The following is a 195,719-nucleotide window of genomic DNA, read 5'->3' on the forward strand; positions in this document are numbered from 1 at the left end:
GAAGGGCATGGCTTTGTTCTTGTTGGTAAGGATACGCGTATTTCCGGGTATATGTTTGAGTCTGCGCTGGAGGCCGGTTTAACCGCTGCGGGAGTCGATACCCGCTTGTTAGGCCCGATGCCGACGCCGGGGATAGCCTATTTAACGCGTACTTTAAGGGCGCAGGCAGGTATTGTTATCAGCGCCTCTCATAATCACTATTACGACAATGGGGTCAAGTTTTTCTCGGTACAGGGAACGAAACTGCCGGATAAAATAGAGAGAAAAATAGAGCGGCATATTGATTCGCCAATGACGACGGTAGAGTCGTCAAAATTGGGCAAGGCGAAGCGCTTGGTTGATGCCGCAGGGCGCTATATTGAGTTTTGCAAGGCCAGTGTGCCGACTCGGTTGGATTTTAGCGGCATGAGGATCATAGTCGATTGCGCTCATGGAGCAACGTATCATATAGCTCCGCATGTGTTTAGCGAAGTGGGTGCGGAAGTTGTTACGATTGGGGCTGAACCGGACGGTCTTAATATAAACGATGAGTGCGGTGCAACCAAGCCCGAGAAGCTTGCGGCAACGGTTTTAGCTTACCGTGCAGATTTTGGTATTGCTCTGGACGGTGATGGTGATCGATTGGTCATGGTCGATCATAAGGGTGAAATTGTTGATGGTGACGAGCTTATTTATATTATTGCCAAAGCACGATTAGATGAGGGGCTAATGTCCGGGCCTGTCGTAGGTACGCTAATGACAAACCTGGGTATGGAGCATGGCTTGAAGAAGCTGGGAATCGATCTGCTAAGGGCGAATGTGGGGGATCGGTACGTCATGGAAATGTTGGCGGAGCATAAGGGGATTTTAGGCGGCGAAAATTCCGGGCATATCATTTGTCTGGATAAGACAACAACGGGCGATGGCATTATTGCTGCTTTACAGATTATGGCGGAAATGCAAAGTAGCGGTAAAAATTTACATGAATTGAAATCCGGCATGGAGAAATATCCGCAAGTCCTGGTAAACGTAAAGACTAACAAGAAAATAAATCCGGCTGAAGATGAGGGAATACAAAAATCGGTGAAAGCGGTCGAGAAGAAACTCGGAGATACTGGGCGCGTGTTGCTTAGGGCTTCGGGAACAGAGCCGTTAATTCGCATAATGGTGGAAGGACGGCAGGAAGACTCGGTTAAAAATTACGCCCATCAAATAGCAGAGGACGTTAAGAAAGCAATGGGAGCTTGAATTGGGGGCTATTAATATATATCATAAGCGGTTTGATTCTATGTGAGGAGTGGTGATGCGTCGGTCTCTAGTTATGGGAAATTGGAAGATGAATGGAACTCTTGCCAGTGCTGAGTTGCTTGTAAAAGGTATTGTTGCCGGGTTAGGGGAGAATAGTGCGGATATCGCAGTGTGCGTTCCTTATGTGCATGTGCCTAAGATAAGTGAATTGGTTAAGGGTACCGCATTGGCATTGGGCGCGCAAAACGTTGCCGATAAACCTTCGGGCGCGTTTACCGGAGAGATTTCGGCGGCGATGCTAAGTGAATTCAATTGCAAATACGCTCTGGTAGGACACTCAGAAAGACGCAGTTATTACGGTGATACAAACGAGTCGGTAGCTGCGCGTTTTTGTCAGGCGCAAGAGCAAAACATTATTCCTGTTCTGTGCGTAGGCGAAACGCTGGAACAACGCGAACAAGATCAAACCTTTGCGGTAATCGATGCTCAACTTGATGCGGTTATTAGCTTGGCGGGTATAGCGGCTTTTGGTGCGGCAGTGATCGCCTACGAGCCTGTTTGGGCAATAGGAACAGGAAAAACGGCTACTGATGAACAGGCTCAAGAAGTTCATCAGTACATAAGAAAGTATATTGCCGCCAAAGATCAGGCTATTGCGGATCAAATACAAATTTTGTATGGCGGCAGTGCAAAACCGGATAACGCAAAAGGCTTGTTTGCTATGCCGGATATTGATGGCGGTTTAATTGGCGGGGCTTCGTTGGATGCGGAATCCTTTTTAAAGATTTATCATTCAATCTAGATTTATTATGTATCAGGTAATTATTGTTGTTCATGTGCTGTTGGGTTTAGGTGTTGTTGGACTGATATTAATGCAACAAGGTAAGGGAGCTGATGCGGGTGCTGCTTTTGGTACGGGGTCTTCAGGTTCTGTTTTTGGCGCTCAGGGTGCGGCATCCTTTTTATCTCGAGCTACGGCAATTCTGGCAACTTTGTTTTTTATGACCAGTTTAGGTCTGGCAGTATTGAATGGTAAGCAGGGTGCAGCTTATGATTTAATGAATGCGCCTAAAGTTGATCAGGATGCGCTTGGTATTCCTGATGTGAGTGGGGTAAAAGGTGCTGCCAATACCTCTCCTGTGCCTGAACCTAAGTCCGAAGAAGTGCCTGTTGCAGCTCCCGCGGTTTCTGAACAAGCAGCTGAGAAAAAGTAACAAATACTGTTTATCGTGTAAGTAAATATTAAATAAAGAATAATTAAAACAGTGTGCATTGAATAGTATCTTTACGATCATGTTTTAGCCGATGTGGTGAAATTGGTAGACACGCCATCTTGAGGGGGTGGTAACGAAAGTTGTGCCGGTTCAAATCCGGCCATCGGCACCAAATATACCCTGCTAGGGATTTTCTCTAGTGGGGTGTTTTTTTGTTTGTTACAATGAAAATGAATAAATTAAGTTTCGATGTTGAGAAGTGCGATACAGAAAAAAATTAGACTATACTTGACCAGACGTAGGCGCTGTAATATTCGCACAGGTTTTTGCTTTGAAAATTTAGAGATTAATGGAGAAAACAATGGCAAGTATTCTTGCAGTTGACGATTCAGCTTCAATGAGAAAAATGGTTTCATTTACTTTAAGAGCTGCTGGGTACGATGTCGAAGAAGCTGTGGATGGAGTTGATGCTTTAGAAAAAGCCCAGGCTAGAAAGTTTGATTGTGTGGTAACTGATGTCAATATGCCAAACAAAGACGGAATCACTTTAATTAGAGATCTGCGCGCACTCCCGGATTATAAATTTATTCCCATGCTGATGCTGACAACTGAATCTGGGATCGAAAAAAAGCAAGAAGGTAAAGCTGCCGGGGCAACAGGGTGGATGGTTAAGCCTTTTAATCCTGATCAATTATTAAAAACATTACTGAAAGTTTTAGGGTAGTTGATACGCTATCGTGCCTAAGTGTGTTAGGTGCATGCAGGGCAGTTTATGTCTCAATACGCCCAGTTGGAAAAGCTTTATTTGAAATGTTTAGATAAATGATTTAAGTATTTATCCAGACGAGGATCAATAAAGAAAGTGTTTTGGGTTATTGTTAATCTTATTTAAATGAATTTAGGCGCACACAGGTAAGTCTATGTCTATTGATATGTCACAATTCCATCAGGTCTTTTTTGAAGAATGTTTCGAAGGCCTGGAAGCAATGGAATCAGGATTGTTAACTCTCGATATGGGAGATATTGATTCGGAAATAATCAATACCATTTTCAGGGGGGCGCATTCGATCAAGGGTGGCAGTGGAACTTTTGGTTTTACCGTAGTTGCTGAATACACCCATATTATGGAAACCTTGCTTGATGAAATGCGAGATGGGCGTAGGAAAGTAACCCAGCCGGCAGTAGATGTTTTACTTGGATCTGTTGATTGCCTCAGAGAGATGCTGACTGCGATACAGAATGAACAGGACGTTAATAACGCTAGCGTAGCCAAGCATAAAAAAGCGTTGGAAGTTGTTCTTAACGGCGGTTCTATGACAGAAGAATCGGCCCCCATTCCTGTTGGGCAGGAATTAGCGAAAGAATCTGTTGCCGTCAACATCGTCCCTGATATTGCGGAAGAAGAATCCGTTGAATTAGAAGAGCAGGGCTGGAAAATAGCTTTTTGCCCCTATTTGGATTTGCTTAAAACCGGCAATGATCCTGTAAGACTGTTTCGAGAGCTGAATGAGCTAGGTGAATTAACAACTATTGCTAATATTCAGGATATTCCAGGTTTTTATGAGTTAGATCCAGAGGAATGTAATATTTCTTGGGATTTAAAAGTTGTCGGAGATATTTCGGGCGATGAAATCAAGGAAATATTTAATTGGGTTGAAGGCGATTGTGAAATGGAGATTGAGCCGCTTGCTAAAACCAAAATCGTAAAATCCGCTCCTGCTGTACAAGAATCCCATCCTGAACCTGCCGTAACCATATCCAATAATCCCGTTCCTAAGCCCGTTGAGGTCAAATCTAAGCCAGTTCAAGAGGCCAAAAAACCGGAAGTTCAGGATAATGACAATGAAGCGGCAAAAACCACAGCAAAAGCCAGCTCAATTCGGGTGGATACCGATAAAATCGATACTTTGATCAATATGGTTGGTGAAGTTGTGATTACCCAATCAATGTTGGGTTTAGTGGGTGAAAACTTTAGTATGGATAAAGTTGGCCAACTTAAAAGAGGGCTAGCCCAGTTAGAACGCCACACTCGAGATCTACAACAAAGCGTCATGAATATTCGGATGCTGCCTATTAGCTTCGTTTTTAGCCGCTTCCCGCGTTTAGTACATGACATCAGCAGTAAATTAGATAAGAAAATTGTGCTGAAACTTGTCGGAGAAAATACCGAAGTCGATAAAGCCGTCGTTGAGCTGATCAATGACCCGTTGGTTCATTTAATTAGAAATAGTCTGGATCACGGTATAGAAATGCCTGCTGACAGAGTCGCAGCAGGTAAGCCTGAAACAGGAACTATAGAGTTGAAGGCCTATCATCGAGGCGGTCACATCGTTATAGAAATCATCGACGATGGTCGTGGATTAAATAAAGATAAGCTGCTGGCAAAAGCCATAGAAAAAGGTTTGATTGAAGAGAATAACTTACTGACAGAAAAACAGATATTCGAATTGATCTTTATGCCTGGTTTTTCTACGGCTGAACAGCTCACCGATATTTCCGGTCGCGGTGTAGGCATGGATGTCGTAAGAAGAAACATCCAGTCATTGGGCGGTAATATAGAAATTATTTCAGAGCTGGGTAAAGGCACAACGATTGCGATCCATTTACCGCTAACCTTGGCTATTCTTGACGGCCAATCCGTTGCTGTGGGAGACGAGACTTATATTGTACCGTTAGTCTCCATTATTGAATCGATTAACATTACGGAAAGAATGTTAAACAAGGTAGCAGGTAAAGGGGAGACTTTTCGTCTGCGCAATGAATATTTACCTGTTATCAGAATGCGAGAAATTTTTAATGTCCATTCTGGCAATCCAACGAAGTCAAAGGAGGGAGTTCTTGTGGTTGTTGAAGGACAGGGGGAGCTTTGTTGCTTACTCGTAGATGAATTATTAGGCCAACAACAGGTTGTTATTAAATCATTGGAAGCAAATTACCGGCGAGTGGAAGGCGTTTCAGGGGCAACTATTTTGGGTGACGGTTCTGTTGCGCTGATTCTTGATGTTCCAGGTTTGGTGCGTTTTTCAACTCGATAAGATAATAGATAGAAGCAGATATGGCACAAGAAGCTGAAAATAAAGATACTGACCAATATCACTATAGTAAAAATCTGGATAACGCAGTGCAATATCTGAGTTTTGCTTTAGGCAAGGAAGAATATGGCGTTGATATTCTTCGAGTGCAGGAAATACGAAGTTGGGAGCCCGTGTCCAGAATACCTAATGTTCCTTGTTACGAAAAAGGCGTCGTTAATCTACGCGGCTCCATTGTTCCGATTCTGGATTTGAGAGAAAGGTTTAACTTAAGCAAAGCTGAATATACGCCATTAACAGTTGTTGTGGTGTTGCAAACCGGCGACAGCAACAAGACACGTATAATGGGTGTTGTTGTCGATTCCGTCTCTGATGTAATTAGTGTAGATAAAACTGAAATTCAAAGTGCCCCAGACTTTGGGGCTAAGGTAAGTAATGAATTCATTAATGGACTGGTATCGGTTAATGAACGCATGGTGATGTTGCTTGATGTGGATAAGTTACTGAAACTGGAAGAGCTGGATCAGGATGAAAATTAATGGTTTTCAAGTATCCTGGGTGGATAAATGTATTTTGCATGGTTTGAGAGGTAAGTTAGCGTGAAGATTAATATGCCTGTAACTAATAACGAGGTGATTCTGAAAAAAGGTGCGATCCTGGTTTCGAGAACCGATTTAATGGGTCGTATTACTTACGTTAATGATGCATTTGTTGAAACCAGCGGATTTACCCGTGATGAGTTGATGGGAGCGGAACATAACATTGTTCGCCATCCTGACATGCCTGCGGAGGCTTATGAAGATTTATGGGCAACCTTAAAACAACTTAGGCCTTGGCAAGGACTGGTAAAGAACAGATGTAAAAACGGCGACTATTACTGGGTCGAGGCCAATGCTATGCCGTTATTTAAAGATGGAAAGGTCTATGAGTATCTTTCTGTTCGACATCCTCCAAAACGTGACCGAATTCCAGCTGCCGAGTTGTTGTACAAAAAAATTAACGCCGGTGAAGTAAAATTAAAGCCGACAGGTTTAGCAATAATAGCTAAGTCTATAGGAGAAATTGCAATAGGGAAGAAAAATGCTTTTGCAGTAGCCGCTTTTTTGCTGCCTATCTTTTTTTTGATGTATCGATTATTTTTGACCGGGGAGTATGCCTTATTAGCAGGCGTCGGTTTGTTAGCCGCGATAGCATCTGCACTTAGCATTAACATGACTCGAGTAATAACCGATACGCTGGAAACAGCGATCACTATTTGTTATCGGCTGAGCAGTGGCAGCTTCGGAAACAAGGTTAACTTGAAACGAGAAGATCAGTTAGGCGATTTTTTACGTGGCTTGTATTGTATGGAAGTCAAGTTGGGCGTGGATTTAGCTGATTTTAAGCAAGGCCTTGCAGAATCCAAACGTATCACTCAGGCTCTGGATAATGTGCAGTCCCCTGTCATGGTAGCGAACAAGAATTTTGAAATCATTTATATGAATGACAGTGTTCAGAGGATGTTCAAAGCAGCGGAAAGTGATCTTCGCAAAGAACTACCTGATTTTTCCGCCGATAAGATGATGGGTTCAAATGTTGATTTGTATCACTCTACAGTTAGAAGCGGGGTATTGCAAAAAGCACAAGAATCAGTCAAAGCGGAGTTGGTCATTGGCGGTCGGCATATGAGTATTATCGCTAGTCCCGTGAATAGCGATGGCGAACGTATTGGTTATGTTGCTGAATGGCAGGATAGAACTCATGAGGTTTTAATTGAGCAGGAAATTGATCGGTTGGTGCAAGGGGTTAAAGCCGGTGATTTAAGTACCCGGATAAAACTAAACGACAAACAGGGATTCACGAAAGCGCTGTCGGTTGGCATCAATGAGTTAACCGATGTCATTGAAAGTGTATTTAGCGATATTAACAGAGTAATGGAAAATATGGCTGAAGGCGATTTGACTACGGCTATTACTAACGAATACCAAGGTGTCTACGCTGAATGCAAGAGTAATATTAATGGCACCTTGGCAAAGCTCAGTGAATTTATCATTCAAATCAGAGATGCTGCGGATTTTATAGACAGTTCATCACAAGAAATGGCCAGCGGTAATAACAACCTGTCACATCGAGCTGAGCAACAAGCGGCTAGCCTTGAGGAAACGGCTGCCAGCATGGAAGAGCTTGCCAGTACTGTAAAAAATAATGCACAGAACACAGTTCAAGCAACGGAGGTTGTGAATTTAGCAAGTCAATTGGCCCAAAAAGGCGGAGGCGTAGTTAATTCAGCTATCGCAGCAATGCAGGAAATTAATGAGAGCAGCAATAAAATTGCTGAGATTATTGGTGTAATTGATGAAATTGCATTTCAAACTAATCTGTTGGCATTAAACGCATCTGTAGAAGCTGCCAGGGCGGGAGAGCAGGGGCGCGGCTTTTCGGTTGTGGCGACAGAAGTGCGCAACTTGGCTCAACGTAGCGCAACTGCGGCTCAGCAAAGTAATGAGCTGATCCAGAACAGCGTGCAAAAAGTCCGTGCCGGAACGGCTTTCGTAAATGAGACGGGGGCCGCGCTCACTGAAATTGTCGAAAGCGTTGCGAAAGTTGGCGACATTGTGGCCCATATTGCCAGCGCCAGTTCAGAGCAATCAGCGGGTATCGAACAAGTCAATCAGGCTGTTTCCCAGATGGATGACATTACTCAGCAGAATGCGGCTTTGGCAGAACAGGCCGCCGCAGGTAGCATTGCTATGAGTGAACAGTCTACCAATATGACCCAGTTGCTTAGCTTTTTTAGAGTCAATTCAAAGGCTGTTTCGGCAATGTCTAAGTCATCCGGGCATAGTAAGGCGTTTGTAGCACCACCAGTAAGGGCAACAACGCAAAAAACTGTAGCAGCCCCTGCTTTATTATCTTCGAGTAAGCTCAAAAGTGATAGCAGCGACGAATGGGAAGAGTTTTAATGTTGTTAAAAACTGAAAACCATATAACCGACAGGAAACTATAACAATGACAACAGATGTGAATAGTCGGGTAGAACAATTTCTCACCTTTCAACTTGCAGGCGAAGCCTATGGCGTCGAAATTTTAAAGGTGCAAGAGATTCGTGGCTGGGAAGCCGTTCGCATAATACCGAATACCCCTGCTTTTGTTAAAGGTGTATTGAATCTACGCGGATCCGTTGTACCCATTATTGATTTACGAGAACGTTTTTCTCTGGAACACTGTGAATATTCTCCTAAGACAGTAGTTATTGTGCTTTGTGTTGAACATGGAGCAAACCAGTTTGTTATGGGCATTGTGGCCGATGCGGTTTCTGATGTGCTGGATATTAACTTAGGGGATATCAAAAAAGCACCAAATTTTGGTTCAAAAATTGATACGCGTTACATGCGAGGTATGCATGTGTATAAGAAAAAGATGATTATGCTTTTAGACGTTGATAAATTGCTCAATCCCGATGAGGTTGAGGGTATTGAAAGTTTGGTGTGACGGTGAGAATTGTTGCAATAATTAATCAGAAAGGTGGGGTTGGAAAGACGACTACTACTGCGAATTTATGTCATGCTATTGCAGAATTAGGAATAAAAGTTACGGCCATCGATCTTGATCCGCAAGGCCATTTAGCAGTTTCTTTAGGTGTAACAACACAGGGGATTGGTGGTATTGATGAGGCTATGCTGAAAGAGAAAAAAGTTCATCAGCAACTTATTTCTGTCAGGGATAATTTGCAGCTCATTACATCAGGATCAAAGCTTAAAGAGATTGAACACCTAACGAGCAATAGTTCGCCTCGTGGTGTTTTGTTAAAAGATGCCTTACATGAAAGTCTTAATGATCAGGACTTTGTTTTTATTGATTGTCCCCCATCTTCGGGATTGCTAGTTGCGAATGCATTGATTGCTGCTGATGAGATTTTAATTCCTATGGCCAGCGATTTTCTTGCGTTGCAAGGTTTATCTCATTTAATGGGTACGATTAAGAGATTCGAAAAGGCTTTGAAAAGGAAATTTAAAACACTATTAGTGATGTCTCGATATTCGCCTAATAGAAGAATATCGAGCCAGGTGTTAAATATTCTGCTTACGCATTTTCCTGAGCAAATATTGGCGACAGTCATTAGAGAGACAGCGCTGCTTGCAGAATGTCCCAGCTTTGGTAAAACGATTTTAGAATATAGTCCGAAAAGTCGTTCGGCAAGGGATTTTCGTAGCCTTGCTCATGATTTTCTTGAAGACAAGGTGATGTATGGCAACAAGTGAAGAAAATGATTTAATCGGGTACGATCCTCTAGCGTGGATGGACGGCGATGTTGATAAGGTTGAAGAAACAATCGATAAGGTATATTTGGATAGCAATAAACCTGAAGACGCAGGCTGTGATAATGATGTCACGATGACCGATGATTACTCGGATGATTTGATTGAAAATGCCGAAGAAATTGTGATTTTAAATATAACTAAAGAAAATGAATTAGTAATAGATGAGATCGATAGCGACAGCGTTTTTATAGAAGAAAGGGGTGATGACAGCATGGATGGAGAAGGTAACTGGGCAAAAATAGATGCATTAGACGGTTCAGGAGCAGTTGCCGAGGATTCTGTTTCAGAGGAAATGGATGGGTCGCAAATTGATTTAGATTCTACATTGACTATTCAGAATGTCGTTAAGCTGCACGAAAAGTTGAAGAATTTGTTGGGCGCTTACGATGAAATTGAAATAAATGCATCTGATGTATCGTCAATAGACACAGCCACACTGCAGCTATTGGTTTCATTGAAAAAAGATGAAGTTAAATTGCAAAAGAAAGCAACCATTATTTACCCGTCACCACGATTTGTTGAGTCTGCCAAATTGCTGGGCTTGTTAGACGTACTTGGCGTTCATGACGAGTAATTAAAAAGGAAGCGGTTTATATGGCCATTGTTGAGAAGGATCGAGAATTTAAATTTACTGTTGATGATTTTAATTTTTTAAGAAAGCTGTCCAATGAGCATTCAGGTATTCAGGTTCCTGATGAAAGATTTGATATGTTTTATTCGAGACTGTCAAAGCGGGTAAGGAAACTTGGGTTGGCGGATTTCAAGGAATATTGCCAGTATCTTAAAAATTATCCTGAGCACGAGTTTACTGAGTTTATTAACGCCATAACAACCAATTTGACTGCCTTTTTCAGGGAAATGCATCATTTTGATTATGTCCGTGACGTTGTTATCCCTGAAATTTTAGTTAGAAATAAAAACTCCAGAAAAATCAGGGTATGGTCCGCCGGCTGCTCTACCGGAGAGGAGCCTTATTCTTTGGCGATTACTTTATTGGAAAATGTACCCGCTGACTGGGACATTAAAATTTTAGCAACTGATTTGGATACCAATGTCTTACAAACAGCATCGGCAGGTATCTACACGGAAGATCGCGTCAGTGATTTACCAGAAGATATACTCAAGCGATGGTTTATGCGAGGTAAATCATCACAGTCTGGCCAAGTAAAAGTAAGGCCTCAATTACAACAAATTATTCAATTTAAAAAATTAAATTTGATGCAAGACTGGCCAATGAAGTGCCATTTTGATTTTATTTTTTGTCGTAATGTTTTAATTTACTTTGACCGTGAAACAAAGACATTACTTGCACAAAGATATGCTCAAATGTTGTCGAGTAGGTCGTGGTTGTTTATCGGACATTCGGAATCATTAAACCAGCTATCCAATGAATTCGAGCTGGTTGCATGTACCAGTTACAGGAAAAATACATAAGCACTAATGAGTACTAGCAATGATATTGGTCCAGCCTCCATTGATGGCTTTGAACACATTAATAGGTATATGGATAAGGAACGTGGAGTAGTCGCCGCAAAAATTTTGCCCGGCGAATACTATGTGACCCAAGAGGACGAATTGATTACAACAGTATTAGGCTCTTGCATATCGGCCTGCATCCGGGACAAGGTATCAGGATTGGGTGGAATGAATCATTTTATGTTGCCCGAAACTACAGCGGATAAGCTGAAACAGGGTAATGAAGCGGTGGTTGGTAATGCAACCCGCTATGGAAATTATGCTATGGAGCATTTAATTAACACTATTTTGAGGAATGGCGGCAAAAGGAAAAACTTGGAAGTTAAAGTGTTTGGCGGCGGTAAAATTATTCCAACCTTGACGGATGTCGGCCAGAAAAATATTGATTTTATTTTGGATTATATTGACACAGAAGGTTTGCCCCTATTATCCCAGGATTTAGGCGATATTTATCCCCGAAAAATAATTTATTTCCCTCGGACAGGGAAAGTTGGAATGAAGAAAATCGAGCATTTGCATAATGATACAATTGTAAGAAGAGAGCGACAGTATTTTAACAATATTAAAAACGCGCCTGTTGAGGGTGATGTTGAGCTTTTTTAAGAGTATACAATGAATAAAATACGTGTATTGATTATTGATGATTCATTGTTAATCAGAAAGGTACTGACTGAGATTTTAAATTCGTCTCCAGATATTGAGGTGGTTGGCGCGGCAGAAGATCCTCTTATTGCCAGAGAGATGATTAAGGCATTAAATCCGGATGTGTTGACGTTGGATATTGAAATGCCACGTATGGATGGGATAACTTTTTTGCGCAATTTGATGCGGCTTCGGCCTATGCCTGTTGTCATGATTTCAGCGCTTACAGAAAGTAATGCTGAAGTTACTTTAACTGCGTTGGAGTTAGGTGCGGTAGATTTTATAGCTAAACCGACAATTGACGTGGAAAATGCATTGAATGACTATGCTGATGACATAATTGCCAAGGTCATAGTAGCATCACAGGCTAATATTAGAAGACTTGAATAATGGTCTGCAATCAGAAATTCTGGAGCGGCAGGGCTGGATATTACACGGAGAAATATATGTGTATGCCAGGATAAAAACTCCATAAATTCTAGGAATGATGTAATTGCTTAAGGTAAAGTAGTAGCAATCAATATTAAAAATGCACCTATTGACGGTGATGATCGGCTTCTTTTAGAGTGAGTTTATGGGTAAGATACGCGTATTGATCATTGATGATTCAGCATTAATCAGGAAAATACTGACTGAAGTTTTAAGTTCCTCCCCCGATATTGAGGTAGTCGGTGCAGCAGCGGATCCTCTTATTGCCAGGGAAATGATTAAACAATTAAATCCAGATGTATTGACGCTGGATATTGAAATGCCGCACATGGACGGGATAACTTTCTTGAGCAACTTGATGCGCTTAAGACCAACTCCGGTTGTAATGATCTCCACGCTTACGGAACATGGTGCGGAGGCTACTTTAAATGCTTTGGCATTGGGCGCGGTAGATTTTATTGCTAAGCCTAAAGTCGATGTTGTTAACACGTTAAACGAATACGCCGATGAAATTATTTCAAAGGTCATCGTTGCTGCGCAGGCTAAAGTGGGGGCCGTTCATGATAGAGCGATCAAACCCAAAAGTTCCGCGCCAGCTTCTCCCGAGATTCCAGAAAAACATTCAGTCGATGTTATTCTGAAACCAGCACCTGTAAAAACTCATATCAGCCCTACCAACAAGATAATTGCCTTAGGCGCATCAACGGGGGGAACTGAAGCGATTAAAGCTGTCGTTAAAGGGCTGCCGGCAAATACGCCGCCTCTTTTAATAACTCAACATTTACCGGCTGCATTCAGTCAGTCATTTGTCCGGCATATTGATTTGGCAACGGAAATGTCAGCGTGTATTCCCAAGCATGGCCAGACGGTTGAGCCGGGTAATATTTATCTTTCGCCGGGAGACAAGCATATGCTGGTGATTAGAGAGGGAGGTAAATACATTATTCATTTGAGCGATGGTTTGCCTGTCAATCGCCATAAACCCGCAGTTGATGTCCTGTTTCGCTCAGTCTCTCAATGTGCGGGTGCAAATGCCGTGGGCGTGTTATTGACGGGTATGGGGGCTGATGGAGCAATGGGCATGAAAGAAATGCACGATGCGGGTGCTAAGACGGTTATTCAGGATGAGCAGTCCAGTGTCGTTTGGGGCATGCCGGGGGCCGCATTTAAATTGGGTTGCACCGACTACGTGGTGCCGTTAGAAGAGGTTTCGCATAAGATTTTAAGCTTGGTTAAGCTTGGTTAACCGGAATATGCTGCCAAAGTTCTTTTAAATTATATTACCAGCTTTTTTCCGATGTAATGGGCAACGTTCTTTATATAGATATATTTATATAGATATATTTCATTAGAACTTACCATGACAGAATAATAATGTATTGCGTCATATACAGGATTCTAAAAATGTTACTTTTCACGCTGTGTAATTAACTATGACTAATCAGACTAAATCACAATTTATTGCAGTAGCTTCCATTACCTCGGAGTTGAGTGCGGTCATGGTGGTGGCTAAAGAAATATCATTAGCTGCGGCCAACGCCAAGGCTATCGCATTTAGGGCTGGAGATAAAGCAAAAGGATTTCAACCGATTACTGATTTCATTAATGAATTGGCTAAAGAAACAATTGAACTGGTTACCAATATCAATATCTATGCCTTAGTGTTATATCGCTTAACTGTCGATGAATACCAAAAAACGGTTGCGTATAATAAATTCGAGCTGGCGGCAAAAATGGCTGAAGATGCCCCCTATGCTAAATCGATGCAGGAGCCTGTAGATCATGCAAGGCTGTCAATGCAAGATTGCCAAAGGCAGTTTAAACGGGATGTCTCGCAACTGTTAGGCCAGCTCGAAGCCGTGATGCATCATGCACGCGCCGCTCGGGTTATTGCAGCAAATTCAAGAATTGAAGCATCACAAGCAGGTGAATATTTGCAGAGTTTGCAGGCGGTTGCTGAAAGTGTGGATAAAGCCGCACATACCATTCATGATAATGTGCAGCGTTGTAGGATCGCATTATCCATTTATCGCAATAGTTGAATAGTTTAACTTAAAAGGCATTGTTTTTTATGAAAACGACCAAGATATATGAAGGATCGCATCAATGGATTATGTTTGGAAGGGATGAAGGCAAGCCCAATAATGTAATCGATACCAACCAATATGTAGTACGCACGGCCAACCGCTGTCTGCTTTTAGATCCGGGTGGCGCTGAACTGTTTGCCCCGATGATGGCGGCTGTGTTACATCATGCACCTGTAGATCAAATAACGGATCTGTTCGCTTCGCATCAGGATCCTGATGTGATCTCGTCGCTGGGTTTATGGGATCAGGCGTTAACAAATGCCAAGCTCCATGCGCCGGCGATTTGGGAAGGTTTTTTGCGGCATTACAGCTGTGAATCAATAGAATACGTGGCTATTCCGGATAACGGCGGAACAATTAAATTGGAGTCTGTGGAATTACAGATTATCCCTGCTCATTATTTGCACTCATCCGGGAATTTTCACATTTATGATCCGCAAGCTAAGATTCTGATGTCTGGGGATGTGGGTGGAGCTATCGAGGGTCCTGATGCACCTGTTTTCGTTGAGAATTTTGCCGCGCATGTAGAGAAAATGCGGTATTGGCATCAGCGGTGGATGCCGTCAAATCAGGCCAAAAGAGTCTGGATTGAACGGGTAAGAAATCTGGATATTGATATTTTAGCTCCACAGCATGGACGGATGTTTAAAGGCGATGATGTTAAACGGTTTTTAGACTGGTTTGATGCTTTACAGGTAGGTATCGCTGTTTAATCGATCAGTTACTTTCAAAGAAGAGACGGATCAATTAGATTTTTTAACGTTTCCGCATTAGTATTGTGGATAGCTAGTTTGAGATGAATTAGCTTTATCTAGTCAAACGCATGCTTTTTTAGACCTTCAAGGGCGCTATTAATCTAGCGCCCTTTTTGTTTCCAGCCACTAACACGGTATATCGAGGTAAACCGTTGAATCAAATGTCTCTCAATGGGATATAGTTGGTATGGTTTGCCCCTCTCATTCCCTGTGTTTTGGGTAAGGGCGCTGCAATATTGATCGCAATCAACGTAATTAGCTGTTTGGGCTGACAAGCTTAAGAGACGTTAAATGTAGTTTATGCACAGTTAACTCTGTTGCAATAAATGAGATGTCAAGTTTTAGGTGGATTTCATGCATCAAAAATTACGCAAATCCAATTTGTTGATATTTAATAAAAAATTATTTTTGTATAAAAATACTACAATTCAACGAAGAGTTAGGTTTTATCGAATCTGGGCGGTGTTATTTATAGCTTATGCACAAAGTTATACACAGGAATTGTGGAAAACAGTACAGACGGTTGATTGGCAAGTTTGAATGCTGAAGTCAGCGGAAAAATCCAAAAAAAAGGGAGCCTAATAAACGATTAAGCTCCCGCTTACCACAAGTGGGGGTAAGTAAGAGCGCATATTGATATGCTATCAACGAGAAAGCAAAACGATAATGTGACATAGTGTCACATATAATAAATATGGTTATTTAGCTAACGATTGAATAAATCCCGGTAAGCTGTCAATCAAGCAGATCATTCGTTTAAGGAGCTATGATGTCTGAGCAAGCAAATTATATCCGTTGGTTTAATGAATTAACGATTGAAGATGTATCTCTCGTAGGCGGCAAGAATGCCTCGTTAGGCGAAATGTACAGGGAATTGACGCCGCAAGGCATCCAAGTTCCAAACGGTTTTGCCGTGACCGCCGAAGCTTACCGCTATGTGTTGGACCAAACGCATAGCTGGGAGGCGCTGCATCAGGCATTGGATGATTTAAATCCTGACGATGTCGCCGATCTTGCCAAACGTGCACGTAAAGCAAGGGAAACAATCTACGCCGCACCTTTTCCTGAAGACCTTGAGCAGCAAATTATCGAGGCCTTTAATCAATTGAAAAAACAGTATGGCGATGATTTAAGCGTTGCGGTGCGCAGTTCCGCTACCGCCGAAGATTTGCCGACCGCCAGTTTTGCCGGACAACAGGATACTTACCTGAATATACGCGGGGATCAGGCGCTGTTGGATTCCTGCAAGCGCTGTTTTGCCAGCCTGTTCACCGACCGGGCCATCCACTACCGGGTCGATCAAGGATTCGATCATTTCAAACTGGCCTTATCGATAGGCATTATGAAAATGGTCCGCTCGGATCTGGACGCCAGTGGCGTGATGTTTTCGCTGGACACCGAATCGGGATTCAAAGATGTGGTGTTTATTACCGGAGCCTATGGCCTGGGTGAAAATGTCGTGCAAGGCGCGGTAGACCCCGACGAGTTTTATGTGCATAAACCCACTTTTGAACAAGGCCATCGAGCGGTATTAAGGCGGACCTTGGGTTCAAAGAAAATAAAGATGGTTTACAGCGATGGACGCACCCGTGAATCTACCCGCAATATCGTGACCTCTGCCGAAGAACGCAACCGCTTTTGTATCAACGATGCCGATGTCCTGACTCTTGCCGATTACGCCATTAAAATAGAAAAGCATTACAGCGCCAAAGCAGGTCAGGCCAAACCGATGGATATGGAGTGGGCGAAAGACGGTCTTGACGGTACGTTGTATATTGTACAGGCGCGTCCGGAAACCGTGGTTTCCCAATTACGCGGCATGGTTCTGGAACAATACAGCCTTAACCAGAAAGCAGAGCCGTTGATCACGGGGCATGCGGTGGGCAGCAAGATTGCCACGGGCAATGCGCGGATTATCGATAATGTCGAGCAGCTAAGCAGCTTTAAAGCCGGGGATGTGCTGGTTGCCGATATGACGACGCCGGATTGGGAACCGGTCATGAAAATAGCTTCGGCGATAGTCACCAATCGCGGCGGGCGTACTTGTCATGCAGCGATTATCTCGCGCGAATTGGGCGTCCCGGCCGTTGTCGGCTGCGATAACGCCACGACGATGATTAAAAATAACAGCCCGGTTACGGTGTCGTGTGCCGAAGGCGATGCGGGCAAAGTTTATTCCGGTATTCTCGGTTTCGACATTAAAACCACTGATCTGTCGGAGCTGCAACGCCCGAAAACCAAAATCATGCTCAATATCGGGAATCCCGAACTGGCCTTTAAAACCAGCTTCCTGCCGAATGACGGTGTGGGATTGGCTCGGATGGAGTTCATCATCACCGAATACATCAAGGCGCACCCTATGGCGCTGATACACCCGGAGCGAGTGCAGGATGCCGGTGAGCGGGAACAGTTGGCCCGATTAACGCGCAATTATGCCGGCGCTGAAGATTACTTTGTCCAGAAACTGTCGGAAGGCGTCGGAACCATTGCCGCCGCGTTTTATCCCAAACCTGTCGTCGTGCGCATGTCTGATTTTAAAACCAACGAATACGCTACCTTGCTCGGCGGGCGCTGGTTTGAATTCGATGAAGCCAATCCGATGATTGGTTTTCGAGGCGCATCGCGTTACATCCACCCCGCTTACGCAGAAGGTTTTGCGTTGGAATGTAAGGCCATGAAGCGGGTGCGCGAGCAGATGGGGTTAAGCAATGTGATTTTGATGATCCCATTTTGCCGCCGCGTACAGGAAGCCGAACGAGTGCTCGATTACATGGCGCAGCTCGGTTTGAAACGCGGCGAACAGGGGCTGGAAATTTACGTGATGTGTGAGATTCCCAATAACGTCATTCAAATCGATGCTTTTTCCAAGTGTTTTGACGGTTTTTCTATCGGTTCCAATGACTTGACCCAGCTTACCTTGGGTGTAGACCGCGACTCCGCAATCATCGCCGAAGATTTTGACGAGCGCGACCCCGGCGTTAAGGAAATGATCCGTCTTGCCGTTGACGGTTCGCGGCGCAACGGCCGGCATTGCGGTCTTTGCGGACAGGCGCCGTCCGACTATCCCGAGATGGCGGAGTTTTTGGTGGAGGTCGGCATAGACTCTATGAGTCTGAATCCAGATACCGTGCTACAGACGACGCAACGGGTGTTGGAAACTGAACGGCGTTTGGGACGATAGTGATTTTTTTTCTGGGTCGGCCACATACTGAGTTTGTCTATGCGTTTAGTTTTGATGCGAACGTCCAAACGGATACTTTGGAGTTTTAAACGCCTCTAGCGGCTGGAGAATCGTTCTCAACCTAAAACATTGGATTTGGGCGCTGTTGATTCATACTGAAAGTCGTCGGCGTTGCTGTTATTTTTTGTCGGACAGCAGAACAACTCTGTTCCTGCCTTCATTTTTTGCCCGGTACATAGCTTGGTCGGCGGCTTCGATCATGTCGGCGTATCGACCATAGCGCGGGCTATACATGGCCACGCCGATGCTGACCGTCATTATTTGACCATGAAACCGCTGACTTAGAATCTTGCCGCGACGCTCAATTTCCGATCGGATGCGTTCGGCGTAACCTTTGGCCCCGGCCTCATTGGTATTTTTAAGTACGAATAAAAATTCTTCTCCTCCATAGCGGCCGATGAAATCTCCTGGGCGGATTGAATGGCGCAAAATATCGGCAACAATCTTTAATGCATCATCCCCAGCCTGATGTCCGCAGTTGTCATTAAGCAGCTTGAACTTGTCTATATCGATAAAGCCAACGGCGATATTTGCCAGAATGGACGCATCCTCTTGAAAAGTCTCGACCAGGAAATTGTTGACCATTCGTTTATTGAACAATTGCGTTAAGTGATCGAGTTGCGCGTGCTTTTTCTCCTGGCCATATTGTTTGGCATTAAACATCGCAATCCCCAATTCATAGGCAATGGGCATGATTTCCGGCAGTAATTGTTCATGCATCGGTTTTTCTGACAGTGAATTATCGGCGTAAAGCAAACCGACCAGATTGTTATGATGTAACACGGGTATAGCGATAAACTCAGTAGTCTTCAAGCGTTGAATGATGGAATTACCAGGCTCTGTTTTGGCATCGATGATGACGGCTTTTTTTGCGCGTAAACAATTTAACAACAAACCGGAAATGCCGCTAATGTCGACTTCAAAGGGTTGCAGTTCCGCCGGCAATATTGATTTCGGCCACCAGTATGATGCAATCAGACAGCGGCGCTTAGGATCGATCATGAACATCATGCTGCGATCAAAAGAAAACTCGTCCTGTAATGCTTCTAACGTTCGGGGTATAAAGTCCTTAGGGTTAAGGCTGTGATGGGGCGCTGTCAAACAGGATGATTTCCTGTTGGATGTGTCGGCGGTAAAAGCTTTAGCCTCGCTTATCTGGCTTAGATTAATGGTTGCTTTGACCAGTGTGGCCCGTAACGTGGTTAAACCGGGCAGATGGGTATCATAGAATTCTTGAGTGCTTTGCATGTCCTGATCTACCTGTTGCAGTAGCGTTTCAAGATTCAGCCGGTCAATGCCAAGGGTTTGGAGCAAAGCGCTCTGTAATGTCGGGTGGCTATCGTAGTTAGCCGAGCCAATGCCCTGTATCCAGGCTATATAGTTTGCAAAGGCAACGATGGCGATTTCCGTTTTAAATTCTGCGAACTGTGAGGTTTCAGTCGGCTGGTTATGGTGACAGGCAACGATTGCGGTGACGGATGCCGGCAATTGCCATTCCAGACAAAAAACATGGCCCATGTCGGTATGCGTTATTCCGAAAAAGCTGCGTTCTTGTTCTTGGGTCGAATGTTTGTTATTGCCAATCGAAGCAATAAAATCACTGTAAGTCACGCGTCCATGGTTTTCCAGAACCACTTTGCCAATATCGTGGATAAGTCCTCCCGTGTAAACCAGATCCGGGTCAGGGTACTTAAGTGCGACGGCTATTCTCCTGCTCAATAAGGCTACATACAGGCAATGTTGCCAGAAAAATAATAAATCGAATGATTTTGTTGAGTTTTGTTGTGTCAGCTTGCTGTGAAATTGCAGGGTTAGTGCGAGTTGGCGCACGGTAGAAAATCCCAGCATGCTGACTGCGCGGTTAATCGAGGTTATTTTAGTAGGAAGGGCGTATGCAACGGAATTAACCTGATTTAGAATTTTTGCGGCCAACACCGGTTCTGTTTCTATCAGCTGGGATAAGCTCTCGATCTTGGTGTTGTCGTCATTGCTTAGCCTTAATAGCTTAAGGGCGACAGGAGATACAATGTTAAGGTGTTTGATTTCATCCTTCAGAATTGATTGAGCCGCTTTTTTTATGAGTTTGATATCGTCCTTGTCTTTGTCGGTCATGACATCTTCCTTATAGGCTGCGGTTTTATTGGTATGATGTAAGCGAAATCTGATGAATATTCAGGAAGATGCTGAGAGCGGCCGGTCAAATTTGAATGTTGGTTTGATCATAACATCAAAAACCAATTGCGATAACTGCCAAGTACAAAATTTTCTGAATACATAGCGATAGTTTACAATACTGACGATTATGTGGCCCTTACCGCTGGGGCGTAAGTAGAACGGATATAAATAATCGTATGAGAAAATTAAAATGCGCTGTTATCGGTACGGGTTACCTGGGCAAGTTTCACGCACAAAAATATGCGTCGCTGCCTGACTGTGAGCTGGTTGCCGTGGTCGATATAAATGAGGCGGCAGCGAAGGAAGTCGCCGAACAGTACGGTGCGACAGCGTTGACAGACTATCAGTCTCTGTTAGGTAAAGTCGATGCAGTCAGCATCGTTGTCCCTACGACGCTGCACCACAAGGTATCCAGGGATTTTCTGAATGCGGGCGCTCATGTGCTGGTTGAAAAACCGATTACCGTGACGGTTGCAGAAGCCGACGAATTGATCGCCATTGCCAAGGAAAAGAATCTGATTTTGCAGGTGGGGCATCTGGAACGCTTTAATCCGGCGGTATTGGGCCTGGACAAAGAAGAAAAGCCGCTGTTTATTGAATCCCACCGGTTGTCGCCGTTTAATCCGCGCGCCAACGATGTCAGCGTCGTGCTGGATTTAATGATCCATGACATCGACATTATTTTGGCCTTGGTCGATTCCGAGGTGGAACGCATCGACGCCAGCGGCACCGCGGTATTAACGCAAGGCACCGATATTGCGAACGCCAGGCTGCTGTTTAAAAACGGTTGTGTGGCCAATGTGACGGCCAGCCGGATCAGCATGAAGATGGAGCGCAAAATGCGCATGTTCAGGCCGTCTTCCTACGTCTCGGTGGATTTCCAGAACCGTATTTTAACCAAACACCGCACCGGTAAAGGCGAAATGTTCCCCGGTATTCCTGAAATAGAAACCGAAGAGTCGGTTTTTGAAAGCGGCGACGCCCTGCTCGAAGAAATCAAGCATTTCGTTAACTGCATTCATACCGGCGACAATCCGCTGGTTTCCGGTGAGGCGGGAAAAAGAGCGCTGGAAACAGCGATAGCCATTACCCGGTTATTAGGCGATAAATAACCAATTATAAAATTCTGTAACATGTTTTGTTAACCACGAAGAACACGAAGAACACGAAGTTTTATATTTCATTTTTCGTGGACTCTGTGCTCTTCGTGATAAATATATAGAACATATCAACGTAAGATTTCAAAAATAGATAATAGGCAACGAAACATGATACCAATGGTAAATCTTAAGGCTCAATATGCCGAAATTAAAGACGAAATTGAGAGCGGGCTGGCTGAAACAATCGAAAATTGTTCGTTTATATTAGGCCCTAATGTTCAAGCCTTTGAAAAAGAAACAGCCGAGTATCTGGGTGTTAAACATGCGATAGCCGTGGCGTCGGGAACCGATGCGCTGCATCTGGCATTGATTGCCGAAGGCATCGGTGCAGGCGATGAAGTGATTACTACAGCCTTCACCTTTATTGCTACCGCGGAAGCCATTAAATATGTCGGTGCGATTCCCGTTTTCGTCGATATAGATCCCAAGACTTTCAATATCTCACCGGAAGCCATAGAAAAAGCCATTACGCCAAAAACCAAAGCGGTCATGCCGGTGCATTTGTTCGGCCAACCGGCGGACATGACCGCGATTAAGCAACTATGCGACCAATACAGCTTGAAACTGATTGAAGATTGCTGCCAGTCGTTCGGCGCAAGCATCGACGGCAAACAGACAGGTTCTATCGGTCATACGGCTGGTTTCAGTTTTTTTCCGAGCAAGAATCTGGGCGCATTCGGCGATGGCGGGCTGGTCGTCACCAACTCCGATGAGACCGCAAAGAAACTTAAAATGCTGCACAACCATGGTTCGGATGTCCGTTATTACCATGACGTGATCGGCTATAACAGCCGCCTAGATGAGATGCAGGCGGTGATATTAAGGGCCAAATTAAAACGCATCGACCAATACAATCAAGGCCGCCGTCATGTCGGGCGTCTTTATTCGGAGTTGATGGCCGACTTGCCGCTGACCACGCCGTTTGAAGACGGGCTGGGCGAGCATGTTTATCATCAATACACCTTGCTGTGCGAGCGTCGCGACGAGGTGATGAAAGCCTTGCAGGATAAGCAAATCGGCTGCGCCGTGTATTATCCGGTGCCTTTGCACCGGCAGAATGTGTTTAAACAGGAATATGCCAACGTCAGCTTACCGGTGACCGAATTTGTTGCGGCCAACTGCATGTCATTACCGATTTGCCCGTTCCTTGAGGATGATTCAATCAAAGAGATTGTGAGTGTTATTCGGGATGTTTTGACGGCAGCGTAATAACAGTTGTCAACGAAAGACGCATAAAAACACGAAAACTAGGGTTGCAAAACAGTCAATCGCCATTCGGGTGCTGATTCCCAAAATGTTATTTATTTTTACCATGAAGATCATGAAGGACTTGAAGATATATGTATTTGCTTCAGATGTTATATTGAAACGAATTCATAAAAACTAAGCTTTGCTTTGAGCAAGACACATAACCAATCGTCTTATACGAAAAATCGATTGGTCTCTTTCTTCATTATCTTCATGTCCTTCATGGTAATTAAGAATAAGTCATAAATTCTAATTCGTGCTTTTTGTGTCTGTCGTGGACGAAATGATTTTTCATATGAGCCTTGAACCTTGAATCCTTTAAAAATCCTATTCAGCGCCGGAGAGTCATCCGGCGACCAGCATGCCGCCAATATGTTCCTCGAACTGAAAAAACGGCAGCCGGACATTAAAGGTATCGGCATGGGCGGCGCAAAAATGGCTCAGGCGGGCATCGATATTCGCTATGACTCAGCCAATATCGCCGTCATCGGCGTGGTTGAAGTCATCAAGCATTATGCCGAAATCCGCCGCGCGTTAAAATTGATGCAACAACTGGTTGCAAGCGAACGCCCCGACTTGCTGGTTTGCGTGGATTACAAGGAATTCAACTTCAAACTGGCGCGTTACGCCAAACAGCAGGGCATTAAAGTCTTATTTTACGTCAGTCCCCAGATATGGGCATGGCGTCCGGGGCGGGTAGTGGCTTACGGCAAAGTTATCGATATGATGGCGGTGATCTTCCCGTTCGAGACGGCTTATTACGACGCCGAAAAGGTGCCGGTGCGCTACGTGGGACATCCCTCGGTAGATAAAGTCCATGCCCAATACGGCAAAGATGAAGATTTAACCCGTTTCGGGCTGGACAAAAACAAGCCGATAGTCGGTTTGTTGCCCGGCAGCCGCGCCAACGAAATCAAGCGCATGTTGCCGGTCATGCTGGCGGCTGCCGAAAAAGTGCAGTCCGGTTTACCCGGATGCCAGTTTATCTTGCCGCAAGCCGATTCAATCAGCGATGCGTTGCTTGAAGACTACATTCGCCAGTCTCCGCTTAAAATCACGGTAATAAAAAATCAGCCTTACGACGTCATTCAATGCTGCGACGCGGTGATGACGACCTCAGGTACCGCGACGTTGGAAATTGCGTTGTTGACCGTTCCGATGGTCATTGCCTATAAGCTGTCTTCGATCACCTACTGGTTGGGCCGATGGCTGGTGAATACGCCTTTTATAGGCCTGCCGAATATCGTGTCGGGCAAAAGCATCATCAAAGAACTGATCCAGCACGATGCAACAGCCGAAAACCTGTCGGTTGAAGTGTTGCGAATCCTGACCGATAAAGCCTATGCCGATCAAATGCGCGAAAACCTGAATCAGGTTAAACGGCAGTTAGGGCAGGGCGGCGGTTCGAAAAACATGGCGCTGTTGGCCTTGGAGATGCTTTCGGTATCGGATTAACGAGGGAGTGCAAGGTTTTTGCGATGCGCTGCCCGCAGGCCAGGCAAAGTTTGGAATCCAAAATATGACAAAGTGCGAGCAAGCAAAATATAGAACAAAACGAGGGGGGTAACTATGGAAATTTGGACGGCATTGAAATTGCTGGGCTATATGTTTTGGCCGTTTTTGCTGATTTTTTTATACTACCTGTTTGATAGGAAAGGCTTTAAGAAGCAATTGGAGAAGTTCAAGCAAGACGGTTTTAAATAAACCGCTAAACGACGCATCGGACGGTTTTATCTCTGATGCGTTGCCGTTATCTAATATCGGGGTACTGAGCTGTCGCAATCGCAAGACCAGGCATCGATTCCGCCGGTCAAATTTGCAATATTCTTAAATCCTGAATGGGAAAGATACATGCAGGCCTGTTGGCTGCGCACGCCATGATGGCAAATCACCACAATTTCCTGTTGTGGGTTCAACTCCCCCAGTCTTTGCGGAATTTGATTAAGCGGAATTAAAACGCTGTTTTTTATCCTGGCGTATTCAAACTCATTGGGTTCCCTGACATCCAGCAAAAACAGATGCGGTTCATTTTCGATTCGGGTTTTTAATTCTGATGCTGATACTTGTCTTATGGACATAGTCATCCCTTGTTAATAAATTTTTCTAAACGTTGCATGGCAACGGACATTCTATCGATAGACGTCGTATAAGCAAACCGGATATGGTGGTTTGCTTCATTGAGGCCGAAATCTTTCCCCGGCGTTACGGCAACGCCTTCAGCTTCCAGCAGATCCAGCGCGAACTGATAGCTGTCATCGGTAAATTTGGCGCAATTGGCGTAAATATAAAATGCGCCATCGGGTTTGATCGGGATTTCAAAGCCCAGGCGCAACAAGGCGTCATACAGAAAATCACGCCGCATTTCAAATTCGGCGCGTCTATGCTCCAACTCGGCCTGCGTGTGCTTGTCAAACGCCGCTAATGCGGCATATTGCGAATGGGTGGCGGTGGCGATAAATATATTCTGCGCCAACTTCTCCGTCGCGCAGGCAAACTCCTCCGGCACGATCAACCAGCCGACCCGCCAGCCGGTCATGCCGAAATACTTGGAGAAACTGTTGATCACAAACACATTGTCACTAAATTCCAGCGCCGATGAAGCATTTTCATCATAAACCAGGCCATGATAAATCTCATCGGAATAAAAGCAGCCGCCTAACTCGTTCACGGTGTGTACGGCCTGTTTCAATTGATCTGGAGCAATCAGCGTGCCGGTCGGGTTTGACGGCGATGCAATCAACGCACCTTTGGTGGCTTTGGTCCAATGCTGTTTGATCTGTGCCGCGGTCAGTTGATAACGGCTAGCCGCATCGACCGGAATGGTTTTGGCTTGGCCGCCGAACAACTTAATAAAATTGCTGTTACAGGGGTAACAGGGGTCGGCCATCAACAGTTCTTCTGCCGGATTAAGGCTTGTTCCCAGCGCCAACAGAAACGCCCCTGAGGCGCCTGGCGTTACGAAAATGCGTTCCTTGTCTACAGCGGCTGAATAACGCTGCCGATAAAACTCGGCTATTTTTTCACGCAGCTCGGACAATCCTGCCGCCGGCGTATATTTCACCTCGCCGGTTTTAAGTTGCCTGACGCCCGCTTCAACAATGGCCTGCGGCGTAGCAAAATCAGGTTCGCCGATTTCCATGTGAATGACATCCTTACCCTGTGCCTCCAATTGTTTTGCGCGCCGCAACAGCGCCATCACATAAAAGGGGGTGATCTCCTGAGTCCGCTTCGCTAGCCGTAAGTTCATTATAATTGACACTAATCACAAAAGAGGTGGATCATACCAATAAACCTTGCTATCCGGTTGCTATTCTGCTAAAAATGCGCGGTTTTATTTAATCTTGTCTTAGGAGTTAATGGATGACCGATAGTTCTAAAACTGGCGCATCACCTTTCAGTTTTAAGCCTTACCAAGAAACAGGGGGCGAAGAATATATGAATAGCGCTCAATTGAAACATTTTGAGACTATTCTTAAAAACTGGAAAGCTGAGTTAATGCACGAAGTAGACCGTACCGTGCATCACATGCAGGACGATGCTTCTAATTTTCCTGACCCTAATGACCGTGCGTCCCAGGAATCGGAATTCAGTCTGGAATTAAGGACCCGTGATCGCGAGCGTAGGCTGATCAAGAAAATTGACGAAGCCCTTAAAGAAATTGAATCGGGAGATTACGGTTATTGTGAGTCTTGCGGCATTGAAATCGGCATACGCCGTCTGGAAGCCAGACCTACCGCCACGTTGTGCATCGATTGCAAAACACTCGATGAAATCCGCGAAAAACAAATGGGTTAAGTCTGGATAAACAACCCATCATCGGCCGGTTTGCGCCTTCGCCTACCGGCCCTTTACACCTCGGTTCTCTTTACACGGCTCTTGCCGGTTTTCTTCAAGCCCGCTCACAACAAGGCCAGTGGCTTTTGCGCATTGATGATCTCGATACCCCCAGAAATGTACAAGGTTCCGCCGATGCGATTTTGGAAACTCTGGAAATCTTTGGTTTGCATTGGGACGGTACGGTTTATTACCAAAGCCGGTATATCGATATTTATAACGACATTATCAGCGACTTACAAAAAAACAAGCTGATCTATCCTTGTACATGCAGCAGAAAAGCACTGACAACCGGCGGTAGAGAGCAGGCGCGGCCCGATATTTACCCCGGCATTTGCCGAGACCGGCAAGCCCCGCCCGATGTCCCTCACGCATTGCGTATTAAGGCTGACAGCCGCATCATTACGTTTCAGGATGAGCTGCAAGGCCTGATTTCCCATAACCTTGCCGAGCAGGACGGCGATTTCATCGTAAAGCGCAAAGACCGGATTATCGCCTATCAATTCGCCGTAGTGATTGACGATGACCTGCAACGCGTTAACCATATCGTCCGCGGTTTCGATTTGCTGGATGCAACACCCAAACAGATCTACTTGCAGCAATTACTGGGGCTTTCCACGCCAGGCTATATGCATGTCCCGGTTATTGTCGACGAGCAAGGCTATAAGCTCAGCAAGCAGACGCAGGCAACGGCAGTCGACTTAACTGCTCCTCATCGCGTTATCTTTAAGTTGTTGGGCTTATTAAAGCAAAATCCGCCGGTTGAACTGCAACAAGCTCCGCTAACCGACCAGCTTGGCTGGGCAATTGCGCATTGGAATCCTGATTTATTGAAACATGTTCATGCCGTTACTTCGGCTCCGCACAGGGCAGTTTAGCGGGAGAACAATATCTAATTTAGGTTATGTGTGGATAGGACGGTAGAAGCCAATCGAGCGGCTTTTTTATAGGATTGAGGCGCCGCAATACTAAACAAATAAATAAGCAGAATACATCATAACCCGATTGCGGCCTTCCTGTTTGGCCCGGTACATTGCCTGGTCGGCGGCGGCTACCAGCGCGGTGAATTCCAATCCGGCATGAGTTGAATCAGCCACACCGATACTGATGGTGCTGCGCAAAATCTCGCCGCCGAATTCCATCACCATTCCTGCATAAGTTTGGCGGAGGCGGTCAGCCAATATCCAGGCATCTTTTTCGATGGTGGACGGCAGCAGAATGCAGAATTCCTCGCCTCCGTAGCGGGCGAAGTAGTCGTCGCTGCGGATCGTTTTTTGCGCCACCGCAGCCAGACGTCTCAATACCTCGTCGCCCGTCTGATGGCCGTAGCGGTCATTGATGGACTTAAAATGATCGACATCGATCATCATGATAGCCAGCGAATCGCCGGTACGGGTACAACGCGCCGACAGGCGAACAGCTTCCTGTTCCAGGCTGCGCCGATTCAGCGCTCCGGTCAGCGCATCGCTTGCCGCCAGTTTTTGCAGGTCCGCGGAAAGCCGGTAATTCAGCATCAGCACGAATCCGAAAGCCAAGCACATTTGCGCCATGCTGCCGATAAAAAACGATATCGGATTGATCGGAGTTTGCAAATAAAGGCCGTAGCTATTCGGGGGGGAGAAAAAAACTATTATCGCTCTGATCAAAAACAATGTTGAAAGTATCGCGAATGTCGCGCCGGTAAACCAATACGCGGTACGCAACGGTTGTTCTATGCGGATCAGCAAGGCATGGGCGCAGGCTGCGTTGCACAAACCGAAAATCAAAGAATTGGCGACGGCGCGGGCTTGAATGTCGGGATGGAGAACAACGAACCAGATGCCCAGGATAAGCGCCAGTCCGGCCAGCAACCACGGAAGGTATCCATTGCATCGTCCCGTCTTGAATGTCTGGATGCCGTTGAATTGCAAGCCTACTCCCGCCATCGGCAATGTGGCGCCAAGCACCAGAGCCCAAGCGTCGCCGGGCGGTTCCATCTGGCTATAGGAAAAGCTTAGCCCCAACCCGATGCATAGGCTCCCCATTGCCCAGTGCTGTACTCCGCGGACGTTGCCGGCATGTAATCCCGCCAGGGTCAGCAGGCCGGAAAACATCAGGGCGAGTGCCGACATCATCACCATCATTGTGCGGATGTCGAGATTCATTGAGTTATCCGATAGACGGTGGAAATCCTAAATTGAGTATGCACAATATTCCTGATTACGCCCGTATTACAGGGCTTATGTTTCTGTGAAAGTTGTCGGCCCATTGATGCCCGGCGATGCGGGACGACATACCCAAATGACAGTAGGTTTGCCGTGTACATGACAGTTTCATTATATAGCAGGCGATTCATAATGACATGACAGAATAATGACAATGTGTAGGTATTAAAGCACATCTCGCATATTGCTGAGAATTAAACGGCTATAGCATACAATGATGTTTGGCATCGGGTTGGCGCTTACTTTTTACTTTTTTGAGTCACGGGCATGAATGATTATTTAGGAAGTACACCGATACGTCGGCTGATTCCCGGTATTTTACTGGCCGGCCTGTTATGGCTGGGCTTTATGGTGCTGCGCGAGTTTTTGCTGACTCTGATCTGGGCGTTGATTATCGCCTATGTGGCATGGCCGCCATATCGCTATCTAAGACATAAGTTCAAAGATAATGCCGCGCTCAGTGCGGCGGTAATGACGGCGATTATTGCGACAGTGATCTTACTGGCCGTTTATTGGCTGGTCGCCATGTTGCAGAATGAACTAACAATTGCTTATCAAACCCTGGTCGACGGCTTTAACCAGGATGCTTACCGCCTGCCGGATTTTATCAGACGCATTCCGGGACTGGGCGGCACGGCGCAGGAATGGTTGGACCGGGTGGCTGGCGACAGGGCGGCCGTGCTGGCGCAATTTGCCGCATGGGCGCAGCAGTGGTCGGGCGAATTCGCCAAATTCCTCGGCGGTATCGGCCGTTACGTTATAAAGTTAGGCGTCATCCTGGTTACGGTGTTTTTTTGCTTCCGTGACGGCGACGAGGTTGTTAAGCAGCTGCAACAAGGCCTGGTGCGGTTTTTGGGGGCATATCAGCACGTCTATCTGCAAGCCGCCGGACAGACGACCCGAGCCGTGGTTTACGGTTTGGTGCTTGCCGCGCTGGGGCAGGGTGCGCTGGCCGGATTGGGTTATTATGTCGCCGGAGTCCAGGCGCCGGTATTGTTTGGCGCGATGACCGCGCTGTTGGCTATGGTTCCGATGGGGGCGACACTGGTATGGATGCCGCTAAGCGTCATGCTGATATTGACAGAGCAGCATTGGCAGGGAATAGGATTGTTTCTCTGGGGATTCCTGGTGGTCAGTACGGTGGATAATGTGATCCGGCCGTTGGTCATTAGCGGCGCGGGCCGGATACCTTTTCTGGTGGTGTTGTTCGGCGTTCTTGGTGGGCTCACGACCTTCGGCGCAGTCGGGCTCTTTTTGGGGCCGGTGATTTTAGCCGTCCTGCTGGCCGTGTGGCACGCCTGGTTGAAGCAACAACAGACTGAAGAGGGGAAACAGGACGCGCCAGCTTCCCCGGATAGGGATGTTCGGCCCAACTGGCATACCCTGTCGGTTGAAAAAGCGCTCTCAACACAGGCTTCGGACGCCGCGGTCGGCTTGAGTTCAGGCGTAGCGGCCGACCGGCAAAAGCGTTACGGGTTCAACCGGCTGGCCGAAAAACCGCCGCGCTCCGCCTGGTATGTATTGCTGGCCCAGTTTAAAAGCTTTCTTATTGTGGTACTGATAGCGGCGGCTGTCTTGGCCGCCGCTATCGGTGACTTAACGGACGGCATAGTGATTCTGGCCGTTGTGGTCATTAACGCATTGCTGGGGTTTTATCAGGAGTTCCAGGCCGAAAAATCGCTGGCGGCGCTTAAGAGCATGCTCGCATTGCGTGCCGAGGTGCGCCGTGACGGACGCACCGTTGAATTGCCGGCCGACCAGCTGGTGCCGGGCGATATAGTCATTCTGGAACCCGGCGACAAGATCCCGGCAGACGGCCGTATTATTTCCTGCCAAACGCTGGAAGTCGACGAGTCTTCATTGACAGGCGAGTCGGTGCCCGTTGGCAAATACGAGCAGGCGCTCGAACAGGCAACGATGCCGTTGGCCGAGCGCGGCAACATGCTTTATATGAACAATACCGTTACCCGCGGCCGAGCCAAAATGTTGGTGACCGCAATCGGGATGGATACCGAGATCGGCAAATTGGCGGGCCTGTTGTCGGAAGAAAAAGACGGCGAGACTCCGTTGCAAATACAGCTCGACAGCCTGGGCAAGCGGCTGGCCTTGATTGCGCTGGGGATCATCGGGCTCCTGATTGTGGCAGCCTTGTGGCGCGGGGAAGCGTTGGTGCGGATAGCATTCGACGCGATTGCATTGGCCGTGGCGGCGATCCCCGAGGGCTTGCCCGCGGTAGTCACCGTCACCCTGGCTTTGGGGATGCATCGCATGGCCCGCCAACGCGCTATCGTCAAGCGTCTGGCCGCTGTGGAAACCTTGGGCTGCACCACGGTGATCTGCACCGACAAAACCGGAACCTTGACCGTCAACCAGATGACTGCACGGTCAATTTTCTATAAAGGCCGAAGCTATAAGGTCAGCGGCGAAGGCTATGAAACGGCCGGCCGGATTTTACCGGTTGCCGACGGCAATGCGGCCGACGATTTAGCCGATTTACTACTGCCGTTAGCGTTATGCAACAACAGCCGTTTGCAGGGCAAGCAGGTGGTGGGCGATCCGATGGAAAGCGCATTATTGGTGCTCGCGGCCAAAGGCGGTATCGACAAGAAACAGGCTCACTTGCAACTGCCGCGCATCGCCGAACTCCCTTTTGATGCCGAACATAAATTCATGGCGACCTTCCATCAAGACGGCGACCGGGTCAAAGTATTTATTAAGGGCGCGCCGGAAGTCTTGCTCAAACTGTGTAACTCGGTTGTTGATAGCAGCGGTAACCCGTCGCCGGTTGAGCCCGAGACATTGCCGGCCCAAAATCAAATCATGGCGGGCACCGGTTTGCGGGTGCTGGGCGTCGCTGTTCGCACATTACCAGCGGGCGAGTTTAACCAGGATAATGACCTGTTCCAATATGTTCGGGAGCTTAGCTTTGTCGCGCTGGTCGGTTTAATGGACCCGCCAAGGGCCGAAGCCCGCGAGGCCATCAAGCTCTGCCAACAGGCCGGTATCGCGGTCAAAATGATTACCGGCGATCAGAAAGTGACGGCTTTTGCGATTGCGCAGGAACTGGGCTTGGCCGGTGAGGTGATCGAAGGCGAAGAACTGGCTCGGATGGACGACGGCGCTCTGGCGGCGCGTATCAATGCGATCGCCGTGTTTGCCCGCACCGCGCCGGAGCAGAAAGTACGGATCATCAAAGCCCTGAAAGCCGACGGTCACGTTGTGGCGATGACCGGGGACGGCGTCAACGATGCGCCCGCGTTAAAGAGCGCCGATATAGGCATTGCGATGGGCGTCACCGGCACCGACGTCGCCAGGGAAGCCGCGTCGATGATACTGACCGATGACAATTTCGCCACCATCGTCAAGGCGGTCAAAGAAGGGCGGGGCATTTACGACAACATGATCAAATTCGTCCGCTTCCAGCTGTCTACCAATATCGGCGCGATACTGACCGTCGTCGGCGCGCCGCTGCTGGGCATGCCGGTGCCGTTTACCGCCGTGCAATTGCTGTGGATCAACATCATCATGGACGGTCCTCCGGCCATGTCGCTGGGCGTCGATCCGGTTCGCGCCGGCGGCATGGACGAAGCGCCGCGCGACCCCGACGCGCGGATACTGTCATTACGGCGTTTCGGCAATCTGCTCGGTTATGGGCTGACCATGGCTGCCGGTACCTTAGGGATTTTGTATTACGGCCTGCAAACCGGTGAAAGCCAGCATGCGGCGACTTTGGCGTTCACCACCTTCGTGCTGTTCCAGGTGTTCAACGTGTTTAACGCCCGGTCGGAAAAAGGCACGAGCTTCAATCGGCATTTTTGCGCCAACCGATGGCTCTGGCTGGCATTATTCGGGGTGATTCTGCTGCAAATACTGGTCATACACTGGCCGCCCGCGCAGCTGATATTCCATACCACGGCATTGACGCAGACGGATTGGCTGATGGCGACCGGTGTTGCCGCGTCAATACTGGTGCTTGAAGAACTGCGCAAAATGTTGCGCGCTAGGAGCGTTATGCGCGGACTGCAAATCCGTTCCTAAGGATCGTGCATGAAATAACTTGAGCAAATTTTATTTTTAAACCATGAAGCGCATGAAGGATTTAAGTCGTCATGTCCTTCATGCGCTTCATGGTGATTGCTTAAATTAATTTATGCATGTTCCTAAGTTTTTTGCGGGTCTTGGTAAGGCTTATCTTTTTGCTCATGCAGTGTAAGCAATGGACTACATTATTTTCCTTAAAAAACAGTATGATGCTTGATGTTTGTTTGCTATAACATTCCGGCTGCCGGGTCGGTTTTTGTAAGCGTTATATTGACCGCCGGGACCATCAACCACTGACACTAAGGAACTCACTATGAATCCATATCGCACACTCCTGCTGAATCTCGGCAGTACCGCTTTGCTGCTGGCCTCTGTAACCGCATTCGCGGACCAGAACGCATTGCCGTCCGGCGGCTCGCCCACTAGCGTGTCGATCACCAATAGTTCAAACGCGCCGGTATACGCCAATATCGTGCTTGGACAACCGCCGGCCACATTGCCGCCGAATTGCAGCAACCTCGGCACGCAAATCCAAAGCCTTACCGACAGCAACCTGGTGTTCACTTCCAGCGTTGCCGGCAAGACTGTCAGCTTTACCCTGGTACCCGGCGTCAACGACAAAGGCTCGTACCAAATGGCTGCCGGCGAGACGATTACCTATACGCCGCAGACCATCAGTTGCGGCAGCGCAAGTTGCAGTCCAGCCGTGACGTTCAACTATTTCTTTACCCCGACCGACGTGGGCTTCAAAGACAACAACGGTTGCAGCAACAGCACTTTCCCGAACGCCACTAACTTGGCCGAGGCTTCGATCAACTTCGGCGTCAACGGTTCTGTCGGCGCCGGTTGCGCCAATGCCGACGACACCGACATCAGCGCCGTCAATGGCGTCAACTCAATTCTGCAAGTCTCCACCCAGGATGCCGGGGGCAATCCGCAAACCGGCTGGCCCGCGTCCACCAGTCTTGCGAAGAACGCAGTGCTCGGCAAGAATGCCAATCTCCCCGGTGTGTTCGGATGGGCCGCCACCAACTGTAGCGGCAATCTGGCCAACTCCGGCTACCCCAATCCGACCAAGGCCTGCGCCGCACCCAAAATGGCGCCGCGCGCATCGAAAAAACATACCTGTACCACGCCAAACGGCACTCAGTACAAGGCGATCATTGGGCCCAAGAAAACTTACTACTGCGATGAACGCAGCGACGCGGGCACCTGCAACAACCAACGTCAAGCTTACGTCACCGGCGGCACTGTGCAAATCCTTTACATCGGGCCGGCTTATTGAGTTAGCCTAGCCGGGCATGCTGTTTATGCCCGACATTCCCATGTTCCGAACATGGCGGCGGGCGTTCGCTTTTGCCCGCCGTCCCACGAAGCAATCAATCAGACAGTCCTACCGTCATAGCGGCGATCGATGCTCCAGATCCTGTTGCAGGGTTTGCTTCAATTCGTCTTTGGCATTTGTGTAGACATCAAACTGTCCGGGCGTCAGAACGCTGCGCAAGGCATCATCTTTCTGTTCCAAAATGGCTTTGATGTCACGCATTTTAAGGAAACTGATGCCTGATCCTTTCAATACGGGTTCTATTTTTTCCGCATATTCCCGGTTGATTTCCTGTATCTTGGTAACCTCATCCTGAGAGAGGTTCAGCTTTGTTTTCATGAAGCGAGTTTGTGAGGCCGCTCTTTCTGTCGGCGTGGAGTTGAGCAGGAATGCCATATCTTCGGCATTTGCAATGGGAATGAACAGCGAAAGAAATAACGCAGTTGCCAGTTTTGATGTGCGCATCATGTCTCCGGGTAGTTGATATTTATGGAAAAATATTAATGTATCATTAGGAATATCCAAGACAATCGAGTTTGGCTTCTAATCAGCTTGTGACGATGAGCTTAAAAATTATTTTTACTGCGCCGTATAAAACCGTTTCCTGAAGAAAAACGCCACATTCACCAATGCAATCATCGCCGGCACCTCGATCAACGGCCCGATCACAGCCGCGAACGCCGCGCCGCTGTTGATGCCGAACACAGCCACGGCGACCGCAATCGCCAGTTCAAAATTGTTGCTGGCGGCGGTAAACGCCAGCGTGGCGCTCTTGCCGTAATCCGCGCCGATGGCTTTGCCCATCAGAAAGCTGACCAAAAACATCACCACAAAGTAAATCAGCAGCGGGATGGCGATTCTCACAACATCCAGCGGTAATTGCACGATCAAATCGCCTTTCAAGGAAAACATCACGACTATCGTAAACAACAGGGCGATCAGGGTTAGAGGGCTGATTTTCGGCACGAAACGCTGGTGATACCAATCCTTGCCTTTGGCCTTGATCAACACGAAACGGGTGGTGAAGCCGGCAATAAACGGAATGCCCAGATAGATGAACACGCTTTCGGCAATCTCAGCGATCGTGATGCTGACCATGCTACCCTGCATGCCGAATAACGGAGGCAACACGGTGATGAACAGCCAGGCATAAACACTGTAAAACAGCACCTGGAACACGCTGTTAAACGCCACCAAGCCTGCCGCATATTCGTTGTCGCCGCGCGCCAGTTCGTTCCAGACGATCACCATCGCGATGCAACGGGCCAGGCCGATCAGGATCAGGCCGGTCATATAGTCCGGGTAATCGCGCAAAAACACGATAGCCAGTGCGAACATTAATACCGGGCCGATAACCCAGTTTTGTAGCAGCGACAGCGACAATATCCGCCAATTGCGAAACACATCGCCCAGTTCTTCGTAATGCACTTTGGCCAGCGGCGGATACATCATCAGGATCAAGCCGACGGCAATCGGGATATTGGTGGCGCCGACCGACACGGCGTTATTGACCTCGACGACCTCGGCCGGAAACAGAAAACCGATGCCGACGCCGATCGCCATCGCGATAAAAATCCATAGCGTCAGGTAGCGGTCAAGAAAAGATAAGCGGGCATTGGGGCAGTTGGGTGGGTTCATCAGGGTCTCCGAATAATGTGGCTTGCGCTTTGCTTTTGCAAGGGGTTGTTTGGTGTCATGCCGGTTTGCAACAGGCCGGGGCCGGTTCAAGTTGTACGACCTGATCTTCGCCAAACATCGGAATGGCATCCAATGAGTGGAAAGCTTCCCAGGCGATGCCTTGCGGATCAACCGTCCAGTATTTATCGGATTGCGCATAACAGCAGGCGGCTTGCATTTGGGCGGCGACAGGTAAGGCCGCTGCGGTTAAGCTTTGTTCCACGCTATCCAGTTCAGCGCTCGATTCTACCTGTATGCCCAAATGATCCAGTCCCGGTTTCCGTCCCCTGCTGGAAATGGCGAAGTTGATGCGCGGATCGTCCAGCATCCATTTGGCGTAATCGGTTTCTAAAATGCCGGGCTCAGTTTGGAATAACGCCGTGTAGAAACGGATGTTCTCTTCAAGATCATTAACGGCGATGTGTATATGGAATCGTTTCATAGCGAATGCTCCGGGAAATTAAATTTGTAGGCTGCCGATTTTAGACGCCTGTTTCATGCACAAGACCGATGTCGTCGATGTGACGTTTCATGGTTATCGCGTCCAATTTGTCGATCGGCAGGCTGCAAAATAGCGATATACGCCGCTTGAGCAATAAATAAGTAATAAAGAAGGCTTTTTGTTGTTGCTCGACAGATCTAAAGAATCTTACAGGATCCTCGACACCCCATTGGGCCGGCATTGGCTGACCGGGCCAATCCGGGCAAGGTTCGCCGGCGGTCTTGTCGCAGACCGTGAAAACGAAATCAAAGTGGGGCGCACCGTCGGAGATGAATTCATCCCAATGTTTACTGCGCAGGCCGACTGTATCGTAATTAAGGCTTTGCAGTAGATGGATGGATAACGGATTGACTTCACCGATGGGGTGACTGCCGGCGCTAAACGCTCGAAAATATCCGTTGCCCATCTGATTGAGGATAGCTTCAGCCATGATGCTGCGAGCCGAATTCCATGTACAGATAAACAGAACGTTGTAGCTTTTTTGAGTCATGTCAGCGTTCAGGATCGATTCGATTGTTACTGATCAATTCAAGCAAGCGTGCAACACCTACAGGTTCTTCTCTAAGCAGCGGCACGACGGCGTAGCGCGGGGCATATTTGTCGGCTACGTCCTCGATTTCCCGCAATTCATTGGCGGCGCGTTGGCGCAGTAGCGGCGAATGCACGGTCGTAGCCGCAACGCTGCTGTTGACCACCCAGGCCCAAGGTTCGATTCCTGCCCGGCGCAAGTCGGCTTGCAGGTTGGCGGCTTCCAGCACCGGCGTGGTTTCCGCCAAGGTGACAATCAGCACCTTGGTTTGCTTAGCGTCCTGCAATTTCATCATCGGCGTGCTGTAATGCAGACCGGAGTCGCCGATCTGGCGCGACACTTCGCGATGATACGCGCCGGTGGCGTCCAGCAGCAGTAAGGTATGGCCGGTCGGTGCGGTGTCCATTACCACGAACTTATGGCCGGCCTCGCGAATGATGCGGGAGAAAGCCTGGAAGACGGCGATTTCCTCGGTGCAGGGCGAACGCAAGTCTTCTTCCAGCAACGCTCGGCCGTGGTCGTCGAGCCGTTTGCCCTTGGTCTCCAGTACGTGTTGGCGGTAATGTTCGGTTTCGACGTGCGGGTCGATCCGGCTGACGGTTAGATTATCCAATGCGCCGTTCAGGGTTTCGCTCAAATGCGCGGCCGGATCGGAGGTGGTCAGATGCACCGGCAGTCCCCGACGCGCCAATTCAACGGCCAGCGCGGCGGCCAGCGTCGTTTTGCCGACGCCGCCTTTGCCCATCAGCATGATCAGGCCGTGGCCGTCGACCGCTATGTCATCGACCAGCGCTGAAAGACTGGGTTGGTTAATCTCGATCGGAGAATCGACAATGATTTGCCCTTGGACCGGCGCGTCAGACAGCAGTTGGCGAAGGGCGTCCACGCCCATCAGGTTAAACGGCTTCAACATGACTTTGTCGCAAGGCAAGGCCTGCAAGACTTCGGGGATGGCTTGCAGTGCGGATTGTTCGCGCTGGTAAATAGCCGCGGCCAACGGGTCGTTGGCGGTTTCGATATGAGGCAGGATGCCGTTGATGACCAGATACTGGCGCTGAAAGCCGATCGACGCCAGTTCTTCATGCGTGCGTGCGACTTCGCGCAAGGTCGCTTGCTGGGCGCGGGCCACAAGAATCAGCCGGGTGCATGTCTCATCCGCCAGCGTATCGACGGCGGACTTGTACTGTGCGCGCTGTTTTTCAAGTCCGGCCAGCGGGCCAAGGCAAGAGGCGTCGCCTTTGCCTTCTTCCAGAAAGCCGCTCCAGGCGCCGGGCAGTTGCAGGAGCCGGATGGTGTGGCCTGTCGGCGCGGTATCGAAAACGATATGATCGTAAGCGGCGGTTAGCGTTGAATCGGTCAATAGCGCGGTAAACTCGTCGAACGCCGCTATCTCGGTAGTGCAAGCGCCGGACAGCTGTTCTTCAATGCCTTTAACGACCGAGTCCGGCAATATCCCCCGCACCGGGCCGACGATACGGTCACGGTAGGCTTGCGCGGCCGCTTGAGGATCGATTTCCAGTGCCGCCAGCCCCGGCACCGACGTAATGGCGGTGATCTTGTTGCCGATGCTGACGCCGAATACCTGGCCGACATTGGACGCCGGGTCGGTGCTGACCAGCAGTACCTGTCGTCCGGCATCCGCCAGTTGTATGGCCGTGGCGCAGGCGATTGATGTCTTTCCGACGCCGCCCTTGCCGGTAAAAAACAGAAAGCGGGGCGGTTGTTCGAGAAATTTGCAATCGCTCATCGGAGCATCCCCAATAATGAGTTAACAGCAGCTACTGCCGCTGCAACAACCGGACTGGCTTTTTTCTTCCACGGTGATGGCGGCCCAGCGGGCCAGTTCGGTACGGTTGGGATAGCGGCCGGCTAACGCGACTTCGCCATCGACCAGAATCAACGGTAAGGCCTCGGCGCCCGAACGCTCCAAAAATCCTTTGACTACGGAATTTTCGGCAAAGGCCATAGGTTGCTGCGCCAGATTGTAGCGCTCGATATTTGCGCCATTTTGCCTGGCCCAGTCCACATCGGCGGAAAAGCCGACTAACTGTTGATCGACGTCCACGCCGCAGACGCCGGTGCTGCAACACAATGCAGGGTCAAATACTTGAATTGTCGCCATGACAAACTCCTTAAAATTAGGGTAGAAGGGTGCCGATACGGTCCAGCTCGGCTTTCAGGCGCTCGCGGTCTTGCTGCAATTCATCCAGCGGTAAGGCCAGAAATTGCTCGATGCGATGACGCAGGATGCGGTAAGCGGTCATGAACGAAGCGTTGATTTCGTCTTCGCTGCCGGTAACGTGGGCGGGGTCTTCGACGCCCCAATGGCTGCGCAGCACCGGGCCCAGATAGGTCGGGCAGGTCTCGTTGGCGGCGTTGCCGCAGACGCTGATCACGATGTCGGGCGTTACCGGCAGGTCGTTCCATGATTTGCTGTAATAGCCTTCGGTCGAGATGCCTTCCCGGTTTAGCAGTGCCAGCGAACGCGGATGCACCTGTCCGGTGGGCTTGCTGCCGGCGCTCATCGCCCGCCAGCCTTCAGGCGCCAGATGGTTGAAGGTGGCCTCGCCGAGGATGGAACGGCAGGAGTTGCCGGTACAAAGAAATAGGACGTTCATAGTGGTTGGTTCATGTAGTGGATCAAAGAAATTAGTCGGTGTCGCAGCAGGTTGACGCCGAACCGGCATCGAAACAATGCTCGGGATGACCGGTGCAGCATTCGGCGGTCAGATAATCGATCAGCGTCTGCATCACGGTTAAATTGGCCCGGTAACGCTGGTAGCGTCCTTCCTGGGTGACGTTGATCAAGCCGGCATGGGTCATCGCTTTCAGGTGAAACGACAGGTTGGTTGACGGCAGGGCCAATAACGAGGCGATTTCTCCGGCAACCAGACCGTCGGGCGCATGTTTAACCAGCAGCCGGAAGACATCCAGCCGGATGCCGGAGGCCAGCGATTCAAAAAGTGTTGTAGCAAGTTGTTTATCCATAGGTTAACTATACAACAATGTTTGAAATATTAAAATAATAATATTTTGGCAGGGCTGTAAGCGATCTGAGTGGTTTACAAAAGAAGGAGAGGGTGCAGAGCGAGCCAATGCCTCAGAGTGATTAGGCTGTGCCGTTTACAGGAAGATCGCGGAGAAGCCGGCATTGCGCTGACTTTTTTGGCTATCAATTAAAAGAATCAACCGGGGGCGGACAACTCCAAAAGATTCAGCACATTCAATTTAATCGCCAGCCGCGTCAATTCAATATCGCTGGCAACGCCGAGTTTGCGCTTGATCAGGTAATGGCAATTACCCGCGGTTTTTGGGCTGATGTTCAGGGTTTGGGCAATTTCATCGTTGCTCCGCCCGTCGACCAGCAAACGCAGTATCTCGAATTCACGCACCGTCAATGTTTCCAGCGCGATACGTTCGCTGCCGAGTTTTTCCAGGGCCAAGGCCTGGGCGATGTCGGCGCTCAAGGCGTGCCGGCCGGCATATACCTCGTGTATCGCGCGTAACAACTCCTCGGGCGGGCTGCTTTTGGTCACGTAGCCCAAGGCCCCGGCCCGCATGGCCTGCCCAGCAAAACCGGGGTTTTGATGCATGCTGAACACCAGGATTTTGGCATCGGCGCGGCGTTGCCTGATACGGGCAATCAGTTCCAGGCCGCTGCTGCCGGGCAGGGAAATGTCGGTAATTACCAGATCCGGCTGGAATTCCTTGAACAACCGATAAGCCTGAGCGCTATCGCCCGCTTCCGCAACCACTTGCAAACCGGGCTGCTTTGCCAGCAAAGAGCGGTAGCCTTCGCGGACGATGGCGTGGTCGTCGACCAGCAGAATGCTGATCATATGCTCGCCTCAGTCATCGGCAACCGGACTTCAACGATCAGGCCGTGAGGCTCTGCAATCGCCAAGTTCAGTCGTCCGTGCAAAGCGGCGGCCCGTTCACGGATGCCCAATAAGCCGATGCCGCCGGTATCGGTAAACGGTAATTCCGTGGCGATGCCATCGTCTTTGACGGTCAAAACCGCCGCCTCCGGGCTGATAGTTACGCCAATGCCGACGCCGGATGCCGCCGCATGTTTGGAAATATTGGTCAGGCATTCCTGGGTGATCCTAAACAAGGTTACCGCCTGGGCTTCCGGCAATGCTGCGCAATTGCCGTCGATGCTTAAACGGTAGCGGGTCTTGCCGCCGCCACGCCCATTCCAGCCTGCAACCAGGCTGTTGAGGCTGGCGGCCAAGCCTAACTCGTCGAACTCGGCCGGACGCAGCCGGCCGAGCAAGTCGCGCACGCTACCCAGCATATGCGCGGTGATGCGGCTGATGTGATCGGCTTCATCGACCAAGTCTGGGCATTGCTGTGCCGCCGTTTGTTTGATGGACGCAGCAACGGCGTTGATAGCCGCCAGACATTGGCCGAACTCATCGTGCAGTTCCCTGGCCAAATAACGGCGCTCTTCTTCCTGAACATTGATTGATTTCACGACCAGCTTTTGCCGCTCTTCCAGCAGCTGTTGCTGACTGGCCGCCAACTGGTTGATCGCTGAGCCAATACGTTGCCATTCATTCAGTTCAAACGGCGGCAGGCGGTAAGCCAGACGGCCTGTTTCCATGTCTTCCAAACCGGCGACGATGGTTTGCGCCGGTTTCAAGGCCCTGCTGATACTCAGATAGACCAGCAGGCAGACCGCCGAAACCGTAACGGTGGACAGCGTCATCAGGTTGCGGGTTTTGTTCCAGGCTTCCGCTATTTCCAGCTCGGCGCTAGGCGTCACCGTTAGCGAGCCGTAGACCCTGCCACGCAGCATAATCGAGCGCAGCGCCGGCCGGCCGGGATTAAAAATCCGCCGGTAAATCGTTTCAAAGCCTGCCGGCCAATCGGCATCCACCGTTTTTGCGCCGTTGCATACGCTGTGCGACGCCGCACTGACGGCAGCCGCATAAGCTACGCAAATGCCGGGCTGGCTGCCGTTTTGCTTCCATAACTCGAAATCGGGAAACGGATTGGTGCGGCCAATGCCGGCCTCGATCAGCATCAATTGGGACTCCAGCTGCCTGCCCAGACCTTCGGCCATCTGCTTTGTCGCTTGTTCGGCCTGCCGGTGGCTTTGGTACAGCGAATAGGATGCGATCACCAGCAGGCACAGCAAGGCAACCATCGCGATACGGTACAGCAAATGCAGTTGTAGATTCATGGTATGCCTGTGTGAGTGAAGCCCGGAGCGTTGCATTCTAATGGTCGGCAACCCCGCTGAAAAGCATCGTCCGACAAGCGGGCAAATTGCCCGTGTTTTTCGGGCAAATGTCTGCTTACGACAAACCGGATAGTGCATAAGCTGTAGTTGTCTGATCAGTTCGGCAAAAACTACCTATTTACAACTTCTTTCAAGAGGACGCACACATGCCCAAACATTTTTTCGACGACAGCCACATCCAATGGCAAAGCCTGGCGGGTTTCGACCATTTGCACTATTCGATTCTGGATATCGACGAACATAACAAAATCATCGACGCGCTGTTTAAGTTTGCCGCGGGTCAGCAGATCGTCTTGCACAGGCATAAAGCCCTGAATAATCTCTTCGTAATCCAGGGAGAACATCGCATTTACAAAGCCGATGGAGAGCTCAAGGAAATACGGGCGGTCGGCAGTTACACCGTCAGCTTGCCCAGCGATGAACCGCATCGGGAGGGCGGCGGCGATATCGATGTTATCGTCTTTTTCAGCATTCGCGGCAGCGACGGCGTTCTCTACGAGATTCTTGACGACGAGCTGAATGTCATTGCGACGCTCGGCATGCAGGACTTTATCGGCTTACACAAAAACCAAATTCAGGGGTAAGCATTCAAGCGCTATCGATAGGGTTGCAACATTGTATGTAACTAAGGATTTGGTTAAAAATAACTTCCCGAAATCACTGTCTTCTATCGTCAAGCCGTTCGTGCTGACCCTTCGACTACGCTCAGGACTAAAGGCCTTGTCGAAGCATGGTCGGCTTGACGCGGTAGGTCGAAATTTTTCCGTCCACCCTTCGACAAGCTCAGGGCGAACGGAAAAATTTTACCCGATCCATATCGGGAAGTTATTAATGACCGTATCCTAAAACCATTAGCCAAAGAGATAAGGCACGGCTGGCAATCGCTCAAATCGGCGGCCTTGAATGCGATTTAACCGCTCATTAAATAGAGGAGTTCGCTCATGAACATCAATAAATTGGTTCTTTTCATTCTAGTCTTTAGCGTCTTGTTAACCGATGCGGCGACTGCTGCGACACGGATTGCCGTGCTTGATTTCGAGCTAAACGACATCACCTCCTTGCCCAATGCGCCGGCGGAACTGAAACGGACCGCATCGATGGCCCCCTTGTTGAGCAAGGCGTTAAGCCAAATAGATGCTTACGAGATCGTTCCTGTCGAAACCGGCATGCAAAAAGCCGCAAATGACAGTTTTGGCTATCTATTCCGTTTTCATGATCTGGCTGCGCAATTAGGCCGGCGACTCGGCGCAGACTGGATAATCGTCAGCCAGCACAGCAAACCCAGCTTTCTATTTTCTTATTTATGGGTTTATTTAATAGACGTTAAAAAACAGACGGCCGTTGCCCGCTATGACATTGAGCTGAAAGGCAGTCATGAAAAAGTGACAGAACATGCGGTTGCGTCATTAGCCGGGAAAATCCAGGCGACGGTTTCCGGTATTGACAAAAGATAGATCGAAACAAATTTTCAGGAAAGCGTGTTTAAAGGGTTTTCGCAAAGGAGATTGCAGATAAACAAGGCTGGCGCTATCGCTCACTGCGATCAACAAAGTCCGTAGCGGTCTTGGCGGCGATTTCGTAAGGCGCTAATGTAGAAAAGCGCTCAATCAAACCGCCTAAGTTGATTGACGAAACTTCTGGTGACGGCGATTTGCAACTGCTAATCTAAATTCACTATCTGCTACTGGAGAATGTGATGTTTAGCGCCCCCGAGTTTACTCCCGATCCCGTGCGTGAACGGCTGCTCAAAGCCGCTCTCGACAGTTTTTTGTCCGACGAATATCACAAGGTCACGACCCGCCTGATCGCAGAAAAGGCCGACGCCAATATTTCGATGATCCGTTACTACTTTGGCAACAAGGAAGGCCTGTACGAAGAGATGATCCGCGATACCCTGAATCCGCTGCTTAAGGCCTTGGACGGACAAATGCTGGACTCCGTTAATGGGTTTGAAGACTTCTTCAGGCTGTATTACGAAACGATGTCCAAATACCCTGAGTTTCCGAAGCTGATTCTGAAAATTCTGGCGCTTAACCAAGGACCGGGGAGGCGCTTTATCCAGCAGCTATTGGAGCGCGGGCGCACACGCGGCGCCCAGAAAGTGCAAGACCTGAAATCCGCCGGGCATGTCACCGCTTCATTAGACCCGGACATTGTGAGGATGGCGTTTGTCAGTCTGGCTATGATGCCCATGCTGCTGAAAGATGTTTTTGAAGAGCAGAGGGGGAAAGCAATGGATGCAGCATTTCTTGAAGAATTGGCTGGGTTCAATGGCCGTCTGTTTTTTGCCGGCTTGATGCCGACAACGACGGAATAACGGGAGACTTCCGATGTCGTTACAAAAAAATTCAGGTGCGGTTCGCCGCTTTGCAAAACTGATGAAGCTTGCGGCCTGGCTACAGAATATTCCCAACAAGATCACGCCGCCGCCATTCCGGCTCATCCAGATCGGTTCGGCGTTTTGGCAGTCTCGGGTGCTTTATGTCGCCACACGCCTGGACATAGCATCCGTGCTGGCGGATGAGTCTCTGGCCGTTGAAGCGGTTGCGGCGCGCGTCTTTGCACAACCGGACGCGCTTTACCGTTTGCTGCGCATGCTGGCGTCCATGGGGATATTTGATGAAGTGTCGCCGCGGGTCTTCAAAAACAATGCGCTTTCCGCTTATTTGCGGGAAGACAACCCGAAGAATGTCAGAGCCATGATCCTGATGCACAACTCGATTGAGATGAGCGGGCCCTGGTATGAGCAACTGGAGCATGGAGTGCGTAGCGGGGACGTTCCGTTCCAGCTTTCTCACGGCCGGGAACTTTATGCCTACATGGACGACCATGCCGAATTCGATGCGCTGTTTGCCCGCGCCATGGACAGTGTTGGCGCATTGACCGGCGACAGTTTCGCTACCGACTTCGATTGGCGGCGGTTTGATCGAATCATCGATGTTGGCGGCTCGAACGGAAGTAAATCATTGGCCCTGTTAAAGCGGTATCCGCATCTCACGGCTTTGGTGTTTGACCGGAACCGGGTTGTTCAAACGGCGGCAAGCCATTGGATTGGCAAAGAATCGCCGACTCTTCTGTCCCGGTTAACCTTCCAAGCCGGGAACTTGCTCGATTCGGCTCCCGCAGCCAAAAGCGATAAAGACATCTACTTGCTGAGCGCCGTTCTGCATGGGATGGATGACGCGAACTGCGTCAAAGTGCTGCGCAATCTGAGCACTGCAAGTGCCGGTACCGGTGCCCGCATTGCACTGATGGAACTGGTTGTTTCGGAATTGAGCGCCGACTTTTCCAGTACGGCTTTCGATATGCAGATGTTCATGGCTACCCGAGGTAGGGAAAGAACGCTTTCTGAATGGCAAAGCCTTTTCGATCAATCAGGATTGGCGCTTGAGGAGTTGGTAAGGCTCCAATCGCTTGGCAAGATACTGGTGCTGAGACCGAAGAATGGAATCAGCGCTTTCTAGGCATGGACCAACCGGCTTTTCCGGCTTGTCAATCAAGCAGGCTGACTTTATCGCCGACTTGGATTTGACCTCCCGCGCCGCAGGGAATCATCGCGATTGCGAAAGTCGGCTTGTCCTGATTAAAAGCACGGGTCAGGGTTTTAAGGATCGGCAAGTCCCGTTTGCCGGAGCTGGGATTCGCCTGGGTAGCAAGACATCGGGTCTTCGGCATCGCAACGACGAAGTCAACTTGGCCGATACGAATCTTGCGCTCCGTCCAGCTTTGCTCTTCCCAGGCAGCCAGGCCGTCGATAACGATGTTTGAGCGGAAACGAAGCTCGCTGAGATCGTGGTCGCCGACGGCGTCGCCGACAGCCGCCAAGCTCGCGCGGCTGTGCAGCGTTATCTGGCCCGCCTCGCTGTCCTGATAGCGGGGCGTAACGCCGTTGCCGACCAATCGCAACGGCAGCCGGTCCGGGTGAGCGGAAAGCGGATTTTCGTCCAGCTTGAGCACATACTTTTCGATAGCGGCGGCAATGTTCTTGCGGCCTTGTTGATCCAGAACGTCATTGACCAAAACGGTGTTATCCAAGCCGATGCTTAATCTGAGCGCCTTATGGTCAAAGCGGAGTCGAAGGCGAGCTATGCCGGGCGTGTTTACCAGGGCAATGAATTCGTGCTTTTTACTCCAGGCGTCATCCGTTGCGGTTGAATTGGCGAAGCGGAAGCCGAGAACCCGGTCGACGGCGATTCGGCCTTCATCGAGGACGTCGACAACGTTGCACGCTTCGGGCGTGAAACCTTTTACTGGATAACGATATAAGGCAACGACACGGGGCATAAGCCGGTTCCAGGGAGAGTAGTGTAGGTTGTGATAAACGAAGGATGCTAGGATTTAGAAAACCGGCTGATTTTTGTCTTCTTCAAGCCGTGTTTTTTCATCCAATTAGACAAATTAGCCCCGGTGGTGTTGTAGCGCTCCGCGATGGCTTTCTTGGTCATGCCGTTTTCCAGCAGGCGCTCTATTTCCGCCCGAAAGGCGTCCAGTTTACTCTTGCCGGGACCTTTCGGGCGGCCAATCTTGATCCCTTGTGCTTTTTTTCTACACAAGCCTTTCTTGATTTTATAGGAAATCAAATCCCGCTCAATCTCTGTCGCCATCGAAAATGCCAGTGATATTTTGCTTTGAAGGCTTTGATCGAGTTGCCAATTGCCTTTGACGGAATAGACGTAGATTCCTTTGAATGTTACCAGCGATAAAATTTCCATGCATTCAAGCATGCTGCGGCCCAATCGAGAGAGTTCGGTCACGATGATGACATCGTTGGCTTGCAATTCGCCCAACAATCTGGCGATTTGGCGTTCCCGCCAAGGGATGCCGCCCGCGACAATCTCTTCAGTAAAATGTACTTTCCCAAGATCGTGTTGATTGGCAAAGTGGAGGATGTCCGTTTTGTTTTTTTCGAGGTTTTGAGCGCACGTCGATACCTGAGGCAAATAAGCAACAGTCTTCCGTGCTGATGATGCGGTCTGGCTTGGCATGTTTCACCTGATTCTCTTGTTGTTCATTCGATCGTTTCCGGTCAACTAAACAGTCAGGTCGAAGACTGACTGACATTGAACGCATCGGCATAAATATCCTTCATCGATGCGCCGGCCATAAAGGCGTTCCGCTTGGCGGTTTTGACCATTTCAGGATGCCCGCAAAGAAACACACGCCAGTTCTTCAGGTTGGGGATGTGCCGAAAAGCCACGTCATGAACCCGGCCGGCAGCAAAATGATGGGCTACGTCTCCGCCTGAAAGGCAGGGGATATAATCGAAATTCGGGTATTGCCTGACCAGATCGCGCAGCTCTCCGGTCAGGTAGAGTCCGTTTTGGTCGCGGCTGCCGTGGAATAATCGGATAGGGCCGGTATGACCCTGGCTGAAAGCGTCGCGGATGATGCCGTAGAGCGGCGCAAGCCCGGAACCGGTGCCGATCAGAACCAGGCCCTGTTCGGCATTGCCGGGCGTGTAAAAACAGTCGCCGCCGGGACCGCGAATCTGGACCGTCTGGCCGGGACGCAATTCCTCATGTATCCAGCCGCTTACCCGGCCTTGCGGCAGGCGGCGGACATGGAGGTGAAGGTGGTCGTCTTCATGCGGCACGCTGGCCAGCGAGTAACTGCGGCCAACCGACTGATCCTGGAACAGGTTGATGAATTGACCGGCCCGGTAATCGATCGGCGCATGGCATTCGAGAGCGACATACATGATTTCCGAATTGAGCAATTTCAGGCTTTTGACGGTGGCCGGAATAACCGCCTGGATGTCATCGTCGTCAGGCAGCGCGACTTCAAGATCCGTGTCAGGATGACAAACGCAAGCGAGAAAATAGTTCTGGAGCTTCAGCGTATCTTTCAAGCCTTGCTGCGAAGCCTCAGGCGGCTTAGTGCCTCCGGTGGCGCGCATCAGGCAGGTCTGGCAGACGCCGCTGCGGCAGGAAAAAGGAACGGGTACACCGCGGTCGGTTAAACAATCCAGAACGGATTGGTTTTCACCCAGTTCGAAGTTGTCTTTTGCATAACGAATATTAGCCATGGCGGCGCACCTGTTTCTAGGGTCAAGACTTAGGATTTGGTTAGTTCATTTCCCGACATCGGGCGGGTAAAATTTTTCCGTTCGCCCTTCGATAAGGCTCTCCTGAACGTAGTCTAAGGGTTCAGCACGAACGGTTTAGGCCGAAAATAGTGATTTCGGGAGGTTTTTAACCAAGTCCTTAACGGTTCAGCACGTCGTTTCGTGTGCTTTCGGCGATGGCGGCAACCTGGGCTATCAGCTCCTCTTTTACGCCCAACTCGCGAAGCGTCGCGCCGAGGTCTTCGATCACCGCATCGACATGGCTGTCATTCAGGCCGCGCTCGACCAAGTGGGCATGACCGCGACGCATATCCAGGCCGCTGTAATTGTGCGGTCCGCCGAAAGCCATGGTCAGGAATGATTTTTGTTTTGCTGCCTGAGTTTCCATATTCACGCCTTCGAAAAAAGAGCTGATGCGGTCGTCGCTCAACACTTTGCGGTAAAAAATATCGACGGCGGCATTGACGGCGGCTTCGCCGCCCAATTTCTCGTACAAGGATTCTTGTTGTGACATATTTTTCTCCAAATAATTAAAAAGGTGTTTAAAATGCATCTTAAAAGTCACAGCTTGCAAAGGCGCTGTGGCAACTTGTGGATATAAGATGTATTTATAATGTATCTTATTGTCCGATTATTAAATCGTCAAGCTCTATCTTTCAGTTTTTTTAAGCATTAACTGAAAAGCGGGCTTGATTTGAAGGAGTATCAACTATGCAGCTTACGCAATTCACCGATCTTTCACTACGCCTGCTGATTTATCTTGCCCGCCTGCCGGAACCGGGTATGGCGACGATTTCAGAGATCGCCGAGTATTATCAAATTTCCCGCAACCATTTGGTGAAGGTGGCGAATAGCCTGGCCAACCAGGGATTCATTATGACGACCCGGGGCAAGGGCGGCGGTATCCAGTTGGCCCGGCCCGCGTACACGATAGGCGTGGGCGAAGTGGTGCGGTTGACGGAACTGAACATGAATCTGGTGGAGTGCTTCGACGCCACGACCAACCAGTGCCGGCTCACCCGCAATTGTTTCCTCAAGGCTACTTTATATGAGGCGCAGCGCGCATTCATGGCTGTGCTGGACAAATACACATTGGCTGACGCGGCCCGTTTCGGCTTCAACGTCGATCTATCAATGCTGTCCGGCGATACGCCGCCATCATCCGCCTGACGCGCAGTATTATTGCGGCGCGTTAGCATTTTTAGCGCTTACTGATTCGGGAGCTTTGCAATTTGGCTCAACCGTATCGTTGTTTTGAACTAAATTGTTCCTAATGATCTCTTCAGCCTCGGCTTGCGCATCGGCCAGTTCATCATTGTAGATGTCGGTCCGGTATTCTTGGGTGGAAATTGCTGCAAGCGACGCGCCCGGAGGCTGCTCCGATTTTCTGACGTCGATTGAGGTCGTGGTTGAAAGTCCGGGTCGAATCGGATTTTTTACTATCTCGTCTTCCCTCAATGCGATGCGCACGGGGATGCGTTCGACGATATGGATAAAATTTCCGGCGGCGTTGTTCGGGGGTAATAAGGCGAAAACACTGCCGGTACCGGGTACCAAACCTTCTACCGTTCCATGATAGATCTGGCTCTTTCCGTACAGGTCGACGGTAATCTCCGCCGGTTGGCCGGGACGCACCTTCGCTATTTCGGTCTCCCGCAAGTTCGCCTCTACCCAAAGGTGTTCGAGCGGCACAAGCGTCATTAACGGATCGCCGGGCTGAACCCGGTTGCCGACCTGGACCTTGCGCATGGACACATAGCCTGAAACCGGAGCATGGATTTGCTGCCGCGAATAGTCAAGATAGGCGCTGATGTATTTATATTTGGCCGCTTCTACGTCGGGGTGCAGGGTCCTGTCAGTCCCTCCCACTTTGGCTTCCACGGATTTGAGCTCGGCCTCGGCCTCCCGCATCTCGGCTTCCAGAGCCGCCATCTGGTCCTCGGCATTTTGCATGGCCTGCTCGGATACGGAACCGCTTGGCAGCGCCTGCCGTAATCGAAGCACATCGTGGCGTACTTTGGTCAGCCGGGCCGAATGAGCGATCAATTTTTGACACATTTGCCGGTGTGTCGCAAAAACAGCGCCTATCTTGCGCACTGCCTGCCCCAGTTCGCCGCGGCTTTGGCCTAAAACGGTCTGCGCGCGATGCTCATCGAGACGGACCAGTAGATCGCCTTTGTTCACATATTGGCTTTCCTCGACCAGGACCTGGGTGACGATACCCGTCGCATCAGCCTCCACAGGAATAAGGTTGCCGCTGATGAACGCATTATTGCTTACAACCCGGAAGCGGCAGTAGCGCCACCAATAACCGGTATAAATTAAAGCGCATACAGCCGTTACCAGCGCAACGGATAATAAATAACGGTTGCGGCGGGTACGAATAGTCTTGGGATGATTTTTCATAGGTGTTGTCGTGAAAGTTGTAAAATCCATCTCGTTTCCGCTCCGGGGCAAGCCATGATGACTTGAACACGGTTATTGCCGCCGGAGTGCAAGCTTTGCTTGCGCTTGCAGGCGAAGCCTACATTCCACAGTCTTTGCGTTGCCCCTTCTTCACGAGGCGTGGGTGTCTTAAAGATAGAATCACCCACGACTTCGATTAAATCCGCCATGGCAACCAGCCGGACTGTTTTGGCTCGGGTGTCTGTTCGGGCGTTTTAAGGTCGTTCACGTACCCGCCGCCTAAGGCTTCCACCAAATCGACGACAGCGGCCCGCTGGTCCGCTTCCAGAGCCTTCAAGGCGTATTCCTGGCTCAGTACGGCATGTTGATGCGCCAACAACGCCCGGCGATCATCCAGGCCGCTACGAAACCGTTGTTGAGCAAGATCCAGGTTTTCGTGTTGCGCAGACAGCAAGCGGCCTTGCGCTTCGAGGATGGCCTGCGTCTGCCGCCAACGGCTCAGGCTGTCGGCCGCCTCCTGTACCGCATGCAGCAGAGTTTCATTGTATAGTTCGACCGCGCCGTCGTATTCCGCCCGTTGCGCGGATAATTCGCCGCGCAGGCGCCCGCCTTCGAACCAGGGCAGGCGCAGGCCCGGCGCGATTCCGTAGGAAAAACTGGAGCCGGAGAACAGCAGGTTGGCCAGAGAACTTGCCCCTTGCGTTGTAAACCTGAGGGCGTTGACGCCGACGAACGCCGTCAGGTCGATTGTCGGCAGGAAGGCGGCTTTGCCGGCCTTGATCCGTTGCGCCGATGCCTCGGCCCGGTACAGGGCCGAAGCAAGGTCCGGCCGATGACGAAGCAACTCCAACGGCAGCTTCGCCGGAAGCTGCATTTTTTCCGCTTTGATCGCTGTGTCGCCGAACAAGTTTTTAGCCGAATCCGGGCCGCCGCCGATCAGCCGGGCCAGCAGGTTGCGCTGAATATTCAACTGATCCCGTAATCCGGCTTCTCGTTTGTTGGCCTGTTCCAATTCAATGGCCGCCTGCTTCGCTTGATCGGCCGAATCCAGTCCCAGCCGCAGTCTGGTCTCGTCGATATCGAGCAAGCCGCGCCGTAACTCAACCATGGCATGCGCCAGATCGAGCTGCTGCCGTAACGCTATGCCATGGATGTAGGATCGCGCAATCGAGCCGGTCAGTTGAAGCAGGACTCCGGCTTGTTCCACTTTCTCGGCGTCCGCCTCGCCCAGCGCCGCTTCCAGTAGAGCGCGGTTTTTCCCCCAGAAATCAAACTGGTAGCGTAAGCTTAAGGGCGTGATGAAAGCCGCAACGATATTCTCTCCACGCAGGGCCACGTTGTAACCGTTACCCGAAAAGCGCCCTGTTTCCACGCCCGCCGCCGCATCCAGGAACGGCAGCAGCCTCGCGCCCTCGACGCGCACCAATGCCTGCGCCTGGCGTAAGCGGGCTGCCGCCGCTTTCAGGCTGGGACTCTCCTTTAGAGCGGTAGCCATCAGGTTGTTGAGTTCGGCGTTGCCGAATTCCCGCCACCAGCATTCATGCGGCCAATGTCCGAGTTCACTCCGGCCTGCATGGGATAACGCGTGTTCCATCGATGGGGTATTCAGGAATTCGGCAGGCTTGTCTCCTTCGGGTATCCAGGCGCAACCGGATATCATGAGTGTAAGCCCAGCGTAACACCCAATAAGAAACGATTGAGTAGGCATGAATCGACGCGTCATAAATCCTCGATTATTTCTTCGGACCGGATGTCGGCCTGTTCCTGCTTCGGCGTTGGATGAGGCGCTTGGTAGGTGGGGGAAGCCAGCCACACCAGCCCAGCCAGTCCGATGAACAGGTAGCTTGCCAGCAGAAAAGCATCGTTTAATGCCAGCAGGGTCGATTGTTGCTTGATGACGGCCATAAGCTCGCCGTTGACCCTGCTTTTATCGAGGCCTGCGGTGGCCAGCCGCGAAGAAAATCCTTGCATCGCATCGATGGAGGCGAACTGCCGCCCGCCGAAATGATCCGCAAGATCAAGACGATGAAAAGGCGTGCGGCGAAACAGCACGACCCCTTGCAGAGTGATGCCGATTGCACCGGCGGCAAGCCGCAGGAATCCCGCTTCTTCGGCCGCGCGTATCTGTTTATCGCCATGCAGCCCGTGCAGTGTTAGTTTGGTCAGCGGGGTGAAAAACCAGCCCAGAAAAAAGCCGAGCAGCAACATGGGCCAAAAAAGCCGGTCGAATGAGCCGGGATCATCGAACAGGCCTATCCAGAAAAAGGTAGCAGAGAACCCCAGAAGATTGAGGCAGGCCAAAAGGCGGGCATCCAGGCCTTGGGGCAGCTTGTGCATCAACAGATTTACCGGAACCGCAAGCAGGATCATCGGCAGGTAAGCCATGCCGGCCAGGAATGAAGAATAGCCCAGCAACACTTGCAGTTGGACGATGAACACCGACATAAGTCCCTGGATGGACAGGAATCCCATGAACAGGCAAATCACGCCTATCGTAAAATTACGGTGGGCGAAAAGACTCAGGTTGAAGACGGGATGGGCTTCATCGAGCTCCCAGATAATGAAACAGGGCGCTGCCACGAGCAGGACGATCAACAGCGTGGACAGCAGCGGCGAATCCAGCCAGTCGACATCATTGCCCTGGTTCAGAATGGTCTGCACGCCGCCGAGAATCAATGCCAACAGCGCAAAGCCGATGCCGTCGAAATACGCGGGTTTGTGTTCAAATCCGCGCCCGGCAAGCAATGAGCCGGTAATCCCGGCGATAGCCAGGGCAAGCGGGACATTCAGGTAAAACAGGTAACGCCAGCCCAGTTCGTCGGCGATAAGGCCGCCTATCGGAAAGCTGATCGTAAAAGGCATCAGCGTAACCAGGCCCCATATTCCCAAGCCCAACATTTTCAGCTGATCGGAATATTCTTTCAGCAGCAGGGACTGTCCGGTATAGAGCGTAACGCCGCCTGAAAATCCGAGCAGAATGCGGGCCGGAACAAACAATCCTAGGGTATCGCTGACGGCGCACAGATAAGAAGCGAAGGCATAGACGACAAACGCCGCGACAAACAGGCGGTAGCCGCCGACAAAGCCTGACAGCCAGCGGGCGATGGGAAAGGCCAGGGCCAAAGCAATGATGAAATAGGTCTGGCCCCAGGTGGTAAAACTAAATAATACCCCGCCCAGGTCGCCGGCAACATGAGGCAGCAGCGCAATATAGGCGCCGACATTGAACAGCACGATCATGTGTCCGAGGCTGAGCACGACATTAAACAGGATGAAACGCCAACCGCGCAGGCGTTTAGCGTAAGCGATGGTCATGGGGCGAATCCGCGACGGTTGGTTGGACAGGCATGTTCAGCGGTAGACCGAGTTCGTTGAAATCCTGGGAAATCAGTTGCGCGCCCATCAGGGTGACGAGCCGCTTGAACTTTTCGGCGTCATGGTCGAGCAAGGTTTGCGGCGAGTCCTCGACAGAATAGGTTTTGGCGTTGATTCTTCCGATGACTTGCCGGGTGTTCGGGTCGACCAGTTTGACCAACACCTGCAAAGAGGTTTGGGCGTCAAAAATTCTATAGTTACCGATGCCCACTTCCAATACCGCATCGACATGTTCCGGGGCAAGCCGCCGGTAATCAACGGACGATATGTCCTGGTTGTACCATTGTCCAATCGCGTTATGCCAGTTGGCGGGCGTTGCGTCACGGTCTTTTTCCGCGATAGGAAGGGGGTAGTAATGATCGCTGATAACCGCCTTGGCCTGTTTTGCCTTTAGCTGCGACACGGCTTCCTGCGCCAGCGCCAGAGTCGGCGACCAGTCGCCTTGGGCTGAGGTTACCGGTGCCAAGTGAGTTGCATCCAACGCCGGGTGGGAATCCGCGACGGGCATGCCGTCGTCATTGCCGACATAGCCGGCGATTGCCACGCCTCCGGGATTCCGGTAAATCTTTTTCTCCAGCAGCAAGGGTAAAGGCATGCTTTGAAACGGGAACTGCTCGTAAACGGGGCTCCGGGTTTCAATCAGGTCGGGAATGACCTCAAGGGGCGGCGATTCTACCGGCATCACCAGGAACGAGTGAATTTTCTGCAAATCAGTTGCCGGCGGTTTGATTGCTGCGGCAAGGCAACCGCTCAATGCCAAAACCAATACCGGCAATACGCCGTAACTTATTAAATGCGTTATGCGAGGCTCAGGAAGCGGTAAAAAGGGTCGTCCAAAAATATGTTCATCGTCCGGGCTGATGGAAATAACGTCATGCTTGTTAGACAAGGATTGCTGAACATGAAACATTTTTTCTCCAGGCGGCTTAAGAGCGCCGGCATTTAAAGTAATAGGAATGATTTACCGACAGCTTTTTTTCAGGGCATCGGTTTCGATGCGGCTAATATTGGAACTTAGTCGAGTATTAGACAAACGATTTTTATTGGACATTAATATCGATATATCCGATATTAATGGGATGGACATAGATCAGATTAAAACTTTTTTGAGCGTGGTCGCCAATGGCAGCTTTCTGGAAGCGGCCGGCAGGCTGTATGTCACCCAATCGACCGTGAGCACCCGAATACAGAGATTGGAGGCCTATCTTGGCGTTACCCTGTTTGTGCGCAATCGCTCCGGCGCGGTATTAACGCTCTCAGGACATCGTTTTTTGCGCCATGCCAAATCCCTGCTGTTGACATTGGAACAGGCGCGGCATGATATTGGCTTGCCCAGCCGTTTTCGCGCCAGTATTACCGTGGGGACACGGATCGCCTTATGGGAAGAGCTGATGCCCAGATGGGTTGGGGAGATGCGCAAGCAGGCGCCGGATATTTCCATTCGCAGCGAAATCGGCTTTGAAGAAGATTTAATGCGCTCACTGGTTGAGGGCAGGATGGATGTCGGCATCATGTACACGCCGCAACATAGCCCCGGCCTTCAGATTGAGCATTTATTCGATGAAACGCTGGCGCTGTTCACGACCGACCCCGACAAACCCTGGCCGAATGACGATTACATTTACGTGGAGTGGGGACCGGCGTTTTACGCGCTGCACAGCAGCAGGTATCCCGATCTGGAAAGTCCTCCCCAAACGGTTAATATCGGCTGGCTGGGCGTGCAGTTGATCCTCTGCAACGGCGGTTCATGTTTCCTGCCTACGCGCATGGCCGAGCCTTTAGTCCAGGCCGGAAAATTGTTTCATGTAGCTGACAGTCCGCAATTCAGATTGCCGACTTATATGGTTTTTCCACGCAATAGCGACTCTATTGTGTTGCAGCAGGTGCTGGATAGCTTACGTTTATTGGCCGGGCGACAAAAGGCTATGAATTGAATCCAGTCCGGCCGATGGCGTCGGGGTTTGGCTCGTAAGATAAAACGGATTAGCCGGCTCCGGTACATAAAATGTCGCCTTATATTAAAGTGTAAAGATACGCGGAAAAACCAAGGTAAAAAGCCCGTTTACACTAATTTAGATTACAAAGTTGTGAAAACCGGAAAAATTCCACTAGAATTGTCGGCTAGTAAAAGACGGGACGGACTAGAATAATAAAAAACCGCGTCCTGATGTGTTATTTCACCCAGATAAGGAGATTTTCCTTTGCAAATTTCAAACGGATTTTTTATTCAATTCATTCGGTTAGCCGGGCCTTTTTGGCATTCTGAAAACAAGTCCACTATTCGCAGTCTGGCTCTGGCTTTATTGATGCTCACCGTGATGCAGATCGGCATTGCCGTCGTTATCACAATTTGGAGCGCGGATCTTTTCAATGCGCTTGAGCAGCGATCCATGAGCAGGTTATTTACCCAGATCGCTCTTATCGTGCTGATTTTTGCAGCCAATATAGCGGTTACCACCGCGCACTTTAAAGTTAAGCGGCGCTTGCAACTCGATTGGCGAAGCTGGTTAACACATCGCTTGATTAGCCAGTGGATGACCGATGGCCGTCATTACTTGGTTACACACATTCAGGGGGAGGGGGCGCACGATAATCCTGACGGCAGGATTGCCGAAGATATACGCATTGCGACCGAAGCCGCTATCGATCTTTGCCACTCCTTAATCTATTCTGTATTACTCCTTATCAGTTTTACCAAAATTCTTTGGACGCTTTCCGGTACCGTTACGCTTGATCTGCTGTTCTTTGAAATTCCCATTTATGGGCATTTGGTCTGGCTGGCTATGTTCTATGCGGCTTGTGCTTCTTCATTGGGTTGGTGGCTGGGCCGCCCCTATACCCTGGCGACGGACGCCCGGCAAACCGTAGAAGCCAATTTCAGGTTTGGTTTGGTCAGTGCGCGGGAAAACTCTCTGGCGATTGCGCTGGTGCATGGTGAAGCCAATGAAAGGACCAGATTTATCGCGCTTTTTAAGGATATTGTTCACGCTTGGCAGCGGCAAACCCATGCGTGGTCGCACCTGTTCATGCTCACTTCCGGTTATTCGGTGTTGTCGATGGCGTTCCCGATTCTGGTGTCTGCGCCGCGCTATATTCTGGGGGGGATCACGCTCGGTGCTTTGATGCAATCGGCCCAGGCATTTCAGCAAGCGGCTGGGGCCATGTCCTGGCCGGTCGATAATATGGCCAAGGTTGCAGAATGGCGGGCTTCGGTTGAGCGGGTGTTGGGGTTGGTTAATGGGTTGAGCCGTCTGGAGCAGGAAATCGCCCGCTATGATCCGCATCGCATTATTTTGAAAAAAACCGAACAGGATATTTTGCGTTTATGTGATCTGTGTATTATCCGGCTCGACGGCGTGGTGTGTGTATCGTCGATCAATACCGAAATCAGGCCGGGAGAGCGCGTATTGATTACAGGCAATGCTTTTACCGGTTCCAAATTGTTCAAGGCGATAGTCGGGCTCTGGCCGTGGGGGGAAGGCTCTATCGAGCTGCCGCGCGAGCCGGTGTTTTTTATGCCGCCGCGGCCTTATTTGCCGACTGGAACCTTGCGGGCGGCGATCTGTTATCCGTCGACCCATGCAGAATATACCGAAGCTGCGATTGCAGAAGCGCTTGAACTGGTCGGCCTGGAAGAATTGAAAGAGCAGCTCGATCACGAGGATAACTGGGCTGCTGCGCTTTCGCGCGAACAACAGCAGCGTTTGGGCGTGGTTCGTTTGTTGTTGCAGCGACCTAGTTGGATTCTGCTGCAAGAGGCAATGGACTCGCTGGATTCATCATGGGAAATGAAAATGCTGCGTTTGATAGCCCAAAGACTTCCTGAAGCCGCGATATTGACGATTACCAACGAACCGATGGCTGAGGACTTCCATCAGCGGCGGATTGCGTTGTAATTCTCCTGTCTTGTGTCCGGTTTAATGTAGCTACATCACCATACAGCTGAGCCGTTCGGAATTTAGCTAAATCTGGTTAAGTCTATGCTTACCGAAAGTTAAGCATAGGCTGACATACAGTGGACGCTTTTTTTGCCACAATCATTCCGCCACTCAATACAAAACCGGTAACTTGTGTTAGATATGAACTAGCCCCCTGGATAACGCCAAGCGCTTTAAACAGACTCTCAACAGACAAGTTATAGGTTAGCCAGTCGCCGTCAGAGCGATGTATGTTGGCTCCATTTAACTTTCAGAGGGGAATAACATGTCAGAACAAACTACACAGGAAAGGCTGGGCCTCGGGCTCTCAGGAGGCGGTCTTCGCGCCTCGTTTTTCCATATCGGCGTTTTAGCGCAAATGGCGGAACTCAATCTGCTGCGCCATGTAGAAGTTATTTCTACGGTTTCCGGCGGCTCGATTATCGGCGCGTTATATTACCTGCATCTCAAAAAACTGCTGGAGAGTAAAGCGGATGCGGATATTACCGATCGGGATTATGTGGAAATCGTTCGCAGCATAGAAAAGGATTTTTTGGCGGCGACGGAAAAGAATATCCGCATGGCGACGTTTTCCAGTTTCGCCGCCAACTTCAGGATGCGCTTTCTGAACTATTCGCGTAGTGACCGCATCGGCGAGCTGTACAATGAATGGCTGTACCAAAACGTTCTGCAAAATGTGGGGAAGCCGGTAGAGATGCGAAACCTGAAAATACATCCCGGCGGCCGGATGGATTTTCACCCCAATAAGCACAATGCAGGCAGATCCGCAAAAGTTCCCATCCTGGTGCTCAATGCGACGGCCTTAAACACCGGACGCAACTGGCAGTTTACCGCCCAGACGATGGGCAAGCCTCCGATTCCCCCGAATGATCCTATCGATACAAAACCCATTCGTCTGCTCCAGGCGGAAGCTTATGACGACATCGTACCCCACCAACAAGACTTCCCGTTAGGTCTTGCGGTGGCGGCCTCGGCCTGCGTACCCGGACTATTCGATCCTATGGCCGTCAGCGGCCTGTACAATGATTTGCTGGAGAAGCAGGAAATACGCGCTCAGTTGGTCGATGGCGGCGTAAACGACAATCAGGGTATAAACGGTTTAATAACTAACGGTTGCACCTGCTTTGTGATCAGTGATGCTTCTGGGCAAATGGGCATTAAAAATAACCCGGATACCGGCGCTGTTTCAGTGCTGTTGCGTGTCTCCAGTATTCTGCAAGATCGTGTGCGTATCGAAGGTCTGCGACACCTGATGGACAGTCGAGGTACGCACAACGTTGCCTTCATGAATTTACGCAAGGGCGTAGAGATTAGGGAGATTCATTGGGTCGATCAGGATAGCAAGCAAGCGCCGGACACGGTGATCGAATCAACGTCTCCGGGTTTTGGCGTTGACCCCGGTGTGCAGGACAGCTTGTCGCAAATGCGCACCGATTTGGACGCGTTTACCGAGGTGGAAGCGTACTCCTTGATGTTGGATGGCTATCGCATGAGCCGGGAAGATTTAGAGCATTTTAAAAATAATGCACACTGCATGCGCGCCGCAAACCCCGGCAGTAACAGAACGCTGCCGGAAACACCGTGGAAATTCATGGAAATAGATCCTTGGATCAAAAATCCGACGCCCGATTATTGTCGGCAGCTGGAAATTGCCCAGTCCACCTTTGGTAAGGCTTTGATGTGCTTTGTTTGGCTTAGGATTGCGCTGTTGCTGTTTGTCGCCGGCGCGTTGTATTTCTGTTGGCCGTACCTTAAAGAGCTGCTGTCCATCACCGTTTCGGTATCCGCTCTGGTAGGTGTTTTTATTGTCTGGTTAATCAATAACCTGGCGCCCAAACTGGCGAGCACGTTTAGTTTTCTGGAGACGTTGCGTCCTTGGGCGGAAATATTCAAATCAGCCGTCAAAGCCGCTGCGCTGCTGTTGGGTACCATTTTCATCAAGTTTTATTTGTTATTTATTAACCCCTTGTATGTTGAGCAAGGGCGGGTCAGCAAACTTACCAAGCCCGGCAGCTGATTTCTCACCGCAAGTTGCCCCGTTCTCACGCGGTGCGTGGAGCGGGGACGCCATCAATACTTTTCCCCGTCTTTGTGCTCTAAGGTTTGACGATATATTCGTTATAACGTCTAATGTAGCCTTTCGCTTACATTAGACTTTATTCACGGCGTCGTTTTTACGCTATTTTCCCGCCAAGTCAGAGAGATTTAGAAATGAAAACACAGTTTCTATCAACTTTAGCCAATAACCCTCAAAACAAAAACAACAAAGGTTCGGCAACGCGAATATTCCGGTTTTGGACTGTTTTATCAGTATTGTTTTTAAGCATGTCGTTTTCTGCGCCCGGCTACAGCCACAGAGGCGCGCTTGATGAGGTTGATGTTTGCCGTATCCGGGTCGGTACCGAAAAAATCCACTTTACCGCTTATACACCGACATTTACCCAAAGCGAGGGTTATTGCCGGTTTATTCCCAATGTAGGTCTGACTAATCTGATTTTCGATTATGAAGGCAAGAAGCTCAGGGACGTGTCCGTAGAGTTTGAAGTGACTAAAGAGCCCGAAGGCACGCGCATTTTTTACCTGGAGCCGCAAAAAACCAAATCAGGATCGGTCAAGGCGGATATTGATTTTTCCAAATACGGCGCCGGCGATTATCTTGCCCATGTGACTATCCTTCATGACGGCGAAAAACTGGATACGCATTTGCCGTTTGTGGTCGGCGCCGAAGAAGACAAAACGCATTGGAAGCGGTATTTGTATATGCTGGTAGCCGTAGTGATATTGGTCGCTATAGGTATTACCGTATTAACTCGCAAATACGGGGATAAAGAAAATACCGGCCTTTGATAACCCGTCATTCCGATGCGATTAGCGTCACCAAATCGGTGACGCCCACGTCCAATCCCTGTTGCGACAGCAAGGTAGTCGCTTGGCCTCTGTGATGGGTCTGGTGGTTAAAAAAATGCAGCATCAGGCTGGCCAGGTTTTTGACCGCCGCTTCGCCTTTCATGTTGCGATAGGCGAGCTTATATTCCAGGTCTGATGTGTTGAGTTGTTCGCACCAGCCTATGATTGTGGTGTCCAAGTTCCGGCGTTCCGCGCTTAACGCCGTAAAATCGTCGAACAGTGTTTGCGCCAGGGCTTGCGGTTTTGGCATTGCGCGAATCTGATCCAGAGCGGGATGTTGCGCTGGATGTTCGGAAAAACGTTGCAGCCAGATAATGTCCGCCACCATGATATGGTTCAAGGTACCCAGCAGCGAACCGAAAAACGCCCCCCGGTCCCTGCCCAGCTCGTCGGCTGGCAATTGCGCGGCGGTGCTGTAGAGTTTGTCGTTCATCCATTGGTTGTAACGGCTCAATAAGCGTAAATGTTCAAGCATGGTTTTGCTCCTGTTGGTAAGTTCTGCAAAGGGTTTTTGCGGTTTCCCAATCTTCAGAGACGGTGAAAGTATTAAGAATTGGGCGTGCAAACCTAGGTTTTTACTCCAGTACTCATTTTAAAATCAATGGCTTAAAAATAATGGGGTGATTCTTAAGGCGGTTTTCACAGTCTTTTCAGATTGGGAGCTAGCGAAAGCGATGAATACTTGGCCTACACCAGCAAATTAACCAATATCTGCTCATAAATATCGGACAGAATCTCCAAATCCTCTACGCCGATATGTTCATTGATTTTGTGGATGCTTTCATTGAGCGGCCCGAGTTCGATAACCTGGGCGCCGGTCGGGGCGACAAAACGCCCGTCAGAGGTGCCGCCGCCGGTATCGTCCAGCGTTTCAAAGCCGGTCACGGTTTTGATTGCGGCATGGGCCGCATCGATCAATACACCGGGCCCAGTCAGGAACGGATTGCCGGACAAGCGCCATTGCAGTTCGTAGTTAAAATCGTATTTGTCCAGTATCGCGCGGGTGCGTTGCTTGATGGCGTCTTCATCCAGTTCGGTGCAAAAACGCAGGTTGAACTGTACGTTGACGCTGCCGGGGATGATGTTTTCCGCGCCGGTTCCGGCGTTAATATTGGAAACCTGCAAGCTGGTCGGCGGGAAAAACGCGTTGCCGTGATCCCAGACTTCTTCGGTCAGGTCTTTTAGGGCCGGGGCGAAGCTGTGTATCGGATTGTCGGCCAGCTCGGGGTAGGCGACATGGCCTTGTATGCCTGCGATGGTCAATTTTGCGCATAAAGAGCCGCGCCGGCCGACGCGGATCACGTCGCCGATTTTTTTATCGCTGGACGGCTCGCCGACCAGGCACCAGTCTATTTTCTCGTTGCGCCGCTCCAGCACTTCGACGACCTTAACCACGCCATTGGTGGCGACGCCTTCTTCGTCGCTGGTCATCATCACCGCGATAGAACCCTGATGATCCGGGTGCTTGGCAATAAAGCGCTCGACGGCGGTGATAAAGCAGGCGATGCCGCCTTTCATATCGGCGGCGCCGCGGCCGTATAGTTTGTCTCCGATAATGGTCGGCTCAAATGGCGGCGAGACCCAAGCGTCCACAGGGCCGGTAGGCACCACATCGGTGTGGCCGAGGAAGGTCAGCAGCGGCTTGGCGTCGCCTCGTCTAAGCCAGATGTTTTGGGTGTCTTCAAAGTCCAGTCTTTCTTCATTGAAGCCCAGTTTGGTTAAACGCGCCGCCAGCACGTCCTGGCAACCGGCGTCTTTTGGTGTGACCGATTCGCGGCTGATAAGGTCTTTAAGCAGTTCCAGTGTGTCGCTCATATTTATTCGGTTTATTAGTTATCGGTTTTCGGCAAGCATCAACAACTTAAAACATATCACCACGAAGACACGAAGAACACGAAGAAAAACAAGCTAAAAACTTCGTGTTCTTCGTGTCTTCGTGGTGAATTTATATGTTATTGAGCCGTAAGCCATATCCTATGGTTTTTTGTGCGTGGGAAGGCTTGCGGCATACCCATCATCCTTGGCGCTAAACCCCAGGATTAGCTTGTCGCCGGCGTCTAAAACCGGGCGTTTAATCAGGGTAGGGGTTTCCAGCATCAGCTGCATGGCTTTTTCTTGGGTCAAGTCGCTTTGCTGTTCTGCGCTGAGCTGACGCCAACTGGTGCTGCTGCGGTTGAGCAGTTTGGTCCAGTCTAAATGCTCGGCGAAATGCTGTAACAGCTCAGGCGTCAAGCCATCGGTTCTAAAATCGTGGAACCGGTAAGCTATCCCGTTTTGATCCAGCCAGGTGCGCGCTTTTTTAACGGTGTCGCAGTTTTTTATACCGTAAAGAGTGTGGGTTTTTAGGCTTTGCAATTTACAATCTCCATGCGGAAGGCGCGTAACGCCTCACGAATTGCTGTTGTAATAGACGGATCGGCAATAATCCCGTGTTCATCGAGGTGTGAGCCGATAATGGGTAAGGTAATCGAGGCGGCTTCAACGACCTGAGCCGACATGACGGTCAACGTTTCCTTTAGCGATGCCTGGGCGATAGTTGCTCGCGGAGACGCATTAAGCAAAGCAACCGGCTTGCCGACAAAAGCCTCGCTACCGACCATCCAGTCCAAGGCATTCTTCATGACTCCCGTTACGCCGTGAGCGTATTCCGGGCTGGCGATAATAACGCCGTCGGCTTCGAGCAGGCGGGCGTGAAAATCCGCAACCGGGGACGCATCGGTTATTTCAATATCGGGGTTGAATAGCGGCAGACTGTTCAGTCCGGTATAGAGTTCGACGCGAATATCGGCAGGCGCCAAGCAAACAACGGCTCTCAGCAGTGCGGAGTTCAACGATGCGGCGCGTAAGCTACCTGAAATAGCCAAGACTCTGACAATCGGCATCGCTGACTCCATAGGGATTTTACAATTGGCTGTTCAGTAATTCGTCAATGCTGGGCAACTGTTTGTCGGACTTGCAGCGGTTTTTATAAAGATCGACAAATTCCATAAAGGCTTGTTCCAGATCGGCCAGGATTTCTTCTTCGTTTTCACGCTCATCTTCGGGAACATCGGGCGAATCCAGATACTCGTGTTGCAGGGCGACTTCGCTGTTTAAAGACAGCAAGGCGTAAATGACGGCATTGTTTGATATTTGTTCGCTCATAGTATGGGGCCTAGTTAAGTTATGGGTGGAAGTGTGCAGGTTAGCGTAGCGTAACCCAACATTTTGTTAAGTGATGCAGTTTTAATCTGACGCGTTAGGATCTCTAAAACGAATGGTAAGGCCTTGTAAAAAGTTTCTTAAAATCTGGTCGCCGCATTCCCGGTGGTGTTTATGGCCTTTTTGCCGGAAAAAAGAGCTGAGCTCGCCTTTGGACAATTCAAAATCGGCCAACTTCAATGTGCTGAGCATGTCCTCTTCTTTAAATTCCAGCGCGATACGCAGTTTTTTGAGTATCGCGTTATTGGTTAACGGCTCCGGTTTTTTCACTTGTGCAGGCGGATTCTCCTGCTTGCCTCTTCGATAGATAATCAGGCCGTCTAAAAACTGCTCCATCAGCTTATTGTTAAGCGGAACGTAATCGGCTTCATTGTCTTTTTTGAGCAGCTTGAGCAACTCGTCCCGGCTTATCTCAGCGCCGCTTAAGGCGAAGATTTCGATCATGGTCTGGTCTTTAAGCTCTAAAGCGTAGCGTACCCGGCGTAATACATCGTTGTTAATCATGGTTTGTTATCGGTGGGTTGTGTCGGTTGGGACGGCGGAAAGGATATTTGAGCCATCCGCGAGATGAACAGGGAAGGGTGCATGACGCAAAGGCGCATGCACCCGACACAATTAATCCCTCAACAACTCATTGATGCCTGTTTTACTGCGGGTTTTTTCATCAACCTGTTTGATGATAACCGCGCAGTACAGGCTGTATTTGCCGTCCGCAGAAGGCAGGTTGCCCGAGACGACGACCGAGCCGGCCGGAATGCGGCCGTAGCTGATTTCGCCGGTCATGCGGTTGTAGATTTTGGTGCTTTGGCCGATGTAAACGCCCATCGAAATGACCGAGCCTTCTTCGACGACCACGCCTTCGACGATCTCGGAACGCGCGCCGATAAAGCAGTTGTCTTCGATGATGGTCGGGCCGGCTTGCAAGGGTTCCAATACGCCGCCGATGCCGACGCCGCCGGACAGGTGAACGTTCTTGCCGATTTGCGCGCAAGAGCCGACTGTAACCCAGGTATCGACCATCGTGCCGCTATCGACATAGCCGCCGATGTTCACGTAGGACGGCATCAAGATAGCGCCGGGTGCGATGTAGGAACCGCGTCGTGCAACCGCGTTCGGTACGACTCGCACACCGGCCTTGGCGAAATCTTCTTCGCTGTAGTTGGCGAATTTGCTGTCGACCTTGTCGTAATAACGCGTGTTGCCGCCGTCCATCAGCCTGTTTTCGTTGATCCTGAACGACAACAACACGGCTTTTTTCAGCCATTGGTTGGTGACCCAATCGCCGCTGGTTTTTTCGGCGACGCGGGCCTTGCCGCTGTCCAATAAGTTGATTGCTTCTTCAACGGCAGAGCGCACTTCACTGGAAACAGTCGCTGGCGTAATGTCGGCACGGTTTTCAAAGGCGTCGTTAATGATTTGTTCTAGTTGTGACATGGTTCTTCTTATAAAGAGTTAAGGAAATTTTTGATGCGCTGCGCGGCTTCTATGCATTCATCCAGAGGCGCAACCAGTGCAATCCTGACATGGTTTAGGCCGGGATTAACGCCGTCGCAATCGCGGGATAAATAGCTGCCGGGCAGTACGGTGATGTTTTGCCTAGCAAACAGCTGTTTGGCGAATTCGGTATCGGAAATCGGTGTTTTCAACCAAACATAGAAACTGGCCGGCGGCTGGGTGACGGTGCAAACGTCGCCGAGAATATCGATGAAAGCCGCGAATTTTTCGCGGTACAAGCGACGGTTTTCGACGACGTGCCGCTCATCCTGCCAGGCTTGGATGCTGGCGTGCTGGGTAGGCAAAGGCATCGCGCAGCCGTGATAAGTCCGGTATTGGAAATAGTGTTTCAATAGCTCGGCGTCGCCTGCGACAAAACCCGAGCGCAAACCCGGCGCGTTGGAGCGCTTGGACAAGCTGTGGAAAATGACGCAGCGCTTAAATGCCGTATTGCCCATGTTGTAGGCCGTTTGCAGCAAGCCCGGCGGCGGGTTGCTTTCGTCGTCGTAGATTTCGGTATAGCACTCGTCGGAAGCAATCACGAAGTCATGCTTTTCCGCCAGCTTCAGCAGCTTTTCGTGACTGGCCTGATCAATCACCGAGCCGGTCGGGTTGCCGGGCGAGCAAATGTAAATCAGCTGGCAGCGTTGCCATATCTCATCCGGCACCGCGTCAAAATCCGGCAAATAACCGGAGTCTTCCAACGTGTTCAGATAATAGGGTTCAGCCCCTGCCAGCAAGGCCGCGCCTTCATAAATCTGGTAAAAAGGGTTCGGCATGACGACCACGGGCGCAACCTTAGTCGAATCGATCAGGCACTGGGCAAAGGAAAACAACGCTTCACGCGTACCGTTGACCGGCAAAACCTGAGTTTCAGCATTAACCGCATCGGCCGGGATCTGGAAGCGTCGGCTGATCCATCCGGCAATCGCCTGCCGGAGTTCCGGTATGCCTTTGGTGGTCGGATAGTTAGCCAAACCGTGCAAATGGGTTAACAGCGCTTCCTGGATTAAATGCGGCGTGGCATGGGTCGGCTCGCCCATAGACAGGGCGATATGCGACTTGTCTTTAGGCGGAACGACGCCTTGTTTAAGTTGCGCCAGTTTCTCGAACGGATAGGGATGTAAATGTTTTAAGTTTGGAGTCATCAACTTAGTTGCAATGCGGTTGTTTGCCTTGTGATTGGGCTTGCTGGAATAGTCCCATGGCTTGCGGCATGTGTTTTTCCAAGTCCTGAATGCGCGTGGCATGCGAAGGGTGAGTGGACATGAATTCTAGCGGTTGCCGGCCTTGCGATGCCTGTTCCATTTTTTGCCACAAGTTGATGCTTTGCCTTGGATCAAAACCCGCTTTGGCCATTAAATCGACGCCGATCATATCGGCTTCGCTTTCATGGGTGCGGCTGTAAGGCATCAGTATGCCGTATTGCGCGCCGAGGCCCAGCATACCGAGCGCCGTTTGGCCTAAGGCGGTTTGCGGTGCGCTAACTGCCTGGATGATGCCCATGCCTTGGCTAACCGCGAATTCCTGCGAGGCGCGTTCATTACTGTGCCGGGCGAGCACATGGCCGATTTCATGGCCGATGACCGCCGCCAATTGGTCCTGATTGTCGACCAGCGTGAGCATTCCGGTATGAACGCCGATTTTGTTGCCGGGCAGGGCGAAAGCGTTAGGCGAGGCGTCTTCAAACACCACGATTTCCCAGTTGCCGCCGGTTTCCTGGGTAATTGCCCCGGCAATGCAGTTCGCCAGTTGATTGTATTTACTGCTGGTGCTGATAGGTTTTTGTTTCTTCAGGTTATCGAAAGCCTGCAAGCCCATTTGATTGATTTGCGCATCAGGCATGAAAACAAGTTGGCTTCTGCCTGTAGGGCTGGTGACACAGGCGCTTAGTAAACAGGTAGCCAGAACGTGGAGTATTTTTTTGAACATAAAAAATGACCGGTAGTTTCTGATATAGCGGCCATTTTAACGTAAGTTTTTATCCGGGGTTTAAAAATGTAACTTCCCGTTAAGAAAAGCTTATCACCACGAACGACTACATGGGCAGATATTTTGCTCCATGCAAAATCTGCATTCTCCACATCCCTCTGGGTTATGCAGGAGGTAGAGCACCAACAGTAGGCGCTTTAGACGATACAGGACACGAAGGACACGAAGAAATAAAACTTCGTGTCCTTCGTGTCTTCGTGGTGAATGATAAAAATCCGGTTGGTTAAAGACTTATTTCAGAATTTTGGCGAACATCGCATCATAATCTTCTTTCGACAACACACCGCTGACGCCTGTGCGTTGATGGGCCTTGTCGAAGAAATAGGTTCTGGGCAGTTCGCCATACCATTTAGGATCGATTTCAAATTGCAGTTTTTGGGTGTTTTCCTCGGCATAGACCCAGTTTTCAATCTCGGATAATTGGTTTTTTTCCAGGATTTGCTGAATCTGCTCGCTTGCTGATAATTCATCCGCCGCCAGCATGATCATTTTAAGTTCGGGTCTGCTTTTATGGATGCTGCTTAACAGCTCCATGTCTTTCAGGCAGGAAGGGCAGTTGATGGACCAGACCACCAGCATGAACGGCTGGTTGGCGTTGCTGACCAATATTTGCTGATAACTTCCCGAGGTAAATGCAGCCGGAGCGGCTTGCGCCTGAATATTAAAAACGGTTAATAAAATAAACGCCAAGCCAGGGAAAAGTTTTTTTAAAGTCATGATTTGATTCCATGTGTCCAGATGAAAGAGTCTTTTTCGTAACTGATCATTTTTTGCCCTTTAAGCGTGCGATTCGGTATCTTTCTTGACGATGTCTTTGATGTAATCGTTCAGGGATTTTCCTATTTCACCGGCTCGTTTTACCGCTTTTTCGTGTAGCTCTTCGCCTATCCGCACGTTGAAAGAACCTTTAAAGGTTTTTTTGGGTTCCATGCCGGTTTCTTTGCAGGTTTCCAGATAGCTGTCCACGGCAAGCCTGAATTCTTTTTCCAATTGATCAACTGTTTCGGCTTCGTAATTCACCAAGTCGCTTATGAATTCAATTTTGCCATGTAAACAACTGTCTTCTACGCTTACTTTGACGCTGCCTTGATAGCCTTTGTACTTAAAGTATTTCATTTGATAACCCCTTGCTCTTTTAACTTTTTGATGATGTCTTTCTTGATATATGTTTTTATGGTGTTCTGTGGGTGCGGACGGTGTAATTCGATGATTATTTTCTTTTCAAGATTTACGAATTTTATTCTGGAGCCATCGCCTTCAAGTTTTTTGTAACCCAGTCTCTTCAATAGGGTTAAAACCTCGCTCCATTTTGGAAATGGCGTATTGATGAATTGTTCTAATAGTTTTTCTAATTGGCTCATGTTTTAAGTTCGCAACTAAATTTTAGTTGCAAATATAGCATTTATTTTGACTGTCATCAAAATTCGATCTTGACTCTGATATAAGCATTGGTGTGTTTTGCCCGTGCTGTTTGTCTTTCATGTTGAAATATTCTTCCGGCTTTTTACCTCAGCGGGCATCGGCAATATGTGGTACAACATAATTCGACTGATTCTACCCGCTATGGCGGTTGGAAACAGAGCGTCTATTGCATCGAATTTTGATTTGGAAGATCATTGGGTAAACACAACCACCGGATAACACTATGGCGATAAATACCAACAGACCCACATCCCCGCATTTGCAAGTCTACCGACTGCCGTTAACCGGCATTATTTCCATCACTCACCGCATAACCGGGGTCATGCTCTCAGCCGGTTTAATTTTGTTCGTTTATGTTATTTCGGCGCTGGCGGGCGGCGCGGATTCATACGCCGCAATGCAAGCTGTAATGAATCTGTGGTTGCTTAAACTGGTATGTTGGGGATTTGTTTACGCGCTGTTTTTCCACTTGTGTCACGGCGTCCGCCATTTGATTTGGGATGCCGGCAGTAGCTTTGACCTGGATACGCTAAACCGCTACGCCGTGATTGAACTGGTCGCTTCGCTGGTACTGACTTCGATAACTTTGGCGTGGGGGGCTTATGGACACTAGAACGCCTTTATCCAGGGTTCGGGGCTTGGGTTCTGCAAAAAGCGGAACCGCTCATTGGTGGATGCAGCGCGTCACCGCCGTGGCGTTGATTCCGCTGTCTTTTTGGCTGATCACGTTTCTGGGTTTGAGTTTGACCGCTCCTTATCAACAAACCGTAGACTGGCTGGCGTCGCCCGTTAACAGCGTCTGTATCGTGGCGTGGATTATCGCCGCTTTTTACCACGCCGCGTTGGGCTTGCAGGTCGTTATCGAAGATTATGTCGCCGCCGAAGGCCCCAAGATTATCTCGATCTGGGCCGTCAATCTGGCTTTCTTGTTTTTGGCGATTGCGGCCTTGCTGGCCGTGTTTCGCATCGTATCGGTAGGGTGATTCATGGCCGCAGATTATAAAATTATTGAACATGCTTACGATGTCGTCGTGGTCGGTGCAGGCGGCGCGGGACTTCGGGCTACCTTAGGTATGGCGGAAAGGGGCCTTAAAACCGCCTGCATCACCAAAGTATTTCCCACCCGCAGTCATACCGTCGCCGCGCAAGGCGGCATCAGCGCCGCACTGGGCAATATGGGCGAAGACGACTGGCGCTTTCACATGTACGACACCGTCAAAGGCTCCGATTGGCTGGGCGATCAGGATGCTATCGAGTATATGTGCCGCGAAGCCATTCCCGCCGTGATCGAGCTGGAGCATTACGGCGTACCGTTTTCGCGCACCGCCGACGGTAAAATCTATCAGCGCGCGTTCGGCGGCATGACCACGCATTACGGCAAAGGACGGGCGCAACGCACTTGCGCTGCGGCCGATAAAACCGGCCATGCTATCCTGCATACCTTGTACCAACAGTCCCTAAAACATAAGGCCGAATTCTTCGTCGAATATATCGCGCTGGATTTGATCATGGAAGACGGCGAATGCCGAGGCATCCTGGCTTGGTGTCTGGACGACGGCTCGCTGCATTTGTTCAAATCGCAGATGACCGTGCTGGCGACCGGCGGTTACGGGCGCACGTTTTTTTCCTGCACCTCGGCGCATACCGTGACCGGCGACGGCAACGCGATGGCCTTGCGCGCGGGTTTGCCGTTGCAGGATATGGAGTTCATTCAGTTTCACCCGACCGGCATTTACGGCGCAGGTTGTTTGATTACCGAAGGCGTAAGAGGCGAGGGCGGTTACCTGACCAATTCGGAAGGCGAGCGCTTCATGGAACGCTATGCGCCGTCCGCCAAAGACTTGGCTTCGCGCGATGTGGTCAGCCGCGCGATGACCATTGAAATTGCAGAAGGCCGGGGCGTAGGGCGGCTGAAAGATCACATTTATTTACATATCGAGCATCTTGACCCGGCTATTATTCACGAACGCTTGCCGGGCATATCGGAAACTTCGAAGATTTTCGCCAATGTCGATGTGACCAAACAGCCGATTCCGGTGTTGCCGACCGTACATTACAACATGGGCGGCATTCCGACCAATTACAAAGCCGAAGTCGTAACCCTGAAAGACGGCGATCCCGATGCGGTGGTGCCGGGCCTGATGGCGATCGGCGAGGCGGCTTGCGTTTCCGTGCATGGCGCGAACCGCTTGGGTTCGAACTCGCTGCTCGATCTGGTGGTGTTCGGCCGCTCCGCCGCGATACGCTGTGCGGAATTGATCAAACCGGGCTCAAGGCAGAAACCGTTGGCGAGCAATGCCTGCGACAAAGCCATCGCCCGTTTCGATAAAATCCGCAATGCGAACGGCAGCCGCTCGACCTCCGACATTCGCCTGGACATGCAAAAAGTCATGCAAGCCAAGGCGGCGGTGTTCAGGACCGGTTCCACGCTGACCGAAGGCATCAACGCGATGGCGGAAGTCAGAAAAACCTTTGCCGATGTCAAAATAACCGATAAATCGTTGATCTGGAATACCGATTTGGTCGAAACGCTGGAGTTGGATAACCTGCTGAGCCAAGCCACCGTGGCAATCAACGCCGCAGGCAACCGCACCGAAAGCCGGGGCGGCCATGCACGGGAAGATTACCCGAAACGCGACGACGAAAACTGGCTGAAGCATACCCTGACCTGGCTGGACGGCGATCAGGTCAAAATCGATTACAGGCCGGTGCATATGTACACCTTGACCGACGAAATCGACGTAATTCCACCAAAAGAGAGGGTGTACTAATGGCTGAATTTACCCTGCCCAAAAACTCGGTGTTAATCAAAGGCAAAATCTTTAAAGCGCCGGAAGGTGCAACCAACATCCGCCGCTTTGAAGTGTACCGTTGGGACCCCGAATCGGGCGAAAACCCGCGCATCGATGCGTTCGAACTGGACATGGACAGCTGCGGCCCGATGGTGCTGGACGCGATCCTGAAAATCAAGAATGAAGTCGACAGCACCTTAACCTTCCGGCGCTCCTGCCGCGAAGGCGTGTGCGGCTCCTGCGCGATGACTATCAACGGTAAAAACTCGCTGGCCTGCACCAAAGCCATCGACTCCTATTCCGGCACGGTCAAAATTTACCCGCTGCCGCATTTGCAAGTCGTTAAAGACCTGGTGCCGGATCTGAACCATTTTTATGCGCAATACGCCTCGATCAAACCGTGGATAGAAACCCAAACCCCAGCGCCTGCCGATTCCGAGCGTCTGCAAAGCAAGGAAGACCGGGAAAAACTCGATGGTTTATACGACTGCGTGCTGTGCGCCTGTTGCTCGACCAGCTGCCCCAGTTATTGGTGGAACAGCGAGCGTTACCTGGGCCCTGCTATTTTGCTGCAAGCCTACCGCTGGCTGGTCGACAGCCGCGACGAAAGCACCGGCGAACGGCTGGACGAACTGGAAGACCCGTTTAAATTGTACCGATGCCATACGATTATGAATTGCACCGATACCTGTCCTAAGGGCTTGAATCCGGCTAAGGCGATTGCCGAAACCAAGAAGCTGTTGGTGCAGAGAAAATTGGGCTGATGGACGAGCTGGCTCGATTAAAGTGGCAATGCCGGCGGGGGACTAAGGAGCTGGATTTTTTGCTGAACCGGTATTTGGAAACGGGGTATTTGGTTGCGGATCAGGCGGAGAAGGCTTTGTTTGTTGAGTTGTTGGGATTTGAAGATGATGAACTGTCCGCAGTTTTAATGGCTGAGGCGGAAGTGCCGGAAGAAATGGAGGTTTTGGTTGGGAAGATACATAGTCAACCCTGAAAAAAGCGCCCCAACCATGCTTACAGACACCGAGACTCCGATCTCAGCCGGTAACAAGCTGTTAAACGGAAGCCATCTCAACGTCATGCATTTTACGTTCGGCTTCAGGATCGAATAGCGGTTTTAAGTAACAAATTTCATGCAAATGTTTTGATCGATGCCGAAGCTAAAATAGAGATTTATACTATGTCTGAAACCCTTATAGAAAAAATAACATCTGAAGTTTCCTCTTATTACGCCGCCGTTACTCAGTATCGTCCAAATAATGATCTTGCATTTCGAACTAAACTTCGCAGGACACTCCAAGCAAAGCTCGAACCTTACTTAGACGGCAAATTAATAGATTCGTTTACAGTTATCTGTGATGAAACTAATAACGATACGCGAGATGTAAAGCAACCTGTAAAGCTGGATGTTATCGTAAGAATATCCAAATCTTCGCCAAAACATATCATTTCGTTGCCTTCCGGGAAACCGAATCAGCAGGATCAAATGGCACTGAAAAAACGTAGTTCGTTATGGTACAAATCAATAGATAGCGGGGAATCATTATGGAATAAATTATTCGGTAAACCGGCGGAAAAAAAGAGTTAATATGGATTACCGGGTAGGGCGCATCGCGCCCCATTTCGAAGCTTAACCGTACTGGGGATGTTGATCCCCGACATGGATTGTTCGTTGGAATATTTTAAAATAACCTGTTGATTCTGGTATTTGTAAATGAAGCAGCAAAAAGGGTCTTGCGCATTTTCGTGACCGTTCAGGCTGTTCGGTAAGCATTGAACGTGAATTACACATTAAATTAGGTACTTATATGCAAACATTAAAAAAACAATTAAAACAAAATATGGCGTTGATTTTTATCAGTATTCTGCTTCCTGCTAATATTGCAATGGCGGCGACAGACCAAGCAGACCAAGAAAAACTGCTTAGGGCGCGCGTAAAGAACCTTGAGCAAGATACCGATCACTCAGCTCATGTAATGCCTATCGATAAGAAGCTGGAGTTTCATGGCGTTTTTTACGGTTATCTTCCTTGCAAAGACTGCGACGGCATTAAAGCGACACTGTCGTTAAAACAAAATAACAATTATCTGTTGGTGACTCAGCCGGCAAAAGAATCCTCAAGGGAATTTTATGAGAAAGGAAAATACACTTGGGATGAGGAAACCCATACCGTTGTTTTAACGCCGCGCACAGAGTCAACCATACGGCAATATCGTATTGAAAACGAAGGAACGCTGGTTCAGCTTAACAGCGATGGAACGAAGGTGGCAGGAGAGACAGATCGCTACACTTTACGCAGAAGCGATACGGTGAAGTCACGTGAGGTGCATATTCACTAAGATCAATATAGCTTGTTCCAGCCCGGCGCGAGGGAACAAGAAAAACGCCTCTATAGCCGAACAACAAGCCGGATAGGGAAGGCAGGAAATTATGCAAAAAAACAGCTACACAATAAGAACAATGGCCCGGCAAGAACTCGACATCGCGCTCGACTGGGCTGCCGAGGAAGGATGGAATCCGGGGTTGTACGATGCCGATTGCTTCTATGCCGCCGATCCAGACGGTTTCCTGGTTGGATTGCTCGACGATGAACCGATTGCAACGATTTCAGTCGTGAAATACGGCAGTTCGTTCGGCTTTCTCGGGTTATATATAGTCAAGCCGGAGTATCGCGGCAAAGGCTACGGCATGCAGATATGGGATGCCGGGCTGGCGTTGCTTAGCGGCCGCACTATCGGCCTTGATGGCGTGCTCGCCCAGCAGGACAATTACAAAAAGTCGGGATTTACATTGGCCTATAGCAACGTTCGCTATCAGGGAGCCGGCGGCGGCCATTATCCGGCTGCTTCCGGTATTGCGCCGTTGTCCGCGCTGGCTTTTGATGATATTTGCGCATACGACCAGGCTTTTTTTCCGGGCAACCGCAGGGAATTCCTGAAGTGCTGGATAGCCCAGCCGCAAAGTACGGCGTTAGGCATTCTGCGCGACAACAAGCTGGCCGGTTACGGGGTTTTGCGTAGCTGCCGTTCAGGATACAAGGTGGGGCCGCTGTTTGCAGACAGCCCCGAGTATGCTGAACAGCTGTTCCTGGCTTTAAAATCACATGCCCCGGAAAACGCTCAGGTTTTTCTGGACATACCGGCAATCAATGCGGCGGCAGTCGATTTGGTGAAGCGGCATCAGATGGTTGTCTCGTTCGAGACGGCGCGCATGTATACAGGGCAAAGCCCAGATTTGCCGATAAATCGGCTGTTCGGCGTGACCACTTTTGAGCTTGGCTGAGCGCAATTAGCAAAAATAGCCAGATCGGGTTTGTAAAATGCAGGGTTTCGCGGCAATGGCCTAATCGGTTCCTCTATCTGTATCTTCCTGTGCCAAGCTCTCGGCTTCCGCGTTTTCGGCTTTGAACAGTTCGGAGATCAGCTCAATTTCAGCCGCGAATTGAGGCAGTGCGGGAATTTTCCAGGCTTTCCCTGAAATGCGGGATAGCAAGTTATTCAACCAGAGCCGGTTCGATCTCGCTTGTTGAATGATCAGTTTGCGGGATGCCTCGTCGTCGCTGACAATGGCAAAATCTTCCAGCCAGACTTCAATCGCTTCCGCTTCGCCGAGAAGCAGGATTTGAACATAAGCTGTTCGCGCGTCGAGGTCGAAATTAAAATCCTTTAATTCTGCAATGCCCTTAAGAATGATATTGGCTACCCATATGATCATCATGTTGGGTGTCCATTTTATGGCTATTTTTATTAAACCGGCTTTAAAACTCATTTTTATCCTTTATCAGTTGCGTGTTAAGTTCTATAAGAAAGCGCTTCCCCAAGCAGCGTTCTGTGATTCGGCCGCTAAGCATAACTTAAAAAAGACTCATTGCAATCCTGCGAATGAACTTGCCAAAATCCGGGGTTACAGGCAATCGATTCCTTTCTTTGAAAACAAAGAAAAGTTTTAAGCAGGGCGCTTTTCTTCAGTCCGCCGGCGCATCGCATCATGTTCCGATTCAGGCGCAGAGCCGCAGTGTATACGGCGTCAGGCAGTTATTTAAGTCAAGATTGGCATTTTGCGGGCCGTCATATTCCTGTAATGAATATGTCATATTCTGGAGCAATACCTATCCGAACAGTCAGAATAGCACATGTCAATATTGCATAACGAACTCACCAAAATTCTCGACGGTAAGCAATTAACCCCCCATTTCCAGCCTATTGTTTCTTTATCCCAAAAGAAAATAATGGGTTACGAAGCGTTGATTCGCGGCCCCTCCGATAGCCCGCTGCACAGTCCGTTTAATTTGTTTGATACGGCTGAACGTTTTGATTGCAGCATAAAACTCGAATACATCTGCCGCGAGCTGACTATAAAGCGCTACGCCGCTTTAAATATTAAAGAGAAGCTGTTTATTAATGTAAGTCCTTCCGTTCTGCTGCAACCGGATTTCAAAAAAGGAGAAACACTTAAGTTTCTGGATCAATTCGGCGTCGATCCCCGCTTTGTGGTTATTGAGTTGACAGAGCATCAGCCGACTGATGATTTTCAATTAATGCGCGAAGCGGTCACCCATTACAGGAAAATGGGTTTTGAAATAGCCATTGACGATCTGGGCGCCGGCTACTCGGGATTAAGGCTCTGGTCGGAGTTACAACCTGAATATGTAAAGATAGATATGCATTTTATTCAAGGTATCAATAACGACCCGGTCAAGCTTAATTTTGTTCGATCTATTCAAAACATCGCCAGTTCTTTGAATTGCAATGTGATAGCCGAAGGCATCGAAACGGAAGAGGAATTTAAAGCGGTGGAACAACTCGGCATTACTCATGCCCAAGGCTATTATTTTGCCAGACCCACGGCGATTCCATTGGAAAAAGTCGATGAATCGTTATTTGTTGTCAGCACCCAACCCAGTCAGCTTAACGCGACTAAAGCCTCTCATATCGCCCAATACATAAGGCCGGTTTCAGCGGAAACGGCCATCAGCGAAGTGATGAGTTTGTTTCATAACGAGAGCGACTTAACGATCTTACCCTTGGTTGATGACAATGTGGCGGCCGGCATTATTTTTCGCGACCACTTTCTATTCAAATTGTTTTCCAGCCGCTATGGCATAGAGTTGTACGGCAAAAAACCGATAAAAACATTCATAGAAAAAACGCCGTTAAGTTTCGACCAAAACACGCCGATTGAGTCGGTCAGTAAACAACTGACCGACTCAATGCGCAACGATCAGGCTTTTATTATCAGCAGTGACGGGAAATACATTGGCGTAGGAACGATACTGAAACTGCTTGAAGAAATTACCCGTCAGCAGATCCGCAATGCCAGACACGCTAATCCGCTGACCCTGTTGCCGGGCAGCGTACCGATCAATGAGCAGATCGACCAATTACTGGCCGCCAACATTCCGTTCAGTTTCGGCTATTTCGATCTTGATCACTTCAAGCCGTTTAACGACGTTTACGGCTACAGCGCAGGCGATAACATCATTAAGGCGGTTGCCGACACGCTGACTCGATACATACCCGCAGAGAGCGGTATGGTCGGACACATCGGCGGAGATGATTTTATCGTCATTTTCATGGGGCATGACTGGTTAACGCGTTGTGAAAATATTCTGGAGTCATTTGAAAACACGGTTCCTGCTTACTACACCGATGCCGATGTCAGAGCGGGCGGAATTCACGCTGAAAACAGGGCCGGAGAAAGCTGTTTTTTCCCGTTGATAAGCCTCTCAGTCGGCTTAGTCGACTCTATGTCAACCGCTCAGTGCCAATCCCATGTCGATATAGCCGATCTGGCGTCCGAAGCGAAAAAACAGGCCAAAAAAATTGATGGCAACAGTTACTTTATCAATCATCGCATAGCGCCAAAAACGCCGGAAAACCCTGAATCCTTTGCGCATAACCCCGTCGTAAAACTACATGTTGTCGGTTAACCCTGAAAACGCTTAAGTTCCGCACCAAGGTGTGGGAGCAGGTAATAATATTTAACAAAGGATCTTAAAATGTCTGGTCATATCAGTTTTAAAGTTCGCATCTTATTCGGTTTTCTTGCCATCATCGGTTTGATGGCCATCATTGTTGCAGTAGGTTTGTTTAATTTCTCGCAGACTCAGCGCGACGTGGCGAGAGTCGATGAGGTTTTTCTGCCCAATGCGTTGCTGGCTGAACGAATGGCGATTTATACCGTACAGGTACAACAACTGTTCACGCAGATTTCAATTAACCAGGATCCCGATGGATACCGGGATGCGGAGAGGGCGGCCGAAGACTTTAAGCAGGGTATCGCCCAGTTCCGTGAGCGTCTGGCCGGAGAAAACCCGGCAAAAACAGCGAAACCGGCGGCTGATGTAAGCGTCCAGGCTACAACTCTGAATAACGTCGCCTCAATTGAAGCAAAAATGAAAGAATTGGCGGCTCTTGAGGCCGCCTTCGACTGGTATTACAGTGAAGGCAAGCGTATGAGTACGGTTTACGCTACCGAGGGAACCGATGCCGGCAATCTGGTCATGAAAGATTTCAATAAATTGGCGAAAAACTTACGAACGCAGCTGAACAGAATTAAAAACCAGGGTGTAAACGACGCAAAAAACAACGCCCATGCGATCACCGAATCAACCCGGCATGCGTCCACGATCATGCTGGTCATATCTTTGGCCGGTATCGGCCTGGGGTTGGGCATTACTTTCTACCTAACGCATTATCTGGACAAGCGGCTGGGCATAGATCCTTATTTTGCCAAAGGAATTGCTTTGGAAATCGCCGAAGGTAACTTAACTCGGGATATTCAGCTTAATCAGAAAGACAACAGCAGTTTGTTATATGCAATGAAGCACATGCAGCAGCAACTGTTGGACCGCATTACGGCGGAGCGTAAAGCGGCCGACGAAACCCTGCGGGTCAAGATTGCGTTGGACAGCGTCAGCACCGGGGTCATGATTGCCGATAATGACCGCAACATCATTTATGTCAATAAGTCGGTAATCGAAATTCTAGATAAATCCGAAACGGGAACTGACCGGCAGGCTTCAAAATTTTCTATCGATAAGCTGGTCGGCGCCAATATCGATGATTTCCATAACGATCCGTCCAGTCAGGCAAAAATGCTCGGTTCCTTAGCCGGAACCTATGAGGCCGAAATAATGATGGGCGGCCGTTCAATGGTCGTGATAGCCAACCCGGTCATCAATGAGCAAGGCCAGAGGTTGGGTACGGTGGCTGAATGGCATGACCGCACCGACGAGATCATGGCGGAAAATGACGTCGCCGCGATTGTCGGAGCCGCAGCGAGCGGTGACTTCAGTCAGCGCTTCGATCTGGAAGGCAAGGAAGGCTTTTTCCTCCATTTGGGCGAAGATATTAACCGTCTGATGCAGACCAGCGAAGCCGGACTCAACGAAATCGCGCGAGTATTGGGGGCGCTGTCCCGCGGCGACTTGACTGAAACTATCACCAGCGATTATTCGGGGACTTTCGGGCAACTTAAGGATGACGCCAACACCACAGTAGAAAAACTCAAAGACATTATCAGCCAAATCAAGGACGCGGCTGACGGCATTAACACCGGGGCCAAAGAAATCGCTTCAGGCAATAACGATTTGTCGCACCGCACCGAACAGCAAGCCGCCAGTCTGGAGCAAACCGCCGCCAGCATGGAAGAATTGACTTCCGCCGTTCGACATAATGCGCAAAACGCCCAGCATGCCAACCGGCTTGCCGTCGATGCATCCGATATCGCGGGAAAAGGCGTTGAAGTGGTTGATCGAGTCGTTGTGACGATGAATGACATCAATGAATCGTCGCACAAAATCGGGGATATTATTTCGGTCATCGACGACATTGCGTTCCAGACCAATATACTCGCCCTCAATGCCGCGGTAGAAGCGGCTCGTGCCGGCGAACAGGGCAGGGGCTTTGCCGTTGTGGCGGTGGAGGTGCGCAATCTTGCGCAACGCGCCGCGACCGCCGCCGGAGAAATTAAAGACTTGATTCACGATTCGGTAGACAAGGTTTCAGACGGCAGCAAGCTGGTTACCCAGGCGGGAACAACCATGAAAGAAATCGTTGCATCTATCAGCGGCGTTACAGACATGATGGCCGAAATTACCGCAGCCTCCGCGGAACAAGGTTCCGGCATCGAACAGGTCAATCAGGCTATCGCCCAAATGGACGACGTAACCCAGCAAAACGCCGCCTTGGTGGAACAAGCCGCGGCGGCAGCGGAATCGCTGGATGAGCAGGCGCAAAACCTGGTGGAAACAGTGAGCAGCTTTAAAGTGGATCATAGCTTCAGCAGTTCTTACCGGCTTATCGCTCATCCGGCTCCCGTCGCGACAAGCCGTAAAACGCCGCTGTTAACCACGGATGCCGATGTCTGGGAAGAATTTTAAGGAAAGACTGCAAATTGCTGCAAACAGGATTAGACCTGGGAATATCGGTCATCAGCCAGCCTGCTTCAAAGAAGCAAGAACGATAAGGGTATGTAGCATCTTTATATTAGATATTTTTATCTAATATTATCGTTTTATTGAATGTTGAGCCCTGTTTAAACTTTGCTCCGAGGTAAGCGATACGATTCAGGAGCCTTTGCACTGTGCGTAAATAGCCGTATCACAATTCAAGAAACGCATTAACGTAACTTCGCCGTGTTTTTTCCAAGGCTGAGGGGATTAGTAAAAAGAGTCTTGTTGGTGCAAGTTAACGAACATGCGCACAAAAACGAATTGCACGTATCAGCCAAATGTAAGCAATCGCACACGTTTAATTTCATGGTAATGTTTATAACTAATTGTAATTTTTAGATAAATTTGAATGTTATTCTTGCCGGTTCTTTTGGCACAATATTCGCTTTAAATACTACGGAGGTTCCTGGAAATTGAATCGCGGCCTTATGAAATCCAGCAGCTTGAGGATGCAAACCGGCTCGAATCAGAAGAACCCTATGTTGTCATGAAACCTTAAACAGACGTTCATGCCTTTGTTATGTCGATAAGTTCTAATTTGTATTTGAAAACCCAACGCCATTTAAACGGAAAAGATATGTTTTCTATATGGCTTTCTCTAGGAGAATAAAAATGAACCTACTCAATTTTATCCAAAAAGAGCTGCATGCAGCATGGTATGAAGCGACTTATCCGTTATTTTCGGTCGACTCTGTGGATGACTGTTTTTATACGGAGCTGTCTAACTACTACCAGTCGATCAAGGGGAAAACTATCGATACCAATAGCGGCGAGTCGCTATTTTCAGCAACAACCGGTTGACTCAAAGATCCGGCGTCAATGGGTCCTAAGCACCGGTCCCGGTCGCCGGTTTTCAGTTAAGGACTTGGCTGCCGTTTAAATCTATAAGAATCAGGCGTCCGCATTAAAGCGGGGTCCTGATTCTGCGCGTTTGACTAAGGCTATGCGGGCGTTTTACCAGGATGCTTGTTTTATCAAGGCTAGCTTGAGCGCCATAATCCAGTATACTTCGCAGGAACAACACGAATGAGTTATTGGGAGGTATCATGAAGCGCACGATCTTATTTATACTACTGCCGGTGGTCTTGGCGGGTTTGGTCTCGGCTTGCGATCAGGGGCGGAAAACGGAAAAGACGGGTTCGTCCGTAGTCAAAAAATATGCGAAAGCGACTCTGTTGGAAGGTACGGTCAGCAATGACAAGGGCGTGGTTAAAACAGGCACGGTGGAGGTAAGCGATGAAAACGGCCGTATTATCGCCCATGCGGCTGTGGATAACGGCCATTACAGTGTGGAAGTTCCGGTTAATACGATTTTGCCGATTCTGTTGACGTTTTCTTCCGAGTCGGGCGCGGAAAAATTAGTCGCCGCAGTCGTTCATGACTCGATTACGAAATATGAGATTAATCCATTAACGACCGCGATTGCAGCCGCCGCCAAAACGATGGGCGGTTATACCCACGCCAATATGATCCGCGCGGCGGAATCTGCGGCGCATGTTCCCGACGCCAACAAAACCACAACCGGCTGGCGCGGCGATCCTACCACCCAATACGGCGGCTGGCATTAACCCGGTTCAATTCTTCATGACTCCCAGAATCATTGCTATATGAGCCAGCTCGGCGGCGGTTGATACGTTAAGCTTGCTTCTTATTTGCGTACCGTAATTGGCGACGGTTTTATAGCCAAGGCAAAGTTCGTCGGCGATTTTATGGGCGGTCAGGCCTTTCGCCAGCAGCAGGAATACGTCGAACTCCCTGGCGGACAGGCTATCGACAATGGTCTGATAATCATCTGCGTCGCTATTGTGCAGAGGCGCGTTTTTCATCAAGCCCTGTTCGATATAAATCTCACCGGCGGCTATTTTCTGTATCGCCTCTACCAGTATTCCGGGGGCGCTGTTTTTGGTGATATAGCCTTTGGCGCCGGCATTCATGGCCCTGTCCACATAAACCATTTCATCGTGAACGCTAAACACCAGTATTTTGGCGTTACTGTGACGGTTGCAGATGCGGCGTATACTCTCCAGTCCGCCGATGCCGGGCATGGACAAGTCCAACACCATGACATCCGGCTGTTGTTCCAGATACAGCTGGCAGGCGGCCTCGCCGCGCTCGGCTTCGGCGATGACTTCAATGTCGTCCTCTGTCGATAACAGCATCCGAAAACCGGCGCGGACTACGGCATGGTCGTCGACCAGGATGACTTTTATCTTGTCTTTCATGATAACGGGATGGTTGCGATGATGCTCGTGCCTGATTGCGGTTGAGAGTGGATGGTCAATTCCCCGCCCAAACTGTTGATTCTTTCCTTCATGCCCAGCAAGCCAAAACCGGTTTTTATCGTGTCGGCTGCACAGCCATGTCCGTCGTCGATGACTTGTAGCCGTAGCTCCGCTCCGGTTTTGGCTTGGTGATCGATTTTCAGGCTGATGGCGGCCTGCTTGGCTTGTGCGTGACGAACAATGTTGGTTAAGCATTCCTGCACGACCCTGAATATTTGAATGGTGATTTTTTGCTCCAGATGATCGACTTCGTCAGGGCAGGCGATAGTGAGTTTTAACTCGGGATTTCTAATCGCCCAGTGGTTTAACAGGTCTTCCATAGTGGCTTTCAGCCCCAGTTCTGTCAAGATCAAGGGGTGCAGTTGATGCATCATGGAGCGTACTACAGTCATTAAATGATCGCAGATAGAGACAATACTGTCAGTGGTTTGTTTGATGCCGGCAGATCCGGCTTGGGCGCGCCCGGCAGTCACAGCCATCACTTTAATCGCGGTCAGCGATTGGCCCAGTTCGTCATGCAATTCCTGCGACAGTCGTTGCCGTTCGTCTTCCTGTATTTCCAGGGTATGCTGGGTTAATGCCCGGTTTTCTTGCTGGCTTGCACTCAGCTCGCCGGTCATGTGATTGATGGCTTTGGCGATACTGTCATATTCCTGGATGGAAAAGTCCGGCAGTTTTTGGCTGTACTGTCCGGTCTCAATGACCTTGAGCGCGTCAACGATGACGGCGATGGACTTAAGCGCTTTATTGAAAGCCAGATTGACGGCCAAAAAGGTAAATAGCGTCAGCAGAAACAGAGAGCTGAAAAAGGCAATGCTTTCTTGCCAGACTTCGGTGATTTCATCCAGCGGGTTGGCCTGAATAATCAGGGTGATTTGTTCGCCGTTGAAGCTGGTGATTTGATGCTCAACTTGAGGATAATCGGTTGCAACCAGATTGATAAACCACTGCGGCGGCTTTTCGTCATTATTGGTTGGCCGGCTTTTATGAGCAAAACTGATGATTCGCCCGGAAGGCTCTTTGAGTTGAATGCTTAAATGCCGGGTTTGGTTCAGCGAATTGAATTTCGGCAGCCATTCGGTCTCATTAAACGGCGTTTGCGAGGCTTGGGAAAAACCGAAGGTTATCAGTTGTACGGCCAAATTGATTGATGAATCGACTTCTTTATTCACCGCATCGCGAGCTTGCCAGATGGCTATCGAGCTGCCCAGCATCAGAATACACAGGGTAGAGATCAAAATTCGTATGTTAATTTGGTAGCGTAGGCTCATGTGCGGGTGCTGAGAAATTTTGACAAATAGCGGTATTATTCATTTATAGACGTTTATTAGCCATAGGAAAAATTCTCTTTTGCAGTCATGTTGTTTTTAACTTTATTGTTATATCAGGATTTTCTGTAATTGAAAGGTAAAGCTAATACCCTTGAAAGCAACCTCCACATGCTAATACTTCAAACAATGATCAATTTAGAGTTGACAGTGGGGCGAGTAATCAGCATAATACGCGTCTCAGTAAGGCGCCCGTAGCTCAGCTGGATAGAGTACACGGCTACGAACCGTGCGGTCGGGAGTTCGAATCTCTCCGGGCGCGCCATACTGAGATAAAGTTTATTCCCCTGTAGCTCAGTCGGTAGAGCGGATGACTGTTAATCATTAGGTCGGCGGTTCGAGCCCGTCCGGGGGAGCCAAATAAGAGAAAGCCTTGCATGAAAATGTAGGGCTTTTTTTATGTCTCCAGTTTCCCTAGCAGTCCTGGCGGATTCAGGGCAATGACTAAGCCAATATTTTTTTTGTATCAGGTAAAATAGGCTTTTTTTGAATAAAGCAGTTTTCCAGTATCCAAAGTAAATGCCCTATTTTGTTTGAAATCGTTAAATATTCCGCCAATATTCTCATGATAATGATTTTTGCCATTCCGGGTAGGGAATATTAAAAGCCGTTTATTGTTTTATATTAATCACCTGTAAGTTGGAGTTTGAAATGATTGAGCTGAAAAAGAGTAAGAATTTTGCCGGTTCGGAAGGTCCGGTGGTGTTGGTGATTATGGATGGGATCGGGATTGGTAAAAATCCGGAAAGCGATTTTGTGAAACAGGCGAAGACTCCGAATCTGACTTGGCTGCATGAGAATGCCTTGTACACGGAGTTGCGGGCGCATGGCGTTGCCGTGGGACTGCCGGACGACGGGGATATGGGTAATTCCGAAGTCGGCCATAATGCGATCGGCTGCGGCCGTATTTTTGAACAGGGCGCGGCTTTGGTCGGCAAGGCGATTGCATCGGGTGCTATGTATGCCGACGGTTCGGTTTGGCAGGAGCTCGTTTCCAATGTAAATCACAAAGCGTCGACGTTGCACTTTATCGGGCTGTTTTCGGATGGCAATGTACATTCCAACCTGAATCATTTGGAATCGATGTTGCGAAAGGCGAAGGAACAGGGTGTGAAGAAGGCGCGGATCCATGCGTTGATTGACGGGCGCGATGTGCCGCCGACGTCGGCATTGGACTATGTCGAGCGCTTCGACGCCTTCCTGAAAGAAATCAATGCGGACGGCACGGTCGATTATTGCGTCGCATCGGGCGGCGGGCGCATGAATATCACCATGGATCGTTATGACGCCAATTGGGATATGGTGAAGCGCGGCTGGGCGACACATGTGAAAGCGGAGGGCCGGACCTTTGCTTCCATGAAAGAAGCGGTGGAAACTTTCCGTGTCGAAAATCCGGGCATTTTGGACCAGGATTTACCCGCGTTTGTCATTGAACGCGACCGCGCGCCTGTGGGCCCGATTGTGGATGGCGACAGCGTTATTTTCTTTAACTTCCGCGGCGACCGGTCGTTGGAAATTACCAAAGCCTTTGAAGCGGATGAATTGAAGGAATTCGATCGCGGTCCGAAACCGGACGTGCTGTATGCGGGCATGATGCAATATGACGGCGACCTCGGGGTGCCTGCGCGCTATCTGGTGACGCCTCCGGCGATTGACCGCACGATGAGCGAGTATCTCTCCAATGCGGGAGTCAAACAGCTGGCTATTTCGGAGACGCAAAAATACGGTCACATGACCTATTTTTTCAACGGCAATAATTCGGGCAAGTTCCCGACTGAGACCTGGAAGGAAATTCCGTCCGATGTATGCCCGTTCGAGGATGCGCCGCGGATGAAAGCGGATGAAATTACCGATGTGGTGGTTCAGGCGATTGAGAGCGGGGAATATAAGTTTATTCGCCTGAATTTTCCGAATGGCGACATGGTCGGGCATACAGGCGTGGTTAACGCGGTAAAATTAGCTGTCGAAGCCGTGGATGAAAATGTCGGCAGGATTATGGAGGCACTGAAAAAGGCCAATGGAATTATGGTTTGCACGGCCGATCACGGCAATGCGGACGACATGTGCGAACTCGATAAAAAGACCGGCGCGCTGGTGTTGGATGAGCAGGGGCGGTGTAAACCGAAGACGGCTCATTCGTTGAATCCGGTACCTGGGATTGTGTACGATCCGTCGGGGGCGGCCAACGCCCGTTTGGCTGATGTGCCGGAGGCCGGTATTGCGAATCTGGCGGCGACGTGTATCACGCTGTTGGGCTTTGAGCCGCCGGAAGATTATGCGGCAAGCCTGGTGAAAGTCGGCTAAACCTGGTGGGTTGGGCTTATAGCTCCAATTAATGGGCGCCCGCTTGCGGCCAGAACCGGCCATTCATTGAAGATTAACTTTGAATGGCTGGTGTTCGGAAGCTGTTTCTTATGCGGGTTGGCGTGTTATCCGATTTAGATCTTCGTTGTTCAATAATATCCGGCTCGGTTTTAGGGATTAGTGACCGCTTAGAGCCTCGAAACTCTTTCAGCAATATTTTTTAAGAAGCAATTCGGCTCATGCTGGAAGTCCCATTCTCTGCAATCAGATACGACTGCCCGCCTGAACGCCCCCTCTACCGGAAAGCTCTTGCCTGGCGGTCGTCTCGGGTGTTTCGGCACGCCTCTCCTTATTCCCGCTTTTGCTTTCTTGGGGCGGCACATGGCTCGCCAGCATAGGCTCGGGCGCCTTCTGCATTACCGTTACCGGCAGGCCCAGAGCGGCCCAATGATAAAGCCATCCGGCATCCTCGGAAACATTCGGCCATCGCTTGTTTTGCACTTTGGTGGCCATGTTGACGCAGCCATGGCTGGCGGGACGGCCAAAACTATTGTGCCAAAACGCGCCGTGGAAGGCGTAGTCTTTATGGAAGAACTGCGTATACGGGACATCTTCCACTTCATAGAAACCACGCTGTCCCCGGCCGACATCGCTACGCATGGTCTTGTGGAGGTAGCGGTCATAGATGTAAAAAGAACCCGTCACCGTGGGGGTTTTGCTTTTGCCCGTGCTGACCTTGAAGGTACGGACCACTGCGCCATTTTCCACGGCGTCCACACGCTGGTTGTCCAGGTAAACGAAAAGCCGCCGGTCCGTGCCGGTGTCGAATTGCTCGATCAGGGCTTGCTGCAGCGCACCGCCTCGCACGCTTCTTAAGTTCTGCCTGTCGGCGCTGACTTCTATAGTGCTTGAGGCAGGCCATGCCGGATTGGGGGTGAATTTAAGTTGGTGCTGCCCAATCCAACTCCATTTTCCAGGGATAGCTTTGCCATCGCGGGTTCTCACCTGAAGATTGGCCGCGGCATTGGGCCGATCGGCCAACGGTTCGCTAAAGGTCACTTGCAATGGCAAAATTAAGCCTAAATTGGTCAATCCCCGGACATTAGTTGCGGTGGTAAGCGGAGGGGCGGTCGTCAATTCAAGGTTTAGCGGCGGCAGAGGGACGCCGGTGGTGGATTTATAGTTCAACTGGATCGCATAGCTGTGGTCTTGCGCATAATCGCCGGCCAGCAAACGGATGTTCTGCCCGGTAGCATCGGGTTCCGCACTCAATGTTATGTCGGCCGAAGCCGTGACTTCGGCCACTGGTCGGTCGAAATGCAGGGTTATTGATGCGTCTGGTTCCAACATTCTAAGCAAGGGGCCATCCAACTTCGGCACGGCGACCGTTGTGAAGTTAAATTCGTGGGTTTCGGACTGTCTGGACCAAGATCGCTCCGCCGTTACCTTAATCGTATGGCGAGTCCCGAAGGCCAGGGGAGAGGGCAGGGCGAGACGGGTTTTGTCCTTCGCCTCAAACAGGACTTTTCCGGTGTCGTCGAGTAGCTCGACTTTGGACAAACGGGCGCCCAAGCCCACCGCCTCCAAGGTGATGGTCTTGCGCGGATCGACTTCGTTGACGCTTTGAAAGGACGTCATGGAGAACCCGTAAGGCAGCATGTCTTGGCTGACAAAGGTTGCGTTCGGCTTGGTTTGCACGACTACCGCCAAAGCCATGGCCGCCGCGGCCAGCCAGAAGAGAAGTAATTTGACCTCACCAAAATAAGTGGCCATCTTCATAAAGTCATCTCGTACCCAAACTAGGTGTATTCATTATTTAAGGCATCCCGTTCGGGGTGTCCAGGCAGAAAGCCGGTATTCAGTTAGTTTTATGCCCATTTCATCGTTCGTATTTTACAACAACTATCTCTGTCAGAAGAAAACCTTATAAACTAACCTGGCCTGCAATTCACATCGGATGGTTTTGGCATTCACCGGCAGTATACCCACGGCAAGAGGCCATCCCGTCTCAACGGCTATAGCCAATACGCTCCAGCCTTGGCTGCGAAGCTCCCGAACTTGCGGATATTTGGTGATTTTATCTAAACTATACCGGTGTTCACTTCGATTCCAGCGCACATTATGCAATCAACAACCAAAATCGTTGCCGGCTTGGCCTTGGCGGCATTGCTCGAAGCTTGCTCCGAACATAAGCCACTCATCGTCACGACTCCCACCGTCAAGCCCCAAATCCGGGCCGAACCGAAAATTTATTATACTCCGCCTTCCACGCTGCCTGGTCAACGGACTGTAGAGGATATACTGCAAGTTTACGGCGGATATGCGGCGCGCCAACTCATTCCCTACTTTGCCAAGGCTAGGGTCTCCTACCCTCCCAGAGAAGTCACCTTTATCGCCTTGAAACAGGAAAAGAAACTGGAACTATGGGCCAGAGACAGCGGCGAATTCCGTTTCATCCGTGACTACGATATTCAGTCCGCCAGCGGCGTGGCCGGCCCCAAACTGCGCCAAGGCGACAGGCAGGTGCCGGAAGGTATTTACCGTATTGAGGCGTTGAATCCCAACAGCCATTATCACTTGTCGATGAAAATAAATTACCCCAACGAATTCGACATCTTACATGCCTATCAGGAAGGACGCGCCAATCCGGGTTCTGATATTTTCATCCACGGCAGGGCCGCCTCCATCGGTTGTCTGGCCATGGGCGATAAGGCGATAGAGGAACTTTTCGTCCTCACCGCTCAAGTGGGGGCCGAAAATGTGAAAGTCGTAATTGCTCCGCACGATCCGAGGACCTACCCTTTGGATGCTGAGTCCAAAGAACTTCCGAAATGGACCTCGGAACTTTATTCGATTATCTCCAGAGAGATTAAAGCGCTATCGACAGCGATGAAGTCGGCAAAAGTCGGGTTATGACCATCATTGGTTAGCCGGTCTTACAGGGAAAGTCCGGCATGCGGATGCAGGGCTTGTTTACGCTCTTTGATCAGGACTTTCCCGTCTTTATGCGGATGCTGCTTGGGTGCTGGAACAATGCCGGCATCAAATAGGCCCCGCCACGCGCCGTGAAGCGCGTAATGGTGTATTAATATCTTTGTTACGCAATTTTTAGCCGTCTTTCGTGAACGTTAATCAATAGGCGAGCCGCTTTTCAAGCGGCATGAAACAGAATCCGCGGCTTTTTGTTGGAGTTGTTCCGTCAGCTCCATGATTTGCTGATCCAACATGAACCGCAGTTCCCATTCCATTGCCAGGTCGGCCGGCAGGCTGTCGATGCGGTGGTGTTCGGTGTAGCTTTGTTTAAGCAGCGCGTGGATGTCGGCAACCCCTGTCTGGGACTCCGGTTGCCGGCCTTGCAGTACTAACGCGGTATTCTCCAGAGCGCTTGTCAGTGCCGCGTCGAAAGCCCGGCTATGCTGTTGCAGCTCATCGGGAAAATTGCCGAATTGCTGGCCGCTTAGCAATCGATAGCGCCGCCTGATCTGTAGCAAGCCGGACAAATTGCCGGCCCCTGTAATAACCGCGCTCAGCGCCGTTCTTTCGTTGACTTTGTGGGGCAATCTTGCATCCGGTTCCAGTATCGCGTGAACCACCAAATCCTGGGCGACAGCCAGATCTTTTTCTGTCGATAGGCGCAACGGCAAGGTGGACTTAAGCATCAGGCTCAGGTCCGGCAGCCGGGTTGTGAACTTGGCGAGTGTATGCAGCGCCGCTACGCTATGGTGGCGGGCAAGCACAATCGAACGCCGCGGCCATAGTGCATAGTCGAGTATTCCCATCACGGCTATGCCCAGCAAGATGCCGATCACCCGGTCGCGCGGCAGATAAAGATCGGTGACCTGGCCGAAATCGTGTAAAACGAACATTGCGAACGAAAACCCGAGCTGCCTGCCCATGTAGGCTATGCGTTCACTGCCGGAGGAAATCCAAGCCGCAAGAGCCCAGATCGGGGCTGTTGCAAGCGCAAAGCCGGCGATGGTGTCGAGCTGGGATTGGAACACCAGCACATAAAAGTAGGCGCAGAGTCCGCCGAGGATAGCGCCCGACACGCGTAATATCGACAGCCGGTAGTCGGCGCCCAGGCTGGTTTGCGCCGCGACCAGGCAGGTTGGTATGGCGGTGTTGATATCCGGCCAGCCCAGGCTTTCCACGATCAGCGTGCAGAGTATGGCACCCAGAGAAAATTTAATCCCGAATTGCAGGCTGTCGGCATGCGTCGCCCAGAATTCATAACCCAACCAGGTCGGAAACCAGCCGGCTGTTTCGTTATCGTCGGTTTCGGCCTCGATGGCTTTAATGTCAGGCGAAGCTCCGGGATCATGCAAGTCGCGCATCAACCCGGCGATACGTTGCAGCGCGCGCCAAACTGCTGTTAACAGCGAAGGGTTAGTTGCCGGCGAATAATTGTGCAGCACGTCATCGACCAGCAGCGTGTCTATTTGCCCGGAAACATCGTGCGATTCTTCCACACCTTGCCGCAGCGCTGCACAGGCGCTTTGCAGCGCCAGATAGACATTTAATTTTTCCTGATTCATCGGTTGGGCGCGGTACTCCGCCGTCAATACCTGATCCAGCCAGATCGCCATCTGCCGCAGGCCGTCGATTTCAAGCAGCAGGGCAAGATAAGTATCATGCCGTTTATGCATGGCCGGATGTATCAGTTCCGCGTTTGCCAGCAAGCCCAGTACTTTGCCGAAGCTGCCGGGGCTGGAAAGTGTCGAGATGGCCCGCTTATGGATTTTCACGCCGCTGTCGGCCAGGCGCGCACTCAAGATGTGTTCCACTGCCGTGAGCTGTTCCGCGATATTCGCCTTCAGCTGCTTGCGCGGGTCTTGCGGTTTGATAGTCAGATGCACCGCTGTCCATGAGCCGATAGCGAGTATGCCAATGATCGGGATATTCCACAAGGCGTTATAGATGCCTTGGTCGGGAGTGCTTGGGCTATACAGCACAGCCACCGAATACCAGAGTGCGATGCCGGTAGGCCAGGCGATCAGGCGGGCATGAAACAGGGCGACAGCCAGTATGATGAAAGACAGGGGCAGCAACAACCAGGCATCGTTACCGGCCAACATCAGCGTAAATACCGAGATCAAGGTGGTGACGATGATATAGCCCAGCTGGCGCATGCCGAACGCCAGCGATTGACCGGTATTCGCATAGGCGTCGTAACTCAAGCATATCAGCAGCGCAATCGCCCCCAGCGGCGGCACATGCAGGGTTTGGCCGACCAGGACAATGATCAGCGAAACGATGAACAGGCGTAATGCGGCTACCCGACGTTCTGGAGAATCTTTGAGTTCAACCTTCAGGAATTGCGCCAGGCCGGTTCCGAACCAAAGTCTGCTGCGCCTTTTGTGAGGAACCGAAGCGTCGCCGCGGTTCATTGCGCAATCCGGGCTTTGCTGGTTCCTTGCTCATTGGTTGGCGAAAGCCCCGGAATTTCGGCGGGGCGATCCAGAACGGTGACAAAGGCGGTCATGCCCATGCGCAACGGATGTTCGGGGTCGCGTTCGTGTATTTCGATCCGCACCGGGAAACGGGATGCCAGGACGACCCAGTTCAGGGTGCGCTGAACCTCCGGCAGTACCCCTTGCTGCTTGGTATTATCGGGATAATTGGCCCAGCCGATACCGGTAACCACCCCACGGTAGCGCTTTCCCGGATAACCGACCAGGAACACGTCGACTTCCTGACCGGGGCGGATGGACTGTAAATAGGTTTCTTTGAAGTTGGCGATGACATACCAGTGGCGGTCATCGACCAGCGCGAACATTTGCGTCCCGATCTTGGCGTATTCGCCTTCGCGTGTGTTCAGGTTGGTGACGTAGGCGTCGAAAGGTGCACGCACCGAACAGTATTCGACATCCAGTTCGGCGGCGGCAACGACCGCTTTGGCCGCTTCGATGCGGGCATTGACGTTGCCGACCTGGGCAATCAGCGATACGGCGCGGCGGCTATCGCTTTTGGCCTCGTCTATCGCGCTCCGGGCAGAAAGCTCCTTGGCTCGTGCATCCGCCAGCTCGGCGCGGGATGCGGCGTACTTGGATCGGGCCTGCTTGAGCTGGTCCGCCGTTACATATTGTTTCTCCGCCAATGGCTCAAGGCGTTCCAGATAGCTATGCAGATATTCATCCTCAGCCTCAATCCTGTTGACCTCAGCCTCGGCGGCGGCGCGTTGGTGTTCCAGCCGCTCGATGGCCAGTTCGGCGGAACCGCTGGAGGCTCGTCTTGAATCGACCTCTTTTTCCGCCACCAGTAATTCGGCCTTGGCCTGGGCCAGTTTGGCCTGGTAGGGGCGGGGATCGATCACATACAGCAGGTCGCCCTGTTTGACGTACTGATTGTCTTCGACGTGCAATTCCACGATGCGACCGCTCACTTCGGGCGCGATACCGACGATGTTGGCCCGCACCATCGCATCGTTGGTGCGGGGATGCTGGTAGTTGATGCTCCAGACCAGCATTCCGGTCGAGAACGCTCCGAGCACGATTAATGTGCCGATGATGCGTCCCAGCATGATCCGTTGTTTAAGATTTACAGAATGATCGTTGTTTTCCATGATGGACGGCGCCCGTGTTTACGTCGAATAAAATAACAACCAGATGGCAAAAGTGCATAACGCCCACAGGCTAGGCACAATTAACAGTGGCGGCCCCAGATATGGCGCCAGCCGGTGTCGCACCAATTGCCACATCAGCACCATGCTTGCCATCAGTCCGGCAAGGATACAGATAATCCAGGCAGGCCAGAACGAACCTTCAATACTCAACATCGGGTCGCAAGCCGTCAAAAGAACACTGAAAACGGCCGAAAGACCTATTTTCCGCAATCCCGGCATGAATCTCATAATTTGCACCCGAACCGGGAACTGAGCTGGAATAATCTTCGTAACAACATTTGATTTATTTTAGGCAGCGTATTAATCGGGTCATTAAGAAATCAATCTTTAGATGAAATTTAAAGGTATTAAATAAATTATTTGAGCACCTAATTTTGCTATTTTGAGTCCTCAATTGCCGGCGTCCTCTTTCAGGTAATGCCTGGTCTACATGTATGCGGACTATAGACGGCGAGGACTGTGTGAACAAGGGTTCCAGCGTATAAACTTTTTTATTCTACACAATAAAGATAATGATACAGTGTATAAAAGAACAATATATAAATGATACGCGTATTCCCCGGTATTATTGCTTTATTAAAGCAATGATATTGTTGAGCGGATATTAACTTAACTTTCCAAAATATAACTAAACTGACGATTGAACTAAGGTGTTTTTAAGTTTGCGAGAGTTACAGCGTTGTAAGTGCGCTAACGTTCTATCATTGTTGCTAGGCCTGCCGCGCAGTGTCGGCAGATTGGCGATACCCGCAATGATGGCGTTGACGGCTTGCGTGCCGCCGAGTGCGGTGCAGTTTGATGAACCCTATGTTGGGGTTCCGGTTGATCGTGCCGTTAATTGGCGCGGTTACGAAGCCGGAACAGGCGCGCAGCAGATAGCCATGTCTGGCCGCCCGCGCGAGGAAAGCCCGATCGATACCAAGACAATCTACGACCTGCCTGCGCTAGTCGATCTTGCCTTGCATGCCAACCCGGAAACCAGAGTTAGCTGGGAAGAGGCGAAAGCCGCCGCAGCCAGGCTGGAAAGGAATCGTAGCGCCTGGTATCCGACGCTGACGGCTATGGCGTTCGGGCAATATTTCAAAACCAGTTTTCCCATCCCCGGAAGCGCGTTGGTTAGCACGGGTTACTCCTCTGTCGGCAGCCTGGATCTGGCATGGACACTGTTCGATTTCGGGCGCAGGGAGGCCTTGGTCGATGCGGGCGCGCAGCGCCTCCGCGCCGCTAATTTTGCGTTCAACCGCAAGCATCAGGAAATTGCCTATCGGGTTGCCAGCAGTTTTTTTGCCTATCAGGCTACCCTGGCCAAGGTCACGGCGGCGCAGCAAACACTTGACGCGGCACAGGCCAATTCCGCTTCGGTTCAGGCGAAACTCGACAAAGGCCTGGCTACACGCCCCGATTTGTTGCTGGCGGTTCAGGAGCAGGCGAGAGCCAGTTATGACCTGCAAGATGCACGCAGCTCGGTGACTCAGATACATGCGGATTTAACGGCTAATCTGGGCATTTCGCCTTCTTATACACTGCAACTAATCGATTTAAGCAAGCTGCAGTTACCGGCAAAGCTGGTGCAGTCGGTCGAAAAAATTGTCGATCAGGCATTGGAACAACATCCCGATCTGATGGCGCGGCTTGCGGAATTGCGGGCACGCGAAGCGGAAGTCAAGAAGGCCAGGGCAGAGTTCTTGCCCAAGTTTTCCCTGGGCGGCAGTCTGGGTAATCAATACTGGGGGAATGTGCATACAAATCCGCCCGGCAATGAGAGTTATTCGGCAAGTAATGGCGTCGGTACAGCGATGCTGACGATGGAATGGACCTTGTTCGACGGCTTTGAACGCAGCAATGCGGTGCATGAAGCCGAGGCCAGGAAAGAGGCTTCGAAGGCCCAACTTGAGGCATCGCGCCTGGAAATCATGCGCGATATCTGGAAAGCTTATGCCGACACCAAAACCGCATTGGAAAAACGCGAGTTTGCATTAGCCTTGTTGAAAGCCGCCGAAGAATCTTATGCCGCGACAGAAGAATCTTATACCCACGGCTTTTCCACGGTGATAGAGCTGCTGTCCGCGCAAAAGGATTTGGCGCGCGCCCGTTATACCGAAATCGACAGCCGCGCCACCTTGCTACGATCAGCGGCAACCCTGGTTTATGCTTCAGGAGGACAAAGCCGGGAAGAGTCGAATATCGACAGCGAAACGATTGGCCGCCGTATTCCGTAACAAGCGGTGTGGCGGGATTCATTGATTTGAGCCGCTATCTAATACTGTCCTTTATAATGGTAATATCTTTCTCGAATATTTCTTGAGCCATGCCCCAAAACACATCTTTCCAACGCGCAGCAGACGCGCCCTCTTTGCCCACCGGAACCGTTAAGTTCATTTTGTACTGCTTGTCCGGTTTTCGGGGCTGGATCGTTTTAATGTTGCTTATGGAAACCGGGCAGGCGGCATCCAGCATTCTGGTGCCTTATGCGATAAAAGCCATCATGGATGGTGTCGCGCATCTGTCTGGTACATCGGTGCTGGAAACTTTGCGTGCGCCGCTGTTGTTATTGCTGGGTTTGAATGTAGCGGAAATTCTGTTTAGCCGGGGCAGCGGTGCGGTATTGATTATTATGGGGCCGCGCTTGCGCCAGCGCACGACCAGAGCGATGTACGCCTATCTGCAATACCATGCGCCACGCTATTTCGGCAGCCATTTTGCGGGTGCTTTAGCCCATCGTATCAGCGAAACGGCGATGAGCGTCAATCACACGACATGGTCGGTGTTGTGCGATTTTTGGCCTATTCTGGTCACTTTTTCGGTTTCTATCGCGCTGTTATTAAACGTGCATCAAGGTTTGGGCCTGCTGGTTGCGGGCTGGGTATTGGCCTATGTGAGTCTTTCGTATTGGTTGGCGACGCGCTGCCAGCCTTATGCCCAAAGTTACGCGGCGACGCGCAGTTTGGTGAACGGCAAGATTGTTGATGCGGTGACCCATATTTTGAATGCCAAGCTATTTGCGCGCCTGCATTTTGAACGGCAGTATCTGGACGGTTTTTTGGAAACGGAAGTCCGGGCCGGGCGGCGCACTTTTTGGTATATGGAACGGGTGCGCTGGTTCCAGTTTATCGCCGCTGCGGCGCTGAAAATCGGCACGATTTACTATGCGCTGACCTTGTGGGACGGCGGCGTAATCGGCGTCGGCGATTTCACGATGAGTGTTGGACTGGCATTGTTGATCATCAGCGATGCGCGCAACCTGACCCGGCGTTTTTTGGAGTTTTTCGAATATGTGGGCAATGTCGCCAATGGCGTGAACACGATCGTTCAGCCCCATGAGATTGTCGATGCGCCGGATGCGAAGCCGCTAAAAATCAGCCGAGGCCGGATTGAGTTTCGTAATGTGCGTTTCGGTTATGAGCCGAATCAACCCGTGTTCGACGGCCTCAATGTAGTCATTGAGCCGGGGCAGCGGGTCGGGCTGGTCGGTTTTTCCGGTTCAGGCAAATCGACTTTCGTTGGGTTGATGTTACGCAATTATGAGCCGCAAAGCGGCCGGATTCTGATCGATGGCATGGATATTCAGCAAGTCCGGCTGGATTCGCTGCACGAACAGGTCAGTCTGATCCCGCAAGATCCCAGCTTGTTTCACCGCAGTCTCAAAGAAAATATCGGTTATGGCCGCCTGGAGGCGGACGATGAAGCTATCCAGGTTGCGGCGCGCATGGCGCATGCCGACGATTTTATCCGGGTGATGCCCGAGGGTTATGATTCGTTGGTCGGCGAGCGCGGGGTGAAATTATCCGGCGGCCAGCGCCAGCGCATCGCCATTGCGCGGGTGATGCTCAAGGATGCGCCGATTTTGATTTTGGATGAGGCTACGTCCAGCCTGGATTCGCTAACTGAGCAAACCATTCAGGAAAACCTGGATCGCGCTATGGGCCGCAAGACGGTGATCGCCATTGCACACCGCTTGTCGACGATTGCGCATCTGGATAGGATCCTGGTGTTCGATCAAGGCCGTATCGTCGAAGATGGCGGGCACGATCAACTCCTGGCTCGGCAAGGTGTTTATTACCGTTTGTGGAGTATGCAGGCGGGAGGTTTCTTGCCGTTAACGTGAACTCCGGCGGCTATTGCTCGGCCGCTTTGCGATACCAATAGGCCGCCTTGGTGTCGTCCTGCGCTACCCCTTGACCGGTTTTGTATTTAACGGCGACATTGTATTGAGCATTTGCCTCGCCTTGTTCCGCGGCCTTGAGATACCAGTCAAACGCTTGGACGTAGTTTTGCGCTACGCCTTGACCCAGTTCGTACATAACGCCTAATTTGAACTGGGCTTTTGCGTGGCCTTGTTCCGCCAAGTCCCGATAAAGCGATAACGCTTCCTCATGCCGGCCCCGTTCTTGCAAATCATAGGCTCGTTCAAAGATAACGTTAGCATCCTCCGTGCTTGATGGAGGCGGTTGCTGTGTGTATTCGTCTGGTGTGCTTTGTTCTTGATCATCCTGTTGTTCGGTTTCGTTAAACCGCGTACTTTTACTCTGCCGTCCGGCGATAGCTTCCTGTTCCCGAATCCAGGCGTTATGCGCATTGCGTTTAACGGGGTCGATTAATACCGCATAGGAAGCATTCACCAGCTTTATGATTCTTTCCGCCTCCTCATTGCTGCCTTGGAATTTATCAGGGTGAAAAGTCTGGCAAAGGGCTTTATAAGCCGCCCTGATCACACTGATGGGGGCGTCTCTTGTAACTTTCAGATTGTCGTAATGGGTGCGTATCTTGACCATAACTGATTTCTTATTATTATTTTATTGTGAACAAATATCTTTGTGATTATAACTGTTTTCTATTGCCGTATTAACCGCAAAAACGCGGGGGGTCGGGGTCTGATAGATCGGATTTCCCTGCCGTCCAAGCCGCGCCGGTTGAATGCGCGTTGCGCAATATACCAATGATATTGTCTGCGTTTCAAATCAAGAGCCATCTATAAAGATCGGGTCTAATAAGAGGATGCCGAGGTGGGCGTTTTTCCGGCTGATGAAGGCGGTCATGTAGGGGCGACAACAAGTCAGGCCCGGCCGAATGTCCGCGCTGTTGCTCTCCTCGGTGGTATTCTAATCAACCGTCCATTGCACCAAGCCGCTGTATGACGTGGCAATAACAATCAAGCCGAAGGCTATGCGGTACCAGGCGAAAACAATGAAATCATGATGGCTGATGTAACGTAATAACGCCTTGATCGCCAATAGCGCGCTGAGAAATGCGGCGGCCAGTCCTGCGGCAAAATAAGGCGTGTCGGCCGCTAGGTCCAATAAATCGCGGTGTTTATACAAATCATAGAGGCTGGCGACAATCAGTGTCGGAATCGCCAAGAAAAATGAGAATTCCGTTGCGGCTTTGCGCGACAGTCCGAACAGCAAGCCACCGATGATGGTTGAACCGGATCGTGAAGTTCCCGGAATCAGCGCAAAAGCCTGCGCGACGCCGAGTTTTAAGGCATCGAGAGCGGTTAAATCGTCGACTTCAAAGATGCGGGTTTTATGCTCCCGTTTTTCCGCCCAGATAATTACGAATGCGCCTACGATGAATGCCAGAGCCACCGGAATAGGTTTGAATAAGACGGCTTTGATGTATTTACCAAACAACAGGCCCAGGGTCGCTAGCGGCATGAAGGCAATTATCAGGTTAAGGGTGAATTTTTGCGCCTGTTTCTGGTTGGGTAAGCCCATAATGACGGTAGCGATTTTGGCGCGGTATTCCCAGCACACCGCCAGGATTGCGCCGACCTGAATCACAACTTCAAATAGCTTGCCCTTGTCGTCATTAAAACTCAGCAAGTCGCCGACCAGGATTAAATGTCCGGTGCTGGAGATCGGCAAGAATTCGGTCAGGCCTTCAACAATGCCCAGAATGATGGTTTTAAGCGTTAAAATTAAGTCCATGTTTCATTAGTAATGTGGGTGGAAAATCAGTCGGTTCCGGTTTCGGAGGTTCTCTATTCATAATAAACCGCGAGGCCTTAAAAAAACAAACATCCGGCGAACAAAACCCGGATCGGTCCCCCCGCTTTCGGCGTCAAAATGACTAAAACGGGTGCATTGCCCCCTCCGCATTGTTTATACTATGTTCAATTACCGGAGTGCTTCTGGCCTTATTTTCACTATTTTAGTAAGATGCCGGGTTGCGCTATGCTCATACGCCCTATGGGTAAATTCAACTTATACCCAAAGGGCATAAGTTTCGTTTGAGCGGGCGAGCTGCTCAACTCAGCTTTATAATTTTTTAATCCGTGCATATCCGCCGTAACAGGATCAATCAATGACCAACAGTTTAATCTCAAAAATCACCGGACAGAATGACATCGATCCCGCAGAGACCAGGGAGTGGATTGAAGCGCTGCAAGCTGTGCTGGAACATGATGGCAGCGAACGCGTACACTTTCTGATTGAGCAGCTGGTCGCGGTCACCCGGCATGCGGGACTCGACATCCCTTTCAGCGCCAATACCGCCTATCTTAATACGATTCCAGTCTCTAAACAGGCGCAGTTTCCCGGTGACGTTACTATAGAACACAAGATTCGTGCCTATGTCCGTTGGAACGCGATGATGATGGTGTTAAGGGCGAATAAGCACACCAACGTCGGCGGCCATATCGCCAGTTTTGCGTCGGCGGCCACTTTGTATGATGTCGGCTATAACCATTTCTGGCATGCGCCTTCCGATCAACATGGCGGCGACCTGGTTTTTACTCAAGGCCACTTAACGCCGGGCGATTATGCCCGCGCCTTTTTGCAGGGACGGTTGACGCTGGAACAGATGGATAATTTTCGTCAGGAAGTAAACGGTAACGGCTTGCCGTCTTACCCGCATCCCTGGCTGATGCCGGATTTCTGGCAATTCCCGACGGTCTCTATGGGCCTTGGCCCGATTATGGCTATTTACCAAGCGCGTTTCATGCGCTATTTACAGGATAGAGGGTTCGCCGATACTTCGAATCGCAAGGTCTGGAGTTTTCTTGGCGATGGCGAAACCGACGAGCCGGAATCGTTGGGCGCTATCGGCATGGCCGGACGGGAAAAACTGGACAATCTTATTTTTGTGATCAACTGCAACCTGCAACGCCTGGATGGGCCGGTGCGCGGCAACGGCAAGATTATCCAGGAACTGGAAAGCGAGTTCCGCGGCGCCGGTTGGAATGTGATCAAGCTGGTTTGGGGCCAACGCTGGGATGCGTTGCTGGCTCGCGATAAAGACGGGTTGTTGGCGGCCCGCATGATGTCCTGCGTCGATGGCGACTACCAAACCTTCAAGGCTAAAGACGGCGCCTATGTGCGCGAGCATTTCTTCAATACCCCGGAATTAAAAGCGATGGTTTCCGACTGGTCAGATCGCGACATCTGGGAACTTAACCGAGGCGGACATGACCCGGTTAAAGTGTTTGCCGCTTTCCAGGCGGCGGTGAATCATCAAGGCCAACCGACCGTCATTCTGGCAAAAACCATTAAAGGTTACGGCATGGGCGCATCGGGAGAAGCCCAGAATATTTCCCATCAACAGAAAAAAATGAGCGAGATTTCGCTAACCAACTTTCGCGATCGTTATGGGTTGCCTGTCACTGACGAAGAGATGCAGAAACTGCCTTATCTGAGTTTTGCTGAAGGCTCGAAAGAACTGGCCTATATGCAGCAGCGCCGTCATGAACTGGGCGGCCATTTGCCGTCCAGAAGGGCAAAATCCTATGCGCTGGATGTGCCGGTGTTGAGCGATTTCAAGGCGTTGCTGGAAGCCAGCGGGGAAGGTCGCGAAATCTCCACGACGATGGCTTTCGTGCGCCTGCTCAACATTCTGGTCAAAGACAAAAATATCGGCAAACGCATCGTGCCGATTGTTCCCGACGAGTCGAGAACTTTCGGTATGGAAGGCATGTTCCGGCAGTTGGGCATCTGGTCGCAGGTTGGACAGTTGTATACCCCGCAAGATGCCGATCAGCTGATGTTCTACAAAGAAGACAAGCACGGGCAGGTGATGCAGGAAGGCATTAATGAAGCGGGCGGCTTGTGCGACTGGATTGCGGCGGGAACTTCGTATTCAACCCATAACGTACCGATGATTCCGTTTTTTATTTACTACTCGATGTTCGGTTTCCAACGCGTGGGCGACTTGATTTGGGCGGCGGCCGATCAACGCACCCGCGGCTTTTTAATGGGCGGCACGGCGGGCAGGACTACGCTGAACGGCGAAGGTTTGCAACATGAAGACGGACACAGCCATTTGATGGCGGCGACCGTACCCAACTGTGTGTCCTACGATCCGACTTATGCCTATGAACTGGCGGTGATTATCCAAGACGGTTTACGGCGTATGTATGTCGAACAGGAAGATGTGTTTTATTACATCACCGTGATGAACGAAAACTACGAGCATCCTGCGATGCCTAAAGGCGTGGAGCTGGACATACTCAAAGGCATGTACAGCTTTAAGAAAGGCGCGAAAAAGAAAGCGCCCAGGGTTCAATTGCTGGGTTCAGGAACGATTTTCCGCGAGGTCGAAGCCGCGGCTGAGTTGTTGAGCAATGACTGGGGCGTGGAAGCCGATTTATGGAGTTGCACCAGCTTTACCGAATTGGCCAGAGACGGCCAATCCTGCGAACGCTGGAATCGCCTGCATCCGGCCGAAACAGCCAGACAATCCCATGTCGCCAGCTGCCTCGCCAATGCACAAGGCCCGGTGATAGCCGCAAGCGATTACACCCGCGCCTTTGCGGAGCAGATTCGCGCCTATATTTCCGCCCCTTACACCGTTTTGGGTACCGATGGTTTCGGTCGATCCGATACGCGCGAAAATCTGCGCCGGTTTTTCGAGGTAGACCGCTACCATGTGGCGATTGCAGCGCTAAAAAGCTTGGCGGATTTGGGGCAGTTTGAAGCCGCCAAAGTGGACGAGGCTATTGCCAAATACGGCATCAACCCTGATGCAGCAGCTCCCTGGCTAATCTAACGGAAGGACAAAAAATGGCTTTTTTGATTGAAATTAAGGTTCCTGATGTCGGCAATGTCGCAGATATCGATGTAGTAGACGTATTGGTTAAACCGGGCGACGAGGTAAGCCTGGAACAAACCCTGGCTGTGCTTGAAACCGACAAGGCCAGCATGGACTTACCCTCCAGTGCGGCGGGTACGGTGCAGGAATTGTTTATCAAACCCGGCGATAAGGTTTCTGAAGGGACGCTGATTGCGACGGTATTGGCGAGCAGCGAAGAGGTAAGCGTTGCAAAACCGCAAGAACCGGTACAGCAGGCGGCGGGGCCAGCGGAAACAACAGTGGAAAAAACGCCTGAACCCGCCAGTCAACCGGCTATTGTTACATCCGAACCTGCGCAAGAAGCCTTGTCGAGCGCCGTTTCTGCCGTAGCGGCGCATGCCACGCCGGCTGTCCGGCTTTTCGCCCGCGAACTGGGCGTCGATATACAAAAAAAAACCGCCGGTACCGGTCGTAAGGGGCGCATCGTAAAAGACGACGTGAAAAACTTCGTCAAGAAGGTCATGGTTGAAAGTGCGGTCCAAGGCGGCAGCGGAATCCCGGCAATGCCGGCCGTCGATTTCTCCCAATTCGGCGAGATAGAAGAGCAGAAACTCAGCAAGATAAAACGCCTGACCGGGCAAAACCTGAGCCGCGTGTGGCTGAACCTGCCTATGGTCACCTACCATGACGAAGTCGATATTACCGAAATGGAAGCGTTCCGCGTTGCGCTGAATGCCGAGAAATCCAAGGACGACGTCAAAATCACCGGCCTGGTATTTATCATCAAGGCGCTGGTTGCCGCGATGGAACAGTTCCCGCAATTTAACGCGTCATTGTCCGCCGATGGCGAAAGACTGATTTTCAAGAAATATTTCAATATCGGTATCGCGGTCGATACCCCCAACGGCTTGGTGGTGCCGGTGCTGCGCGATGTCAACCGCAAAGGCGTCAACGAGTTAACCGCCGAACTGGCCGAGAAAAGCAACAAAGCCCGTCTGGGCAAGCTGATGCCTGCCGATATGCAAGGCGGCTGCATCACGATTTCCAGTCTCGGCGGCATCGGCGGCACGGCATTTACGCCGATCGTCAATGCGCCGGAAGTGGCGATACTCGGCGTTACCCGCGCCAAAATGCAGCCGGTCTGGAATGGCAAGGAATTTATACCGCGCCTGATGTTGCCGCTCGACCTGACTTACGATCATCGGGTGATCGATGGTGCGGAAGGCGCGCGTTTTATGGCTGCCGTCAAACAGTATTTGGGCGACATTCGCCGTTTATTGCTTTAATCAAGAGGATAATATGGATACTAATCCAGCGATTAACGAATCTGTGGTACATGCGGAAGTTCTGGTATTGGGCGGCGGACCCGGCGGCTACACGGCGGCATTCCGCGCTGCCGACCTGGGCAAGCAAGTGGTATTGATCGAGCGCTACCCGGCGCTTGGCGGCGTGTGCCTTAACGTCGGCTGCATTCCATCCAAAGCCTTGCTGCATGTCGCGCAGGTCATTCACGAAGTCGATGAATTTGAGCAGCACGGCCTAAGTTACGGCAAGCCCAGCTTCGATATAGACAAAATCCGCAGCTGGAAAGAAAGTGTATCCAAAACGCTGAGCGACGGCTTAGCCCGTCTGGTAAAACAGCGCAAAGTGACGTTGATCCAGGGTACGGGAACATTTACCTCATCCCATACGATCGAGGTGAAAACCGAAACAGGCGTAACAACCGTCAGCTTCGATCAGGCGATTATTGCGGCCGGATCGCACCCTACTAAAATCCCTATTTTTCCGCATGACGATCCGCGGCTGTGGGATTCGACCGATGCACTGGAATTAAAAGAAATCCCCAAAAAACTGTTGATTGTCGGCGGCGGCATCATCGGGCTTGAAATGGCTACGGTTTATCATGCATTGGGATCGGAAATCAGCGTGGTCGAACTGATGGACCAGATCATTCCCGGCTGCGATAACGATCTTGTCACGCCGTTGTATCGGCGCATTAAAAAACAATATCAGAATATCTGGCTGGAAACGCGGGTTGCCGCAATTGAAAAGCACAAAGACGGCTTGAAAGTTTCTTTTGAAGGCAAAGGCGCGCCGGAGTCGGCCATCTTTGATGCGGTGCTGGTAGCCGTCGGGCGCAGACCTAACGGCAAGAAGATTGGTGCCGATCTGGCCGGCGTTAATGTCGATGAAATCGGTTATATCGCGGTCGATAAGCAGCAGCGGACCAACGTCCCGCATATTTTTGCGATAGGCGACATAGTCGGTAACCCGATGCTGGCGCACAAAGCCACTTATGAAGGCAAAATTGCAGCCGAAGTTGCGGCAGGTTTGAAAGCCGGGTTCGATGCCTTGACCATCCCCGCTGTCGCCTATACCGATCCTGAAGTCACCTGGATGGGGCTGACTGAAAATCAGGCCAAACAGCAAGGCATAGACTATGACAAAGCGGTTTTCCCTTGGGCGGCCAGCGGACGCTCGTTGAGTCTGGGGCGGAAGGAAGGCTTGACTAAAATCCTCTGCGAAAAGGAAACCGGCAGAATTCTAGGTGCAGGCATGGTCGGCCCCAATGCCGGTGAATTGATTGCCGAGGCAGTGCTGGCTCTGGAAATGGGTGCCGATGCCGAAGATGTCGGGTTGACCATTCATCCGCACCCAATGCTATCGGAAACTTTCGCGTTCGCCGCCGAAATGATCACCGGTTCGATTACCGATCTTTATATAAAGAAATAGCAATTATGTTGTGCTGCTGCCCGGCTTCGTCGATGCAGCAGCGCAAATCTCAGAACGTGTGAATGAGGAAATTTATTAATACCACACTGAAACTAATTTCCGGCACTCGGCTTTCCATCCGCATTCTGCTTCTTTACACATGCTATTGATTTCAGAGCGGAAACAAGGGTAATGCTCAGTAGCATTTTGAATTGTCCGAACAAGTTCTATGTCTGAAGACAGACCAGCCGGGTTTGGAATTCCGATGAACGCCGCCAACTGTTGCAAGCTTAAAACCGTCATCGGGCCGTCTTCTTCCAAAATTGAAATATACAGAGCCACCAGCATCTTGTAATACTCTATTTCAGCCTCTAACCAATCGGCCAATTCTTTGCCGGGTTCAAATGCTCTGGCTTCCGCTTTGTAATAAGCGGCTTCTGAAATCCATTGATGCTGGTTAATAGACTTTACTGCATGATTTAGCATTGTTTCGAACCATGGTTGCTTGTCTTAATGGATGTTTTGCAGGGCTTCGATACGCTCTTCTAACGGCGGATGGCTCATAAACAGTTTGTGCGCGCTGCCGCCGCTAATGCCGAAAGCCGCCAGTTGTCCAGGCAGGTCTTGCGGTTCATATTCGCGTTGCAAGGCGCGAAGAGCGCCGATCATTTTGCCCCGTCCGGCCAACTGGGCGCCACCCGCATCGGCTTTAAACTCACGGTAGCGCGAGAACCACATGACCAGCATTGAGGCCAGGAATCCCAAGGCAATTTGCGCGGCCATCTGGGTAATGAAATAGCCGATGCCATGATCCCGCTCGTTTTGAAGAATAACACGGTCGACAACATGGCCGATGATGCTGGCAAAAAAGTAAACGAAGGTATTTACCACGCCTTGCATCAGGGCCATCGTAACCATGTCGCCATTGGCGACATGAGTGATTTCATGGCCGAGCACCGCTTCAATTTCATCGTTATTCATATGTTGCAGCAAGCCCGTACTGACTGCGACCAACGCACTGTTTCTGTTCATGCCGGTCGCAAAGGCATGGGCTTCTGGAGCTTGAAAAATACCGACTTCCGGCATGCCGATGCCCGACTGTTGAGCTTGTTTGGCGACAATATTAACCAGCCATTGCTCGGTCTGGTTTTGCGGTTGGCCGATAACCTGAACCCCCATAGCCTGTTTTGCCGTCCATTTCGATATCGCTAAGGAAATGAACGACCCGGTCATGCCAATGATTGCCGAAATAACCAGCAGCGCGTTAAGGTCGAGATTGATACCCTGAGCATCTAAAGTGCCGGTTAAGCCCAAAAGGCTAAAGACAATGCTAATTACAACCATTATTGCGACATTGGTCGCCAGAAAAAGAAAAATACGCATCATATTTAGGCCTGCTATATCAAAATTGTGACTGAAGAAAACAGTTTGGAACTATGTCTTTGGAATGGTGATGGTTAGTACACCGTTACGGTATGCAGTCTCCATTTTTGCCGCGTTGGCAGGTTAACACCCGTTGAAATTGGCCGATGAAACGCTCCCGGTATCGGTATTGACCGTCTTTGCCATCAGCTTCATCCTTTGCGTGTTCTGTTTTGATTGAAATACGCAGAACCTGATTTTCCAGCTTTATGTCTATTGATGAGTCATCGGCGCCGGGCGCATTCACGGTCACAATATAGCGATCCGGTTTTTCCTGTAAATCCACGTCGAGCGTTGTGCTAAATGAGTTGGATTTGATATTTTCGGGTTAGCACTTGGCACAGCTCAGAAAGGGCGGTCTTAACTGGCCACCCTTTACGGACTAATCAATGTTGATGTTTTTGCGCTTGCTTTTTTCGGTTTTAGGAATAGTCACTTTCAATATTCCGTCTTTGAACGACGCTTTTGCGTTGTCGCCATCGACATTGTCGGGCAAGGACAGTGTGCGCTGGAATTCGCCGCGCGTTATTTCGCGGCGAAAGTATTTGCCTTTTTCACCTTCCTTTTTGTCTTCCTTAGTGGAAGAGCGGATGGTGATGGTTTGGTTGTTAACAGATACATGCAGATCTTCTTTTTTGAAGCCCGGCAACGCAGCCTGAACTTCTATGTCGTTGTCGTGATCAATAATATCAACTTTCGGGAATCCTTTTTCCACGCTTACAGGGAAATTCCAGTCTAACAGTCTGGGCCACCTGCGAGAAAGAAAGTCGTCAAAGAAATTATCAAATGAAATCAAATCGCCGGCCGGTGAGTCGGCCATTAATTCCGTGCTTTTCTTTATGTTTTGTGTATTGGTTTTCATAGCATTCTCCGTAATATGGTTCGATCTATCATTCCCATCCGTTATCCGGCCCGGAGTAGCTGAGCTTATGTTTAGTCGCGTATTCAGCACACAAACTACTGCTCAGCTCAAGCCACTTTTCAAGTGCATGGTTAGGTGTGGAGCCGCAGCTTTCGGTTTTGTAACGGGTAATCTCAGTAATTCGGGTATAGCAATCAGGAAGATTGACCGGTAAACCGGATTCATTAAGATTTATTGTCTTTTCAAGTTGTTGACTGATTGCAATCATTTTCCACCTCGCTATTGAGGGGGCTTACATCTCTTGTGTTGAACATGAAATAAAAGCACTGGTAGCCATTCTATATAGAATGGTGGGAAAAAATATTGGTACAAACACTTATCCTTACTCGTTGTGCGCTTTTATCCTGGGTGCTTTTTTTACACCCAGGATAGTTTTGTGGAATCAAAATGCGGACTACTTGACTTCGATGGTTTTGCGTTTGCTTTTTTTTGTTTTAGGAATGGTAACTTTCAATATTCCGTCTTGGAACGATGCTTTTGCGCTGTCAGCATCGACATTGTCAGGCAGAGACAGAGTACGCTGAAACTCGCCTCGGGTTATTTCGCGGCGAAAATATTTACCTTTTTCCTCTTCTTTTTTCTCTTCCTTGGTTGTCGTGCGGATAGTGATGGTCTGGTTGACAATCGACACCTCCAGATCCTCTTTTTTTACGCCCGGTAACGCAGCATGAACCTCTATGTCATTATCGTGATCCAGAATATCGACTTTTGGAAAGCCGGTTTCCGGTAGGGTAGGCGCATTCCAATTCAGCAAGCCAGGCCATCTGCGCGAGAGAAAGTCATCAAAAAAACTGTCAAACTCATCAAATGACACTAATCCGCCGCGTGATGTTTTGGGCGATATTTCAGAACCTTTTTTTGTCGCATCTATTTCTTTAGTTGTCATAACTTACTCCATTAATATCTTTTTAAAATTAAAACATTGTTTTAAACGGATTGTGCCTTACATAAGACAATGGGGTTTACAGTAAAAACGCCTGCTCTCTGCCTTATACCGGTCTTCAAGGTTTAAACCCTCTGCTTTCTGCGTTGTAATAGGCAATTTCAGTGAAGGCATATAGTTCCGCAGTCTTCGGCGGGGTTTGAAAGTTTTTTAGCAGTTGCCGCCATTTTTATCTCGGTATGTTTAAATATCGTTTTATGAAATAAATACCGTGGCAATTATTCTAAATATAAAAACGGTAAAAAATATTGGTACAACTACCTAGCAAGCCATGTTAGCGGCGAAGCCAAGCCAGTTGGGCTCCAAGCCTTCCTGTTTTCGAAAATGTGGTTTAATGACTCCATCCATTCATCGGTTCAACGTCAAATAGAGGAAAAAATGTTTAAGAAATGTTATGCGGCGCTATGGTTAGCGGTTGTTTTTGGCGTTACGCAGGTTCATGCGGATGGTTCCAGGGCTGCAATCGCCAGTGCGCATCCGTTGGCGACCGCAGCCGGGTTTGAAGTGATGGAGAAGGGTGGCAATGTTTTCGATGCGGCTGTCGCTGTCAGTGCGACATTGGCGGTTGTCGAACCTTCCGGGTCCGGGTTGGGCGGCGGCGGTTATTGGCTGCTGCACCGTGAGCAGGACGGTTTTGAAACCATGATCGACGGGCGAGAGACAGCGCCGTTAGCGGCTCACCAAGCTATGTACCTGGACAAGGCGGGCAAAGTGGTCCCCCGTTTATCGCTTGACGGCGCGTTGGCTGCGGCTATTCCCGGCATGCCTGCGGCGCTGGTGCACCTGTCGGAAAAATACGGACGCTTGCCGTTGGCGGAAAGCCTGCAACCTGCGATCAGGGCGGCAGAGAGCGGTTTTGCAATCGGCGAGAAATACCGGAAGTTGCTCAAGTTCAGGGTTGAGGTGATAAAAAAGCACCCGCAGACGGCACAGATTTTTTTGCCCGACGGCAAGGTTCCCGAAGCTTATTCGATACTCAGGCAGCCGGACTTGGCCCATACCTTAAAGCAACTGGCGGTCTCGGGCCGGGACGGGTTTTATGGCGGCGAGATCGCCGATAAACTGGTGGCGGGCGTCAACGAGGCCGGCGGCATCTGGACCAAACAGGATCTTGCATCCTATCGGGTGGCCGAGCGGGAGCCGGTAAAGGGCAGTTATCGCGGCATAAAAATCACCAGCGCCGCGCCGTCGTCATCCGGCGGTATCGTGCTGATCGAGGCCTTGAACATTTTGTCGGGCTACGACTTGAATCAGGCCGATGAACAGACCCGAAAACATCTTATTACCGAAGCCATGCGCCGCGCTTATCACGACCGGACCTTATACATGGGCGATTCCGATTTTATCGACATGCCGGTTAAACGCTTGCTGAATGAAGATTATGCGGCCGGATTGCGCAGCAGTTTGCGTGCTGACAAGGCATTGCCCAGCGCGATGATGTCGGGCGAAATTCAGCCGCAGCCCGAAGGCGTCAATACCACGCATTTTTCGATTATCGATGAAGAAGGCAACCGGGTTGCGGCGACGCTTAGCATTAACTTTCCGTTTGGCGCGGGATTGGCTGCGCCCGGCACCGGCGTGTTGTTGAACGATCAAATGGATGATTTTGCCAGCCGGCCGGGAGTAATGAACGGCTACGGCCTGGTCGGCAGTGTCGCCAACGTAATCGCGCCGGGTAAACGTATGTTGTCCAGCATGACGCCCACTTTTCTCGACGACGGCCATAAAGTCGCGGTGCTGGGAACACCCGGCGGCAGCCGGATCACTACGATGGTACTGCTAGCCGCTCTGGATTTTGCCGAAGGCAATGGGCCGGACTCATGGGTGCAAGTGCCGCGTTTCCACCATCAATTCATGCCTGACGTGATCGAATATGAGAAAGGCGCCATGACAGCGGACGAGCTTACCGGCCTGGCCGCAATGGGGCATCAACTGAAAGAGGCGCGCTATAACTACGGCGATATGCAGGCCGTGCAATGGAATAAAACCACGCATCAGCTGGCAGCGGCGAGCGATCGGCGGGGCGAAGGGCGCGCCGTTGTCGGGCATTAGGCAAGGATTATGCCTTGAATACTGATACTGTAGAAATATGGCATGGCGATATTGCCGCCGAGCACGCCCATTACCAAGACTATTGGCGCGTTCTCGATGCCGTCGAGCAAGCCCATGCCGGAAAATTTAACAACGACGTGCTGCGCAGGCGTTATGTCGTCGTGCGCGGCCGGTTAAGACACGTATTAGCCGAAACGCTTAATCAGCCGCCGGACAAGATCAGCATAAAAAAAGCCGAACACGGCAAACCCTATCTGGCCGACACGCCGGAGCTGGCGTTCAATTTGTCGCATTCGGCCGGCACGATGGTCATTGCCGTAGGCTGGAACTGCCGCTTGGGCATAGATATAGAGAATTACAAACCCAGAAGCAGTCTGGCTGCGCTGGCCGATAAATGTTTTGCCGAAGAAGAAATCGCATATTGGAACCGGCTTTCGGAAGCTGAAAAAACAGCCGGGTTTTACCGCTTCTGGACGCGCAAAGAGGCCTTCGTTAAGGCCACCGGGCGCGGCATCGCCTTAGGGTTAAATCACTGTGTTATCAATCCTGAAAACCAAACCGAATTTTTAAGGGTTCCTGCCGGTTGCGGGCAGGCTTCATCATGGCATTTGCGGGATATTGCTTTGGGGCCGGGCGCTTGCAGCGCGTTAGTGACGGACAAGGCTATTGCCGAAGTCAAGCTTATAGAATTGGCGTCATTGAAAACGGAATATATGGTTTAAGGGGGAGGGACCCCGTTCCAGCGATCGCTTGGAACGGGGAGTAGTTACCTACCTTTTTTCGTCGGCCTCTTCGCCGATTTCCCATGCTTCGGTTGAGACTTCAATAATCTTACCGTTAGCCGCATTGACTTCAACTTTGGTTTCTACCGCTTTGTCGTTGACTATATCAATTTCATAGCTGGCATCGCCGTTTTTTTCTATTTCGTATTCAACCTCCTGAACAGTGCCGGGGTGGGCTTTAAGTGCAATATCTACGGCTTCTTTTTCCGTTATTTTAGCGTTTTTCTTGAAAGCTTCGTCATCAGCTTTGCTGACTTCACTTTCCGTTTCGGTGATTTTTCCGGTTTTGGCATCGCACATGAATTCCCATTCAATGCCGCTGGAATCCTTGATTTCAAATTCATAAAAAGGTTTGCCGGCTACATTCAATTTTTCCAGCTTGATGAATTCGCCGGTTTTTTGTTTTTGTATGGCGGCAATACATTTATCCATAGGCTGCCCCGCTGCGTAACTGGAGACGGATGTTGCAAGACCAAGGACTAAGGCACAGCTAAGGGTTGTTGTTTTCATGGTTTTCTCCTAAAAATGAAAGCAGGTAGGTATTATGGAAAACGGTTAAATCCTCGACACAGGGAATAATGATTGATCCTGCGAGTAAAGGCATTGTTTTTCCAATATGACAATGATAACGCTCTATCTAGCTTTCCGGCGAAGTTTTTTGTTTTCGCCCCATGTACCGTCTTACCAGAAAGTTCCCGGTTGCAGCTGTTCGGACTTACCTGTCAGGGCTTGCTTGCTCTGTTTATGCAGCAGTAAATACACTTTTTCGGCAGCTTTTTGTTCGGTTTCTCCCCAATGTTCAATGTTACCGGCGCAATAGTTTTGACGCAGGTGCTTCCGGGTTGTTTCATCATCTATCTTGGTCAATGGGATGATTTTTTGCCACGCGGCATCGGAACTGCATAGCGTTTGCTTGGCTTGTTTGCCGGCATCTAAAAATTGCCTGAGCGCCTGTTTATGCCGATCCGCCCAACTTTGTTTAAATATGTAACCGAGATTGGCGACGGAGTCCGAAATTCCCAAGCCTTGCAAAATACTGCGGCCGTCAATCAGCGTCCGATACCCTTCCGCCTCAAGCCTTGCAGCAAAGTGCCAGTAATTGAGCACCGCATCAATCCGGCCTTGCTTAATCTGTTCATTAAGCAGCGGCGGCGCGGCAAACACCTTTTCCACCGACGCATCGAGGTCCATATCCAGCTGCTGTTTCGCCAGGGTTTGCAGCAGCAGCCAGTTTTTATCCAGCTCGCCGCCGGCTATACCTAAGCGTTTACCTTTAAGATCCTGCAAGGAATGAATGCCGCTATCTTTTGGCACCATCAGCACGCCCGAAATATCCGAATAAGGATAAAAGGTGAAATCAGCCCCTTTTTCGCGCAAGCCGGACACCCAAATCCAGTCGGAAACGATGATGTCGACCGCCCCGGATTGCAACGCGATCTTACCGGCTTCCGTATTGGCGACATGGTGAATGTCCAGCTGAACATCAGCCTGCTTGGCTTTCAACTCATCCTGCAATGCGGGCAACTCCCACTCTACCGTACCGCCCGACTGAACGCCGATGCGGATAACGGTTTTTTCCGCCGCAAAGCCGTTAGCAGACAACAACAGACTCAACAGTAAGACTTTAAATTTCATGGCAACAATCCTGGTAAAACAAAAAATAAAAGATAACTCTCGTTCCGGTGCGCATCGTTATATTCCACCCCGCGGAGCCTCACGGTTCCCTTGAGCGTAGCCGAAGATCGGGGGGTAAAAGGTATTTAAGGAATCAGCTGATAACGGGAGTGCGGGTTTTGCCTGCAAGCGCACTATGTTGTTAATGATTCAAACTGTATCGACTTGCGTGTCATCGGATTGTCGGTAATAACTGTAAGCAATGGCAATGGCCGCAAGCGTAATTAACTGCCAGATATAACTGTCGAAATAAGCGACACAGATGGCTATAAGGCCTAGAAATATCGCAGTAAAAATAGATTGCCAGCCTGTTTGTATGCCATCCAGATAAACCGTTAAGGCCAGCACTAGCAGCACAACCAAATCGCCTTCTTCATGATAGAGTCTTCCAGTGCGCTGATAGGCATAAATGATGATTGCCACACACAAGCCGCCTGTCCAATGCAGCAGCGGGCGGATAAACTTTTTGAGATTATCTGGATTGTATTTGTATTGATAATAGCCCGGAGCGATGGCTATACCGCTAAATAAAAACATGATCACCAACCAAATATCGTGGGTTTTATGCAGATAACTGTAATCAATGTAGGCGCCGAGTAACGATAAAACTAATCGTAGTGTAAAAAGATTATGGGTTGAGAGCAGGTTTTGTTTGTTCATTTACAGTACTCAATAAGATAGATAACTAATGCTAGTTGCCGGTTTCCATTGTCCAGATTGGGAACCGGCGATTTATTTACGACCGGAAAAGCGGACGGAATTTATGCAGCTTGGGCAGATAGACAAGGCTTAACAGCAGCAATGCCAATAATGCCGGTTGCCAGCGAATATCGCTTTGCACGACTTTTTCAGTCGCCAGTTTCGGGTTTTGTAATGCCTGGTTAAGGTTTTTTAAGTCGGTTAAGCGGGCGTAAGCCAAACCGGATTCGGCGGCCAGTTTTTCCAAATAAGTTTCGTGCAAGGCTGTTAAATGCTCGTTGCCGGTGGCGGCTTCGCTGCCGAATGGGGCATTGCGCGCGTTGTAGCCTTTGATTTGCGACGGGTCCAGATTCGATTGTCCGAACGTAGAACGGTGCGGCACATCGTCCCGTGCATAAAATCCGGTTTGTTTGCCCAGGCTGTCGAACTTGGGGATAGGCACAGCCTGCAATCCGCCGGCACCGATAATCATGCCTTTTGCTTGCCCCTTTACCGCTGAAAAATCTGCTTGGTAATTGGGATTAACGGGCGGTGCTTCCTGTCCGTCGGTAATGAAGATCAACGAACTGTCGCTTTTTTGCAGCATTTCCAACGTGCTCAGCAAGCCTTTGGCGATATTGCTGTCTGCGGCCCAGGCCATGCGCCAGTCGACTTTGCCGATCGCGGTGTCTATTTCCGTATAAGCGGAGCACACTTCCAGCGGCTCGAATAACAGGGTTGAGCGCCTTTCGGTGAACAGGCCCAGGCCGACTTTGGATTCGCATGGCAGTTTTTGCAACAGTTCGCGCAAGGTTTGCTTGACAAAATGCAGGCGGCTGACGGCTTGGTTGTCTTGTTGGTAGTCGGTCGCATTCATGCTGCGGGTAATGTCGATAATAAAGGTGTAGTTGTAGGTTGGGGTTTTTTGCTGTTTGCTGGGGTATAGGAACAGCACCAGCATCGCTAAAACTGCCAGCAGAAGGCACCAGGTTCGATAATCTTTTAATGCTTTGTTCATTGTTTTTCCTCGTTCCCACGCGCCGCGTGGGAATGCCGTGCAGGACGCGCTGCGTCCCGTATTTGTGCAATGTGTATTTTTATATACTGATCGTGATTCGCGGCGCAGCGCGCCTCGACTGCATTCCCACGCGGCGCGTGGGAACGAGATGGATCAAATCAAGGCAAACCACGCGGAAACCCCGGTACTGTCGTCCACAACTGCGATTTTTGGTTCTTAAGTTCGTCGTCCGGCATGTCGACCCTGTCCATTTCCGGCAATAGACGCATGGCGACTTCAAGGTTGTATTTGGCATCCCAATCGCCGCTGTTTAATGCCAAAGACTGCCGGTAGGCCTGTTTCGCCAATCCGGCCAAAGGCATTGCTTCGTTGATATTCATGGCTTTTGCCTGCTGCATGGCTTGCTCCAGATACAGGTTGCCGAGGTTGTAGCGGGCTTTGGCCTGGAAGTCCCGGCCGCTTTTGTCCATAATCAGGCTCAGGGTCGACAAGGCCTCGTCGTAACGGTGTTTTTGCTTGAAATAAAAAGCCCGCGCCAGTCTCAACTCCGGCTCGCCGCCGATCACTTTATTAACGGCCACATCTTTTCCCGAAACCAATTGCCGGATTAAGTCATTGTTTTGATGGATGCCGTACAACGCGCCGGCGCTGTAAACGAAAGCCGCTAAACTGAGCGCCAACGCGGCCCACAGCGTTATATGCCTGATCGTTCTTATCATTGTTTGACCTCAAAAAATTTAACGCCGAGCAGAACCAGCAACAGGAAGGCCGCTACGCTGTAGCAGGCTGCCGACAAATCCTGTTTGGGGATGCGTTCGATATAGTGCATCGGCAGGTTCTCCAGCTGGTTGATGTCGGCAATCGCCTGCTTTAACGCGTCCGGGCTTTCCGCTTCATAAGCCTGATAGGGACTGCCCAACCCCAAAAAAAACTTATGCAGGTACAGTTCGGGCATAGCCCCAGCGTTGTCGTCCCGGCTGTCTTCAGGCTGGTCGAAAATGCCGGGGCTGCCCGCCGTGCGCAGGAAAATCCAGTACAGGCGGACTTGTTGTTGTTTAAACCATTCGCGCAATTTCTGTTCGCTGTCGTGATCGATCGCCGCCGCGCCGTCCGAAACCAGCAGCACGATACGCGAGCCGGTGACCGGTTGTTGTTCAAAAAATGAGATAGCCATCCCTAAGCCTTTGCTGACATGGGTAAAACCCAGCGCCGGTGTCGCGGTCGCCGCAATCGCCGCCTGCACCGCGTTTTTGTTTTCGGTCAGCGGCATCACGAATAGCGGCGAAGTGCTGTATTCCGCGACCCCGATCAAATCGTTTTGCCGCTGTTTGACAAAATCGGTCAATAGCCGCCGCGCCGCCGTGGCCTTGGATTCATCCGAGCCGTTCGGCGCGCGTCCGGCGAATGTGTTATCCATGCTGCTGCTGCGATCCAGCAATAACACGATATGCGCGCCGTGGCCGATCCTCTCTTGGCTTTGTTCGGTGCGATGCAGGCCCGCGATGCCCAGCACTAATCCGGCGATTGCCGCGACGGCGCACAGCCGAAGACAGCCGACGACAACAGCCGACAGCGTGTCGCGGGGTATCAACGCCGTCCACGGAGCGGGGCTGGTGCGCATGCCGCTATTGAACAGCGGCAACAGGGCCAGTAACAGGCCTGTTAAAGCCCAGGGGTTATTAACCGCCAAATTCATCGGCTGCCCCGTTCGATTTTACGGCATTGCTCGCAGAGTTCTTTTAGTTGCTGCAAGTCCTGTGCTACGGCAATCATGGCGTCGGAAAAAAAGTAACGATTGGAGTAGTTGAAAAACCAAGCCAATTGGGAATTTATTTGCAGATACTGCGGGTTGCGCCGGTAAAATTCGCCCAGCCGGTTAAGGAACAGCGGCTGGCCGTTGAGGCTGTTCAAGGCGTGGTGGACAACGGTCAAAGCCTGCTCCATGTCGGCTTCAGACAATCCCGCCAGTTTGCGCAAGGTTCGCTTGAACAAGGTGCGCCGCGACATGCCGGAAAAGCATCCGTATAAGTAAGCCAGATAGACCGCTATCAGTACGGCGACGCTCAGGCTGGCGGCCAAGCCGTACAAAGCCTGGGTGTTCGCCAATAACGGCGGCGGACTGTCCGGGCGCATGTATTCGCCCTGTTCGCTTTGGCGCACCACCAATTCCCTGAGCGGGGACAGGGTAAAAGTCCAGGCGGGGACGTTTTGGCTGATGCTTTTTTCGCCCTGACTGAGCTGCACGGTAAAGCCGGGCAGGGTTAACGATTTAACCTCCAGCGGCGCGTAAAAGACCTGGTACAGCAAGTCGATTTGATAACGCTGTCCTGTTTGTTTAACCGTGACCCGGTTCAGGTTCAGCCAGCGGTTGATTTGTCCTTTGACCGGTAAACTGCCGGGTTGCAAACTGATGCCCGAACGGGTTTCGATAATAATGCGCTGGGGAATTTCATCGCCGTTAACGTAACCGAACGGGCGGGGCGTTTCGACGTTAAAATAGCTGACCGGCTCGTCGATCGAGCCGGAACAGCCCAGCAGCGACAACACCATGATTAACAGGATTCTCATGCGACCCTCTGCTGCAAATGACGATTAACGGTTTGGGTGCTGTAGCCTTCGGTAATAAACAACGGTTCGCTGCCAAAGGCCCTGAAGATATGTTTCAGGTCGTGTTGGCGCTGCCGGTAGGCGGCGACTATTTTTTGCCGCAATGCCGGACGCATGAACAGCGTGCGGGTCGCATGGCTTTCCATGTCCTGGAAAGAAATCAGGCCCCAATTGGGCAAGGCGGCGTATTCGTCCTGAGTCCATAACACCAACGGGATCACATCGTGACTTTGCAACGAACCTAACACAGCCCGCAGTTGAGGCAGCGGAAAATGGCAGTCGGACAACAAAAACACCAGCGAGCGCTCGGCAGGCAGAAAAGCCAGCGCATTTTGCAGCCCGTTTGCGCTGCCGCTAAAGTTAAGACGTTCCAGTTGTTTTGCCAGCGCCGACACCCGTCCCAAGTGCTGGCCGGCGGGAAGCAGCCAGCGCTGCTCGATACGCTCGGTACAGCCGATAAAGCCGAATTTGTCGCCGTAATCGAAAGCCGAATGGGCGGCGGTCAGCAAAAACCGGAGCAGGGTTTGTTGTTTGTCGGCATAGCCCATCGATGCCGACATATCGGCAATCAGATAGACGTTGACGGAGCTTTGCTGCTGATAGACGCGTACCCGATACGACGAAAACGGGTCGAGCACGCTGGCGCGCAAGTCTATGCGTCTGGGGTCGGGGCTGGCAATCAGCGGTTCGTGGCGCTTGAACAGCTGTCCGGCGCCGATCATTTGTCCGGGATGCGCTCCCGGATAAACGGAACTTGATTGCCAGGGTAAGCGGTAATGTAGCGTTTCGGTCATGGCTTGGTTTTTTACGATGTTTTTTGTTTTATGTATTAAAACGAATGCTATGCGTTGTAGGGTGTGAAAGCCGTTCGTGCTGAGCCCTTCGGCTACGCTCAGGAGAGCCTTGTCGAAGCATGAACGGCTTTCACACCTCTCATCCCCTTGGTTGAGCATTCCAAAATCCCGCTCACCCTTCGACAGGCTCAGGGCGAACGGGATTTTGGAATGCTCACCACGAAGGACACGAAGAAAAAAACATAACTAAGCGGGACAGGGTTTGAAACCCCGTCCCCAACGTTTTACGATGCCTGAGCAAAGTGGTTATATTTAGCTAACGCCTTACGTTTCGGACGGGGCAGCATGCTCCGTCCGGCTCAACACGAAGAAAAAATATAAAACTTCGTGCTCTTCGTGTCTTCGTGGTGACGTTTTTTTTATTAAGGCGCAGCCACCTGGTCCAAAATCCCCTCGATCAATTCGGGCAGCAGCTGTTCTTTCCTGTAGGCATACATCGGGTTTAAAAACAGCCGGTGCGTCATGCAGACCGGAAAAACCGCTTGCAGGTCTTCCGGCAACACATGATCACGCTGTTCCAGCCAAGCGCGGGTTTTGGCGGCGCGGATCAAGTAACTCATGCCGCGCGGACTGGCTCCGGCCATTAACAATTGCGGCATTTCGACATCGCTTAATTGAACGCCGTATTGTTGCGGTTGGTGCGTAGCTTTCCATAAACTCAGCGCGTAAGCATGGAGTTTAGGGCTGGTCTGTATATGTTGCTGCAGCGTTTGCGCCAGCTCATTGAGCCGGTAATAAATACCGCTGTTAGCGACTCCTGCAACCAGCCGGTCGGTATCGTGAAAACGGGGATTGAACATCAGCTCGTCCAGCTCGGTATCGCCTCTGGGCATATCGATGTTGATTTCCATCATGAAGCGGTCTTTGGCGGCGGCCGGCAGCTCGAAGGTTTCTTCCTTCTCGACGCGGTTGCGGTCGGCAAAAACCTGGATGTGCGGAAAATGATAGTCGCGGTTAAAGGCGTTGATGCTGCGCTCGGCCATCGCTCTTAACAGCAAGGCATGAACTTGCGGGCGGGCGCGGTTGATTTCGTTGAAGAAGAAGGTGGCGAGGGTGTCGCCGTGTTTCAGCAAAGGCCCCGGATCGACGCACGGACGGCCTTGTTCGTTTAAATAGGTGTAATAGATCAAGTCGGCGGGCATCAAGTCAATGGTGCCTTCAATCCGCTGGTAATCGCCGCCCAAGCCTTGGGCGACCGCTCTTAGCAGCGTGGTTTTGCCGACGCCGACATTGCCTTCCAGTAATACATGGCCTCTGGCGAAAACGGCCAGGATGATATTTCTGACCGCAGGTTGCAGGCCGATAACGGTTTGATTGATTTGTCGTTCAAACTGTAACGCTTGCTCGCGCCAGTCGGTGAGTTGGGTGTCTGTGTTCATTTTAGTTTTGTGCTAGTTCCCAAGCTCCAGTTTGGGAATTCGGTAGTGGAAGCTCCAGCTTCCCGTCTCGCGAAGCTGGAGCTTCGTCCTCTGGGTTCCCAAGCCGGAGCTTGGGAACCAGCGTAAAAAAAGGGCATAAGATACAAACAGACTCACAAAGGGGACGAAAAGTGGAATGCATTTATGCCCAAAACAATGGCTATTCGATGTCGTCTACGTCATAAACAAACTTGCCGGTCTTGGCCAAATGTTCCTGGCGCTTTTTATTGCGCGCTTCCATTTCCACAACCGATTGGGCTTGTTTGTTGAGTTCGTTGACATCGTGTTTCGGGTCATACTTACTGCCCGCCACTTTTTCCGGGTAACCCGGTTTGGGTTCCCAGCAAACGCCCGGTTCGCTGCAATTTTGGCCGTCGTAAGCGATAGCGGAATAGGACAGCGCCGCCAACACGACGCCTGCATTAATTAAAAGCATTTTTTTCATCTGTGTTTCCTCTCTATTTTAACCATTTGGCTTTTTTAGGATTACCTGTGTAGATGTCCCGTATCCAGGACATAATCATCAGCATTTCATCGGTTGATAGATTGACGTATTGCGGCCCCATCATGCCGCTGGCGCCGCCGAACAAGATTTCAAACAAGCCCTGATCGGTAGCGGCAGACGGATAGGTCCAGTAATCGTCCGCCAGTCCGGGCCCCAATTTACCTTCGGCTTCGTGGCCGTGACAGCCGGAGCAGGCGGTCAAATAAAGGTCATGACCCTTTTGTATGATTTCTTTATTACCGTTATAAGGGTTCTTGCCCGTTTCCTTGAATTGATTGAAAACGGCTTCGTTGCCGCCCGATTTGGCGACGCTCATATCCAGCGGCGCGCCGGTAATGGCGTTACGAAAGGTTATTTCCGCTAAAGCCGCCGAGCTGATCAACACCAGGCCGGCAGCCGATGCGGCTAATAATTTTTTTCTGTTCATTTGTCAGTCCTAATTTCTTTATGATTTTCTAAGGCGCATCGGGTTCAGCAACCAAAGGGATGCCTTCCGCTTCCAGCAACTCGGTTATTTCATCTCGATGATCTTCAATAACTTTGTTCAACTGAGCCAGCAAGGTTGAATCGTTTTTTCGAACCCCCATCGATGTACTGAAATGAAAGTCGACTTTTTGTCCGTCCGCACGAACATTGTCGTCAGGAATCATCGTCATCACCACCGGTGTGGCCGAGGCTTTGACATAACGCGCCGCAGACGGCCCCCAAAGAGAGGCGATTTCGGCATGGCCCGATGAAATCTCGGAGACCAGTTTCGAGGTTTCGTATTTGATGTACTGGTTGCGCCTGGATTTAAAGCCCACCAATTCCTGTGAATAATTGAACATATCGTTATAACGCCCGATAGCCTTCATCATCACTTCCGGCGGCGTGCCGGGCACAAAAGCGATGCGTTGCGCCTTGCGTAATGCCTCGCTATCCCAGTTTTTTAGGTCCAGGTTGTCGGCTTCACGCGAGATGAAAACGTAGCCGGACCGGTAGTAAGGTTGGGTGGTCAAAACGCGGGGATCGCCTTTATCAACACCTATCGCTACATCGCACAGTCCTTTATCCAGCGTGTCCCGTATGTAATAACGCGGGTCGCTCCAGTAAACGTATTCGACTTTTCTGTTCAGCGCTTTGCCGACCAGTTCCGCCAGTTTATTTTCAAAGCCTTCGCCCGCCTTATTGGAATAGGGCATTTCGTCTTCCGCGGCGCAGACCTTCAGCGCTTTGTTTTGTTCGGCCTGGGCTTGGGGGATTGCCAAACAGCCACCCAAACACAAAGCCGTTATCAAAAACTTGTTTATGTGCATATTTACTCTCAATCAATGCAGGATTAAAAACGTGATGCCATTACAGATGTCACTGTAGGGAGTGGTTTTAGCCCCAACCTGTTGATTTAAGCAGTGCAAAGCCCTCTCGACAATTACTCCTGCATCCGTGCAGTCGTCCACAGGGAGAGGGTTGGGTGAGGGAAAATCAAAATAAGGAAAAGGACTTATTTGAATCCCCTCATCCCAGCCTTCTCGGCAATTGCTCCTGCATTGCTCTACTACCTACATCCATGTAGGCATCCCTGAGGGAGAAAGGACGCACTCCTAAATAGCGGCTAAGGTTCCTTCTACACGCAGTTTTAATAACCTAATGCAAAGACCATCACACCGCCGCCTTGTTGAGTGTAGTGCGCCAGTTCCTTAAACGCACCGACTGCACCCAAACCTGCGGTAGGGTCTTGCAAGTCGAACACTAAGCCAACGCCGGGCCAACCGCCGACACCGTAGTAAATCGCCACATATTGCTTGCCTTTATGTCCGAAGGTAATCGGGTGGCCGATAACGCCGGAAGGTAGTTTGAATTTCCACAATTCTTTTCCGTTCCGTGAATCCAGCGCTTTGATGTAGCCGTCCAAGGTGCCGTAGAAAACCAGATCGCCCGCCGTTGCGGTAGTGCCGCCCCAGACGGCGAATTTTTCCTGGATTTCCCATTCGAATTTACCGGTCACGGAGTTCATCGCTTTGACTTGGCCCAAGGTGCCTTTAGGCCCCGGATACATGTTCAGCGTCGCGCCGACAAAGAACTGGCCTGCGCGGTAAGGCAGCATGAACGGTTCCCAGTCCATGCAGATATGGTTGGTACCCATGAAGAACAGTTTTTTGTTCGGATCGTATGATTCGATGCCTTGGTTGTGATAACCCATCGCGGATGGACAAATGCCTTTGGCTTCATGATCCATGTGGGTCGAAAACTCGGGATCGCGAATCGGCAGGCCGGTTTTTAAATCGACTTTTTTAACCCAGTTGACGGTATCGTCGATTTTAAACGCGTTGACCAAATCGCCGTTTTCACGGTTCAGGGTATAAACCAGACCGTTGCGGTCGGGGTGGGTCAGCAGTTTGGTCATTTTGCCGTCAACCAGCTGTTCCGATAAGCCCATGTAGTTGACGCCGGCGTAATCCCATTCGTCATGCGGCGTTTTTTGATAGCCGAATTTCGCCTCGCCTGTGTTGATGTCGCGGCCCCAGATGGTCATCGTCCATTTGTTGTCGCCAGGACGCATGGTTTCATTCCACGGCGCGGGGTTGCCTGAGCCGTAATAGAGCATGTCCAGGTCGGGATCGAACGCATACCAGCCCCAGTTGGTGCCGCCGCCGATTTTCCAGGCGTCGCCTTCCCAGGTCTTAAGACCCAAACCGAATTGGCCGTAATGCGGGTTGGCGCTGTTAAAATCCTTGGCCAGTTTGATGTCGGCATCGGGACCTGTAGCGTAAACGCGCCAAGCCTGTTTGCCGTCTTTGATGTTATAGGCGGTGGCGTAACCTCTTACACCCAGTTCCGCGCCCGAGCTGCCGACAATGACCTTGTCTTTAGCGACAAAAGGCGCAACGGTCAGCGTGGAGCCCATCGCAATATCGGAATTTTCCATTTTCCACAACAACTCGCCGGTCTTCGCGTTTAACGCCACGATATGGCCGTCCAGCTGATTCTGGAAAATAGTCGCCGGGTAACCGTCGCCGGCGGGCGCATAGGCCAAGCCCCGGTTGACCACGTCGCAGCACGCTACGGCGCGGGCGGCCGGGTTTTGTTTAGGTTTGTATTCCCATAAGATTTTGTCCGGCTGATCCAGGTCGATCGCGAAAATATTGTTAGGGAAGGGCGTATGCACATACATGATGCCGTCAATAACCAGCGGTCCGCCTTCATGCCCGTTCAGTACGCCCGTAGAAAAAGACCAGACCGGCTGTAGATGCTGGACGTTGTGCGCGTTGATCTGCGTCATTTCGCTAAAGTGGGTCGCACCGTAGTCTTTGGTCTGCATGACCCAGTTAGTATCTTCTTTTGACAGTCGATCCAGGGCTTTATTGGCTTGTGCCGGTATCGAAACCGAAAACAAGGCGCCGCTACAGACAGCGGATGCGACAGCGGTGCGGGTGAATTTGGAAATCCGCATAGTTCCTCCAGAGTTATGAATGTTGTACTTATATAAAGTCATAAAGCCAGCCCGTGCGTATCAATAAGGTTTAAGTAAGATAACTAGCTTTCTTGATCAAAACGCTTGCAACACCTTATTGAAATGCAGGGCTGAACAGGCGCTCATGGTACGGGAGCGGGTGCATGCAGCGTTACGGAATAAGCCCGGAAATCGGCGGGAAAAATCCCGTAATAAACCGGGAAAATATCCTGTCTCAGGTTGAGATAAAACGGGAAAAGCTCCTATCGATTTGCCGTTTATAAACAGGCATGATGGTCTTTTTGACACGTTAAGGAGCAAAGTAGTGGCGGGTAAGATTAGTGTGTTGTTGGTGGATGATCATGCCGTGGTTCGGACGGGCTACAAAGCTTATCTTTCCTTGTCCGATAAGATCGGACAGATTTATGAGGCGGACCGGGGCGAGACGGCCTGCCAAATGTACAGCCAATATCAACCGGATATTGTGGTGGTGGATTTATCGATGCCGGGCATAGGCGGTTTTGAGAGCATCAGGAGGCTGATTAACCGTGATCAGCATTGTAAAATCCTGGTATTCAGCATTCACAATGAATTGGTTTATGTGACGCGGGCGCTTGCGGCCGGAGCGAAAGGCTATATCACTAAAAGCAGCGTGCCTGAAACGCTGATTACCGCAGTGTATAAAATAGCCCAGGGCGGCACTTATGTTGATCCCGAGATTGCCCAGCAACTGGCGGTTTCGATGGCTGGAGAGCAGGACGAATCGGAGAAAATCAAGCTGCTTTCGCCTAGGGAGTTCGATGTGTTCTGTTTGCTGGCGAATGGCTATACCGTCCGTAAAGCGGCGGAAAAACTGTGTTTGAGCTATAAAACGGTGTGCAACCACGGTACCGTGATCAAGGAAAAAATGGGCGCGGAAACGCTGGCAGAACTGACTTTGTTGGCAAGCCGGCAAGGGCTTATTGAAATTCGCGAAAATTGAAATAAAAGACGAAAGACGAAAGACGAAGGGCGAAGGGCGAAGGGCGAAGGGCGAAGGGCGAAGGGCGAAGGGCGAAGGGCGAAAAACATCTTTCGTCATTTGCCTTTCGCCTTTTGCCTATAAATATTTTTTATTTTTCCAGCTTTTGTTTTAGTCCCGCCAAGCCGTTCTTAAAGAACTCATTCATCGCTTTAACCGCGGCAGCGTCATTCAAGTTTTCGGGTGGCGTATTGCCGGTGTCGCCACGGTAGAAACGGCTTTTTAGTGTAACCACGCTGGTATTGGCGTCGTTGCCCGGCGTTACTTGAAGGTTGATGGTATAGGAGCTGGCCGGAAACGCCGTTACATTTTCGGTTTTGAGGCGGTAATTGTATTCATGATCTTTATCGCTGTAAAAATCCAGGTTTTCCACGAGCTGTCCGCCGTTTTGCAGGGTGATGGTCCGGGCGCCGTCGGAGGCGTTTTTGCCATCGCCCGAGCTTGCTTTGACGTCAGGATGCCAGCTGGCAATGGCGTCAAATTGCTTGATCGCATTCCAGACGGCGTCTACGGAAGCATTGATAGTGATGCTTTCTTTGGCTTTTTGCGGGGTCGGTCCGTGGGCAACAGAAGTTACGGGGAATAAGAGGAAACTCAATAATATTAAGGGTAAACGGTTCATGTGATTAATGTCATTATTAAAATAACCTATTATTCATGGCTTCGGGTAAAAGACATCGGGTAACTTTCCCGATAACAGTCGGGAAATTTTCGTTTTTTATGGCTTCTGGAAACGTCCGATGCTTTGTTGCGGCTGTATGAGCGGGGCAAGGGTGCGGAAAAAGATGTTAAAATAGCAACAGGGTGGCATGAAAAAAACCGCCGCCAAACAAATCCAGACCGAACTTTACTAACGAAATAATATCAAATGAGTATAAAAACACGTTTTGCCCCGAGCCCAACCGGTTATCTGCATGTAGGCGGCGCTCGCACTGCCTTGTTTTCCTGGCTTTATGCGCGCAAGCATGGCGGAAAATTTATTTTAAGGATCGAAGATACCGATTTGGAGCGGTCAACTCAGGAGTCGGTCGATGCCATTTTGGAAGGCATGACCTGGTTGGGGCTGGAATATGATGAGGGACCTTTTTATCAGACTCACCATTTTGATCGGTATAAAGAAGTTATTCAGCAGTTGCTGGATCAGGGCGATGCCTATTATTGCTATTGCAGCAAGGAAGAGCTGGAGCAGCTGCGTACCGAGCAAATGGCGAACAAGGAAAAGCCGCGCTATAACGGTAAATGCAGGGATTTGTCGGGGCCGAAAGGCGACCGGGAAGCGGTCATCCGCTTTAAAAATCCGGTTGACGGCGCGGTCACAATTCCCGATTTGATTAAGGGCGACATTGTCGTTGCCAACAAAGAACTGGACGACCTGATTATCGCCAGGGGCGACGGCACGCCTACCTACAATTTAACGGTGGTGGTCGATGATATGGATATGAAGGTCACGCATGTTATTCGCGGCGACGACCATATCAACAACACGCCCAGGCAGATGAACATTCTTAAGGCTTTGGGCGCGGAACTGCCCAAATACGCGCATTTGCCGATGATCTTGGGGCCTGATGGCGCCAGATTGTCTAAGCGCCACGGTGCGGTCAGCGTGATGCAGTTTCGCGATGACGGTTATCTGCCCGAGGCCTTGTTGAATTATCTGGTGCGGCTGGGTTGGTCGCATGGCGATCAGGAGGTTTTTTCCATCGATGAAATGGTCGAGCATTTTGCGTTGGAAAATGTCAATGTGTCGGCGTCTGCATTCAACACCGAAAAGCTGTTATGGCTGAACCATCAGTATATTATGAACGGCGATCCGGCTCATGTCGCGCGTCATTTAAGCTGGCACATGGGCGAGCTGGGCATCGATCCTTCCTCAGGGCCGAGTCTTGTCGATATAGTCAAGGCGCAACGGGAGCGCTGCAAAACACTGGTTGAAATAGCCGCCGCCAGTGTTTATTTCTATAAGGATTTTGACGCTTATGATGAAAAAGCTGCGAAAAAGAATTTTACCGCCGGCTCGGATGAAGTTTTGGCGAGGCTGCACGATGAATTCGCCGCAGTGACCGAATGGAATGGCGATACCTTGCACCAGATTGTGGTGAATCTGGCCGAAACCATGTCATTGGGTTTAGGCAAGGTGGCTCAACCCTTGCGTGTCGCTGTCTGCGGTTCAGCGGTTTCGCCGGCGATTGATATAACTTTGTCGTTGCTGGGCAAAGAAAAAACCTTGGCTAGGATACAACGTGCTATAAATCATATAAAAAATTTAAATTAGTATTGGACTGAATAGAGAAATGCTGTAGAATGCCGGTTCTCAGCTTAGGGGCCATAGCTCAATTGGGAGAGCGCAACACTGGCAGTGTTGAGGTCAGCGGTTCGATCCCGCTTGGCTCCACCAAAAGGCTGATTAAACCAGTTCTAGTCCCCATCGTCTAGTGGCCTAGGACACCGCCCTTTCACGGCGGTAACGGGGGTTCGAACCCCCCTGGGGACGCCATTTATAAAGTCTATGAAAATGGACATTCTACGGCTTATGAAAGTCATAGAAAATAGCAGTTTGTTTTTAAGTTGAGCATAGGCTGACTAAACCAGTTTTAGTCCCCATCGTCTAGTGGCCTAGGACACCGCCCTTTCACGGCGGTAACGGGGGTTCGAACCCCCCTGGGGACGCCATTAATAGAAGGGTTATCGGAAATGATAACCCTTTTTTTATGCCCGCCGGTTTGATTCCGGCAATAGGCATCGCGCAATAATCTTTATCTAAAACAGCGGTTGTTCTATAAAATAGAGCTTCCGTCATTCGTAATGATTGTTGTCCGCATGCACACGCATAAATTAAGTCTACTGAAACACGAGCACGATTTTTCAGCCATTAATAAGAAAGGGGAGCGGCGAACCAAGCAGGTTCTTGTGCTGACCTTTTTAACCATGATAGTGGAAATAGCCGCAGGCACCGTGTTCGGGTCGATGGCGCTGCTTGCCGACGGCTGGCACATGGGGACGCATGTTGCGGCTTTCATAATCACTCTCATTGCCTATCGCTATTCCCGCGTTCATGCGCATGACCATACTTTTGCGTTCAGCCCTGGAAAAGTAGGCGTTTTGGGCGGATATACCAGTTCCGTTGTTCTGGGTATTGTGGCCTTGATCATGCTGGTTGAGTCGGGGCAACGCATAGTTAATCCCCACATAATTCACTTTGATGAGGCCATCGCCGTTGCCGGCTTCGGTTTATTCATTAATCTGGTTTGTGCGCTACTGCTTAGAGATCACCATCATCATGATCATAGCCATGATCACGCTCATCACCATGACCAAAATCTTAAAGCGGCTTACCTGCATGTCCTTGCCGATGCATTAACTTCGGTGCTGGCCATTGCCGCGCTGACATTAGGTAAATATTACGGCTGGCGCTTTCTGGACCCGGTTATGGGCATTATCGGTGCGCTGATTATCATGCAATGGGCCTATTCTTTGGTTAGAGAAACCAGTCCGGTATTACTGGATGAAAGCATCGCGTTGAAACATAAGCTGGCTATCATGGAAAAAATAGAAAATGACGCAGACAACCGAATTTCAGACTTGCATATCTGGCGGGTAGGGCCGGGCCACTTCGCCATAATTATTTCTCTGGTGTCGCATGACCCCAAAGCGCCGGAATATTATAAGGACCTGTTAAAAGAGATCGTGGGCATTAATAAACTGTCGCATATTACCGTCGAGGTAAATAAATGCGCTGGAGATTTTTGTATTCAACAAGAATGATGGTTTTTTGGGTGGCAACGCGTAACTTGATTTAAAAAGCGAACAATGATGAATATACAAATGCGTAAAGGATGGGCTTGTTGCCTGATTAGCGTGGCGCTGCTGAGTTGCACTGCGTCAGACGGCGTCAAGCCTGAGGCAGTCAAGTCCAAGAACGTCATCATGATTATTGGCGACGGCATGGGGCCGCAGCAAGTCGGGCTATTACTGTCTTATGCCAGACAGGCGCCGCACAGCGTTCTTGCCGATCGCACTACCGCGTTAGACCGTATGATGGAACGGGGACGATTGGGTATTTCGCTGACTTATACCGCCGATACATTGGTGACGGATTCTGCGGCGTCAGCGACGCAATTGGCGACCGGGAAATTTGCCGGTGCGGAAATGTTGGGTTTGGATAAAGACGGCAACCCACAGGAAAATATTATCGAAAAAGCCAGGCGTCTGGGTAAAGCGACCGGTCTGGTTTCAGATACGCGTATTACTCATGCAACTCCCGCCGCCTTTGCCGCGCACCAGACGCACCGCAGCCAGGAAAACAGCATCCCGGAAGATTTGTTGGCAACCGGCGCGGATGTGATGCTGTCGGGCGGCTTAAGTTATTGGCTGCCCGAGCAGGCCAATGACAAAAACTCAGCGCTGCATCAGCAATTGGCGCAGATGACAGGTAATAGTATTGAGATCAAATCATCGCGTAAGGATGCTAAAAATCTGCTGACCGCCGCGCAACAACAAGGCTATGCGCTGGCGTTCAACAAGGTGCAACTCCAACAGGCCACAGGGAAAACATTAGGTTTGTTTGCCGATTCCGGCATGGCGAATGGCATAGTCGAAACCCAAAACCGCAAAGATGCCGGGCATGTCCAGCCGACGTTAAAAGAAATGTCCATGCAAGCCTTGGAGATTCTAAGCCGTAATGAACAGGGATTTTTCTTGATGATTGAATCCGGGCAAATCGATTGGGCCGCTCACCGCAATGACACCGGTCTGCTGTTGCATGAAATGCTGCGATTCAACGACACCTTGAACGCCGTGCTGGATTGGGCGGAAAATCGGCAGGATACGCTGATCATCGTCACCGCCGATCATGAAACCGGCGGTTTCGGCTTTAGTTATTCCGGCGTAGACATTCCCAAGCCGCACAGCCTGCCGGGAGCCGCATTTGCCGGTGGAGCATTATTCCAGCCCAACTTTAATTTCGGCGATCCTTCGGTTTTGGACAAGATTTATGCGCAACAACTAAGCTATCACGATATTTTCAGCCAGTTTGACCGGTTGCCTAAAGACCGGCAAACACCGTTAAAACTGACCGAGTTGGTTAACCGCTACACGGAATTTAAGATTACCGAAGCGCAAGCGGTAAAAATCCTGGCAACCGAGGCCAATCCGTTGTATCGGGCAGGGCATACCTCTCTGGGCGAGAAAACGGTACCGAAAATGGAAGTCAACGGCGAGTTCTTCGTTTATCAAAAAGAGAATCGTGAAAACCTGTTGGCGCAGGCTGTCGCCGCCAGTCAGCAGGTGGTTTGGGCGACCGGGACTCACACCAGTACTCCGGTGTTTGTTTTTGTAACGGGGCGGGAGCAAGTCACACAGCCCTTTGCTAAAATCCTGCATCATACCCGCTTGGGGCAATTGGCGATTGACGCTTTGCATTAGCAGCGGTTCGTTCACGAAAGACACGATGTGTTTATTTCAACGTTGATAACCGTCCGCAGCTTGATGCTTTGTTGAATATTCTTGCCGATCACACACATTATTGCAGTGTCATGAAAAGTTCATCATAGCGTCATTATATTGTAACGTAGCCGGTTCAGAATAACCCGTTGAATTATTTACAAAGGGTTATTCCGTATGAACAAATCGACACCGAATAATTTCAATATAATGACGGCCTCAGCGGCTATGATTGTTTTCGGTTTGTTGGTGACTTGGGGTGTTGAACTGTTTGTCAAAACAGTGTTTCGATTGGGTTAAACCCGCGCAAATTACAACCATCCCTTCCGTTTAAAAAACCAATAAGGCGCGAGCCCCGACAGTACCATTAAGCATAGTGCGCCGGGATAGCCCAGCTGCAAATTGAGTTCCGGCATATGTTGGAAGTTCATGCCGTAAATGCTGGCGACCAGAGTAGGGGGCAGGAATACCACGGCGGCAATCGAAAAGATCTTAATAATCTTGTTTTGGGTGATGTTGATAAAGCCTTGGGTCGAGTCCATCAGGAAGTTGATTTTATCGAACAGGAATGTGGTGTGGGACATCAGCGTATCTACGTCGCGCATGATTTCCCGCGCCGTTTCCTGTAACTCGGGATGATTGCGCAAGTGCCGTTGCAGAAAGGATATGGAGCGTTGCGTATCCATCAGGCATAAACGAATCTTTCCGTTGCTGTCTTCCAGTTTGGCCAGTTGGTCGATCGCATTTTCAAGGTCGGAGTCTATTTCTTCCAGCACCAAATAACTGACTTCTTCCAGTTTGCGGTGAATGTCTTCCAATGCGTCGGCGAGGTTTTCCACTTTTTGCTCGAACATCAGCACCAGCAGTTCCTGCGGAGAATGGGCGGCTACTTGCCCGCGTCGCGCGCGCATGCGCAGCAGCCGGAAATCGGCTAGCGCACCTTCGCGCAGGGTGATTAAGCGCTCGCTTTGCAAGATGAAAGCGACGGTCGCTGTGCTGTGCCGTCCCTCGCTTTGAGCAAGAAACAGGGAGCGTACATGGACGCCGGTATGATCGGTAAAGTAACGCGCCGAAGACTCGATTTCCTCCACATCATCCGATTCGGGTAGCGTTGTGCGTAAAAATGCTTGCAGCTGAGCGCGCTCGCTGTCGCTGGGATCGTGGGCGTCAATCCAGGCGGCTTTGGCTACTGCTTGCTTGAATTGATCTTCCGGCGGCGTTTGTTCTTTGAGTCTGCCGTTGTCGAAATTGAATAGTCGTAGCATTAATGTTTTTCCGTTTTTTTATTATTCAGGCAAGCTGTCCGGGCGAACCAGCGCGACTAACTTGGCGCAGCCTTCGGTCAGGTCTGTCCAGCCGCCTTCAAAGGCAAGTTGGGCCAAGGCGGCGGTAGGCAGATGTTTTCCGTTAGCCGATAACGGAACCGAGCTGGGGATTAATTTTAATAACAAATCTTCCAATCCCGGGTTGTGCCCGACTAATAGCACCCGCCGTTCATGGCAGCTGGTTTTTAATACGGTAAGCAATGTCTTAGCATCTGCCTCGTAAATGCGTAAGTCACAGATGATAGACGATTCGTCTATGTCTAACTGCCGGCAAACCCGCTGCGCGGTTGTCAGAGCACGCGTCGCGGGAGAGCTGAGTATGATGTCGGGTATCAGGTGCTGTTCGCGCAACCAGCGTCCGACCCGTTTGGCGGCGCGCCGTCCGCGTTTTTTTAAGGGGCGGGAAAAATCATCCATATCAACCGGCCAATCTGATTTGGCGTGCCGTAACAATAAAAGTTCGTGGGTCATAAATATTTCTGTTAATGAGGGCTGATATTTGGACGTTTTGGCGCCTGCGATACTATAGCAGTTAATTTTTACAATTCTATTAAATCAAACGCAAAAAAACACCTGAAGCGTAGTTAATACAAGGCATTCGGAGCGTTAGTATCTTGGCCGGGCGGGTAGTATTGGGTAGTATTACTTATTGATTGCAAGGGTTGGTTGCTATATCCTACAGACGATTATGCAATATCAACTGGTTTTTTAAGTTAGTCAACGAATAATAAACTGAGGTGAGCCATGTCAATAAAAGAAGATTTTGAGAAATTATTGGAAAGGTTGCAAGTAGAACGCGACGAAATCAATTTAAAACTGCATCTGGCTTCCATGGAAGCCAAGCAAGAATTTGAAGAAGCGGAAAAAGAATGGCACAGTTTAAAAATTAAAGCTGCTGAAATAGCGGACGAGTCGATAGAGACTTCCGAAGAATTTATAGACAAAGCCAAAATAGTCGGTGAAGAACTTAAACGCGCCTACAACCGTATTGGCAAGCGCCTGGCCGATTAAGCTGATATAGAAACTTACAAGATTAACACTCTCTTGCACTCCCTTGTTTAAGGGGGTGCGTCTGGATTTTTTACAGGGCGGTAAATTCATAATCTATTTTTTTCTGGTTTCAACATCTCAATCAGGCTCATAGAAAATTCCTGCTAACATGCTCTTTAATCGGCAAGGAGAATATTATGAATTTTTCACGTTGGGCGCTGCTGGCTTTCATTGCCGCTTTGGTTGCGGTGTTTTTTGCGTTTGATCTGCAGCACTATTTAACCCTGGAAATGCTTAAGTTGCAGCAGGCGGCTATCGAAGCTTATCGAGCCGACCATCCTGTTTTGGCGTCTGTTGTTTATGCGTTGATTTATATCGCAGTGACCGGTTTATCCTTGCCGGGCGCCACTGTTCTGACGTTGGCCGGCGGCGCTGTTTTCGGTTTGCTGTGGGGAACGTTGATTGTCTCTTTTGCATCCACGATCGGCGCAACACTGGCTTTCTTGGCGGCCCGTTTCTTGTTTAGCGAGGCGGTTAAATCCCGTTTCGGCGATCGCCTGAATCTTATCAATAAAGGTATGGACAGACAGGGAGCGCTCTATCTTTTTACGCTGAGATTGGTCCCGGTTTTCCCCTTTTTTGTGATTAATCTGGTTATGGGCTTAACCAACCTGAAAGCACAAACTTTCTATTGGGTCAGCCAAGTAGGCATGTTGGCCGGGACGGTGGTTTATGTCAATGCGGGGACTCAGCTGGGCAAGCTGGAGTCATTGTCGGGAATTTTGTCGCCCGGCCTGATCGGCTCTTTTGCGTTATTGGGTGTTTTTCCGCTGTTGGCCAATAAGATCGTCGAAGCCATCAAGGCGAACAAGGTTTATGCGCAATGGGTGAAACCAGCGCGCTTTGACAGCAATATTGTAGTGATAGGCGCAGGCTCTGGAGGATTGGTGACCGCTTACATAGCGGCTGCGGTCAAAGCCAAAGTTACCTTAATTGAAAAACATAAAATGGGCGGCGATTGCTTGAATACCGGCTGCGTGCCGTCCAAAGCCTTGATCCGTTCCGCGAGGTTGCTGGCCCAGATGCGCCGGTCTGCGGATTTCGGCATCAAAAAAGCCGACGCCGAAGTGAATTTCGCCGAGGTAATGAGCCGGGTGCAATCGGTTGTTAAAGCCGTCGAGCCGCACGATTCGGTGCAACGATACACAGACCTTGGCGTGGAGGTTATCGAAGGCGAAGCAACGATTATTTCACCCTGGGAAGTTCAGGTGAAAACAGCCCACGAGTCCCGCATTATCACCACGCGTTCTATCGTCATTGCCGCCGGAGCGCGCCCCTTCGTCCCGCCGATTCCCGGTATCGAGCACATCGGTTATCTGACCTCCGACACGGTTTGGGATTTGCGCGAATTGCCCAAGCGGCTGGTCGTGCTCGGCGGTGGGCCTATCGGTTGCGAGCTGGCGCAAAGCTTTGCCCGCTTAGGCAGCGAGGTTACCCAGGTCGAAATGTTGCCGCGTTTATTGGTTCGGGAAGACTCGGAAGTCTCGGAAGCCGTGATGGCGACATTTCGCCTGGAAGGCATTCATGTGCTCGTGGAACATACCGCCAAAGGATTTATTATTGAAAACGGTGAAAAAATCTTGTTTGCCGAGCATGACGGTAAAGAGCTGCGTATTCCTTTTGACAATTTATTATTGGCTATCGGCCGGGTCGCCAATATCCAGGGTTACGGCCTTGAACAGCTGGGCGTTGACATCTCGGCCGGCCGCGCGATTGAAATTAATGAATTCCAACAAACCAATTACCCGAATATATTTGCCTGCGGCGATGTATCCGGTCCGTTTCAGTTTACCCATACCGCCGCTCACCAGGCTTGGTATGCGTTGGTGAATGCATTGTTCGGCAGCTTCATCAAGTTTCGTACCGACTATTCGGTGATCCCCTGGGCGACTTTTACCGATCCTGAAGTTGCGCGGGTCGGCCTTAACGAACAGGATGCGAAGGCAAAGGGCGTCGTTTATGAGCTTAGCACTTATCATCTTGACGACTTGGATCGTGCGATAGCCGATGGCGTGGCGCACGGTTTCGTCAAGGTATTAACCGCGCCGGGCAATGACCGGATTCTTGGCGTGACCATTGTTGGGGAGCAGGCGGGTGAATTGATCGCCGAGTTCGTGCTGGCGATGAAGCACAATATCGGTTTGAACAAGTTGCTGGACACCATCCATATTTACCCAACGCTATCCGAGGCTAACAAATACGCGGCGGGCGTCTGGAAGCGTAATCATGCGCCGAAAGGCTTGCTGTGGTGTATCGCCCGTTATCACGATTGGCGTAGACGGTGATTGCAGATATTAATCGAGGCGACTTTTGTCTATAATCGGGACAATTTTAGACCCGTGCCGAACAATGCAAATAAAACGTTGTTATTTCCTCATCAGGTTCAGGTTCCAGTTAACAGGAGTAACAATTTGAACCCAAAGCACAAGATTTTATTTGCAGGCGATCCTCATGGAGATTTCAAACCGCTGATCGCCGCAGTGCATCAATACAAACCCGAAGCCGTCGTGTTGCTGGGCGATTATGACCTGGAAATGCCCTTGGAGGTTTGCCTGCAGGACATTGTCGGTTTGACCCAAATCTGGTGGATTGCCGGGAATCATGATTTTGAAACGCCCAGCAAGCATAAACACCTGTTTGATTCCGCTCTGGCCGATAAGGGATTGCATTTGAAAGTCACGGAAATAGCGGGACTCAGAATTGCCGGTTTGGGCGGTATTTTCTTGGGCCGGGTCTGGTATCCGCCGCAGCAGCCTAAATGGAGGAATAAGCAGCATTATCTGCATAATCAGCCCGCCCATACCAGACATACGGCGATGTCATTAAAATACAAGGGGGCGATTTGGCATGATGAGTTTGAAGCGTTAAAAACGCTGAAAGCGGATATTCTGGTGACCCATGAAGCGCCGGGCGCTCATCGGCACGGCTTTGATGTGATTGGCGAGCTGGCCGCCGCGATGGGCGTGAAAAATATCTTTCACGGCCATTTGCATGAGAATTATGCAGCCATTGTTAAGAACAACATCAAGGTAGTCGGCGTGGCGGACAGGGCTGTCGCCGATTTGATGGGTAATTGTTTAGTTCCACCATTAAGTGGTCTGGTTTAATAGTAAAAATCGCTGGCACTTTCCGGTAAAAATTGGGTATAGCCTCGAAAGGAGGTATGCGTCCAATAGCGCGTAATTTGAGGTTGAAGTTATAGTTAATGCGTCTTCAGTGCCTCGGCGCTGTCATAATGGAAACGTTTGACAGTGTTTACCTTGATCTTTGATCTTTTTGTTCATGGCTTCAACCAGCAGATTGTAACTGAACTCGACACCGTTGTCGGTCAGGATTTTTACGATCTTGAAAGGATACTGCGCCAGCGTTTGCCGCAGAAATTCGGCGGCGGTTTCCATACGCTTGTTGTCGTGCAGTTCCAAATAGACGTAGCGCGTGGCCCGATCGATAGCGACGAGTCGGTACGGTTCCACCACTAACGCCACTGTTTCAATCGGCGATGGGACGCACTATACCACCCTAGCCAGTTTTGCGGAAAGCCTGCAACAGATAGTTGCAGAGCTATAATATTTGCCGTGACCCTTACTGACGGATACTGATGAAGTGTGGCGAAGGGGTATCCAACGCCACCTTAAATTCGTTAAGACTACTTTTTAATAAAGTAATAATAGCCGCCGAATTTTCCTTTTAAAGTCATGCTGTTGTCGTCTTTCGCCTCTAAAGAAAACACGTCAAACCTGTTGTTACCCAAAAGAGCGACTTTTAATTTACCGTCTTCTATTTCGTAGTTTACCGGCGGTTGATCATAGAATTTTCCTTCGCGCGGAATATGTAGGATCGTTACTTTGCCGTCTTTAAATATCCAGGTATCTTCCCTCGGAATGGCTTCTTTATCGGTTAAAGAGTTTTTGGTGGATTGCAGCTTCCAGGTACCCTCGACTTCTGCTTTGGATTGCAGGGTAATATCGGCATAAGCAGCGCCGGTAAATACGGATAAGGTCAATAATATTGCCGCTAGATTTATTCTTTTCATGTTCACTTTCCTGTTTTAATGTAAGTAATCCTAAAAAACCGGCTGGCGCTGTACGGGTCTCTATCTATATCAGGTGAATCCGCTATTAGCTGAATGCCTTTCATTGAAGCCCCAAGTATTTTTAATGCCAAATGATTTTTTGAGGATAAGGGATCGGTGCGCCGTTGTGGAAAACTAAAGCTTTTTTATACCGGGTATCAATCGATCCAATCACTTCGGGGATGCGCCAAGCTTGAAAGCGCTGTTCGATACTTCCGTACCGAAGTCCAGTATGCGCCGGAAATGGCCGAAGCAACAGCGGTTTATTATGTAGTGCTGGAGAAGACTGTTTTTAATGGTTGTTATTCATGAGGTTGTCTTCGTTTAACGGGTGATTCTTGCTAATCACATGTGTGAACAACCGGGACTTGACTCACTATTTTGACAATAAACCACCACTGAAAACCTATCCCCAAAAGCACGGCGATATGCAGGATTTCATGGGGGCCGATTATGCCGGGAAGTATTGTTAATTGTTGGTAGTATTCAATAATTGCCCCTACCGTATAGAAAATACCGCCGAGCACGAACGGCCGGATAAAAGCAAAGCTATATCTTCGCCAAAGATGAAACTCCATTAGAAGTCCCATCCATCCAAGTCCCAGATAGAAAGACAAACCGAACCATTCCGGTATTGTTGTAAAAAAAATTGTTTTTACGATAAGACCGCTGATGGTCAGGACCCAAACGATAGCGAGAAATCCCCATCTTAAAAATCCGGTAAAAAGAATACAGTGTATGGGTGTAAAGGTGCCGGCGATGACTAAGAAAATAGCTGCATGGTCGAGTCGTTGAAAAACCGTATGCGCTGCTCCGGTTGTCGGCAACAAATGGTAAACGCCACTGACCAATAATAAAAAAATACAGGAACCGGAAAATACGGCCAGTGAGATGATGCGAATAGTCGACCCTTTTTCTTGTCGAAACATGAGGGTGGCCTGATAAGCAAAGAAAATTGCTCCCAAAAGATGGGTTATTGAACTCAAAGGGTGAGTAAAACCAAGTATCGGATAAATAGCAGACATAGTAAAAAACACCTCCAACCTTATCTTGTCGCGCCGTTAAAGAAATAATATTCCCACATTTGATTGCTTTGCAAGATCATGATTTACTTGCCGTATTTAGGCAGTTGATAGTTCGGCTTACTGCTTGAAATCAGCCGGTTTTGTCCATTAAATGGTTTAATTTTTTCCGTATGCTCAGATGAAACTTGATTTTTTATTCATTGCGCCGCCAATGCCAACGCTTTTTCTGTATTCCTGATCAGGATAGGTAGGGATGCAGGTAAGCGCAGGTTTTGAATGGTGTGGTCCGCTAAAATGAAAATAGGGGATCTGTCGGGTGATGGACGCATCTGTATTACGAAAATTTGGAACAGCTGCGGTCATCCGAGCGAATGAATCGGAAACGAGAACTGCCGTTTGTTTGGAACAAGACGCCTCAATTTGAAGTGGGGAAAGCCCACGTTATTTTTTAGTCACTCTGTTATACTCTTTGAATATCCCGAGCTCAAAGGTAATTCCGGGATGCTTTCCGCAAGTGCCATTTTCGGCCTGTATGCCTCTTCTCACCGAAGTGTTGTGCCCGTTCGATCAGAACATTTTCCTGATGTACAACCCGTTCCCGATGAGAAGAAATCCCTATGCCCGGTTACCATGTCAAGTTCCAGACCGTCACTGTTGGCGGTACGGACTACCTGATCCGTTCTTTGTCAGATCTCCAGCAATATTCTGACCCGCTAGGCGAGGCCGAGCTTGCCGGTATCTCACCGGCCAGTTGGCCGTTATTCGGTCATTTATGGCCGTCAGCTCGGGTACTGGCTTTGGCTATGCATACTATTGAGCTGACCGGGAAACGCATTCTGGAAATCGGCGCCGGTCTCGCTCTGGCAAGCCTAGTCATCCATCGTCGGGCAGGAGACATGACCGTCAGCGATTGGCATCCTCTGAGTCAGGCTTTTTTGAATGAGAACCTGCTGCTGAACAAACTGGGGCCGCTGAAATATCATGCAGGAAACTGGGAGGCAAACAATCCTGAGCTGGGTCAGTTCGACTTGATCATCGGCAGTGATGTCCTTTATGAGCGGCAGCAGCCCGGCCAGCTTGCCGGTTTCATTGACCGTCATGCCGGGCCGTCTGCACAGATCATTATCGTTGACCCGGATCGCGGCAACCGTGTCGGTTTTTGCCGGGAAATGGCTGAACTCGGTTACGGCTTTACTACGCGACGTGCCGATCATGTGATGGAAAACGGCGATCCGTTTAAGGGGCGTTTCCTGACCTTTGCCCAAGCGCTGGCGCTGGAGCCGTCATGATTGGCCGCGACAATGTTCTTTGGTTGCAGTTCTGGCGTGACCGGCGAACCGATTTTCACCAGCAAACGGTGAATCGGCTACTGACCAAATTTTGGCCCAGTCTTGATCTGGCAAAAGGCAGTCGGGTATTTGTACCGCTCTGCGGCAAGAGTTTGGACATGATTTGGCTTGCCAAGCAGGGGCATGAAGTCATCGGCGTTGAGTTGAGTCCTATTGCGGTACGGGCTTTCTTTCGGGAGAACCATCTGAAGCCTGTCCGTCGGCAGGTTGGTAAATTTACGCTATGGAAACATGGGAGACTCAGCATTTTATGCGGTGATTATTTCTCATTGACCGAGGGCGATCTGGGGCCGGTTGATACGGTTTATGACCGGGCAGCGCTTACCGCCCTGCCGGAAGACATCCGTCGGCGCTATATTGCCCATTTGAGTTCGATTGTTGCGGAAACCGCCAAGGTTTTTCTGCTGACCACGGAGGATGCGGAAGAAAAACAGAGTCCAAGCCAAGCTTTTGGCGTTGCCGAAGAGATCAAAACATTGTATTCGGAGACTTACGAGATCGACTTGGCCCACGTTGAGAGCGCGTTCGAGATTAACCCGGAATTGCCGGATAAGCCCCCGGAACGTATCGAATACAAGGTCTATCGACTCTCCGGCAAAGCTGCCGGGTGATGTTACAGAAGAGACTGCGACACTACTTTTTAATAAAGTAATAATGGCCGCCGAATTGTCATGCTGTTGTCGTCTTTTTCCACTAAAGTAAACAGGTCAAACCGGTTCTAATTGCCGAACCGTTAGAGCGCGAAGTGAATCCAGATATTGGATATGGCATAATTAACAAGCACATCCATTTGTTCTCGATTCAGTCAGGCTGGTTATGACGCTGCCAAATCTGTAAAATAAAAGCAGCTGCGAAAAAATGTCAGGTGATTTTTTGACGCGATTTTTCTAACAATAATAATTTACGGAATAATAATTATGTGTTTTAGTGCAAATATGTCTCTTGGCCTGGGTTTGGTTGGACTGGCCGCGTCTACTGTTACTTTTTTGGATAAAAGTGAACCGTTTTGGGTTCGGGTTGCACGGTTTTACGCCATTTTTCATTTTTCCCTGATGGAATTTATTCAGTATTTCGCTTATCCGGTGGCGGATCAGTGCGGCTATGGCGCCAATCAATTATTGAGTGAACTTTCAACTTACCATATCAGCTTGCAGGCATTGGCGATTATGCCTGCGTTGGCGACTTATTCGTCCGACAAAACCGCGCTGAAGAAGGCGACCATCACCGGCGTAATCCTCAGTTCGTCATTTTTGGTTTTCAGTTTTCTACCTAAAGAATGGCAACTATTCGATATTGCGCCGAATTTTATCGGCAATATGATCTCGTGCCTGTTCATGGGCCAATACCATATCGGCTACCACATCGGCAGCGCGTTCGGCTTGCTGGTTACCTGGGGTTCGTTGTTTGGTTTGGCGGCCAGCGGTTTTGTCTGGAAGGATAACTGGCGTATCGCTACCTATCATTTCGTCATGGCGATTATGACGCTGTTTATGCCGCAATGGATATTCGGCGTATCAACCGGCGAAGCGGCGGCAATGTATTGTTTTTATTCGATACCGATCACTATCAGCTTTATGCCGCAATTTAAAAAATTCTTCGCCGCACAGAATGTCATAGAAGAAGAGCGTGAATACGCCTGACAGGAATAATGGCGAGGGTGTGGCGGGGCAGGGTAGCTATGCGCTCTGCCACTGCTCCTCAGTTTAGGCGGCTAGCGCTTAAAATCAGCCAGCTTCGCCAATAAATAGTCTAAATCTTTGCCGGTATGCTCGGCACAGACCTGCAACCTGATTTCCTGCTCGCCTTGAGGAACAACCGGGTAATTCAGGCCGGTAACCAGAATATTATTCGCCAATAAATGCGCGGCCAAAGCCGAGGTTTTTCCGCTATCCCTGATCAGGACCGGCACGATAGGATGCTCTCCCGGCAAGGTTTCAAATCCCAGTTGTTCAAGTCCCGATCTAAGGCGGGCGCTAAATAGCCGTAACTTTTCCAGCAGTTGTAAACCTTCATCACTGGTAACAATGTCTAAAGCTGCGCCGGCTACGGCCGCTTCGGCCGGCGTAATCGGGTTTGAATAAATGTAAAACGGCGAGGTTTCCCGCAAGTAAGCTATCGCCGCCGAGCTGGAAACGACATAGCCGCCGTTAACGCCGAAAGCTTTGCCTAGCGTTGCAATCAAAATATCCGCCTTGGCCTTGGTATATTCTTCCGTACCCCGGCCGGCACGCCCAAAAGCGCCAACGCCGTGAGAATCATCGACTAGGGTGATGATCCCTTCTTCATACGCCCCTTCATGCCGTTTACAGCAGGCGTTTATTTCATCGAGAGGTGCGTAATCGCCGCGCATGCTGAAAACTCCGTCAGTGACCACGCAAACGCGCTTGACCCGGCCTTTGTAAGCCTCAAGGATTTTGTCCAGGGCAGTCATGTCCGCATGAGCATAAATTTCTTTGCCGGCGGGATGGGATAAGCGTATCGCGTTGATAATGCAGTTGTGATTCAGCGCATCGCTGACAACCAAAGTATCGGCGGAAATAAACTGAGGCAACACGCCCGTCATCGTCGTATAAGCGGAACTGAACAGCATTGCCGATTCGCGGCCGTGGAATTCCGCCAGCTTTTGCTCCAGTTCAATATGCGGCCGGTAAGTGCCGCTGATAAAACGAACCGCTCCGGGGCCGGTGCCGAATTTTTCAGCGGCTGCGGCTTCCGCCTTGATAACCTGCGGATGTACGGAAAGTCCGAGATAGGAATTGGAATTCATACGCAAGAAAGCTCTGTCCCCGTATCCTTCGAGAAAATAGCGGGGGCCGAAGCCGTCAGCGGCCGCTTGCATGCCGGTAACGACTTTTTCATTACCTTTGCATAGGTCTTGTTGTTGTAATTGGGTTAATTTGTCGGTGAGCAGCGGATCTAATTTTTTCAGTGACATAAATGCCTCCGGTTATTTGAGCGTAATTTTTTCCAGCATGTCCTTGACCATCGCCGGCAAATCGAATTGAGCCTGCCAGCCCCATTCGGCTCTGGCGGCGCTGTCGTCCATGTGTCTGGGCCAGGAATCGGCAATCGCCTGGCGTAATGAATCGACCTTATAAGCGACCCTGAATTCAGGCATATGTTTTTGTATTTCCGCCGCCAACTGCTGCGGGGTAAAGCTCATCGCCGCCACATTAAACGCGTTTCTGTGCTTTAGCTGCCGGCTGTCCGCCGTCATCAGGTTAATAGCCGCATCGATCGCGTCGGGCATGTACATCATATCCAGTTGCGTATCGGCTTGGAGGAAACAATCATAATGTTGCGACTTTATTGCCGCATAAAAAATATCCACCGCATAATCGGTGGTGCCGCCGCCGGGTGGGGTTTTGCTGGAAATCAGCCCCGGATACCTTAAGCCGCGTACATCGACGCCAAAGCGATGATAATAATAATCGCACAGCAGCTCCCCTGAAACCTTGCTGATTCCGTAAATGGTCGTGGGCCGCTGAACGGTGTCCTGCGGCGTATCCATAGGCGGAGTTTCCGGGCCGAAAGCGGCTATGGAGCTGGGGAAGAACAACGCGCATTGGTGTGTTCTGGAGGCCTCCAGTATATTGATCAAACCGTTCATATTGACGTCCCACGCCAGCTGAGGCTTTTGTTCGGCAACGGCGGAAAGCAGGGAGGCGAGATGAAATATCGTATCGATATTATATGTCTTTATAACTTGATTGAGGGCGGCCGCATCGCGGACATCCAGGCTGCAATAAGGTCCCGGTTGGGTTAATTCGTCCTGGGCCGGTCTCTTGTGTCCGGCAGCCAGCACATTCTCCGCGCCGTATCGGTCGCGCAAGGCTATCGTTAATTCGGAGCCGATCTGCCCGGTTGCGCCGGTTACCAGTATTTTTTTCATCAACACCCTTCGTTGTTTTTTAAGGTTGGACATGGGTATAGGATACGCCACCCAGCGCCGACAGCATTCAACAATCCGCGCATTGTGTATTTTTGCGGCATTGAACGCTTACGACGATTTTTGGCGGATCGATTCATCAAGCAACTCGTATGAAGTGACGCGATACGGGGGTGTCAGAGTTTTTAAATCCACTGTGTTAAGCCTGCGTTAAGTTACCGATATGCAAGATATATTCAAATAGCTCAGATTAAACAGAGGGTTATTTGATATGTGGGGTTTTATGGTCATCATCTTCAGTAAGGAAAAATAATATGAAAACAGTAATGAAGCTATCAATGATTGCGCTGGCTTGCAGCCTGATTACGGCTTGCGCAACAAATTCGGATATCGAAGATTTACAGTCGCAAGTTAACGGCTTGGACGGTTCTGTTAAACAAGCATCAGCTGATGCATCCAGTGCGCAAACGACGGCCGCCGATGCGGCGGCAAGGGCAGGGGCCGCAGAAACCGCAGCCAAGCGGGCAGCTCAATTATCTCAAGACGCCAATAACAAATTGGATAAAAAATTCAAAAAATCAATGAGAAAATAAATCATTGCTGCTTTTGAGCGGAAAAAGTCCCGTGGCTATGCTGTGCGTATACTATGGGACTTATTTGACGGCTACGTGTCGATTTGAGACGGCGGCGGCCGGCTGAAACTGCCATACAGGGTGACAATAAATGTCGAGCTGCGCTATGCTAGTCCGCCTGTGCGCTTTTATATCCGAATTCCGAATGCCCTAGCGTCTCCCCTCCACACATTAATGCCGGCATCAAGATCATGAAACGAATTTTATCCCTGTTCATTTTTTGCCTCGGGACTGTCCCTTATCCGGTAGTAGCCGATATTGACGCTCAGCCGGGGATAGCGGCCGCTGAACTTGAACGCGAAATTCATCAACAGATAAACCGTGAGCGGCAAAAGCACGGCCTGCCCCAATTGAATAACGATGAGTTGCTCGCGGCCATCGCCCGTCAGCATAGCCGCGACATGGCGCGTTATCATTTTTTTAACCACACGAATTTGCAGGGGGAAGGTCCCGTCGAGCGGGCTAAAAGGTTGGGATGGGACAGGAAAAAGCAAGCCGACGCCAATACCTGGGTAATCGGTCCGGGCGAAAACATATTTATGAATCATCTTTACGATAAGGTCATTACGACCAAGCAAAACGGTGTTGCGGTAAAAAAGGAATACGTCTGGAAAACCCCGGAAGAAATCGCACAATCGACCGTACAGGGATGGATGGACAGCCCGCCGCACCGGAAAAACATTCTGTCGCCGAAATACGATCAACAAGGTATCGGAGTCACTATTTCAGGACACGAAGTTTATGTGACGGAGGACATGTTTTAACTTCATGGTATTTGGATACCGGTGTAGGCGGATTCGAAATATGAAACAATCGGCGGCCAGCAAGCCGAGTTGCTGTCACGGAAAAGCAGTTTACAAAATAGCCGCGTTAACTATGTTTTCAGAATCGATCGAGCCTGTCTTTATGAAGCGACTCTATCAAGCGATTATTTTAGCGGGCTGCATTATCAGTCAGCCAAGTTTTGCCTCTTCCTGTACGCAAGGCGATCTTACCCATATCTGGATTTCTCCGCGCGTAGTAAAGGCGGGGGCGCCGATTAATGTCATGGCTGTGTCCGGCTCTGAAACTGTTACCGAATTGGTATTAACCCATCCCAAGGGTGAAAAGCAGGTGTTAAATGCAACGGCTAATGATGGGATGCCCTGGCATTTATCGGCGCAGATTGACAAACTTGACGAAGGCCGTTATCAATTAGAGGCCAAAGATAAAGACACAACGCTGGCGTGCCATGAAGTTTTTAACGGCGATAACGGCACTGGAGAACACGCAGTCTGGAATGACAGTTATGAAGCCTTTTATTCGGCCTGGATAGAACGGCTTTTCGATGCGCCGGTTGATCAAAGCCTGAGTTTTCGATCCCTGGAGCCTGTTTTGCGGGATTCAGAGCGTAATTTTCTGCACAATTATTTAGGTTTGAACGAAGACAAAGCGCTGCCTGCAACGCCTGATTGCGCCGATTTCCCGTATTTTCTCCGCAGCTATTTTGCCTGGAAAAACGGCCTGCCGTTCAGCTATCGCGCTTGCAGCCGCGGCACAGCCAAAAAGCCGCCTGCATGCAATTTGGCTACGATTGAAACCGGTTTTGTTCAATACGCCGCACCGCCTGCCACATTTAAAACCTTAAGCCATACCCTAATGGACGTTGTGCATTCAGGAAATGGCCGCACCGCGCTTACGAGCGAAGCGACTGATTTTTATCCTGTGGCGTTACGGCGCGAGACGTTGCGGCCGGGCACCATTTATGCGGACCCATACGGCCATGTGCTAGTGCTGGTGAAATGGGTGCCGCAAACAGCCGACAGTCCGGGGATTTTATTTGCGGCCGACGCCCAGCCTGATAATTCCATCGGCCGGAAACGGTTTTGGGAAGGCACCTTTTTATTCGGTAATTCGGGCAGTGCGGGGGCGGGTTTTAAAGCTTTCCGTCCGCTTGCCAACAACCGCACGCTGTTGAGTAATGACGAGTTGCCGGACTATTCGATTGAACAGGCAGTGTTGGAGCCTGACGATTTTTACGCACAACTTTACAAGCTGATTAATCCTGACGGCTTGAATGCGAAACAGGCTTACGAGGCGACGTTAACCGCGTTGGTGGAACAACTGGAAACGCGGCGGCAATCGGTTGAAAACGGTGAGGATTATTTTCGTAAAAAAGCCAATACAATCGAGATGCCGAAAGGTGCGGCGATTTTTGAAACGATCGGTCCGTGGGAGGATTACGCCACGCCTTCGCGTGATATGCGCTTGTTAATTGCTATCAATGTCTTGCTTGGTTTCCCTGAAAAAGTCGTCCGTTATCCTGAGCTGTTTAACTTGACCGCTCAATCCGCAGCACAAGTTAAAACCCGGATAGAGCAACTGCATGAAAAACTGACTGCGGAGAAAAAGGTTCAGTATGCACGCAGTAATGGCGAACCTTGGGAGCTTTCGGTAGCGGAGATATTGGCGCGCAAAGCAGCATTCGAGATGGCTTATAACCCGAATGATTGCGTCGAAATCCGTTGGGGGGCCAAAGCGGGCACAGAAGAATATACAAGTTGTAAACGGCACGCGCCGGAACAGCAGGTTAGACAAATGGCGGCGGTACGCGACTGGTTTCGCTATACCAAACGCCCCCCGCGCTGAGTTATTAGTTACAGCCGGTAGGATGGGTAGAGCGAAGCGAAACCCATCAAATACCCTTGGGCAAAACCGATCAACGCAACGAATCAATGCCAAGATTCGCCAACTCATCCGCCCTGTCATTATCTTTGTCGCCCGAATGGCCTTTTACCCATGCCCATTCGATGTTATGCCGTTGAATGGCGGCGTCCAGTCTGCGCCAGAGGTCTTCATTCTTCACCGGGCTTCTGGTGGCCGTTTTCCAGCCGCGTTTTTTCCAGTTGCTCATCCATTCGGTAATGCCTTGCAGCACATATTTCGAGTCGGTATTCATCTGCACGGAACAGGGTTTGGTCAGGGTTTCCAGCGCCTGGATTGCAGCCATCAGCTCCATGCGGTTGTTGGTGGTGGCGGGGTCGCCGCCGTAAAGTTCCTTAACGTTTCCTTTGTAGCTGAGGATAACGCCCCAGCCGCCCGGTCCGGGGTTGCCTTTACAGGCGCCATCGGTATAAATAATGACGGGATCAGTCATGTCTGTTTTTCTGTGTTGTTGGTGTATTAAGCGGGTTTGCCAGAATTAAGCGGGGATTTAGCGCGGTTACGGGCGTCAATGGAATCAGGTTGTAGCGGCGCTTGATGGCCCTAATCGCATAGGCGGTCGATGTGAGCGAGTATCCACGGGTTATAAATTTACCGTGAGTCGATTTTACCGTATCCAAGCTAAACTCCGACGATACGGTGACTTCAAAATTTAACAATTTTAGCCAGTCCAAAACCCTGGGTCGGGAAATAAAGTGTCCTCCCCAGGAATCGGCCATTTTTTTATCCCACAAATACTGGTATCGAACCCATAGACTCCAGGGATTAAAATTCAGCATGACCAATATGCCTTCCGGCTTTAAAACACGCTCCACTTCACGCATGGTTTGAAACCGGGAAGCGTCAAACTCCAATAAATGCGGGATGATGATCATATCGACAGAATTGCTCTGCAAGGGCAGGCTGTGCGATTTGGCCTGGATTTTTCTTGCTTTATCGCAGCCCAGGCTTTTGGCGTCCAGTATCGTAAAATTTTTGTACAAAGAGCAGTCGATAAATTCGCTTTCCCAACCTAAACCGCCAATCTGCAAGATGGTCTGCTTGCAACTGACGGTAATGGACCGTTGAATATAGTCGGCTTCAAGCTGCTGTAACAGCTTGCCTCGAGGGGTTTGATACCAGGCAAATAAGAAATTACGTTTCATGGGCGCATTTTATACTATCTGACTTTGATGATTTTCAATAAAAACAAGCTATAATGATAGCATTCTAATAATAAACTTTATTCTTAAAAGGCTTAGATGATGAGCGTTAACTTTAACAGGTCGGGTAAATTTTTATCACTATTGACCTTTTTAATCGTAACAGGCTGCTCTACAACGTCAAAAGACTCTTTTAACGATAGGCCGCCAGATACCTCGGAAACCGATAACAGCTATGTGAGGCATTCCCTCCATCCGTTCGGCAAACAAAAATACACGGTACCGGCCAAGTATAAGAACACGGTTTGGGAACGGTTAATATCATTATATTCTCTGCCCCAGATTGAAAATGAACGGATCGACCGCGAGTTAAACTGGTATTTGCGGCATCCTGCGTATCTTGCCAGAGTTCAGCAACGGGCGGAACCTTATTTGCATCTGATACTCGATGAGATAGAAGCCAAAAATATCCCCGGCGAGCTGGCTTTGCTGCCTATCGTTGAGAGCGCCTTCCTGCCGGAAGCCTATTCAAAAAGCGACGCGTCGGGACTTTGGCAATTCATACCGGCTACCGGCCGTCTGTACGGTCTCCAGCAAAACGCTTGGTATGACGGTCGCCGCGACGTTTACGCCTCAACTAGAGCGGCGACGGCTTTTCTCAAACATTTGGGCGAGACTTTCGATGGCGACTGGCATCTTGCTCTGGCATCCTATAATTACGGCAAAGGTAATGTAAGAAAGGCTATCGAAAAAAATGAAGATCTCAAGCGGGCGACCGATTACTGGTCATTGGACCTGCCGAAGGAAACGGCGGACTATGTGCCGCGGTTGCTGGCCATAGCGCGAATATTTGCGAATGCCGACAAATACAACGTTAATTTGCAACACATCCCCAACAAGCCTTACTGCGAGCTTGTCGATGTCAAATCCCAATTGGATTTAAACAAAGCCGCGGAGCTGGCTAATACGCCGCTGAACGAGTTTTTAAAATTAAATCCCGGTTTTAACCACTCGAGCACCGCACCGCAAGGGCCGCATCATTTGTTGATCCCGGTCGCCAAGGCGCAAACATTCAAGCAAAACCTGGCTCAGTTGCCTTATGACCAACGGGTCGATCAAAATCGTTACCATGCCGAGGCGGCGGCGCAAATCCGCCATGATCAAGTTCAGGCTATCCCAAGCTTGCATAAGGTTAAGGCGGGGGAAAGCTTGGTATCGATCGCCGACAGGAACAATACGACCCCCCAATCGATTCGTCAGGCCAACCATTTAGCGGGCAATTCCATCCATTCCGGCATGCTTTTAAAAATGCCGACGCCGCAAAATTCGGCGCAGCACGTCGCCACAACGGCTAAAAACAATTCCGTCGGCGCACAGGTCTATGTCGTAAAAAAAGGCGATACGTTCTGGAATGTTGCGCAGAAATTTTCGGTTAGCGTTAACGACATTCAAAGCTGGAACAAAATTTCTCCAAAATCGTCACTGGTTTTAGGCCAGAAGATCATTATCAAGGCTGCGCATCAACAGGCTCAAGCCTCATCGGCGGGAATCCGCACGATTAATTACACGGTTAAGCCGGGCGAAACCTTGGCGCAAATTTCGCGTAAATTCAACGTCTCAATTACGGATTTGCGCAAATGGAATCCGGCTGGAATAAACAATTCCCTGACTCCTGGAAAAGTATTAAAAGTGATTATTGATGCTTGATTTGGCTTGAAAGCATGATGCTTAAATGTCGGCAACCAAAATAGGGCGGGGTTTTACTCGGGTTTTTACGCCTTCTCTCTGAAGGGAGAAGGCTGGGTCTATGTCTTAACGCCCGATTAATGCGGCGTTTAAAGTATCCACTAAAGCGCTATTGCCACGGGCTTTGACATATTCAATAACCACCGGGATAAATTGTTGCACCATCGCAGGCGACATGCCCTGCTGCTGAAAAGCGGAAACCAGTGAAATCAAACTCCCCGCCGTTCCGCCCGAAGCTCCCGCTAGAGAAGATAAACGCCCCGCCAAACCACCTTGCTGCGCTAGAGCGGGTACGGCCGCCCCTAACATGCCTTGCATGCCCGGAACCGATTGTTCCAACTGGGCGAATGAATCTGCCTGCATCTTGCTTTTAGCGATCTGAAACAAAGCGCCAGCGCCCCCTTGAGCCTGGGCCGCCGTCACGCCTGTCCGCTGCATCAATAATTCGGTCAAACTGCCGGCTTGCACAGCCTGAGCCGCATTCACGGCCTGTTGGCTCTGCTGCAATGCTTGGCCGGTATTATTGGCATGACCATTGATGTCATTATTGACGGCATTGAGCACATCTTTCCAGCCTGCGGCGCCGGCATCGTTGACCGACGCCATAGAAAAAACCAGTGATGCGGATAACGATAGCATTATTTTTTGCTGCATGTTTTTTCCTCTGCTTGAGTTTAAGCACTGTTTGAAAAGCCGATAATATCGAATAAAACATAGACTGTAATTAAGAAATCTACACTGAAAATATTGCGGCGGCTTCAGTCGCCATGCCGCAAGCCTTACGGGGTGGGTATCCTGCGCTAAAAATCCAAATTTGCCGTCGAATAAAAGCTCAATTACACTAGCCGACAGGGAGAATAAGAATTAGACAAATGGGCGTGGGCCGGTAAATTCGGCACAAAGAACACGCGGCTACTGCTGGATTTTGCATCTCAATTCAGTCTACCTGTTCGCGTATCTGACATTTTTCATAAGGTGTGCATTAGCACTATCCATAAGGAGAATAACATGGCACAAGAAAAAGATTACTTAAAAGACCCGTTCGGCAATGCCGTTTCCGACATTGTCAAAGGCATTGACCGCGATGTGGAGCGGGGGGAAGACGTCTTAATGTTGGGATTAGGCATCGTCATGTTGTCTTCCACTTTTGCACCGGTAGCGCCGCCGACGGTTCTTTTGCCGCTGGTCGCTCTTACTTTCGCTGTTTCTGTGGGTTTTGCGCGGATCAATTATCACAACATGGAGCGGAAACTCCTGCAATCAATGGCGCAGCTTGACGGCCATGACAAAATCATCCTGCACCCGATTGCGGCTGTTTTTGCCGAGTATCCGATGCACTCCTTAGCCGAGTCCTTCAACCCTTTAAAGAATCTGAAGCGGACCTGGAAGAGTGCGCTGGGCGGCATTTTGATTAATCCGCTATGGATGCCGATTTTCTATGTAATGGGTATGCAGATCAATGAAGAAAAAAATCTCGGTGTTTTGAATCGGGCTATCATCGGCGTTGAGCAAAAAATGGCGTCTTTATCTTCCGTTGTTTAGTTTGTGACGGTTTATTTAAAGCCAAGCCTCGGTTAATGCAGCAAACTTTTTGTTTTACCGGGACTTGTCCAGCAAATTAACCTGGACATCCATATTATTCAAAATACAGCCTTGGCCGAATTGGTGGAATATCGAAACATCAGCCGCATCGCGCCCATAAGCAATAATCACCCTGCCGCCGCGCAAATCGTTTTGGGTCGGATCAAACGAGTACCAGCGGCCGCCGATATAGGCTTCAAACCAGGCGTGCAAATCCATCGGTTCAAGCCGATACAAATAACCCACCGCCAGACGCGCCGGTATGCTGATACTGCGGCATAAGGTTATCGCCAGCTGCGCAAGGTCTCTGCATACCCCATAGCCCCGGTTATGAACCTCGACTGCCGATAGCGGATAGTCGCTGGAGCCGGGAATGTACTGTATGGTATTGCGAACCCAGTCCGTGATTTTGCCGGCCTGATCGTAACCCGGCGGCGCATCGGCGGTTATCTCTCTGGCAAGATTGCCAAACCGGTCCGATTCGCAGTAGCGGCTCGGCAACAGATAAGGCAAAACGCGGTCTGGGAGATTCTGGATTTCAACAAAATAGGCACCGGGCGCACTATCGATATATTCCCCCGTGATGACTTCAAAAGAGGTTTGGACGCTAAATTCTCCGGGCGGAGCGACCAGGCGTTGACAGAAGTTGCCATAGTTGTCTTTACTCTCGGTGATCTGTACGCAAGGCTCAACGATATAACGGGAGCTTGTAATCTTTTGTTGTGCGCCGTTCAATGGGCGCAGCATTAAAATAAGGGCTGTCGGGGCCTCTATCTGGAAACGAAGATCGCAGCTTACTCTCAACTTCATATTAATTTGTCGCATCAAAACCCCGTGTTGGGCATCCATTTACTCAATACAAAGCAATAACCGAACCAATATGCCGCGTCGAGCCGCGCAACGCGCTATTGCGAACCTGTCGATAACATGCGCGAGTGATTTCAGTGCAAAAAACAGGATTTCGCCCAAATTGGTGCAAATCATCACGAAGATGTTTGCCGCATTTTCGCGTTAAGCGTTATTTTCCGCAAGTAAACGGTAACAGCATGATGTCGTTTGCGCCCGCAACTGGCGTAATCGCTTTTTGAACGCAGCGTGCGTCCGAGTAGTCGTCAAAAAGGACGCGAAATAGCGTAAACTATGGCGCATTAATTGCTCGTCATTATGTAACCTAGAGGTTTATAGCGGTGGCTCGATACGATAGGGCGGCTAGCTTAAAGCCTATTTCCAAAATCACGCTATTCACTGAACATGAAATCGAGTCAACACGATAAACTGGACGCTTATTTTCAACAGGTACAGGACATCATTCTGAGCCGCCAGGATTGGGTGAGCGGCTTGTTGCCGGCCAGTACCGCCGTCAATGTGCACGGCAATTATACCGATGCCTGGGTCAGGGATAATGTCTACAGTATTCTGGCGGCATGGGGACTGGCGCTTGCTTACCGGCGCGACGAAGACAGCCTCGTTGAAAAAAGCGGGCGCGCTTATCTGCTTGAGCAAAGCGTCGTCAAGCTGATGCGCGGGCTGCTGACGGCGATGATGCGCCAGGCGGCCAAAGTCGAGAAATTCAAGCACACGCAGAACCCGCTCGATGCCTTACATGCCAAGTACGATACAAAAACGGGCGACGTGGTCGTGGGCGATCATGAATGGGGGCATTTGCAACTGGACGCCACGTCTTTGTTTTTACTGATGCTGGCGCAGATGACGGCATCCGGCTTACGCGTCGTATTTACCATCGATGAAGTCAATTTTGTGCAAAATCTGGTTCACTACATCAGTCGAACCTATCGCACACCGGACTACGGTATCTGGGAGCGCGGCCACAAAACCAACCACGGCATTGCCGAATTAAACGCGAGTTCAATCGGCATGGCGAAAGCCGCGTTGGAAGCGCTGTCCGGTTTTAATCTATTCGGCAAGGACGGCGGGCAGGCATCTGTCGTGCATGTGATCAGCGACGACATCGCCCGGACGCGCATTACCCTCGAATCGCTGTTACCCAGAGAGTCGATTTCTAAAGAGACCGACTCAGCGGTGCTCAGCATCACCGGATTTCCGGCTTTCGCGATTGATAATCAAATTCTTAGGGCAAAAACGGAAGCGATTATTTGCGAAAAGCTGGAAGGACGATACGGCTGCAAACGCTTCTTGTTAGACGGCCACCAAACAGCGATAGAAGATAGTCATCGCCTCTATTACGATCCGCATGAACTGAAGCAATTCATGGACATTGAATGCGAATGGCCGCTGTTTTTCACCTATTTATTGCTCAACAACTTATTCACAGGCGGTAGCGAAGCCGCCTTGCGCTATCGCGCTAAATTGGAAAGCCTGCTGGTTGAACAAAATGGCAGGCAATTATTGCCGGAACTTTATATCGTCCCAAAAGAGTTAATTGCAGCGGAAAAAGCCAATCCACACAGTCAGGAACGGGTACCGAACGAAAATGTGCCCCTGGTTTGGGCGCAAAGCCTGTTCATACTGGGCTGTCTTATTCAGGATGGTTTGCTCGGCATTGACGACATCGACCCTTTGGGACGGCACAAAATTGTTAAGCAGGCTCAGGATTGCAAGCTGCAAATCCAGTTGCTCGCCCAGGACGAAGCCGTACAAAACAGCTTGATGAATTTAGGCATTCAAACGCAAACACTCGCCGAAATAGCGCCTATCCAGATAAGGGAAGCCTCAGAACTGGCCGAGGCATACACCCATGTAGGCCGGAACGACCGTATGGGCTTAACCGGCAGGCCGTTGAGACAGTTGCGGACCATGGCGACCTCCAAAATGTATGTGCTGTCCGGTGAGCGTCTGCTGTTTTTACCGCAGTGCCTCAGTCAGAAAGGTTTTTATCTGGCGATGGACAACCGCTTGGTCATACAGCGCTTGCGCCTGGAACTGGCATATGTTCATAGACATTGGGACAGGCCGGGCAATCCCCTGGTTGTTATGACGATAAAACATAATATGTTGGACAGCCATAACCGCGAGGTTCTGATTGAATTCATCAAAGAACTGCAGCAAGGCTCCACCTTGGGTATTCCCCTGCAACTCGGAACGCTTTTGGAGTTTGCGGCAACATCGAGTTATGAAAAAATTGATTACCTGCATGATTTTCAATTCTCCAAAGCTTCCTGGAAGGACGCTGAACGGCCCTTTTTCCGAATATTGCCGATAGATACCGCTCCGCCGGGGCCGCTGGATACGCAAATATTGACGGCATGGGACATCAGCGCCGACGGAATACTGATCGAGCAACTGAAAACCAACGCCAATCTTTACGCGCAACTTGAAGTCTTAAGCTTACTGAGTCTTCGTCACGGCCTGGATTACGACACAGGATTATCGGCGATGGACGGCGCTGCCGGCCTTGTGCGCGACTTGCTCGAAGAAATCTATGCGCGGGCAGGGGACCAACACGCCTGGTACATCGTCAGGCGCTGTGCCGGATTATTGGGTAAATACGATATAAACCTGGAACAGGCGGCCACCGAGATACTGGTGCGTCAACATGCGCTGACACTAGGCCGCGCCTACAGCGGAAGGGCGACTTTGAACCGTCCGGCCGATTCGTCTGAAATCTTGCAAACCATTCGCGCCTACAATAATAACGATGCCAGCGAACATATCATTATTCAGGAGTTGGTCATTTATTTGGGCATGTTAATCAAATCCAACCCGGAATTGTTCACCGATATGCATACAATACGCGTCGGTCATATCATGCAGTTGATTATCATCAGGCAAAAGCGCGAATCCGGTGGCGGCACGATAGATCAGGCTTTTAACGAAATTCTTGCTTTACCGCCTTACCGGTTATTCGAGAAACTAAAGGAAACGCTAAAAGACTATAGCAAGACCGAAGATCAATTGGGTTTAGCCGAAACGCTGCACTACGAAGGCGATTCTCGAGAGTTGAGCCGTGCGCGGTTTTCAAACAGCATGGAGCTGAAAGGCCGTATAGGAACGGACTGGTATCATTGGCGCGAACAGCAAGGCAGCGTCGGCAGGGAAAATGATGCGTTTTTCGCCAATGTCTGGGACATCCTGCATCATTGCAACGGCTTGGTGATAGGCGACAAACTTAACAGCAAAAACCGCCTGGACAGCGAGAATATCCTGGCGCAGATGACGGCGGGCGAGCAAAGTTTCAAGCTATACGTCAATCATGTGCTTAACAAGATTCAAGCCCCGGTCTATCGCCAGTTGACGGTAGAGGCGCTAAAAGCAATGGCGTCTATTTTCCGGGAAAATGCATCCTTATACATAGACGATACCTTATTAACGGACATTATTATCGGTCATGCAGTAAAAATCGGCTGGCTGCAATCCCACCCTGAAACCAAAGAAACTTACGACAATCACGTATCGTTTGCGTGGCAGGCGTTTTACCGGCTGCCGCCGCACCATGTCGCCAACTGCATTCTTGATGCTTTAATATATCTGCTTAACAAGGAACCGCAGTTGGAGTCTGTGGAATCCTGACCGTACAAACTATAGTTGTACGGTCAGGTTGTAATTATCCGTCCACTTTTCAATGACGGCGGTTCCAAAAAGGCGCATCAGGCCAGCGTTGTTCCTGGCGATAATACTCATGCCGCGTCGTCAGGTAAGCATCGAATTCGCGATTCATCAGCGCGTAATACCGGGCAATGCCGGTTTCGTCATTGCGCAGAAAGTAATCGGCGATGGCGTAGGAAGCAAATAAGCCCGACCTTATCGCCTTGATGATCCCTTGTGAAGATAAGGGATCGAAGCTTGAAATCGCATCCCCTATCCCTAGAATGCCAAACGGATAAGCGGAACCGAAATTGCGGGAAGCGGCGGACCAAAATGCAGGCGGAGCCAGCGGCCGGCATGAAGCGATCAAAGGCTGTATATGACGGGTTTCGGCTAAATATGCCATCCAGGCAGGCAATTGAGAGATACGCAACTGGCGTGCAATATCCGCATCGGTCATCAACATGGCGACTCTGCGGCTGCCTGGAATCGCAGCGCTATACCACCAACCGTCGCGGAACGATTCGATCACGGCGGCATCGGCTCCGGGCGCATCCGGTACAGATTGCTGCTCAAAAAAAACCGCGCAGGCCACCAACTTGTCGATTTTGACCGAAGGGATTTTTAATAAGCGCGGCAGCAATGCGCTACGCCCGCTGGCGTCGATAACAAAACGCGCGGCAAACTTGCCTGCGGCACCGCAATCGATACGCCAGCCCTGTGCGCAAGGGCTCAACGAACGCACGGTCGCGGTTAGCGGTTTGGCGCCAAGGCGAGTGGCTTCGTCGGCCAGCATGCGGTCGAAACGGTCGCGATCAAGCCGCCAACCGGTGTTATGTACATAGAGAAAGAATTCGTTACCGATCAGTTCCTGCCCGCCCCAAGCGCTCAAAGTATGAAAAGAAGGGCAGTGGTCCGCCTGAATAAAAGCGGGTCCTAAACCTAGATGATCGAGAAAAGGTTTGATAGGCGGAGGGACAGACTCGCCGACGCGGAACGGCCTATCGCGTCCCGCATCGGCGAGGCAGACGCGCAGGTGCGGGGCGATTTGGCTCAGCGAAATCGCCGCCGCAGCACCCGCAGGTCCTGCTCCAACTATAAAAACATCGACGCCGGCGTCAATCAAATTTGACCGCATAGAAAGAGGCCACGACACCGGCGGGCGACACCGTGCCCGGCTCGCTACCGGAATGCGGGATGGTGCGAATCACCGAGCCTACCATCGCAGGCCGCTGCTGCACGCCATTCGGCCAATGAGGAACAAGGTAGCCTTGGTAATCATAGATCCATTGCTCGCCTCCGACGACGCCGACCCCTTGGAAGCGGGCATGCATCGGTGAGCCGTAATCCCTAGAACCTTTTAACGCCAATGACCAGCCCGGCCCGCCGATAACGCCGGTCAGTATTTGCATAGGGCCTTCGTTAATTTCTATGACGCCTTGACCGAACTCCAGGTCATTGAACGCCAGTTTCAAATCAGGGTCGTTTAATAAGCTGCGATAGCTCCATTTGCCAACGAACGGATTGTCAATCATGATGATATTCCTTTTAGGTTAAGTGTTTTTGTTAGGGTTGAGTGGATCTTGGGAAAACAAGTATTCGCTTCCTTCGCGTTCGATGCTGTAAAAACGGGCGTCTTCCGGGCCGGTTGACGGCACTTTATCGCTATCGGGTTGATAAGGGTTTTTGATAATGAAGCCCAACTTCCACCAATCGCTGACCATTTTTAAATCGCCCGCGTTGGTCTGCTGAATGCCCCGGCTCCAGGTGGTCCAGGTGACCGTCGGCTGGCCATTGTCGAAACCGGTCAATTCATTGGATTGCAGCGGTCTATGGGCCGGCCACCAGAGCGTGTCCCAAACCTTTTCCTCTCGCGCCATCTGTACGTTGTTTCCGCTGGCCGGGGAAATGTTATTCCAGTCGGCGTAGGTGATATTGATCGATTGGGTGGTGCATTCGTTAAAATCCGCCTGCCAGGGAACGCCTGAATATTTGGTCAAGTCGCCCGGTTGCAGGCCGGCGGCGAAGTCGTTGTCCTGGCTCAACGGTTCATCGATGTTGAAGTTCATTTCATTGATGACATGCGTGGATTGACGGACAGAGTTGGCTTGGGCCGCGGACTGCAAAAAATCGGACAGGCTGCGGTCCGCCTTGATCCGGTAGGGCGTCCAAAAAATAGCCGGATTGCGCATCACCCAAGACAGTTCGCCGCCGGGGCAAAATGCGCCGCCCAAGACATTGCTGAGTACGCCGCGGTCCAATCCGTTCCCTGTCTCCGGTAACGTTGAAGAATAAGGAAAGTACACCGGATAAGTTGCCGGATCGATCCAACCTTCTTCCATTTCGTTGATGAAGTAACCTTCGGCCCATTGTTTCAGAATAAACAGCTGGTAATCGGTCAGTCTTAAAAACTTGGTCACCACTTCATTGGTCAACGGATTGTCGCCGCATAACAGCGGCATCAACGGCAGATTATGCACCCGGCTGCCGACTTTATCCTCGACCCTGAACTCGTTATCTTCCCCGCTGCGGCGCATTAAATCGAAGATGAAGGTTCGCATCGGCCCGTAAGGATCGCATTCCTTATGATTATCGGGCTTATGGCGTGTTCCGGTATAAGCTTCGCCCAAAGAGGCGTCGCGCGAAATATAGGCGGCCGCTTCCGGGGCAAGTTTTTTATCGGCCTTGTTTTTATCGCATTTAGGCGTCATGCCCAGCTTATTGGGATCGAATGTGCCGCGGTTTTCCTGGTCGTGCGGAAAATTAGACTGGGCCAACACGTCGCAAAGGTACAAAAACTCGTTAGGCCTGAATAAAATCGGCCAGATGTCCCGGTAAAACCACGGCTTATAGGCCTTGTTCCAGGTAAGACGGCTATCCAGCCACTGGCTTAGCGCGGTCTGGTCGTGAACGGGTATGGTTTCCGGGTTGTCGAAACTGCCTATCCGACCGTAAATGCGCGTATCGGCGGCGAAATTGCGCAACGACAAATCGTATTGCACGTCGTCCATGGTCACCATATCGAGAATTTGCGGCACGAAGCGCGGATAGCCTACGACGACCCAGGCCGGGTATTCCACATCGATGTAGCGTATTTGCTCAACCTGTTCGGAATACATCACCAATCTGGCCATGACCGGCCCGTCGGAAATATCGTCGTACCAGCCGTCATTGTTGGAAAAGTCGGTGATATGCGGCTCTCCCGGCCCGGATTTCTCGCTGCCGGAGTTGCCTAAACCGCCCAGCACCAAAAGCCTGCCGGTGTCGTCGGTCAGTATCTCGCCCAGCGTGTCTATATCGTTCGGTTGCAAACCTTTAGGGGGGAAAGTCGCCGCATAAACGCCGTTACCGGAACGGTCGAAACTCGCCCTGCGCAAATTGGTGCCGTTCACGCTGCGCGGACCCGGATCGATAATCAAACGGTCGCGGTTTTGCTCCGCAGCGTTACGGCGCGGGTGATCGGCGGTATAACCGTGTTCGCCGGAACGGGTATTGAACTCGTACCAGGAGGCTTTTTTATTGGCCAGATAAACCCGCCATTGAATGTCGACCAGGGTGCCGCGGTTGCCGCCGCCTTCAACGTGATCGCCGAGTTTCAACGGACGGCCTTCCGGGCTCGCTTCGTCAAAGGCGAAAACCTGGAAACGGGCGGCTTGGCGTTTTATGCGCCCGTTTTCGTCCTTGAATTTTTTCACGAATACCGGGCCGGAAAGATCCGCAGATAAAACCGGATTACCGGCCTCATCGCACGCAATCGGCATTCCGGCGGGTGTTTCAGGCGCAATGTAAAATTCGGTTTCACTGTTGCCTAAGCGAGCGATACCGATGCCGGGATATATTTTGTAAATAGCCACTAGATGATCTCCTGCAATCAATCGAGAAAGTTCAACGATACGCCTTCCAGTTTGAGAAGGTCGGTATCTTCCGCATAGTCGGCGCCGATTACCACGAGCGTAATCTGCAACTCGCTGACGTTGCTTGCGAGCAGTTTTTTGGCGCACTCCGTGACGTCGATCCGATGATTGCGCGGTGCATTGTGGCTGCGTGTTCTATGGTCGTGATCGCGCGCCTTGGGCGGCGGCGTGTCGCAGTGGCCGGGGCCGCCATAACAGGCGCCGTGGCCGAAGATGGACAGGTAGCCCGCATAATGCGGATTGCCGTCCAATTGCGTTTGCGCATCGGCTCCCGGTTGGTTGAGAAACGCGCGGACGAAACAGGAACGCGATAATTGCGGCACCCAGTGCAAGCGGATCTCCGCTTTACGGAAACCTTGAGTCACTTCATTTATCGGTATCGGCTGGGAAATAATGCGCCCAACCGCAGCATCAAGCCCGACCGGAATGAAATAAGAGCAGCGCATGTATTCATAGCCGAAGCGCGCCGTATCCAGCATGTCTTGAACGGTGTAATTCCAGGGCGATAAAATGGCGTCCAAATCGGTCGGTATGCTGCTCGGGTTAAGCCGTTGCCATTCCGACCAGATACGGTCTACATTGACGTGAATCGGCCAGAAAACCGGGTCGTATGATGCGGTCAGGTTGCTGAACATGTCGCCGTATTGCGGCTGAGAGTACAAATCGGAACGGCTGTGTAACGCGCGTCCGCCGACCCGAACCATCGAGTTGCGCTTTTCGCCCAGCAAGGCTTTTGCAGGGCGGGAAGAACTTGCAAGTTTATGCGCGTCATAGGATGCGCCCTCGCCATAATCCGGGTTCATGCCTCCGGTCCAGATATGCATGGTGTTGTGCGGGTTCTGGTCGAGAAAGCCGAAGGCGCTGTCGTAAATGCTGCCGCCGCCGAAGTCCCTGAAATTGTTCAGACTCATAATCTGGCGAATATCTTCTGCGGAAGGGTAGTGATAGTGAATCGCTTGGTTGATGGTCTCGCCGCCGTATTCCGCCGGATAACGCAACGGATAGAAGAACGGATTGGAAGCGAGTAAAGCATCGATCATTCTTTGCCGGTTTTCGTTCTGCGGATCAGGCGTCAGGTACCGGTAACCGATAACGTTGTAAACATAACGGAAGAACAGGCTTTGCGAAGTAAAGCGCTGCCTGTGCTTGGCCATGTGCAGGAAAGCCAGTTTTTGCTCTTCGGATGGTGCGGGTTTGAGTTCGGCTATCAGTTTTTCCGCCTGAGCCACCGTCAAAAACGCTTGAAAAGACTTGGGGATAATCCAGCCTTTCTGGGCGCATTCCGGCCGATATTGCGGCATCACCCAATCCCAATAAGGCAGCATGATGTCCGGGTCGTAATCTTGCAGGTCTTGCTCGAATTCGTAAAGGTAAGCCCTGTGCCAAGGCAGGAAGCGTTCCCAGCCATGCTGGCAGTGGTTTTGATGGTACAGCGCCTGATTGTTATAGCTGCGCACATCTTCTGGCCATTTATTGAGTTTATACAGATGGCGAAAGGCATCGCCCAAACGTTTGAGTTCAGGTTCGGTCATGCAATCAAGGTTGACGCGCTGTTTTAATTCTCCGGGCCGGCTGGGGCTTCGAGTCCCTGCAACCGCCACATTCAGTTCGGCAATTTCCCGTACCGATAATCCCGACGGCAGGGCTTCTGCCTGTATGCTGAGTTCTATCGTACTGGCGTGGTCATCAGCCGGGCAGCCGTCGTCGATCCAATCGCTGATATATTCAATGTCCTCCGGCGATACCGCTATCCCGCCCCAAGGCAAACGGGGAAATTGCGAACCGTCGAATGGCGATTCCCCTTTTAATCCGCGTATCAACGCCGATGCGGCGCCCCGATGGCAGTCGCTTTGATCGGCCTTGTGGCCGCAACAGCTGGAAGCGGGTTTCGGTGCGATCAGGCCTATATCGTAAATAACGGCTTTTTTCAGTTGCTCAGCGCCGCGATCCCAAAATCGCCCTATCCCGCCATAGTCCGCCTGGCTGTCTTTAGCGGCTTCATTCAGTATTTCTCTTACGCGTTCATAGCGCGTAACGTTGACTTGTTGTTCTGACATATAAAATCCTCTCAATAGTACCGGCTGAGAACGTTAAATCGCAGCCGGTACTGATGGAACGTAGCTTAATGATGATGGGGGAGACGCGTGCCGTCGGCGGTGTCTACCACTTCTTCGATCTCCATCATGCCCAGGTCTTCATGGTCGAGAATGTGGCAATGCATGACGAATTGGCCGATGAAGTCCGTGTATTGGGTATAAACGTTGGTGACTGCCGGGCCTTGCACCAGTAACGTGTCTTTCCAGACCAGTTCGGGATTGCCGTCCGGCCCGGTTCTGGACCATTGGAACGGATTGACATGAATATGAAAGACATGCGGCAAAGGAGGAATCGGATTAGCTACGCCGGTAGGATCGCCCACTGTTGTCAGCGACCACATATCGGTCGCGTTGAGCGACAGCTGCCTTATATTGCCGGGACTGAAAGCACGGTAGTTGACCTGGAAATAGTTCCGGTTAGGATCTGTTAAGCCTTGGCCGAGTTTGTACACGACTTCTTGCACGCCGTTGGCTGTTTTGCTCAGGTCTGTATTGCCGAACGGCGCTAGATGAGCCATTTCCTCGCTGGTCGGTAAGGCCATGTCTTCGGTTTCCTCTGTCACCCGGAGTATGGCCAGTAAGTTTTCAGGTTCATCCGCTTGGCGCAATGATTTGGCTGATGATGTCGATTGATCGATAATCGGGTAGTCGCCCGGCTTTGTGCTTGCCTTGATCAGTACATCGCTACGATAGCCGGGCTCCAGATCGATGGGGGTTCCTGCTTCCCAGGTGTCGATACGTCCCAAATAGTTGCCGTCCAAGGCAATCTCATGCAGATCGTGGTCTTTGACCGCAAACTGAATGGATTCACGGAAAGCGGTGTCGACCAAGCGCCAACGCTGTACTTCGCCGCGCTTCATGGTGATGATGGGGACAAGCTGCCCGTTGATGGTAATGCGGCGTTTTGAACAGGGCCAGGTTCCATAGTTGCCTGAGGCCTTGCTGCAATCTTTCGGATTAGGCTTGGAAGGGCCGGGGAACAGTGTTGTAATCCTGTCGAGCTTTCCTTCTTCGTTATAAAGAATGGTTTGCAGCATAAAAATCTTTTCGCGGGCATTGGCCGCCAACAAGGACTTGGGCGTGGTTGCGGGATTGTCAGCGACGATAATTGCACCGCTCATGCCGCTGCCTACCTGAATCGAAGTGGAACCGTGGGCGTGAGCGTGATACCAATAAGAACCGATAGGGTGAGTCGAGGGTACTTTAACTTCATAACCGAACTTGTTTTGCGGCTCGATGGCTATCAGCACATTGTCGCTGTTACCGGTCGGCGAAACGTGCATGCCGTGATAATGTAAATTGGTGGTATTAAATGAAGCGGGTGTCGTGGCGAGATAAGCGTGCTGGTTCTCTTGCTCGAATTGTCTTCGAATTTGATCCGGCGTTTCCTTGGGTAACTGGTTATCCAGTTTCAGGTTTATGGTATCGCCTTGTTTGATGCGTAACGTCGGTCCCACCAATTGCCCATTGTAAGTGCGTAAAGTCAACGGACACCCTCCCAGCGAAGTGGTGCGCGGATCGGTGTACTTTACCGACATATCGGTATTCAAGCTGCCGTTGACCGAGACGATTTCCGGCGGATTTTGGAACGGTTTGTTGCCGTATTGAGCAGGATCGATGTTCTTGTATGCGCAAGCGCTATCGTTGGCCGCATTGACCGATGGCGTAAACAGCGCCAGCAATAGAGCTCCCAGTAGCAGCGGCAGCGGCGATGCATGTCCCTCTGAAGGATCAGGCAATTGTTGAAGATTATGTGTCGTTAGTTTCATATTCCGTCCCTTCGTTATTATTAATTAGAAATTGATTTGGGATGACAGCTATGGCCTACGTGTTTTTACGCAGTGTCGGTTCAGAGCATATAGAAAGAAACCGGCGCTGTATGTCGGTTATAGCTTAATGTTTGATAGTCGCAGGCTTACAGCTAAAGCATAAGGAATACAGGCGCTTATAAATCCATGTAAATCAATGGTTAAACGATTTTTTTAGGCGGGAGTTACCTGTATTGATTTGAAAATAATGCAAAGAAGTCATTGATTTTCTTTATATCGGCTAGATCCAGCGCTTATCCGGTCTTTGCCGGAAAGATTCTAACGGTGAGTTTTTTTCCGTTTCTTGGTAACGCGATGCCGGCGAAGAGGTTTTGCTTGAGACAAACGGCTCCAATTACAGTTTTTTGGCTGTTGGGAATGCTTAATTGAGAGTGGAAGGCTTGAGGCGCCGTTGTGATTATTCAACAGCGTTATCGAGGGAACGGCTTGAAGCGCCGCTCCTCAAAGAATGAAAGAATGCAAATATTCAAATCTTATCTGTATTCCACTGTATTTTGACAGGGCGGCGCAGATACGCGTTTCTTTTTCCAATTTACAAATCGACCCGCATGGCTTTCGATGCCTGTTTATTGAGGCCGGGCAGTGCAGCTATCGCTTCCCGAAGCTTGTTTTCCCAGCTGCGCCGAAGTTGCAGCAGATAATCGTCATCGTCATCAAAGCAATAATATTCATCAAAACTGAAACTGTTTTTGCGGTACATGAGCATTTCTACCGGCGGCCCGACACTGGCGTTGCTGCGGATCGTCGAGTCCATTGACACCAGACAGCAGCGCGCGGCTTCGTCTATGGGCGTACCCAGCTTAAGGAACCGGTCCAGTATCGGTTTGCCGTATTTACTTTCACCGATTTGTAAAAACGGCGTGTTGGCTGAACTGGTTATGCTGTTGCCTTCGGCATACACCATAAAAGCGCCGTGCGGCTCATCGCCGATTTGGCCGGCTAAAATAAAACTGGCCGACGGGTTAAACGCCGATTGTCCTTCGGGGTTGATATGCTGCTTTTGTTTTTCGACGCTGACATGACCCAGGTAGGCCGCGGCCTCGGACAAGCACTCGACATTATTGAGATTGACGCCGGCATTCTTGATCTTATCGCGGTGCAGCTGCTCCAAAACGGCTTGAGTGGTGGCAAGATTACCGGCGCACAGTAAAACAATCTTGCGGTCATCGTTGGTTTTAAAGGCATGCATTTTGCCGTGGGTACTGACGTTATCAATACCGGCGTTGGTTCTTGAGTCGGAAACCAGAATAAGTCCTTCGTCGATAGAAGCGGCAATACAATAAGTCATAAAAACATTCGGTTTGTTGTGTTTAAAGATACTTTTAAGCCATTATCCAACAAAGCAACGCCAACGTCTACGCCAGTTAAAACAGGTCTGGCGGTCTTTAATCAAGTGGAAGCTCCGCATGCAAGAACCAGAGGTACTCATCGTGGTTAGAGAGCGGCAGCCTTGCCTAGCCTGTCATTAATTGCTCGCCATGCTTCCGTTTGCGGAGGTTGTTCTATCAGAATGATATCGAGTTGCAAGTTATCCAACTCTCGTAGCGCCGTATAAAAGCTTTGCGCATAGCTAGCGGCTTGTTCGGGTAAGCGCAAAATACGGACTTGACCGGTTTCAGCTATGTCCAGCCGATAGTTCAAAACACCAATTTTTTTGCCTGCGGCAGTTAAATGTTGAATCCTGTCCGGCAGCAATTCCGCCCGGCAACGCATGGCCGGTGTGGTCGGCGCATAATGTACCGCCATCATGCCCGGCGCACGGATGTCTTCCGATATTTCCGGGGCCGGTGCGGCTGGCGTTGACGGTGTTAACAGCTCAATCTGCAAAACGGCTTCAATTTGCTGTTGGGTGATATGTCCCGGCCTGAGCAATCTCGGCTTGCCGCCGCTTAAATCGATAATCGTCGATTCAACGCCGACCCGGCAAGCGCCGCCGTCAAGAATCATATCAACCGCATCGCCCAGTTCTGCGCTGACATGTAGCGCTTGAGTCGGACTGATCCGGCAAAAACGGTTGGCCGATGGCGCGGCAACGCCTCCGCCAAAGCTTCTTAACAAGGCCAGCGCTACCGGATGATCGGGTATACGCAAACCGACCGTTTGCTGGCCTCCGGTAACCGTCGGAGATACTCCGGCTTTTTTGTTCAAGATCATTGCCAACGGGCCCGGCCAGAACCGATGCGCCAGCTTTAATGCGGCTTCAGGCACGGTGGCGGCCCAATCGCCAAGACTGTCAATATCGGCGATATGCACAATCAACGGATGATCTGTCGGTCGTCCTTTGGCTTTAAATATAGCCGCGACGGCATCGGAATTGCCGGCATCCGCGCCAAGGCCGTAAACCGTCTCGGTCGGGAACGCGACCAGACGGCCTCGTCTTAATAAGTCAGCCGCATGATTAATCGCGTCAGCATCGGCAATAACGGGCTTGATGCTATTTTTACTCATGAACAGGGTATTATCTCAATCAGCACTTCCTCGGGGTTAGCCGGTTCGCCTTTAACCACATGCACGGCTTTAACGGTTCCGGCTATCGGTGCAGTCACTTCCGTTTCCATTTTCATCGCTTCAGTGATTAAAACGGCTTGCCCCGCAACCACTTGCTGACCGACTTTGACCAATACTTCGAGAATGTTGCACGGCATATTTACCGCCACATCGCCTTCCGCCGAAGGCTTGGCGCGCTTACTGGAAATCGCGCTTTTAACCGCGCCCTGGGTGCCGCCGTCCAGAACTATTTCGTCCAATGTTTCAACGACAATCTCCTCTGGAACGCCGTCCACCATGAAATAAAAATGCCGTAAAGTCTGGTTTTTCGGGCCGGCGCCGGTGACTTTGACGTGATAAGACTCGCCATGCAGCGCCACATTAAACTCGGTAGGCGCTTTTTTAACACTGTCTATCGCTTTCGCCTCGATCTCCAGCGGCTCAGGCACTAAAGCGCTATTCGAGCGCTGTTCTAAAAACAGCCGACCCACTTCAGGAAACATCGCATAGCTCAGCACGTCTTCATCATTAAGCGCCAGCTCGCCGATTTCCTGGCGCAGACTATTAAACTCCGGCTTGAGCAAATCGGCAGGGCGGCAGTCGATGACGTCTTCGTTGCCGATCGCGCGATTTTGCAAGTCGCGGTCAACGGCTGCCGGGGCCTTGCCGTAACCGCCTTGCAGATAACGCTTCACCTCGTTGGTAATGGTCTCGTAACGTTTGCCGGTCAGCACATTCAGTACGGCTTGGGTGCCGACGATTTGCGACGTCGGCGTGACCAAAGGCGGATAGCCGAGGTCTTTCCGCACCAGCGGGATTTCCTTGTACACCTCGCCGATGCGATCCAGGGCATTGCGTTCTTTCAGTTGATTGGCCAGATTGGAAATCATGCCGCCGGGCACCTGAAACACATGCACCTGGGTGTCGATGCCGGTGAATTCGCTCTCGTAACGATGATATTTTTTCCTGACCCCGGCAAAATAACGGTTTACGTTTTGTAGTTTATCCAGATCCAGGCCGGTGTCGTAATCCGTACCGCGCAATGCCGCGACCAGGCTTTCGGTCGGCGGATGGCTGGTGCCGCCCGACCACGACGAAATAGCCGTATCGATATGCCGACAGCCCGCTTCGATGGCTTTGAGCTGGCACATTTCCGCCAAGCCGGAGGTTGCATGGCAATGCAGATGCAGCGGCAGGTCTATCTCGTCTTTAAGCGCCTTGACCAGTTCGCCTGCCGCATACGGCGTCAGCAACCCGGCCATGTCTTTAATCGCAATCGAATCGCAACCCAGCTCCGCCAAGCCTTTGCCCAACGCGACAAAACCGGCCACGTCATGCACCGGGCTGGTGGTGTAGCAAATCGTGCCTTGCGCATGTTTACCGGCGGTTTTGGCGGCTTCGATAGCGGTTTTAAGGTTGCGGATGTCGTTAAGCGCGTCGAAAATCCTGAACACATCCATGCCGTTTTCGGCGGCTTTGGCAATAAACGCCCGCACCACGTCGTCCGAATAATGCCGGTAGCCGAGCAGGTTTTGCCCGCGCACCAGCATTTGCAAAGGGGTAAGAGGCAAGGCCGCTTTCAGTTTAGTTAAGCGCTCCCAAGGATCTTCTTTCAGGAAGCGCAAGCAGGCGTCGAACGTCGCGCCGCCCCAGCATTCCAAGGACCAATAGCCGATCTCGTCGAGCATCGCGCAGGCAGGCAGCATGTCTTCGGTGCGCAATCGGGTCGCGATTAGAGACTGGTGGGCGTCGCGAAGAATAACGTCGGTAATATGAACTTTTTGCATCTGTTTTTCCTTGTTTTACAAGCCGGTATGGGCAGCCATGACGGCGGCGATAACGCTGGCCAGCACTTCGGGCCGGGGTTTATTGGAGTAATTGACCAGCTCCGGGTATTTATCGACAAAGCCGGTGTTGGAGGTGGCGGCCCGAAACTCGGGATGGCGCAGAATTTCCAGGTAATAGGGGATGGTGGTTTTAATGCCGAACAAGCCCATGTCTTTTAACGCCCGTTCGCCGCGCTTGATCGCGTCTTCCCAGGTCATCGCGCTGACGATCACCTTGGCCAGCATGGAATCGTAATAAGGCGGTATTTCGTAGCCGGTATAAATCGCGGTGTCGGTACGCACGCCGGGGCCGCCGGGCGCATAGTAGCGGGAAATCCGGCCGAAACTGGGCAAGAAGCCGTTTTGAGGATCTTCGGCATTAATCCGAAACTGGATCGCATAGCCGCGCCGGACAATTTCGTGTTGTTTGAAACGCAAGGTCAATCCGGCGGCCACCCGTATTTGCTCTTCGACGATGTCCACGCCGGTCACCGTTTCGGTAATGGTATGCTCAACCTGAACGCGGGTATTCATTTCCATAAAATAAAAACGATCCTTATCGTCGAGCAAAAATTCCACGGTACCGGCATTGGTATAACCGACGGCTTTGGCGGCAAGCACCGCAAGACCGCCGATGTATTGGCGTTGCGCTTCGTCCAGCTGCGGAGACGGGGCGATTTCGATCAGCTTTTGATTGCGCCGTTGGATGGAGCAGTCGCGTTCGTAAAGATGGATGGTATTGCCGTGATGGTCGGCCAACACCTGGACTTCAACATGCTTGGGGTTAATCACGCATTTTTCCAAAAATACGTCGGCGCTGCCGAAAGCTTTGGTCGCCTCGGAAATAACCCGTTGGTAATTGCGCTGCAATTCCTCGGCATTGTCGCAGCGGCGTATGCCGCGTCCGCCGCCGCCCGATGTCGCTTTAAGCATGACCGGGTAACCGATGCTTTCGGCCACCACAAGCGCCTGTTCAACATTGTCCAGATTGCCGTCGGAGCCGGGCGTTACCGGAATGCCCGCCGCAATCATCGCTTTTCGGGCTTCGGTCTTATCGCCCATGCGGTGGATCACATCCGCATCGGGGCCGATGAAAACAATGCCGCGCTCTTTGCAGATCCTGGCGAATTGCGCGTTTTCGGACAGGAAGCCGTAACCCGGATGAATCGCGTCGCAACCTGTCGCCGCAGCCAAATCGACCAGCGCATAAACGTTAAGATAACCGGCTAAAGGCTCGCTGCCGATGCAATAAGATTCGTCGGCCTTTTTTACATGCAGCGCAAAACGATCCGCATCCGAATAAATGGCGACCGAGCGTATGCCCATTTCGGCACAGGCGCGAATAATCCGCACCGCAATTTCGCCCCGATTGGCAATCAGGATTTTACGTAACATAAGCGTTTATTCCTTATCAAAACTTGTCGATTGCAAGCTGGAAAACACCAAATCTTCCAGAAACCTTACAATTTCCGCCTCATCTTTATTTTTGCCGAAGTCGGTCAGCGACGGCAGATGATTCATAAAAAAATTCTGGAAATGCGCCACTTCAATAATGGTGGACGCTAATGATTTCGGGTATTTGTATCGGGGGTTACACTCCAAAATCATATTGCCGATAACCGCGCAAAGATCCTTGTAAGGTTTAAACAAGTGATCCTTGTTATCTTCGGATACTCGTTTGTTCAAATAGGCTTTGGTGCCTTCGGTAATAATGATTTGGTGAAGGAGGCTTTCATCGACGTAACTGGTTCTGATGTCGTCTTCCACCGTGGTAGCCAGCAAGTTAATGACCCTTTTTAGCTTAACAACCGGGTCGTTAATGTTGTTGGTCTGAAAGCTGACCTGATATTCAAGCCAGCTCCAATACCAGGCGGTAAGATAGATCAGTAGCCTATGCTTGTTTTCAAAATACCGGTAAATGCCCGCCTCGGTTGTGCCGATAGCTTCCGCCAGTTTTTTAAAGGTGAACGCTTCAAACCCGTTAAGGTGAATTAACTGAATGCTGTGCAGAATGATTTTTTTGCCCAGTTCGGATTGCTCGGGATCCCTGAGAAATAATTTTTCATTCATTTTAATTTGCAACTGTATTTCCATAGATTTCCGATGTGGCTTGTTTTCTGACTATTAATGCATTTGATCCGGTTGCTTTAGCACGTTCTACGCGCATTGGAAAAAATGATAGCCGAAAGTATTGCAATTTGTAAAGATAGTATTACTATCTTAAACGAATGGTTTTGCTGTTTTTATTTTTATTCTAAATCGTGAGCAGAGTATGAAAGAATCTTTACCGTTACATAGCAACAAGGACGAATCTCCGGTTTTTTTGCGTGGAGCTTTAATGTGGCGGGGTTCGGTTACGCCGCGTATTTTTTTCAGCCTGCTGTTAATGACTTGTTACTGTTTGTTAATAGTTGCATTGGATCAATACTGGCGACCTTTACCGCATCTTGCCGTGACTCCGTTCGAATATACCGGCGTGGTGCTCGGTTTGGTTCTGGTGTTTCGAACCAATGCAGGTCACGAACGCTGGTGGGAGGCTCGGAAATTATGGGGAGGCATTGTTAATCAAAGCAGAAACATTGCCATCGAGGCTTTAAGCTACGGCGATATTTTGAGTATCGGTTCTCAAGAGGGGGGGTGGCGTAAAGAAATGGTGAAGTGGACCGTTGCATTCTCATTTGCAGCGAGAGAATCTCTGCGCAACGGCAAAAACTTCGATGATTTAACCGATTTACTGAGCGAGCAGGAGCTTGATGCGCTGACATCCGCTGCACACATGCCGCTGTTTGTTGCCGGTAAAATAGCGGAATTATTGCAGCAGGCACGGCTTAGTCGTCATATCGATGGCTTTGTCTTTATGGAAATGGAGAGTCAACGGATTTTGCTGATCGATCACATCGGGGCTTGTGAAAGAATCCTGAAAACGCCCATGCCATTGGTTTACGCAATCAAAGTAAGACGATTCATTTTGATGTTCTTATTATTACTGCCGTTTTCATTAATAGAAAATTTGGGCTTCAGCGCGGTATTTGTTTTTTTTCTAGTGGCTTATCCATTGCTGTCTTTGGACAGAATTGGTATTGAGCTGCAAAATCCATTCGACACCAAGAATTTAAGCCACTTACCCTTGCATACTATTTGCGACACTATAAAACTTCATTGTCTGGCATTGCTAAAACAGTCGCAGCCACAGTAACCCATACTGGATTTTTCGATAAAAACCACTAGCAACGCAAAATTGAAAAACCTATCGGTTAAAACCAAAAAGCTTTTGTGTTATTCCAATCTAAGCACATCCACAGACACCGATAGGGTATGCTGTCCGCCTCCGAAGGCTATACCTTTTAGTGGCGTGACATCGGTGTAATCGCGGCCCCAGGCCAACGTGATATGCTGGTCGAACGGCACTTTATTATTGGTCGGATCGAATTCCAGCCAACCGCTACTCGGCACATAAACCGCAAACCAGGCATGCGATGCATCCGCTCCGACCAAACGCTGTTTGCCCGGTTCCGGCTGGGTTTCTATATAGCCGCTGACGTAACGCGCCGCAATACCGAAAGAGCGCAAGCAGCCAATCGCCAGATGGGCAAAATCCTGGCATACGCCGCGGCGGGAATGCAGCACGTCGGATAACGGCGTGGCAATCGTGGTCGTGCTCGGGGCGTAAGTAAAGTCGGCATGGATGCGCCGCATCAGATCAGCCACCACCTGCACCAAGGGCCGGTTGGGCAGAAAAGAGCTTTGTGCGTAATCGGCCAGTTCGGCGCTGGTGCTCACCAGCGGAGAGTCCAGCAGATAAAGCTTGGCATCCAGCAGCTCATCATCGAAATCCTGCGGTACACACTGATTTTGCAGCAGCGATTGCCCCGGCGCTCCCTGCAACTGGTCGCGCACTTGCTCCCACGTCAGCGAACCGGCCAAATCGCCGCAGCTTGGCTTCGGAAACACGCTGACGTCACTGACCGCAGTGACCGTCAAGCGTTGATGCGCTTGTTGTACGGCGAAATAGGCCACACGGTTGCCGAAGAAATCCAGGCGTTCGTGGAAGTCGTTAGGCTCGGGACTGATCTCAAACCGGCTGGCGTGGCATTGCTGGCGCCAGAAATCACGGGGTTGCAACCGGGCTTCGTTCTGGCATAAGCCGACCAACTGACTGTATTGGTACAGAGTGCTGTGGGTGATGCGGTATTTCACGGTTCATCCTCCTCCGGTTGCGTCGGCGTCATCAGTTGCGGCATTTGAGAGTGGCTGAAATAGGCTTGAGCGAGCACTTCGTAAAGCCGCCACAGCCTCTCCGTCATCGCCGACAACACGCTTTCCAGTTCGGCGTAAACGCCCGTCTCGCCATCAACTTTAACCAGCTCGGACACCTTGACCAAGCGCAAATCGGTGTAGGCTCTGAGTATCAGACATTCTTCCTCACTCAACTGGCCCTTGCCGCGTTCCCTGGGCAATGCGCCGATATGATCGGATAACTGGTGCAATTGATAGGCCAGTGAGCGGGGGTGGGCCTCATCCAACAGCAATAACGCCAATACCATCGGCAACTGGATGAATGAGCGGTAGCGGCGCCGGTAAATGCTCAAACTGTCGGTGGAGACCAATACCGCTTCCAGCAGCTGGTTTTGCAGATTCGCCTCGTGACACTGCACCACCGTGGCGCGCAGCAAAGCGACCAAGGCCAATGCCTGTTCCAGGCGGCGGCCGCTATCGAGCATCAGCCAACCGGCTTCGCGGGTCATGCTTTCAGTGGTCAAGCCGATAAATGCGACAAAACCGGTAATTAAATCATCCAGATTCTTTTGCAGTTGTTCCTGATCGCACTCGCCATTGACGACCCGTTGCTGCCAGCGCCGTTGAATATTATCGACGCAACGCCAGGTATCCTGGGACCAGACATCGCGAATGCTGAACGCGGTTTGAGCGAATGCTTGAATGTTGGCGGCCAGCGTTCCGGCGCGATGGGCATTTTTGGCGAGCGCCAGCAAGTCGTTGAAGGGCTCTTTCAGTGCCGCCGCATCGCCCCGGATGAAGCCCGGATAGGTGCCGGTGACTTGAGTCATCGCGCACAACAATACGTTCAGGCACTGGCTGCCCGATGGATCGTCAAATTCACGAATTTCCGTTAACTTTAACAATATCGTGCGCATCAGGCGGGTAGCGGCTTTGATGCGCTCCAGATACCGTCCGACCCAAAACAGGTTGTTGGCGGCGCGGCTGGTTAAGGGTTCGGCGGCTGCGGACAGGATTACATCCCGGCCGGGTTGAAACCACAAGCTGACCTGCTTGTCCGGCTCATCGGCCAACACCCAGGTGTCTTTGCTGACTCCGCCCGCCTGATTGGAAACGATAAAATCGTTTTGCTGGCGGGCGACCCGGGTCAGCCCGCCGGGCATCACTTGATAGCCGTCGCCGCCGGCGACCGCAAAGCTGCGCAACACCGCAAAACGCGGCTCAATATGGTGGTCGATAAACGCGGGTACTGTAGAAAAACTGACCTGCTCCTGGCCGACATAACAATACGGCTTGGCGATAATGGCGGCGCGTAAACGTTCTTTTTCCTTACTGCTCAGCAAGCCGCCGAACAGGGTGCAATTCCCTGAATTGCGATTGACCGGCTTGATCACCAGCCGGTCAAGATTTTGCAGCACAAAATCCCGCTCGCGGCGCTGGCCGCACCACCAGGTGGCGATTGAAGGCAGCATCAATTCCTGGTTTAAAAAATACCGCGAGAGCCGGGGCAAAAACGCCAGTAATCCGGGGTTTTCCAGTACGCTGCAGCCTAAAGGGTTGGCAATCGCCACATGGTTTCGGCGCACGGCTTCGAGTAATCCGGCAGCCCCCAAGCGGGAAGCGCTGCGCAGTTCCAGCGGATCGCAGAAAGTGTCGTCGACACGCCGCAAAATAACGTCAACCGGTTGCAGGCCATCCAGGGATTTAAGCCAGACCCGGCCGTCGCGCACGGTCAGGTCGTCGCCCTGGACCAGGGTGAAACCGAGGTAAGACGATAAATAGGCATGCTCAAAATAGGTTTCATTCAGCGACCCCGGCGTAAGTATGACTATTCTCGGATCTTCCTTGTTATGCGGCGCAATATCAGCCAGTCCCTTGCGCAAGGCCTTAAAAAAACCGGAAAGCCGGTGTACTTGCATGTCCCGGAAAACGTCAGGAAGTACGCGCGTCATCACGGTGCGGTTTTCCAACGCATAGCCGATGCCGGAAGGCGCCTGGCTGCGATCATTCAACACCCACATGCGGCCGTTATGGCCACGGGCAAGGTTGGCTGAATGAACAATCAGTTGGCGTTGCAGCTGGGGCAGGGCGCCCATGCAAGGATGCAAAAAACCGTTGTGCGCCATCACCAGCTCACTGGGCAGCAGGCCTTTTTTTAACAACAGTTGTTTGCCGTAGATGTCTTTTAAAACAAGATTCAGCAGCTCGGCGCGCTGTTTAAGGCCCGCTTCAATAAGCCGCCATTCTTCACTGCCGATCGGCAGCGGAACGGGATCAAGCCGCCAGGGCCGCGAGAGTTTTTGCGTATCGCCGTAAACATTGTAAGTGACGCCGTTGTCTCTTAACAGGCGCTGGGCCTCGCGGCGGCGCAACTCCAGCTGTTCGCCGCCCAGAGCCGTCATGGCGCCCATAAAGCGTTCCCAGTGAGGCAACGCTTTATTGTCTTGGGCAACCATTTCATCGTAAACGCCAAGTTGGGTGGCGTAAAACTGCGCGCCAATAGCGTTGGCTGATTCGTTCACGTTGCGGCCTGTTGCCCTGTAATTAACGGGTAGATAATGAGTTTATGATTCCCCTGATGACACTGCACGATGAATAAAAAAGGCGAAAGACGAAAGGCGAAGGGCGAAAAAAACCACCGTTCAGCTTTCTCCTTTCGCCTTTTGTCTTTCATTTTATTAGTCAAACCCGTGTCATCCGGGTCATTACGCATTCATCAACTATCCGGGACATCAAGGCCGTTGTTCAATATTTTGATAGTGGCGTAACGGCTCTCCTACATAAATCTGACGGGGACGGGTAATGACCACTTGCTCGCCGTGCAGCATTTCACGCCAATGCGCCAACCAGCCGGGCATACGGCCGATAGCGAATAACACGGTGAACATATTGGTAGGTATGCCTGCGGCCCGAAGAATCAATCCCGAATAAAAATCGACATTCGGATACAGTTTCCGGGAGATGAAATAGTCGTCGCTTAAGGCGATTTCTTCCAGTTTTTTGGCAATATCGAACAAAGGATCGCTGACGCCCATTTTGCTGAATAATTTGTCGCATTGTTTTTTTAATACCATTGCGCGGGGGTCAAAATTCTTATAAACGCGATGGCCGAAGCCCATCAATCGGCTGGTTGAGTTTTTGTCTTTTGCCTGATTGATAAATTCGGTGCCGTCGCCGCCGGCGGCATGTATCTGCTCAAGCATTTGGATAACCTGCTGGTTCGCGCCGCCGTGACGCGGTCCCCAAAGCGATGAAATGCCTGCCGACGCCACCGCATAGACATTCGCCATACTCGACCCCGCGGTACGCACCGACGAGGTGCTGCAATTTTGTTCATGGTCGGCATGCAGGATCAGGAACATATCGATGGCGCGGACAATATCGTCATCCAATTGGTAATCCCGTACCGGCGATGAGAACATCATATTAAGGAAGTTGCGCACATACTTGAGTTTGTAGGACGGATAAATCAGCGGTTCGCCGATCGATTTTTTATATGAAAAAGCCGCGATAGTGCGTACCTGTGAAACCAGGTTGATAACGACCTGCATTTCCGTAGCGCTGTCGAGCCGGTCGGGAAGCGGGTAAAACGTCGATAATGACGCCACCATGGTCGCCAAAATCCCCATCGGATGCGAGCCGCGCGGGAAGCCGTTAAAAAAATGATGCATGTCTTCGTGAATAATCGAAGACTCATTGAGATTGGTCGAAAACTCCAACAGTTGCCGGCTGTTGGGTAACTCGCCGTTCAGCAGCAGATAGGCCACTTCAATAAAACGTGAATTTTCGGCCAATTCCTCGATAGGATAACCGCGATAACGGAGTACGCCTTTCTCGCCGTCAATATAGGTGATCGCGCTTTCGCAACTGGCCGTATTGCCGTAGCCTTCATCCAGAGTCACGTAACTGCTTTGACTGCGCAACTTGGAGATGTCGATGGCTTTTTCACCCTCGATCCCTATCAAGGTGGGCAATGAGTAGTTTTTGTTATCCAGCGTCAATACCGCCGGGGGTAACTGCTTCAATTTATCGGTCATTTTAAGTCAATCTCCAAATCTGTTGGCGTTGCCATCAGTTAATGAGGGTGCGCTGTGCGTACCTTCGGCGTTCAATGGTACGCACAGCATACCCTACGCGGTTATATCTGCACACGCCGGCATTATTCGCTCCGGTGTCGCAAGTCCATTGTAAACGGATATTCGCGACTTGGCTCTTCAATGGGCGGCGCCATCGGCCTTGGCGCGGCTTCGCTGGCGCTGAATTTTGTTATGGCCTGATAGTCGGGCGGCGTTACCATCGGCGGACGCACAACCGGGCCGGGCGTGTGGCCGAAGTCCCAAAAGCGGGTCACGCGCCGCGCCTCGGCTTCATAGCTGTTCACCGGAAACGTATCGTAACTGCGGCCGCCGGGATGGGCGACATGATAAGTGCAGCCGCCTACCGAATGCCCATTCCAGGTATCAATCACATCGATCACTAACGGCACATGCGGGCTGATAGTGGGATGTAACGCGGAAGGCGGCTGCCAAGCCCGGTAACGTACACCGACAACATATTCGCCTTTGCGGCCGGTGTTGCGCAATGATAACCGTCTGCCGTTACAGGTCAACACATAACGGCCTTCGGTAAAGCCGGTCACTTTAATCTGCACCCGCTCTACCGATGAGTCGACATAGCGCGCGGTACCGGTGCTGCCGACTTCTTCGCCCAGCACATGCCAGGGTTCAATCGCAAAACGCATTTCCAGGTCAATGCCGTCTATCAGGGTGTTGCCGTAACGGGGAAAGCGGAATTCGAAAAACGGCTCCAGCCATTCCAGTTCAAACCCGTAGCCGGCCCGTTGCAAGTCTTTAGCGACCTGTTTCATGTCTTCGCGGACATAATGAGGCAGCATAAAGCGGTCATGCAATTCGGTACCCCAGCGGATTAAATCGTGTTTGTAGGGTTCGCGCCAAAACCAGGCAATCAGCGCACGCAATAGTAAGGTTTGCACCAGCGACATCCGGGCATGCGGCGGCATTTCAAAGGCGCGCAATTCCAGTATGCCCAAGCGTCCGGTCGAACTGTCCGGCGAATACAGTTTATCGATGCAGAACTCGGAGCGGTGCGTATTGCCGGTTATATCGGTCAGCAGGTGCCGTAACAAGCGATCCACCAGCCAAGGCGCAGGCACTTCGCCTTCCGGCATTTGTTGGAACGCGATTTCCAGCTCATAAAGCTTTTCGTCCCGGCCTTCATCGACCCGAGGCGCCTGGCTGGTCGGGCCGATAAACATGCCGGAAAACAGGTACGACAAGCCGGGGTGATGCTGCCAGTAAGTCACCAGACTGCGCAACAAGTCGGGACGGCGCAGCAGCGGGCTGTCGGTCGGCGTCTCGGCGCCCATGGTGATATGGTTGCCGCCGCCGGTTCCGGTATGGCGGCCGTCGAGCATGAATTTTTCCGTACCCAATCTGACTTGGTGGGCTTGCTCATAAAGAACGGTGGTTTTGTCGACCAACTCCTGCCAACTTTTCGACGGATGGATATTCACTTCGATCACGCCGGGATCGGGCGTCACCATCAAACGCTCCAGGCGGTAATCCCTCGGCGGTTCGTAACCTTCCAGCACCAGCGGAATTGACAGGTTTTCCGCAGTGGCTTCGACGGCGGCGACCAGCTCCAGATAGTGTTCCAGCGAAGTCAGCGGCGGCAGAAAGATATGTACGCGGCCTTCGCGGGCTTCGACGCAAACCGCGGTATGGGGTACTTCCACCTCGACGCTTTGATCATCGCCAGGATCCTGCTCGCCAAGCCCCGGATGATCCTTGAGTTCTTTCTCCATACGGCTGTAACGGCAGGCGACTTCGCCGTAATAATCGCCGAGTTCAAGCAGCGCCTCAAACAGACTTTGCTGTTCCTGGCTGTCGCGTTTGTCCGGGGCAACCCAGGGCAAACTGTTTAATGGCAAACGCACGCCCATCGGCGAGTTGCCCGGAATCAAAAACAGCGGCCCCCGGCGAAACTCCCAGGGGCCGCTTTGCCATTTTTGTTGGCTCCAATCCCATTTGATAGGCAAGGCAAACCCGGCGGGGCCGCCTAAACCGGCATCCAACAGTTGAGTCAGGGTCTTGCGTTCAATCGAATCTTTCAGATTGCTTTTTAACGGATCGATATTGTCCGGCAGCGTCCCTTCCTGCCAGAGGTAGTAAAAGCTGTCTTCAAAAGCCGTCTTGATATAGCGCGGGTGCAGGCCTAAGCGCAAAGCCAATTGCTTCAGGACGGACTCGGCATGCTCAACCGTATGGCCGTAATCTTTGGTAACGTCGGCCAGCAACGCGGGATTGCGCCAAACCGGCACGCCGTCTTTGCGCCAGAAGACGCCGTATTGCCAGCGCGGCAACGCTTCGCCCGGATACCATTTGCCCTGTCCGTAATGCAGCATTGCGCCTTTTGCAAATTGGTCGCGCAAACGTTGGGTTAGCTCATTGGCCAGTTTGCGTTTGTGCGGGCCGTCGGCATCGACGTTCCACTCCGCGCCTTCCATGTCGTCAACCGAGACGAATGTCGGTTCGCCGCCCATAGTCAGGCGCACATCGTCAGCCAGCAATTGGCGGTCAACCTGCCGGCCCAGCGCGTCAATGCGGAGCCATTGTTCATCGGTATAGGGTTTGGTGACGCGCGGGTCTTCATGCAGGCGCAGCACTGTGTTGCTGAATTCAAACGCCACTTTGCACTTATCGGTGCCGCCGGTGACCGGAGCGGCGCTGGAGGGATTGGGCGTGCAGGCCAGAGGAATGTGGCCTTCACCGGCCAGCAAGCCGGAGGTCGGGTCAAGCCCTATCCAGCCGGCTCCGGGGATATAGACTTCAGTCCAGGCATGCAGGTCGGTGAAATCCTGTTCCGGCCCGGATGGGCCGTCCAGCGATTTGACATCGGCGGTCAGCTGCACCAGATAACCGGAAACAAAGCGCGCCGCCAGCCCCAAATGGCGCAGTATTTGCACCAGCAACCAGGCCGAATCCCGGCACGAACCGCTGAGCTTGGTCAGCGTTTCTTCGCAGCTTTGGATGCCGACTTCCATACGGACGTTGTAAGCAACCGTCTGAAAAACCTTACGATTAAGGTCAACCAGAAAGTCGTTGATGTTGCGTGGATCGAGGTCAAGATCGGCCAGCCATTGTTTGAGTAACGGCCCTTGCTCGGTGATTTCCAGATAAGGCTGCAATTCCTTAAGCAAGAGTTCATCATATTTGAACGGATAATATTCCGCATACTCTTCGACAAAGAAATCGAAAGGATTGATCACCGTCATATCGGCGATGACTTCCACCTCAACGCTGAGTTTACGGCATTTTTCCGGGAACACTACCCGAGCCAGGATGTTGCCGAACGGGTCCTGCTGCCAGTTGATGAAATGATTTTCCGGCTCGATGCGCAAGCTATAGCCTTTAATCGGCGTCCGGCTATGCACCGCCGGGCGCAACCTGAATACATGCGGCGACAAGGATACCGATCTATCGAAGTTGTATACGGTTTTGTGACGGATGGCTACCCGAATGGTCATGATGTGTTCCTATTGCCGAAGCATTAAGCGTTACAAAAATTTCTTAGTGTTGAGTCATTGAACATGAATCGTTTTTTGCGCTTCGGCCTGTATCCGCAACAATTCTTCTTCGATGCCCGCCGCATGGGTCAGTTCGGCGACATTATCTTTGGTAAAGAAGCCCTGAAAGCCGCCGAAGCGCTGTACATATTCGATAATCAGCGAGGAATGCTCTGAGGCGCTGGAAAAAATCTGTTTTAAGCCTTCGTCTTTGGAGCCGACGACATCCAGCAAAAAGCTTTTGCCTTGCTCGCGAATCGCATCGACCACAAACTCGATGTTCTCTATACCCTGTTGATTGCCGTCTTTAACCGCCAGTGCAATATGGTGTAGTCTTGGCCCGTAATTGCGCACGAAATTCTCGGTCGGCGACGGGAATATCTTGAAATGATTGACAAAATAAGGCGTGTTGTTGGCGGTGAACACCTTGGCCGGGCTATGCAGCTCATCGGCATAATGGATGCTTTTGGTGACATTGGTCGATGAGTTCTGATCGACGATGTCGAACGAACCCCAGTAGTAATAACTGGACAGCGACAGCCATTCCAGGATCGCCACCTCCCGGTTTTGGCTGTAAATACGGGTCGCCAGATGATCCACCGGCAAAATCAGTTCGGCTATACCCAAGGTCTTTTGCCGGTATTTCGCGGTATCGCAGGCTTGCTGGACGTCGTAGCGGATGCTGCTGACACCCAATGCATAAACGCGCGGCTCTTCGGGTTCCCGTTCCCAATAGGCGACAATGTTATGGGTATACGGCGACGGTTTAGTGATCGCCATGTTGCCCGGCAGCTCCAGTTTACGGACCTCGTCCTGGGTAAAAAACCGGAAGCCCCGGCGCTGCTGCAATTTAACCACTTCGTGCAGATTGGTGACCCTTAAAATTTCTCCGATGTAGCGACTGTGCGGCTTGCTTGAGCCGATCGGGAAAACCTCGTTCAGGCTGCGAAAAATGCCCTTAATGTCATCGTTTTTTACTTCACGGATAATCAGGTCCGGGGCCGTCATATCAATGCGCAATACATGGGTCCAATGCGACTCGCTTTCCAGCGTGACCAGGTAATGGTAAGGCGACATCAGGCATAATTCCGCAATGTACTCAATTGATTTTCCGGGCTCGACGGTCAGCATAATCGCATCGATTTCATGAATCATGTCGCTTAAGCCCAGGCTGTCGCGCTCTTCGAGCAATTTACCCAGGTATTCGTTAAAGAAAGCTGAGTTTTCTTTGTCGCCTTGAACGGGAAAAGATAAGGAGCGGCTGGTGGCTGGCATGGTGTGTTCTCTACAAGTTGTATCGTCTAAAAATAAAGCAAGCTCCATACCAAGTGATTAATCAGACGGGGTAAGCTTGTTGAGCGCATTCAACAGTACATTGATACCGCACCTATGCGCGGCATGGATAGCGTTGAACAATTCAAATTGCACCAAAATAGAGCAATTAAGGCCCAAAATAGGATGGCTAAAGCCGTTTGTCTGAGCCTCGTAACCGCATTGAGTATTCCAAAATCTCGTCCGCCACGCGCTTGTTGAATGGGCTTAGGGATTACGGCATGCTCGTTCAATGGCTGAGTGTGTATATGCAGGCCATACTTCAACAAGGCTTTCCGCGCACAGAGTGGGCTTCCGGCTTATTTGATAGGGAGTAAGCAAACGGTGCGCTATGTTTTGGGGCGTAAAGATTGAGTTGGCGTTGAGTAAAAAATGGCATAAATCATGCTATTTTTTCATTGAAGCCAACTAGCCTTATAAAATGCCATGAAATCAATCTGGGAAAACTACAAAACCGAGAGTGCTTACGATGAGCTCATGTGTTCGGAGTTCCAACCGAGGCAAGTGAGTTACCGCTTGTGCCAGTATTTAAACTCGCTCAATCAGGGCGATATTGATAAGCGCAAGATAGCCGCCGAACTGGCTATTTTGGAAATGGGCATCAGTTTTACGGTCTACAGCGATGAAGGCAATATAGACCGGGCCTGGCCGTTCGACATTATTCCCCGCATCATCAGCTCTACGGAATGGCGCGTTATAGAAAAGGGTTTGAAGCAGCGTTTAACCGCCTTAAACTGCTTTATATCGGACGTTTACGATGAACAAGCATTCATTAAAGACGGCAAAATGCCGGCCGAAATTATCCATAGCTCAAAAAACTTCCGCAAAGAATGCGTCGGCATGAAACCCCGCCATAGCGTCTGGGCAAATATTTGCGGCACCGATTTGGTGCGTGACCGGGACGGCGTTATGTACGTGTTGGAAGATAATTTGCGGGTTCCTTCGGGTGTTTCCTACATGCTGGAAAACCGTGTTATTACCAAGCGGGTGTTTCCCGAGCTGTTGCAGGATATAGATATTTTGCCTATCGACGACTACCCCAGCCGCTTGCAGGACATGTTGGCGTCGCTTGCGCCCGAGCACATTAAAAAGCCGCAAATTGTGGTGCTGACGCCCGGCATCTATAACTCCGCTTATTTTGAGCACGCCTACCTGGCCCAGCAAATGGGCGCGCAACTGGTCGAGGGCGGCGATCTGGTGGTCAATGACGACGATTGCGTCTATATGCGCACCATCGAGGGGCTGGAAAAAGTCGATGTTATTTACCGGCGCATCGACGATGATTTCCTGGATCCCGAAGTATTCCGCAAAGATTCGGTTTTGGGCGTTCCCGGATTAATGCGCGCCTGGAAAGCCGGCAACGTCTCTTTTGCTAATGCGCCGGGAGCCGGCGTTGCCGATGATAAAGTGGTTTATGCCTATGTGCCGGAAATGATCCGCTATTACCTGAATGAAGAACCGATCTTGCCTAATGTGAAAACTTACCTGTGCGATAACCCCGAGCACCTGAAATATGTGTTGGCGCATTTGCCGGAACTGGTGGTCAAACCGGCTAATGAGTCAGGCGGCTACGGCATGCTGGTGGGGCCGCATGCGACAAGCCGGGAAATAGCCGCGTTTCGGAAAATCATCCAGGAAAATCCCCGTAATTATATTGCCCAGCCTACCTTGGCGATTTCTACAGCGCCTACTTTATGTAACGGCAAACTCGAACCCCGGCATATCGACCTGAGACCGTTTATTTTGCAGGGCGAAAACACCTTTGTGACCGCCGGAGGTTTAACCCGGGTAGCGCTAAAAAAGGGTTCCCTGGTGGTGAACTCCTCGCAAGGCGGCGGCAGTAAAGACACCTGGATTATCAATATGGAGCGTAGCTAATGTTATCCCGTTCAGCAGAGCGCCTGTATTGGCTGGCGCGTTATCTTGAACGCACTGAAAATATCGCCAGACTGGTCAGTGTGCATATGAATCTCTTGATGGATTTGCCTAACGGCGTTGAAATGGGCTGGCAGCAGCTTGTTCGGATCAATGCCTCAAGCCGGCAATTCTATGAAAAATATACCATTGCCAACGAGCGCAATGTCACCCGGTTTCTTTTAACCGATGCCGGGTATATGGGGTCTTTGTTTTCGTCTTTAAGCGCGGCCAGAGAAAATATCCGCACCTCCAGGGATTTGCTGCCCGATGAGGCCTGGGAGCAGGTCAATGAAATGTACCTGTTTGTAAGAAATCATATGGAGTCGGTGCATCACCGCAGCAACCGGATTGCCTTGCTTGACGAGATTCTCAAAGGTTGCCAGCGCTTTACCGGGCTATTGTCGGGTTACATGAGCCACAATCATCCCTATCGATTTATTCGGCTGGGCAAAAATATTGAACGAGCCGATATGACCAGCCGTATTCTGGACTTGGCCTCGTTGCTGTTGGCGGAGTCGCGTAGCGATGAAATGCGCCAATATGAGACTATTCTATGGGTGAATATATTAAAGTCGCTCAACGCCCAGTTAATGTACCGGCAGCAGGTCAGAAGCAGTGTGAATGGCGATGATGTGCTCAACTTTTTGTTGCTGAACACGATTTTGCCGCGTTCGGTCGGTTGTTGTATTGCTGAAATTGCCGGATGCATCAATGATCTGCCGAATAACGATACGCTGCCGGAAGAACTGGTTGTATTGGGGGCTTATGTGCAAGCTATCGATACCCGGAACACGACCCAAGAACAATTACGGGACATTCTCGATGACCTGCAAAACAAGTTGGGCGAGTTGCACGACCGGATAGCCCACAATTGGTTTATGCAGGGCGTTATCGAATAAGCCGTTTACGGTTTAACGCGGCAAGGCGCGGTGGCCGGGCGTCACTCCAGCCATTCGATAATGTGGTCTTCCAGGTCATCGATTTCAGATTCCTTCATCGCGTAACTGCTGATTGAAACACCGGCATCCTGGACGCTGTCGGCGCTTTTCGACAGCAGGGGATGCCAGTCCGGCAGTTCCTCTCCATCGCTCAATAAGCGGTAAGCGCAGGTTGCCGGCAGCCAGTTGTATTCGGCAAAGTCGTGTTGTTTCAGGTCCAGGCATTCGGGGACTAATTGGGTGCGCTCGGCATAACGGGTGCAGCGGCAGGTGTCCAGGTCGATCAGGTTGCAGACGACGCTGGTAAAGTAGATGTCGCCGGTGTCTTCGTCTTCCAGTTTATGCAGGCAGCATTTGCCGCAGTTGTCGCATAATGACTCCCATTCTTCGGTGGTCATTTCGGATAGTTTCTTGGTTTTCCAAAAGCTCATGTAGTATTGCTCGTTAAAGAGGCTGAAGTTAGATTGATTAATTGTTGGACTAAACAATTAAATCACCACGAAGGACACGAAGTTTTTACCTTGGGTTTTTCTTGTGTCTTCGTGGTGATTTTTTAGATTACTGCATAACATCAGTTCCCAAGCAGCTCCCATACCGGCTTGACGTTCTCCGGCAACGGCGCAAGACGCCCTAATTCCACCCATTGGTTGGCCGGGCTGTGGAAATCGGAACCGACCGAACCGGCCAGTTCAAAGCGCTTTGCGTAACCGGCGACCAATTTTATTTCATCGCTGTTATACCGGCCTGTCACAACTTCTATGCCGAGTCCACCAGCCTCCTTGAATGCGGCCAGCAGGCGTCTCATCCAGCTGGCGGTCAGCTTGTAGCGCAAAGGATGCGCCAGTACCGCAACGCCGCCGGACCCAGTGATCCAGTTTACCGCCAGCTCCATTTCAGCCCAGATTGTGGCTACATAAGCGTCTTTGCCGGCGCCAAGATAACGGTCGAACGCTTCCTGCTGGGTGGATACATGGAATTGCGAAAGCAGGAAGTCGGCGAAATGGGTGCGTGTGATCATGCCGTCTCCGGCAGCTTTTTTGACGGCTGCCAGCGCGCCGGGAATGCGTTTTTTCTCCAGTTTCTCAGCGATTTTTTCGGCGCGTTCGGTGCGCATGATCTGCAGGTTGCGGGTGGCCTCGGCAAGCGGCGGATAAGCCGGGTCTATGCCTAATCCCACGATATGAAAACATTTGTTCTGCCAACTGGTGGACAGTTCGATGCCGGGTATTAATTCAATGCCCGCCGCGGTTGCCGCAACCTGGGCTTCACTGAGTCCTACTACGGTGTCGTGATCGGTTAACGCCAGCGAGGTAACGCCGTGTTCATGGGCGCGCTGCACCAATTCCGTGGGCGATAATGCGCCGTCTGAGGCGTTAGAGTGGCTGTGCAGGTCGTAAGTTTCAGTCATGGATATTAGGTTAAAGGTGCAAGGTTAAAGGCGGCTTAAGGGAGTTATTATTCTATGCGCCTTTCGTCCGCCTCACTGATACTCGCCATAAAGTTTTGCATAAAGGCCGTTTTGGCTGAGCAGGGTTTCATGTTGTCCGTGCTCGCAGATTTGGCCTTGTTCAAAAACGTAAACATGATCGGCCTGTTTAACGGCGCTCAGGCGATGGGCAATGATGATCGTGGTGCGGCCGGCTAAGAATTCCGTCATGGCCTGGTGCAGCTTGTGCTCCGTCTCGCTGTCCAGCGCCGAGGTGGCTTCGTCCAGGATGACCACTTTGGGATCGGCGACGATCATTCTGGCGATTGCCATGCGTTGCCGCTGGCCGCCGGACAGCCGCATGCCTTGCCTGCCGACGATGGTGTCCAGCCCTTGCGGCAGATCCTGCACGACGTCTGTCAATTGCGCGATAGTCAGCGCATTCTGTAATACGGCATCGTCGGCCGGTTTACCCAACGTCAAATTGGCGCGGATGGTGTCGTTGAACAGGACGGGGTGTTGCAGCACGGTGACGACATTTTCCCTGACCACTTCCAGGCCGATGCGGTCAATGGCGACATCGTCGAAATAAATCTGGCCGCTGTCGGGCGGGTAGAGGCCGATCAGGGTTTGTATCAAGGTCGATTTGCCGCCGCCGCTGGCGCCGACCAGCGCGACTTTTTCACCGGCTTTGATTTTTAGCTGGATGCCGTCGAGTATTTTTTCCTCGCCGTAGCTGAAATGAAGATTATCCACGCGTAGGGAGACGGTTTTTTTGTTTAAGAACGGGTTCTCAAGGTGAGGGTAATGCGGCTCCTGTTTCAGCGCATTAAGCCGGTTGATGCGGATTAATGCGCCTTTGGCGGCATAAAAGGCGTATTGGATGCTCAATATTTCCTGCACCGGAGCCATCATGAACCAGAGGTAACCGAATACGGCGAGCATTTGCCCGATACTGAGATCGGAATAGAACACCATCAGCATCGCGCAGGCCCGGAATATGTCGAAACCGAACAGGAATACCAGGAAACTCATGCGGGTTGCCGCATCGCTTTTCCAGGCGAAAGCGGTTGAAAAATCCTTGACCGATCGGGCCGATTCAATCAGTTGCTGGCAATAATGTTTCTCGCGGTTGCTGGCGCGTATTTGATGGATGGCTTCCAGGGTTTCGGTCAAGGATTGCTGGAAAACCTCGAAAGCGGAGTTTTCCTTGGCTTTAAGGTCTTTGACGCGCGAGCCGATTACGCGAGTGAAGTAAATGACCACGGGGTTCAGTAGTAAAATAAATAAACCCAATTGCCAGTGCATCCATAATAATACGACGGCGGTGCCGATAACGGTCAGGGCGGCCACCAGCAGTTTGCTGACCGTCGTGCCGATAAAGGTGTCTATCGTATCGAGGTCTTTAATCAGGTAATTCGCTACGGTGCCGGTACCCAGGCTTTCGTATTCGGACATCGAAATGTTTTGCAAATGGCCGATCAGGTCTGCGCGGATGCGGAACACGATGTCTTTGGCGATGCAGGAAAACTGCCGGGACTGTATGATGTTAAAAATAATCGCAATGATGCGCAGGATAACGCTGATCAGCAAAATAACGCCGATATAAAGGATCGGTAGTTGCCAGGTGACAGGGAACAGCTGGTTTACGGTCTGGATGATAATGCCGGGTTTATGCAATAGAACTTCATCGACCAGCAACGGCATCAGCAAAGGCACCGGCACGCTGGCAATGGTGGCCAGGATGGCGATAAAATGAGAAGCAATCAGTTCTTTTTTGTGTTCTAAAGCAATTTGATAGATAGTGCTCCAGCTGTAAGACTGTGTGGCCTGTTTTGATTGCACGGGATTAGATAAGGATGTTTGCATGAGCGCTTGATTATATCTGTCTGAAACATCTTTAGGAATATATTTGCTGTGAGTGAAATATGAAACACCTGTCTGGAAAATTATGGCTGTGTCTGGTTCTTTTTTCCGGCGCAGTGCTCGGCAATAGTCTCGACCGGCAAAGAAGCGATTTTTTACAGGCGGAAAGGGCGCTTGCCCAGGGCAATAATGCCGAATTTATGCGCATCAGCGACGCCTTGATCGATTATCCCCTCTACCCCTATCTGCAATACCAGTGGCTTAAAGATAATTTACAACAAGAGGACCGTATTCCGGCTTTTTTGGCGACCTATAACGACACCCGTTATGCCGGATTATTGAGAACCAAATGGCTGGATTACCTGGCTAAGAATGAGCGCTGGAACGATTTTATCCGGCATTATAGTGTGCCCGCCGCAAACGAGAATACCGCCCTTAGCTGCCAGTACAATCTGGCGATCTACAAAACCGGCAATCAACAGCAGGCGTTGAATGAGGCCAAAAACATCTGGCTTACCGGGGATTCGTTGCCGGAGGAATGCGATCCGCTGTTGTCGGTATTGATGACGTCGCCCGGTTTTACGCCGGATCTGGTTTGGCGGCGCTTTGAGCTGGCCTTGGACAAAGATAATGTCTCGGTGGCCGAATACGTGCGCCGTTCGTTGGATGCGGCGGACCAGGATGTTGCCGATGGTTGGCTGCGGGTACACCAAAATCCCGCTTTAATTGAAAACAGCGGCTTTTTTAATGCGCAAATGGGACGGCTTTTCGCTCATGGTGTAACGAGGCTGGCAAAGTCTGATTTGAACCGGGCCGTTGAGCTTTGGGACGATAGAAAAAACTCTTTCCAGATAGATGCCCAAACTGCCGGGAAAGTAGAGCGCAGTCTGGCGATTGCGTTGGCGCGCAGCCGAAACATCAACGCCTATCAACGTCTTAAGCAATTGCCTGTTGTTGACGCCGAAGTCAATGAATGGAAAGTCAGGGCGGCTTTGCTGGAACAAAACTGGCAGCATGTTGCGGAGGCGTTGGCGGGTTTGACGGCTCAGGAACGGCAGGATCCTAAATGGCAGTACTGGCAAGCCAGAATGCTGGATAAAACCGGGAACTCTTTGCAGGCGCAGGATGTTTACAACAAGCTCGCCGAAGACCGGAGCTTTTATGGATTCTTGGCCGCCGACACGGTTAATAAGCCTTATCAACTCTCCAATAAACCGGTGTTTCTGGCTGGGAATGAACTCGAAAATCTTGCCAATGAAGCCGATTTTAAAGTGGTTAAGGAGCTTGATTTACTGAACAGGAATGTGGAAGCCGAGCGTCAATGGTGGTATGCGGTAAAAAAATTAAGCAAGGAGCGGCGCATGATCGCGGCCAAATTGGCCCAGCAATGGCATTGGGATCAAATCGCCATTACTACGATGGTTAAAGCCGATTATTGGGACGATCTGACGTTGCGCTTTCCGGTTTATTATTCGGGCCAGATTCATGACCATGCCTACCGGCAGAACCTCGATCCGGCCATTGTTTTCGGCCTGATTCGGCAGGAAAGTATTTTCAACAAGGACGCCGAGTCGTCTGTCGGCGCGCGGGGCTTGATGCAAATCATGCCGAAAACGGGCATGCAGATCGCCCGCGAGCTAAAGGAAAAATGGCAGTCGGATCAAAGCCTGTTCAATCCCGATGTTAATGTTAAATACGGCGCTTTTTATTATAAGAAACTGCTGAAACAGTTTCATGGGCATTTCGTATTGGCAGTCGCCGCTTATAATGCGGGGCCGGGGCGTGTCGCAAAGTGGTTGCCGGGTGCCGTGGCTATGCCTGCGGATATATGGGTGGAAACTATCCCTTATCATGAAACCCGAAAATATGTCTCTTCAGTTCTGTCCTATGCGATTATTTATCAGCAACTCATACTCGGTAATTGCTCCATGCATTACTCTACCTCCTGCGTCCCGGCAGTCGAAAGAAAGGGCTTGAAGATAAAAGAATTGATGCTTGATGTGCTGTCCGGCTAAAAATTGAGCTGATTTTTTTTGATGTCTGTTAGATAATGTGCAATTTAGAATAATAATAATTACGTTAAGGTATATAAAAGATTATGGGGAAACAGCACAGTTTTACGCGCGAAGAATTGTTGATGTCCGGCAGGGGAGAACTGTACGGACCGAAAAATGCGCAATTACCTCTGCCAAATATGTTGATGATGGATCGCATTACCTATATATCTGATGAAGGCGGTAAATACGGGAAAGGCGAGATCGTTGCTGAGCTGGATATTAAGCCTGATTTATGGTTCTTCGACTGCCATTTCCAAGGCGACCCTGTGATGCCCGGCTGCTTGGGGCTGGACGCGATGTGGCAGTTGGTCGGCTTCTTTTTGTGCTGGATGGGCGGTCCCGGTAAAGGCCGCGCTTTGGGTGTGGGTGAAGTCAAATTTACCGGACAAGTATTGCCCACCGCTAAAAAGGTGACTTATCGGATCGATTTAAAAAGATTGATAATGCGGAAGTTGGTTATGGGTATCGCTGACGCCACCATGGAAGTCGATGGCAAAGTGATTTACGAGGCTACCGATTTACGGGTCGGTTTGTTTACTTCCACAGAAGATTTTTAGAGGCGTTAACAATGAAAAGAGTCGTAGTAACCGGTTTAGGAATTGTTTCCAGCATAGGGAATAACCGAACAGAGGTTGTCGATTCCCTAAAGGAAGGCCGCTCAGGAATTACTTTCGCTGACGTTTATCAGGAAATGGGTTTCCGCAGCCATGTCCACGGACCCATCAACATAGATTTGGACGCATTTATCGACCGCAAAATAAAACGTTTTATGGGCGATGGCGCGGCGTTCAACTATATTGCGATGCAGCAGGCGATTGACGATTCCGGCCTGGACGAATCCGAGGTGTCGAATTTCAGAACCGGCCTGGTGATGGGGTCCGGCGGGCCTTCAACCTCAAACATCGTTGAAGCGGCCGATATTCTGCGCGAAAAAGGCATCAAAAAAGTCGGGCCTTATATGGTGCCCAGAAGCATGTCCAGCACCAACACCGCATGTCTAGCGACGCCTTATAAGATTAAAGGCGTCAATTACACGATCAGTTCAGCGTGTGCTACCAGCGCACACTGTATCGGTCATGCAATGGAACTGATCCAGATGGGCAAGCAGGATGTCGTGTTTGCCGGCGGCGGCGAGGAAGTGCATTGGACGATGTCGATGTTGTTCGATGCGATGGGCGCTTTGTCTTCCAAATACAATGATGCGCCGACCACAGCATCAAGGCCTTATGATGAAACCCGTGACGGTTTTGTTATCTCCGGCGGCGGCGGTGTTTTGGTGATTGAAGAGCTGGAACATGCCAAAGCGCGCGGCGCGAAAATCTATGCGGAACTGACCGGTTACGGCGCAACTTCCGACGGTTATGACATGGTTCAACCTTCAGGCGAGGGCGCGGTGCGTTGCATGCAGCAGGCAATGGCGACTATCGGCGGTACTAAGGTCGATTATATCAACGCCCACGGCACCAGTACCCCGGTTGGCGACACCAGGGAGCTTGAAGCCTTGCGCAATGTGTTCGGACAGGATAACGTGCCGCTAGTCAGTTCAACAAAATCACTGACGGGGCACGCATTGGGCGCGGCGGGCGTTAATGAGGCGATTTATTCGTTGTTGATGATGGAAGAAAACTTCCTCAGTGCCTCGGCCAACATCACCCAGCTTGATCCGGGCGCTGCTGGCATTCCGATCGTGCGTGAACGTAAAGACAACATCACGTTAAACACGATTATGTCGAACAGCTTCGGCTTCGGCGGCACCAACGCTACACTGATTTTCCAGCGCTACAACGGCTAACGTTTTTGTTTGGAAACATGCAGAAATAAATTTAAGCTTTTACCATGAAGAGCATGAAAGGCATGAAGGATTTAAGTCTTCATGTCTTTCATGCTCTTCATGGTTAAAATAAAACTATATCAGTGGGCAACGGTCCTCGAACCCCGCATTGTAGGATTAGACGGATTTTTTTATCCGTGTTGAGCCGTCCAATCCGTTTCATCCGTGTTCTATTTATATAACATCTACTGACCATGTCAGATCCAAACCAAAAATCCAGAACCCAATTCAACAAACTGCAAAAGAAATTGCGGCACACGGTCGGCGATGCGATTGCCGATTACAACATGATCGAAAATGGCGACAAAGTCATGGTGTGCCTGTCCGGCGGTAAGGATTCCTATACCCTGCTGGACATCCTGATGCATTTGCAGAAAACCGCGCCGGTTGAATTTGAATTGATCGCGGTCAACCTGGACCAGAAGCAGCCCGGTTTCCCTGAACATGTATTGCCGGAATATCTGGCGTCGCTGGGCGTGCCTTACCATATCATCGAAAGAGACACTTACAGCGTGGTCAAGCGGGTCATCCCCGAGGGCAACACCACCTGCGGCCTGTGCTCGCGCTTGCGCCGCGGAACCTTGTACGGTTATGCCGAAGCCAACAACGTCACCAAAATAGCCTTGGGGCATCACCGCGACGACATCCTGGAAACCTTTTTCCTGAATATTTTTTACGGCGGCAAATTAAAAGCGATGCCGCCCAAGCTGTTAAGCGACGACAAAAAAAATATTATCATCCGGCCTCTGGCGTACACCCGTGAAAAAGACATTGAGCGCTTGGCCGCGTTTAAAAACTACCCGATTATTCCGTGCAATTTGTGCGGTTCCCAGGAAAACCTGCAACGCCAAGCGATGAAAGTCATGCTGAACGCTTGGGATAAACAGTTTCCGGGGCGCCTGGAGACCATTTTCGCCAGCCTGCAAAATGTCGCGCCTTCGCAGTTGGCCGATACGCAGTTATTCGACTTTGCCGGACTAACGCGCAGCCAGCAAGCCGTTGAAGAACAGGCTATGACATTTATCGCCAGGGATGGTGTGTATGCCGTAAACCTGCCGGGAGCAGGTTCGGCGATCGCCAGGGATGGTGTGTCTGCCGCTAGCCAGTCGGGAACTGGCGCGGCGAATGCCGGGTTGGACGTATTGGCTCAGTGACCGGTATTGTCCTGTTTACCGATTTTGGGCCGTCCGGCCCTTATATCGGGCAAATGGAATCGGCGATACGGCAGACAGCCCCGAATGCGCCTGTTATCAACCTGCTGAGTAATGCGCCGACAGCCGATCCGCGTTTAAGTTCCTACCTATTGGCTGCATTGCGGCATAGTTTTCCTGTAAACAGTATTTTTCTGGCGGTCGTTGATCCCGGTGTCGGCGGCGAACGCAGGGCCGTGGTTTTGCAGGCCGACGGACAAGCGTTTGTCGGGCCGGATAACGGCTTGTTGAATACCGTCGCCGTTCAGGCTCAAAACACGCAATGGTTGGAAATTACCTGGAGGCCGGAGCATTGCTCGATGAGCTTTCACGGCCGGGATCTATTCGCTCCCGTTGCCGCAAAGCTGGCTATAAACGAGGCAGATGATTTGCTGCGGCCATTTGACCGGCATGATTTAAGCGATTGGCCCGAAGACCTGGCGGAAGTGATTTATTTCGATTATTACGGCAATGCGATGACCGGCTTGCGCTACCGTGCGGCCTTTTCCGGCAAGACTCTGACGGTCAACGGCATTGTGGTCAAACAGGCCGACACTTTCGGTGATGTCGAAGAACAACAGGCTTTCTGGTATAAAAACTCCAGCGGACTGGTCGAGATTGCGGTCAATAAAGGCCGGGCAAAGCGGCAACTGGGGCTTGAATTGGGAATGGAAATCTCTGTACCAATAGTCTGAAGCCGGTAACTCGGGATGAACCGCCCCGGCTAATAGTTTATAATCACCCCTATTAAAATTTTCATCGACCGGCGTTTATATGCGCTTGGTCTCGACTGTCATTGGTTAAATACACTTCATGCAAGAAATAAATCCGATCAAAAACAAAATAGCCGACTTAAAAAGCCGTGGCGATGCCCTTAGGAGGTATCTTTGACTTTGACGTCAAGAGTGAGCGTTTAGTCGAAGTTTTAAGAGAGCTGGAAAACCCAAAAATCTGGGATAACCCGGAAGAAGCGCAAGCCTTGGGTAAAGAGCGCGGCCAGCTGGAAGTCATCGTTAATACCATTAATGACCTGGAACGCGGCCTTTCTGATGCGGAAGAACTGCTGTTGATGGCGGTCGAAGAAGACGATGAGGAAACCGTTGAAACAGTCGTCGATGATCTGGCGCACTTTGAAAAAAGAGTCGCGGACCTGGAGTTTCGCCGCATGTTCTCCGGGCAAATGGACGCCAATAACGCCTTTTTGGACATACAGTCGGGCTCCGGCGGCACCGAAGCCCAGGATTGGGCTTCGATCATCGAGCGCATGTATTTGCGCTGGGGCGAGCGTAAGGGCTTTAAAACCGAGTTGATCGAAGAATCGCAAGGCGACGTCGCCGGCATTAAAAGCGCCACGATCAAGTTCGAAGGCGAATATGCGTTCGGCTGGTTGCGCACCGAAACCGGCGTGCATCGCCTAGTCAGGAAATCGCCGTTCGATTCGGGCAATCGCCGCCATACCTCGTTTGCGTCGGTATTCGTATCGCCGGAAATTGACGACGACATCGACATCGACATCAATCCCGCGGATATTCGTGTCGATGTATACCGCGCCAGCGGCGCGGGCGGCCAGCATATCAACAAAACCGAGTCGGCCGTGCGGATGACCCACAATCCGACCGGAATCGTCGTGCAATGCCAAAGCGACCGCTCGCAGCATAAAAACCGCGACACCGCGATGAAGCAATTGAAAGCCAAGTTGTACGAGCTGGAAATGCGCAAACGCAGCGAATCGGCCCAAGCGCTGGAAGACACCAAGTCGGATATAGGCTGGGGCAGCCAGATTCGTTCCTATGTGCTGGACCAATCGCGGATCAAGGATTTGCGCACCAGTGTCGAAACAGGCAACACCCAGGCGGTGCTGGATGGCGACCTGGATCAGTTTATCGAGGCTAGTTTGAAGAGCGGCCTGTAAAAGTAAAATTAAACAAAAGAGTTAACAAAAAATGTCAGAAATCGAGCACGACGAACAGGAACAAATCAGGCAACGCCGCAGCAAATTAAACGAGTTGCGAGAAAACGGCGGCATTGCTTTCCCTACCGATTTTCGCCGCAATGTGGTGGCCGGAGAGCTGCTGGCCGAATACAACGAAAAATCCAAGGAAGAACTCGAAGCCGAGCCAATGCGTGTGAAATTAGCAGGACGGATGATGACCCGCCGGGTGATGGGCAAGGCCAGTTTCTGCCATATTCAAGACATGTCCGGCAAAATACAGCTGTATGTGACTCGCGATACGCTGCCCGAAGGTTTTTACAACGAGCAGTTCAAAAAGTGGGATATAGGCGACATCGTCGGTGCGGAAGGCGTACTGTTTAAAACCCAGACCGGCGAACTCAGCGTCAAGGTCGATGACATTCGTTTGCTGACCAAGGCCTTGCGTCCGCTGCCCGAAAAATTCCACGGCATTGCCGATCAGGAAATCAAATACCGCCAGCGCTATCTGGATTTGATCATGAGCGAGCAATCGCGCAATACCTTTTTGATTCGCTCCAAGGTGGTCGCCTATATCCGCCAGTTCCTGATCGAGCGCAATTTCCTGGAAGTTGAAACGCCGATGATGCAAATGATTCCAGGCGGCGCAACGGCGCGTCCTTTCAGGACATTCCATAACGCTCTGGACATGGAGTTGTATCTGCGTATCGCGCCGGAATTGTATTTAAAGCGCTTGGTCGTCGGCGGTTTTGAGCGGGTGTTTGAAATCAACCGCAACTTCCGCAACGAAGGTTTATCGACGCGGCATAACCCGGAATTCACGATGCTGGAGTTTTATCAGGCTTACGCGGAATACGGCGACTTGATGGATTTAACCGAAGCCATGCTGCGCGGCGTCGCGATTGAAGTGTTGGGGCAAACTACGGTTACTTATCAGGGCGAGCAATACGATTTCGGCAAACCGTTCGACCGCATGACCGTGTTCGAGTCGATCCTGCACTTTAACCCGGAGTTGACGGCGGAAAATATCGCCACCCGCGAAGCCGCCGTTGAAGTCGCCAAGAAGCTGAATATTCCGGTCAAGGATGGTTACGGTTTGGGCAAAATCCAGATCGAGATATTCGAAAAAACCGTCGAAAGCCGGTTGATGAATCCGACCTTCATTACCGCGTATCCGGTTGAAGTATCGCCATTGGCGCGGCGCAATGACGATGACCCGCATGTCACCGACCGCTTCGAGTTTTTTGTCGGCGGACGGGAAATCGCCAACGGCTTCACCGAGTTGAACGATGCCGAAGACCAAGCCGCGCGCTTCCAAAAACAGGTCGAGGAAAAAGAAGCCGGTGACGATGAAGCCATGCATTTTGACGCCGATTATATCGTCGCGCTGGAGCACGGTATGCCGCCGACAGCAGGCGAGGGCATAGGTATCGACCGTCTGGTCATGCTGTTTGCCGATGCGCCGTCAATACGCGATGTGTTGCTGTTTCCGCATATGCGGCCTAAGGGTTAAGATCGCCTCGGCGTTGACTTAAACCGTTCGTGCTGAACCCGTCGAAGCATGAACGGTTTAAGTCGTTGCGCGAAATGCCCTTCGACAAGCTCAGGGCGAACGGATTTGAGTGTAATTAAAAACTGTCCTTCAACCGCCTAACCTCCGCAAAAACCTCCACCGGCTTTTTGCTCACCATGTTAATCGTTTCCTGCAACGCCAAACTGTCTTCCCTGAAAAACGGATTGGTCGCCAGTTCCTGTTCTATCGTCGACGGCACCGTCGGCAAGCGGTTCGCCCTCATCTGATTGATAACCTCCATTCTTTGTTGCAATTGCCGGTTATCGGGCTCCACCGTTAACGCAAACCGGCCATTGGTTTGCGTATATTCATGGGCGCAATAGATTTGAGTCGATGCGGGCAAGGCCTTTAATTTCTGCAACGAATGCCACATCTGTTCCGCCGTGCCTTCAAATAATCTCCCGCAGCCCATCACAAACAACGTGTCTCCGCAAAACAACGTGTTGTCGTCCGCAAAATAATAAACAACATGGCCGCTGGTATGGCCGGGAGTCGATATGACGTTTGCCGTATGCTTGCCGAGCGTTACCACATCGCCGTCAACAACGCCGCGATCGATGCCGGGGATTCTATGCCGGTCCGAAAGGGGAGCAATAACCGTGCAGCCGGTTTTTTGTTTCAGTTCCAGATTACCGCCGACATGATCGCCATGATGATGAGTATTCAGAACAGTGGTGAGCCGCCAGCCTTTTTGATCCAGAACATCCAAAACCGGCTGGGCGACAGCAGGGTCTACCACAGCGGTTTCACCCGACACCGGGTCATGAATCAGGTAAATGTAGTTATCGTTTAAGACGGGGAGTTGCAGGATGGCCAGCATAATTTAAGTCCTTGAGAACCAGATAAGGCAAGCAATGTGCTCCCGATTTGGTTAAAACGGAATGTCATCATCAAAATAATAATTACCTATAGTTTTCTCTATTCCTAATATAAATTGTTCGATAATCTTTATGACAGTTAGAATATATTCTTTATCAATTAGTCTTAGATTGCCTCCATATTCGGTTTTTCCATTTCTATGCACACAGTCATGACGTGCTTGAATAGCCAGAAACAACTCTTCCTTATCATTTCCTTCAAAATCAAATCGGATGCCTAAAATATTCCTTAGATTCAACTCATAAGTGCAATCGGCACTAATCGGAAAAGAAAAAGGTTAGCTGATATAGTTTCACGCTTTTTTCAATCCGACCAAAGACGAGAAAGCGCATGAGAAACTATAAACAGCTAAGCCAAGAACAAAGATACCAGATTA

At 50.7% G+C, this 195,719-nt stretch carries 174 protein-coding genes, 6 tRNA genes and 2 pseudogenes (1 of these 182 running past the window's edge); 88 read left to right on the forward strand and 94 right to left on the reverse strand.

What is annotated here, in order from left to right:
* The 18 genes and pseudogenes from glmM to ppsA form a co-directional block, all read left to right on the forward strand.
* Window positions 1-1,227, forward strand: partial view of a phosphoglucosamine mutase gene (gene glmM, locus B0F88_RS03115; RefSeq protein WP_104422486.1) — the 3' portion only. It extends 114 nt beyond the left edge of the window; the window shows 1,227 of its 1,341 coding nt (coding positions 115-1,341); its start codon lies beyond the left edge, outside the window; the stop codon is at window positions 1,225-1,227.
* A 55-nt stretch (window positions 1,228-1,282) separates the two neighbouring features.
* Window positions 1,283-2,029: a triose-phosphate isomerase gene (gene tpiA, locus B0F88_RS03120; protein ID WP_104422487.1), complete on the forward strand. Its 747-nt coding sequence runs from the start codon at window positions 1,283-1,285 to the stop codon at window positions 2,027-2,029.
* A gap of 7 nt (window positions 2,030-2,036) precedes the next feature.
* On the forward strand, window positions 2,037-2,441 hold the full coding sequence (gene secG / locus B0F88_RS03125; RefSeq protein WP_104422488.1) for a preprotein translocase subunit SecG: 405 nt from the start codon (window positions 2,037-2,039) through the stop codon (window positions 2,439-2,441).
* Window positions 2,442-2,528: 87 nt separating this feature from the next.
* Window positions 2,529-2,613, forward strand: a tRNA-Leu gene (locus tag B0F88_RS03130).
* A 189-nt stretch (window positions 2,614-2,802) separates the two neighbouring features.
* Entirely contained in the window at window positions 2,803-3,165 is a 363-nt protein-coding gene (locus B0F88_RS03135) for a response regulator (protein WP_006892323.1), read from the forward strand.
* Window positions 3,166-3,361: 196 nt separating this feature from the next.
* Complete coding sequence (locus tag B0F88_RS03140; protein WP_104422489.1) at window positions 3,362-5,476, forward strand: chemotaxis protein CheA; 2,115 nt, start codon at window positions 3,362-3,364, stop codon at window positions 5,474-5,476.
* Window positions 5,477-5,496: 20 nt separating this feature from the next.
* Window positions 5,497-6,012 (forward strand): chemotaxis protein CheW, encoded by a 516-nt coding sequence (locus B0F88_RS03145; RefSeq protein WP_104422490.1) that lies wholly within the window; start codon window positions 5,497-5,499, stop codon window positions 6,010-6,012.
* 60 nt (window positions 6,013-6,072) lie between these two features.
* Window positions 6,073-8,415 carry a methyl-accepting chemotaxis protein gene (locus tag B0F88_RS03150; RefSeq protein ID WP_104422491.1) on the forward strand — a complete coding sequence of 781 codons (2,343 nt, stop codon included), beginning with the start codon at window positions 6,073-6,075 and terminating at the stop codon, window positions 8,413-8,415.
* A gap of 46 nt (window positions 8,416-8,461) precedes the next feature.
* Window positions 8,462-8,944, forward strand: coding sequence for a chemotaxis protein CheW (locus B0F88_RS03155; RefSeq protein ID WP_104422492.1), 483 nt, complete (start codon window positions 8,462-8,464; stop codon window positions 8,942-8,944).
* A gap of 2 nt (window positions 8,945-8,946) precedes the next feature.
* On the forward strand, window positions 8,947-9,714 hold the full coding sequence (locus B0F88_RS03160; RefSeq protein WP_104422493.1) for a ParA family protein: 768 nt from the start codon (window positions 8,947-8,949) through the stop codon (window positions 9,712-9,714).
* Window positions 9,701-10,348: an STAS domain-containing protein gene (locus B0F88_RS03165; RefSeq protein WP_104422494.1), complete on the forward strand. Its 648-nt coding sequence runs from the start codon at window positions 9,701-9,703 to the stop codon at window positions 10,346-10,348. The genes B0F88_RS03160 and B0F88_RS03165 overlap by 14 nt, the downstream gene beginning before the upstream one ends.
* A 20-nt stretch (window positions 10,349-10,368) precedes the next feature.
* The gene (locus tag B0F88_RS03170) at window positions 10,369-11,208 is read left to right on the forward strand and encodes a CheR family methyltransferase (protein WP_104422495.1); all 840 of its coding nucleotides are present in this window, start codon (window positions 10,369-10,371) and stop codon (window positions 11,206-11,208) included.
* 6 nt (window positions 11,209-11,214) lie between these two features.
* Window positions 11,215-11,853 carry a chemoreceptor glutamine deamidase CheD gene (gene cheD / locus B0F88_RS03175; RefSeq protein ID WP_104422496.1) on the forward strand — a complete coding sequence of 213 codons (639 nt, stop codon included), beginning with the start codon at window positions 11,215-11,217 and terminating at the stop codon, window positions 11,851-11,853.
* A 9-nt stretch (window positions 11,854-11,862) separates the two neighbouring features.
* Window positions 11,863-12,279: pseudogene (locus B0F88_RS03180) on the forward strand (response regulator); the annotation flags it as partial.
* Window positions 12,280-12,466: 187 nt separating this feature from the next.
* Entirely contained in the window at window positions 12,467-13,567 is a 1,101-nt protein-coding gene (locus B0F88_RS03185; RefSeq protein ID WP_104422498.1) for a protein-glutamate methylesterase/protein-glutamine glutaminase, read from the forward strand.
* 187 nt (window positions 13,568-13,754) lie between these two features.
* Window positions 13,755-14,363 (forward strand): chemotaxis protein, encoded by a 609-nt coding sequence (locus B0F88_RS03190; protein WP_104422499.1) that lies wholly within the window; start codon window positions 13,755-13,757, stop codon window positions 14,361-14,363.
* Between the two features lie 29 nt (window positions 14,364-14,392).
* Window positions 14,393-15,121, forward strand: a complete 729-nt coding sequence (locus tag B0F88_RS03195; RefSeq protein ID WP_104422500.1) for an MBL fold metallo-hydrolase — start codon at window positions 14,393-14,395, stop codon at window positions 15,119-15,121.
* An 811-nt stretch (window positions 15,122-15,932) separates the two neighbouring features.
* Complete coding sequence (ppsA, locus tag B0F88_RS03200; RefSeq protein ID WP_104422501.1) at window positions 15,933-18,344, forward strand: phosphoenolpyruvate synthase; 2,412 nt, start codon at window positions 15,933-15,935, stop codon at window positions 18,342-18,344.
* Window positions 18,345-18,521: 177 nt separating this feature from the next.
* Here the strand turns inward: ppsA and B0F88_RS03205 are convergent, their stop codons facing one another.
* Complete coding sequence (locus tag B0F88_RS03205) at window positions 18,522-20,516, reverse strand: HDOD domain-containing protein (protein ID WP_104422502.1); 1,995 nt, start codon at window positions 20,514-20,516, stop codon at window positions 18,522-18,524.
* Between the two features lie 239 nt (window positions 20,517-20,755).
* Between B0F88_RS03205 and B0F88_RS03210 the strand changes: the two genes are divergently transcribed.
* The 4 genes from B0F88_RS03210 (at window position 20,756) to B0F88_RS19625 (ending at window position 24,691) form a co-directional block, all read left to right on the forward strand.
* Entirely contained in the window at window positions 20,756-21,691 is a 936-nt protein-coding gene (locus tag B0F88_RS03210) for a Gfo/Idh/MocA family protein (protein ID WP_104422503.1), read from the forward strand.
* Window positions 21,692-21,847: 156 nt separating this feature from the next.
* Window positions 21,848-22,948: a DegT/DnrJ/EryC1/StrS family aminotransferase gene (locus tag B0F88_RS03215; RefSeq protein ID WP_104422504.1), complete on the forward strand. Its 1,101-nt coding sequence runs from the start codon at window positions 21,848-21,850 to the stop codon at window positions 22,946-22,948.
* A gap of 348 nt (window positions 22,949-23,296) precedes the next feature.
* The gene (gene lpxB / locus B0F88_RS03220) at window positions 23,297-24,442 is read left to right on the forward strand and encodes a lipid-A-disaccharide synthase (RefSeq protein WP_104422505.1); all 1,146 of its coding nucleotides are present in this window, start codon (window positions 23,297-23,299) and stop codon (window positions 24,440-24,442) included.
* Window positions 24,443-24,556: 114 nt separating this feature from the next.
* The gene (locus B0F88_RS19625) at window positions 24,557-24,691 is read left to right on the forward strand and encodes a hypothetical protein (RefSeq protein ID WP_258076545.1); all 135 of its coding nucleotides are present in this window, start codon (window positions 24,557-24,559) and stop codon (window positions 24,689-24,691) included.
* A gap of 50 nt (window positions 24,692-24,741) precedes the next feature.
* On the opposite strand, the gene B0F88_RS03225 is transcribed toward B0F88_RS19625, so the two are convergent.
* Complete coding sequence (locus B0F88_RS03225; RefSeq protein ID WP_104422506.1) at window positions 24,742-25,065, reverse strand: rhodanese-like domain-containing protein; 324 nt, start codon at window positions 25,063-25,065, stop codon at window positions 24,742-24,744.
* A gap of 2 nt (window positions 25,066-25,067) precedes the next feature.
* A complete protein-coding gene (locus B0F88_RS03230) occupies window positions 25,068-26,234 on the reverse strand; it encodes a pyridoxal phosphate-dependent aminotransferase (protein ID WP_104422507.1) in 1,167 nt (388 codons plus the stop codon).
* A gap of 113 nt (window positions 26,235-26,347) precedes the next feature.
* Here B0F88_RS03230 and dksA point away from each other — a divergent pair, with 113 nt between their 5' ends.
* Both dksA and gluQRS read left to right on the forward strand, forming a co-directional pair.
* Window positions 26,348-26,782, forward strand: coding sequence for an RNA polymerase-binding protein DksA (gene dksA / locus B0F88_RS03235; protein ID WP_104422508.1), 435 nt, complete (start codon window positions 26,348-26,350; stop codon window positions 26,780-26,782).
* Window positions 26,783-26,784: 2 nt separating this feature from the next.
* The gene (gene gluQRS / locus B0F88_RS03240; RefSeq protein WP_104422509.1) at window positions 26,785-27,699 is read left to right on the forward strand and encodes a tRNA glutamyl-Q(34) synthetase GluQRS; all 915 of its coding nucleotides are present in this window, start codon (window positions 26,785-26,787) and stop codon (window positions 27,697-27,699) included.
* A 90-nt stretch (window positions 27,700-27,789) separates the two neighbouring features.
* On the opposite strand, the gene B0F88_RS03245 is transcribed toward gluQRS, so the two are convergent.
* Window positions 27,790-28,965 (reverse strand): GGDEF domain-containing protein, encoded by a 1,176-nt coding sequence (locus B0F88_RS03245; protein WP_104422510.1) that lies wholly within the window; start codon window positions 28,963-28,965, stop codon window positions 27,790-27,792.
* A gap of 327 nt (window positions 28,966-29,292) precedes the next feature.
* Here B0F88_RS03245 and B0F88_RS03250 point away from each other — a divergent pair, with 327 nt between their 5' ends.
* Window positions 29,293-33,063 carry a calcium-translocating P-type ATPase, PMCA-type gene (locus tag B0F88_RS03250; protein WP_104422511.1) on the forward strand — a complete coding sequence of 1,257 codons (3,771 nt, stop codon included), beginning with the start codon at window positions 29,293-29,295 and terminating at the stop codon, window positions 33,061-33,063.
* Window positions 33,064-33,379: 316 nt separating this feature from the next.
* Window positions 33,380-34,351, forward strand: a complete 972-nt coding sequence (locus B0F88_RS03255) for a hypothetical protein (RefSeq protein WP_104422512.1) — start codon at window positions 33,380-33,382, stop codon at window positions 34,349-34,351.
* A 114-nt stretch (window positions 34,352-34,465) separates the two neighbouring features.
* On the opposite strand, the gene B0F88_RS03260 is transcribed toward B0F88_RS03255, so the two are convergent.
* From B0F88_RS03260 to B0F88_RS03305, 10 genes are all read right to left on the reverse strand, one after another.
* Complete coding sequence (locus tag B0F88_RS03260) at window positions 34,466-34,855, reverse strand: hypothetical protein (RefSeq protein WP_104422513.1); 390 nt, start codon at window positions 34,853-34,855, stop codon at window positions 34,466-34,468.
* Window positions 34,856-34,969: 114 nt separating this feature from the next.
* Window positions 34,970-36,028 (reverse strand): ACR3 family arsenite efflux transporter, encoded by a 1,059-nt coding sequence (gene arsB, locus B0F88_RS03265; RefSeq protein ID WP_104422514.1) that lies wholly within the window; start codon window positions 36,026-36,028, stop codon window positions 34,970-34,972.
* A gap of 55 nt (window positions 36,029-36,083) precedes the next feature.
* The gene (locus B0F88_RS03270) at window positions 36,084-36,509 is read right to left on the reverse strand and encodes an ArsI/CadI family heavy metal resistance metalloenzyme (RefSeq protein ID WP_104422515.1); all 426 of its coding nucleotides are present in this window, start codon (window positions 36,507-36,509) and stop codon (window positions 36,084-36,086) included.
* 40 nt (window positions 36,510-36,549) lie between these two features.
* Window positions 36,550-37,059 (reverse strand): arsenate reductase ArsC, encoded by a 510-nt coding sequence (locus tag B0F88_RS03275; RefSeq protein WP_104422516.1) that lies wholly within the window; start codon window positions 37,057-37,059, stop codon window positions 36,550-36,552.
* 1 nt (window position 37,060) lies between these two features.
* Entirely contained in the window at window positions 37,061-38,845 is a 1,785-nt protein-coding gene (arsA, locus tag B0F88_RS03280; RefSeq protein ID WP_104422517.1) for an arsenical pump-driving ATPase, read from the reverse strand.
* 21 nt (window positions 38,846-38,866) lie between these two features.
* A complete protein-coding gene (gene arsD, locus B0F88_RS03285; RefSeq protein ID WP_104422518.1) occupies window positions 38,867-39,220 on the reverse strand; it encodes an arsenite efflux transporter metallochaperone ArsD in 354 nt (117 codons plus the stop codon).
* Between the two features lie 16 nt (window positions 39,221-39,236).
* On the reverse strand, window positions 39,237-39,716 hold the full coding sequence (locus B0F88_RS03290) for an arsenate reductase ArsC (protein WP_104422519.1): 480 nt from the start codon (window positions 39,714-39,716) through the stop codon (window positions 39,237-39,239).
* Between the two features lie 31 nt (window positions 39,717-39,747).
* A complete protein-coding gene (locus tag B0F88_RS03295) occupies window positions 39,748-40,086 on the reverse strand; it encodes an ArsR/SmtB family transcription factor (RefSeq protein ID WP_104422520.1) in 339 nt (112 codons plus the stop codon).
* A gap of 197 nt (window positions 40,087-40,283) precedes the next feature.
* Entirely contained in the window at window positions 40,284-40,937 is a 654-nt protein-coding gene (locus B0F88_RS03300; protein WP_104422521.1) for a response regulator, read from the reverse strand.
* Window positions 40,934-42,286 (reverse strand): sensor histidine kinase, encoded by a 1,353-nt coding sequence (locus B0F88_RS03305; protein ID WP_104422522.1) that lies wholly within the window; start codon window positions 42,284-42,286, stop codon window positions 40,934-40,936. The genes B0F88_RS03300 and B0F88_RS03305 overlap by 4 nt, the downstream gene beginning before the upstream one ends.
* A 206-nt stretch (window positions 42,287-42,492) precedes the next feature.
* On the opposite strand from B0F88_RS03305, the gene B0F88_RS03310 reads away from it, so the two are divergent.
* From B0F88_RS03310 to B0F88_RS03325, 4 genes are all read left to right on the forward strand, one after another.
* Window positions 42,493-42,930, forward strand: coding sequence for a regulator (locus B0F88_RS03310; RefSeq protein ID WP_104422523.1), 438 nt, complete (start codon window positions 42,493-42,495; stop codon window positions 42,928-42,930).
* Between the two features lie 357 nt (window positions 42,931-43,287).
* The gene (locus tag B0F88_RS03315) at window positions 43,288-43,800 is read left to right on the forward strand and encodes a DUF2380 domain-containing protein (RefSeq protein ID WP_104422524.1); all 513 of its coding nucleotides are present in this window, start codon (window positions 43,288-43,290) and stop codon (window positions 43,798-43,800) included.
* Window positions 43,801-44,042: 242 nt separating this feature from the next.
* On the forward strand, window positions 44,043-44,663 hold the full coding sequence (locus B0F88_RS03320; protein WP_104422525.1) for a TetR/AcrR family transcriptional regulator: 621 nt from the start codon (window positions 44,043-44,045) through the stop codon (window positions 44,661-44,663).
* A 13-nt stretch (window positions 44,664-44,676) separates the two neighbouring features.
* On the forward strand, window positions 44,677-45,810 hold the full coding sequence (locus tag B0F88_RS03325) for a methyltransferase (protein WP_104422526.1): 1,134 nt from the start codon (window positions 44,677-44,679) through the stop codon (window positions 45,808-45,810).
* A 28-nt stretch (window positions 45,811-45,838) separates the two neighbouring features.
* On the opposite strand, the gene B0F88_RS03330 is transcribed toward B0F88_RS03325, so the two are convergent.
* The 4 genes from B0F88_RS03330 to B0F88_RS03345 form a co-directional block, all read right to left on the reverse strand.
* The gene (locus B0F88_RS03330) at window positions 45,839-46,630 is read right to left on the reverse strand and encodes an MOSC domain-containing protein (RefSeq protein WP_104422527.1); all 792 of its coding nucleotides are present in this window, start codon (window positions 46,628-46,630) and stop codon (window positions 45,839-45,841) included.
* A gap of 47 nt (window positions 46,631-46,677) precedes the next feature.
* Complete coding sequence (locus B0F88_RS03335; RefSeq protein ID WP_104422528.1) at window positions 46,678-47,331, reverse strand: recombinase family protein; 654 nt, start codon at window positions 47,329-47,331, stop codon at window positions 46,678-46,680.
* A gap of 53 nt (window positions 47,332-47,384) precedes the next feature.
* The gene (locus B0F88_RS03340; protein WP_104422529.1) at window positions 47,385-48,371 is read right to left on the reverse strand and encodes an FAD-binding oxidoreductase; all 987 of its coding nucleotides are present in this window, start codon (window positions 48,369-48,371) and stop codon (window positions 47,385-47,387) included.
* 178 nt (window positions 48,372-48,549) lie between these two features.
* Window positions 48,550-48,924 carry a group I truncated hemoglobin gene (locus tag B0F88_RS03345; protein WP_104422666.1) on the reverse strand — a complete coding sequence of 125 codons (375 nt, stop codon included), beginning with the start codon at window positions 48,922-48,924 and terminating at the stop codon, window positions 48,550-48,552.
* A 197-nt stretch (window positions 48,925-49,121) separates the two neighbouring features.
* On the opposite strand from B0F88_RS03345, the gene B0F88_RS03350 reads away from it, so the two are divergent.
* Window positions 49,122-49,580: an Rrf2 family transcriptional regulator gene (locus B0F88_RS03350; RefSeq protein ID WP_104422530.1), complete on the forward strand. Its 459-nt coding sequence runs from the start codon at window positions 49,122-49,124 to the stop codon at window positions 49,578-49,580.
* Between the two features lie 9 nt (window positions 49,581-49,589).
* Here the strand turns inward: B0F88_RS03350 and B0F88_RS03355 are convergent, their stop codons facing one another.
* From B0F88_RS03355 to B0F88_RS03370, 4 genes are all read right to left on the reverse strand, one after another.
* Entirely contained in the window at window positions 49,590-50,816 is a 1,227-nt protein-coding gene (locus tag B0F88_RS03355; RefSeq protein WP_104422531.1) for an HlyD family secretion protein, read from the reverse strand.
* A gap of 196 nt (window positions 50,817-51,012) precedes the next feature.
* Window positions 51,013-52,476 (reverse strand): efflux transporter outer membrane subunit, encoded by a 1,464-nt coding sequence (locus tag B0F88_RS03360; RefSeq protein ID WP_258076546.1) that lies wholly within the window; start codon window positions 52,474-52,476, stop codon window positions 51,013-51,015.
* Between the two features lie 59 nt (window positions 52,477-52,535).
* Window positions 52,536-54,131, reverse strand: a complete 1,596-nt coding sequence (locus B0F88_RS03365; protein ID WP_104422533.1) for an MFS transporter — start codon at window positions 54,129-54,131, stop codon at window positions 52,536-52,538.
* Window positions 54,112-55,101, reverse strand: a complete 990-nt coding sequence (locus tag B0F88_RS03370; RefSeq protein WP_104422534.1) for a hypothetical protein — start codon at window positions 55,099-55,101, stop codon at window positions 54,112-54,114. Before B0F88_RS03370 ends, B0F88_RS03365 begins: the two co-directional genes overlap by 20 nt.
* Before the next feature lie 85 nt (window positions 55,102-55,186).
* Here B0F88_RS03370 and B0F88_RS03375 point away from each other — a divergent pair, with 85 nt between their 5' ends.
* From B0F88_RS03375 to B0F88_RS03390, 4 genes are all read left to right on the forward strand, one after another.
* Window positions 55,187-56,125, forward strand: a complete 939-nt coding sequence (locus B0F88_RS03375) for a LysR family transcriptional regulator (RefSeq protein WP_258076547.1) — start codon at window positions 55,187-55,189, stop codon at window positions 56,123-56,125.
* Between the two features lie 267 nt (window positions 56,126-56,392).
* Window positions 56,393-58,087 (forward strand): ABC transporter ATP-binding protein/permease, encoded by a 1,695-nt coding sequence (locus B0F88_RS03380; protein WP_104422535.1) that lies wholly within the window; start codon window positions 56,393-56,395, stop codon window positions 58,085-58,087.
* A 307-nt stretch (window positions 58,088-58,394) separates the two neighbouring features.
* Window positions 58,395-60,146, forward strand: a complete 1,752-nt coding sequence (locus tag B0F88_RS03385) for a patatin-like phospholipase family protein (protein ID WP_104422536.1) — start codon at window positions 58,395-58,397, stop codon at window positions 60,144-60,146.
* A 194-nt stretch (window positions 60,147-60,340) separates the two neighbouring features.
* Window positions 60,341-60,976 (forward strand): hypothetical protein, encoded by a 636-nt coding sequence (locus B0F88_RS03390; protein ID WP_104422537.1) that lies wholly within the window; start codon window positions 60,341-60,343, stop codon window positions 60,974-60,976.
* A 7-nt stretch (window positions 60,977-60,983) separates the two neighbouring features.
* Here the strand turns inward: B0F88_RS03390 and B0F88_RS03395 are convergent, their stop codons facing one another.
* The 12 genes from B0F88_RS03395 to B0F88_RS03450 all read right to left on the reverse strand — a co-directional run bounded on the left by B0F88_RS03395 (window position 60,984) and on the right by B0F88_RS03450 (window position 69,084).
* A complete protein-coding gene (locus B0F88_RS03395; RefSeq protein WP_104422538.1) occupies window positions 60,984-61,511 on the reverse strand; it encodes a DinB family protein in 528 nt (175 codons plus the stop codon).
* A 212-nt stretch (window positions 61,512-61,723) separates the two neighbouring features.
* Window positions 61,724-62,851: a succinyl-diaminopimelate desuccinylase gene (gene dapE / locus B0F88_RS03400; RefSeq protein ID WP_104422539.1), complete on the reverse strand. Its 1,128-nt coding sequence runs from the start codon at window positions 62,849-62,851 to the stop codon at window positions 61,724-61,726.
* A 159-nt stretch (window positions 62,852-63,010) separates the two neighbouring features.
* Window positions 63,011-63,391: an ArsC family reductase gene (locus B0F88_RS03405; RefSeq protein WP_104422540.1), complete on the reverse strand. Its 381-nt coding sequence runs from the start codon at window positions 63,389-63,391 to the stop codon at window positions 63,011-63,013.
* Complete coding sequence (locus tag B0F88_RS03410; protein WP_258076548.1) at window positions 63,379-63,918, reverse strand: NADPH-dependent FMN reductase; 540 nt, start codon at window positions 63,916-63,918, stop codon at window positions 63,379-63,381. Before B0F88_RS03410 ends, B0F88_RS03405 begins: the two co-directional genes overlap by 13 nt.
* Before the next feature lie 19 nt (window positions 63,919-63,937).
* The gene (locus tag B0F88_RS03415) at window positions 63,938-64,180 is read right to left on the reverse strand and encodes a hypothetical protein (RefSeq protein ID WP_104422542.1); all 243 of its coding nucleotides are present in this window, start codon (window positions 64,178-64,180) and stop codon (window positions 63,938-63,940) included.
* 81 nt (window positions 64,181-64,261) lie between these two features.
* Entirely contained in the window at window positions 64,262-64,741 is a 480-nt protein-coding gene (locus B0F88_RS03420) for a YehS family protein (RefSeq protein WP_104422543.1), read from the reverse strand.
* A gap of 111 nt (window positions 64,742-64,852) precedes the next feature.
* The gene (dapD, locus tag B0F88_RS03425; RefSeq protein WP_104422544.1) at window positions 64,853-65,671 is read right to left on the reverse strand and encodes a 2,3,4,5-tetrahydropyridine-2,6-dicarboxylate N-succinyltransferase; all 819 of its coding nucleotides are present in this window, start codon (window positions 65,669-65,671) and stop codon (window positions 64,853-64,855) included.
* A gap of 8 nt (window positions 65,672-65,679) precedes the next feature.
* Window positions 65,680-66,879, reverse strand: coding sequence for a succinyldiaminopimelate transaminase (dapC, locus tag B0F88_RS03430; RefSeq protein ID WP_104422545.1), 1,200 nt, complete (start codon window positions 66,877-66,879; stop codon window positions 65,680-65,682).
* 4 nt (window positions 66,880-66,883) lie between these two features.
* A complete protein-coding gene (locus tag B0F88_RS03435) occupies window positions 66,884-67,663 on the reverse strand; it encodes a M48 family metallopeptidase (protein ID WP_104422546.1) in 780 nt (259 codons plus the stop codon).
* Window positions 67,664-67,954: 291 nt separating this feature from the next.
* Window positions 67,955-68,440: a TlpA family protein disulfide reductase gene (locus tag B0F88_RS03440; protein ID WP_104422547.1), complete on the reverse strand. Its 486-nt coding sequence runs from the start codon at window positions 68,438-68,440 to the stop codon at window positions 67,955-67,957.
* 60 nt (window positions 68,441-68,500) lie between these two features.
* Window positions 68,501-68,839 (reverse strand): type II toxin-antitoxin system HicB family antitoxin, encoded by a 339-nt coding sequence (locus B0F88_RS03445; RefSeq protein WP_104422548.1) that lies wholly within the window; start codon window positions 68,837-68,839, stop codon window positions 68,501-68,503.
* A complete protein-coding gene (locus B0F88_RS03450) occupies window positions 68,836-69,084 on the reverse strand; it encodes a type II toxin-antitoxin system HicA family toxin (RefSeq protein WP_104422549.1) in 249 nt (82 codons plus the stop codon). Before B0F88_RS03450 ends, B0F88_RS03445 begins: the two co-directional genes overlap by 4 nt.
* Before the next feature lie 284 nt (window positions 69,085-69,368).
* Between B0F88_RS03450 and sdhC the strand changes: the two genes are divergently transcribed.
* From sdhC to B0F88_RS03490, 8 genes are all read left to right on the forward strand, one after another.
* On the forward strand, window positions 69,369-69,758 hold the full coding sequence (gene sdhC / locus B0F88_RS03455; protein ID WP_104422550.1) for a succinate dehydrogenase, cytochrome b556 subunit: 390 nt from the start codon (window positions 69,369-69,371) through the stop codon (window positions 69,756-69,758).
* A complete protein-coding gene (gene sdhD / locus B0F88_RS03460; protein WP_104422551.1) occupies window positions 69,748-70,128 on the forward strand; it encodes a succinate dehydrogenase, hydrophobic membrane anchor protein in 381 nt (126 codons plus the stop codon). The genes sdhC and sdhD overlap by 11 nt, the downstream gene beginning before the upstream one ends.
* A gap of 3 nt (window positions 70,129-70,131) precedes the next feature.
* The gene (gene sdhA / locus B0F88_RS03465) at window positions 70,132-71,916 is read left to right on the forward strand and encodes a succinate dehydrogenase flavoprotein subunit (RefSeq protein WP_104422552.1); all 1,785 of its coding nucleotides are present in this window, start codon (window positions 70,132-70,134) and stop codon (window positions 71,914-71,916) included.
* Window positions 71,916-72,701 carry a succinate dehydrogenase iron-sulfur subunit gene (locus tag B0F88_RS03470; RefSeq protein ID WP_104422553.1) on the forward strand — a complete coding sequence of 262 codons (786 nt, stop codon included), beginning with the start codon at window positions 71,916-71,918 and terminating at the stop codon, window positions 72,699-72,701. Before sdhA ends, B0F88_RS03470 begins: the two co-directional genes overlap by 1 nt.
* Window positions 72,701-72,934, forward strand: coding sequence for an FAD assembly factor SdhE (locus B0F88_RS03475; protein WP_104422554.1), 234 nt, complete (start codon window positions 72,701-72,703; stop codon window positions 72,932-72,934). The genes B0F88_RS03470 and B0F88_RS03475 overlap by 1 nt, the downstream gene beginning before the upstream one ends.
* A 150-nt stretch (window positions 72,935-73,084) precedes the next feature.
* Window positions 73,085-73,528, forward strand: a complete 444-nt coding sequence (locus B0F88_RS03480) for a hypothetical protein (RefSeq protein WP_146083307.1) — start codon at window positions 73,085-73,087, stop codon at window positions 73,526-73,528.
* A 220-nt stretch (window positions 73,529-73,748) separates the two neighbouring features.
* Window positions 73,749-74,279 (forward strand): copper resistance protein NlpE, encoded by a 531-nt coding sequence (locus tag B0F88_RS03485; protein WP_104422556.1) that lies wholly within the window; start codon window positions 73,749-73,751, stop codon window positions 74,277-74,279.
* Between the two features lie 91 nt (window positions 74,280-74,370).
* Complete coding sequence (locus B0F88_RS03490; RefSeq protein ID WP_104422557.1) at window positions 74,371-75,222, forward strand: GNAT family N-acetyltransferase; 852 nt, start codon at window positions 74,371-74,373, stop codon at window positions 75,220-75,222.
* Window positions 75,223-75,282: 60 nt separating this feature from the next.
* On the opposite strand, the gene B0F88_RS03495 is transcribed toward B0F88_RS03490, so the two are convergent.
* Window positions 75,283-75,657 (reverse strand): hypothetical protein, encoded by a 375-nt coding sequence (locus B0F88_RS03495; protein ID WP_308471988.1) that lies wholly within the window; start codon window positions 75,655-75,657, stop codon window positions 75,283-75,285.
* A 16-nt stretch (window positions 75,658-75,673) separates the two neighbouring features.
* Between B0F88_RS03495 and B0F88_RS19305 the strand changes: the two genes are divergently transcribed.
* From B0F88_RS19305 to B0F88_RS03520, 5 genes are all read left to right on the forward strand, one after another.
* Entirely contained in the window at window positions 75,674-75,889 is a 216-nt protein-coding gene (locus B0F88_RS19305) for a hypothetical protein (RefSeq protein WP_104422559.1), read from the forward strand.
* 183 nt (window positions 75,890-76,072) lie between these two features.
* Window positions 76,073-77,869, forward strand: coding sequence for a GGDEF domain-containing protein (locus tag B0F88_RS03505; RefSeq protein WP_104422560.1), 1,797 nt, complete (start codon window positions 76,073-76,075; stop codon window positions 77,867-77,869).
* A gap of 69 nt (window positions 77,870-77,938) precedes the next feature.
* Entirely contained in the window at window positions 77,939-80,323 is a 2,385-nt protein-coding gene (locus B0F88_RS03510) for a methyl-accepting chemotaxis protein (RefSeq protein ID WP_104422561.1), read from the forward strand.
* A 684-nt stretch (window positions 80,324-81,007) separates the two neighbouring features.
* Window positions 81,008-81,196, forward strand: coding sequence for a hypothetical protein (locus tag B0F88_RS03515; protein WP_104422562.1), 189 nt, complete (start codon window positions 81,008-81,010; stop codon window positions 81,194-81,196).
* 245 nt (window positions 81,197-81,441) lie between these two features.
* A complete protein-coding gene (locus tag B0F88_RS03520; RefSeq protein ID WP_104422563.1) occupies window positions 81,442-81,963 on the forward strand; it encodes a hypothetical protein in 522 nt (173 codons plus the stop codon).
* A gap of 6 nt (window positions 81,964-81,969) precedes the next feature.
* Here B0F88_RS03520 and B0F88_RS03525 read toward each other — a convergent pair whose 3' ends face one another.
* Entirely contained in the window at window positions 81,970-82,617 is a 648-nt protein-coding gene (locus B0F88_RS03525) for a response regulator (RefSeq protein ID WP_104422564.1), read from the reverse strand.
* On the reverse strand, window positions 82,614-83,948 hold the full coding sequence (locus B0F88_RS03530) for an ATP-binding protein (protein WP_104422565.1): 1,335 nt from the start codon (window positions 83,946-83,948) through the stop codon (window positions 82,614-82,616). Before B0F88_RS03530 ends, B0F88_RS03525 begins: the two co-directional genes overlap by 4 nt.
* Before the next feature lie 245 nt (window positions 83,949-84,193).
* Between B0F88_RS03530 and B0F88_RS03535 the strand changes: the two genes are divergently transcribed.
* The 3 genes from B0F88_RS03535 to gpmI all read left to right on the forward strand — a co-directional run bounded on the left by B0F88_RS03535 (window position 84,194) and on the right by gpmI (window position 86,309).
* A tRNA-Arg gene (locus B0F88_RS03535) sits at window positions 84,194-84,270 on the forward strand.
* 18 nt (window positions 84,271-84,288) lie between these two features.
* Window positions 84,289-84,364: transfer RNA gene (locus B0F88_RS03540), tRNA-Asn, on the forward strand.
* Window positions 84,365-84,656: 292 nt separating this feature from the next.
* Entirely contained in the window at window positions 84,657-86,309 is a 1,653-nt protein-coding gene (gene gpmI / locus B0F88_RS03545; protein WP_104422566.1) for a 2,3-bisphosphoglycerate-independent phosphoglycerate mutase, read from the forward strand.
* 264 nt (window positions 86,310-86,573) lie between these two features.
* On the opposite strand, the gene B0F88_RS03550 is transcribed toward gpmI, so the two are convergent.
* Window positions 86,574-88,088 carry a L,D-transpeptidase gene (locus B0F88_RS03550; protein WP_104422567.1) on the reverse strand — a complete coding sequence of 505 codons (1,515 nt, stop codon included), beginning with the start codon at window positions 88,086-88,088 and terminating at the stop codon, window positions 86,574-86,576.
* Window positions 88,089-88,430: 342 nt separating this feature from the next.
* On the opposite strand from B0F88_RS03550, the gene B0F88_RS03555 reads away from it, so the two are divergent.
* On the forward strand, window positions 88,431-89,225 hold the full coding sequence (locus B0F88_RS03555) for a L,D-transpeptidase family protein (RefSeq protein ID WP_104422568.1): 795 nt from the start codon (window positions 88,431-88,433) through the stop codon (window positions 89,223-89,225).
* A 212-nt stretch (window positions 89,226-89,437) separates the two neighbouring features.
* On the opposite strand, the gene B0F88_RS03560 is transcribed toward B0F88_RS03555, so the two are convergent.
* Genes B0F88_RS03560 through B0F88_RS03570 form a run of 3 tightly spaced genes read right to left on the reverse strand, consistent with a single transcriptional unit; the run spans window position 89,438 to window position 93,159 of the window.
* Window positions 89,438-91,696 (reverse strand): FUSC family protein, encoded by a 2,259-nt coding sequence (locus B0F88_RS03560; RefSeq protein ID WP_104422569.1) that lies wholly within the window; start codon window positions 91,694-91,696, stop codon window positions 89,438-89,440.
* A complete protein-coding gene (locus B0F88_RS03565; protein ID WP_104422570.1) occupies window positions 91,693-92,871 on the reverse strand; it encodes an efflux RND transporter periplasmic adaptor subunit in 1,179 nt (392 codons plus the stop codon). The genes B0F88_RS03560 and B0F88_RS03565 overlap by 4 nt, the downstream gene beginning before the upstream one ends.
* Window positions 92,872-92,889: 18 nt before the next feature.
* Entirely contained in the window at window positions 92,890-93,159 is a 270-nt protein-coding gene (locus B0F88_RS03570) for a YtcA family lipoprotein (protein ID WP_104422571.1), read from the reverse strand.
* Between the two features lie 476 nt (window positions 93,160-93,635).
* Between B0F88_RS03570 and B0F88_RS03575 the strand changes: the two genes are divergently transcribed.
* The gene (locus B0F88_RS03575) at window positions 93,636-95,150 is read left to right on the forward strand and encodes a TolC family protein (protein WP_258076549.1); all 1,515 of its coding nucleotides are present in this window, start codon (window positions 93,636-93,638) and stop codon (window positions 95,148-95,150) included.
* Window positions 95,151-95,184: 34 nt separating this feature from the next.
* Here B0F88_RS03575 and B0F88_RS19630 read toward each other — a convergent pair whose 3' ends face one another.
* The gene (locus tag B0F88_RS19630) at window positions 95,185-95,310 is read right to left on the reverse strand and encodes a hypothetical protein (protein ID WP_258076550.1); all 126 of its coding nucleotides are present in this window, start codon (window positions 95,308-95,310) and stop codon (window positions 95,185-95,187) included.
* 40 nt (window positions 95,311-95,350) lie between these two features.
* On the opposite strand from B0F88_RS19630, the gene B0F88_RS03580 reads away from it, so the two are divergent.
* Window positions 95,351-97,036: an ABC transporter ATP-binding protein gene (locus tag B0F88_RS03580; RefSeq protein ID WP_258076551.1), complete on the forward strand. Its 1,686-nt coding sequence runs from the start codon at window positions 95,351-95,353 to the stop codon at window positions 97,034-97,036.
* A 10-nt stretch (window positions 97,037-97,046) separates the two neighbouring features.
* On the opposite strand, the gene B0F88_RS03585 is transcribed toward B0F88_RS03580, so the two are convergent.
* Together B0F88_RS03585 and B0F88_RS03590 are read right to left on the reverse strand one after the other, a co-directional pair.
* Window positions 97,047-97,703 (reverse strand): J domain-containing protein, encoded by a 657-nt coding sequence (locus B0F88_RS03585; RefSeq protein ID WP_104422573.1) that lies wholly within the window; start codon window positions 97,701-97,703, stop codon window positions 97,047-97,049.
* Between the two features lie 327 nt (window positions 97,704-98,030).
* Window positions 98,031-98,858 carry an undecaprenyl-diphosphate phosphatase gene (locus B0F88_RS03590; protein ID WP_104422574.1) on the reverse strand — a complete coding sequence of 276 codons (828 nt, stop codon included), beginning with the start codon at window positions 98,856-98,858 and terminating at the stop codon, window positions 98,031-98,033.
* Between the two features lie 376 nt (window positions 98,859-99,234).
* Here B0F88_RS03590 and aceE point away from each other — a divergent pair, with 376 nt between their 5' ends.
* From aceE to lpdA, 3 genes are read left to right on the forward strand one after another with little or no spacing between them, the layout of a single operon-like run.
* On the forward strand, window positions 99,235-101,913 hold the full coding sequence (aceE, locus tag B0F88_RS03595) for a pyruvate dehydrogenase (acetyl-transferring), homodimeric type (protein WP_104422575.1): 2,679 nt from the start codon (window positions 99,235-99,237) through the stop codon (window positions 101,911-101,913).
* Between the two features lie 14 nt (window positions 101,914-101,927).
* Window positions 101,928-103,223, forward strand: coding sequence for a dihydrolipoyllysine-residue acetyltransferase (gene aceF, locus B0F88_RS03600; RefSeq protein ID WP_104422576.1), 1,296 nt, complete (start codon window positions 101,928-101,930; stop codon window positions 103,221-103,223).
* Between the two features lie 13 nt (window positions 103,224-103,236).
* Complete coding sequence (gene lpdA, locus B0F88_RS03605) at window positions 103,237-104,670, forward strand: dihydrolipoyl dehydrogenase (RefSeq protein ID WP_104422577.1); 1,434 nt, start codon at window positions 103,237-103,239, stop codon at window positions 104,668-104,670.
* Between the two features lie 75 nt (window positions 104,671-104,745).
* Here the strand turns inward: lpdA and B0F88_RS03610 are convergent, their stop codons facing one another.
* The 6 genes from B0F88_RS03610 to B0F88_RS03635 all read right to left on the reverse strand — a co-directional run bounded on the left by B0F88_RS03610 (window position 104,746) and on the right by B0F88_RS03635 (window position 107,879).
* Window positions 104,746-105,135, reverse strand: coding sequence for a DUF2934 domain-containing protein (locus B0F88_RS03610; protein WP_104422578.1), 390 nt, complete (start codon window positions 105,133-105,135; stop codon window positions 104,746-104,748).
* Window positions 105,136-105,159: 24 nt separating this feature from the next.
* Window positions 105,160-106,035 carry a protease HtpX gene (gene htpX, locus B0F88_RS03615; protein WP_104422579.1) on the reverse strand — a complete coding sequence of 292 codons (876 nt, stop codon included), beginning with the start codon at window positions 106,033-106,035 and terminating at the stop codon, window positions 105,160-105,162.
* A gap of 82 nt (window positions 106,036-106,117) precedes the next feature.
* Window positions 106,118-106,357, reverse strand: a complete 240-nt coding sequence (locus tag B0F88_RS03620; protein WP_258076552.1) for an Hsp20/alpha crystallin family protein — start codon at window positions 106,355-106,357, stop codon at window positions 106,118-106,120.
* Window positions 106,358-106,453: 96 nt separating this feature from the next.
* Entirely contained in the window at window positions 106,454-106,933 is a 480-nt protein-coding gene (locus B0F88_RS03625; protein ID WP_104422580.1) for an Hsp20/alpha crystallin family protein, read from the reverse strand.
* Window positions 106,934-106,961: 28 nt separating this feature from the next.
* The gene (locus B0F88_RS03630) at window positions 106,962-107,201 is read right to left on the reverse strand and encodes a hypothetical protein (RefSeq protein ID WP_104422581.1); all 240 of its coding nucleotides are present in this window, start codon (window positions 107,199-107,201) and stop codon (window positions 106,962-106,964) included.
* A 186-nt stretch (window positions 107,202-107,387) separates the two neighbouring features.
* Window positions 107,388-107,879, reverse strand: coding sequence for an Hsp20/alpha crystallin family protein (locus B0F88_RS03635; protein WP_104422582.1), 492 nt, complete (start codon window positions 107,877-107,879; stop codon window positions 107,388-107,390).
* A gap of 435 nt (window positions 107,880-108,314) precedes the next feature.
* Here B0F88_RS03635 and ggt point away from each other — a divergent pair, with 435 nt between their 5' ends.
* Together ggt and B0F88_RS03645 are read left to right on the forward strand one after the other, a co-directional pair.
* A complete protein-coding gene (gene ggt, locus B0F88_RS03640; protein WP_104422583.1) occupies window positions 108,315-109,988 on the forward strand; it encodes a gamma-glutamyltransferase in 1,674 nt (557 codons plus the stop codon).
* A 14-nt stretch (window positions 109,989-110,002) separates the two neighbouring features.
* On the forward strand, window positions 110,003-110,710 hold the full coding sequence (locus B0F88_RS03645) for a 4'-phosphopantetheinyl transferase family protein (RefSeq protein WP_104422584.1): 708 nt from the start codon (window positions 110,003-110,005) through the stop codon (window positions 110,708-110,710).
* A gap of 48 nt (window positions 110,711-110,758) precedes the next feature.
* On the opposite strand, the gene B0F88_RS03650 is transcribed toward B0F88_RS03645, so the two are convergent.
* The 13 genes from B0F88_RS03650 to B0F88_RS03710 form a co-directional block, all read right to left on the reverse strand.
* Complete coding sequence (locus tag B0F88_RS03650) at window positions 110,759-111,280, reverse strand: PepSY domain-containing protein (protein ID WP_104422585.1); 522 nt, start codon at window positions 111,278-111,280, stop codon at window positions 110,759-110,761.
* Between the two features lie 171 nt (window positions 111,281-111,451).
* The gene (locus tag B0F88_RS03655; RefSeq protein WP_104422586.1) at window positions 111,452-112,405 is read right to left on the reverse strand and encodes an ABC transporter substrate-binding protein; all 954 of its coding nucleotides are present in this window, start codon (window positions 112,403-112,405) and stop codon (window positions 111,452-111,454) included.
* A gap of 189 nt (window positions 112,406-112,594) precedes the next feature.
* Window positions 112,595-113,104: a hypothetical protein gene (locus B0F88_RS03660; protein WP_104422587.1), complete on the reverse strand. Its 510-nt coding sequence runs from the start codon at window positions 113,102-113,104 to the stop codon at window positions 112,595-112,597.
* A gap of 76 nt (window positions 113,105-113,180) precedes the next feature.
* Window positions 113,181-114,140 carry a vWA domain-containing protein gene (locus tag B0F88_RS03665; RefSeq protein WP_104422588.1) on the reverse strand — a complete coding sequence of 320 codons (960 nt, stop codon included), beginning with the start codon at window positions 114,138-114,140 and terminating at the stop codon, window positions 113,181-113,183.
* A gap of 158 nt (window positions 114,141-114,298) precedes the next feature.
* On the reverse strand, window positions 114,299-114,859 hold the full coding sequence (locus tag B0F88_RS03670) for an MxaK protein (protein WP_104422589.1): 561 nt from the start codon (window positions 114,857-114,859) through the stop codon (window positions 114,299-114,301).
* Entirely contained in the window at window positions 114,856-115,836 is a 981-nt protein-coding gene (locus B0F88_RS03675; protein WP_104422590.1) for a vWA domain-containing protein, read from the reverse strand. The genes B0F88_RS03670 and B0F88_RS03675 overlap by 4 nt, the downstream gene beginning before the upstream one ends.
* A complete protein-coding gene (locus B0F88_RS03680) occupies window positions 115,833-116,708 on the reverse strand; it encodes a nonribosomal peptide synthetase MxaA (RefSeq protein WP_104422591.1) in 876 nt (291 codons plus the stop codon). Before B0F88_RS03680 ends, B0F88_RS03675 begins: the two co-directional genes overlap by 4 nt.
* Entirely contained in the window at window positions 116,705-117,541 is an 837-nt protein-coding gene (locus B0F88_RS03685) for a DUF58 domain-containing protein (RefSeq protein WP_104422669.1), read from the reverse strand. Before B0F88_RS03685 ends, B0F88_RS03680 begins: the two co-directional genes overlap by 4 nt.
* A gap of 422 nt (window positions 117,542-117,963) precedes the next feature.
* A complete protein-coding gene (locus B0F88_RS03690; protein WP_104422592.1) occupies window positions 117,964-118,980 on the reverse strand; it encodes an AAA family ATPase in 1,017 nt (338 codons plus the stop codon).
* 199 nt (window positions 118,981-119,179) lie between these two features.
* Complete coding sequence (locus tag B0F88_RS03695; protein WP_104422593.1) at window positions 119,180-119,464, reverse strand: methanol dehydrogenase [cytochrome c] subunit; 285 nt, start codon at window positions 119,462-119,464, stop codon at window positions 119,180-119,182.
* A gap of 13 nt (window positions 119,465-119,477) precedes the next feature.
* Window positions 119,478-119,951, reverse strand: a complete 474-nt coding sequence (gene moxG / locus B0F88_RS03700) for a cytochrome c(L), periplasmic (protein ID WP_104422594.1) — start codon at window positions 119,949-119,951, stop codon at window positions 119,478-119,480.
* Between the two features lie 28 nt (window positions 119,952-119,979).
* Complete coding sequence (gene moxJ, locus B0F88_RS03705) at window positions 119,980-120,819, reverse strand: methanol oxidation system protein MoxJ (RefSeq protein WP_104422595.1); 840 nt, start codon at window positions 120,817-120,819, stop codon at window positions 119,980-119,982.
* Between the two features lie 320 nt (window positions 120,820-121,139).
* Window positions 121,140-122,954 carry a methanol/ethanol family PQQ-dependent dehydrogenase gene (locus tag B0F88_RS03710; RefSeq protein WP_104422596.1) on the reverse strand — a complete coding sequence of 605 codons (1,815 nt, stop codon included), beginning with the start codon at window positions 122,952-122,954 and terminating at the stop codon, window positions 121,140-121,142.
* Between the two features lie 325 nt (window positions 122,955-123,279).
* Between B0F88_RS03710 and B0F88_RS03715 the strand changes: the two genes are divergently transcribed.
* Window positions 123,280-123,936, forward strand: coding sequence for a response regulator (locus tag B0F88_RS03715; protein WP_104422597.1), 657 nt, complete (start codon window positions 123,280-123,282; stop codon window positions 123,934-123,936).
* A gap of 130 nt (window positions 123,937-124,066) precedes the next feature.
* Here the strand turns inward: B0F88_RS03715 and B0F88_RS03720 are convergent, their stop codons facing one another.
* The gene (locus tag B0F88_RS03720; RefSeq protein ID WP_104422598.1) at window positions 124,067-124,597 is read right to left on the reverse strand and encodes an SRPBCC family protein; all 531 of its coding nucleotides are present in this window, start codon (window positions 124,595-124,597) and stop codon (window positions 124,067-124,069) included.
* Between the two features lie 246 nt (window positions 124,598-124,843).
* On the opposite strand from B0F88_RS03720, the gene gltX reads away from it, so the two are divergent.
* The 6 genes from gltX (at window position 124,844) to B0F88_RS03750 (ending at window position 129,396) form a co-directional block, all read left to right on the forward strand.
* Complete coding sequence (gene gltX, locus B0F88_RS03725; protein WP_104422599.1) at window positions 124,844-126,247, forward strand: glutamate--tRNA ligase; 1,404 nt, start codon at window positions 124,844-124,846, stop codon at window positions 126,245-126,247.
* A 47-nt stretch (window positions 126,248-126,294) separates the two neighbouring features.
* A tRNA-Ala gene (locus B0F88_RS03730) sits at window positions 126,295-126,370 on the forward strand.
* A gap of 23 nt (window positions 126,371-126,393) precedes the next feature.
* Window positions 126,394-126,469, forward strand: a tRNA-Glu gene (locus B0F88_RS03735).
* A 100-nt stretch (window positions 126,470-126,569) separates the two neighbouring features.
* Window positions 126,570-126,645, forward strand: a tRNA-Glu gene (locus B0F88_RS03740).
* Between the two features lie 147 nt (window positions 126,646-126,792).
* The gene (gene dmeF / locus B0F88_RS03745) at window positions 126,793-127,737 is read left to right on the forward strand and encodes a CDF family Co(II)/Ni(II) efflux transporter DmeF (RefSeq protein WP_104422670.1); all 945 of its coding nucleotides are present in this window, start codon (window positions 126,793-126,795) and stop codon (window positions 127,735-127,737) included.
* Between the two features lie 60 nt (window positions 127,738-127,797).
* Window positions 127,798-129,396, forward strand: coding sequence for an alkaline phosphatase (locus B0F88_RS03750; protein ID WP_219820766.1), 1,599 nt, complete (start codon window positions 127,798-127,800; stop codon window positions 129,394-129,396).
* Window positions 129,397-129,725: 329 nt separating this feature from the next.
* On the opposite strand, the gene corA is transcribed toward B0F88_RS03750, so the two are convergent.
* A complete protein-coding gene (corA, locus tag B0F88_RS03755; RefSeq protein ID WP_104422601.1) occupies window positions 129,726-130,679 on the reverse strand; it encodes a magnesium/cobalt transporter CorA in 954 nt (317 codons plus the stop codon).
* 21 nt (window positions 130,680-130,700) lie between these two features.
* Complete coding sequence (locus B0F88_RS03760) at window positions 130,701-131,210, reverse strand: SixA phosphatase family protein (RefSeq protein ID WP_104422602.1); 510 nt, start codon at window positions 131,208-131,210, stop codon at window positions 130,701-130,703.
* A gap of 273 nt (window positions 131,211-131,483) precedes the next feature.
* Between B0F88_RS03760 and B0F88_RS03765 the strand changes: the two genes are divergently transcribed.
* From B0F88_RS03765 to B0F88_RS03775, 3 genes are all read left to right on the forward strand, one after another.
* Window positions 131,484-131,750, forward strand: coding sequence for a hypothetical protein (locus B0F88_RS03765; RefSeq protein WP_104422603.1), 267 nt, complete (start codon window positions 131,484-131,486; stop codon window positions 131,748-131,750).
* 176 nt (window positions 131,751-131,926) lie between these two features.
* A complete protein-coding gene (locus B0F88_RS03770) occupies window positions 131,927-134,074 on the forward strand; it encodes an FAD-dependent oxidoreductase (protein WP_104422604.1) in 2,148 nt (715 codons plus the stop codon).
* A gap of 126 nt (window positions 134,075-134,200) precedes the next feature.
* On the forward strand, window positions 134,201-134,896 hold the full coding sequence (locus tag B0F88_RS03775; RefSeq protein ID WP_104422671.1) for a metallophosphoesterase family protein: 696 nt from the start codon (window positions 134,201-134,203) through the stop codon (window positions 134,894-134,896).
* Between the two features lie 123 nt (window positions 134,897-135,019).
* Here the strand turns inward: B0F88_RS03775 and B0F88_RS03780 are convergent, their stop codons facing one another.
* From B0F88_RS03780 to trhA, 3 genes are all read right to left on the reverse strand, one after another.
* Window positions 135,020-135,262, reverse strand: coding sequence for a hypothetical protein (locus B0F88_RS03780; protein WP_181049827.1), 243 nt, complete (start codon window positions 135,260-135,262; stop codon window positions 135,020-135,022).
* Between the two features lie 173 nt (window positions 135,263-135,435).
* Window positions 135,436-135,822, reverse strand: a complete 387-nt coding sequence (locus B0F88_RS03785) for a hypothetical protein (protein ID WP_104422606.1) — start codon at window positions 135,820-135,822, stop codon at window positions 135,436-135,438.
* Between the two features lie 380 nt (window positions 135,823-136,202).
* Window positions 136,203-136,886, reverse strand: coding sequence for a PAQR family membrane homeostasis protein TrhA (gene trhA / locus B0F88_RS03790; RefSeq protein WP_104422607.1), 684 nt, complete (start codon window positions 136,884-136,886; stop codon window positions 136,203-136,205).
* 617 nt (window positions 136,887-137,503) lie between these two features.
* Here trhA and B0F88_RS03795 point away from each other — a divergent pair.
* The 3 genes from B0F88_RS03795 (at window position 137,504) to B0F88_RS03805 (ending at window position 139,875) form a co-directional block, all read left to right on the forward strand.
* Complete coding sequence (locus B0F88_RS03795) at window positions 137,504-138,175, forward strand: class I SAM-dependent methyltransferase (protein ID WP_104422608.1); 672 nt, start codon at window positions 137,504-137,506, stop codon at window positions 138,173-138,175.
* On the forward strand, window positions 138,172-138,846 hold the full coding sequence (locus B0F88_RS03800; protein ID WP_104422609.1) for a thiopurine S-methyltransferase: 675 nt from the start codon (window positions 138,172-138,174) through the stop codon (window positions 138,844-138,846). Before B0F88_RS03795 ends, B0F88_RS03800 begins: the two co-directional genes overlap by 4 nt.
* 306 nt (window positions 138,847-139,152) lie before the next feature.
* Window positions 139,153-139,875 (forward strand): DUF5765 domain-containing protein, encoded by a 723-nt coding sequence (locus B0F88_RS03805; RefSeq protein WP_104422610.1) that lies wholly within the window; start codon window positions 139,153-139,155, stop codon window positions 139,873-139,875.
* Window positions 139,876-139,946: 71 nt separating this feature from the next.
* On the opposite strand, the gene B0F88_RS03810 is transcribed toward B0F88_RS03805, so the two are convergent.
* Window positions 139,947-141,170 carry an aminotransferase class I/II-fold pyridoxal phosphate-dependent enzyme gene (locus B0F88_RS03810; protein WP_104422611.1) on the reverse strand — a complete coding sequence of 408 codons (1,224 nt, stop codon included), beginning with the start codon at window positions 141,168-141,170 and terminating at the stop codon, window positions 139,947-139,949.
* Window positions 141,171-141,182: 12 nt separating this feature from the next.
* On the reverse strand, window positions 141,183-142,127 hold the full coding sequence (locus B0F88_RS03815) for an L-threonine 3-dehydrogenase (protein ID WP_104422672.1): 945 nt from the start codon (window positions 142,125-142,127) through the stop codon (window positions 141,183-141,185).
* A gap of 311 nt (window positions 142,128-142,438) precedes the next feature.
* Here B0F88_RS03815 and B0F88_RS03820 point away from each other — a divergent pair, with 311 nt between their 5' ends.
* From B0F88_RS03820 to B0F88_RS03830, 3 genes are all read left to right on the forward strand, one after another.
* Entirely contained in the window at window positions 142,439-142,717 is a 279-nt protein-coding gene (locus B0F88_RS03820) for an Lpp/OprI family alanine-zipper lipoprotein (RefSeq protein ID WP_104422612.1), read from the forward strand.
* Between the two features lie 230 nt (window positions 142,718-142,947).
* Window positions 142,948-143,520, forward strand: coding sequence for a CAP domain-containing protein (locus B0F88_RS03825; protein ID WP_104422613.1), 573 nt, complete (start codon window positions 142,948-142,950; stop codon window positions 143,518-143,520).
* 142 nt (window positions 143,521-143,662) lie between these two features.
* Window positions 143,663-145,384, forward strand: coding sequence for a hypothetical protein (locus tag B0F88_RS03830; protein ID WP_104422673.1), 1,722 nt, complete (start codon window positions 143,663-143,665; stop codon window positions 145,382-145,384).
* Window positions 145,385-145,454: 70 nt separating this feature from the next.
* On the opposite strand, the gene rnhA is transcribed toward B0F88_RS03830, so the two are convergent.
* Both rnhA and B0F88_RS03840 read right to left on the reverse strand, forming a co-directional pair.
* Window positions 145,455-145,892 (reverse strand): ribonuclease HI, encoded by a 438-nt coding sequence (rnhA, locus tag B0F88_RS03835; RefSeq protein WP_104422614.1) that lies wholly within the window; start codon window positions 145,890-145,892, stop codon window positions 145,455-145,457.
* A complete protein-coding gene (locus B0F88_RS03840) occupies window positions 145,885-146,604 on the reverse strand; it encodes a class I SAM-dependent methyltransferase (protein WP_104422615.1) in 720 nt (239 codons plus the stop codon). The genes rnhA and B0F88_RS03840 overlap by 8 nt, the downstream gene beginning before the upstream one ends.
* A gap of 96 nt (window positions 146,605-146,700) precedes the next feature.
* On the opposite strand from B0F88_RS03840, the gene B0F88_RS03845 reads away from it, so the two are divergent.
* Complete coding sequence (locus B0F88_RS03845) at window positions 146,701-148,308, forward strand: lytic transglycosylase (RefSeq protein WP_374953568.1); 1,608 nt, start codon at window positions 146,701-146,703, stop codon at window positions 148,306-148,308.
* A gap of 105 nt (window positions 148,309-148,413) precedes the next feature.
* Here the strand turns inward: B0F88_RS03845 and B0F88_RS03850 are convergent, their stop codons facing one another.
* Complete coding sequence (locus tag B0F88_RS03850; protein WP_104422617.1) at window positions 148,414-149,001, reverse strand: DUF2780 domain-containing protein; 588 nt, start codon at window positions 148,999-149,001, stop codon at window positions 148,414-148,416.
* Between the two features lie 354 nt (window positions 149,002-149,355).
* Here B0F88_RS03850 and B0F88_RS03855 point away from each other — a divergent pair, with 354 nt between their 5' ends.
* A complete protein-coding gene (locus B0F88_RS03855) occupies window positions 149,356-149,889 on the forward strand; it encodes a hypothetical protein (protein WP_104422618.1) in 534 nt (177 codons plus the stop codon).
* Window positions 149,890-149,943: 54 nt separating this feature from the next.
* Here the strand turns inward: B0F88_RS03855 and B0F88_RS03860 are convergent, their stop codons facing one another.
* Window positions 149,944-150,753 carry a transglutaminase family protein gene (locus B0F88_RS03860; protein ID WP_258076553.1) on the reverse strand — a complete coding sequence of 270 codons (810 nt, stop codon included), beginning with the start codon at window positions 150,751-150,753 and terminating at the stop codon, window positions 149,944-149,946.
* 426 nt (window positions 150,754-151,179) lie between these two features.
* Here B0F88_RS03860 and B0F88_RS03865 point away from each other — a divergent pair, with 426 nt between their 5' ends.
* Entirely contained in the window at window positions 151,180-154,416 is a 3,237-nt protein-coding gene (locus B0F88_RS03865; RefSeq protein ID WP_104422619.1) for a glycoside hydrolase family 15 protein, read from the forward strand.
* A gap of 49 nt (window positions 154,417-154,465) precedes the next feature.
* Here the strand turns inward: B0F88_RS03865 and B0F88_RS03870 are convergent, their stop codons facing one another.
* From B0F88_RS03870 to B0F88_RS03915, 10 genes are all read right to left on the reverse strand, one after another.
* Window positions 154,466-155,569, reverse strand: a complete 1,104-nt coding sequence (locus B0F88_RS03870; RefSeq protein WP_104422620.1) for a tryptophan 7-halogenase — start codon at window positions 155,567-155,569, stop codon at window positions 154,466-154,468.
* Window positions 155,550-155,966, reverse strand: a complete 417-nt coding sequence (locus B0F88_RS03875) for a hypothetical protein (protein ID WP_104422621.1) — start codon at window positions 155,964-155,966, stop codon at window positions 155,550-155,552. The genes B0F88_RS03870 and B0F88_RS03875 overlap by 20 nt, the downstream gene beginning before the upstream one ends.
* 18 nt (window positions 155,967-155,984) lie before the next feature.
* The gene (locus B0F88_RS03880) at window positions 155,985-158,285 is read right to left on the reverse strand and encodes a LodA/GoxA family CTQ-dependent oxidase (RefSeq protein ID WP_104422622.1); all 2,301 of its coding nucleotides are present in this window, start codon (window positions 158,283-158,285) and stop codon (window positions 155,985-155,987) included.
* A gap of 17 nt (window positions 158,286-158,302) precedes the next feature.
* Entirely contained in the window at window positions 158,303-160,402 is a 2,100-nt protein-coding gene (locus B0F88_RS03885) for a tyrosinase family protein (protein ID WP_104422623.1), read from the reverse strand.
* Between the two features lie 65 nt (window positions 160,403-160,467).
* Window positions 160,468-162,210, reverse strand: coding sequence for a multicopper oxidase family protein (locus tag B0F88_RS03890; RefSeq protein WP_104422624.1), 1,743 nt, complete (start codon window positions 162,208-162,210; stop codon window positions 160,468-160,470).
* Between the two features lie 592 nt (window positions 162,211-162,802).
* Entirely contained in the window at window positions 162,803-163,558 is a 756-nt protein-coding gene (locus B0F88_RS03895) for a peptidase (RefSeq protein ID WP_104422625.1), read from the reverse strand.
* 146 nt (window positions 163,559-163,704) lie between these two features.
* A complete protein-coding gene (locus B0F88_RS03900; protein ID WP_104422626.1) occupies window positions 163,705-164,718 on the reverse strand; it encodes an L-threonylcarbamoyladenylate synthase in 1,014 nt (337 codons plus the stop codon).
* Window positions 164,715-166,544, reverse strand: coding sequence for a sodium-extruding oxaloacetate decarboxylase subunit alpha (oadA, locus tag B0F88_RS03905; RefSeq protein ID WP_104422627.1), 1,830 nt, complete (start codon window positions 166,542-166,544; stop codon window positions 164,715-164,717). Before oadA ends, B0F88_RS03900 begins: the two co-directional genes overlap by 4 nt.
* Window positions 166,545-166,559: 15 nt before the next feature.
* A complete protein-coding gene (locus B0F88_RS03910; RefSeq protein WP_104422628.1) occupies window positions 166,560-167,978 on the reverse strand; it encodes an acetyl-CoA carboxylase biotin carboxylase subunit in 1,419 nt (472 codons plus the stop codon).
* Between the two features lie 6 nt (window positions 167,979-167,984).
* Entirely contained in the window at window positions 167,985-168,653 is a 669-nt protein-coding gene (locus B0F88_RS03915) for a TetR/AcrR family transcriptional regulator (protein ID WP_258076554.1), read from the reverse strand.
* A 202-nt stretch (window positions 168,654-168,855) separates the two neighbouring features.
* Here B0F88_RS03915 and B0F88_RS03920 point away from each other — a divergent pair, with 202 nt between their 5' ends.
* Window positions 168,856-169,779, forward strand: a complete 924-nt coding sequence (locus B0F88_RS03920; RefSeq protein ID WP_104422630.1) for a bestrophin family protein — start codon at window positions 168,856-168,858, stop codon at window positions 169,777-169,779.
* 80 nt (window positions 169,780-169,859) lie between these two features.
* Here B0F88_RS03920 and B0F88_RS03925 read toward each other — a convergent pair whose 3' ends face one another.
* The 5 genes from B0F88_RS03925 to B0F88_RS03950 all read right to left on the reverse strand — a co-directional run bounded on the left by B0F88_RS03925 (window position 169,860) and on the right by B0F88_RS03950 (window position 179,679).
* Entirely contained in the window at window positions 169,860-170,780 is a 921-nt protein-coding gene (locus B0F88_RS03925; RefSeq protein WP_104422631.1) for a transglutaminase family protein, read from the reverse strand.
* Window positions 170,777-173,341 carry a circularly permuted type 2 ATP-grasp protein gene (locus B0F88_RS03930; RefSeq protein ID WP_104422632.1) on the reverse strand — a complete coding sequence of 855 codons (2,565 nt, stop codon included), beginning with the start codon at window positions 173,339-173,341 and terminating at the stop codon, window positions 170,777-170,779. Before B0F88_RS03930 ends, B0F88_RS03925 begins: the two co-directional genes overlap by 4 nt.
* A gap of 210 nt (window positions 173,342-173,551) precedes the next feature.
* Entirely contained in the window at window positions 173,552-174,856 is a 1,305-nt protein-coding gene (locus B0F88_RS03940) for a citrate synthase (RefSeq protein ID WP_104422634.1), read from the reverse strand.
* A 122-nt stretch (window positions 174,857-174,978) separates the two neighbouring features.
* Window positions 174,979-178,365, reverse strand: coding sequence for a transglutaminase family protein (locus tag B0F88_RS03945; protein WP_104422635.1), 3,387 nt, complete (start codon window positions 178,363-178,365; stop codon window positions 174,979-174,981).
* 54 nt (window positions 178,366-178,419) lie between these two features.
* Window positions 178,420-179,679 carry a hypothetical protein gene (locus B0F88_RS03950; protein ID WP_104422636.1) on the reverse strand — a complete coding sequence of 420 codons (1,260 nt, stop codon included), beginning with the start codon at window positions 179,677-179,679 and terminating at the stop codon, window positions 178,420-178,422.
* A 483-nt stretch (window positions 179,680-180,162) separates the two neighbouring features.
* Here B0F88_RS03950 and B0F88_RS03955 point away from each other — a divergent pair, with 483 nt between their 5' ends.
* Window positions 180,163-181,614, forward strand: a complete 1,452-nt coding sequence (locus B0F88_RS03955; protein WP_104422637.1) for a circularly permuted type 2 ATP-grasp protein — start codon at window positions 180,163-180,165, stop codon at window positions 181,612-181,614.
* Window positions 181,614-182,552: an alpha-E domain-containing protein gene (locus B0F88_RS03960; RefSeq protein ID WP_104422638.1), complete on the forward strand. Its 939-nt coding sequence runs from the start codon at window positions 181,614-181,616 to the stop codon at window positions 182,550-182,552. Before B0F88_RS03955 ends, B0F88_RS03960 begins: the two co-directional genes overlap by 1 nt.
* Window positions 182,553-182,593: 41 nt before the next feature.
* Here B0F88_RS03960 and B0F88_RS03965 read toward each other — a convergent pair whose 3' ends face one another.
* The 3 genes from B0F88_RS03965 to B0F88_RS03975 form a co-directional block, all read right to left on the reverse strand.
* Window positions 182,594-183,022 (reverse strand): YcgN family cysteine cluster protein, encoded by a 429-nt coding sequence (locus B0F88_RS03965; RefSeq protein ID WP_104422639.1) that lies wholly within the window; start codon window positions 183,020-183,022, stop codon window positions 182,594-182,596.
* Between the two features lie 140 nt (window positions 183,023-183,162).
* The gene (locus B0F88_RS03970; RefSeq protein ID WP_104422640.1) at window positions 183,163-183,999 is read right to left on the reverse strand and encodes a PHP domain-containing protein; all 837 of its coding nucleotides are present in this window, start codon (window positions 183,997-183,999) and stop codon (window positions 183,163-183,165) included.
* Window positions 184,000-184,071: 72 nt separating this feature from the next.
* Entirely contained in the window at window positions 184,072-185,886 is a 1,815-nt protein-coding gene (locus tag B0F88_RS03975; RefSeq protein WP_104422641.1) for an ABC transporter ATP-binding protein, read from the reverse strand.
* 59 nt (window positions 185,887-185,945) lie between these two features.
* Between B0F88_RS03975 and B0F88_RS03980 the strand changes: the two genes are divergently transcribed.
* The 7 genes and pseudogenes from B0F88_RS03980 to lysS all read left to right on the forward strand — a co-directional run bounded on the left by B0F88_RS03980 (window position 185,946) and on the right by lysS (window position 194,404).
* Window positions 185,946-187,898, forward strand: coding sequence for a transglycosylase SLT domain-containing protein (locus tag B0F88_RS03980; protein WP_104422642.1), 1,953 nt, complete (start codon window positions 185,946-185,948; stop codon window positions 187,896-187,898).
* 83 nt (window positions 187,899-187,981) lie between these two features.
* Complete coding sequence (fabA, locus tag B0F88_RS03985) at window positions 187,982-188,497, forward strand: 3-hydroxyacyl-[acyl-carrier-protein] dehydratase FabA (protein ID WP_104422643.1); 516 nt, start codon at window positions 187,982-187,984, stop codon at window positions 188,495-188,497.
* Window positions 188,498-188,508: 11 nt separating this feature from the next.
* The gene (fabB, locus tag B0F88_RS03990; RefSeq protein WP_104422644.1) at window positions 188,509-189,732 is read left to right on the forward strand and encodes a beta-ketoacyl-ACP synthase I; all 1,224 of its coding nucleotides are present in this window, start codon (window positions 188,509-188,511) and stop codon (window positions 189,730-189,732) included.
* 233 nt (window positions 189,733-189,965) lie between these two features.
* Window positions 189,966-190,775: pseudogene (gene ttcA / locus B0F88_RS03995) on the forward strand (tRNA 2-thiocytidine(32) synthetase TtcA); the annotation flags it as partial.
* Window positions 190,776-190,921: 146 nt separating this feature from the next.
* Window positions 190,922-191,656, forward strand: coding sequence for an SAM hydrolase/SAM-dependent halogenase family protein (locus tag B0F88_RS04005; RefSeq protein WP_104422645.1), 735 nt, complete (start codon window positions 190,922-190,924; stop codon window positions 191,654-191,656).
* Window positions 191,657-191,774: 118 nt separating this feature from the next.
* A protein-coding gene (gene prfB / locus B0F88_RS04010) for a peptide chain release factor 2 (protein WP_104422646.1) occupies window positions 191,775-192,873 on the forward strand; the annotation gives its coding sequence in 2 pieces (ribosomal slippage) (window positions 191,775-191,849 and window positions 191,851-192,873; 1,098 coding nt in all).
* A 31-nt stretch (window positions 192,874-192,904) separates the two neighbouring features.
* Window positions 192,905-194,404, forward strand: a complete 1,500-nt coding sequence (lysS, locus tag B0F88_RS04015; protein ID WP_104422647.1) for a lysine--tRNA ligase — start codon at window positions 192,905-192,907, stop codon at window positions 194,402-194,404.
* A 115-nt stretch (window positions 194,405-194,519) separates the two neighbouring features.
* Here lysS and gloB read toward each other — a convergent pair whose 3' ends face one another.
* Window positions 194,520-195,284 carry a hydroxyacylglutathione hydrolase gene (gene gloB, locus B0F88_RS04020; protein WP_104422648.1) on the reverse strand — a complete coding sequence of 255 codons (765 nt, stop codon included), beginning with the start codon at window positions 195,282-195,284 and terminating at the stop codon, window positions 194,520-194,522.
* Between the last annotated feature and the right edge of the window lie 435 nt (window positions 195,285-195,719).

This window comes from Methylobacter tundripaludum (assembly GCF_002934365.1).
GTDB lineage: Bacteria > Pseudomonadota > Gammaproteobacteria > Methylococcales > Methylomonadaceae > Methylobacter_A > Methylobacter_A tundripaludum_A.

Bases quoted from the DNA above. Each gene is read 5' to 3' on its own strand.
- tpiA (WP_104422487.1), top strand. From the start codon at position 1,283: ATGCGTCGGTCTCTAGTTATGGGAAATTGGAAGATGAATGGAACTCTT.
- secG (WP_104422488.1), top strand. From the start codon at position 2,037: ATGTATCAGGTAATTATTGTTGTTCATGTGCTGTTGGGTTTAGGTGTT.
- B0F88_RS03135 (WP_006892323.1), top strand. From the start codon at position 2,803: ATGGCAAGTATTCTTGCAGTTGACGATTCAGCTTCAATGAGAAAAATG.
- B0F88_RS03140 (WP_104422489.1), top strand. From the start codon at position 3,362: ATGTCTATTGATATGTCACAATTCCATCAGGTCTTTTTTGAAGAATGT.
- B0F88_RS03145 (WP_104422490.1), top strand. From the start codon at position 5,497: ATGGCACAAGAAGCTGAAAATAAAGATACTGACCAATATCACTATAGT.
- B0F88_RS03155 (WP_104422492.1), top strand. From the start codon at position 8,462: ATGACAACAGATGTGAATAGTCGGGTAGAACAATTTCTCACCTTTCAA.
- B0F88_RS03165 (WP_104422494.1), top strand. From the start codon at position 9,701: ATGGCAACAAGTGAAGAAAATGATTTAATCGGGTACGATCCTCTAGCG.
- B0F88_RS03170 (WP_104422495.1), top strand. From the start codon at position 10,369: ATGGCCATTGTTGAGAAGGATCGAGAATTTAAATTTACTGTTGATGAT.
- cheD (WP_104422496.1), top strand. From the start codon at position 11,215: ATGAGTACTAGCAATGATATTGGTCCAGCCTCCATTGATGGCTTTGAA.
- B0F88_RS03185 (WP_104422498.1), top strand. From the start codon at position 12,467: ATGGGTAAGATACGCGTATTGATCATTGATGATTCAGCATTAATCAGG.
- B0F88_RS03190 (WP_104422499.1), top strand. From the start codon at position 13,755: ATGACTAATCAGACTAAATCACAATTTATTGCAGTAGCTTCCATTACC.
- B0F88_RS03195 (WP_104422500.1), top strand. From the start codon at position 14,393: ATGAAAACGACCAAGATATATGAAGGATCGCATCAATGGATTATGTTT.
- ppsA (WP_104422501.1), top strand. From the start codon at position 15,933: ATGTCTGAGCAAGCAAATTATATCCGTTGGTTTAATGAATTAACGATT.
- B0F88_RS03205 (WP_104422502.1), bottom strand. From the start codon at position 20,516: ATGACCGACAAAGACAAGGACGATATCAAACTCATAAAAAAAGCGGCT.
- B0F88_RS03210 (WP_104422503.1), top strand. From the start codon at position 20,756: ATGAGAAAATTAAAATGCGCTGTTATCGGTACGGGTTACCTGGGCAAG.
- B0F88_RS03215 (WP_104422504.1), top strand. From the start codon at position 21,848: ATGATACCAATGGTAAATCTTAAGGCTCAATATGCCGAAATTAAAGAC.
- B0F88_RS19625 (WP_258076545.1), top strand. From the start codon at position 24,557: ATGGAAATTTGGACGGCATTGAAATTGCTGGGCTATATGTTTTGGCCG.
- B0F88_RS03225 (WP_104422506.1), bottom strand. From the start codon at position 25,065: ATGTCCATAAGACAAGTATCAGCATCAGAATTAAAAACCCGAATCGAA.
- B0F88_RS03230 (WP_104422507.1), bottom strand. From the start codon at position 26,234: ATGAACTTACGGCTAGCGAAGCGGACTCAGGAGATCACCCCCTTTTAT.
- dksA (WP_104422508.1), top strand. From the start codon at position 26,348: ATGACCGATAGTTCTAAAACTGGCGCATCACCTTTCAGTTTTAAGCCT.
- B0F88_RS03245 (WP_104422510.1), bottom strand. From the start codon at position 28,965: ATGAATCTCGACATCCGCACAATGATGGTGATGATGTCGGCACTCGCC.
- B0F88_RS03250 (WP_104422511.1), top strand. From the start codon at position 29,293: ATGAATGATTATTTAGGAAGTACACCGATACGTCGGCTGATTCCCGGT.
- B0F88_RS03255 (WP_104422512.1), top strand. From the start codon at position 33,380: ATGAATCCATATCGCACACTCCTGCTGAATCTCGGCAGTACCGCTTTG.
- B0F88_RS03260 (WP_104422513.1), bottom strand. From the start codon at position 34,855: ATGCGCACATCAAAACTGGCAACTGCGTTATTTCTTTCGCTGTTCATT.
- arsB (WP_104422514.1), bottom strand. From the start codon at position 36,028: ATGAACCCACCCAACTGCCCCAATGCCCGCTTATCTTTTCTTGACCGC.
- B0F88_RS03270 (WP_104422515.1), bottom strand. From the start codon at position 36,509: ATGAAACGATTCCATATACACATCGCCGTTAATGATCTTGAAGAGAAC.
- B0F88_RS03275 (WP_104422516.1), bottom strand. From the start codon at position 37,059: ATGACTCAAAAAAGCTACAACGTTCTGTTTATCTGTACATGGAATTCG.
- arsA (WP_104422517.1), bottom strand. From the start codon at position 38,845: ATGAGCGATTGCAAATTTCTCGAACAACCGCCCCGCTTTCTGTTTTTT.
- arsD (WP_104422518.1), bottom strand. From the start codon at position 39,220: ATGGCGACAATTCAAGTATTTGACCCTGCATTGTGTTGCAGCACCGGC.
- B0F88_RS03290 (WP_104422519.1), bottom strand. From the start codon at position 39,716: ATGAACGTCCTATTTCTTTGTACCGGCAACTCCTGCCGTTCCATCCTC.
- B0F88_RS03295 (WP_104422520.1), bottom strand. From the start codon at position 40,086: ATGGATAAACAACTTGCTACAACACTTTTTGAATCGCTGGCCTCCGGC.
- B0F88_RS03300 (WP_104422521.1), bottom strand. From the start codon at position 40,937: ATGATCAGCATTCTGCTGGTCGACGACCACGCCATCGTCCGCGAAGGC.
- B0F88_RS03305 (WP_104422522.1), bottom strand. From the start codon at position 42,286: ATGAATCTACAACTGCATTTGCTGTACCGTATCGCGATGGTTGCCTTG.
- B0F88_RS03310 (WP_104422523.1), top strand. From the start codon at position 42,493: ATGCCCAAACATTTTTTCGACGACAGCCACATCCAATGGCAAAGCCTG.
- B0F88_RS03315 (WP_104422524.1), top strand. From the start codon at position 43,288: ATGAACATCAATAAATTGGTTCTTTTCATTCTAGTCTTTAGCGTCTTG.
- B0F88_RS03320 (WP_104422525.1), top strand. From the start codon at position 44,043: ATGTTTAGCGCCCCCGAGTTTACTCCCGATCCCGTGCGTGAACGGCTG.
- B0F88_RS03325 (WP_104422526.1), top strand. From the start codon at position 44,677: ATGTCGTTACAAAAAAATTCAGGTGCGGTTCGCCGCTTTGCAAAACTG.
- B0F88_RS03330 (WP_104422527.1), bottom strand. From the start codon at position 46,630: ATGCCCCGTGTCGTTGCCTTATATCGTTATCCAGTAAAAGGTTTCACG.
- B0F88_RS03335 (WP_104422528.1), bottom strand. From the start codon at position 47,331: ATGCCAAGCCAGACCGCATCATCAGCACGGAAGACTGTTGCTTATTTG.
- B0F88_RS03340 (WP_104422529.1), bottom strand. From the start codon at position 48,371: ATGGCTAATATTCGTTATGCAAAAGACAACTTCGAACTGGGTGAAAAC.
- B0F88_RS03345 (WP_104422666.1), bottom strand. From the start codon at position 48,924: ATGTCACAACAAGAATCCTTGTACGAGAAATTGGGCGGCGAAGCCGCC.
- B0F88_RS03350 (WP_104422530.1), top strand. From the start codon at position 49,122: ATGCAGCTTACGCAATTCACCGATCTTTCACTACGCCTGCTGATTTAT.
- B0F88_RS03355 (WP_104422531.1), bottom strand. From the start codon at position 50,816: ATGAAAAATCATCCCAAGACTATTCGTACCCGCCGCAACCGTTATTTA.
- B0F88_RS03360 (WP_258076546.1), bottom strand. From the start codon at position 52,476: ATGATATCCGGTTGCGCCTGGATACCCGAAGGAGACAAGCCTGCCGAA.
- B0F88_RS03365 (WP_104422533.1), bottom strand. From the start codon at position 54,131: ATGACCATCGCTTACGCTAAACGCCTGCGCGGTTGGCGTTTCATCCTG.
- B0F88_RS03370 (WP_104422534.1), bottom strand. From the start codon at position 55,101: ATGTTTCATGTTCAGCAATCCTTGTCTAACAAGCATGACGTTATTTCC.
- B0F88_RS03375 (WP_258076547.1), top strand. From the start codon at position 55,187: ATGCGGCTAATATTGGAACTTAGTCGAGTATTAGACAAACGATTTTTA.
- B0F88_RS03385 (WP_104422536.1), top strand. From the start codon at position 58,395: ATGTCAGAACAAACTACACAGGAAAGGCTGGGCCTCGGGCTCTCAGGA.
- B0F88_RS03390 (WP_104422537.1), top strand. From the start codon at position 60,341: ATGAAAACACAGTTTCTATCAACTTTAGCCAATAACCCTCAAAACAAA.
- B0F88_RS03395 (WP_104422538.1), bottom strand. From the start codon at position 61,511: ATGCTTGAACATTTACGCTTATTGAGCCGTTACAACCAATGGATGAAC.
- dapE (WP_104422539.1), bottom strand. From the start codon at position 62,851: ATGAGCGACACACTGGAACTGCTTAAAGACCTTATCAGCCGCGAATCG.
- B0F88_RS03410 (WP_258076548.1), bottom strand. From the start codon at position 63,918: ATGCCGATTGTCAGAGTCTTGGCTATTTCAGGTAGCTTACGCGCCGCA.
- B0F88_RS03415 (WP_104422542.1), bottom strand. From the start codon at position 64,180: ATGAGCGAACAAATATCAAACAATGCCGTCATTTACGCCTTGCTGTCT.
- B0F88_RS03420 (WP_104422543.1), bottom strand. From the start codon at position 64,741: ATGATTAACAACGATGTATTACGCCGGGTACGCTACGCTTTAGAGCTT.
- dapD (WP_104422544.1), bottom strand. From the start codon at position 65,671: ATGTCACAACTAGAACAAATCATTAACGACGCCTTTGAAAACCGTGCC.
- dapC (WP_104422545.1), bottom strand. From the start codon at position 66,879: ATGACTCCAAACTTAAAACATTTACATCCCTATCCGTTCGAGAAACTG.
- B0F88_RS03435 (WP_104422546.1), bottom strand. From the start codon at position 67,663: ATGTTCAAAAAAATACTCCACGTTCTGGCTACCTGTTTACTAAGCGCC.
- B0F88_RS03440 (WP_104422547.1), bottom strand. From the start codon at position 68,440: ATGACTTTAAAAAAACTTTTCCCTGGCTTGGCGTTTATTTTATTAACC.
- B0F88_RS03445 (WP_104422548.1), bottom strand. From the start codon at position 68,839: ATGAAATACTTTAAGTACAAAGGCTATCAAGGCAGCGTCAAAGTAAGC.
- B0F88_RS03450 (WP_104422549.1), bottom strand. From the start codon at position 69,084: ATGAGCCAATTAGAAAAACTATTAGAACAATTCATCAATACGCCATTT.
- sdhC (WP_104422550.1), top strand. From the start codon at position 69,369: ATGGCGATAAATACCAACAGACCCACATCCCCGCATTTGCAAGTCTAC.
- sdhD (WP_104422551.1), top strand. From the start codon at position 69,748: ATGGACACTAGAACGCCTTTATCCAGGGTTCGGGGCTTGGGTTCTGCA.
- sdhA (WP_104422552.1), top strand. From the start codon at position 70,132: ATGGCCGCAGATTATAAAATTATTGAACATGCTTACGATGTCGTCGTG.
- B0F88_RS03470 (WP_104422553.1), top strand. From the start codon at position 71,916: ATGGCTGAATTTACCCTGCCCAAAAACTCGGTGTTAATCAAAGGCAAA.
- B0F88_RS03475 (WP_104422554.1), top strand. From the start codon at position 72,701: ATGGACGAGCTGGCTCGATTAAAGTGGCAATGCCGGCGGGGGACTAAG.
- B0F88_RS03485 (WP_104422556.1), top strand. From the start codon at position 73,749: ATGCAAACATTAAAAAAACAATTAAAACAAAATATGGCGTTGATTTTT.
- B0F88_RS03490 (WP_104422557.1), top strand. From the start codon at position 74,371: ATGCAAAAAAACAGCTACACAATAAGAACAATGGCCCGGCAAGAACTC.
- B0F88_RS03495 (WP_308471988.1), bottom strand. From the start codon at position 75,657: ATGATGATCATATGGGTAGCCAATATCATTCTTAAGGGCATTGCAGAA.
- B0F88_RS19305 (WP_104422559.1), top strand. From the start codon at position 75,674: ATGGCTATTTTTATTAAACCGGCTTTAAAACTCATTTTTATCCTTTAT.
- B0F88_RS03505 (WP_104422560.1), top strand. From the start codon at position 76,073: ATGTCAATATTGCATAACGAACTCACCAAAATTCTCGACGGTAAGCAA.
- B0F88_RS03510 (WP_104422561.1), top strand. From the start codon at position 77,939: ATGTCTGGTCATATCAGTTTTAAAGTTCGCATCTTATTCGGTTTTCTT.
- B0F88_RS03515 (WP_104422562.1), top strand. From the start codon at position 81,008: ATGAACCTACTCAATTTTATCCAAAAAGAGCTGCATGCAGCATGGTAT.
- B0F88_RS03520 (WP_104422563.1), top strand. From the start codon at position 81,442: ATGAAGCGCACGATCTTATTTATACTACTGCCGGTGGTCTTGGCGGGT.
- B0F88_RS03525 (WP_104422564.1), bottom strand. From the start codon at position 82,617: ATGAAAGACAAGATAAAAGTCATCCTGGTCGACGACCATGCCGTAGTC.
- B0F88_RS03530 (WP_104422565.1), bottom strand. From the start codon at position 83,948: ATGAGCCTACGCTACCAAATTAACATACGAATTTTGATCTCTACCCTG.
- gpmI (WP_104422566.1), top strand. From the start codon at position 84,657: ATGATTGAGCTGAAAAAGAGTAAGAATTTTGCCGGTTCGGAAGGTCCG.
- B0F88_RS03550 (WP_104422567.1), bottom strand. From the start codon at position 88,088: ATGAAGATGGCCACTTATTTTGGTGAGGTCAAATTACTTCTCTTCTGG.
- B0F88_RS03555 (WP_104422568.1), top strand. From the start codon at position 88,431: ATGCAATCAACAACCAAAATCGTTGCCGGCTTGGCCTTGGCGGCATTG.
- B0F88_RS03560 (WP_104422569.1), bottom strand. From the start codon at position 91,696: ATGAACCGCGGCGACGCTTCGGTTCCTCACAAAAGGCGCAGCAGACTT.
- B0F88_RS03565 (WP_104422570.1), bottom strand. From the start codon at position 92,871: ATGGAAAACAACGATCATTCTGTAAATCTTAAACAACGGATCATGCTG.
- B0F88_RS03570 (WP_104422571.1), bottom strand. From the start codon at position 93,159: ATGAGATTCATGCCGGGATTGCGGAAAATAGGTCTTTCGGCCGTTTTC.
- B0F88_RS19630 (WP_258076550.1), bottom strand. From the start codon at position 95,310: ATGAACTTAACGGTTCCGGTGGGCAAAGAGGGCGCGTCTGCTGCGCGT.
- B0F88_RS03580 (WP_258076551.1), top strand. From the start codon at position 95,351: ATGTTGCTTATGGAAACCGGGCAGGCGGCATCCAGCATTCTGGTGCCT.
- B0F88_RS03585 (WP_104422573.1), bottom strand. From the start codon at position 97,703: ATGGTCAAGATACGCACCCATTACGACAATCTGAAAGTTACAAGAGAC.
- B0F88_RS03590 (WP_104422574.1), bottom strand. From the start codon at position 98,858: ATGGACTTAATTTTAACGCTTAAAACCATCATTCTGGGCATTGTTGAA.
- aceE (WP_104422575.1), top strand. From the start codon at position 99,235: ATGACCAACAGTTTAATCTCAAAAATCACCGGACAGAATGACATCGAT.
- aceF (WP_104422576.1), top strand. From the start codon at position 101,928: ATGGCTTTTTTGATTGAAATTAAGGTTCCTGATGTCGGCAATGTCGCA.
- lpdA (WP_104422577.1), top strand. From the start codon at position 103,237: ATGGATACTAATCCAGCGATTAACGAATCTGTGGTACATGCGGAAGTT.
- B0F88_RS03610 (WP_104422578.1), bottom strand. From the start codon at position 105,135: ATGCTAAATCATGCAGTAAAGTCTATTAACCAGCATCAATGGATTTCA.
- htpX (WP_104422579.1), bottom strand. From the start codon at position 106,035: ATGATGCGTATTTTTCTTTTTCTGGCGACCAATGTCGCAATAATGGTT.
- B0F88_RS03625 (WP_104422580.1), bottom strand. From the start codon at position 106,933: ATGAAAACCAATACACAAAACATAAAGAAAAGCACGGAATTAATGGCC.
- B0F88_RS03630 (WP_104422581.1), bottom strand. From the start codon at position 107,201: ATGATTGCAATCAGTCAACAACTTGAAAAGACAATAAATCTTAATGAA.
- B0F88_RS03635 (WP_104422582.1), bottom strand. From the start codon at position 107,879: ATGACAACTAAAGAAATAGATGCGACAAAAAAAGGTTCTGAAATATCG.
- ggt (WP_104422583.1), top strand. From the start codon at position 108,315: ATGTTTAAGAAATGTTATGCGGCGCTATGGTTAGCGGTTGTTTTTGGC.
- B0F88_RS03650 (WP_104422585.1), bottom strand. From the start codon at position 111,280: ATGAAAACAACAACCCTTAGCTGTGCCTTAGTCCTTGGTCTTGCAACA.
- B0F88_RS03655 (WP_104422586.1), bottom strand. From the start codon at position 112,405: ATGAAATTTAAAGTCTTACTGTTGAGTCTGTTGTTGTCTGCTAACGGC.
- B0F88_RS03660 (WP_104422587.1), bottom strand. From the start codon at position 113,104: ATGAACAAACAAAACCTGCTCTCAACCCATAATCTTTTTACACTACGA.
- B0F88_RS03665 (WP_104422588.1), bottom strand. From the start codon at position 114,140: ATGAACAAAGCATTAAAAGATTATCGAACCTGGTGCCTTCTGCTGGCA.
- B0F88_RS03670 (WP_104422589.1), bottom strand. From the start codon at position 114,859: ATGATAAGAACGATCAGGCATATAACGCTGTGGGCCGCGTTGGCGCTC.
- B0F88_RS03675 (WP_104422590.1), bottom strand. From the start codon at position 115,836: ATGAATTTGGCGGTTAATAACCCCTGGGCTTTAACAGGCCTGTTACTG.
- B0F88_RS03680 (WP_104422591.1), bottom strand. From the start codon at position 116,708: ATGAGAATCCTGTTAATCATGGTGTTGTCGCTGCTGGGCTGTTCCGGC.
- B0F88_RS03685 (WP_104422669.1), bottom strand. From the start codon at position 117,541: ATGACCGAAACGCTACATTACCGCTTACCCTGGCAATCAAGTTCCGTT.
- B0F88_RS03690 (WP_104422592.1), bottom strand. From the start codon at position 118,980: ATGAACACAGACACCCAACTCACCGACTGGCGCGAGCAAGCGTTACAG.
- B0F88_RS03695 (WP_104422593.1), bottom strand. From the start codon at position 119,464: ATGAAAAAAATGCTTTTAATTAATGCAGGCGTCGTGTTGGCGGCGCTG.
- moxG (WP_104422594.1), bottom strand. From the start codon at position 119,951: ATGAACAGAAAAAAATTATTAGCCGCATCGGCTGCCGGCCTGGTGTTG.
- moxJ (WP_104422595.1), bottom strand. From the start codon at position 120,819: ATGCACATAAACAAGTTTTTGATAACGGCTTTGTGTTTGGGTGGCTGT.
- B0F88_RS03710 (WP_104422596.1), bottom strand. From the start codon at position 122,954: ATGCGGATTTCCAAATTCACCCGCACCGCTGTCGCATCCGCTGTCTGT.
- B0F88_RS03720 (WP_104422598.1), bottom strand. From the start codon at position 124,597: ATGAACCGTTTACCCTTAATATTATTGAGTTTCCTCTTATTCCCCGTA.
- gltX (WP_104422599.1), top strand. From the start codon at position 124,844: ATGAGTATAAAAACACGTTTTGCCCCGAGCCCAACCGGTTATCTGCAT.
- dmeF (WP_104422670.1), top strand. From the start codon at position 126,793: ATGCACACGCATAAATTAAGTCTACTGAAACACGAGCACGATTTTTCA.
- B0F88_RS03750 (WP_219820766.1), top strand. From the start codon at position 127,798: ATGCGTAAAGGATGGGCTTGTTGCCTGATTAGCGTGGCGCTGCTGAGT.
- corA (WP_104422601.1), bottom strand. From the start codon at position 130,679: ATGCTACGACTATTCAATTTCGACAACGGCAGACTCAAAGAACAAACG.
- B0F88_RS03760 (WP_104422602.1), bottom strand. From the start codon at position 131,210: ATGACCCACGAACTTTTATTGTTACGGCACGCCAAATCAGATTGGCCG.
- B0F88_RS03765 (WP_104422603.1), top strand. From the start codon at position 131,484: ATGTCAATAAAAGAAGATTTTGAGAAATTATTGGAAAGGTTGCAAGTA.
- B0F88_RS03770 (WP_104422604.1), top strand. From the start codon at position 131,927: ATGAATTTTTCACGTTGGGCGCTGCTGGCTTTCATTGCCGCTTTGGTT.
- B0F88_RS03785 (WP_104422606.1), bottom strand. From the start codon at position 135,822: ATGAAAAGAATAAATCTAGCGGCAATATTATTGACCTTATCCGTATTT.
- trhA (WP_104422607.1), bottom strand. From the start codon at position 136,886: ATGTCTGCTATTTATCCGATACTTGGTTTTACTCACCCTTTGAGTTCA.
- B0F88_RS03795 (WP_104422608.1), top strand. From the start codon at position 137,504: ATGCCCGGTTACCATGTCAAGTTCCAGACCGTCACTGTTGGCGGTACG.
- B0F88_RS03800 (WP_104422609.1), top strand. From the start codon at position 138,172: ATGATTGGCCGCGACAATGTTCTTTGGTTGCAGTTCTGGCGTGACCGG.
- B0F88_RS03805 (WP_104422610.1), top strand. From the start codon at position 139,153: ATGTGTTTTAGTGCAAATATGTCTCTTGGCCTGGGTTTGGTTGGACTG.
- B0F88_RS03810 (WP_104422611.1), bottom strand. From the start codon at position 141,170: ATGTCACTGAAAAAATTAGATCCGCTGCTCACCGACAAATTAACCCAA.
- B0F88_RS03815 (WP_104422672.1), bottom strand. From the start codon at position 142,127: ATGAAAAAAATACTGGTAACCGGCGCAACCGGGCAGATCGGCTCCGAA.
- B0F88_RS03820 (WP_104422612.1), top strand. From the start codon at position 142,439: ATGAAAACAGTAATGAAGCTATCAATGATTGCGCTGGCTTGCAGCCTG.
- B0F88_RS03825 (WP_104422613.1), top strand. From the start codon at position 142,948: ATGAAACGAATTTTATCCCTGTTCATTTTTTGCCTCGGGACTGTCCCT.
- B0F88_RS03830 (WP_104422673.1), top strand. From the start codon at position 143,663: ATGAAGCGACTCTATCAAGCGATTATTTTAGCGGGCTGCATTATCAGT.
- rnhA (WP_104422614.1), bottom strand. From the start codon at position 145,892: ATGACTGATCCCGTCATTATTTATACCGATGGCGCCTGTAAAGGCAAC.
- B0F88_RS03840 (WP_104422615.1), bottom strand. From the start codon at position 146,604: ATGAAACGTAATTTCTTATTTGCCTGGTATCAAACCCCTCGAGGCAAG.
- B0F88_RS03845 (WP_374953568.1), top strand. From the start codon at position 146,701: ATGATGAGCGTTAACTTTAACAGGTCGGGTAAATTTTTATCACTATTG.
- B0F88_RS03850 (WP_104422617.1), bottom strand. From the start codon at position 149,001: ATGCAGCAAAAAATAATGCTATCGTTATCCGCATCACTGGTTTTTTCT.
- B0F88_RS03855 (WP_104422618.1), top strand. From the start codon at position 149,356: ATGGCACAAGAAAAAGATTACTTAAAAGACCCGTTCGGCAATGCCGTT.
- B0F88_RS03860 (WP_258076553.1), bottom strand. From the start codon at position 150,753: ATGCGACAAATTAATATGAAGTTGAGAGTAAGCTGCGATCTTCGTTTC.
- B0F88_RS03865 (WP_104422619.1), top strand. From the start codon at position 151,180: ATGAAATCGAGTCAACACGATAAACTGGACGCTTATTTTCAACAGGTA.
- B0F88_RS03870 (WP_104422620.1), bottom strand. From the start codon at position 155,569: ATGCGGTCAAATTTGATTGACGCCGGCGTCGATGTTTTTATAGTTGGA.
- B0F88_RS03875 (WP_104422621.1), bottom strand. From the start codon at position 155,966: ATGATTGACAATCCGTTCGTTGGCAAATGGAGCTATCGCAGCTTATTA.
- B0F88_RS03885 (WP_104422623.1), bottom strand. From the start codon at position 160,402: ATGTCAGAACAACAAGTCAACGTTACGCGCTATGAACGCGTAAGAGAA.
- B0F88_RS03890 (WP_104422624.1), bottom strand. From the start codon at position 162,210: ATGAAACTAACGACACATAATCTTCAACAATTGCCTGATCCTTCAGAG.
- B0F88_RS03895 (WP_104422625.1), bottom strand. From the start codon at position 163,558: ATGACTTATTGTATTGCCGCTTCTATCGACGAAGGACTTATTCTGGTT.
- B0F88_RS03900 (WP_104422626.1), bottom strand. From the start codon at position 164,718: ATGAGTAAAAATAGCATCAAGCCCGTTATTGCCGATGCTGACGCGATT.
- oadA (WP_104422627.1), bottom strand. From the start codon at position 166,544: ATGCAAAAAGTTCATATTACCGACGTTATTCTTCGCGACGCCCACCAG.
- B0F88_RS03910 (WP_104422628.1), bottom strand. From the start codon at position 167,978: ATGTTACGTAAAATCCTGATTGCCAATCGGGGCGAAATTGCGGTGCGG.
- B0F88_RS03915 (WP_258076554.1), bottom strand. From the start codon at position 168,653: ATGAATGAAAAATTATTTCTCAGGGATCCCGAGCAATCCGAACTGGGC.
- B0F88_RS03920 (WP_104422630.1), top strand. From the start codon at position 168,856: ATGAAAGAATCTTTACCGTTACATAGCAACAAGGACGAATCTCCGGTT.
- B0F88_RS03940 (WP_104422634.1), bottom strand. From the start codon at position 174,856: ATGACCGATAAATTGAAGCAGTTACCCCCGGCGGTATTGACGCTGGAT.
- B0F88_RS03945 (WP_104422635.1), bottom strand. From the start codon at position 178,365: ATGACCATTCGGGTAGCCATCCGTCACAAAACCGTATACAACTTCGAT.
- B0F88_RS03950 (WP_104422636.1), bottom strand. From the start codon at position 179,679: ATGCCAGCCACCAGCCGCTCCTTATCTTTTCCCGTTCAAGGCGACAAA.
- B0F88_RS03955 (WP_104422637.1), top strand. From the start codon at position 180,163: ATGAAATCAATCTGGGAAAACTACAAAACCGAGAGTGCTTACGATGAG.
- B0F88_RS03960 (WP_104422638.1), top strand. From the start codon at position 181,614: ATGTTATCCCGTTCAGCAGAGCGCCTGTATTGGCTGGCGCGTTATCTT.
- B0F88_RS03965 (WP_104422639.1), bottom strand. From the start codon at position 183,022: ATGAGCTTTTGGAAAACCAAGAAACTATCCGAAATGACCACCGAAGAA.
- B0F88_RS03970 (WP_104422640.1), bottom strand. From the start codon at position 183,999: ATGACTGAAACTTACGACCTGCACAGCCACTCTAACGCCTCAGACGGC.
- B0F88_RS03975 (WP_104422641.1), bottom strand. From the start codon at position 185,886: ATGCAAACATCCTTATCTAATCCCGTGCAATCAAAACAGGCCACACAG.
- B0F88_RS03980 (WP_104422642.1), top strand. From the start codon at position 185,946: ATGAAACACCTGTCTGGAAAATTATGGCTGTGTCTGGTTCTTTTTTCC.
- fabA (WP_104422643.1), top strand. From the start codon at position 187,982: ATGGGGAAACAGCACAGTTTTACGCGCGAAGAATTGTTGATGTCCGGC.
- fabB (WP_104422644.1), top strand. From the start codon at position 188,509: ATGAAAAGAGTCGTAGTAACCGGTTTAGGAATTGTTTCCAGCATAGGG.
- lysS (WP_104422647.1), top strand. From the start codon at position 192,905: ATGTCAGAAATCGAGCACGACGAACAGGAACAAATCAGGCAACGCCGC.
- gloB (WP_104422648.1), bottom strand. From the start codon at position 195,284: ATGCTGGCCATCCTGCAACTCCCCGTCTTAAACGATAACTACATTTAC.